This is a genomic window from Arthrobacter sp. R3-55 (assembly GCF_054161505.1).
In genome coordinates this window covers 1,709,558-1,940,243 of the sequence record NZ_CP096423.1, presented here as the reverse complement: position 1 = coordinate 1,940,243, position 230,686 = coordinate 1,709,558, and the positions used below count along the sequence as shown (strand labels likewise).

Below are 230,686 nucleotides of genomic sequence, written 5' to 3'. Positions count from 1 at the left end.
TTGCGGGAATCTTCATCACCATTGAAGACCAATACGGGATCGGCGACGTCATCGTCACCAGCGAAGTCATTGGTACCGTTGAATCGGTGGGCCTGCGAATCACCCGGGTCCGCGCCGAAGACGGAGCCATCTGGTACCTGCGGAACGGCGAGATCCTCCGCGTGGGCAACCGCTCGCAGGGTGATTACGTGCCGTTGGAAACCCCCGACGCCACTGATCAACCCGGCGCATCAGCCGCCCCTGTCACAGCAGGCGCCCCGCGCGTCACCAAAGCCGAGGAGAAATCCAATGAGTAGCACCCCTGACGGGCAAGCCCCGGCACCCCAGTCGGGTCCTCGTCGCCAGCTGATGCAAAACGATCCGTTCAGCCAGCCTGCCTACACGGACAGTTTTTACGCTGCCGTGGGCGGCCACCCGACATTCGTCAAGCTGATCGATGTCTTCTACGACGGCGTGGCCACGGATCCATTGCTTCGGCCCATGTATCCCGAAGAGGACCTTGCTCCGGCAAAGCGCCGCTTCCTGATGTTCCTGGAGCAATACTGGGGCGGTCCCACCACCTACGGCGAGGAACGGGGCCATCCGAGGCTGCGCATGCGCCACATGCCGTTCCAGGTAACCCCGGAAGCCAAGGATCGCTGGCTTTTCCACATGCGCACGGCCGTAGACGCGCTGGAGCTCTCGCCGCTGCATGAGGGGACCCTGTGGGACTACATGGAACGCGCTGCACTGACCATGGTCAACAGCCCCTCGTCAGGCGCCTAAGACTGGAAGCCGAGGCCCAGGCCTGCACCCGTGCGAACCAGCACATGGCCGCGGGGACCGCTGAGGCGGAACCAGCGGCCATTGCGGAAGACGTTCTGCTCGGCGTCGCCCAGGAAACCGAGGGCGAAAGCTGCGAAAGCTGCGCCCGCAGGGAGGCCGCCCGCACCTTGCAGTTCACGGCCCCACACTGCCGCCCTGGCGCTGTTGACCACCGCGGCACCTGCCAAAGCAGGAATGACGCCGGCCACCTCGGCAATGCCCGCCTCCGCCGCTGACTTGAGGTCGGCGTCGAGCATTGATCCTTGCGCTTCCCAGCCCGAACGCGGCGCGCCAACGCCGGCCCAGGACTCGGACACGGTGGACGGCGGTATGGGCAGCTCCACGTCATCGGCGCCGGAGCGGGCCAACCGGTCCATGACGGACGCAAGGGTCACCGTGACATCAGCACGGGCCGCCTCAGCGAGGGCCATGGTCCGCAAGCCGAGGATGGTGGGGGTGGACTCCCCCAGGATGCGGGGCCGCAAAACACACACATAGGCGGCCAGGACACTGCCCGCGGCCTGGAGGCGGATGGCGCCGTCGTCGATGCTCTTTGCCCGCGTCACATATGTTTTCAAGTCAGCGAGGTCACGGGGATCGGCGAAGCGGAAGGACTGGGTCAAGACGTCTGTCACATCATCGACTCTACCGGCATGTCTGCGGTTGAGAGGGGTCCGGGCGGCGTCTAAAGTCGAACCATGACTGAGACGAACGCTGGCCTTGAAGTTGAAGCACCCGCAGAAGACCCCATGGATGTGCTGATCGGCCTGCTGGACCTTGGTGATTTTGACGGCGCCCGGACCAATGAGGACATTTTCCTGGGCCCATCGCAGAAGCAACCACGACACCGGGTTTTTGGCGGCCAGGTTCTGGCACAGTCCATGATGGCCGGTATGCGGACGGTGGAACCGGACAGGGTAGCCCACTCCATGCACGGCTACTTCCTGCGTCCCGGTGATGCCAACAAACCGATCACGTTCGGGGTAGAGAGGCTGCGGGACGGGCGCTCATTCTCCGCCCGGCGCGTTCATGCCTACCAGGACGGCGTGCCTATCCTGTCCATGATTGCTTCCTTCCAGGTTGAAGACACCGGACTGGACCATCAAGCCACCATGCCCGAGGGCATTCCGGACCCTGAGTCCCTGCCCAGCACCGCAGAACTCCTGTCGCATTTCGACCACCCCATGGCACGGCATATGTCATCCGAGCGCCCCTTCGACGTCCGCCACATTGATCCGGCGCTCTACGTGTCGCCTCCCAGCGAGCACGTAGCAAGCAACGCAGTGTGGATGAAAACCATGGGCCCCCTGCCCGATGACCCCAACCTCCACCGTGCAGCCTTGGCCTACGCCAGTGACTACACCCTGCTGGAGCCCATCCTCCGGGCCCATGGCCTGGCGTGGATGACGCCCGGAATGAGCGTCGCCAGCCTCGACCACGCCATGTGGTGGCACCGCCCTGTGCGGGTGGACGAGTGGATGCTCTACGTCCAGGAATCACCCAGTGCCCAAGGCGCTCGCGGACTCGCCACAGGCCGCATCTTCAACCGCGACGGCCTGCATGTTGCCACAGTCGCCCAGGAAGGCATGGTCCGCATCCCCTAGCCTTTCAAGGCTACGGCGATCTGCCGGGAGTTCACGCCGAGGCGTTAAACCGGAAAGGCCGGCCCCACAGGGGCCAGCCTTTCTACGTATGTGCCTGGGCGATGAAACTTTAGTCGCGGGTCAGGCGGCGGTGGGTCACGCGGTGCGGCTTGGCAGCATCGGGGCCAAGGCGCTCCACTTTGTTTTCTTCGTAGGAGTCGAAGTTGCCCTCGAACCAGTACCACTTGGACGGGTTCTCCTCGTCACCTTCGTAGGCCAGGATGTGGGTGGCCACCCGGTCCAGGAACCAACGGTCGTGCGAGACCACCACGGCGCAACCGGGGAATTCCAGGAGGGCGTTCTCGAGGCTGCTCAAGGTTTCGACGTCGAGGTCGTTGGTGGGTTCGTCAAGCAGCAGCAGGTTGCCGCCCTGCTTGAGCGTCAGCGCGAGGTTGAGGCGGTTGCGCTCACCACCGGAGAGGACGCCGGCCTTCTTCTGCTGGTCCGGGCCCTTGAAGCCGAAGGCCGATACGTAAGCACGCGACGGCATCTCCACCTGGCCCACCTGGATGTAGTCCAGGCCTTCGGAGACAACTTCCCAAAGGGACTTGTTGGGATCGATGCCACCACGGGACTGATCCACGTAGGAGATCTTCACGGACTCGCCGATCTTGAGCTCTCCGTCGTCCAACGGCTCCATGCCGACGATGGTCTTGAAGAGCGTGGACTTACCAACACCGTTGGGGCCAATGACACCTACGATGCCGTTGCGGGGCAGCGAGAAGGACAAGTCCTCAATGAGGACACGGTCATCGAAGCCCTTCTTCAGGTTCTTGGCTTCGATCACCAAGGAACCCAAGCGCGGTCCCGGCGGAATCTGGATCTCTTCGAAGTCCAGCTTGCGCGTGCGCTCGGCTTCGGCAGCCATTTCCTCGTAGCGGGCCAGGCGGGCCTTGGACTTGGTCTGGCGGCCCTTGGCGTTGGAGCGCACCCACTCAAGTTCCTCGGTCAGGCGCTTGGACAGCTTGGCGTCCTTCTTGCCCTGGACCTCGAGGCGGGCTTTCTTCTTCTCCAGGTACGTGGAGTAGTTGCCTTCGTACGGGTACAGGTGACCGCGGTCCACTTCGGCGATCCACTCAGCTACGTGATCAAGGAAGTAGCGATCGTGGGTCACGGCAAGGACAGCACCGGGGTACTGGGACAGGTGCTGCTCGAGCCACAGCACGCTCTCGGCGTCCAAGTGGTTGGTGGGCTCATCGAGCAGCAGCAGGTCAGGCTTCTGAAGAAGGAGCTTGCAGAGAGCCACACGGCGGCGCTCACCACCGGAAAGGACAGTGACGTCGGCATCGGCCGGCGGGCAACGCAAAGCGTCCATGGCCTGTTCGAGCTGGGAGTCGATATCCCAGGCATCAGCGGCGTCGATGGCTTCCTGCAGCTTGCCCATCTCATCCAGGAGCGTCTCGTAATCCGCATCCGGGTTGGCCATTTCTTCGGAGATCTCGTTGAAACGCTGGATCTTGCCGTAGATCTCGCCTACACCTTCCTGGACGTTGCCCAGGACGGTTTTTTCCTCGTTCAGCGGCGGTTCCTGCAAGAGGATGCCCACGGTGTAACCGGGGCTCAGGCGGGCCTCGCCGTTTGAAGGGGTGTCCAGTCCGGCCATGATCTTCAGGATGGTGGACTTACCAGCACCGTTCGGACCCACGACGCCGATCTTCGCGCCAGGGTAGAACGACATGCTGACATCGTCCAGAATAAGTTTGTCGCCAACGGCTTTGCGAGCCTTGGTCATCGTGTAAATGAATTCCGCCATGCCCTTAAATCTAATGGCTAGGCCTGCTTAACTCACATTCGTGCCCTACGGCGTCGCTAGCGGGCGTCTCCCACGAAGCATTTACCGGTAGCAAGGACGGGCAGCACCGTCATTACCACTCCGCCCTCACGGATCTGCCCCATGACGCAGCTTTCTCCGGTCAGGGCCGCTGCTTCCAGGGCATCGACGTCCAGGCCCGTGGGCGTACGGCTGACAGAGACTTCTACGTTGGCCTTCGGGATTCCGGCGGAAACCAAGGCCGAGCGGAGCGCTTCCTGGTCCGGCTTGGGGTTGGCGGCAACGAGGCTTTTCAGCGTTGTTTCCATAGTTGTCGTCGTTGCGGCGACAGCCGGATCGACGGGCGCTGTGACCTGCCCGGTGGTGGAGGGCGTTATTCCCCCTTGAGCGGAGGACGCCGGAGTTGCCGTGCAGCCAGTCATCGTCACCAACGCGACGACCACCAGCAGCGACAATGCTGATGCGCCGAATCTTCCGGCCTTTGCTGACTTGCCGCCCATCGGCGTCGTTCCCCTGCTTATCACTTAGCCATTGTGCCATTCACGTGACGGGATGACCGGCGTAGCGTTCCGTTGAACAGGATTTACTTGTCCCTATTGAGGAACGGAGCCCACCATGGGTGAGCAAACCCCTGATGCCGTTGCATCGACCACCATCGCCGCCCCGCCTGAAAAAGTCTGGAAGGCACTCACTGACCCCTCCCTCATCAAGGAGTATTTCCTCGGCACCAACGTCACAACATCCTGGCGGGTGGGAGAGCCGATTACTTACTCCGGCGAGTACAACGGCACCGTGTATGAGGACAAAGGCATCGTCCTTGCCTTCGATCCTCCGAAGCTGCTGAAGACCACGCATTACAGTCCCGCCTCGGGGCTACCTGACGTTCCCGGTAACCATCACACCGTGGAATACGACGTGGCATACGCCGACGGCGGAACAATCGTGACCATCACGCAAGGCAACAATTCCAGTGCCGAAGAAGTTGCGCAGTCCACCGAAACCTGGGGGCTGGTGCTCCGGAATCTCAAGGAATTCCTTGAGTCCAAGCGTTAAAGGAGCATCCCCCTGGAATCGTGTCCAGGGGGATGCAGTGGTGCCCCAGGAGGGAATCGAACCCCCGACCGGCGGATTAGAAGGCCGCTGCTCTATCCCCTGAGCTACTGGGGCGCACTGACGCCGTCACCGCTGTGGGCGGCGTGGCGCCACAAAGAGTTTACAGTGCGATCGCGGTATGGCCAGCCACCTCCGCACCGCTGTCATCCCATCCTCCACAGGGGCCCATTCGCCGAGGTTATGCACATAGGCGAACGGGGCACTGCTCTGAAGGGCCTTACTGGTCGAAGCTGAAGGAGCCGGACAGGCACTTCCTACATCCAGAAGGACCATCAATGAATGACATGATCACCGTTCGGGGTTTCGTGGCCTCGGAGGTCAAGAGTTCCACTACTACCGGGGGCACGGCTACAGCGTCCTTTCGCCTGGGAACTACAGAACGACGTTACGACCGGGCGAACAACACTTGGGTTGATGGCAACACCAATTGGTACACCGTGCAATCGTTCCGGTACCTCGCCGGGCACGTGGGGTGCAGTATCAAAAAGGGGCAGCGCGTTTTGGTCGCGGGAAAGCTGCGGCTGAGGCAATGGGAACATGAAGGCCGCGTCTATCACGTGGCGGAGATCGATGCCGAATCCGTGGGGCACGACCTCATGTGGGGCTCTGCCAACTTCACCCGCATGAACGGCACCTCCGCGCCGGCAGACGCCGCAGCGGCCAACTCTGCGATACCGGAGGAAACCCTGTCCAGCCAAGCGCCGGGCAGCACCGGGAGCAGCAGCGAGTGGGGCGCCGAGGACGCTGAACAAGGTCCTCCCGAGGACGAGTCAGTGGCGGCCGGGATGGACGATCCCGATGGAACGGGCCCCATGATGGTGAACACCACCACAGGGGAGTTGGTGGGCGCAGGCGTTTGAACGAGCTGTTCCGGAGCAAGGGCGAACCATCCGGTGCCAGGGCCTGTGGTTCGCCCTTTTGCCCGGGAACACGCAACAGGACGCCGTCAGGGCAGTCAATTGTTGCCTGGCCGCACCGTGGGATCGCCACAGTGGAGTAACCGATTTACGGCAGTGTCAGGATCATCGGGCCGTCCGCGGTGATGGCAACCGTATGCTCGCTGTGGGCTGCCCTCTGTCCGTTCGCCGATCGCAGGGTCCACTCGTCTTCATCGTGGTAGTAATCGTCCTTGCCGCCCAGAATCAACATGGGCTCAATGGCAATAACCAGCCCTTCCTCGAGCTTCATGCCCCGGCCTGGACGTCCGATGTTGGGCACCGGCGGTTCGGCGTGCATGGTTCGGCCGATTCCGTGACCGCCGTGGTCGGCAAGCAACCCGTACCCTGCCCTTTTGGCTTCACCGCCAATGGCATAGGCGAGATCACCCATTTTGTTTCCCACCCGTGCTGCTTCAACACCCCTTGCAAGGGCGGCTTCCGTTGCATCAATGAGTTCCTGGTCCAAGGGATCACCGTCCCCCACGATGAAGCTGATGGCTGCATCTCCGCACCAACCTTCCAGAAAGGCGCCGCAGTCAACACTCAGGAGATCGCCGTCTTCAAGCACGTAGCCGTTCGGGATGCCATGGACCACAGCGTCATTGACGCTTGCGCAGATCACGCCCGGAAACGGCACGGCCGCCCACCGGGGGTGATAGTCGAGGAAAGCAGGCCTTGCCCCCGCGTCGGACATCACTGCCGCCGCGACGTCGTCGAGTTCCTTGAGGGAGACGCCCACTGCAGCGTGCTCCTTGACCGCTGCTAGTGCGTTGGCCACCACGCGGCCGGCCTCGCGCATCAGCTCTATCTGCTCGGGCGTCTTCAGCATTGACATATAAGGTCCTCCGTTGCTGGGCATGCCTTGGGGTTCGCAGCCGGCTGCCGCCACTCTGCCACTCTACGACCCACCGGCGACGCCTGGGAGGCATCCGGGCGATGTTGGGAGAACAGAGGACACGCGCCGGTCCTACAGTTGAGGCATGACCAAGGACCTCGTGGCGTTAATCCGCTCCTCACTCCGTGCGGCCGGTGACCCTGAACGGGCAATTGGTGCCCAGGCGTACATGAAGTCGGATATGCCCTCGCTCGGTGTCAGGGTTCCAGAGGTGCGAAGCATTGCTAAAGCTGCAGCCAACGAAATACCTCCTACATCCCCGGCAGATCTGCGGCTCGCGGTTCTGGAGTTATGGCGCGAAGCCAAGGCCCGGGAGGAACGGTACGCAGCCATCGATCTGACGGGGCTTCGACAGGTCAAGGAAGACCTCGACATGCTGCCGGTGTATGAGGAAATTATCCGGACAGGAGCATGGTGGGACCTCGTCGACGCAGTGGCGCACCGGATCTGCGCGCTGTTGCTGGCTCAGCGGGCAACCATGACCCCTCTGCTGCTTCGCTGGGCCAAAGATGAGGACAAGTGGATCCGCCGGGCCGCTATCACTGCCCAGCTAGGGGCAAAGTCCAAGACCGATCACGATCTGCTGGCCGCAATTATCGAGTGCAATCTGTACGACAAGGAATTCTTCATCCGCAAGGCCATCGGTTGGGCACTGCGTGAATACAGCAAGTCGGATCCTGATTGGGTCCGCGCCTTTGCCGCGGGCCATGCTTCATCGCTGAGTCCGTTGTCCCTTCGCGAAGGAACCCGGCTTTTGTCCTCCAGCTGATGCAGCTCAGATGATCGGACGGAGGCCGGGTTCGTCCTGTTTGCGGAACAGGCTCTTGGTTTTCGGGTCAACAAAGATCAGGTACACGGCGAAGAGCAAGGCGATGATGGCCGCTGCGTTGCGGGCCAACGTCAGGGCGAGGCCAAGGTCTTCACTCTGGAGGTAGGGGAAGACATCCAACTGGTCCGAGATGGCATAGACCATGAAGAACGACACCACGAAGTAGACGGCTTTGACCTGCCAGTCGTTGCGGATACCTGTCACGGCAAACAGCGGGATCAGCCAGACCACGTACCAGGACTGGATCATCGGCGCCAGAATGACAATGGCCGCAAACGCCAGGGTGAGCCTGCGCATCAGGCGGTCGTAGTCACCCCGGAAGACCTGCCAGGCGATGGCTCCGACCATCAAGACCTTGCCGGCGTCGTACACCCATTTGGCCATGCCCCAACCGTCCAGACCGAAGACGTTGAAGATAGAGGCCACCACCAGCCCGATGAGGCCGATGGGGGCATACCAGATCCACACGCTTCCCGGAGCTGACAGGCCATTGATCCAACCAAATCCGAAACCGTTGACCATGCTCATGGCGTACAACAGTCCGAAGCTCAGTCCGGCGGTCAGGAACCAGAAGACGAACTTACGGGGCCAGGAGGCTCCCTTGCCTGCCCACAAGAGACCAATGAAGGGAAGGAACACCACAGTGATGGGCTTGACCGAGATGGACAGGGTGACCAGCACCAGCCCGAAGATCACGCGGCGTGTTGCGCAGTAATACAGGCCGGCCAGGGCCAGGCCGATCATGAGTGCGTCGTTGTGGACGCTTGCTATGAAGTTGGTCAGGAAGAGGGGGTTTGCCGCCGTCAACCACAAAGCCCTGTGCGGATTTACGCCGTGGAGTTCGGCCAGCTTGGGCACATAGATGATGCACAGAATGATGCCCACGAGGGCCACAAGCCGGAAGAGCATAATGCTCGCTTCGGGTTGGACATTGGTCACCCAAACCACGAACTGCTCGATCCACAGGAACAACTGCCCGTACGGTACCGGCGCTTCGGTCCACATTTTGTCCGCGCCCAGCTGGAAATAGTTGGGTAGCGCGGAAATCCCATTCTCGTAGGGATTGATGCCCTCGACCATCAGACGGCCTTGACCGATGTAGGCGTAGACGTCCCTGCTGAAGAGGGGAACCGTGAACATCATGGGAAAACCCCACGCGACCACGGCTTGGAGCGTTGCCTTACGCGCTTGCAGCCCCCATACCCGTACGCGTTGACCTAGACGGAGCCAGGCCCTGACGAGCAACATTCCGCCGACAGCCAGCAGGACAATGGAGAGGGCGACGCCGGCACCTTCGGTGCGCATCCAAATGAAAAGCGGCAGCCTCCGAAGTTCGGAGACCGGGGCGAGCCAGCCCACACCCAGAGACCCAAACACCATGAACATGGAACCAATGAACCCGGCGATCAGCGGCGAACGGGCATTATCAACCTCGCTGGTTGCAGCATCCGCCGTCGGCGCTGCTGTCCCTGCCTTCTGGGCGGCGGGTACTGGCACCGTCATGTGGTTGTCATCCAATCGTTCGCCCGATGCATCCGGGAGAAATTCAGCGTCTTTGGGGCTTTCCGCGACAGGAAGAAACGACACTGCCGCGCTCAAAAATCGTACCATCCGAGCACTCCGAACCGCCTGAAGGATAGGCTGGGCGCGTGCCTATTACTAATGAACGCATCGTCTGGATCGACTGCGAAATGACCGGCCTGGACCTGAAGAACGACGCCCTGATCGAGGTCGCGGCTCTGGTGACGGATTCCGAGCTCAATATCCTCGGCGACGGCGTCGACGTCGTCATCAAACCGGACGATGCCGCTTTGGAACAAATGAATGATTTTGTGCGGGACATGCATACCCGTTCGAAGCTCCTGGACGAACTCCCGCACGGCAAGACCATGGCCGAGGCTGAAGCCGAAGTCCTTGAATACATCGAGAAGTGGGTTCCCGATCCCCGAAAAGCACCCTTGGGCGGCAACTCGGTGGGAACAGACCGCATGTTCCTGGCCAGGGACATGCCCAACATCGTGGAGCACCTCCACTACCGCGTGATCGATGTCAGCACCATCAAGGAACTGTCACGGCGCTGGTTCCCGCGCGCCTACTTCCAGTCACCCGCAAAGCACGGTGGTCACCGCGCCCTCGGTGACATCAAAGATTCCATCGACGAGCTCCGCTACTACCGCCAAGCCGTGTTCGTGCCGGCTCCCGGACCGGACACTGCAACAGCCCAGCGCATTTCCAAGGACGTCATGTCCACCGCGGAGACCTTGGGATCCACTGAAACAGTGTGATCTGCACCATTTTTCAAGGTTTTTTTGCCAAAAGCGGCAAAAGTGGACTTTGCACCCCAAAACAGCAGGTAAGCTATTTGTCGTTGCCTTGAAGGAAAGCCGGTCAAACGGTTCAGCCCCAAAAGGCACATGGTGGGCTTAGCTCAGTTGGCAGAGCGCCTGGTTGTGGTCCAGGAGGTCGCGGGTTCAACCCCCGTAGCTCACCCCACCGAGATTGGCTGCAGAGCCGGTTTCCACAAAGGCCGCACCGGTTATCCGGTGCGGCCTTTGCTTTTAACTCGAAGCGACCATGTGCCGACCCGCACATCAGCGATCTACAAGGAAGAACTGAGATGACCGTCCTGCCAGTCACCATCTGGGGCGAACCTGTTTTGCATCGTCGGGCCAGCGAAGTGGAGGTTTTCGATGATGAACTCCGCGCCCTGATCGCGGACATGTTCGAGACCAACGACGCCGCCAATGGCGTTGGGCTCGCTGCCCCGCAGATCGGCGTTGGCAAGCGCCTGTTCGTTTACAAGTACGCCAATGATGACGACGTTCCTGAGCAGGGCGTGGTGGTCAACCCCGTCCTCACTCTTTCCAAGGTCTCGGGGGCGCTTCCTGACCCGGATGAGCACGTTGAGGGCTGCTTGTCCTTCCCGGGCGAGTACTACCCTTTGCAGCGGGCTGAGTGGACGCGCGTCCAAGGCTTCGATGGCCATGGAAACCCCGTGGACTTTGAAGCGACCGGCTGGTTTGCCCGGATACTTCAGCACGAGTTCGACCACCTGGATGGAAAGCTGTACGTCAATCGATTGGTGGACAGGTACTCCAAGAAAGCCCTCAAGCAGGCGAAGAAGCACGGCTGGGGTGTCCCCGGCCTGACCTGGATGCCCGGCGTCGATCCCGATCCCTTCGGACACTAAGCCATGGACTTCAGCAAGCACGAAGAGCTTTTCGAACTCTTGGACATTACCGGCGATGACGCCAGCGAATGTGCAGCCCTGCTGGCAACTCCGCCCGAAGATGCTGTGCTGCGCGCCACGGCCGCCATGGAAGAGCGGTTGGGTACTTTCCCGTTAGACAGCATCAAGGATGAGAACGCTGCCGAGACTCTCTGGATAGAAGCGCTGCTCCGCTTCGCTCCCACTGTTCACGCCTACCACAAACAACTTGGCATCAGTCCTGAGGTCTCTGCGGGATCGTTGGCTGACGTGGGACTTCAGCTCAGGATCAATCGGCGTGTCCACGGCCGTTTCGGCCTGGACACCTGGGCGTGGCTGACCTTGCACGTGGCAGGGAATCTTTTCAGGCTGGGCCGTCTGCAGTTCCACCTGGTCCCCGGCCGGAACGATGACCCTCAAGCGATGACGTCCGTAAGGAATCACGGGTGGGTACTGGGCGTACACATCCCCGAGGACGGTGGGCTCTCCCCCGCCGTTGTTGATGCCAGCCTGGCCGAGGCCCGCGCGTTTTTCCCGCGCTTTTTCCCGGATAAACCGGCAACGGTGGCCACCTGTGATTCCTGGATGCTGGACCCTTACCTGGCGGAACGCCTGCCGGGCAGCAACATTGCCTCTTTCGCCCGTCGCTTCACGTTGGACCGCGTCTCTGATGCCCCCACCGATGCCGTCTACTTCACGTTCCGGCAGCGCGGGCTCAAGGACTTGGACAAGCTCCCCCGGGAGACGTCACTCCAGCGGGTGGTCCTGGACAGGATCAACGACGGCGGCACCTGGCAACTGGGACACGGTCACCTCGAGCTGTAGATAGTCTGCTGCTCGGGGCAGGAGGACAGGACGGCTTTCATGGCGTCCTTTTCCGGCTGGGTTACCCAAAGCTTGTACGCGGACTTTACGGAAATTTGCCGGGCGACGTAGTGGCAGCGGAAGTTCTTGTTGGCCGGCAACCACGTCGCAGCGTCGCCTGCTCCCTTTTTAACGTTCGCGGGACCATCGGCGGCAATCAGGTTCAAAGGATCATTGGCGAAGGTCTGGCGCTGCTGGACAGTAAGCTGTTGTGCACCTTTTTGCCATGCATCAGCCAAAGCAACCACATGGTCGATTTGAACGGCTGCACTGGTGTCCTGTCCCCGCCTGAACGTCACCTGCGACCCGGTATAGGGTTCGTGAAAGCTGCCACCGGCCACCTTGCAGGACGATCCTTCGGTGAACTCCACAGCTGAAAGGTCGCGTCGGAGGATGTCGTTCCTGGTGTCGCACCCGTTGCGGTCGGCATCGGCCCAAGCCTGGCCGAAGGCCGCCCGGTCGTAGTCCGTCTTCGGGGCCCTGCCCTTGACCGGCAGCCGCTCCAGGGCCACTGAGGCCATTTCGGCCGTCACCGGGGCGGCCCCGCGCACCGGCTTCATCCAGAGTGGGTTGTACACGGGGGCTTCACTGGGCCCCGTCGTCCAGGTGTTTGTCGCATTGAACTGCCCAGCCGTGAAGAACCATGCCAGCCCCGCCACTATGGTGACGGCAGCCAAGGCAAGAACCGTCCATGCTTGCCGGGATCTGCGGCGGGCGCGTTTATAGGCAGACCAGGTGATACTCAAGAGACTCCGTCCAGTGGGGGCAGGCATGTCCTACGAGCGTAGGACAAGGCCCCGACAGAAAGAGCGGGTATCCACAGTGTGTAGGAGAAGTCACACCGTGAGGAGGATCTCAGGTTTTATTGCTCGCGCATCACGCGTTGGAGGTCTTCGGTTGCCAGCGCGAGGAGTCCGCGCAGTTGCTCCACCCGTTGGTCCGTGACATCACCGGTGGCGTTGCCCGCAACAGCCTGATCCAGGAGTTTTTGGGCTTGTTTTTGGTTGGCCCGGGCCACGTCAAGGGCGTGTTCCAGTGCGGTCTCGTGTTCCAAGGTTGATTCATTTTCCATGAACCCATTTTGGTCAGGTTTCCCGGCTGATACCAGTGATTCAGCCGGGAAACCCGCCGATACTTCCGGGTACTAGGCTCCGGCCCCTTCAAGGACAGCGATAGGAGCCACAACATCGCGGGCAGGGAACGACGGCGGGTTGACGCCGGCCATTTCCTCCATGACACGGACAACCTGGCATGAGTAGCCGAACTCGTTGTCGTACCAAACGTAGAGTACGAGGTTCTTGTCGTTGGAGATCGTAGCGAGGCCGTCAACAATGCCTGCACGGCGCGAACCAACGAAGTCCGTGGAGACAACATCGGGAGAATCGATGTAGTCGATCTGCTTACGCAAATCCGAGTGCAGGGACATCTCGCGGAGGAAGTCATTGACCTCGTCGCGGGTGGTGCCCTTTTCAAGGTTCAGGTTGAGGATTGCCATGGAAACATCCGGCGTAGGAACACGGATGGCATTGCCGGTCAGCTTGCCCTGGAGTTCCGGGAGCGCCTTGGCTACGGCCTTGGCGGCACCGGTCTCGGTGATGACCATGTTCAGCGCAGCGGAGCGTCCGCGGCGATCGCCCTTGTGGAAGTTGTCGATCAGGTTCTGGTCATTGGTGAACGAGTGCACGGTTTCCACGTGTCCGTGGATGATGCCGAACTTGTCGTTGATGGCCTTCAGCACCGGGGTGATGGCGTTGGTGGTGCAGGAAGCAGCGGTAACGATCTTGTCGTCGTCCGAGATGTCCCGGTGGTTGATGCCGTGGACGATGTTCTTGAGCTCGCCCTTGCCCGGCGCGGTCAGCAGGACGCGGGCAGCACCCTTGCTTTGCAGGTGCTGGGACAGGCCCTCAGCGTCACGCCAGCGGCCAGTGTTGTCCACCACCAGGGCGTCCTTGATGCCGTAGGCCGTGTAGTCAACGGTGGCAGGGTTATCCGAGTAGATGACCTGGACCTGTACGCCGTTGGCGGTAATGGTGTTGGCTTCCTCGTCAACGCGGATGGTGCCCTCGAAGGATCCGTGGACGGAATCGCGGCGCAGCAGGCTGGCGCGCTTGACGAGGTCATTCTCCGCGCCCTTGCGCACGACGATCGCGCGGAGTCGCAGGCCGTGGCCTCCGCCGGCCTTTTCGATGAGGATACGGGCCAGGAGACGGCCGATGCGGCCAAAGCCGTACAGCACGACGTCGGTGCTGGTGCGGTCGTCAGCGCCGCGCTTGCCCACGATCTCAGCAAGCTCTGCACGCAGGTACTCGTCCAGGGAGGCGCCATTGCCTTCTGCCCGGTACTTCTCGGTCAAACGGGCAATGTCAATGGCTGCTGCGCCGAGTTCCAGTTCCGACAGGGCGTTCAGCAGGGGTGCGGTCTCTTCGAGCAGGAGCTCGTGGTTGCTCATCCGGCGGGCAAATCTGTGTGCCTTGAGGATGTTCATGGTGGACTTGTTGATCAAGCTGCGGCCGTGGATGCTGGTGACCACGTTGTTTTCCCGGTACAGCCGGCCGATCACCGGAATCATGGCCTCGGCGAGAGCCTCCCGGCCCATCCACTTATCAAGACAAGAATCTGACGTCTGGCTCACAGAACTACCTTCCTTGGGTCAACCACATACGTCCTCGTATGCAGATGGCAGCGGCCGCCCGGAGTAGTCCTGCGGCACATGCGCCGGCGGGCTTCGGTCCACCCACAGCGCCTTGAACGAGAGCAAAGAAAAATCCGCCGGCTGCGAACGCAGTCCCGGCGGCAGAACATCTACGTTCAGTAACCATTCTAGGGCGGAAGGCGGGAGCATTGGCCGCCCGAAGGCGTGAAATCACTCACACGCCGGTTTTGCAGCAGTCATAAATGGATGGGTCGACCGATACGCCGGGTTCTGTCATCCCCTTCCGTTACCGGAAAAGGAGTGGCGGCCATCCATCTACGAACGCCGTTGCCGACGCCCTCCAGCAGCCTACCCGGACACTCGGGCGGGCAGCCCTCAAACGTGTCCTGTCTGGCCTTGCTCCGGGTGGGGTTTACCTAGCCTCCCCGGTCACCCAGGGAGCTGGTGGTCTCTTACACCACCGTTTCACCCTTACCTGCTGCGGCGCGATGAAACCATCACGCAGCGCAGGCGGTCTGTTCTCTGTGGCACTGGCCTGCGGGTTACCCCGAGTGGGCGTTACCCACCACCCTGCCCTGCGGAGCCCGGACGTTCCTCGAGCCACTTTCGTGACGCGCGACCGCCTGGTCGACCCATCCGCTGTCCAGTCTACCGGCGTTGGGACCGGCCGAAGTCCGGCGGTAATATCGGCTGGTGCTGATTCTGCTTCCGCCTTCCGAAGGCAAGACCCCCGCTGCCAAAGGTTCCGCCATCGAGTGGGAGTCCCTCAGTTTTCCGGAGCTGAATCCATACCGGGCAAAAGTCCTAGAGGCCCTGGGGACGGTCAGCGCGCACGAGGACGCGCTGGCTTTACTGGGCGTCGGAGCCTCGCTGCGGGACGACGTCGAACGTAATACCCGACTCCACGCAGAACCGGCCGCGCCGGCGCACCAGGTCTATTCTGGCGTTCTTTACGACGCCTTGGGCTACAACAGCATGACGCCCACGCAGCGGCGTAAGGCCACCGAATCCATCCTGGTGGTCTCAGCCTTGTGGGGCGCCATCGGCTTTGGCGACCACGTGCCCGCTTATCGGCTGTCCATGGGAACGGCACTGCCCGACGTCGGACGCCTCGCCTCATTTTGGAAGCCGCAGCTGAACGCTGCACTCGCCACGCGCAGCGAAGGAGAGCTCCTGGTCGATTGCCGCTCCAGCACCTACGCTGCAGCCTGGGCTCCCCCGGCGGCACAGACCGTCAATGTCAACGTTTTCAATGAGGCAAACGGCAAGCGCACGGTGGTCAGCCACTTCGCCAAGCACACCCGCGGCGAGCTGGCGCGGCACTTGCTGACCAGGCGCGGCAAAGCCCCGGCAACTCCACGTCAGCTCCTGAAGGCCGCCGGTGAAGTCTGGACAGCGGAACTCGTTGAGGGCACGCACCGCAAGCCCCACGCGCTGAACATCATCCTGTCCAGCTGAGCCCGGGCCGGGAAGGGCGGGGCTAAGTCAGTTCCACTCGGCCGAACGGACCAGGATGACCCCTGAATCCGGGCAGTAAACGATCTCGTCCTCGGCTGCGGCTTTGACCTCGGCAAGGTCGCCGGGGCTGAGCATCATGCCCGAGCCTTCGGACTTGCCGTGGAACAAACGGGCAGCCCCGACACCACGCTTGGCGATGGTCTTCTCGTAAACCGCCAACAATCCGGCATCCAGGGTGTCGGCGAACGCTGCACGTTGACCCCGGACCACGGTTTCTTCGGCAGCGATCTCGGCAATGGCTTCATCCAGCTCAGCACGAATGCTGCCAAATGAGCCCTGGATGTCATCAACGATCGACTGCTGGGCGGCCTGGCGTTCACGCAGTGTGTCCAGGCGCTCCAGGATCTCGAGTTCAACATCCTCAAGGTCCGAGCGGCGCTTATTCAGTGAGGCGATGTCACTTTGGAGTGCCACCAGGTCCTTGGACAGGCCGGTACCGCTGTTAAGCCGTGTTTCGTCACGTTCTATCCGGGTGGCTACCTGCTCCACATCCGCTTCCGCCCTGCGCAGTTCGGCCTCGGCGTCATGGACAGCAACTTTGGCCGCTCCGAGTTCGCCATTGGCGACACTCAACGCATCCGTCAGGTCCGTGATCCTGGGATCCGTTTCCAAGACCTTCCGACGGCCGGCCAACGACTTGAGCTTGGCATCCAGCCCCTGCAGTTCAAGCAATTTCAATTGTTCTGCCGGTGCTGCTTTCGCCACGCTTACCTCCGCTTGTCGCCGCCGGGCCTGGGGATCAGTTCCGGCCGGACGTGCCCCCATTCCGTGAGGGCTGTCCGTATCCTTCTAGACTCTAGTCCCCGCCGGGAGTGAGTATGAAGTCCCAAGGATCGCTGTTGGTGCTGCTGACCCGGATTTCGACGTCGTAACCCTGGTCCGCAAGCACGTTGCCCAGCGCTTCGGCCGCGGCCGGCAACCACAGCCACTCGCTGGCGAAGTGCGAAACGTCGATCAGGTAGGGGCGCCCGTTGCTTGCACCTTCGCGGGCTTCGGAGGCCGGATGGTGGCGCATGTCAGCGGTCACATACACGTCCGCATTGCTGGCCCTGACCGCATCAAGGAGGCTATCGCCGGCGCCGCCGCACACGGCAACCCGCCGCACCAGTCCGTCCTTGTCTCCGGCAACGCGGACACCGCCGGCCACTGCGGGAAGCATTTCGAAGACCTTCGCGGCGAAATCGCCAAGCGTGGCCAGTTCCGAAAGGTCGCCCACGCGACCGATGCCCTCTTCCGGTAAACCATGGGCAGCGGGAGTCAACGGCTCCACATTTTCCAGCCCGAAGGCGTCAGCAAGGACGTCCGAGACTCCCCCCACCGCGGAGTCCCCGTTGGTATGGACGGTCAGGAGCCCGGTTCCGGCTTCGATCAACCGATGGACTGCCAGGCCCTTGGCGGAGGTGGCCGCCACGGAGTTCACTCCCTTAAGGAGTAGGGGATGGTGGGTGATCAGCAGCCCGGCACCCCACTGAATGGCTTCATCTATGACTGCCAACGTGGGGTCGACTGCAAAAAGGACCTTGGTTACGGGAACATTGGGGCGCCCCACCACCAAACCCACTTCGTCCCAGTCCTCGGCCAATGACTCAGGCCAGAGTTCTTCGACGGCCAGCAATACCTGGCCAAGCGTGGGGTCGCCACTGGCCTCAGCTGTTTGGTCCTCTTCAACTGTTTGGTCATCATCGACCGAATCCGCATCAGAAATGCCGGTGTTTGCTGCTTCCATGCTCTTATTCTTCCCTATTTCTTCCCTCCAACGGCGGATGAGGCACTCCTACCACCCGGAGTCCCTGCCGGGTGCCGTAATTCTCCCGTAAGGTGAAGCGGGAATCATCAAGCCCTCCCATCCATTGAAGAGAACATGAAAACTTTCGTACTTGGCGGTGGCTGCTTCTGGTGCCTGGACGCCGTTTACCAGAAAACCCGCGGTGTCAGCTCGGTTGTCTCGGGCTACACAGGCGGCCACGTCCGTAATCCCGATTACTACCAGGTCTGCTCCGGAACCACGGGACATGCTGAAGTGGTGGCCGTAACGTTCGACGAAACCGTCGTCCCCGAAGAGGTCATCCTGGACATGTTCTTTGCCCTGCATGACCCCACCACCCTGAACCGGCAAGGTTATGACGTTGGCACCCAGTACCGGTCCTCGATGTTCTACACCACGACGGAGGAGAAGGTCCTGTTCGAAGAGGCCATTGAGCGCGCACAGGCCCTCTGGTCCGATCCGATTGTGACCGAAGTCAGCCGCCTGCCCGAGTTCCATGAGGCCGAGGAAGTTCACCAGAATTACTACGCCAAATTCCCGTATCAGGGATATTGCCAGGTGATTATTAACCCGAAACTGGCCAAGGCCCGGAAATATTACTCTGCATGGCTTACTGCTTAGCGGTGTTTCGACCCGGCTGGTTAGGCTGACCTCAGCAATCCCTCTTCAGAGATAGGCGTAATTTTCATGGCAAGGATCTACGACGACGTCACGCAGCTGGTAGGCCGCACACCGCTGGTCCGGTTGAACCGGCTTACCGAAGGCCTCGACGCCACGGTTGCGGTCAAGCTCGAGTTCTACAACCCGGCCAACAGCGTCAAGGACCGCATCGGTGTGGCCATTATTGACGCAGCCGAGAAGTCCGGCGCCTTGAAGCCCGGCGGAACCATCGTAGAAGGTACTTCCGGCAACACCGGCATCGCCCTGGCATTGGTTGGTGCAGCTCGTGGCTACAAGGTCATCCTGACCATGCCGGAGACCATGTCCACCGAGCGCCGGGTCATGCTGCGCGCTTACGGTGCCGAAATTGTCTTGACGCCAGGCTCTGAAGGCATGCGGGGCGCCGTCGAGAAGGCCCAGGAAATCGTGGCCAACACGGAGAACTCCATCTGGGCCCAGCAGTTCGCCAACGAAGCCAACCCGGCGATCCACCGTGCCACCACCGCTGAGGAAGTCTGGGAAGACACCGACGGCGAAGTGGACATCTTTGTTGCCGGCGTTGGCACCGGTGGAACCATCACCGGCGTCGGGCAGGTCCTCAAGGAACGCAAGCCGGGCGTTCAGATTGTCGCTATCGAACCCAAGGACTCCGCCATCTTGAATGGTGGCGCTCCGGGCCCCCACAAGATCCAGGGCATCGGCGCCAACTTCGTACCGGAAATCCTGGACACCAACGTTTACGACGAAGTCCTCGATGCCACGCTGGAAGATTCCGTCCGCGTTGCCCGTGAACTCGGTGCCCGTGAAGGTATCCTTGGCGGCATTTCTTCCGGCGCCATCGTGTGGGGTGCCCTTGAGCTGGCCAAGCGCCCCGAGAATGCCGGCAAGTTGATCGTTGCGGTCGTCTGTGACTTTGGAGAGCGTTACATCTCCACTGTGCTGTTCGACGACATCCGCGGCTGAGCCTTAGCCCGCTCACCTTCATTTCCTGTAGAAAGGTCTTTGTGAGCTTCTTCGCAAGGCTTAAGGAAGACCTCGATGCCGCCCGGTCACATGACCCGGCGGCTCGAGGCTCTTTTGAGAACTTTTTCGCATATTCCGGCCTGCACGCCATCTGGGCCCACCGTGTGACGCATCGGCTGTGGCAGAATCCTGCCCTTCGTTTTCCTGCACGCTTGATCTCGCAGCTGGCCAGGTTCCTGACGGGCATCGAAATCCATCCCGGCGCGACCATTGGTCGACGGTTCTTCATCGACCACGGCATGGGCGTGGTGATCGGGGAAACCGCCGAAATCGGCGAGGACGTGATGATCTATCACGGTGTAACGCTCGGCGGACGTTCCCTGGCCAAGGTCAAACGGCACCCGACCATTGGTGACGGCGTCACTATCGGCGCAGGCGCAAAGGTCCTCGGCCCTATCACCATCGGCGCCGGCAGTGCGATCGGCGCCAACGCCGTGGTGGTCAAGGACGCGCCACCGGAATCCATCATCACCGGCATTCCGGCCACCTGGCGGCACCGCGATGCCAGGTCCGAAACGAAGCCCGCTGTGGACCCCGCAGAGTATTACATCGAGTACCGGATTTAGCCCGCAAGTCTCCTGTATAAATTCCAGAAGACTACATCGAAGGCTCGATCCGGAAGGAATTTTCGCAGTGCCAGGACGCTCCAGGCTCCCCTGCCCACCGGGTAGCGGGTCCTGGGGCGTTTTGCCGTTGCAGCCCTCACAATGACGTTCGCGACAACACGCGCGGGTGTCGACAAGACGTGCCCTTCTCCGGATGTCGATGCCAGAGCGGCAGCCACCACATGAGCCTGCTGCTGGTAGGGCCCATCCCCTGACGTGGCCAACAGCCCCTCTCCCGCAATGGTGCCCCATTCGCTGTTGGTCCCGGACGGTTCAACGATCACGACGTCGATGCCGTGCGGCGTCAGTTCCAGGCGCAGGGAGTCACTCATGCCCTCTACGGCGAATTTGCTCGCGTGGTACCAAGAGCCCAGCGGCTCATATATTTTTCCGCCAATGGAGGTGACATTGATGATCCGTCCTGAACGGACCCTGCGCATGCCTGGGATCACCAATTGCGTCATCCTTGCCAGACCCATGACATTGACCTCCAACTGACGCCTGCCTTCAGCCAACGGAACTTCCTCGAGGGACCCGTACGAGCCATAGCCGGCATTGTTCACCAGCACATCAAGGTGCCCGTGAGCCTCTTCCACCAGCGCCACCGCCGTTGCCATGGATTCTTCCGACGTGACATCCAATGACAGGACAGTGATGCCGTGGCCCTTCAGCGGCTCCATCTTCTCCAGGCGACGCGCTCCGGCGTAGACCGTGAACCCGGCGTCACGGAGGGCGATGGCCGTATCAAAGCCGATTCCTGTGGAGGCTCCAGTGACCAGCGCGACGCGGGATCTCTTCACGGTTCTCCTTCTGTTCAGGTACGGCAAAGGCCGGCCTCCCCCAGCGTAGCTGGGTTAGACCGGCCCTTGGCGTGAAGCTGATGTTAGTGGGTGTCCACTGCAGAGATCTCGGACTTGTCTTCGCCCCACAGGGTGTGGAACGTGCCCTCGGTGTCAACACGGCCGTAGGTGTGTGCACCGAAGAGGTCGCGCTGGCCCTGGATCAGGGCAGCAGCGACGCGCTTGCGGCGCAGACCGTCGTAGTAGGCCAGCGAGGAGGAGAACACGGGTACCGGGATGCCCAGCTGGACAGCGGTAGCAACTACGCGGCGCCACGCCGGGAGTGCCTCGGCGATTGCCTTGGTGAAGGCCGGGGCGAACAGCAGGTTTGCGGGCTTCTCCTCGGCTGCGTAGGCCTTGGTGATGTCCTTGAGCAGCTCTGCACGGATGATGCAGCCGGCACGCCAGAGCGAAGCGATTTCATCCAGCTTGAGGTCCCAGCCGTACTCCTTGGCAGCGGAGGTCAGCATGTCCAGGCCCTGGGCGTAGGAGACCAGCTTGGAGGCGTAGAGTGCCTGGCGGACGTCCTCGACGAAAGTCTCGGGGATTTCCACGGAGGCTTCTTCGCCGGCGAGCAGTTCCTGGCCGAGCTTGCGCTGTTCGGTCTGGGAAGACAGTGCACGGGCAAAAACGGACTCGGCGATGCCGGAGACCGGCGAACCGAGTTCCAGGGCGGAGATGACCGTCCAGCGGCCTGTGCCCTTCTGGCCTGCAGCATCGACCACGACGTCCACGAACGGCTTGCCCGTCTTGGCGTCAACGTGGCCCAGGACCTCTGCAGAGATTTCGATCAGGAAGGAGGACAGATCGCCCTTGTTCCATTCCGCGAAGATCTTGGACTGCTCTGCGGGCTCGATGCCGGCGCCGGAGCGGAGGAGGTCGAAAGCTTCACCAATGACCTGCATGTCGGCGTACTCAATGCCGTTGTGCACCATTTTGACGAAGTGGCCGGCGCCGTCGGTGCCGATCCAAGCGCAGCAGGGTTCGCCGTCGACCTTTGCGGAGATCTTTTCCAGCAGCGGGCCAAGGGCGTCGTAGGACTCGCGCGAGCCGCCGGGCATGATGGACGGGCCGTTCAATGCGCCCTCTTCGCCACCGGATACACCAACGCCCACAAAGTGCAGGTCCTTCTTTGCCAGGGCAGCTTCCCGGCGACGGGTGTCTTCGTAGTGGGAGTTGCCAGCGTCGATGATGATGTCGCCGGCCTCGAGCAGCGGTTCGAGCTGCTCGATCACGTTGTCAACGGGAGCGCCGGCCTTGACCATGATGAGGACGCGGCGGGGCTTTTCGAGGGAGTCTACGAGTTCCTGCAGCGTTTCCGTGCGGATGAAGTCGCCGTCCGTGCCATGCTTTTCGAGCAGGGCGTCAGTCTTTTCCACGGAGCGGTTGTGGAGAGCCACGGTGAAGCCGTTGCGGGCGAGGTTGCGGGCCAGGTTGGCGCCCATCACCGCAAGGCCGGTGACACCGATGTGTGCTGACATCAAAACTCCAATTCGTTCGTGTACAAACAGTCCGGCCTACCCCCTTGGGCAGGCAGGAAGCGATTTCAAAACCAGGGGCTGTAATAAACCATACGTATTAAGACCGTGGGCGGGAAAGCGGTGCCCACGTTGTGGAAGTTTCCCGCGTCATAAACAGTCTATGATGGGCGCCGGATTCCACAGGCGTGCGGACGGGCAAATGACAACCGGCCCGGCACGCAGGCGTCCTCGGCGCCACTATGCTTACCTCTATGTCAACCAGCCTCCACCACCGCGCCGTTGAGCATCTGGGAACCCGGATTGTTGGCGGCGCCCTTCCTACCGGCCACGTGATGTTGGCCGAGCACCTGGAAGATGAGCTCAAGGTTTCCCGCTCGGTAGTCCGTGAAGCTGTGCGCGTTCTGCAATCGCTGGGCCTGGTAGAGACCATCAAGCGGGTGGGCATCAGGGTCCTGCCTGCGCACCGCTGGAATCCCTTTGATCCCTTGGTCATTCGCTGGCGGCTGGCCGGCGAGGGGCGTGGCGCCCAGTTGAGGTCGCTCGCGGAGCTGCGTTCCGCCGTCGAGCCTGTTGCAGCCGAACTGGCCGCAGGCAACGCTCCGGAAAGCCTCCGCCAGGAGCTCGTCAGCATTTCGCTGGCCATGAAAGAAGCAGGAGATGCCGGCGACATGGCAAAGTTCCTGGACCTTGATATTCGCTTCCATGCCTTGGTGTTGTCCGGCTCGGGCAACGAAATGTTCGCCAACCTCATTGGCCAGGTCACAGAGACCCTCACCGGGCGTACGGTGCACGGGCTCATGCCGGAGCACCCCCAGAAGCAGGCGCTCCAGTGGCACATGGACGTCGCCCACGCGATCGACGCCGGCGACGGTTCCGCGGCTCGTGACGCCGCAGCGAAGATCATGCGGCAGACTATCGCCGAACTCGCACCCAGCTGGGATGACCAGCCCCGGGTCTTTGTCCCGGTCTCCAACAACTAGCCGTTCCTACCCGAAGTTCAGCAGGACTTTTCCGGACACCGCGGAGTTCTTCGCTACTTCAAAGGCTTCAAGGCCATGGGCCAGACCGAATTCGTGGGTTATCACAGGGTCCACAAACAGCGAGCCGTCGGCCAGCGCCGAAATAACGTGGTCTATTTCGTCATTGAAGCGGAAAGATCCCAGGAGTTCCAGCTCCCGGGTGATAGCCAGCGAAATAAGAACCGGCTGCGGGCCTGACGGCAGAAGCCCGACCATCACCACTTTGCCTCCCCGCGTTGCGCCCTTGATGGCCGACGCGAGACCGTGGTGACTGCCCGAGGACTCAATGACGACGTCGGCATCAACTGCCGCGATGGCCTTGGCATCGTCACCTTTGAGGACTTCATGGGCGCCTGCAGCGCGAGCGATTTCCAGCGGCTTGTCATGCATGTCGACGGCAACAATGCTGGCCGCACCGGCACGCTTAAGGACCGCGACGGCAAGCGCACCGATGGGCCCACTGCCGATGACCAGGGCCTTTTTTCCCTTGACGTCCCCGGCGCGGGCCACTGCGTGCCAGGCGACGCTGGCCGGTTCCACGAGCGCAGCCGTGCGAAGGTCCAGGCTCTCCGGCAGCGGCCGGAGCATCCTGGCGGGCAGGTTGGCGTATCGACTGAACGCGCCGTCAGTATGTGGATAGCGGGCGGCACTGCCCAAGTACGTGCAGCCCGGGGAGAGATTCGGCCGGTCCTGTGGATACCTGGCATCTCCGGGCGCGGGCGTCGCTGGATGGACGGCCACCGGTGTTCCCACGCCAGGGCCGGAACCATCGGCTGCCTGTTGGAGGACCACTCCCACAATCTCGTGACCAAGGACCATGGGCTCCTTGAGGATCGACTCACCCGCTGCGCCGTGCAGCCAGTAATGGAGATCGGAACCGCAGATCCCGCCGTAAGCGATCTCGATGATCGCTTCATCTGGTGCGGGCGTGGTCAAAGGAATGTCCTCGATCCGGAGATCACCCTTGCCGTGGGCTACTACAGCCGGGCCTGAGACCGGGAGGTTGATGCCCATCAGACCACCACCGTCATTCCGCCGTCGACGAAGATCGTCTGGCCGTTGACGAAGTTCGAAGCCTGGGAGGCCAGCCACACCACCGGCCCGGCGAGATCAGCCACTGTCCCCCACCTGTTCGCCGGGGTGCGGCCAAGGATCCAGGAGTTGAAGTCGGAGTCGTCCACCAGGTTTTGGGTCATTTCCGTGTGGATATACCCTGGCGCGATGCCATTGATCTGCAACCCGGACGCGGCCCACTCAGCGGTCATGGCCCGGGTCAGGTTTCGAAGACCGCCTTTGGCCGCCACATAGGGTGCGATGGTGGGGCGGGCCAGGTCCGTCTGGACCGAACAGATGTTGATGATCTTCCCTTGTCCCCGGGGGATCATATGCCTGGCCGCTTCCCTGCCCACTAGGAAAGCGCTGGTCAGGTCCGTGGTGATCACCCGGTCCCAGTCCTTGACGTCCAAATCAAGCATGGGCACGCGGTGCTGGATCCCGGCGTTGTTGACCAGGATGTCCAGCGGCCCTACATGCTCCTCGATCCAGGCGACTCCCTCAGCGGCGGACGTGGCGTCCGTGACGTCGAAGGTGCGGCTGTGAACCTGGGCGGCGGGATAGTCGGCAGCCATGGCTGCGTGGGCAGCTTCCAGCCGTTCCGGGTTGATGCCGTTCAACACCACCGTGGCCCCGGCATCGGCCAACCCCCTGGCCAAGGCATTGCCTATTCCCCTGCTTGAGCCTGTCACCAAGGCAACCCGCCCGGTCAAGTCAAAAAGTGCGCTCATGATTATTGTTCATTCCTTCCAGGAGTTGCGCAGCTTATGTTGCTGCTCGTCGCTGCGGGGGTCCGGCTGAGGTTTGCTATGGTTTGACGGACGACGGCAAGGTCCTGGTCGCCCAGGCCCTGGCGTTTGAGTTCTGCGTAGAGTTCAGTGGCGGCGGATGCCATGGGAACGGCGGCACCGACGGCTGCCGCGCTGTCCAGGACAAAGCCAAGATCCTTATGCATGAACTTGGCGGGGCCTGTGGGCGCATAGTCCTTGGCTGCCAGCCTGGGGCCAATGTTGTCCAGCACCCGGCTGCCGGCCAGCCCTCCGGAGAGGACGTCAAAGAGGGCCTCCACATCCATGCCGGAGCGTTCGGCGAGCTCGGCAGCTTCGGCAAGTGCCGCCGTCGTGGTTCCGACGATCAATTGGTTGCAAGCCTTGGCCAGCGACCCTGATCCCAGTGCCCCCATCCGCCTTACAGTGGTTCCCATGGCACCGAGCAGCGGTTGGATTGCTGCGAATTGGGCTTCAGTGGCTCCGACCATGATGGCCAACGTCCCCTCCTTCGCACCCGCTGTGCCTCCGCTGACCGGCGCATCCACCACCACGGCGTTGCCGCCGCTTGCGGCGTGGACTGTTTCAGCGAAGTGCTGTACCGCCGTGGGCGAGACGCTGCTCATGATGACGACGGCGGTACCTGGCTTTGGCGGTTCGTTCCGCCATGATTCAAGCAAGTCCGCTGCGGCTTCTTCGATAAAGGGCAGATCGGGGAGCATGAAGATGATGGCATCCTCATGACGCAGTTCCACAACGTTTTCTACCCGTTGGACCGTGGGAAGCTCTTCGAAGACGGCATGGGAACGGTTCCAGGCGGCGACGGTCCACCCGGCCCTGACGAGGTTGCCGGCCATGGGTGCTCCCATGAGTCCGAGGCCTACAAAACCTACGCGCTGATTGGTCACCGTAGTTGACACCTCACTTCTTTGTGGTCATCTTAGTAAATTCTGTTCAATATCCTAGCCGCCATTCAGTATGATGAACACCATGACGACTGATGAACTGACCATCGCCATCGCTGTGCCGCTCGAAGCAGAGCACGTAGAGCTGATCCGCGCTGTAGATCCCTCCGTAACAGTTCTCTACGATCCCGAGCTGCTCCCCCCGGAGCGCTTCCCGGCCGATCATGCCGGCGACCCCGCTTTCAAGCGGACGCCCGAGCAGGAGGAACGTTACTGGGCAATGCTGAACCGGGCTCAGGTTCTTTACGGCTTCCCCAACGAAAGCCCCGCCGGCCTGGCGCGCATCGCTGCGGAGAACCCGCACCTGGCGTGGATCCACGCCATGGCCGCAGGAGCCGGTGGAGCGGTCAAGGCTTCAGGCCTGGATACCAAAACTCTGCAGAAGTTCCACGTCACCACCTCAGCCGGAGTCCATGCACTACCCCTGGCCGAGTTTTCCGCATTCGGCATCCTTAACGGATTCAAGCGCAGCGCAGAGATGGCACAGGACCAGGCCGCCAAGTTCTGGCCCGAGCTGCGCACCCCCACAAAGCTGGCCAATGGTTCCAAGCTGGTCATCGCGGGCCTGGGTGAGATCGGGCTGGAAACAGCACGGATTGCGCGGGCTTTGGGCATGAAAGTCAGCGGCACCAAACGCAACGTCGGGGCCATCGAGGGCATTGATGAGGTCACCGATAACGACGGTCTGCCCGGATTACTCGCCGACGCCGATGCTGTGGTGAACACCCTTCCCGGCACCCCCTATACGGAGAAGCTGTTCAATAAGGACATCTTCAACGCCATGAAGCCGGGCACCGTATTCGTCAATGTGGGTCGCGGAACAGTGGTGGATGAGGATGCTCTGCTCGAAGCGCTGGACAATGGCCAGGTTTCCTATGCATGCCTTGACGTCTTTGCCGTCGAACCCCTCACCCAGGACAGTCCGCTGTGGAGCCACCCCCGGGTGCTGGTGTCCCCGCATACATCCGCCCTGAGTACGGCTGAGAACCGTCTCATCGCAGAACGGTTCCGCAGCAACCTGCGTACCTTCATGGCCGGCGGCGAGCTACCCCACCTGGTGGATCCCATCCATTTCTACTAAGACTCATTCCGCCCCTCGTGGGCTGACGGAGGTTCAGTGCAAAGGCGCGGCCAAGGCAACTTGGCCGTGCCTTTGTTGTGTCGACCGGCGTAGCATCGCCACATGAACGCCTCGGAGATGCCTCAGCGCACGGTGGTGCGCCTCTTTCCGGACTACGGGGATACAGTCCTCTGGCTGGATGTTCCGATCGAGTACTCTCTCACCGGGTTGACCGAGGGACTGGTGCATGAGCTCCGGAACTGGGAGCAGTTCTACTACGATTCCTTGACGCGGGACTTCACGTGGAAGTCAACGGAAAGAGCTGCCAAGTACACCGTAGAAGGTCAACGCCTGGCCCAACGTGTTGCTGATGAGCTGGGCGACGGCTATGAAGTGGAGTTCAAGCCCTACGAGGAAAACGCCCGGGCACACCGGTTCCGTGGGACGAAGGCGCCCAACGCCACCGCCGTTGCTGCCTTCGACGCCCTTGCAGCTGCGGCACAGGCAGGGAAGGAGAGAGCCTCCCGCGCCCTTGCCACCCGCCCTGCCGGTGAAGGTACGGGATGGTTTGCCACTGCTCCTCTTTCGGGCAAAGTGTTCAGACCGACGCGGGCCGAACCGGAATAGAACGTAGAAGTCATTCGTGACGAAAGCAGCGCGGCCCCCTCCGAGTCGAGGGTGCCGCGCTGCCATTGTTGTGCCGGGACGCTACTTGGCGTCTTCCGTGCTGACGAGATCGCGCCCCGCCGTCTCCGGAGTGAAAAAGGTGGTGACGAAGGAGATGAGCGCCAGCACCAGGGAGTAGATGGCCAGTACAAGCCATGAGTGGTTGGTTGCCGCCAGCATCAACGCACCCAGCAGTGGCGCGAGTCCTCCAGCCAGGACAGCCGAGATCTCCCGGCTCATGGCCACACCGGTAAAGCGGTATTGGGAACCGAACAGTTCCGGCAGCAGTGGGCACTGGGGGCCGAGCATTGACTGGACACCGATGGCGATACCCACGGCCATGACAACCCACACCAAGGTGACGTTGCCCAAGGTGACCAGATAGAAGGCAGGAACGGCGATGATGGCCTGGAACAGGGCGCCGTAGCGGTACACCGGAACGCGGCCGAACTTGTCGGACAACGCGCCGAATGTCACCACCAAGACCGCCGCGAAGCCGGCGGCGATCAACAGGCCCACAGGGCCAATCGAGTTGTTACCGGCGAAGACACCAGCGGGCATGCTCATGAACGACACCAGCAAGGCCGAATAGATGGAGGAGTTGCCGTTTTCTCCCATACGGAGTCCGATGCCAAGGAGCACATTCTTCTTGGAGTGCTTCCACAGCGCACCGATGGGGTTCTTGACCACGTTCTTGTGCTTCTCCAACTCTTGGAAAGCAGGTGTTTCCTTGAGCTTGAGACGAATGAAAATGGCCACGGCAATCAGGATGAAGCTGGCCAGGAACGGCACACGCCAGAGCCATCCCTGAAGGACAGACTTGTCAGCCATGGCGATCAACGCAAATGTCCCTGCGCCCAGGAGCGTGCCCAACTGGATGCCAACGAAAGGCAAAGAGGCGTAGAAACCACGACGACGGCGCGGCGCGACTTCGGAAATCAGCGTGGTGGCCCCTGCCTGCTCAGCGCCGGCACCGAGGCCCTGGATGATCCTCAAGGTCACCAGCAGGACCGCCCCGAGCATCCCGGCCTGCTCGAAGGTTGGCAGCAACCCAATGGCGAAGCTTGCGGTACCCATCAAGGCAATAGTCAGGATCAGGACCATTTTCCGGCCGAACCTGTCGCCAATGTAGCCAAAGATCAACCCACCAAAGGGGCGGGCGGCGAAACCGACGCCATAAGTGGCGAAGGAAGCGATCAGCGCACCATCCGGGCCGAGAGGGGAAAAGAACAACGGGCCAAAGATCAGCGCGGAGGCCAGCCCATAAATATAGAAATCGTAGTATTCCAAAGCTGAACCCACGGAACTGGCCAAGGTGGCCCGGCGCAGCTGTTCCGGTGCGACCACAGCATCGTCAGCCTCAGCCGCAATCTGTGTATTAGTACGAGTTATCACAAGCACTCCCTCAAAATCACCCCAGGCCCCCGTTGGCCCGGCGAGATAGTGATGGCATCACCGCCAAGATCACTATGATGAACAGCGTACAGCTTGTTGAACTATGTGCCAAGGTTGAAATCAGATTTATATATTCTGGACACTCAGCGAGCCGCGCTATCCCATTGGGTTTCCCAGGGAACGGGCCAACTCCTTAAGCTCCTTGACCATCAGCGCACCCTGCTCTTCTGAGTAGGTGGCCTTCAACGCAGTCACCGAGAGGCCAAGGCTTGGACCGTGGGCTCCGTGGGTGGGGACGGGCACAGCGAGGCACACCACACCCACTGTTGACTCTTCATCCTCGAAAGCAAACCCTTGCTTTCGGATGGTGATTATCTGGGACTTGAGTTCCTCGGCAGTGCGTAGCGAGTTGGCTGTCATGACCGGCAGTTGCATGCCATCGGGAAACATTGCCTCAATATCGTGATCATGCAGCTGCGCCAGCAGGGCTTTGCCAACGCTGCAGAGGGAAACGGGCATCTTGTCGCCGATGTTGGACGTCAGCCTTACCGCCGGATGCCCCTCGTACCGGGCCAGGTAGATGACATGGTCGCCATCGAGCATGGCTATGCGCACGGTCTCACCTGAAAGTGTGGGCGCTTGCTCGCAGTACTTGTAGAACTCTTGTACCTCGTCCAGGCGGCTTAGGTAGGCAGCACCGAGCTCAACGAGCTTTCGACCCAAGGCAAAGTCCGCACCTTGCCGGGTGATGAGGCGCGCTTCTTCAAGGGCCAGCAAGAGATTTGACGTCGACGATTTAGGGATGCCTAGTTCGCGGGAAAGATCGCTCAAGGTCAAACGTCCCGACGGAGAACCTGCCAATGCCTCAAGAACCGCGGCGGCGCGGGTTACAGCTGGCGCAGGCGACGAAGCACCCAGCCCTTCAGAACGGGTAGTGCGGGAATCGGCCATGATTCTCCTTCGTCAGTACGATCTTCGCGTTCATTCCGCTGAACACTTCCCATCATAGTGGCAGCTGACTGAGCCCTCGAGGCCTCAGCCAGCCCAATCCGCTACATGTTCCGGTAGCTTGGAATGCTCCGCTTTCCAAACCCAAAAGTTCGCTGTATATTCATCTTCGAGCTCTCCACCGCGGCATCCCCCAATAGTCGTGGTGGAGAGCTCATCCATTTCCCGGGAAAGCTAAGCCGCGGCCACTTCTTCGCCCCTGAGGCACCAGCCCCCGCCTGCACCATCCCGCACCAGCTCCCACGTGGCGATGCTGGACCGGACATTGTTTCCCAAACGAACCTGGACCTGCCAGACCTCCACATCCACGCGGCCTTGTCCCCGGGGCATTCGCCTCGATTGCTCCCACCAGGAGACACGCTCAAACCAGCGCACGGGCTCCACCACGATCCGCCATTCACGGCTGCCCCTTAGGACGACCAACGGTGTGCCTTGCGCGCTGCTACGGATATCTACGTGCTCCATGGAGAAGACCCTAAAGGCGGGCCCAGACATTAAAAGGACGCGCTGCAGGCGGCGCTTGCGCAATAAAAAAACCCCGTCAACCAGCCGTAAGGCTTGGATTGACGGGGTTTCCCTTGGTGGGTCCTACCGGGATCGAACCGATGACATCCACGGTGTAAACGTGGCGCTCTACCAGCTGAGCTAAAGACCCTTGGTGCAGTTTCAGTGCCTCAGCGCTTCAACCAACGAACAACGACTCTACATCATCAATTGCTGGAAACACCAATCGGCGGATTCCCGTCTGAAAGATCCGGCAGATTCCGGGCCAGATAGTCCAGGGTGCCGCTGACTCCGAGCTCCAGCTTCAGGGTGGCGAAGTTATCACCCCGGGTAGCTCCCCGGTTGATGATGACAACAGGCTTTTCGGCCTTGGCGGCATGGCGCACAAAGCGAAGCCCGCTTTGCACCGTCAGGGACGAACCAGCTACCAGAAGGGCTTCGGCGTGATCAACCATGGCATAAGCGCGCTCCACCCTCTCCTTGGGAACGTTTTCGCCGAAGTAAACGAAATCGGGTTTAAGTGTTCCCCCGCACCTTGGGCAAACAGCCATGATGAATGAAGTGATGAGCTCGGGATCCTCAACGGTTGCGTCCGCATCCGGAGCCATTTCCACCAGCCCGGACTCCGAGGCAGCTTCGAGGAACCCTGGATTAATCTCCTCCAGGATCGCTGCAACGAGCCCCCTGCTGAAGATATGACCGTTCTCGAGGCAGACCACCTGGTCAAAACGCCCGTGCAGATCCACCACATTAACGCTGCCCGCGTCCTCATGGAGCCTGTCCACATTTTGGGTAATGAGGCCGGTCAAAAGACCCCGCCGCTCCATCAGGGCCACGGCGGCATGTCCTGCGTTGGGGTCCGCATGCCTGAGATGCGACCACCCCAGATGGTTCCGGGCCCAATAGCGCCTGCGGTTGGCCTCACTGCCGATGAACTCCTGGAAGGTCATCGGATTCCGCGGCGCGGAGCCCGGTCCCCGATAGTCGGGAATTCCGGAATCGGTACTCAGCCCCGCGCCCGTCAATACGGCCAGTCGTTTGCCGCTAATAATGCCGACGGCCTGCCGGACGGCGGTAAGTTCATCAGCGCCTAGCTGTGTCACCGGCGCGGGGGCCAGGCTGGCAAAACCAGTCATGCCCACACCGGGCCGGACGGAGCTCATGCCTGCCGCCGACCCAAGGCCGTGAGAGCACGGCGATATTCAGCAAGGTCCCTCGCTTGGCCCCGTGGATTGACCACCACGTACCGGATGACCCCGGCGGCGTCGATGATGAACGTTCCCCGCAAAGCCATACCGCTGTCGTCGTCGAAAACTCCGTACGTCCTGGCTACCGCACCATGGGGCCAAAAGTCGGCCAGCAGGTCAAAGCCATAGCTTTCCTGTTGGGCGTAGGCGCGAAGCGTGAATTTACTATCTACGGAGATCGCAAGAACAACGGCGTTTGAATCTTCGAACGCCGCAATGTTGTCGCGAATCTCACATAGTTCACCGGTGCAGATCCCGGAGAACGCGAAGGGGTAAAAAACGACGACTACATTGCTGCCCCGGTAATCCGACAGGCGGACGGGCTCGCCGAACTGATTGACCAGCTCGAAGTCCGGGGCAAGCTGGCCCGGCTGCGGAATCACCGCTGGAGCCTGCACCAGTGAAACCTCGGTCACTTGTTCTTCTTGGGCACCAGTCGGGTTGCACTCCAGTCCTTCGACACCCCGGCAGAGGTGGTGAGGTGCAGTCCGGATGTGGGGGCCGCATCCTGGATGTCAGCCGGGGAGACATAGTTGTCGCGGCCCGACTTGGGAGTCAGCACCCAGACAACTCCGCCTTCCTTCAGCGTGGTGAGCGAGTCCATGAGGGCATCAACAAGATCGCCGTCGCCATCCCGCCACCAAAAGACAACGGCATCTACTACGTCGTGGTCGTCTTCATCCAGCAGCTCAGAGCCCGTGACATCTTCAATGTCGTCACGTAAGTCGAAGTCGACGTCGTCGTCGTAGCCGCGCTCCTGAATCAGATCCCCATCTTTGAAACCCATTCGTTCCGCCACATTTACCGATGTGGCGGCGTCGGCCTCGCTCACGTTTCCTCCTTTTGAAGTGACTTCCATTACTAACAGCCAACACCCTTTGGGCGTGTGCTTCAAGCCATTGTCCCTGCCACGGGCCACATTCCGCATTACCGGGGGTGTTTCGCGGCCGTGACAGTGACGTGCTTTCCGTCACGCAGGGCAGCAAGATGTGACATACAACGCCCCTCGGGCCCCACGGCTACGCATCGCGGCGCAGTGAAAGCTAGAGTGGCCATGAGCGCTCTGGCTGCAGGGCGACCGCCCCGCAGAATTCTACTGGGCAGCCAAGCGCTCACAAGACCTGCCCGGCGCATCCGACCGGGCTGTTGATACCGAGATGTCGCACACGACGCGTTCACGACGGGCAGATACCCTGCCAGACCTGAGGCGCCGATGCATGCGCCTAAAGGAAGGTTGGACGTGGCTGCAGGAGAAGAGACCTCACACATCCTCAGCGGGTTGACTGCCCAGCTGCCTGATCGTGATCCGGAAGAGACCGCGGAGTGGATTGAGTCCCTTGATGCGTTGATCGCGGAGCAGGGTACCGAGCGTGCCCAGTACATTATGCGGAGTTTGTTGCAGCGTGCCGGCGCGAGGTCGGTGGGTGTGCCGATGGTGACGACCACTGATTATGTGAACACGATCCCGGTGGACCAGGAAGCAGAGTTCCCGGGGAACGAGGAGTTCGAGCGCCGGTACCGGGCGTATATGCGGTGGAACGCCGCGGTGATGGTCCACCGTGCGCAGCGCTCCGATATTGGTGTTGGCGGGCATATCTCCACCTATGCCGGTGCCGCGACCCTGTACGAGGTGGGCTTCAACCACTTCTTCCGCGGCAAGGACCACCCCAGCGGCGGGGACCAGGTATTTTTCCAGGGCCACGCTTCCCCTGGCATGTACGCCCGCGCGTTCATGGAAGGCCGCCTCACGGAAGAGGATTTGGACGGGTTCCGTCAGGAAAAGTCCAAGGCCGGCCATGCCCTGTCCTCGTACCCGCACCCACGGTTGATGCCTGATTTCTGGGAATTCCCGACCGTGTCGATGGGTATCGGCCCGATGAACGCGATCTACCAGGCCCAGTCCAACCGGTACCTGCAGAACCGTGGCATCAAAGACACCTCGGACCAGCAGGTCTGGGCGTTCCTCGGCGACGGGGAAATGGACGAGCCCGAGTCCCGTGGTTTGTTGCAGCTCGCCGCGAACGAGAACCTGGACAACCTGAACTTCGTGATCAACTGCAACCTCCAGCGCCTGGACGGACCGGTCCGCGGCAACGGCAAAATCATGCAGGAACTCGAAGCGTTCTTCCGCGGCGCGGGCTGGAACGTCATCAAGGTCGTCTGGGGCCGCGAATGGGATTCACTCCTGGAAAACGACCGGGACGGGGCGTTGGTGAAAATCATGAACGAAACCCCCGATGGTGACTACCAGACCTACAAGGCCGAGTCCGGCGGGTTCGTCCGTGAACACTTCTTCGGCAAGTCCCCGCAGACCAAAGACATGGTCGCGGACCTGGACGACGAACAGATCTGGGGCCTCAAACGAGGCGGCCACGATTACCGCAAGGTCTACGCCGCGTACAAGGCAGCAACCGAGTTCAAGGGCAAACCCACGGTCATCCTGGCCAAAACAGTCAAGGGCTACGGCCTGGGCCCGCACTTCGAAGGCCGCAACGCCACGCACCAGATGAAGAAACTGACCATGGAAGACCTCAAAGCCTTCCGTGACCACCTCCGCATCCCCATCAGCGATGAACAACTCGACGCTGACCTCTACCGGCCCCCGTACTACCACCCCGGCATGGACGCCCCCGAAATCCGATACCTGATGGACCGCCGGGCAGAACTTGGCGGGTTCGTCCCCGAACGCCGCCGCAAACACACCGAAGTAGTACTCCCGGACGCGAAGTCCTACGACGTAGCCAAACGCGGATCCGGGAAACAACAAGCCGCGACCACCATGGCCTTCGTCCGGCTCCTGAAGGACCTGATGCGGGATAAGAACTTCGGCGCACGCTTCGTGCCCGTCGTCCCGGACGAATCCCGGACCTTCGGCATGGACGCGTTCTTCCCGACCGCGAAAATCTACAACCCCAAAGGCCAGAACTACCTCTCCGTGGACCGCGACCTCGTCCTGGCCTACAAAGAATCCCCCGCCGGCCAACTGATCCACCCCGGCATCAACGAAGCCGGCGCCGTCGCAGCCTTCACCGCCGCGGGCACCGCGTACGCCACCCACGGCGAACCCCTGGTCCCGATCTACGTGTTCTACTCCATGTTCGGCTTCCAACGCACCGGCGATTCCTTCTGGGCCGCAGCAGACCAAATGACCCGCGGCTTCATCATCGGCGCCACCGCAGGACGGACCACCCTCACCGGCGAAGGACTCCAACACGCCGACGGACACTCCCCCATCCTGGCCTCCACCAACCCCGCCGTGAAAACCTACGACCCCGCCTACGGCTACGAAATCGGCCACATCATCCGCCACGGCCTCGAAGAAATGTACGGCCCCGACACTGACGGCACCGGTGAAGACCGGAACGTGATGTACTACCTCACCGTCTACAACGAACCCATCACCCAACCCGCGGAACCGGAAAACCTGGACATCAACGGGCTCCTCAAAGGCATCTACCGCCTCGCCGAAGCCCCCACCGGAGATGGGAACCGCCCCACCGCGAACATCCTCGCCTCCGGCGTCTCCGTACCCTGGGCCCTGGAAGCCGCCCGGATCCTCGCCGAAGACTGGGGAGTCGCCGCCGAGGTCTGGTCCGTGACCTCCTGGAACGAACTGAGACGCGACGGACTCGCCGCCGAAGAACACGCCTTCCTGAACCCCGGCCAACCCGCCCGCACCCCGTTCATCACCGAACAACTCGCAAACACCACCGGACCAGTCATCGCAGTCTCGGACTACATGAAAGCCGTCCCCGACCAAATCCGCCAATTCATCCCCAACGACTTCGCCTCCCTCGGAGCAGACGGCTTCGGCTTCTCCGACACCCGCCAAGCCGCACGCCGCTACTTCAAAAACGACACCCACTCCATCGTCGCCAAAACCCTCCAGCTCCTTGCCGCCAAGGGAGAAGTTGAAGACGGTGCCTTGGAGAAGGCGATCGAGAAGTACCGGCTCTTGGATGTGAACGCCGGCACCACCGGCGGCGCAGGCGGCGACGCCTAACCAACCGCCGGCAAGTCCCTGGACCTCACGGGTCCAAGGCCACGCCAGCGCCCCATGCAACGGCGGCTTCCACCGAAAGGTGGGGGCCGTCGTCGTGGTTTAACCTCGTGGCAGGAAGGCTGCCGGGCATGTGACCGGCAACAACGCAAGTTGTAGCCTTCTCACAAATGGAGCTTGCCCGGGATGGGCCGTATGCTCATTCCATGGCAGAGCCGAGCAAAACACCTTCCAAGCGCAAGGCAGCAACCCAGGCTTTGTCGCCGGAGAAGGCCGAAACTCTGCGTCAACTCCGTGCCAACGTGGGCCAATTGTCCACCAGCACCATGCGCCAGCTTGAGAAGTCGCTGCCCTGGTACACCCGTTTGAGCTCCGATGAGCGCTCGGCGCTGGGCCTGGTGGCCCAGAACGGAATCGCAGCGTTCGTGACGTGGTACGAGCGTCCCAGCTCGCCGTCGTGGATCCTCACGGATGTCTTCGGCAACGCCCCGACAGAACTGACGCGTTCGATCAGCCTGCAAAAAGCCCTGCAGCTGATCCGCATCGTCGTTGAGGTGGTGGAGGACCAGGTTCCGGTGATCGCCCCGGAATCGGACCAGCCCTCACTCCGTGAAGCAGTCCTGCGGTATTCGCGGGAGGTGGCTTTTGCAGCCGCGGACGTCTACGCCCGTGCGGCCGAGTCCCGCGGCTCATGGGATACCCGTCTTGAGGCGCTGATCGTGGATGCCATCCTTCGCGGTGAGAACACCGATGCCTTGCGCTCCAGGATCGCAGCCCTTGGCTGGAAAGCCCAGGAACGGTTCACTGTGATGGTGGGCAATTCGCCGTCGGAACCGAGCGCCAGTTACGTCAGTGAACTGCGCAGGACTGCCGGTCGTTTCGCCGAGGACGCCCTGGTGGGAATTCAGGGTGACCGACTCATCCTGATCCTTGGTGGCGTCCAGGACCGTGACACGGCCTACCTCAAGCTCAGCGAGCTTTTTGCCCCGGGCGCTGTGGTCTACGGCCCCGAGGCAGGGTCCCTGCTGGAGGCCAGCGGCTCGGCGCAGGCGGCATTCGCGGGGCTCACTGCCGCCCGCGCCTGGCCCTCTGCCCCGCGGCCTGTTGCGGCCGATGACCTCCTCCCGGAGCGAGTCGTCTCCGGTGATGACGCGGCACGCAGGTCCTTGATCAAGAACATTTACCGGCCACTGCTGGCTGCTTCCAACGGCTTGGTGGAGACCTTGGGGACATACCTTGAGCTGGGCCATTCCTTGGAGGCCACAGCCCGGGAATTGTTCGTCCATGCCAACACTGTGCGCTACCGTTTGAAGCGTGTCTGCGACGTCACGGGCTGGGATCCGCTCCTTCCCAGGGAGGCTTTCGTCCTCCAAACTGCCTTGGTGGTAGGCCGGCTTTCGGCCCAGCCCAAAGCCGCTCCCGAGCGTCATGCGTCGCGTTCACAGAACTGAACCGTTGTAGACTTCCTACAAACTGACCCAGTGAGCTTGGTGTACCAAAACACCAGTGGATCACGTGGCAATTTGGAAAGCTGGATACGTGCTTGCAATCGTCTGCCCTGGACAGGGCTCCCAGACCCCTGGATTTTTGGCCCCTTGGCTGGAACTCCCCTCCGTCGAAGGCCAACTGGCCCACCTGAGCGAGATCGCAGGCATTGACCTCAAGGCCCACGGCACCACCTCGGATGAAGAAACCATCAAGGACACCGCGGTGGCCCAGCCACTGATCGTTGCGGCGGGGCTTGTTGCTGCCAACTCGTTGTTCGACGTCGAGCTCAGCACGTTGCCAGTGATCCTCGCCGGGCATTCCGTTGGCGAAATCACCGCTTCCGCCTTGGCCGGAGTCCTGACTGAAGCCGAAGCCATGACCTTTGTACGTGAACGTGCCAACAGCATGGCCGCCGCGGCGGCCGTCACCCCCACGGGCATGAGTGCCGTGGTGGGCGGTGACCCTTCCGAGGTGCTGGCAGCCATTGAGGCCGCCGGCGCGACGCCCGCGAACGTCAATGGCGCCGGGCAAACCGTAGCCGCCGGCACCTTTGACCAGCTCAAGGCGCTGGCTGAGAATCCCCCGGCCAAGGCACGCGTGATTCCGCTCAAGGTTGCAGGTGCCTTCCACACCTCCCACATGGCTCCGGCCGTCAGCGCGCTTGAGGCCCTCAAGCCATCGCTTTCACCGCAAAACCCGGCCGTACCCCTGCTGTCCAACTACGACGGCAACGAAGTGACTGCCGGGCCCGCCGCCGTCGACAGCCTGATCGCCCAGGTTTCCCGCCCCGTCCGCTGGGACAAGTGCATGGAAACGCTGGTGGGACGAGGTGTCACGGGCGTCATCGAACTGGCTCCAGCCGGCACCCTCGCTGGACTCGCCAAGCGCGGCATGCCCGGCGTCAAGACGGTTGCCGTCAAAACCCCGGATGACCTGTCCGCGGCCCTGGCGCTCTTCGCAGAATTGGAGGGACAGGCATGAGCACCCCCGTGTTGAACAAGGCCGTTGTCAATGAGAATGCGCGCATCCTCGGCATCGGCGCCTACCGGCCGGATGTCATCGTCACCAACGAGGACGTCTGCCAGTGGATCGATTCCTCCGATGAATGGATCCGCCAGCGTACAGGCATCATCACCCGCCATCGCGCTGCCGCTGACGTCAGCGTCATTGACATGGCCGAAGGCGCAGCACGCGAAGCGCTTCAGCAGGCTGGCATCGACGCGTCCCAACTTGGCGCAGTGATCGTTTCCACGGTGACGCACCCTTACGCAACGCCGTCCGCTGCTGCTGCCCTTACCGAACGTTTGGGTGCGACGCCGGCACCGGCCTTTGACATCTCGGCCGCCTGCGCAGGGTACTGCTACGGCGTGGCCCAGGCTGACGCCCTGGTTCGTTCCGGTGCGGCGCAATACGTCCTGGTAGTCGGTGCGGAGAAGCTCTCCGACGTCATCGACAATCACGAACGCACAATCTCGTTCCTGCTCGGCGACGGTGCGGGGGCTGTGGTGGTGGGTCCGTCCGAAACTCCCGGCATCGGCCCTTCCGTGTGGGGCTCGGACGGCAGCAAGTGGGACGCCATTGGCATGACCCACTCCCTTGAGGACGTCAAGAAGCTAGGCGAATCCGCCCGGCACTCGGATGAAATCGACGATCCCGCAATTCTTTCGGCAACCCAGGATGTCTGGCCCACCCTGCGGCAGGACGGACAGACCGTGTTCCGCTGGGCCGTTTGGGAAATGGCCAAGGTAGCCCAGCAGGCACTGGATGCTGCGGGCATTGAAGCGAGCGACCTCGCCGCTTTTGTTCCGCACCAGGCAAATATGCGGATCATCGACGAGATGGTCAAGAAGCTCAAGCTTCCCGAATCCGTTGTCATCGGCCGCGACATCGCCCAGGCAGGTAATACCTCCGCTGCGTCCATCCCGCTGGCAACGCACCGCTTGCTTCAGGAGAACCCTGGGCTGAGCGGCGGCCTGGCCCTGCAGATCGGGTTCGGGGCCGGACTGGTCTTCGGCGCCCAGGTAGTGGTCCTGCCGTAGACCGGGACTTGTCCCGGATACCTCCAGCCAACTGAATACGACTTACAAACCCAAACCGTAACCCGCGGTTTGCCCCCTTTCCGGCAGTAGCCGGTACAACAAGAAAAGGAGCCAACAATGGCTAGCAACGAAGAGATCCTGGCCGGCCTGGCTGAAATCGTCAACGAAGAGACGGGCCTCGCCACCGAAGCCGTCGAGCTCGACAAGTCCTTCACCGAGGACCTGGACATCGACTCCATCTCCATGATGACCATCGTCGTCAACGCTGAAGAGAAGTTCGGCGTACGCATCCCGGACGAAGAGGTCAAGAACCTCAAGACCGTGGGCGACGCCGTCAGCTTCATCGCCAACGCACAGGCCTAGTCCTGACCCAGCTGTGCCGGGCCGGGATATCCATCCTCCAGGCCCGGCACAGCCGCAGTAACACCCAAAGATTTTATTGCCTCCCCTTGTGAATGCTGCAGGAGGGACGGCTATCCGACAGAGAGTGATCGCATGGCACGCAAAGTAGTCATAACCGGTCTGGGGGCCACCACTCCCATCGGCGGCGACGTCCCCACAATGTGGCAGAACGCGCTGAAAGGGGTCTCCGGCGCCCGCACGCTCGGTGACGAGTGGGTGGCCAAGTACGACCTCCCCGTTCACTTTGCTGCCCGGTGCTCGACGCCGGCACTTGAGGTCCTGAGCCGCGTAGAAGCCAAGCGCATGGACCCTTCCACGCAATTTGGTGTGATCGCAGCACGTGAAGCCTGGGCCGACGCCGGGATCGAAGAAATCGATCACGACCGTCTCGCAGTAGCCTTCGCTACCGGCATCGGCGGCGTCTGGACCCTTTTGGATGCATGGGACACCCTCAGGGACAAGGGACCGCGCCGCGTGTTGCCCATGACCGTTCCCATGCTCATGCCTAACGGCGTGGCGGCAGCAGTAAGCCTGGACCTCGGTGCCCGTGCCGGAGCCCACACCCCGGTTTCGGCCTGCGCCTCCGGTACTGAGGCCCTTCATCTGGGCCTGGACCTGATCCGCTCAGGCAAAGCAGACGTTGTGGTGTGCGGTGGCGCTGAAGCTGCCATCCACCCGATGCCTTTGGCAGCGTTCTCCTCCATGCAGGCACTCTCCCGCCGCAATGACGAGCCCGAGCGCGCCTCCCGCCCGTACGACACCGACCGCGACGGCTTCGTCATGGGTGAAGGTGCCGGAGCCTTGGTTCTGGAAGCCGAAGAGCACGCCCTTGCCCGTGGTGCCCGGATCTATGCAGAACTGGCCGGAACGTCCGTTACAGCGGATGCCTACCACATCACCGCACCGGACCCCGAAGGACTCGGTGCCACCCGTGCCCTGAAGGCCGCGATGTTTGATGGCCGTATCCAGGCCGAAGACGTCGTCCACGTCAACGCGCACGCTACTTCGACTCCAGTTGGTGACAAGCCCGAGTACACGGCCCTGCGTGCCGCCCTGGGGACCCATGTAGACAATGTGGCGGTCTCCGCCACCAAGTCGCAGATGGGCCACCTCCTGGGTGCGTCAGGGGCTGTTGAAGCTGTACTGACCGTGCTGGCCGTCTACGAGCGCAAGGCGCCAGTGACCATCAACCTCGAAAACCAGGATCCTGAGATCCCCCTCGACGTTGTGACCTCGGTCCGCGACCTGCCGTCCGGTGACATCGTGGCGCTGAGCAACTCCTTCGGCTTCGGCGGGCACAACGCCGTCATTGCTGTCAGGAACGTCTGAGGGTTAGCAGCGCCCCTGGCGAAAACGTAAGAAAGGGCCCCACCTGACGGTGGAGCCCTTTCTTATTGCTATGGGAGAAGCCTGCGCTCAGTCTTGCCTGGAAACGTCAGCGAAACTGACGCAGCGACGTGGTTTGGTACCGGTCCTCTAGCCGACTTGGTGCAGCCAGCGCACTGGGGCGCCCTCTGCCGCGTGGCGGAACGGTTCGAGTTCCTCGTCCCACGCTTCACCAAGCGCCAGGGACAACTCGTGGTAGACAGCTGAGGGATCGCCGGCGCCGGATTCATAGGCATAACGGATGCGGTCCTCTGTGACCATGATGTTGCCATGGACGTCCGTAACGGCATGGAAAATTCCGAGTTCCGGCGTATGGGACCAGCGGGCTCCGTCCACTCCCTGGCTCGGTTCTTCAGTGACCTCGTAGCGCAGATGCGCCCAACCCCGGAGGGCCGATGCCAACTGTGCCCCGGTACCGGGGGCGCCAGTCCATGACAACTCAGCCCGGAACATTCCAGGCGCAGCCGGTTGAGGGGTCCATTCAAGATCGGTCCGCTTATCCACGACCGATCCAATGGCCCACTCAACGTGCGGGCAAAGTGCCGTAGGGGCCGAGTGTACAAACAGGACACCGCGGGTTGTTGCAACAGACATTCCATCCTCCATAGCTGTAGGTACGTCTTCCCCAACGACCTCTGCCTGGATGTTTGCTGTTGCAGCCGGATGCCTTGAATTTCTTGGGCCCTGACTGGCTATTCAGTTTTTGTTGGTTGCTATTGACGATCTTGGCACAGAGATAACCCTCAACCGTGAATTGAAGGTTTCCCCGTGGTGCTCTTATTTTGCCGTACGGCGCCGGTTTCCGCCAGTGCGCCACCTGGACGGCCGAACTCAGGCTCTGGGATGCGCCTGCTGGTAACTCTTTCTCAGCCGATCCACGGACACGTGCGTGTAGATCTGCGTGGTCGCGAGGCTGCTGTGTCCAAGAATCTCCTGGACGGCGCGTAAGTCCGCTCCCCCGTCCAAAAGGTGGGTAGCTGCGCTGTGCCTGAGTGCGTGCGGTCCTGTGGCCGACGTGTCGCCCAAAGCCTGGAGCAGTTCGCTGACCACCGCCCGGATCTGACGCGGATCAACCCGGTTTCCCCGTACTCCCAGGAACAAAGCGGGCCCGCTCTTGGCTGTCACCAAGGTTGGCCGGCCCCGTCGGAGCCAATCGTCCACGGCCAATGCCGCCGGAACACCGAATGGCACGGTGCGCTCTTTGTTGCCCTTACCCAGCACCCGGAGCGTGCGTCTATCCGGATCAAGGTCATCGATGTCCAGGCCGGCGAGTTCCCCCACGCGGACTCCGGTGGCATACAAGAGTTCCACCATGGCCCGGTTGCGAACAGCCATGGGGCCTCCTTCTGCGGCTGCCGTGTTCAGGTCATCCACCATCCGGGTTACCTGCTGCTGCTGAAGGACTCCCGGCAGGGATTTGTCGCGCTTGGGTGCCTGCAGGCGGATGGCGGGGTCTGCAGCAATCAGTTCCTCCCTCAGTGCCCAAGCCGTGAAAGACCTGGCGGTCGCGGCCCGGCGGGCCAGCGTGGCCCTGGCCATGCCCGCTTCGCTCTGCGCGCCAAGCCAGCGACGCAGCGAACCCAGCTCGAGTTGGCCGAGCTCTTCGATACCTTCCTGCACCGCAAAACCGAGGAGGCTCTCCACATCTGCAAGATAAGCACGCACCGTATGTGCGGATCTGGCCCTCTCGCCCTCCAGGTATCGATGAAAGCCCTCCACAGCGGTGCGCATTGATGATGGCAGTGATTGTGCGTCCACATCTCCCACTGTGCCAGCATCCGGGACTCACAGGCCGCATCAACATGATTTCCCCGCCCTGCTCAGGCGTTTTTGGCCCGTTTCCAAGCACCCCGTTCCGAGTTGGCCAGGCCCATGAGCCCCAGCCGCCCAAGGCCGGCCCGCACAGCCTCTGGACTCAGCCCTGCCACCACTGTGAGCTTTTCCACGGACGTGGCGGCGCGGAGGGGTAGCGCATCAAGGAGAATGAGATCTTCCAAGGACAAGCCATCGTGTATGGCGGCATCGGCGCTCCTTTCCGCACTGGTGGATTCTCCGATGGCTCCGGCCAGCTCAGCGATCTCGCCCGCATCAGTGACACAGACGGCTCCCCCCTCTCGAAGCAATCGGTGGCAGCCCGCCGAGTTGGCGCTGTGAATGGACCCGGGAACCGTCGCAACGACCCTGCCGATCGATTCAGCATGATGTGCCGTGTTGAGCGCACCTGAACGCCACCGCGCTTCCACCACAACAGTGACGGACGCCAGGGCCGCAATGATCCTGTTCCTTTGCAGAAACCTATACCGTGTGGGCGCGGACCCAGGAGGAACTTCCGAGATGACAGCACCTTGGGTGGCTACAGCACGGAGCAGGTCATCATTGCCGGAAGGGTAAAAGCGGTCCACGCCTCCGGCCATCACGGCAATGGTAGGCAAGTCGGTTGTCCCGCCGCTGAGCGCCCCGCGGTGCGCATGCGCATCAATGCCATAGGCGCCCCCGGAAATCACCGTAAAGCCACGCTGCGCCAAGCCGTACGCGAAGTCTCCCGTGACGGAGGCGCCGTAGCTGGTGCTGTCCCTGGACCCCACCAAAGCAATGGTTCGCCGCGCTGGCGGCAGCGGCTGCTCCTGACCCCGCCACCACAGGCAGAGGGGTTCCTGCAGCCCAAGGTCCTGGAGTTGATCAGGCCACAATTCGTCTCCGGGAATGATCAAACGCCCACCCAGCCGGCGCATGGTTTCAAGGTCACGCTCCGGAGCCAGGTCCTTGACCCGTGGCGCCCATCGCCGGAGTGTGGCCGGAAGCCCGGCCCAGGTGGTTGGTCCCCCGGCTTCAACCAGCAGGGTGGAAATCTCCTGTTCCAAGGCGGGGCTTGTTGCGAGCTCTCCGGTGGCCACGCCCAAGGCGTCGACCGCTCCTAGGGCCCTTACCAGGGCAAGGCCCACCGAGTCCTGCGGCTCCATGAGCCGGGCAAGCGCAGCCCGGGCAATCCGTTCGTTGTCATGCAACCCCACTGCGGCCACTTTCTTGGTTCCTTTCGTGTCGATGTCCCTCATGTGGCAACCGCAGCTTGTCGAAGCCCCAGTGCTTGGCCGATGTGATCAACGGTGGGTGTCCCGCCGTGTCCCAGGTCTGCGAGTGTCCAGGCCAAGCGGAGAACGCGATCGTAGCCGCGCGCCGTCAGCATTCCGCGTTCCAGGGCGGTGTCAAGGATTCTTGTGGTCCCCGGCGGCAACCGAAGTTCGCCTCGCAAAATGCGGCCAGGAACCTGTGAGTTGGTTTCAAGTCCCAATCTCAGCAACCGATCCAGTTGGCTTGCCCTGGCTGCCAGCACACGTACCGCAACGGCGCCTGTGTCTTCTTCCTGCCCTCCTTGACCGAAATCGGCCAAGGACACCCGCTCAACCTGGAGCTGGATGTCCACGCGGTCCAACAACGGCCCGGACATTCTCCCGAAGTAGCGCCGCCTCATCATGGCTGTACAGGTGCAATCCATCCCTTTGCCGGAAGCCTTCCCGCACGGGCAAGGGTTCGCTGCAAGGACCAATTGGAAACGTGCAGGGTATGCTGCCGTTCCCGCCGAGCGGTGTATCACCAGTTCTCCGCTTTCCAAGGGTTGCCGGAGAGCGTCGAGCACCCGCCGTTCGAACTCCGGCGTCTCGTCCAGGAACAGAACTCCACGATGCGCCCGGGAGGCAGCACCCGGCCGTGGAAGTCCTGATCCGCCACCGATGATGGCCGCGGCCGTGGCGCTATGATGCGGACTCTCAAAGGGTGGCCTGCGAATCAGCCGCACGGCCGAAGTCTGCACAGCGGCCAACGAATGGATGGCCGTCACTTCCATGGCCGCGTTGTCTGCCAAATCCGGGAGCAATCCCGGCAAACGCTCCGCCAGCATTGTCTTTCCCGCACCCGGCGGCCCGGTCAGCAACATGTGGTGGCCCCCGGCTGCGGCGACTTCGAGCGCGCGTCGTGCCTCCCCTTGACCCGAAACGTCGCAAAGGTCCGGCACCATGAACGCCTCACCGTCATCGTCCCCGGGGGCGGAGGTGTCTGCGGGATCATAGTCGAGGGCCAACTCTTTGGGGTCTGCGCCGAAGTCGAACGCGAGCCTGGCCAGAGTCTTGTAGCCGCGGACGTTGGCGCCCGGCACCAGGGATGCTTCCGCGGCGTTTGCCTCAGCCACCACCACATCCGGATGCCCGGCTTGGACTGCCGCCATCACCGCCGGAAGTATCCCCCGCACCGGCCTCAACCTGCCGTCCAATCCCAGTTCCGCGATGAAAACCGTCCCACCGATGGACCGGACATCATTGGCAGCGCAAAGAACGGCCATGGTGATGGCCAGGTCGAAGCCGGAACCCCTTTTAGGAAGGGACGCCGGTATGAGATTCGCTGTGATCTTGCGCCGGCTCAAGGGAATCCCTGAGTTTTGAGCCGCGGACCTGATTCTTTCCTTCGCTTCATTCAGTGCGGCATCGGGCAGGCCCAGAATGACAAAGTTGGGAAGTGTTTGGCCGATGTCGGCTTCAACCTCCACGATGTACCCGTTGAGGCCCACCAGCGCAACGCAGTAGCTGCGTCCCACTCCCACTCAGCCCACACCCCGCAAGTGGTCAAGCTCAGGCCCGCCCGCGCCGTTGTCGATGACTGAGACGACATCGACACGTCTTCGGGGCGCTTTCAGCTCATGTTCCCGGCACCATGATGAAGCCAACCTGTGGAGCCGGGCCAACTTGGCAGAGCCCACCGCTTCAAAGGGATGACCGTAGTCCAGGCTCCGGCGGGTTTTGACTTCAACAACCACCAGGGTGTCGCCCTCGATCGCGACGATGTCGATTTCACCGTCTGCGCATCGCCAATTCCGATCAACGATCCGCATCCCCTGGTTTTCCAGGAAACCGGCCGCAAGTGCCTCGCCGTTCCGGCCCAGCAGGTCTTTTGCTCTCATGACCACCACCTCCGATGACCAGCTTTCCGTCTGGTGGCGGTAAGCGGCAGGGGCGCAGGAGGCTATGTGGGTAAACCCACCCGGAGCACTGCTGTGGAGGAAGAGTCAGCAGTTAGTTGCCCAGATCACCGAGGTCTCCGAGGCCCCCATCCTTCGGCAAGGCGAGGTCTTCGCTGCGGGGCAGTTCTTCGACGTTGACGTCCTTGAACGTAATGACGCGGACATTCTTGACGAACCGGGCTGAACGGTAAACATCCCACACCCACGCATCCTGCAGGGTCAGGTCAAAGTAGACTTCGCCATCCGCGCTGCGGGCCTGTAGGTCCACGTGATTGGCCAGGTAGAAACGCCGCTCAGTTTCCACAACGTAGCTGAACAGACCGACAACGTCCCGGTACTCGCGGTAGAGCTGAAGCTCCATATCGGTTTCATAGTTCTCAAGGTCCTCGGCGCTCATACTTCCATCTTGCACTATCTGCCGGGCGGCAGCCGCCACCGAAGGTCTCACATCGGCGCCGGTCAGGCCGCAGCGCCGAACTGTAGGTACTCAGTCAGCCTCGGGCCCCGTGAGGTTCCAACTGGTCCGGTGATAGGCGCTGGGCCCTTGGAGCCGGATCACGTCCCTGTGGGCGGAGGTGGCATAGCCCTTGTTTTCGTTCCATCCGTAGGCAGGGACCTCCGAGTGGAGATCCACCATGATGCGGTCACGGGCCACCTTGGCAAGGACACTGGCGGCGGCGACGCTGAGGCAGCTCATGTCCGCCTTGACCCGGGTATGGACGGGTGCTTCGCACCAAGGGCCCAGGGCCGGCTCGTCAAAGAGGGAGGCCTGGACATCCGGTGACAACCAATTGTGGCTGCCATCCAGCAGAACAACATCGGGGGTGACACCGCCGGCCAGGATCTCGCACCACGCCCGGGTGCCCGCCAGGCGAAGCGCGGCAATGATGCCAATGTCATCGATTTCCCGCGCCGAGGCATGCCCCACCGCCGAGGCAATTGCCCAGTCACGGACCAGGGGCTCCAGCCTGTCACGGTCCTCGGGCTTGAGAAGTTTGCTGTCCCGGACATCGGCCAACAAGCCATGGTCCTCGAGGCTCACCACGGCTATCCCTACACTGACGGGCCCTGCCAGCGCCCCGCGGCCCACCTCGTCCACGCCGGCCAGCAACCGGACACCGGGCGACAAGAAGGACCGTTCCACGTCAAGGGTGGGGAAACCCACAAGGCTCTTGGCCTTGGTGGCGGGTTTGGCCTTCTTGTTGCTCTTGGCCGGAGACTTGGCCTGGGTCTTGATCTTGGAGCCGGCAGCCGTTGTTGCCATTATTTTGCCGGGGTGCTCTCGGGGACGTCGCGGAAGACGTCCGGGAAGTTGTCGAGGTAGGTCCAGCGATTCACGGGCCAGGCTATGACAGTAGCCCGACCTTCAATGTCTTCGATGTTGATGAAGCCGCCGTTGCTCTCCTGGTGCGCCCGGGAGTCTGCCGAATGATTACGGTTATCACCCATTACCCAGACCTTGCCCTCTGGAACAACAATGTCGAACGCATTCGGCTGCGGTATCTCGGCAGGGTTGATGTAGGTCTCATCCAACGGCACACCATTAATACTGACACGCCCCTGGGCATCGCAGCAGGAAACCCTGTCACCGGGAAGCCCGATGACACGCTTGACGAGGTGCTGCTCATTGTCATCGGCAGCCAAGCCCACAAATTCCAGTGCGTCCCCTACCCAGTCCATGGGGCCGGCGGGCTTCTTGGCAACCGGCGTCAACCAGCTCTGGGAATCCTTGAACACCACAACATCGCCGCGTTGCAGGGCGAAGGGTTCAGGAACCAGCAAATTGATGAAGATACGGTCATTGACGTCCAGGGTGCTTTCCATGGATTCCGACGGAATATAGAACGCGCGGAAAAGGAAGGTCTTCAGCAGGAATGACAGCACCAGCGCGATGGCCACCACGGTCACGATCTCTTTGACCCAGACCAGGACAGGATTCTTGCGTGGCTTCTCCACTGCGTGGGCGCCGCCCGTAGACTCCCGGGAATCAGCCACCCCGGGGGCAGGTGCCGTTACGTCCGAGACCCGCGCGTCGTCGTCGTACCGCTCGGGATTCTCTGGAGCTTTGTCCGGCATCTACTGTCCGTTCTTCGATATTTCGGCCTGCGGAGAGCGAGGCATTTCTGCAAATCTATCAAGTGGCCAGATGATCCGGACCGGTCGGCCGATCACGCGTTCCACGGGAACCATGCCGCCACCCGGCGCACCCAGCAGTCCCCGGGAGTCTGCAGAACGGGAGCGGTGGTCACCCATCAGCCAAAGCCGGCCATCAGGGACCACGACCTCGAATTTCTGCTTGCTGGCCTCATCCCCCGGATACACGTAGGGTTCCTGAAGCGGCTCACCATTGACCGTGAGGAGGCCGTTGGAATCACAGCACTGGACGCGGTCCCCCGCAACGCCGATGACCCGCTTGACATAGGTGGTGTCGCTGCCGGTCAGTCCAAACCATTGGCTTGCGGCCGATACGGCGTCGACAAAAGGACCTTGTCCGCTGCTCAGCGGAGCGAACGAGCCCCGGCCGTCGAAGACCACGATGTCACCGCGGCGGATCGGCTCGGAAGTAAAGGCCGTACGTGACACCAGGATCCTGTCCCCTGCCCCGAGGAGGGGTTCCATGGATTCGGACGGGATGTAGTAAACGTCCAGCCACAAGGACCGGACCAGTCCGCTGATGGCCACGGCGAGGAGCAGTGCCAGGAAAACAAAACGCCAGCCCTGTTTCCGGGGCTGGCGTTCTGTTGTGTCCATGACTCGTATCCCTGTTGCGTTGCGGATTGCTCCGGAACTACCGGGCACGAATCCTGGACCCGTTGGTAAGTCGCAGGACTTACTTGGCGAAGTCGCGCTTTTCCTTGATCTTCGCAGCCTTACCGCGCAGTGCGCGCATGTAGTAAAGCTTGGCGCGGCGGACGTCACCCTTGGTGACGACCTCGATCTTGTCGATGATCGGGGAGTGTACCGGGAAGGTACGCTCTACGCCGACACCGAAGGAAACCTTGCGCACGGTGAAGGTTTCGCGAACGCCGTCACCCTGGCGGCCCAGGACGAAGCCCTGGAATACCTGGACACGGGAGTTCTTGCCTTCGATGATGTTGACGTGAACCTTGAGGGTGTCACCCGCGCGGAACTCGGGAACATCGTTACGCAGCGAGGCTGCATCTACGCTATCGAGGATATGCATTAATCCACTCCTGGTGAACGCCACAGGTCATTCACGTTGGGTTACGGCGGACAAGCCCGGGGCACGAAAGGCAACCGGAAATCTCCGCCGAAGATTCTTAGTGTCCGGCTCCGCCACTGATTGGCGTCGCCGGGTTGTCCGACTGTTGGCTGAACTCCCCCTGTGGCAGGTGTCAGCCCAGTAGACACAAGGGTTAATTCTGCCATATGCGCTGCCATCGGGCCAACTGCCAGGACTGGTCCGGCCGTTTGGGACGCTCGACGACGGCAGCGGACCTCAGTTTGCTGCCTCACCGCCGGGCCGGGGACGCAGGCGTCCGTCGACGACGTCGAATCCAAGGTCAGCGAGAGCGTTGCGGTCAGCGCGACTCAACGCACCGGCGTCGAACGCTTCCAAGAGGTCGGGCCGGCGCTCGGCCGTCCGCCGGAACTGCTCGTGCCGCCGCCACTGGGCGATCTTTCCATGGTTGCCGCTCAACAAGATGGGAGGGACGTCATGGTCGCGCCACGCCGAAGGCTTGGTGTAAACGGGGTACTCCAACAAGCCATCGGAATGGGACTCCTCAACGAGGGATTCCGGGTTGCCCACCACTCCGGGCAGGAGCCGTCCAATGGCCTCGACCATGGCAAGCACCGCCACCTCGCCACCATTGAGGACGTAGTCTCCGAGGCTGACCGGCCGGACAGTGAAGTGGTCCCGGGCCCAGTCGATGACGCGTTCGTCAATGCCTTCATAGCGGCCGCAGGCGAATACGAGCTGTTCTTCCTCGGCCAGCTCGTAAGCCAGCGCCTGGTTGAACCGCTCCCCCGCCGGCGACGGAACAATCAGTACCGGCTTGGCACCTTCACGCGCCCCCGCCACCGACTCGAGCGCCTGGGCCCAAGGCTCCGGCTTCATGACCATTCCGGCGCCACCGCCATAGGGAGTATCGTCCACGGTCCTGTGCTTGTCCGTAGTGAAAGAGCGCAAGTCATGGACGTTGAGTTCCAGCAGACCGTCCTGGCGGGCTTTGCCTATGAGCGAGAGCTCCAGCGGTGCAAGGTACTCCGGGAAGATGCTGACAACATCAATCCTCATTCAGGCTTCATCCCCTGCGCCGCCCTTGGGCTCCTCGGAGGAGTCGTCATTGACCTCAAAGAGACCGGCCGGCGGAGTGATCAGGATGTAGCCGTCCTCGACATTGACCTCGGGGACAATCTCCTCGACGAAGGGCACCAGGATTTCCTTGCCGTCATCCGTCTTGACCATCAACAGGTCCTGGACCGGCATGGTGTTGAGGGCGGCAACCTTGCCAACTACCTGCGAGCCAACCCGGGCCTCGAGGCCCACCAGTTCATGCTCGTACCAGCCTTCGTCGTCGTCCTCGTCGTCAAGCTCTTCGGTCTCGATGAAGAGCTTGGCACCACGGATGACTTCGGCCGCGTTGCGGTCTGCGATCTCGTCGAAACCCAACAGCAGGATGTCCTTGTTCCACCTGGCGCTGCGGATGGTCAACGGGCCTGCCGAGGCGGGCTCCACGATGAACTCGGTTCCTGGCACGAAGCGCTCGGCCGGTGCGTCGGTCAGTACCTGGACGGTCACCTCGCCGCGAATGCCATGGGGTTTGCCGATCCGGGCCACCTGGAGCTGCATGGGTTCCTCTGAATTCTTCTTATGCCCGCGCCCGCCGGGCAGCCACGGTTCTGAAATGGTGGATAAAGCAATCCGGCCCCTCCACCATATTCGGTGAAGGGGCCGGACTTAAGACAAGCAGTGCTGAGCGCGTTACCGGCGACGGTCGGTGTCGACGACGTCGACCCTGACCTGCTCGCCACCAGCCAAGGCTGCAACCACAGTGCGCAATGCGCGTGCGGTGCGTCCTTGACGGCCGATCACCCGTCCGAGGTCCTCCTGGTGAACACGCACCTCAAGGGATTCCCCGCGGCGGTTGTTCTTGGCACTGACCTTGACATCCTCAGGGCTGTCAACGATCCCACGGACCAAGTGCTCGAGCGCTTCTGCCAGCAACTTACTCAGCCTCGGTGGTCTCTGCTTCAGCCTCGGCCGGAGCTTCGGCTTCGTCCTTCTTGGCCTTCTTGGTGATGGCTTCCGGAATGATGACGGAACCCTTCTCCGGTGCTACGAAGGCTTCCTTCGGAGCTTTGGTCTTCAGGGTGCCTTCCTGGCCCGGGAGGCCCTTGAACTTCTGCCAGTCACCGGTGATCTTGAGGATCGCGGCAACCTGCTCGGTCGGCTGGGCGCCAACGGAGAGCCAGTACTGGGCGCGCTCGGAAGCGACCTCGATGTACGACGGCTCTTCGGTGGGGTGGTACTTGCCGATTTCTTCAATGGCACGGCCATCGCGCTTGGCGCGGGCATCCATGACGACAATGCGGTAGTACGGTGCGCGCATCTTACCGAAGCGCTTAAGGCGAATCTTTACGGCCACTTTTGTGGTCACTCCTGTTTCTGAAACGAGGTGAACCCGACGTTCTGCACCCGTGGGGCGGGCCATACTGGACGGTTCGAAGGACAAGATACGTGCACGGAGAGAGGGGCCGCACCGATCGAGTACCTGTCTATTGTGCCAGATGCCCGGAGCAAATACGACTTACGCCACCTGGGTCCGTGTGTTGTTGCTCACCCGAGGGTGGAAACTGGGGCCCGAGCGCGGGCCCGGGTGCTATTCGGACCAGACGTAGAGGCCGGAACGTTCAACCTTCTCGACGTCGGTTGCCAGGGCAGCCAACTGTTGAACGTACTGGCGGGATTGGGCGGCATCAAAGGGCATGTCGTCCTGGGCAGCCCAGGCGGCAGCAACGTCGTCGAGGACGTTGGAGTCACCTTCGCTCTCATAGGTCAGCAGTTCGGCCAGCGCACGCACCATGGCCTCGGGGACTCCGAGGAGCGCGTCACTGGTCACATCAACCAGGGCAAGTTCATAATCAGCACCCGCTGCGTGGACCGCTTGGCCCGCGAGGTCGCCCAACTGCTCCACTTCGAAGTCAGTGATGCCGTCAATCCTGACGGCGGGGCCGGCGACGTCGGCGCCCTTGTCCAGGGCAGCTGCCCTCTTGAGTGCTTCATCGTGGGTGGCAACAAAAATTTCGGCAAAGCCCATGGAAAGTACTCTCATTCCTTCGTGCTGACGGGGCGGCGGCACACAACCCGAATGGTTCCGTGCCGTCACTGCCCAGCCTAGTGCAGCAGATGCGACGCGGCTTAGCGAACTGCGACCCGCAACTTGTTCCGCCACGGATCCTCAAAGTGAAGCTCGGCACCGGTGTGATGATTCTCCACGCCTGCAACCTTCAAACGATCCGCCAGGGCGGCTACGTCCTCGGCACCAGGGACTTCAATGAGCACTTCCCCCAGACCCAGAGTGTCCTTCCGGGGGCCGGCACCACGGCTGTTCCAGACATTCATGGCCATGTGGTGGTGATAGCCGCCGGCGGAAACGAACAGCGCCTGACCATGCCAGCCCGCGGTCCGCTCAAAACCAAGGGTTTCCACATAGAAGCGCTGGGCAGTTGCGACGTCACCTACCTGCAAGTGGACGTGTCCGATTCCCGCCGCCGCCTGGTGTTGGCCGGTCACCGCAGCTTCGTTGAGGTGCTGTTGGAGGAATCGCTGCGGCGGCAGGGCCACATTGTCCATCACCACGCTCTTGCCGTCCCACTGCCACAGTTCCCGCGGCTTGTCATAGTAGAGCTCAATGCCATTGCCCTCGGGGTCTGTGAAGTAGAACGCTTCGCTGACCAGGTGGTCGGCGCTGCCCGCAAAGGCGCGGGGCTCGTATTCGGCGGCGGTAGCGATCGTCGCGGCCAGGGACGGCTGGTCTTCGAACAGGATGGCCGTATGGAACAGACCCGCCTCCCCGCGGCCTGGAATCCGGAGGCCGGACGCCGGAGCGAGATGCACCACCGGCTTCCCGACGCGCCCAAGATACAAACCGCCGTCCTGCTCGGCCACGATTTCCAGGCCAAGGGCCCGCTGATAATAGTCACTCATGACCTTCATGTCGCCAACCTTGAGCATTACCGTGCCCATGGTGAGTTCAGCCGGCAGAAGATCCTGGCTCAATGGTGTGGTCATGCGAAGCTCCTGTTTCCGCGGTGCCGCCTATCGACACCTTCTACAGACTAAATTACTTGAAGCTTCAATTTATTCCTAACGAACCAGTGAACCACGAAGAACAATGTGTTGGAGGCGGGAAACACTCTCCAGCCGGAGCCGCGGATCCTCGGAACACAGCACGACGTCGGCGCTCGCCCCTTCGCTGATCCCTTCGGCTCCCAGCCACTCACGGGCGCCCCAGGTTGCGGCGTCCAGGACCGCCGCCGGCGGCAGGCCGGCGTCGTGCAGTTCTTTCATCTCATCGGCGATCCTGCCGTGCCTGATCACACTGCCGGCATCCGTGCCCGTGTAGATTGACACGCCCGCCTCAAAGGCCTCCAGCACACGCTCGCGCCGCCGCTCCCACAGACGCATCATATGGTCCGCGTAGTCGGGAAACTTCGGAGCAGCCTGGGCGGCAATATCGGGGAAGGTGGCGATATTGACCAGCGTGGGAACGATCGGCACGGACTGCTCCACCAAGCGGGGAATGTGCCGCGGCAGCAGGCCCGTTGCATGTTCAATGCAATCAATATCGGCATCTAGCATGTGGTCGATGGTGTCCTCGGCAAAGCAGTGCGCGGTTACCCTGGCGCCCTCATCGTGGGCGGCGGAGATGGCGTCCTTCACGATGTCGGCCGGGAACGAGGCGGCGAGATCGCCGTGGCCCCGGTCAATCCAGTCCCCCACCAACTTCACCCACCCGTCACCGTCCCGGGCTTCCTTCCGAACCGTCTCGACGAGATCGCCGGGTTCGATTTCGTGGCCCAACCCACGGATATACCGCCGGCTCCGGGCAATGTGCCGGCCCGCCCGGATCAGCCGGGGCAAGTCTGTACGCTGCTGGACCCATCTGGTGTCGCTGGGAGACCCGGCGTCGCGGATCAACAGCGTACCGGCGTCGAGGTCGGCCCGGGCCTGGGCAAAGGTGGCCTGCTCGCCAACGGCGCCGCCCACTCCCAGACCAATGTGGCAGTGAGCGTCAACAAAACCCGGGAGGACCCAGCCATCCAGTACACGGTCCGGCGCCTTCGCGGGACGGACAAAGGTCAGGATGCCGTCCACGGACCACATCCCGTGGCGTTCCTCGCTGCTCGAGACGAGCACGGGTCCGGAAAATTCGATGGTGGCCATGGAAAAAGCCTAGTCTGCCGCAGTGCCTTGAAGGTTGGTGCACGCATGTGACTGGGTGCCTGTTGGCAGCTGTGGTAGCTTCGTCTACGACCACACGGGTGCCCTTGCAGGGGCTGAGATCGGACTGAAGCAGTCTGCGACCGTTGAACCTGTCCGGGTAATGCCGGCGAAGGAAGTGAGTAATCCTTTGAGCACCACCAAAACACAGCACAGCCCTGCCCAAAATGCGGTTGGATCCGCGACCCAGGCCATGAAGTCCCATTCCTTGGCCTACCGCGAGGATAAGGAGAACGGAATCCGGGTTCCCTTCACGGAGATCGCGCTGGAACCTTCCCCGAACGGCAAAGCCAACCACCCGTTCCAGGTGTACCGCACGGCAGGTCCCGGCAGTGACCCCATCATGGGATTGGAACCATTCCGCGCTGCCTGGATCGAGGACCGCGCAGACACCGAGGCCTACTCCGGGCGGCAACGAAACCTGCTCGATGACGGAAGGTCCGCGGTTAGGCGCGGGGAAGCATCAGCGGAATGGAAGGGCGCGAAACCAGTGCCTCGACGCGCCGTCGAAGGTAGGACCGTCACGCAGATGCACTATGCCAGGCAGGGGATGGTGACTCCTGAGATGCAGTTCGTCGCACTGCGGGAAAACTGTGATGTTGAGCTGGTCAGAAGCGAAGTAGCCGCGGGGCGGGCCATCATTCCCAACAACATCAACCACCCCGAGTCAGAACCGATGATCATCGGCAAAGCCTTCCTGGTGAAGATCAATGCCAACATCGGTAACTCGGCAGTTACCAGCTCCATCGCAGAAGAAGTGGACAAGCTGCAGTGGGCTACACAATGGGGTGCCGATACCGTCATGGACCTTTCCACCGGTGATGACATCCACACCACGCGGGAGTGGCTGATCCGCAACTCCCCTGTCCCGATCGGGACCGTCCCCATCTACCAGGCCCTGGAAAAGGTTAACGGCGAAGCCAACAAGCTGACATGGGAGATCTTCCGGGACACCGTGATGGAGCAATGCGAGCAAGGCGTGGACTACATGACCATCCACGCCGGCGTGCTGCTGCGCTATGTGCCCCTGACGGCCAACCGGGTGACCGGAATCGTCTCCCGCGGCGGGTCGATCATGGCCGGCTGGTGCCTGGCGCACCACCAGGAAAACTTCCTGTACACCCACTTTGACGAGCTCTGCGAAATTTTCGCCCGCTACGACGTCGCCTTCTCCCTGGGCGACGGCCTGCGACCGGGTGCGATCGCCGACGCCAACGATGCCGCCCAGTTTGCCGAATTGGACACCCTGGCCGAGCTGACGCAGCGGGCGTGGGAGTTCGATGTCCAGGTCATGGTGGAAGGACCGGGCCATGTGCCGTTCCACCTGGTCAGGGAGAACGTGGAACGGCAGCAGGAACTTTGCAAGGGAGCTCCGTTCTACACCTTGGGACCTTTGGTCACCGATGTAGCCCCTGGCTATGACCACATCACCTCAGCCATCGGTGCCACCGAGATCGCCAGATACGGGACTGCCATGCTCTGTTATGTGACGCCCAAGGAACATTTGGGCCTTCCAAACAAGGATGACGTGAAAACGGGCGTCATCACCTACAAGATCGCAGCACATGCCGCCGACCTCGCCAAGGGCCATCCCGGGGCCCATGAACGCGACGATGCGCTGTCCAAGGCCAGGTTCGAGTTCCGTTGGCGCGACCAGTTCGCCCTCTCGCTGGATCCGGAGACGGCGGAAGCATTCCACGACGAAACGTTGCCGGCAGAACCTGCCAAGACCGCTCATTTCTGCTCCATGTGCGGCCCCAAGTTCTGTTCGATGCGCATCAGCCAGGACATCCGGGACGAATACGGATCAGCGGAAGCACAAGCAGCGATCACAGAAATGTACAGCGGCATGCGCGGGAAGAGCCAGGAATTCCTGGCCTCGGGTGGAAAAGTCTATTTGCCGGAACTTCAGGTCCCCACCGCAGTTGAGGCCGGTTCAGGAAGCCTGGACTGACATGGCCCGCCTGACGTCCGCAACAAACGAACGGATAATGTGATCTCCGTCCAGTGAGTCCTGGGGCCGGTGCCCTCCCGCTGCTACCCGGCGGAGGGCGCCGGTCTCCTGGAGATAACCGGCAATTTCCTCGTAGAGGGGTTCCCACCCGCCAGTGAGTACCAAGGTAGGGACGCCGGGGACAATGTGCAGCGGAGCATCCCATGGCGGGGCCTGGAGCCTGAGCCTGCGGGCTGAACGCCGGGCTTCGGGAGAATCCAATCCCCCGGTCTCGGCAGAGAACGCCCGGCGGTAGTACTCACGCTGGTAGTCGGCATCGTTGAGCTGGTTGCGGACATCGAACAGCGGCCCCATGAGGGCACGGTGGGATGCGGTGGCTGGAAGCTCGGCAGTCAGGGACAGGCAGGCAGGCTCAACCAGGCTCAGCGAATACACCAGGTCCGGGCGCTCGATAGCTGCAAGCATGGCGGAAATGGCACCTTGCTCGTGCGCAACCACATGGCCGCCGCCCGAATCCGCGAGGGCATTGATGACAATGGCAACGTCAGCGGCGACGCTCGATTCCAATGGTTCGGCAGCGGCGTCGAAGCCGTGCCGGCGTAGGAACAGCGCGTCATAGGCAAGGGCCATGCCGTGCTGTTTCGGCCAGGCAGCGGCACCGAAACTACCCAGGCCGTGAACGAAGACTACGCGCTGCTTATGCATTGGTTCAGCCTATTCCACGGCCCTGACATCCCAACTGCAAACGCCGTTGGGATGCCGGCCACAGCCTATTTACCGAGGAACTTCTCGAAGCCCTTGGGAAGGTTGAGCGAAGAGGGGTCGAAGTCCGCCGCGCCCTGTCCGAAAGCCGCACCCGACGGCGCTGCCGAGGCTGCGTTCGCCCGCTTGGCTTCGGCATCCCGCAGTTCCTGTGCGGCCTTTGCCGGATTGCCGGAACGAGCCTTCTTCTTGGGCGCATTCTTGCCGCCCTTGCGTCCTCCGCCCGGGCCGCCAAGGCCAGGCATTCCGGGCATTCCCGGCATGCCGCCGCCCTGGGCTAGCTTCTTCATCATCTTCTGGGCCTGGGCAAACCGCTCCAACAGGCCGTTGACCTCGGACACGTGGACGCCGGAACCCTTGGCGATACGGGCACGGCGTGAGCCGTTGATGATCTTGGGAGCTACGCGCTCGTGCGGCGTCATGGACCGGACGATTGCCTCGACACGGTCGATCTCCTTCTCATCGAAGTTCTCCAGCTGCTGACGGATGTTCTGCGCACCCGGCATCATCATGAGCATCTTCTTCATGGAGCCCATGTTGCGGATCTGCTGCATCTGGGCCAGGAAGTCGTCCAGGGTGAAGTCTTCCTGATCGGCGAACTTCTTCGCCATCCGGGCCGCTTCATCCTTGTCCCACGCCTTCTCAGCCTGTTCGATCAAGGTGAGGACGTCACCCATGTCCAGGATGCGGGAAGCCATGCGATCAGGGTGGAAGAGTTCGAAATCGTCCAGGCCTTCACCGGTGGACGCGAACATGACCGGCTTACCGGTTACCGAGGCCACCGAAAGCGCAGCACCGCCGCGGGCGTCGCCGTCGAGCTTGGACAGCACGATGCCCGTGAAGTTGACGCCTTCATCGAACGCCATCGCCGTGTTGACAGCGTCCTGGCCGATCATGGAGTCAATGACGAAGAGAACTTCGTTGGGGATGATCGCCTGGCGGATGCGGCGGGCCTGATCCATCATTTCGGCATCGACACCGAGGCGGCCGGCGGTGTCAACGATTACGACGTCGTGCAGCTTCTGGCGCGCTTCCTCAACACCGGCCTTCGCGACGGCTACGGGGTCCCCGGCAGGGTGCTCCAGCTCGGAAGTGGCACCGGGGTGCGGAGCGAACACGGGCACGCCCGCGCGCTGGCCAACCACCTGGAGCTGCGTGACTGCATTGGGACGCTGAAGGTCGCAGGCCACCAGCATCGGGCTGTGGCCCTGGGCTTTGAGCCATTTGGACAGCTTGCCGGCGAGGGTAGTCTTACCTGCACCCTGGAGGCCGGCGAGCATGATGATGGTCGGGCCGGTCTTAGCCAGGCGGATACGGCGGGTCTCACCACCAAGGATCTCCACGAGTTCCTCGTTGACGATCTTGACGATCTGCTGGCTCGGGTTCAGGGCACCGGAAACTTCGGCGCCCAATGCGCGCTCGCGCACACGGCCAGTGAACTCACGGACCACGGATACTGCGACGTCCGCGTCCAGCAGGGCGCGGCGGATCTCCCGGACTGTGGCATCAACATCAGCCTCAGTGAGGCGGCCCTTGCCACGAAGGTTCTTGAAGGTTGCTGTCAACCGGTCAGAGAGTGAATTGAACACGCGCCGTGCACTTCTTTCGATGGTCTGCGAATGGCGGCCAATGCGGCACACCACAGTCTTGACGATTGCCCCCAGCAAACATGCCTCAACCCAACAAATCTGAATCGACTAGGGGACTCGACTATCTAGGGTACCAAGTCGGACCTGCAAGATGGCATGCTGGCACAGTGACCAGTAAAACAACTGTAAAAACGTTGCTCATCCTCGGCGCGTCCGGGGACCTGACAGGCCGGCTCCTGCTGCCTGGACTCGCCGGACTGCTGGCTTCCGGCAAGGCTCCCGGATTGCGGCTGGCAGGTGCAGGCTCGGATCCCTGGACCCTTGAACAGTGGCGGGAACGGGTTCACGGGGCTTTCACGGCGGCCGCGGGTACAGCCGACGACGCCGGCCGGGCGGCTTTGGCAAACGTGGCCGGTGCCACGGAGTACCACCAGCTTGATGTCACGGCAGACGGCCCCCTGGCGGACCTGCTCTCGACCTTGGAGGGGCCGGTTGCCATCTACTTCGCCCTCCCGCCGCACGTCAGCCAGAAGGCCTGCGAGGTACTGCATAAAGATCAGTTGCCTCCCGGTACACGCTTGGTCATGGAGAAGCCTTTTGGCTCGGGAACCGAGTCTGCGCACCAACTGAACAAGACGCTGGCCGCCCTGGTCCCCGAAGACCACATCCACCGGGTGGATCACTTCCTGGGGAAGGCCACGGTACTGAACATCCTGGGGCTTCGGTTCGCCAACAGGTTCCTGGAGCCGGTGTGGAACCGCGACCACATCGAAAAAGTGGAAGTCATCTTCGATGAGGACCTCGCCCTTGAGGGCCGTGCCCGCTACTACGACACAGCGGGGGCACTGAGGGACATGGTCCAGAGCCATCTCCTGCACATCATGGCGTTCCTGGCCATCGATGCCCCGGCAACCATTGAAGAGCGCGACCTCCGTGACGCCGTAGCGACCGTCCTGAGGGCCAGCAGCATCAAGGCCCCTTACGCCGGCTCGACACGGCGTGCGCGCTACACAGCGGGAACCCTCGGCGAACGGAAGATACCGGACTATGCCACCGAGGAAGGTGTGGACCCGTCACGAAATACCGAAACACTCGCAGAGGTTCAGGTAGAGATCGAGAACTGGCGGTGGAAGGGCGTCCCGTTCATTTTGCGCTCCGGGAAGGCCATGGGACGCAGGCGAAAAGAAGCCATCATCACCTTCCGCCCCGTGCCCCACTTGCCGCGGGGATTCTCCGGCGTGGACTCCCCCAACCAGCTGCGGATCGGATTCGGTCCTGATGTGCTCCAGCTCGACGTGGACGTCAATGGCCCCGGCGACATCTTCACCCTGGATCGCGCCAGCCTGGTGACTGAACTGAACGCAGCCGGAATGCTGCCGTACGGCGAAGTATTGGAAGGCATCCTCAACGGCGACCCCCTCCTGTCCGTCCGCGGTGATACCGCAGAGGACTGCTGGCGGATCATCGAGCCGGTCCTCCGCGCTTGGGAGAGCGGCAGCGTCCCCTTGGAAGAGTACGACGCCGGCAGCGCGGGGCCGGCGGACTGGCCCACCGGCGTCGTGGAGTAAAGCCGGGACAAAGAGAACCAAACAGCGGGCCGGGTACCTTGAGAGGTACCCGGCCCGCTTCATGTGGAGTTGAGGACTTAGATCGCGGCTGCGCCGCGCTCGCCGGTCCTGACCCGTACTGCCTCGTAAACGTCCACGGTCCACACCTTGCCGTCTCCGGCACGGCCTGTATTTGAACTGGCGATGAGGACATCCAGGATGTCATCCGCCTGCTCGTCCGTGGCCAGTACTTCGATGCGGATCTTAGGCAGCAGATCCACGTTGTATTCTGCTCCGCGGTACACCTCCGTGTAGCCGCGCTGGCGTCCGTAGCCGCTGGCTGCACTGACCGTCAGGCCCTGGACCCCGTATGATTCGAGGCCTTCCCGGACTGCTTCAAGCTTTTCGGGACGGACGATCGCTGTGATGAGCTTCATGCCTGGACACTCTCCTTGCCTTCTGCGGGGGCCTTGGCTGCGGCGGGGTCGGACTTTCCTGTCACCGCATTGTGCAGCGGCTGGAAGCTGCCACCGTGGCCGTTGACTCCGAACTCGTAGGCCGTCTCAGCGTGGAGGCTGAGATCGACGCCAACGTTCTCCTGCTCCGTGGAAACCCGGAAGCCCATGGTCTTGTGGATGGCGAAGGCGATGATGGCCGTCATGATGGCCGAGAAAGCAATGGCGATGCCGGCCGCTGCGAGCTGTGCCCACATCTGGGTCCAGCCCCCGCCGTAGAAGAGGCCGCCGCCGACTCCGTCAGTGGACTTGGCGATGAAGCCCAATGCCACGGTGCCGATGATGCCGGAGACGAGGTGGACGCCCACAACGTCCAGGGAGTCATCGAAGCCCCAACGGAACTTCAGGCCAACTGCCAGGGCCGAGGCAACACCGGCCACGACACCCAGGCCGAGGGCGCCGATGGGGTCTACGTTTGCACAGGCCGGGGTGATGGCTACCAGACCGGCTACGACACCTGATGCTGCGCCGAGCGAGGTCGGGTGGCCGTCACGAATGCGTTCGGTGATGAGCCAGCCGATCATGGCTGCTGCCGGGGCTGCCAGGGTGTTGATCCAGATAAGGCCTGCCTGCTCGGCGGTGGTTGCTGCGCCGCCGTTGAAACCGAACCAGCCGAACCAGAGGATTGCAGCGCCGAGCATGACGAACGGGATGTTGTGGGGACGGTGGTTCGGGTCCTTGCCGAAGCCGCGGCGGTTGCCGATGATGAGGACCAGGACCAATGCCGCGACGCCTGCGTTGATGTGCACAACGGTGCCGCCGGCGAAGTCGATGGCCGGGCCGAGGGCCTTGCCGATCGCACCTTCAGGCCCGAACAGCCCGCCGCCCCAGACCATGTAGGCCAGCGGGCAGTAAACCAGGGTGACCCAGACCGGAACGAAGATGCTCCAAGCACCAAACTTGGCCCGGTCAGCGATCGCACCGCTGATGAGGGCAACGGTGATGATGGCGAAAGTGGCTGCGTAGCCGATCTTGATCATGGCGTCCGGAGTGGTTTCAACTCCCATCAGGCCGAAGGAAGCGAACGGGTTGCCCACGATCTCCATGAAGCCTTCGCCGGAGCTCATTGAGGCGCCCCACAGTACCCAGACGACCCCCACGATGCCGATGGAGATGAAGCTCATCATCATCATGTTCAAGGCTGCTTTGGCGCGTGTCATGCCGCCGTAGAAAAATGCCAGACCAGGTGTCATGAACAGCACAAGTGCAGCCGCCACCATGACCCATACGTGACCTGCGGTAAGTTCCATGGTGCACGTTCCTCTCTTGCTAGATCTGCGGTTCAACCGCTGTCCTGACGCCGTTTGCGTCCTGCTTAAGAGTTTTGTGCCGCCGTGTTTCACCTGCTCGGGTTTTATATTGCGCGCCGGTTACAACAACCTCCCCAACGTAAATGGTGCATATCTCCGGTGTTACGGATATGTTTCAGGCGTCGGACTTCTCCGGAAATACGCAGCTTTTGACCATCCGGCCTCCATGGCCCTCCACCACCGCTAAGGACCCGCCCCGTATGACCGAGACGCCCAGATCCGTCAAAGCTCCAAGGATCAGGCAGGAGAAAGCACCGTTGCCCCGCGATATTAAGGTGATGTTGGCCGCAGCGTTCCTGATCGCCCTGGGATTCGGGCTGGTGGCGCCCGTGCTGCCGCAGTTCGCTACCACCTTCGACGTCGGCGCTACCGCCGCCGCGGTGATCGTGAGCATCTTCGCGTTCATGCGCCTGGTGTTTGCTCCGGCGGGTGGCGCCTTGATCGGCCGCTTTGGAGAACGCAACGTCTACGTGTCCGGTTTGCTGATTGTGGCCGTGTCCACGGCGGCGTGCGCGTTTGCCCAGGATTACTGGCAACTGCTGATCTTCCGGGGCCTCGGCGGTGCCGGCTCGGTGATGTTCACTGTTGCCGCCATGGGATTGCTGATTCGCCTTGCACCTCCCGAACGGCGCGGGCGGGTGTCCGGCGCGTACGCCTCTGCCTTCCTGATCGGCAGCGTGCTGGGTCCGGTAGTGGGAGGCCTCCTGGCCGGTTTCGGTCTCCGGGTACCTTTCCTGGCGTACGCAGGAGCACTTCTCATAGCCGCATTGGTGGTCCGTACCATGCTGAGCGGCGAGGGCAATGCCGCCGAAGACGCTGCTCCGGCACCGGCCATGACCCTGAAGGAAGCCCTCTCGGACTCGGCCTACCGCGCTGCGGTCTTCTCAAGTTTCGGCAACGGCTGGGTGACGTTCGGCGTCCGCATGGCCACCATTCCCCTGTTTGCCGTGGCTGTCCTGCAATCCGCACCTGAGACGGCTGCGTGGGCTTTGGCCATCTTTGCCGTGGGTAATGCCTTGGCGTTGACCTTTTCCGGACGTTTGGCCGATGCCTGGGGGCGGAAGCCGCTGCTGATCCCGGGGCTGGTCATCACGGCTGTGTCCACAGGCTTCATCGGCCTGACCACGGACCTGGCGGGCTTCCTCATCGCTTCAGCCGTGGCCGGGTTCGGGTCCGGCTTGTTGGGTCCTGCCCAGCAAGCCGCAGTCGCTGATGTCATTGGCAGGGGACGTTCCGGTGGCAAGGTACTGGCAGTCTTCCAGATGGCGGCCGACACGGGCGCCATCATCGGCCCGGTTGTAGCCGGCCTGATCGCCGACCGCCTAGGCTATGGTTGGGCATTCGGCATCACCGGAGGCGTGCTCCTCCTCACCGCCGTGGCGTGGCTGCCGGCCCGGGAACCCCTTAAACCCAAAAACTGACCGGCGGCAGTGGTGCTCCTGGGTGTCAGGACCACCACTGCTGCCGGCCAGCCGGATAAGGGTGCGGGTGCGCTAGTTGAGCAGCGCGTCCACGAAGCTTTCGGCGTCGAACGGTGCAAGGTCATCCGGGCCTTCGCCCAAGCCAATGAGCTTCACCGGGACACCCAGCGACTTCTGGATGGCCACCACAATGCCGCCCTTGGCGGTTCCATCCAACTTGGTCAGCACGATGCCGGTGATGTTCACCACTTCGGCGAACACCCGTGCCTGGTTGAGGCCGTTCTGTCCTGTGGTGGCGTCCAGGACCAGCAGGACCTCGTCCACCTCAGCCAGTTTCTCAATCACGCGCTTAACTTTGCCGAGCTCATCCATCAGGCCGGTCTTGTTCTGGAGGCGTCCTGCGGTATCCACCATGACAACATCGACTTCCTGGTCGATCCCGGCTTTCACGGCTTCGTAGGCCACGGAGGCGGGGTCGGCGCCGTCGATGTCGGACTTGACGGTGGGAACTCCAACACGCTGTCCCCAAGTGGCCAACTGCTCGGCCGCCGCGGCGCGGAAGGTGTCGGCTGCGCCCAGCAGGACGTCCTTGTCTTCGGCAACCAGCACACGTGCCAGCTTGCCCACGGTGGTGGTCTTGCCGACGCCGTTCACGCCAACAACCAGCACGACGGCGGGACGGTCGCCCTTGCGCTCAACGTTCAGGGAACGGTCCATGCCGGGATCCACCAGCTTGATGAGCTCCTCACGCAGCATCGCCTTGACATCTTCAGGGCTGCGGGTGCCCAGAACCTTGACGCGTTCGCGCAGGGCATCGACCAACTGCATGGTGGGTTCGGTGCCAAGATCGGCCAGGAGGAGCGTCTCTTCAACCTCGTCCCACACGTTTTCATCGATCTTGTCGCCCGACAAGAGAGCCAGGAGGCCCTTGCCCAGAATGTTATTGGACTTGATCAGGCGGGCCCGAAGGCGGGTAAGCCTGCCTTCCACCGGCGCGGGAGTGTCAATCGCGATGGTTTCGAGCCCGGCCGCGTCATCCGGGACATCGGTATCCTCGACGGTTCCATCGAAAGTGGGAGCCGGGGACTTCACCGCGTCCGGGCGGTCTTCCACCAGGGTTCCGCCGCCCGCTGCCGGCGACTGCAGGGGGTCATTGGCATCCCGGGTTCCAGGGTACTTCGCCCCGGACTTCCGGGCCTTCAAAAGAACCGGTACGAGTCCGCCGACCACCACGAGGGCAGCGAGAATGGACAGAATTATGGGTAGGAAATCGTTCACTCCCCTACCTTCTCATAAAGCTACGCCCCGGCACCGAGCCTCTGGCTGATGACGGTGGAGACACCGTCGCCACGCATGGTCACACCGTACAAGGCGTCGGCCACTTCCATGGTGCGCTTCTGGTGTGTGATAACGATCAGCTGGCTGGACTCACGCAATTCCTCGAAGATGGTGATGAGCCGGCCCAGGTTGGTGTCGTCCAGTGCAGCTTCCACCTCGTCCATGACGTAGAACGGCGATGGGCGGGCCTTGAAAATTGCTACCAGGAGTGCCACGGCCGTGAGGGAACGTTCACCGCCGGACAGCAAAGAGAGCCTCTTGATCTTCTTGCCTGCAGGCCTGGCCTCCACTTCGATGCCCGTGGTCAGCATGTCATCGGGGTCCGTGAGTACCAACTTGCCTTCGCCGCCGGGGAAGAGCCGGGCAAAGACGTGATCGAACTGGGCCGACGTGTCGGCAAACGCTTCGGCGAAGACCTGCTGGACCCGGGCGTCCACCTCTTTGATGATGTCCAGGAGGTCTTTGCGGCTGGATTTGAGGTCTTCGAGCTGGGAGCTCAGGAATTGATGCCGTTCCTCCAAGGCGGCGAACTCCTCCAGCGCCAGAGGGTTCACTTTGCCCAGTGCGGCCAGCTCCCGCTCAGCCTTTTTAAGCCTCTTTTCCTGCTCCGCCCGGACGAACGGAGTGCCTTCAATGATCGCTTCGCCGTGCTCGTCCACGGGAGCCCTGAGTTCAGCCCACTTGTCGGCGGTGGCTCCGGCAGGCACTGGAACCGGGAGGTGGGGGCCATAATCGGCAACGAGTTGTTCGGCCGTGAGTCCCAGTTCCTCAATGGAACGTGTTTCGAGTGCCTCGATTCGAAGGCGCTGCTGGGTCCGTGCCATCTCGTCCCGGTGCACGGAATCCGTCAGCTCAGCCAGTTCCCGGGCGAGCGCCTCGTTGCCGGACCGGACCTGAGTCAGTTCCGTCTCCAGCCGTTCCCGCGTCTGCTCTGCAAGATCGCGTTGCCGGCTTGCAAGCTCCACGGAGACGTCAATAAAGAGGAGCGCCTGCTCTACCGCTGACGCCACAGCCGCCGCACGCTGCGCCTGGGCACGGCGTCGTTGCGCCCTGCGGGCTGCCTCTTCACGGGCACGCCGTTCCGTTGCAGCTGCCCGTTCAAGGGACGCGGCCCGGTTGCTGATGGCTCCCAGTTGCTCTTCCGCGGTCCTGAGAGCCAGCCGGGCTTCTGTTTCCAAGGAACGGGCAATCCGTGCCTGGGCGGCGAGTTCGTCGCGCTGATCCGTGGATGGTTCCTCGTCCGGGGCCTCCTGTGCGGCGGCAAGCCGTTCCGCGGCAACTTCAAGGTCCAGTTGGGCTTCGGCGATGTTTGCTTCTGCCTTCGCCATGGAAGCGGCGAGCCGATCGCTTTCGCCCACGGCGCTGCGGAGGACGGAATTAAGGTGGCCCAGGCGCTCGGCCACGGCCGCCAGACGGGCATCGGACTCATGCAGACGCTCCAAGGCAGCATCGGCCCGGTCCTGCGCTTCGGCGCGGCGGGACTGGGCGTTGGCCAGGGCGAAGCGGCCACGCTCCAAACGGGCGGTGACCTCCTGGAGGCGGGCACCGGCGTCGTCCACTGCTGCCTGGACCTCCAGCAGGGACGGAGCCGTGGAGGAACCGCCGGTGACGGTCAAGGCCGTGAAAACGTCGCCCTCACGCGTGACCGCCTTCAGGTCCGGGTGTTCCTTGACCAGTACTGCTGCGGACTGGAGATCATCGACGACGACGGTCCCCACCAACAAGGCCAACGCACCTTGGGCTGCGGGATCGGAAATTTTCACGACGTCTGAAGCCCAGCGGCTGGAGGCGGGAAGCGACAGCCCCGCGGGAGCTTCGGCACCGCCGGCAACGTCGCCGGCCAGGAGCAAGGCCGCGCGCCCGGCGTCGTCGTCTTTCAATGACGTGATGGCCGCCCGTGCGTTGTCAGCGCTATCAACCACCAAGGCGTCAGAGGCATTTCCCAGAGCAGCAGCGACGGCGGCCTCGAACCCCGGCTCAACAGCCACCAGCGCAGCCAAGGGCCCCAGGATGCCCTCTGCCGAAAGCAGGGCGCCGGAACCGTCCTTGCGGTTGAGGCCCAGTTGAAGGGCGTCCCGGCGCGCCGTCAAGGCATCCCTCTCGCGGACAGCTTCCCGCTCCGCGGCCTTCAGTTCCTCGATTTCGGCAAGGACGGCGTCCAGGACATCATTGGCATTTTCATAGTCGGCGTCCAAGCTCTCTTCGCCGTCCTCCACACCTGCCACTTGGGATTCAAGTGCAGTGAACTCGCTCTGGGCCTTCCGGCGACGCTCATCGCCGGATGCGAGGGATTCCCTGAGCCGGCCCCGTTCAGCTTCGGCAGCCTCGGCCTTGGACCTGGCAGCGGCCACCTGGCCCGCAAGCCTGGCCAGGCCTTCCCTGCGGTCGGCTGCGGCGCGCAACATGGCCGTCAGCCTCTTGTCCTCAGCGGCTGCCAGCGATTCAGCGGAGTCCTTGGCTACGGTGGCTTCAAGAAGCGCGGCTTGCTTGGCCAGGATGTCATGCTGCAGTGCAGACTCTTCTTCGCGGACCCGGGCCGCCTGGCGTTCCAGCTGTTCCGGATCCCTGCCTGTCTCACCCACAGCCTCCGAGGACCCCAGGAGCCTGCGGCGTTCAGAAGCCAGGGAGCCCAGGGATCGTAACCGCTCCCGGCCGGCGGAGAGCTGGTACCAGTGATCGCGCGCGGCATTGAGCTTCGGGGTTGCTTCGGCAGCCTGCTGTTCCAGGGCAGCCTGACGCCGGCGCCCGGTTCCCATTTCCGCTTCCACCACTTGGCGTCGTTCTTTCAAAGCGGCTTCGTCGGCAACATCCTTCTCAAGGCTGGACGTGAGCTGTACCAGGTCATCGGCCAGGAGGCGGGCCCTGGCGTCCCGGACATCGAACTGGACCGTCTGGGCGCGGCGGGCGATTTCGGCCTGTTTGCCCAACGGAGTGAGTTGTCGCCGGATTTCGGCGGTGAGGTCTCCGAGCCTTGCCAGGTTGGCCTGCATTGCTTCGAGCTTGCGGACAGTTTTTTCCTTGCGCCGGCGATGTTTGAGGATGCCCGCGGCTTCCTCAATGAAGCCACGACGATCTTCCGGTGTTGCGTGCAGGACCCGGTCCAGTTGCCCCTGGCCCACAATGACATGCATTTCCCGGCCCAGGCCGGAGTCGGACAGAAGCTCCTGAATATCGAGGAGCCGGCACGGCGCACCATTGATGGCGTACTCGGATCCACCGGTACGGAACAGCGTCCTGGAGATCGTGACTTCGCTGTACTCGATAGGAAGGGCGTTGTCGGCGTTGTCTATGGTGAGGGCCACGTGGGCTCTTCCCAGCGGGGGCCGGCCGGAGGTTCCGGCGAAAATGACATCCTCCATCTTGCCGCCGCGGAGGGTCTTGGCACCCTGCTCCCCCATCACCCAGGCCAAGGCATCCACCACATTGGATTTGCCTGACCCGTTGGGACCGACAACAGCAGTGACTCCGGGTTCGAAGTCGAACGTCGTGGCCGACGCGAACGACTTGAATCCTCGGACAGTCAAACTTTTCAAGTGCAAGGCGCTTCGGATCTCCTGGGTGGCCCGGGTGGTTGTGTCCCCTAAATCTACTGCCGTTTGAACGAAATCCACGGATCTGTTGCCGGAACGCCTTGTGGTCGGCAAGCCACGCCCCTACACTCCTGCCAAGGGCTACTTGGCTTGTTGGTTCCGGTGATCCTGCCGCAGCATGAATTTCGGTTCGGCTGTTGCGGGATCAGGTCCCGATGTTCGGAACGTCAAGACAAGTGCTGACTGCCTGTGTTGCACAACTGAAGATCTTGGTTTGACCCTGGCTGGGGAGCGGCAAGCAGGGACCGTGCGTGAAATCGCGGACCCGTATTCGCTTTTTCGGCGCGCCACCCCCAGGAGTTCTGATGCCCGGTACTTCATCCACCCGACCCCTGCGAGTCTTCAAGGGCTTTTTAGTCCCCTTGGTGATCGCCACGGTGGCAGCCCTCTTACCCTTCACTGCTCCGGCAGCTGTAGCCGCAGGGCCCTGTGATCCCGTGGTCAACCCCGTGGTGTGCGAGAACTCCAAGACAGGAAGTCCCCCCTCCGAGTGGGACATCGATGGTGCGGGCGATGACACCATCCAGGGATTTTCCACGGAGATCAGCGTCAACGCCGGCCAACCCATCCGCTTCAAGGTTGACACCAACGCACCCAGCTACACCATCGCGATCTACCGGACAGGCTGGTACGCCGGCAATGGAGCCCGAAAGATCGCCGATGTCACGCCTTCAGTCCTCCGGCAAAACCAACCTGCTTGCCGGACCGACGTCACCACCGGAATTTACGACTGTGCTACCTGGGCGGTGTCCGCAACGTGGCAAGTGCCCTCCACGGCTGTGTCCGGCGTGTACATTGCGCTTCTCCGGCGTCCCGATACCGGCGGCATGAGCCACATCACGTTCATCGTCCGCAACGACGGCAACCGATCCGCCGTGGTCTTCCAGACCGCGGACCAAACCTGGCAAGCCTACAACTCCTACGGCGGCGCAGACTTTTACCAAGGAGTAAACGGCCGCGCCTATAAGGTCAGTTACAACCGTCCTGTGGCAACCAGGGGCGGTCCGGATGGCAGAGACTTCTATTTCGCCAACGAATACCCCATGGTGCGGTTCCTGGAACAGAACGGCTACGACGTCAGCTACATCAGCGGCCTTGATGCTGACCGTAACGGCAGCGAATTGCTGAACCATAAGGTATTCCTGTCAGTCGGACACGACGAATACTGGTCAGGTCCCCAACGCGCCAACGTCACGGCTGCGCGGGATGCAGGGGTGAATCTCCAATTCCTTTCGGGCAACGAAATGTACTGGAGAACACGGTTCGAGCCATCGATTGTTGACGGTGCCGCCAACCGCACGCTGACTTGTTACAAGGAAACGTGGGCAAATGAAAAGCTTGATCCCACTGCGCAGTGGACAGGCACGTGGCGCGACCCCCGCTTTGCGGCCCAAGCCAACGGCGGCGGCCTGCCTGAAAATGGCCTGACCGGAACGCTGTACATGTCCAACTTCTCAGACCTGCCCGTAAGGGTGTCCGCCGAAGAAGGTAAGACCCGCCTGTGGCGCAGCACCTCACTGGCCTCCATGGCTGCAGGATCCACGGCCGCGCTCGCGCCCCACACTGTGGGCTACGAATCAAACGAGGACCTGGACAACGGATTCCGTCCAGCAGGTTTGATCCGGCTGTCCACCACCGTGGGAAACGTTCCACAATATCTCCAGGACTTCGGAAACACCGTGGCTCCGGGGACAACCACGCATAATCTCACCTTGTACCGGGCAGCCAGCGGCGCCTTGGTCTTCTCGGCCGGCAGCGTCCAATGGACCTGGGGCCTGGACCAAGTGCACGATGGCAATGGTGCTCCAGCCGACACCCGCATGAGGCAGGCGCAGGTCAATATCCTCGCCGACATGGGCGCGCAACCCGCCACCCGGGCAGCAGGACTGGTGGCAGCTTCCGCCAGCACCGACACCACCAAACCCACGGCCGCCATCTCCACTCCTGCCAACGGGGCCACAGTTGCGCACGGCAGCAGCGTCACCGTGACCGGAACGGCCACGGATGTGGGCGGCGTGGTGGCCGGTGTAGAGGTTTCAACCGACGGCGGTGCCACCTGGCACCCCGCCACCGGGAAGCAGAGCTGGTCCTACACCTATATCCAGAAGGGCCTCGCTGCCGCCACCATCCAGGCGCGGGCCATTGACGACAGCGCCAACATCGGCGCGGCAGTGACAAGGAACCTGACACTCAGCGGACCCTACAGCGTCTTTGGCCAGACAGTTCCTGTGGTCAAAGACTCAGGTGACGGCGGTGCCTACGAAATGGGCCTGCGGTTCACTCCGTCAGTGGACGGCTTCATCACCGGTGTGCGCTTCTACAAGAGCACGGCCAACACCGGAACGCACACCGGTTCTTTGTGGAGTGCCACCGGCGAGCGCCTGGCCACCACCACGTTTACCAATGAGACAGCATCCGGCTGGCAGACAGCCTTGTTCAGCCAGGCCGTGGCTGTTGCGGCCGGTCAGAAATATACGGTGTCCTATTGGGCTCCCAACGGCCACTACGCCACCAAGGACCATCAGTGGGCGAGCTTCGGTTCCACGGATGCTCCCTTGAAGGTTGCTGGTGGTTTCGGCGCTGAGCCGGCCGGGGTCTACAGCACCTCACCAGGATTCCCCACCACGAGCTTCAATGGTGGCAATTACTTCACGGATGCGCTCTTCAGCACCGTAGACAGCTCCCCCATGACAGTCTCGGGCCAGACGCCCATCCCGTCGTCGTCGAGCGTATCCGTGAACACCAAAGTCAGCGCTGTGTTCTCCAAGCCGGTAACGGCAGCCAGTGTCAAGCTGACGCTGCAGTCCGCATCCGGCCCTGTTGCCGGGACCACAGCGTACGACGCCGCGACGCGGCGGGCGACCTTCACGCCGTCGAGCGCGTTGGGGTTCAGCACCCAATATACGGCGACGTTGTCCGGCACGGATTCGATCGGCGGTCCGGTCACTGCAGGCGGTACGTGGTCCTTCACCACTGCGGCCACGCTGCCGGTTCCGGGTGCTTGTCCGTGCAGCCTCTTCGACGACTCCGTGACACCCGGCATCGCCGAGCTGCGTGAGGGCGTGCCACTGACGCTGGGCGTGAGGTTCTCCAGCGTTGCCGCAGGTGAAATCATAGGTATGCGCTTCTACAAGTCCGCCGGCAACACTGGCGGCCACAATGGAGCCTTGTACACGGCTGCGGGCCAGCAGTTGGCCACAGTGGCGTTCACCAACGAGAGCGCCTCAGGGTGGCAGACGGCCATGTTCAGCCAGCCGGTCCAAATGGCCGCGAACGCGGAGTACATCGTGTCCTATAAATCGTTGACGGGTACTTACTCGGCTACCGCCAACGGCTTCGGTTCAGGTCTGAGCGTGGGTCCACTCCGGGCCGCTTCGGATGCCGGGGCCTACACCTATAGTGGTGACTTCGCCGCTTCACGGTCCACTACCAGCTACCTGGTGGACGTCGTAGTGACGGTGCCAAATGCGCCGTTCACGGTCGGTTCGCATTCGCCGCTGCCGAATGCTTCGAGCGTTCCGCTGAACACCGCAGTCAGCGCCGTGCTATCCGAGGCCGCAGTGGCGTCCAGCGTCAGCTTGACAGTGAAAGTGACCGGAGGTGCAGCTGTAGCCGGTACTACGGCCTACGATTCCGCTACCCGCAAAGTTACCTTCACGCCTACCGCTCCTCTGGCCGCCGGGACCTCCTACACGGCGACGCTAACGGCGACGTCCGTCTCCGGACAACCGATGTCCGCCGGCGGTACGTGGACGTTTTCGACTGTTCCCCCACCGCGGACTCCGGGCGTTTGCCCCTGCACGCTGTACCAAGATACCGTGACGCCCACCACGCCTGACGCCAATGACGGAGTTGCGTTGTCCCTCGGTGTCCGGTTTGCCAGCGATACGGCCGGTCAAATCACGGGTGTGCGCTTTTACAAGGCGGCCGGCAACACGGGAACCCACACCGGTTCGCTCTTCACGGCCGCGGGACAACTCCTGGCCACCGCCACCTTCACCAACGAATCAAGTACCGGCTGGCAGACTGTCACTTTCAGCCAACCGGTCAGCATCGAAGCCGACACCGAGTACGTGGCTGCCTATAAGGCTCCCACGGGCAAGTACTCCTACACCGCCGGCGGATTTGGTGCAGGATTGACCAGCGGACCGTTGCGCACCGCCAATGACTCGGGAGCCTTCAGCTACACCACGGATTTCCCGGCATCATCATCGACCTCCAGTTACCTGGTGGACGTGGTGTTCGCTACAGCTGTGCAGCCGCTGACCGTCACCGAACAGGTACCCGCCCCTGGCGCCACGGGCATTCCAACGGACGTGAAGCCTTCCATCACCTTCTCCTCCGCCATCCGCGCGGGAGCGTCGTTCACCCTCACAGCGAACGGCAACCCGGTGGCCGGTACAGCTGCCCTCTCTGCGGACAGCCGGACCGTTACGTTCACCCCTGCTGCGACCCTGCCCAACAGCACCGTGATCTCGGCCAGCGTCAGTAATGTCCTCTCCCAACAGGGGCAGTCGTTCCCGGCTACCAACTGGCAATTCACCACTGCGGCGCCCACCGTCCAGGTGTCCACCATCTTTGGATCGCTGACGCCCCAGGTAGTTTCCGCGACCGACTTCATGCCTGTTGAACTTGGCACCGCGTTCAGTGTTTCGCAGGCAGGCAACGTGACGGGCATACGTTTCTACAAGGGGGCCGGCAACACCGGAACCCACGTGGGTTCGTTGTGGAACTCGGCAGGTACGCGCCTGGCACAGGTGACCTTCACCAACGAAACGGCCACGGGCTGGCAAACTGCCACCCTCTCCGCGCCAGTCGCGTTGGTGACAGGCCAAACCTACGTGGTGTCCTACAGGGCACCCAATGGCCGCTACTCCTACACCTCTGCGTTCTTCAACCAGACCTACACAAGCGGGGTGTTCACCGCCAGTGGCCCGAACAACGGCCGCTACCGGTATGGATCCGGGGGCGTCATGCCAACCACCTCTTGGAACGCCACGAACTACTTTGTGGATGTGGTGTATTCCACCACTGCACCGCCCACGTCTGCACCGACGGCCACTGCAACGCCCACGCCGACACCCACCGCAACGGCGACAGCTACGGCGACGGCTACCGCTTCCCCGAGCCCCTCGCCCAGTCCGACTCCCAGTCCGACCCAGTCAGGTGGGTTGCTCTGCGGGTTGCTGGGTACCTGCTGAGGGCATCTGCCACACAGCTTCCGCTGGCGTCCGTCCCCGAACTCCGGGCGGGCGCCAGCGGAGCGCGGGCATCTTGCAGCACAGGTACCTTCAGCGAACGACGCTTGGAGACCACGCATGGGCTATGAACAGGCCGGGCTGCGAGCCTGGTTCTGTGCCGAGTTGCCAGATGTTGCTGTCCCCCGCCGCGGCGTCGTCCGGCAGGCCGTAGAGCAGGTTCCGGTCATCCAGCCATTCGATCTGGTCATCCACGCTGCGTTTTTCCGAAAGAACCCTCTCCTGGCCTGACGCGAGGTCAAGAACGGCGACCCTCCAGTGCGCAACCAGCCCGCCGCCGTCGTTCTTCTTGTAAGCGATCCGCGTGCCGTCAGGTGAGATCGATGGGCACTCCACGTGGTCGTGGATTGCGGTCAGGGTTTTCGCCGACAAGCTCCCCCGGACCAGCCAGATGCGGCCTGATGACGCCGCTGTGGCGTAGAAGACATCGTTCTGGCCGGGGGCGAAAGTGACCCCCCAAATGTTCCTGTCCGTGGCCACCAGCCGCTCACCGTTGACCATCAACGCAAAGTCCTCAAGGTTCCCGGACGTTCCACCAGGCAGGCTGATCTCAGTGGCAGTGGAAAATCCCGACGTAGCGTAGGAGTGTCCGGTAACAAAGACCGTCGTAGCGATCAGGGAGCCGTCAGCGCTGACCCTGGTCCTGCTCGGAATGCCCGGGACGGGCCATGAGCGCTGGACCTGCCAGTCCCGGTTGAGGACTGCAGCTTCGAAGGCGGTCACCAAGCCACGATTTGTTTTCAGGCACACTACTGTGGCGGCTGTTCCATAGACGCGATCGCACTCTTGTTCACTCACGGCACGGGTACCGCCCGGATCCGAGAGGGACACCGTTGCCGCATTGCCGTAGCCCTGGCCCGAAGCCGTGTTCCGGAACAGCACGAAAGGAACACCGGGAAGTGGCTGACCCGCCGTGATACCTACAGAGGAAGCCGCTGTCCTGCTCTCCTCGAAGCGTTGGTAGGCGCCCACCGCGTAGATACCCGCCGCCACCAGGACAACTGCCGTCACGATCAGGAGAACAGCCCACCTCGCCTTGCTGCCGGTCAAACTCATATTCATGCGCCGCTGCCCGCGTCCTGGCGTGCGGCCGGCCTGGCACTTCGAAGGATCACGGCCACAGCCACAACCGCGCAAGCAAGGAGTACGCTGGCCACCACCATGGCCATCGGCGCTCCTACGGCATACCAGAGCACGCCGAATCCCGCCGAAGCGGTCATCCGGCTCAAGGCCACCACCGTTTGCGCTGACGCTATGCCGGTAGCCAGCTTTCCCGCCGGGGTAAGTTGGCTGGCCAAGGCGGCCAGGACCCCATCAGTTGCCGCGTAGAACGCACCCAACAGGACCAGGCACCCCACTGTGCCCCAGAGTCCCCCAAATGGTGCCGCAGCCAGAAGGTAAGTTGCCAGCAAGGCGATGTGTCCACCCACGAAAACCGGCACCTTGCCCACCCTGTCAGCCAGCCTCCCCAAGGGGACGGCGAGGGCGAGGAACACCACATTGGTGCCGACGAACAACAGCGGGAACCATTGGACGGCGAATGAATCCCGGGCCTGCAGGACCAAGTAGATGAAACCATCTCCGATGGTCACCACCCCCAGGAGTCCCGCGGCGATCAGCAATTTTCCCAGACCGGGTTCCTTCAGATGACTCCACGAAAATGCGAAGAGCCTTTTGCCTTCGCCTCCGTCGGCACTGTTCACGCCATGCGCTCGGATGTCCGGGATCACCAGCGCCAGGACGGCAACCCCGATCACGGCGAAAGCGAGGGAGACCACAAAGACAGTGCTGAAACCATTGGGGATCATCAATAAGACAAAGAAAGCAATCAAAGGACCTGCAGCCGCCCCGATATTGTCCAGCATTCTGTGAACGCCAAAAGACCGTGCCAAATGTTCAGGCTGGGCGGACACGGAGATCAGCGCGTCCCTTGGCGCAGTGCGAATTCCCTTGCCGATTCTGTCGCCGGTCACGATTGCCGCAATAGCCCAGAAACCTCCGGCAAAAAGGAAACCGATCCTGGCCAGCATTGACAATCCATAGCCGGCCAAGGCTATCCGTTTGGGATGCCCGCTGCGATCCGCCGCCCACCCGGCCGCAATCCTGACGATGGCGCTGGCGCCTTGGTTGATGCCGTCAATGAAACCAAAAGCTATGGTGGAAAGCCCCAGGAACCCGGTCACATACAGGGGAAGGATTGCCGTGACCGATTCGGACGAAACATCGGTAACCATGCTCACGATGCCCAACCACAGGATGACCGGGGACAAACGGAACGGCACCTCCGCTGCCAGTGCCGTTGCATTGTTCCGGGACTTGTCCCTTTTGCCGCCGCTGCGGTCTGATAGCGAAATATACATCGGTTCCCTTACTCCGCCGTTGTATGCAGGCTGCCCAACAGCTGGAAGCGCGAACTGCCCGTCCCCGTGGTGGACACGGAAACCGTCACAGTGTCCGTGCCTCGTACAAAACGGGCAGCCATGGCGCCGTCCCCAGCCGGGGCTTCCTCGGTCCAGAAACCGCGTGAGACCAAGGACTGGCGGAAGAAATCAAGGACTTCGGCCTGCGGTTTGGCAATGATGCCGTCCGCAGTGAGCTGCAGGATCTCTCCTGAGGTGGAGACCGACGTTGAACCGATAGTGGTTCCGGCCGGCAGCGACAGCACGCCGTCGGGCCAGCCATCCACCAGCTCGCCCGACGCACTGCCGGGCTCAGGAAGCGCACCAGTGATGAGCGGCGCCGGCGCGGAAGGTTCAGGCAAACCTGTTGCGGTGGCCGTGACGGGAGGGAGCACTTCCAGGGGCTTGGCCGTGTTCGCTGCGGCGCTGCCCTCCGTGCCGCTGCCGCTGCCCGGGGTCGGGCTGCCCCCGCTTGCGGTACCTTCAGTGCCCGACGCCGTACTGCCGGACGTGGGTGCGCCCGAAACGGTGGATTCGGCCCCTGCGTCAGGGCTTGAACTGGACGATGCAGGGCTTTGCGCGGACGCTGCTCCCTGTCTGGCCATTTGGTCGAGCACTATGGCTGCGGCGGCAATCAACACAGCAAGGCATATACCCGCTATGACCAGCCGCCGCGCCATCATGGCATTCCTGGACCGGCTGGGCCGCGGAAGGAGCAGGTGGATCCTGCATCAAGAACGGCCGCGGGTAGAACTGACGCCACCCGCAATGTGGTGGCGTTGATCTTTGCGATGGCGATTCGAAGCGCCAAGCTGTTCATGGGGACAGTCTGCCATTGCAACCCGGATTCCGGAACAGTTTTGGCCCTACCAACGTCCATTCCGGGGCCGGGGCTGACAAACAGGACAGGTGTAGGAGGAACGGTTCATGAACTGTTCCCTCTTCATGATGCTGTGCAGGCCTGTTCCTTCACAGCGGCTGCACAATTCGCCGGCGCGCCCGTAAGCATTCAGTGAGCGGGAAAAGTATCCCGAATCGCCGTTGACATTGACGTATAGCGAATCGAAACTCGTCCCGCCGGCTGCGAGAGCAGCTTGCATGACGTCCTTGACCGCTTCAACCAGTCGCTCAGCATCCGCACGGCGCATGGTCTCAGTTGCCCTTGCGTAGTGGAGCCGGGCACGCCATAAGGCTTCATCGGCATAGATATTGCCGATGCCCGAAATGACGGACTGGTCCAGGAGCGCCCTTTTGATTCCTGTTTTGCGGTTCTTGATTTTTCGATAGAAAACGTCGAAGGAGAAAAAGGGGTCCAGCGGGTCCCGGGCAATATGGGCGGCTTCCTCCGCAATTTCCGGCAACGGTGTCTCGCCCAGGCCACCAGGCCCGCCATCAGGGGTGGGAACCAACGAGGTCACGAACAGTCCACCGAATATCCGTTGATCGACGAACCGCAGCTGCTCCGGCATGCCCTCGGCAGGGCTGAGTTTGATCCTGACTTTGAGGTGCTTTTCGTCCGGAACCTCAGGGTCCTGCATCAACAGCTGACCACTCATCCCCAAGTGGGCCATGAGGGCTGCCTTGGGAAGGTGGTCACCCGGCGCCATTTCAGTGATGTTTGGGGTGGCGCCCGTCATGCTGGTCACAGCCAGGGGCATCCACAGGAATTTGCCACGCCTCACGACGTCAAGCACCGTGGCATCCTCAAGATTGCCAATGAAGTCTTCAGTTCCCAGGGCATGCCGACGGATGGAGCGTGGATCAAGGACCTCGACGCCGGTGACGGAACGGCCGCGGACCCAACGCGCCAGGCCGCGCCGGACTACCTCTACCTCGGGAAGTTCAGGCATGGAGGTTCAAGACGAAGCAGGGCCGGTAGGAGCCGGATCCAAGGCGGTCAGAGCACGCCAGGCATCAGCGGCGGCTTCCTGCTCCGCTTCCTTCTTGGAATGGCCCGAGCCGCGTCCATAAGGTGTCCCGCCAATGTTCAATACCGCTTCGAAGGTACGGGCATGATCCGGACCGGAGCCTTCCACGGCATAGTGGATGGCTCCCAGTTGCCGGCTGGCGGTCAGTTCCTGGATGCTGGTCTTCCAGTCGGTCCCGGCGCCCAGGGCTCCTGCGTCCTTGAGGAGCGGACCCACAAGACGCATGACCAATTGACGCGCTGTCTCCATGTCGTTGGACAAGTAGGTGGCGCCGATCAATGCCTCCATGGTGTCGGCCAGAATGGAGGCTTTGTTCTTACCATCGGTCAGTTTCTCGCCCTGACCCAGGTAGATGAACTCGCCAACGCCGATTTCCCGGCCGATCCCGGCCAGCGCACGCGTACTGACGACGGCGGATCGCCGCTTGGCGAGTTCGCCTTCTGGCAGCGTGGGGTTCTCACGGTAGAGAGAATCGGTGACGGAGAAGCCCAGAATGGAGTCGCCGAGGAACTCGAGGCGCTCGTTGGTGGGAATCCCGCCGTTCTCATACGCGTATGAGCGATGTGTCAGAGCAAGACGAAGCGTCTCGGTGTCAATTGAGACACCGAGACGCTTCAGAAGCTCTTCAGTTGAAGACATCCTTAGTCAGCCTGTACGGCAGATTAGGCGTCTGCGACCTTGCGGCCCTTGTATTCAAGGAACAGCGCGGTGCCGGCAGAGTCAGTAACGACCTTTGCCTGGTGCGGCAGGCTGTAGGTAACCTGACCGTTTTCGATGGTCTTGACCAAGTTGGGGGCAGTTGCCTTCCACTGGGCACGGCGGGCGCGTGTATTTGCGCGAGACATTTTCCGCTTGGGAACAGCCACGGCTATCTCATTTCTCTCTTAGACGAACACTTACTAATCGGTTTGCCGGTCAGTCTTAGCCAGATCAGCTAGGGCAGCCCAGCGAGGGTCAATGACCTCGTGGTGGTGCCCCGGCTCGTCTTCCAGGCGCGCTCCACATTCGGAGCACAGACCCTGGCAGTCTTCCCGGCACACCGGCTGGAACGGCAGCATAGTGACAACTGCGTCCCGCAACACCGGCTCAAGATCGATTAGATCGTACTCGACTCGACGTTGCTCTTCATCGTCTTCTCCGCCCGAAAGCTCTACGCCTTCATAGAAGAAAAGTTCTTGCACATTGACTTCAAGGTCATACGCAAGGGGATCCAGGCATCGGCCGCACTCGCCGGTTACTTCGACGATTACGGTGCCGGATACCAGAATTCCTTCGTGTACGGCCTCAAGGCGAAGATCCAGCTCGATATCCGAGCCTTCCTTCACACCAATGAGCGCCACACCAAGGTCACTTGGCGCAGGTACATGCTCGTTGAGTGTCCGCATGGTCCCTGGACTGCGTCCAAGGTCCTTGACTACCAGCGCCAAGGGCGAACTTGCATCTCGCTTAATGAGAACTCCTGTAGAACATATGACCGACGTACCATCTTAGCCTGATCACGCTTGAGGACTCAAACCGACGCCGGGCGCGCACGAATGCACGGTGGTTTCAGCTTGGGGCACTCCGCGAAAGGGCGCGAGGTACCCATCAAGCCTACCCTTTGCGCGGGTGTTCCGTTGCAGGCTCGCCAGCGAGGAGCCGTTTTAGCACGGATTTGGGGACAAAGTCAGAGATATCCCCGCCCAGCACGTTCACTTCCTTGATGAGCGTGGAGGACAAATGGACGTAGTGAGCTTCGGCAGGAAGGAACACGGTTTCGACGCCGGCCAACTGGCGGTTCATGGTGGCCATGGGGAGTTCGTAATCGAAATCAGACGATGAGCGAAGGCCTTTGACAATGGCAGATACTCCCCTATGACGGCAGTAGTCGGCCAGAAGCCCCTCACCCATGGGCTCAACAATGATTCCACGAAGGGATGCCAGCGTTTCGCGGGCCATTTCCATCCGGTCTTCCAGGCCGAACCGGTACTTCTTGGCGTAGTTGGTGGACACGGCCACAATGACTTCGTCAAACAGGCCGGCGGCCCTGGCAATGACTTCGAGATGTCCATTATGGATAGGGTCAAAGGATCCGGGGCATACCGCTCGTCTCATGAGACGAACCTACCCCATAGCTTCGCCGGGATACCATGGCACACATGGCATCCGCAGGCACCAGACCCTCCCTTGATACGAGCGCCGGGACCATTCCGGACACCGCCCCGGCACCTTGGCAGCGGGCTGCGACAGGGGCCAACCTCCTCTCACCGGAAGGAGGGCTGGGAGTGACCATCTTTGAGGAAATGACCACCCTCGCTGTCTCCACCGGGGCCATCAACCTTGGCCAGGGTTTTCCGGACGAAGACGGGCCCGATGAGATCAAGAGGGCAGCCCGGTCGGCCATTGCATCCGGGGCCAACCAGTACGCACCCGGCAAAGGCCTTCCCGTCCTGAGGGAAGCCATCACGGCACACCAGCAGCGCTTTTACGGCCTGACCCCTGACCCCGAGACCGAAGTGCTTGTCACCACCGGTGCAACGGAGGCCATCGCGGCAACACTGCTCGCTTTCATCCAGCCGGGTGACGAAGTCCTGACTTTCGAACCCTTCTATGACTCCTACGGCGCCATCATCGGACTGGCAGGTGCCACCCACGTTACTGCGCCCTTGCAGGCCCCGGATTTCCTCCCGGACCTGTCAGCCCTTGAAAGTGCGTTCAGTCACCGAACCCGCATGGTGCTCCTGAACAATCCGCACAATCCCACCGGCGCTGTCTTTCCCCGTCCGGTCCTGGCCAAGATTGTGGAGCTTGCCATCAAGTACGACGCCCTCATTGTCAGTGACGAAGTTTACGAACACTTGACCTTCGGTGTGGACCACATCCCTGTCACGTCCCTTCCGGGAGCAGCGGAACGGACCATCACCATTTCCTCGGCCGGTAAGACCTTTTCCTTCACTGGCTGGAAAATCGGTTGGCTCAGCGGCCCGGACCACTTGGTCTCTGCCGTGCGTACAGTGAAGCAGTTCCTGACCTACAGTTCGGGCACGCCCTTCCAAGGCGCCATTGCTGTTGGTCTTGGCCTTCCCGACGAGTTCTACACAGGTATTGCCACTACCCTGCAGCACAAGCGCGACATTCTGGCCGAAGGACTGCGTGCGGCAGGGTTCGGCGTGTACAGCCCCAGCGGCACCTACTTCATCAATGTGGACACGGCTCCCTTGGGCATCCGCGATTCCGTTGACTTGGCGCGGCGCCTCCCCGCACTGGTGGGAGTTGCTGCAATTCCGGTACCGGTCTTCTGTCATCCTGAAGGAGCCGAGCGCACCCGCAGCCTGCTGCGCTTCGCCTTCTGCAAAAAGACATCAGTCCTTGAAGAAGCGGCAGAACGCCTCGCCTCACTCAAGGACCGGCTCTGAGTACCACCGGCCCCGGACACCACGCCTCCCGCTATCTCCGGACCACGGGACAGCACGCCACCATAGACGCAGATACCCTCATTGAGGGCAGCTTCATCCTGAGCATCGGCGGGGCCGAGCAATCCCACGTCAACCTCGCAGATCCTCGGGAGATTTTTTATGAATACCTGCGCAGGATCGGCCATGTGGTGGATTTGGCCGCCGGGCCCGGGGAACCGATCCGAGCCCTGCACCTGGGCGCGGGGGCGCTGACCCTGGCCCGCTACATCCAGGCAACACGTCCCGGTTCGGAGCAGTACGCCGTGGAGCTGGAACGTGAACTCCTGGATTTCGTCCTCCACAAGCTGCCCATGCCCCAAGACACTCTGTTGAGTACCCATATTGGCGACGCACGCGACGCCCTGGCGGAGTTGGGCACGGAGGCCGCATTCGACGTCGTGATTCTCGACATCTTCTCCGGGCCGGAAGCGCCGGCCCACATCGCATGCCGGGAGTTCTACGAAGAAGCTGCGGCTCGATTGGGTCCCGAGGGGGTACTGATCGTCAATGTGGGAGACGAACCGGCGCTGACGCTGGTGCGAAGCCAGGTGTCCGCCCTGCGGGAAGCCATGCCGGACGTCGCTGCGGTCGCAGAAACCGGCATGTTTGAGGGCCGCTACCCCGGGAATATTATCCTGGTGGGCACACGCAGCAAATGGTCCCCGGAATGGACAAAGGAATTACTGGCCCGCGGGCCCCATCCTGCCGCAGTTCTCACCGGAATGGACCTGGACCGGATTGCCGCCCAGGGGTCCGGTTCCACCCGCTAAGCCGGTTCGGCGAACCACAGTTTGGTCTCACCGTACTTTTTGTCGGCGAAGCATTCCATGGTCCCGGGCCATTCCGGCTCGGGACTGCGCGAACTCCGCTCTACAACCACCACGGCCCCCTCATCCAGATATGTCGCCAGCTTCGTCAACACAGCGCTCAGGGCCGGCTCGTCCAGAGGGTACGGCGGATCAAGGAAGACCAGGTCCCACAGCACGCCCTCACGGGTCCGCTCCAGGAACGACTCCACCTTGGATCGGTGGACTGAAACTCTTTTTCCGCCCAGCAATTGGTTCAACAAATCAGCATTGCGTTGGCAGACGTCGCTCGCCTTGGCATCAAACTCCACCAGATCCACGCTGCGGGCACCACGGCTGGCGCTCTCAATGCCTAAGGCTCCCGAGCCCGCATACAGGTCAAGAACCCGGGCATCGTCAATGACCGCCAAGGATTCCAGCCTGGAGAAAAGGGCTTCCTTGACGCGGTCGGTAGTGGGCCGCGTAGCGGTTCCGGGGACGCTGGTCAGCGGGTTCCCACCACCAACTCCGGCAATGATCCGGCTCACAGGGTTGCTCCGGATACCGACGCGCCTCGAGGGCCGCCTGGGTTTCTAACCGCGTTCAAGGAACGCCTCCTTCTCGGGGTTCAAGTACTGATCGATTGCTGCGGCCAGTCCCGGCTGATGCAGGAGCGTGGGATCCTCTGCAACCAGGCCCTGGGCATCCGTGCGTGCGCGGGCAATGATGTCTTCATGGTCCAGGACCCTGAGCAACTTCAGCGTTGAGCGCCCCCCGGATTGGGAAGCCCCGAGGATGTCCCCTTCACGCCGAAGCTTCAAATCTTCCTGGGACAGCTCAAACCCATCAGTGGTCGATGCCACAGCCTCAAGGCGTCGGCGGCTCGGATGGTCAGGCTCCAAAGTGGTCACCAACAAGCACGTTCCCAGCAGACCACCCCGACCTACCCGGCCGCGGAGCTGGTGAAGTTGGGAAATTCCAAAACGGTCGGCGTCCAGAATCACCATCAAGGTGGCGTTGTGGACATCCACACCCACCTCAATAACGGTGGTGGAAACCAGCACCTTGACCTCGTTGGCAGCAAAGGACGCCATGGTCTCCGATTTAAGCTGCGGGTCCTGCCGGCCATGAAGGGGTGCCACCGGGACACCAGCCAGCGCCGGCTCCTGCAGAAGGCTCTCGACGACGGCAGTCACCGATGCCAACTCCCGCGCCGATCCTTCGTCCGCGAGTTCGGCGTCGCTGGGTTCCGCTTCTCCCGGGCTGAAGTCGCCGTCGTCGTCCGTTCCAATTTTGGGGCAGACGACGTACACCTGATGGCCTGAATCAACCTCTTCACGCGATCGTTTCCAGATGCGGTCCACCCAACCGGGGTTTTCCACCAGGCCCACAACATGCGTGGAGATGGGAGCCCGACCAGCCGGAAGCTCATCCAGGATGGAGGTTTCAAGGTCGCCGAACACCGTCATGGCCACCGTGCGGGGAATGGGGGTTGCCGTCATGACCAGCAGGTGCGGCGGCCGCTGCGCCTTGGCCCGGAGGGCGTCACGCTGCTCGACGCCAAAACGGTGTTGCTCGTCCACCACAATCAGGCCAAGGTCCTGGAAGCTGGTCTTATCACTGAGCAAGGCGTGGGTGCCGATGACGATTCCGGCGTTTCCCGAGGCAGCGTCCAGCATGGCCTGCTTGCGGGCCGCCGTGGGCATGGAACCCGTCAGCAACGTCACGTGGACCGACTCCTGCCCCGAATCTCCACCGAGCATCCCGGCCCCGCCAAAGACATGGTCCCGTGCCAACGAACCCAAAGTCCGGCGGATCGAGTGGAAGTGCTGCGCCGCCAGGACTTCAGTAGGCGCCAACAGCGCGGCCTGGCCTCCGGAATCCACCACCTGCAACATGGCCCTGAGGGCAACAATGGTCTTGCCGGAACCCACTTCGCCCTGCAACAGCCGGTTCATCGGCGTATCCCGGGCCAGTTCTTCAGCAAGCGTCTTCCCGACGGCGGATTGGCCGGCCGTCAGTGTGAACGGCAGGTTTTGGTCAAAGCTGCGGAGCAATCCGTCGGGACGGGCACGGCGGGCGGTGGCCTCCTCTGCCGCAAGCTGAGCTCGCCGCCTGGCCAGGGCAGTCTGCAGCACCAATGCTTCCTGGTACCGAAAACGATCCTGTGCGCGTTGCCAATCCTTCGCTGTCTCCGGCGAATGGATCAGCCGGTAGGCCTCAGCTACGCTGGGGAACCCGTCCCTGCGGACAATGCTTGCGGGAAGTGGGTCTTCCAGGGCTTCAAGCTCCATGGTCTGGAGCAAGGCGGTGATCACCTTATGGATGGACCAGCTGGTGAGTTTAGCGGTGGCCGGATAAACCGGGATGGGCATGGCGGCAAGCTTCTCCGGGTCGAGGGAGCCTTCAGCTTCCGGGTCCTCATCCAGCAGCAGGAAGTCCGGGTTGGTCAGGCCAAGCGCACCGCCATAACGGGTGACCTTTCCGGAGAACATGGCCCGCCTGCCTGGCTGAAGTTCCGCTTTGGCCCTGAAGCCGTTGAAGAAACTGACTTTCAGGGTGCCTTGAACCCCGTTTCCACCGGCCTCGTCGGTTACCACTACATCAGTAATGGATCCGCGCCGGGCCCGCATCTGGCGGGTGGTGTTGGACAACACCCGTGCAATCAGGGTGACTTCTTCATCCAGCGGAAGATCGCTGATGGGCGTCAGCTCGCCACGGCTCAAATACCGGCGCGGGAAGTAGTTCAGCAACGCACCTGTGGTTTTGAGGCCCAGGTGCTTTTCAATGACTGCTGCGGACCTCTTGCCGATTCTGCGCTCGAGGGGTAGTTCCAGTTCAGTAATCATGCCGTGACTGGCCTGTAACGCTGGGCTCTTGCGGGCGCCCATGAGCACCCGGCTTACCGCCATCTGCACTGTCGCCATCTGCACCGCCGCCATCTGCACTGGGCAAGGCCAACTGGCTGACTGCGATGTCCGTAGGCTCGCCCAGTGAACGAATCAGTGCCACTGCGGGATCGGGATTCGGAACGTGGACGTGGACCCTCCACCGGTAGCTCGCTTCAACCGTTGATTCGTCGTCATCGTCCTGCCCCGGGGCAGCACCCACCTGGCTCATGATGACCGAATCACCCATCTCATCAAGGCGCTGCCTCAGGATGGCTGCGTTCAACGGGGACAAGTTGATGGTGCACATTACTTCCACGCCGTCATCGGCCGGCATGCGCTCATGAATGTGCGGGTCCTGCAGCTTATAGCCGTGGAGCCCGTCCAGAAGCTCGTCTTGGAGTTCTTCACCCAGGACCGCCGAACGCAGGCAGTCCAGGATCAGCAGCATCCCCACGCCTCCGGCGTCCACCACATGGGCTTCCTGGAGTTGGGCCAGTTCGCCCTCGGTTCGGACAACTGCCTGGTAGGCAGCCTCCACAATGGCGTCAAGTGCAAGGCCCAGGGCATGGTTGCTGTCGTCGGAGTTTTGGGAAGCATCCACAGCCTGCGCAGCGTCCGAGGCCGCTTCCAGAACCGAAAGCATGGTTCCTGCCACCGGCTCACTTAACGCGGACCAGGCCCGGATCTGGGCCCTGTTCAACGCCGTGGCAAGCAGCGGGGCACTCAGGCGCGATTTACCGGCCAATGGCTCGGCAACGGCACACAGGAAGACTGCGAACAGAGTGCCCGAATTACCCCGTGCCTGTTCCATGGCCGCTTGTCCGGCGCGGGATAAAACCGCGCCGACGTTGTTACCCGTTTCGGTGATATCCGGCGTGGTGCCATCAAGGGCGGACACCGCTGCACGGACCGTGAGGTACAGGTTGGTGCCGGTATCGCCATCGGCTACCGGGAAGATGTTAATCGCGTTCAGGCGATCACTGTGGTTGCCAAGGACCACCTCCGCCTTGCCTAGCCAACGTTTCATGGCGTGCGCATTCGCGGCGATCTTAGTCTGCAAAGTGATCCCATCCAACGGTGTCAGCAGCTTGCCCGGCGATCCGGACGCCGCTGCCTGGTGGCTCGACAACGGCTTGAACTGAGCCTATCGCAGTGAACCCCTGCGGCAGCTGAATTCCTGCCGGGAAGGTGGCCAGCAATCCGTGGTCCTCTCCCCCGCCCAGGACCCAAGACATTGCGTCCCGACCCAGGAAAACGGCAGCGGGTTCCAGCGGCAGAGCATTGGCCTTCAAGGCCACAGGGTCGAAGTCAAGGGCAACCTGGCTGGCCGCAGCAAGCCTGCTGCCATCCCGAAGCAGGCCATCGGAAATATCCATCATGGCAGTTGCGCCTGCCCTCGCAGCCAAGGGCCCTGCAGCCAAAGGGGGTTCCGGGCGGCACTGGCTTTCCACCAACGCCCGCTGTTCCTCGTTCAGGCTGTCCATGGGAAATGTGCTTTCCAACAACGCCCAACCGGCAGCGGCCCTGCCCAAGGTCCCTGCAACAGCCACCACGTCTCCGGGCCTGGCTCCGGAACGCAGCACGGGCGCCACGCCACTGAGGGTTCCGACGACGGCCACCGTCACCGCCAGCTCGCGGCCCCTTCCGAGGTCTCCACCCGCCACAGAACAGTCAGGGGCACCCAATCCGATAATTGCCGCCGTCAGGCCGTCGGCGAAGTCTTCGACCCACCTGACGGGAGTTTCCGGTGGCATGGTAAGGCTGACAACCAGGGAGGTGGCGCTGCCGCCCATCGCATTGATGTCGCTGAGATTTTGCGCCGCAGCCTTCCACCCGACGTCGTATCCGGTAGTCCGGTAGCCGTTGTTCCACTCCAACCTGAAGTCCTGGTCCTGGGTTTGGGTGTCGATGGAGATCAAGGTGCGCCCGTCCGGCGCGGCCACCAGGGCGGCATCGTCTCCCGGGCCCAGCAAGATGCCGGGGCTGTGGTTCAGGCGCGGAAAGATCCGGGCAAGGAGCTCGGATTCCGAAAGGTCTTGGACGGTTATTTGTTCTGCGGGCACGGCTCTACGCTATCGCGATCCACTGACAGAATAATGCCGCGCAGCTGCCCCCAAGTGCCGGCGGACATGTGACCGGGAATACGCGGATCCGTAGGGCCGCCCGTGCGGGATAGGCTGGATGGATGCACCGAAAGACCCTCCGCCGGATAGCCCTGACTGTTTCCATGGCCTTTGCGTCCGTCCTCGCTTTGTCGGCATGTTCCCCTGCCGTTGATGTCACGGCCGCGGCCGACGCTGCCAACCCGGCCTGCGCTCCGATGATGGTTGCTTTGCCTGACCGGATCGGCGATGCCTCGCTGCGCAAGACCAACAGCCAGGCCACGGCAGCATGGGGTGAGCCGTCGCAGGTCATTCTCCGATGTGGAGTGAATGTTCCCGGGCCCACCACGGACCGCTGCGTGAGCGTCAATGACATCGATTGGGTCATCAAAGAAGGCGATCCCGTTTACACGCTCACCACGTTTGGCCGGGAACCTGCCACTGAGATCCTGATCGATCCGGTCAAACTTGAAGCGGCCAACATCAGCTCCGCAACTGTGCTCACTGAACTCGCAGCCGCTGTCGGCAAGATCAAGGCCACCGGCAAGTGCGTGGGTCAGGAAGACCTGCAGAACCTGCCGTCCGGCAAGTAGCCCTGCAAGTTGTACCGGCCCACGGGCCGCCCGTCAGCGCAGGCCGGTTTTCCGGGTCAAGGCCAGATGAATAAGTTCATCGATCAGCTCGCCGTAAGACAGGCCTGATGCCGCCCACATTTGCGGGTACATGCTTTTTGGCGTGAAACCGGGCATGGTGTTGATCTCGTTGATGACCAGTTCGCCTGCGGGGGTGTAGAAAAAGTCCACGCGGCTCAGGCCCTCGGCTCCGACGGCATCGAAAGCCACGGCAGCCAGATCGCGGACCCGGCTGATGGCTTCTTCCGGCATATCGGCCGGGCAGCTCAGAGCGGCCGCACCGTCTTCAACGTATTTGGCGGCAAAGTCATAAAACTGGTGCTCCCCGGCTGCTACCGCAATTTCACCGGGCATTGAGGTGCGGGGCGCGTCGGTGCCACGTCCCTGAAGGACGGCGCATTCAATTTCGCGGCCCACAATGCCGGCTTCGATCACCAGCTTGAGATCGTGCCGCCGGGCTTCTTCTATTGCCGCATCCAGCCCCTCCAGGGAATCCACTTTGGAGATTCCCATGGACGAACCGGCGCGGGCGGGCTTGACGAACACAGGGAACCCGAGCTTGTCCACGCGCTTTCGGACAGCCTCGGCATCTGTCAGCCATTCGCGATCAGTCACTGCGATGTAGGGTCCAACGCTGAGGCCGGCAGCCTCGAACACCACCTTCATGAAGTGCTTGTCCATCCCCACCGCGGAGGCCAGGACGCCGGCACCTACATAGCGGGTGTCGGAGAGTTCCAGGAGGCCTTGGATGGTTCCGTCCTCGCCCCACGGACCATGAAGCAGCGGAAACACCACATCCACGGATCCCAGCTCTTGCGGGACGGCGTTGGGCTCGGTCACGATCAACTGGTGTTCGCCACCCACTTCGGCCAAGGTAACGGTCTTTCCCGATGGCGCCACTTCGGGAAGCGCTGCCGAGCTCAAGGACCATTCGCTGGTGTCGCCCGAGGCCAGGACCCATTGCCCCGATTTTGCGATGCCAATGGGAATGACCTCGTACTTGTTCTTGTCGATGGCTCCCATGACGCCGGCGGCTGTGACGCAACTGACGGCATGTTCGCTGGAGCGCCCGCCGAAAAGAACAGCTACTCGGGGACGGTTCGTCGCGGGGGTGGAGTGATCAATCACCATCAGTAGTCGCCTTCGGACTTCAGTGCCCGGGCCAGCAAACGCGGTCCCAGGTCATCTACGGACATTCTGCCTTCCAGCACCGCTACCACGGCTGCCGTAATGGGCATTTCAACGTTCAATTTTCCGGCCAGCTCGTGCACGGCGGCGCCGGACTTAATGCCTTCGGCGGTCTGCGTCATTTGTTCTGCGACCTCTTCCAGGCTGAGTCCCTCGCCGAGCAGGCGGCCCGCGGTGTGATTGCGCGATAACGCCGATGAACAGGTGGCCACAAGGTCGCCCAAGCCGGCCAGGCCGGCCATGGTCTGGGCTTCACCGCCGAGGGCCAGGGCGAGCCGCGAGGTCTCGGCAAGTCCCCGGGTAATGACCGAGGCCTTGGTGTTGTCGCCCATCTGCCGGCCTTCGCAGATGCCCACAGCAAGGGCGATGACGTTCTTGACGATCCCGCCGATTTCCACACCCACAACATCCGTGCTGGTGTATGGCCGGAAATAGGGTGCCGTGCAGGACAGAGCAATGGCAGCGGCGGTATCGGCGTCGCTGCAAGCAACCACAGAGGCCGTGGGTTGCTCCCTGGCAATCTCCATCGCCAGATTGGGACCGGAAACCACTGCTACCCGGGATGCGGGAAGGCCCAGTTCCTGCGCAATGACCTCACTCATCCGGGCGTCGGTCCCCAGCTCCAATCCCTTCATCAGGGATACCACCACAGCATCGGGGGCCAGTAGCGGCTTCCACTCGCTCAGTTGTGGCCTCAAGGATTGGGCGGGAACAGCGAGCACCACCAAGGCGGCGTCCTTCAGTACTTTGGCCACATCCGTGGACGCGGTGACGGTTTCGGGGAGCTCAATGTCTTTCAGGTACTGAGTATTGCGATGCAGCGAATTGATCTGCTCCACCACCTCGGGACGTCGGCCCCAGATCCGGATGCTTCGCTCAACGCCGGCGGCCGCTGCCGCATCGGCAAGGATTTTGGCAAACGTGGTGCCCCACGATCCGGCACCCAAAACCGCCACGATGTCCGGGACCTGGGGAGGGCTCTGAAGAATGGTCATTTACCTTCCTCGGGTTCCGGCGCATCGGAGGATCCGCGCTCTACGAAACGGCCGTGCTTTGACTGTTTGTGAACAGCCGGATCCCAGCGCTCGGCCGGTGCGGGCTCGTTGCGAAGGGTCGCCAGGAGCCCGGTAATGGCATCCATGATCACCTCTGTTGCCTCAGTCAGGGTGGCGCGGTCCATCGGCCGGTCCGCGAAAGCACTGAGGTCCACCGGTTTCCCGACGAGGACCCGCACTGTCTTGCGCGGGAAAATGTGGAAGCGCTTGGCATAACGCGGGAAGACGTCCTGCGCACCCCAGTGTGCCATGGGGACAACAGGCGCGCCTGTTTGGAGCGCGAGCCTGGCAGCTCCTGTGTGGCCCTTCATGGGCCACAGATCCGGGTCCCGGGTCAGGGTGCCTTCGGGATAGATGATGATGGCACCGCCGGCATCCACCACTTCTTTGGCGACTTGCAGTGAGCGGTTCGCTCCCGCCGTCGAGCGTTCAACGGGTATCTGCTTGGTTGCATCCAACAAGCTCCCGAGCACAGGCACTTTAAAAAGACCCTTCTTCGCCAGGAAGTGTGGTGGCCGTTGCTGGTTGTAAACCATGTGTCCGATAACGATGGGGTCGATCTCGGTGCAGTGGTTTGGCACAGCGATGAAGCCACCGGGTGGAAGGTTTTCAACACCTTCCCACTTTTTGGCCATCAGAAGGTTCATCAAGGGGCGCGCCAGGCCCGCCAGCAGCATGAACGTGGCACGGCTCTTGGCCGATTCCTTCAAAGGATCCCCCGCTACTTGGTGGTGGTGATATCGAAGTCGGCGCCCAGGCCGGCCAGCTTTTCGGTGAAGCGCTCGTAACCGCGGTTGATGATGTCGATGCCGGTCACCCTGGAGGTACCGGTGGCTGCCAGTGCCGCAATAAGGTGGCTGAAGCCGCCCCGAAGGTCCGGGATATCGATGTCGGTGCCACGGAGCGGGGTGGGTCCTGAAATGACGGCGGAGTGAAGGAAGTTCCGCTGCCCGAACCGGCACGGGACACTGCCCAAACACTCGCGGTGCACCTGGATGTTTGCGCCCATCCGGGCCAAAGCATCAGTAAAGCCGAACCGGTTCTCGTAAACGGTCTCGTGAACAATCGAAACCCCCTCGGCCTGCGTCAGGGCCACTACCAACGGCTGCTGCCAGTCCGTCATGAAGCCTGGGTGCACGTCCGTCTCCAAGACCAGCGGCGAGAGCTTGCCACCCTGGTGGTAGAAGCGGATGCCGTCGTCGCCGATGTCCATCCCGCCGCCCACTTTGCGGTAGGTATTGAGGAAAGTCATCATGTCCCGCTGGGAGGCGCCTTCAACGAAGATGTCGCCCCGGGTCACCAATGCAGCGGACGCCCAGGACGCGGACTCGTTGCGGTCCGGAAGAGCACGGTGGTTGTACCCGCGAAGATCCTTGACGCCTTCAATCCTGATGGTGCGGTCCGTTTGGACGCTGATGATGGCACCCATTTTCTGCAGGACCGCAATGAGGTCGATGATCTCCGGCTCAGTGGCGGCACCAATGAGTTCAGTGATGCCTTCGGCCCGAGTGGCGCTCAGAAGCACCTGCTCAGTGGCACCAACCGAAGGATACGGGAGGGAAATTTTGGCTCCGTGGAGGCCGTGCGGTGCCGAGATGTGGATGCCACCAGGGCGCTTCTCCACCACTGCACCGAACTGGCGCAGCACGTTCAGGTGGTAGTCGATGGGCCTGTCGCCAATTTTGCAGCCACCCAGATCAGGGATGAAGGCCTCGCCGATGGCGTGGATCAGGGGTCCGCACAGCAGGATGGGTATACGGGAATCCCCGGCGTGGGCGTCAATGGCTGTACTGGAAGCCGTCTTGGCGTCCTTGGGATCCAGGGTAAGGTCCCCCGTGACCGGATCCTTCACGACTGTCACACCGTGCAGCTTCAAGAGGCTGGTGACAACCTCTACATCCTTGATTTCCGGCACGTTCCTCAGCACCGATGGTTCGCTGCCCAGCAACGCCGCCACCATGGCCTTGGGCACCAGGTTCTTGGCACCGCGAACGGTCACTCGTCCAGTTAACGGGACGCCACCGCGGATTGTCAGAACACTACTCATCTATACCGGTTTCCTCACGACTACTCGCCCCCCAAACTTACAAAGGCTCCAGCTAAGCATAGAAGCTTGCGTTACCGAACCGAAATGGACGCACCTTCCGCGGCACGTTTCAGGCATCGATTGGCCCTTGACGAAAAAGGACCGGTGGACACTCCCCCAGAGTGTCCACCGGTCAGCAATCCATAGCTCTGCAGCCTTGGCTGAAGGCGTTATCCAGCCTCGACCTTGGCGGGAAGCGTCTTCGGCTTGAAGGATGGCCGGGTAGCTTCATAGGCCGTGATGTCTTCTTCGTGCTGCAGGGTCAGGCCGATGTCATCAAGGCCTTCCAGCAGCCGCCATCGGGTGTAGTCATCAATGTCGAACGGAGCCACAACGTTGCCGCACTCCACGGTTTTGCTCACCAGATCAACCTTGACCTCGGTGCCGGGAGCGTTCTCCAGCACCTTCCAGATGAGTTCAATATCGTCCTGCGCCACCTGGGCGGCCAGCAGGCCCTGCTTGCCGGAGTTTCCGCGGAAGATATCGGCAAAGCGGGAAGACAGTACGGCTTTGAAACCATAGTCCTTCAGTGCCCAGACAGCATGCTCACGGGAGGAACCCGTCCCGAAGTCCGGACCGGCCACCAGGACGGAACCGGCGTTGAACGGGGCCTGGTTGAGGATGAAGGACTCATCCTTGCGCCAGGCGGCAAACAGGGCATCTTCGAAGCCGGTTCGCGTGATGCGCTTGAGGTACACCGCGGGGATGATCTGATCGGTGTCCACGTTGCTTTGGCGCAGTGGCACGCCGATGCCGGTGTGGGTGGTGAATGCTTCCATGATGATCCTCCTAGACTGCGGTTCCGGTCAGGCTGGCGGCCGAGGCGGACTCAAGATCCGATGGCGAGCTCAGCGTTCCACGCACAGCGGTTGCGGCGGCGACGACGGGTGAGACCAAGTGCGTGCGGCCACCCTTGCCTTGGCGGCCCTCGAAGTTACGGTTGGATGTTGATGCGCAACGCTCTCCCGGCTCCAGCTGGTCCGGGTTCATGCCCAGGCACATGGAGCATCCGGCAAAGCGCCACTCGGCACCGAATTCCTTGAACACCTTGTCCAGGCCCTCGGCTTCGGCTTCCAATCGGACACGGGCCGAACCGGGAACCACCAGCATGCGGACCTTGGGATCCTTCTCACGGCCGCGGATGATGTCCGCAGCGGCACGGAGGTCCTCGATGCGGGAATTGGTGCAGGAGCCCAGGAAGACCGTATCCACGCGGATGTCCTTCATGGGCGTACCGGCTTCCAGTCCCATGTACTGCAGCGCACGCTCGGCCGCAGCCTTGGCGTTCTCGTCGCCGAAGTCTTCCGGGGAGGGCACCTTGGCCGAGAGGGAAACGCCCTGGCCGGGGTTGGTACCCCAGGTCACGAAGGGTTCCAGGGTGTCCGCGTCCAGGTCCACCTCAACATCAAAGGTGGCGTCGGGGTCAGTGTGGAGCGTGTTCCAGTACTCGACGGCGGCGTCCCAGTCAGCGCCCTCCGGCGCATGCGGACGGCCCTGCATGTAATCGTAGGTGGTCTGGTCCGGGGCCACCATGCCGGCGCGGGCACCGGCTTCGATGGACATGTTGCAGATGGTCATGCGCGCGTCCATGGACAGGGCGCGAATGGCCGAGCCCCGGTATTCCAGGACATAGCCCTGGCCGCCGCCGGTGCCGATCTTGGCGATGACCGCCAGGATGATGTCCTTGGCACTCACGCCGGGACGCAAGGTGCCTTCAACGTTGATGGCCATGGTTTTGAACGGCTTCAGGGACAGCGTCTGGGTGGCCATGACGTGTTCCACCTCGGAAGTACCAATGCCCATGGCCAGCGCGCCGAAGGCTCCATGGGTGGAGGTGTGGGAGTCGCCGCAGACCACGGTCATACCGGGCTGGGTCAGGCCCAACTGCGGGCCCACAACGTGCACAATCCCTTGTTCCTTGTCCCCCAGCGAGTGGAGGCGCACGCCGAATTCCTTGCAGTTGGCGCGCAGGGTTTCAATCTGGGTGCGGCTGGTGAGGTCGGCAATTGGCTTGTCGATGTCCAGCGTGGGAGTGTTGTGGTCCTCGGTTGCGATGGTGAGGTCAACGCGGCGCAGGGGCCGCCCGGCCAGCCGCAGGCCTTCGAACGCCTGCGGTGAGGTCACTTCGTGAACCAGGTGAAGGTCGATGAAGAGAAGATCGGGCTGGGCGTTGGCTCCTTCGCCTTCACCTTTGCGCACCACGTGCGCGTCCCAGACTTTCTCGGCCAGTGTCTTTCCCACGGCCTTGCTCCCTTCACTGCGTTGGCTTGTTGCGTTGTTCTTTGTCCACTGAAGCAGCATCGCTGCGAAATAGGCCAGCGAAAGAACTTGCATCTCAGATATTGAGACGGCAATATCATTACATGGACAATTCTAGTGGAGTCGGTGTCATTGATAAAGCGGCCCAGGTACTCGATGCGCTCGAGGCCGGGCCCACGACACTCGCGCAACTTGTAGCGGCCACGGGCCTTGCCCGGCCTACGGTTCACCGGCTTGCGCTGGCGCTGGTCCACCACCGCTTGGTGAGCCGCGACATCCAGGGACGCTTCGTGCTTGGCAGCCGCTTGGTGGAGCTCGCGTCCGCTGCCGGTGAAGACCGGCTGATCGCCTCCGCCGGACCGGTCCTAATCCAGCTGCGGGACGCTACTGGTGAAAGTGCCCAGATCTTCCGCCGGCAGGGCGACTGGCGTGTCTGTGTCGCCTCCGCAGAACGTCCCATCGGCCTGCGCGACACCATTCCGGTGGGAACCCAACTGTCCATGAAAGCAGGCTCCGCCGCCCAGGTCCTGTTGGCTTGGGAAGATCACGACCGCCTCCTTGAAGGGCTGCAAAACGCCCGCTTTACGCCCACCGTCCTGGCAGGAGTACGACGCCGGGGCTGGGGTCAGAGCCTCGGCGAACGCGAGCCTGGGGTCGCCTCAGTCTCGGCCCCCGTCCGCGGACCGTCCGGCAGGGTCATTGCCGCTGTCTCCATCTCAGGTCCGATTGAACGCCTCACCCGCCAGCCGGGCCGCCTGCACGCCGAAGTAGTCTGCAATGCCGCACGGGTGCTGACCGAAGCCCTGCGGAAGAACAACGACTAAGGATCGGCATGGGCAACTACGCCGTCTTCCTGCGCGGCATCAATGTGGGTGGCATCAACATCAAGATGGCGGACCTCAAAGCTGCCCTCCAGGACTACCCGTTTACCAAGGTCAAAACCCTTCTAGCCAGCGGAAACGTGGTGCTGCAGAGCGAACTCAACGCTCAGGAGGTCAAAAAGCAGTTCGAGGAATGCCTGCGGAAGACGTTCGGCTACGACGCCTGGGTGGTGGTGCTCTCCGCGGCCCGCGTGGGCGAACTGGTTGACGCCTGCCCTTACCCAGCTGAGGACAAATCCACGCACACTTACATCACCTTGGCATCCGATACAGCGATGCTGGATGAGCTCTTTGAGGCCGGCGAAGCCTTGGGCGGTGTGGAACAGGCGCGCCTGGGCCCGGAGGCGTCGGCGTGGCTGGCCCCTGCCGGCGGCACGCTTGAGAGCCCTTTCAGCAAGCTTTCCGCCAAGGCACGATACAAAGCCGGCACTACCACCAGGAACCTGCGCACCCTCATCAAAGTCAGGGATGCGGCAGCAGCCCTCTAGGCTCAGCGTTCTTCAGCCTCTAAGCTCCTAGGCAGAACGTGCCACCTTCAGCGCTGCATTGAACGCCTTCAGCCGCGTGATCTCGACGTCCACCGGTTCCACGATCCTTTGCCCGGCAACGGCCGCCACTGCGGTCTTCAACCGCTTCCCGGCCCGGGAGGCCCGTAGCGTGGCCGCCCATCCGCCCACGATCCGGCCGGCAATGGCGAGGACGATTCCCAGCAGGACTCCCCCGGCCACCATCAAGGTCGGCCAAGGCCATCCCTCCGTCCGCGGCACCTCGGGCACAGGCATCTGGAAGTAGCCCAGCGCTGCCAGGATCCCCAGCCAGCCCAGGCCTCCAACGGCCAGCACCAGTGCCAGCCACTGGAACGTGTTAAACAGCACCCACCACAGCGGCCGCTGCGTTGTCTTCAGGTCCGTGCCGGCTATGGCCTGGTCCAAAGCATCAGGCAACTGTTCCCTGCCGTCCCTCGCCACAGCGCGGATGGCTGCCCGCCAAGGCCCGGGAGCACCCGCTGACGCTTCGTCCGCGAAATCCCGGACCGCAGCATCGGTTCGTGCCCGCTCCGGCGCACCGGCAGGCGGCAAGGATGTCCGGCTGAGATCGGGCCGGGTATCCTCACGCCCCAGGTTCAGCCTCCGCAAAGGGTCCGGACGGAAGCGCAGCAACCAGCGCGTCACCGGCCACCCCGTTCTTCGGGCCGATTCCCTCTTGAAAGAGCGTTGGACGGCGTCCACCACCACCGGCACGTTGGCCGCCGTCGCCAATTCAGAGGCCAGCCGCGCTGTGGCCCCTGCAGTGATGCCACGGGCTTCACCTTCACCGGATGCCCCGGCAAGTTCCGTGCCGGCTTTGGCGACGTCGGCCGCGAGCCTGCGCGTTGTTGCTTCCCGTTGGACCACGACGTTCCTGATGGCCGCACGGACGTCCTGTACGCCGGTGCCTGTTACGGCAGATGCACCGACCACACGCACCTTGCCCAGACCGTCACGTTCCAGGATGCCTTTCAGGGACTCCATGACTGCAGAAGCGTCGGCCGCACTGAGCTTGTCCACCTGGTTCAGGACAACCAAGGTGACGGCCCCGTGGGAAGCCATGGGCTGAAGGAAGTCGTTATGCACCGCGGCGTCAGCGTACTTTTGGGGATCAAGAACCCACACCAGGACATCAACCATGCCTGTCATCCGCTGGGCAATCTCCCGGTTCTCCGCCCTGGTGGAGTCGAAGTCCGGCAAATCCAAAAGCACCAAGCCAGTGTCCGCGTCAGCCAACCCGGGGACCGAGGGCAGCGCGTGGCGTTCCTTGACATCGAGCCAGTCGAGCAGCGGGCCGCTGCCCTCCTCACCCCATATTCCCGCCAGCGGCGCCGAGGTGGTGGGGCGCCGCGCCGTCGCTGTTGCGAGGTCGCTTCCTGACACGGCATTGAACAGAGAGGACTTCCCGCTCCCGGTAGCCCCAAAAAATCCCACCACCGTGTGTCCGGCCGATAAGGAGCGCCTGGAGGTGGCTCGCTCCAAGACCTCGTAGACCGATTGAAGGTTCTCCTCCGGAAGCACGCCTTCTGCGAGTTCGCGGGCCGTATTAAGGGCCTCCAGCCTGCGCTGCAACTGGGAGGCCTCGCGGACCTGGCCGTGGCGGCTCATGCGGCTCCTGCCAAGCGGCGCAGGGTCTTGGCATGTCCGGCCAACTGGTTCCCGGAACGCGGATGCACCGCTTCAAGGCGGTCCAGGAAACGCTGCCGTTCATCATCCAATAGCCGCTGGCACTGCGTGTGCAGGTCATCCCGGGCTTGCTGTGCAAGGCGACGCACAGCATCCTCGCCGAACACGGCCTCCAGCAGCTTCTGGCCAACTACTGCCGTGCCGCCGGCGATTCCAATCTCGAGTCCGCTCAAGCCCGCAGTCATGGAGAACACCACCACCATGAGGGCAGCGCCCAGTCCGTTGACGCCAAAGGACAACCAGCGGGCCTGGGTTCGTTTCCCCTGGCCCTGGGTGCGGATCATCTCCATCAGCCCTTCCTGCCAAGACCGAATGCCGGCGGCGGACTTGGCATCGAAGCCCTCGCTCGTTCCGGACAGGTCGTCGGCACCAAGGAGGTGACGTCCGGCAGCCTCGGATCTCCACCGCCTGTCCACGTTCTCCGCCGCGTTGGCTGCTTCATCCAGGATCACTGCCTGCAGTCCGGTCTCAATGGCGGTCTCCACCTTCACAGCAGGAGCCGGTTCACCCCGGAAGAATGCCCCCACCCGGTCCCGCATCCGCCCGATGTTCTGCTCCAAGGCCCGGAAGAACTCTCCGGTGCCCACAAAGTCCTGCCACCGTGCCAGCACCTCTCCCCGAAGCAGCGCACCGTCCTTGGTGGCTTCGAGGATGCGGGAAAGCGCCTGCTCATACTCCTGGACGCAGATAGCCCGGAGCTCATGAGCAGCCGCATCCTGGGCTGACGCCGCCTCGGCGATGCCCTCCAAGCGGACGCTGACGGCTTTGACAGCTCCATTTAGCGTCCGGCGGGCGACCTCCGCCCTGCCTGCTGCATTCGCTGCCAAGGCTCCGAGCCATTGTCGCAGCCCTTCCACCGATTCTTCCGGCAGCATGCCCAGCCCGTCCAAGGCGCTTTCCGGCACCACAAAAAGCTCCGCAGCCCCGAGTCCCTGCCGGTCAAGCATGGCCTTGAGGTCGGCCCTGACTTCTTCTTCCGCCGCAGGCGGCACCCTGTCCAGGACCACGGCTACGGTGATGTCGCGCGACGCCGCATCCAGGAGCAGCCGCCAAGGAACGGCGTCGGCGTAGCGGTTTGCGGTGGTGACAAACACCCAAAGGTCAGCGGCAGCGAGCAATTGTCCGGCGAGCCTGCGGTTGTCATCCGAGATCGAGTCGACATCCGGAGCATCCAGGAGCGCGATGCCCTGCGGCACGGAGTCATGCCCCACCAATACCAAAGAGGTGATGGCCTGGGCGTCCGGAGCGGCGCCTGCCTGATTGGCCGGCACCGGATTGGACGACACGGTGCCCCGGATACGATCCAAGCTGGGAAGAATCCGGTGTCCTTCGAACCATTCGGCGTCCCGGGGATGATGCAGGAGGATGGGTTGGCGTGTGGTGGGCCTGATGGCACCTGACCTGGTGACGGGGTAACCCACCAGCGCATTGACCAACGTGGACTTTCCCGCCCCCGTGGAACCCCCGACGACGGCCAGCAGAGGAGCATCCAAGCTGCGGTACCGGGGAATCACATAGTCATCGAGCTGCGCAAGTGATTCGCGTATCCATTGGCGGGCTTCCTGCGCCTCCGGCACGGCCAGCGGCAGTGTGGTTTCCGCCAATTCCGCGCGGGCAGCTTCCAAGGCCTCGACGGCGCGTGCCGCACCTTGGGGTACGGGGGTTTGCCGGGTAGCTGCCGGGTCTTCGTTTGCGGTCACAGCATCATCATGCCAGTCCGATCCCCCTCCGGGGCGCTGGCCAGTGCTTATGTGCAAAACGGAGGCAAAAAGAAATCCCCCGGAACAGTTGTTCCGGGGGATTCGGTGGTGACCCCAGCGGGATTCGAACCCGCGTTACCGCCGTGAGAGGGCGGCGTACTAGGCCGCTATACGATGGGGCCTTGCACTTTTTATCACCGTTTCCGGCGATCAAGCTGAATGAGTATTTCACACTTTCAGCTTCGCTCCAAATCGCTTCAGCGACCGGAACTTCCGAAATTCCTGCGTGTTCACGCGGATTTTCAGAGCTGGGATACCAGGACTCGAACCTAGAATGACGGTACCAGAAACCGTAGTGTTGCCAATTACACCATATCCCAAAGTGACTATCAGGCCGGAGTTCCCAGCTTTGGTTTCCCTCAGCTTTTCCCTCCGTGCCCCTCAGCACGAGTAATGACTCTACCGGAGTCTTGCCACCTGCACAAATCGAGAAGCCGTTACCTGCATCACATGATTTCAGTCGTGAATCAGTGAGTATCAGCGACTGCCGGCGCCGCCATCAGCAACCGCGTCAGGGAGTCCACTTGGCGCCCGGTGAACTCCTCAACTACTTCACCGGTCCTGTTGAGCCATACGCCAATCAGCCCCGCCGCTGAGGCGCCATCAGCATCGAGCAGCCTGTTGTCCCCGACGTAAAGGGTCTCCCCCGCCGACGTGCCCAGAAGGCGCACGCCCTCGAGGTAAATGGCAGGATCCGGCTTCGGCACGCCCACAGTATCGGTGCCCACGAGCACCTTGATGCGGGAAAGACCTGCGCCGTCCAGTTTGGCGCGCTGGTAGTCGTGCACGTTGTTGCTGACGGCTCCGTAGGGAATGCCGGCGGCGTCCAGGGCATCGAGGACCCCTTCGACGTCGTCGAATGCCCTCACATAAGCCGTCTGGCGCTGGTGATACTCGGAAACCCAGGCGTGGGACTCTTCGCCTTCACCAAGTTCCACACCGAAGTGCCCCAGGGCAGCCCTGCCGCGAAGCAGCCGCTGTTCATTAAAGGTCAGCTCACCGGCCAGATAACGATCATAGAAATGCGTGGTCTCGTGAGTAAAGATGCGGCCGAACTTCACCCACCCGGCCTGGTCAAGGCCGGGCAGGAGATGCTCGCTGACGTCACGCAATGCAGTGGTCATGGCGTACTCAAGGTCCACCAGGGTGTCATCGATGTCGAAGAGAACACCGCGGATGGTGCCGAAGGAACTTGAGATAACCATGACTGAAGCCGCCCTTTTAGCCGCGGAAGGCGCGAACTCGGGCCAAGGAAGAATCCTTGCCCAGGATCACCATGGACTCGAACAGCGGCGGGGAAATGCGGCGGCCGGAGATGGCCGTGCGAACGGGCCCGAAGGCGGCACGAGGCTTGATTCCCAAGTCCTCCACCAGTGCCTGCTTCAGGGCAGTCTGGATGTTCTCGGCAGTCCAGTCCCCGATCGGCTCAAGCGCGGCCAGGGCAGCGTCGAGGACCTCGTCCAGATTGGCAGGGAGCCCCTTCCGGGCGTCATCCGCCACGTCAATGGCGTCGTCGGCCTTGAAGAGGAACGCCAGCATCTCCGGAGCCTCACCCAGGAGCGTGATGCGCTCCTGGACCAGCGGGGCTGCTTCGGCAAGAATCTCTTCCTGGCGCGGGGTGAGGATCTCCCCTACGAAACCGGCAGCGCGGAGATAAGGGACCAGCCGCTCCTTGAAGTCTTCCGGAGCCAGCATGCGGACATGCGTTCCGTTGATGGCCTCGGCCTTCTTGATATCGAAGCGTGCCGGGTTGCCCAAAACATCATGGATGTCGAAACTGGCCACGAGTTGCTCAACAGTGAAAATGTCCTCGTCCGCGCTCAGGGACCATCCGAGCAGCGACAAGTAGTTGAGCAGGCCTTCGGGGATGAAGCCACGCTCGCGGTGCAGGAACAGGCTCGACTCGGGATCTCGCTTGGAGAGTTTCTTGTTGCCCTGGCCCATCACGTAGGGCAGGTGCCCGAACTCCGGCATGTACTCGGCCACGCCGATCGCGTAGAGCGCACGGTACAACGCAATCTGTCGCGGAGTGGAGCTCAGGAGGTCCTCGCCGCGAAGGACGTGGGTGATCCCCATGAGTGCGTCGTCCACCGGGTTCACCAACGTATACAGCGGGGCGCCATTCGCGCGGACCACTGCGAAGTCGGGCACGGAGCCGGCCTTGAAGGTGATCTCGCCGCGGACGAGGTCATTGAAGGTCAGGTCCTCGTCCGGCATGCGCAGACGCAGGACAGCCTCGCGTCCTTCAGCCTTGAACTGCGCCAACTGCTCCTCGGTCAGGTGGCGGTCGAACCCGTCATAGCCGAGTTTCGGATCGCGGCCGGCGGCTTTGTGGCGGGCTTCGATTTCATCCGGCGTGGAGTAGGACTCGTAAACGTGACCGCCGGCCTTGAGTTTGGCGATGACATCCTGGTAGATCCCGCCACGCTGGGACTGGCGGTACGGCTCGTGCGGGCCGCCCACCTCTACGCCCTCATCCCAGTTGATGCCGAGCCACTTAAGAGCGTCCAGCAATTGGTGGTAGCTCTCCTCGCTGTCACGGGCAGAGTCCGTGTCCTCGATGCGGAAAATCAGCTTGCCGCCGGTGTGGCGCGCATATGCCCAGTTGAACAGGGCGGTACGAATCAGGCCAACGTGCGGAGTTCCCGTGGGCGACGGGCAAAAACGGACGCGGACCGGAGTCTCGGCGTTGACGGCAGGGATGGCGCTGGAGGCAGCGTTCGACGCAGAAGCAGTAGTCATAGTAGTTCCAACTTTACCGCTTGGCACCGCGTCGGTTTTCCGCCTTAAAGCGCCCGACGGCGGCACTCACCTCGTGTACGAAAGGCGCGTGCCGCCGTCGGGCACGATGTTCCAGTGGCGCTGCGTTAGCGGCGAACCACCGGGTTGGACAACCGTCCGATGCCTTCAATCTCAACCTCAAAGCGGTCGCCCTCGCTGACCAGGCCGACGCCGGAGGGCGTACCGGTCATGATGACATCGCCGGGGAGCAGCGTGAACGCGTGCGAAACGATCGAGACGAGTTCGCGGACGCCACGGATCATCTGGCTGGTGCTGCCGTCCTGGCGGAGTTCACCGTTGAGGCGTCCCTGGATGGCGAGGTCTTCGTGGTCGAGGTCTGTTTCAATCCACGGGCCGAGCGGAGCTGAGGTGTCGAACCCTTTGGCACGCGCCCACTGGAGGTCGGTCTTCTGGACATCACGGGCAGTGAGGTCATTGCCACAGGTGTAACCAAAGATGACGTCGTCCACGCGGTCTTCCGGGACGTCCTTGCAGATGCGGCCGATGACAACGCACAGCTCAGCTTCGAAGGAGACCTCATCAGAGAACTCCGGAAGGATGATGGGGTCGTTCGGTCCGATCACCGAAGTGTTCGGCTTCAGGAACAACAAGGGCTGCTGGGGAACTTCGTTGCCGAGTTCCGCTGCGTGCTCAGCGAAGTTACGTCCGACGCCAATGACCTTGCTGCGGGGAATGATCGGCGCCAGGAGCCGGACGTCCTCGAGCTTGTGCTTCACATGGGTACGTTCGACGCCATTAAAGAAGGGGTCGCCGTTGATGACAGTGATTTCCTCACTACCGGGCTCACCGTCAACAACGCCGTAAAGGGGATCAGAATCAACTACAAACCGGGCGATACGCATGGGCCCAAGCCTACCGTCCGGGTTCAGCTTCGGAGGTAATCCAGTTGGGCAGCAACGGATGTCTCAGCGGCCCACCTGACAGATGGGTCGACGTCGGGATACACGGCGTCGGTGACTTCCGCGATCGCCGCGTCACTGCCCAAGTGCTTCAGTGCCGCCCTGATCTGGTCAAGGCGCTGCTCGCGGTGGTCCCGGTACTCGCGGCACTTATTGTCCAAAGCCGGAAGCACGGGGCCATGTGCGGGCAGCAGCGTCGCGGCCCCTATCGCTTCCAGCCTGTCCAAGCTGGCAAGGTACTGGCCCAACCGGCCGTCGGGATAGTCCAGCACGGTTGTCCCGCGGCCCAGGATCGTGTCGCCGGTGAGAACAGATCCGTGCGGACCGTCATCCGGGAGATGGAAACACAGGGAGTCGGATGTGTGACCAGGGGTGGCGACTACGCGGATTTCCACGCCGCCCGCGGTGAGGATTTCACCATCTTCCAGCGGCTCGCCGCCGTGGCAATGCTCCGGCAACGCAGCACGAACGGGGGCACCGGTCATCTCATGGAAGCGTGCAGAGGCCTCAGTATGGTCAGCATGCCGGTGGGTGATCAGTACCACGTCCACAACTCCGGCTGAGGCAAGCACAGCGAGGTGCGCCTCGTCCTCAGGGCCGGGGTCCACTATGGCTACATGGCCCGAACCCGGAGTCCCGATGATGTAGGAGTTGGTGCCGTCCAGGCTCATAGGGCCCGGGTTGGGGGCCAACCGGAAGCGAGTGAGGTCGCTGCTGCGTTGCAGGGACGAGCCGTCATCGCCGGGAGAGTTGGCGGACGTCGCCATTGATTCTGAAGTCACGCTCCCATCTTGGCACTGAACCGCCCCTCTCCCACATCCCACCCCCTCCAAGTCCGACCCTCTCCCACATCCCACCCCCTCCAGCCCGCCCCTCTTGCACATCCCAGGCCTCACAGTCAGGCTCGACGTCGTCGCCTCACCACGGTGCCGCCGTCGCCCATCCATGGGCCTGACCGGAAGCGGCAAGAACGTGTGGCTCAAAACCCGAGGGACCTGCAAGAGCGTCCGCGTCAAACCCGAGGGACCTGCAAGAGCGTCCGCGTCAAACCCCCGGGAAGTGAGAGAGGGACCCGTCTAAGGCCGCGGGATGTGGGAGAGCGTCCGTCACAGCAGAACGGCGGCCCTTCCGCTTGGTTACCAAGAGGAAGGGCCGCCGTCGTGCGTGGTGTCTCGCGAAGTTCCGGCGGCTAGACCAGGCGGGTCAGCCAGCCGTGGGTGTCCTCGACGGTTCCGGTCTGGATGCCCAGGAGCTGCCGGCGGATGGCCATGGTGGTTTCCCCGGCCTTCGCGTCCTCGGAGCCGATGAATTCGGTGGCGTCCTTGAGCACACCGATCGGCGTGATCACAGCTGCCGTGCCGCATGCGAAGACCTCGGTGATCTCACCGGAGGCAACGCCGTCGCGCCACTCATCCAGGGTGATCTTGCGCTCGGTGACTTCACGGCCCATGTCCTTGGCCACCTGGATGACGGACATGCGGGTGACGCCTTCAAGGATGGTGCCACTCAGTGCGGGGGTTACCAGGGAGCCGTCCTTCATGACGAAGAAGACGTTCATGCCGCCGAGTTCTTCCACGGCGTCGTCGTTGAAGTGGTCCAGGAAAAGTACCTGCTTGCAGCCGTTCGCTTCGGCCTCCTGCTGCGCGATCAGGGAAGCTGCGTAGTTGCCGCCGCACTTGGCCGCACCAGTACCGCCACGACCAGCACGGGCGTATTCGCGCGAGATCCAAATGGACACGGGCTTGAGCTCGCCGCCGAAGTAGTTCCCGGCAGGAGAAGCGATGACGCGGAAGGACACTTCCCGGGCAGCACGCACACCCAGGAACGCCTCCGTGGCGATCATGAACGGGCGCAGGTAGAGGGCTTCACCGTCACCGGAAGGAACCCATTCCTTATCAGCCTGCACCAGTTCGCGGATGGCACCGAGGAAGTACTCCTCGGGCAGCTCCGGCAGGGCCAGGCGACGCGCCGACTTATTCAACCGGGCTGCGTTGGCTTCGGGCCGGAAGGTCCACACGGAACCGTCAGCGTGGCGGTAGGCCTTCAGGCCCTCGAAGATTTCCTGGCCGTAATGCAGGACCGCAGCCGAGGGGTCCAGGGAGATGGGTCCGTAAGGCTCGATCCGGGCATTCTGCCAACCGCCATTTCCATCGGCGTCAACCTTGTAGTCAACGACGGCGGTGTGGTCGGTGAAGTAGTCGCCGAAGCCCGGGTTCGCCAGGACGGCTGCACGCTCCTCAGCAGACTTCGGGGTTTCCGAAAGCTGCTGGCTGAATTCGACGCCATGGGCAGTCTGAGTCATGTTTCCTCCACAGTCAGCTACCTGGCAGGGCGAACCGGGCCCGAAAAAGGGTGTGGTTCAGCGATGGACCAAGGAAGCAGGTAAATAATTCAACACAAGCTTACGCCTGAGAATTGGGCCTAAAGTGCGGCAGCGATGGCATCGCCAATGGCAGCTGTGCTGCGTGCCGAACCGGTGCGGCTTTCGACGTCGGCGACTACTGCCGCTTCAATCTTGCGGGCCGCCGTGGTGTAGCCAAGGTGGTCCAGAAGGAGCACCGCGGAGAGGATGGCCGCAGTGGGGTCGGCTTTCTGCTGTCCGGCGATGTCCGGAGCTGAGCCGTGGACGGGCTCGAACATGGACGGTGCCGTCCGGTCCATGTTGATGTTGCCCGATGCCGCCAGGCCAATACCGCCGGTAATGGCAGCGGCGAGGTCGGTGAGGATGTCGCCGAACAGGTTGTCGGTCACGATGACATCGAAGCGGGAGGGATCGGTGACCATGAAGATGGTGGCGGCGTCAATGTGGAGATAATCGTGGGTGACCTCGGGGAATTCCTGGGCCACGGCCTCGACCGTCCGCTTCCACAAGTGCCCGGCGAAGACCAACACATTGTGCTTGTGGACGAGCGTGACGTGCTTACGGGGACGCTCGCTGGCGCGGCGGAAGGCATCACGGACGACGCGCTCCACACCGTGTGCCGTGTTCAGGGAAACCTCCGTTGCAACCTCGTGGGGCGTGCCGCCGCGCAGGGTGCCGCCGTTGCCCACATAGGGACCCTCGGTACCTTCACGGACCACGATGAAGTCGATGGCACCGGGGTTGGCCAAGGGGCTGCCGACTGTGCCGTACAAACGGGAGGGCCGCAGGTTTACATAGTGGTCCAGGCTGAAGCGGAGCTTGAGCAGCATCTCGCGTTCGATGATGCCGGAAGGAATGCGGGTATCGCCAGGGGCCGCGCCCACTGCGCCAAAGAGGATGGCATCGCGGGTGCGCAGATCCGCCAGGACCTCGTCCGGCAGGGTCTCGCCTGTTTCAAGCCAATGCTGGGCACCGAGCTTGTAATTGGTCAGTTCAAGGGCAACGCCTTCGGCGGCTACGGCCTTTTCGAGGACCTTGACGGCTTCGGCGATGACCTCAGGGCCAATGCCGTCGCCAGGGATGACAGCGAGATTGATGGACGTTGCACTCATAGCTCTATCTAGCCAAGCAATCCACATGCTGGTCAAAATCGTCTCATTCTGCGAACACTGGAAGGTGAACGAGTCAGACCACGGCATGATGCCCGCAGCGGGAACCACCGCATAGAGTCTAAGCGTGGATAGAAGGCACGCAGTATACGAATGGTTCCGGATCAACCGCTTCATTGTTGACCTGACGGCAACGTGCCTGCTGATCCTCCTCTTCGGCCCGGTCTATTTGATCGCTGATCGTCCCTGGCTCTCGCTGTTGTCCTGCAGCCTCCTTCTCCCCCTCGCCTGGCGGCGCACCCGGCCTGCTTTGGCGGCCGGTGCCGTCATCGTTGTGTGCCTGATTCAATGGGCGGTGGGGGCCGAACCCGTGGCGGGCCAAATCGCCGTGCCACTGGTCATCTACGCGACCGCGGCCTATGGACCTGCGTGGGCCAGCCGTAGTGTCCTGATTGCAGGGCTTGCAGGCGGCGTCATGCTCACCACCAGGTTGTTCTCGACCACGGTGGAGTCGGGAATCATGGGCCTGACCATCGGCACGTTGTACACGGTCCTGATCTGGATGCTGGTGCTGGTGAGCTGGACCCTGGGCGACCTTACGCGCGTGCGCAGGCTGCAACTCCAGGCATTGGAAGACCGGACCCGGCGCCTCGAAGTAGAGCAGTTGCAGGAACGGAAACTGGCCGCCGCGGATGAGCGTTCCCACATTGCCCGCGAGATGCACGACATCGTGGCGCACTCCTTGTCCGTGATCATCACCCAGGCCGATGGAGCCCGCTACGCTGCGGCCGCAAAGCCCGAACTCGCCACTGAAGCGCTGGCCACGATTGCCGCCACCGGTCGGGACTCCCTGGGCGAAATGCGCAGGCTGCTGGGGGTCCTCCGCTCCGACGACGACTCCCCTACCCGCCCGCAACCACGGCTCTCAGACCTGGACGAACTGCTCCTCGGATTCCGGGCCGCCAGCCTCCAGGTGGCCTTTGAGCAGAACGGGGTCCCGCGTCGCGCACTTCCTGCCGGGGCGGAGCTGACGGCCTACCGCATCATTCAGGAAGCCCTCACCAACGTCATGAAGCACGCCGGCCCGCAAGCAAAGGCGGCAGTCACCTTGAGTTGGCAGGCCCGGGGCCTGCAGCTGGACATCGTCGACGACGGCCGTGGAGCCGCTGCTGATCCCCCGGCGCCCGGCGGCGGCAACGGGTTGCTGGGAATGGGTGAAAGAGTCTCCCTTTACGATGGTTCCTTGACCGCAGGCCCGGAACAGGGCGGCGGGTTCCGCGTGTCCGCTTTTATCCCGTATTCGGAGGCCTAAGCCATGCCAGAAGTTCCTGCGCCCATCAGGGTGGCACTCGTTGACGACCAGCAGTTGGTCCGCTCGGGCTTTGGCATGCTGATCAATTCGCAGCCGGACCTCGAAGTGGTAGCCGAAGCCGGCAACGGAATCGAAGCTGTCCAGGCGCTGGCCGCCACTACGGCCGATGTGGTCCTGATGGATGTCCGCATGCCCGGGATGGACGGCATTGAAGCCACACGCCGCATCCTGGAGCAGGCCGCAGCGCAGCCTTCCGGCTCCCAGCGCGCGGAAGTCAAAATCGTGGTGCTCACTACGTTCGACCTGGACGAGTACGCGCTTGCAGCCATCCAAGCCGGCGCCAGTGGATTCCTCCTCAAAGACGCCCCACCCGAAGAACTCCTGGAAGCGATCCGCACCGTCTACCGCGGGGACGCGGTAATAGCACCTTCCACCACCCGGCGGTTGCTGGACCACGTGGCACCATTGCTGAGGACGCAGACGCCGGAACAGTCCGGGCATGCTGCCGCCGTCGAGCGCCTGACGACCCGCGAGCGCGAGGTGTTCGAACTCATCGCCCAGGGACAGTCCAATCCCGAGATCGCAGCCGGGCTGTTCCTCTCCGAAGCCACGGTGAAAACCCACGTGGGCCATATCCTTGCCAAGCTCGGTGCCCGGGATCGGGTGCAGGTGGTGGTCATCGCCTATGAGACCGGCGTCGTAGCCCCGGGGTCCTAGCACCTCAGACCACGGTATGAGGGCCTTTGCTGCAGGATGGGCCCCTGGCCCGATCCAGAAGGAGCACGGCAAAACGTAGCGTGAAACCATGACAACCTTCACGCCCCTCTCCCACCCGTCAGGAACCGATCACCCAGCAGGCTCCGGTGATGGGCACGCCCGCCCTGCGGTCGAGGCCCACGAGCTGACCAAGAGCTATGGCCGCGCGGATACTACTGTCACCGCCCTGAACAAGGTCTCGGTGAGCTTTGACGCCGGAAAGTTCACCGCGATCATGGGTCCTTCCGGTTCGGGCAAGTCCACGTTGATGCATTGCCTTGCCGGTCTCGATACTGCCGACTCCGGCCGGATCGTCCTGGGCGGCACGGAGTTGACGGGCCTGAACGACCGACAGCTCACCGCCCTCCGCCGCGAGAGGATCGGCTTCGTTTTCCAGGCCTTCAACCTGGTGCCCACCCTGACCGCTGAGCAAAACATCACGCTTCCGCTCGCTCTGGCCGGGACCACCGCCGACGCCGGGTGGCTGGATACCGTTGTCAGTACCCTGGGTCTGAAGGACCGTCTCAAGCACCGCCCCCATGAGCTTTCCGGCGGCCAACAGCAGCGAGTGGCAGTAGCCCGTGCCCTGTTGACCCGTCCCGACGTCGTGTTTGGTGATGAGCCCACCGGCAACCTTGATTCCAAAGCCGGGGGCGAAGTACTGGCTCTGCTCCGCCGGAGCAGCCAGGAGATGGGGCAGACCATCATCATGGTTACCCATGACCCCGTGGCCGCCAGCTATGCGGACCGCGTGGTCCTGATGAGCGACGGCGGGCTGGTGGGCGAGATTCACGATCCCACCGCGGACTCCGTCCTGGCAGCCCTCGGCAAGCTGGGGGCCTGAGCATGCTGCGTGTTGCCGTTTCCCAATTGACGACGCATTTCCGGCGGTTCATTGCCATCGGGCTGGCGGTCATGTTGTCCGTCATGTTCCTCTCCGCCACGCTGATGGTGGGCGCGAGCACGAATGCCTCGTTGGGGGCCAGTATCGGTGAGGCGTACCGCAACGCTGATCTGGTTGCCACCTCCAAGAACGGTGAACCGTTCACCCAGGCAGCGGTGGAGGCTGCCGCGTCCGCTCCTGCGGTGGAGGACAGCTACGCGGAACGATCCACCTATGTCATGTTCGAGGCAGGTGGCGGGGAGCAGTATGGGCGGCTGCGCAATGCAGCCCCCGCGTCCCTGGAGGGGGCAGTCTTGACGTCCGGCTCCATGCCGTCAAAGGCATCCGAGGCAGTGATCGACGTCAAAACCGCTGAGCATCTTGGCCTGACTGTGGGGAGCTTGCTTGAGCTCCGCGGCGCTGGACCTGTCAAGACAGCCAAAGTCAGCATTAGCGGCCTTATTCAGGCCACCAATGATCCTTTCTCGTCCTCGGCCGCACAGTTGGTGGCCTCGGAATCGGTCCTGAACGCGGTCCAGGACGCCGGCGCCGGTTTTAGCGGGGTGCAGTTCTCGCTCAGGTCCGGCGAGGACGTAGCCGCGGCCAAGGAGTACATCACCCATCGCATGGAAGCTGCGGGAGCTGCCGCGCCTGTGCTGGAAACGGCCCAGGAGAAGGTCACCTCCACAGTGGCCATGTTGAGCGCCGGGCAGGACCAGCTGACCATCGTGTTGCTCGCATTCGCCGGCGTGGCCATCCTTGTCTCCACACTGGTGGTGGCCAACACCTTCTCCGTTCTGGTGGCCCAGCGGACCCGGGAGCTGGCGCTTCTTCGGTGCCTGGGAGCAGGCCGGGGTCAGATCCGTGGCTCAGTGATGCTCGAAGCCCTGGTGGTCGGTTTCCTTTCCTCGGTGCTGGGCGTCCTTGCAGCCACAGGTCTGATGACGGCGTTGATTGCCTGGGCCAAGTCCCAGCCGGAGCAGGCCTTTGCTACGTTGGCGGTACCGCCGTCGGCCGTCATTGCCGGACTGGTGGCCGGAACGTTGCTGACCGTGGTCGCGGCGCTGGTTCCCGCAAAGGCGGCCACCGCCGTCGCGCCCCTTGCGGCCCTGCGGCCCAGCGATGACGCGTCCGTTCGGAACAAACGGGGCAAAGTCCGCTTGGCCCTGGGTCTGGTAGCACTGCTGGGCGGCGCCGCGGCGCTGGTGTACGGCAGCGTGAACGTCTCGCTCGGTGTTGCCCTGCTGGGCGGAGCTGCCTCGTTTGTGGGTATCCTCCTTTGCTCTACCTTGTTCATACCCACAGTGGTTGCCCTGGCCGGGCGCCTCGCCGCACCTGCAGGAGTGCCGGGCAAGCTCGCCGCCGTGAACGCCACACGCAACCCTGCCCGCACCTCTGCGACCGCGGCTGCATTGCTGATCGGCGTCACCTTGGTCTCGCTCATGATGACGGGCGCGGCCACCTCGCGGCAGGCGTTCAATGACACCCTCGCCGAGAACTACCCCGTTGACCTTTCCGCGCAAACTGCGGTGGATGGTTCAGGGGACCACGGGCAGGCTTTGGCTCGGATCAAAGGGCTCGACGGCGTCAGAACGGCCGTCCTGCTGGCACCGGTGGGAACACTCAGCGATCCAACCACGCCCGACGGCGGCCAGACCATCTACGCCCTCTCCGCCGCCGATGCAGCGGAAGTTCTGCGCGATAACAACCTGAAGCCGGGCCCCGGAACCCTCTACCTTCCGGAGGACTCTCCGCAAGGACCTGCCACCGTCACCACGACGACAGGCAGCGTTTCCCTTGATGCCAAGGTACTGCGCACACGCCACGTCCCGGCGTTCGTGGAGAGCTCCAGCATCCCTGCCTCCCCGCTGCCGGAAACCGCCTCCATGGTGTGGGTGAAACTGGATGATTCGGTCTCAACAGACAGGGTGCAGGCCCTCCAGAAGGACATTGCTGCCGCATTGGGCGTGCAGGAGCGCACGGTCAGTGGGGCCGCCATCGAGCGGGTGACGTTCAACAGCATCATTGACGTGCTGCTACTGGTTGTCACCGGGCTGCTGGGGGTGGCCGTGGTCATCGCCTTGATCGGTGTGGCCAACACGTTGTCGCTCTCGGTCCTTGAACGGACCCGCGAGAACTCGCTCCTCAGGGCGCTGGGACTCACCAGGGGCCAGCTCCGCGGAATGCTGGCCATCGAGGCCGTGCTGGTCGCCGGCGTTGCCGCCATCATGGGTGCGGGCATGGGCATCGTCTACGGCTGGCTCGGAGCACAGGCAACCCTTGGCGGGGTGGCGAGTGTTGTTCCGGCCGTACCGTGGCTGCAACTGGCCGCCGTCTTTGGCGTGGCTGTGGTGGCAGGGCTCCTGGCCTCGGTCATCCCGGCCCGGCGGGCGGCGCGGCTGTCCCCGGTGGAGGGACTGGCTACCGCCTAGACCCTCTTCCACCTATCCCCCTGAAATAAGAAACGCTCTCCCACTTCCCGGCAGGAAGTGAGAGAGCGTTTCTTATTTATACCCGTTAGGTGGGAGAGGGTTTACGCCTCCGCGGGCTCTTCATAGCGGGGGAAGACCGGCCCTGGTGCCGGCAACTGCGTGCCCGCAACGATCGGCGTGGCGATCGCGGCGAACTGCCTGGCCTCACCCTCAGCCTGGCCAAGCACCTCAAGCAGCTTGGCTGACGACGACGGCATGACCGGCTGGGCGAGGATCGCTACGATCCGCACTACCTCCAAAGTGACGTACAGGACCGTGTTCATACGCTCGATGTCGGTCTTCCGCAGAACCCACGGGGCCTGATCCGCGAAGTAGGCGTTGGTATCGCCCAGTACCGTCCAGATGGCTTCCAGCGCCCGGCTGAATTCCTGCTTGTCGAAAGCCGAGCGGGCTGTTTCCAGCAACTCCCCCGCCTGCGCCAGCAAGGCAGTGTCCTCGGCAGTGAAGGCGCCGGGCACCGGAACCTTGCCTTCGCAGTTCTTCGCCACCATGGACAGCGAACGCTGGGCAAGGTTGCCGAAGTTGTTGGCGAGGTCCGAATTCATCCGGCCCACGATTGCCTCGTGGTTGTAGTTGCCGTCCGCACCGAAAGGAACTTCGCGGAGGAAGAAGTACCGGCACTGGTCCAGGCCGTACTGGGCTACGAAGTCCTGCGGTGCCACGACGTTGCCAAGGGACTTGGACATCTTGACGCCGTTGTTGGTGAGGAAGCCGTGGATCATGACGCGTTGGGGCAGCTCCAGTCCGGCGCTCATGAGGAACGCCGGCCAGTAGATCGCATGGAAACGCGAGATGTCCTTGCCGATCACATGGACATCGGCAGGCCAGAACTTCTTGAAGGACTCCGACTCGATGTCCGGGTAGCCAACGCCGGTCAGGTAGTTGGTCAGGGCGTCAACCCAGACGTACATGACGTGCTTCTCATCGCCCGGAACAGGAACACCCCAGTCGAAGGTGGTGCGGCTGATGGACAGGTCCTCCAGGCCGCGCTTGACGAAGCTGATGACCTCGTTGAAGCGGGACTGCGGCGCGCCGAACTCAGGCTGTTCCTCATACAAGGCAAGGAGCTTGTCCTGGTAGTTGGAGAGCCGGAAGAAGTAACTTTCCTCCGCGGTCCAGGTGACCAGGGTGTCCGTCTCCTTGGAGTAGCGGAGCCCGTCTTCCTTCACAACGGTGTCGTCCTCGACGTAGTAGGCCTCGTCGCGGACGGAGTACCAGCCCTCGTACTTGGACAGGTAGATGTCGCCGTTGGCTTCCATTTTCTTCCAAATGGCTTGGGAAGCGGCATAGTGATCGGGATCGGTGGTGCGGATGAAGCGGTCGTGGGAGATGCCCAGGTCCTTGCTCATCTGCTGGAAGGCCGCGGAGTTGCGGTCCGCGAGCTGCTTGGCAGTGATGCCTTCCTTCTCGGCAGACTGCTGCATCTTGAGTCCGTGCTCGTCCGTTCCGGTCATGAAGAACACTTCATGACCGTCAAGGCGCTTGAAGCGCGCCATGGCATCAGTGGCAATGACCTCGTAGGCGTGGCCGATGTGCGGCACGCCGTTGGGGTAGCTGATTGCAGTGGTGATGTAGAACGGGGATTTCTCTGGAGACGTCACTCTAAGAAGTTACCTTTTTTTGGGATGAAATAGCTTAGTTAAGTTCGGTCAGCGTATCGCTGAGCCGCACCAGCTCATGGTCGTGGGAGGCAACCAGCACAGCGATGCCATCGCTGGTGGTGTCCTTGAGAATGCCAATGATTCGGTTGGCCGCGGCCCGGTCGAGGCTGGCCGTGGGCTCGTCCACCACCAGTACGCGCGTGCCCAGGATCAGGGCACGGGCAATAGCCACACGCTGGCGTTCACCACCGGAGAGCTGGGCGGGACGGTGACGCATGCGGCGTCCCAGGCCCACCAGGTCCAGAAGGTCCTTGGCCATCTCCGTCCGCTGCTCCACTTCGCCGTCGGGCACGGCGGGAAGCAGGACGTTTTCCAAGGCGCTCATGCCATCGATCAGGGCCCCGCCCTGGTCCACATAGCCGATGAGCGCGCGGCGCCGGTCAGCTATTTCGTCATCACCCATGGTGTCCAGCGGCAGGCCCTCCCAAAAGACCTTGCCCGACGTCGGGAGCGTCAGTCCGGCGCTCACCGTCAGGATGCTGGTCTTACCGGAGCCGCTTCGGCCGGCGATGCAGTGCATCTCACCGGCGTGCAGCGTGAGGTTGAAGTCGTCGACGACGTCCACTTCCTCGGCGCCGCCTTTGTCGCCGCCGTAGTGGATGGTCACACGGCTCAGTTCCAAGGGAGTGGCGTGGTCAGCGGCCTTCACGATCGTGTTGGCGCGGGTCTGCAGCGACTCTTCCGTGGATTCCGGGGTGGCCGTCAGCTCGGGGTTGAGTTTGTCAGTCATTTGACTACTTTCGTTGCAATCGGAATCCAGCAAATTACGGCCAGCAGACCGGCCAATCCGGCCCACAGGGCCGCATAGGGTGCCAGCAGCAGCCCGAGTCCCAAGGCGCCAAGGACGCCGAGGGGAAGTGCCACTGTGCCTACAAGGGCGTTCTCGAAGAAGCGGACCTGTCCCAGCATGTCCGGGTTCCAGCCCATGGCCTTCAACGTACCGAGGTACTCCCGTTTGGCGTGGAGTTCAAAGCGACCGGTCACGAGGGTCAGCAGCAGGCCCACCACTACTCCGAAGACTGCCAGGATGACGCTGGGCAAGGCGATGCTTGCAGCTGCCAGGCCACTGAGGGCACTGGCGCCGGCCGCCCGCGGAATATCGATCAGCAGCGCGATCAGAGCGCCTACTGCAGCGCCGAACACACCTACCGCCACCGCAAGGGAGATGGAGTTGAACCGGTTGGTGGTGAGCTGCCTGTTGGCGAAGGTCAGCGGAGAGTCCACCGTCACGAGGCGGTCATCGTGCTGCGGCTCCTGGTCGATCACCACACGGTGACGCAGTTGCTGGGCAGCCAGCCAGGCGGCTCCACAGTAGATGATCAGCATGGTCACCGAAACGATCACGGTGGCGATGTTCCAACTAAGGAGGCTGAGGATGATTCCAGCGGCAGCGAGGGCTGCAGCGCCTACGGCAAATTCTTCCAGGACCCAGGACCGGATGCGTTTCTGCGTCCAGCCCATCGCCCTGAGAATGCCGGCTTCGCTCCGGCGCTGGCGGATGTAGCTGACAGTCGAGGCGCCGGTCAGGAGCGTTGCGCCCAACAGGGTCAGGAAGAGCAAGGTGATGTTGGTACCGGTCAGCGAACCGGAAACGGCATCAGCGGCATCCTGGCGGACCCACGACTGCTGGACGGTGCCCAGCGGAGACTCCTTGCCGGCGTCGTCCTTGCTGTATCCGGGCACGAAGATATTGGCGTCCTCGCGTGCGGAACCGGCCACCACGGTAGCTTCCAGTCCGAGCTCGCGGATCTGGGTGGCCAGTTTCTCCACCTCGGGCTGTGCCGTCTTCCAGTTACCGGTAGCGGAGGCCTTGACCCGGATGGCGTCAATGACATCGGCGTTGGTGTCATAGCCGCGGGCTGCGGCGAGGCCGTAGTAGTCGGTGATGGCACCGGCGGACTGGCTGACCAGACCCGTAGCACTCAATGAGGGCTTCAGTTCGGTACCCTCGACGTCCTTGCCCTCAGCGTCCTTGGTCAGCGTCATCGGCGTGGGGTCATAGCCGCCCAGAGGGAGCTTGTTGACGTCACCGGCTGCTGACTGGACGTCTGCGGGATCGAAGGTGCCGTACACCATGGGAAGAGGCGCGGCCGGCTTCTTACCCGTTTCCAGGTCTTCCCGGTAGGAGCGTTCATCAACGGGCTTGCGCTGGGTCTGGTCCACGGCCGCACCGAACGAAGACTTCTCAGGCAGGCGGTTGACCGTCACCCAGTCCCCCGGAGTCGCGCTCTTGTCCGAGGCTCCATTGGAGGCTTCGTCGCCGTCCTTGTACTTGGGCGCAGCGGCGAATGCTGCGCTCCAGGTTGCCGGGTTGTACAGGCCCTGGCTGAAGGAAGCGGTGCTCCCCAGCAGCTTGCTGTGGTCTGTGGAGCCTGGCCACTCAAGGGCAAACGGGGACTTGGAGACGAACGGGAGGTAATCCTTGTCCAGGCTGCGCGTGACCGTGCCGACCTCGTTGACCACCTTGCCGCTGGCGTCCAGTTCTTCGATTTTGACCGAGTACTGCAGGTCAAGGGAGGTGCCGGAACGGACAATGAGCGGGATCGCCTGGGAGTCGTCGGTCAGCAAACCGTCACGCTTGGCCTGCTGGTACTGGGTCATCAGCGGTGCCCAGTACTTGAGCTTGACGCCCAGGAAATCAGGTCCTTCTTCCAACTGGTCCATGCTCAGACCGGTGGTGAAGAGGCTTTCGAAGTGGCGACCGATTGCTCCGGCATCCCGGGCATCGGCCGGCGGAGCCTTCTCGAGCGGCGCCAGGAAGTCGCCTGCGGATCCCAGCAGCGCCCTTTCGGCCGCCGGGTCAACCGCGACGACGGACTCGGTCACCTCAGGTGCCAGGGGCAGCGCTACGGAGAGGTTGAACAGGTTGTGCTCGGAGCCAAGCGCGGGAGCCGGGAACTTGACCCCGGTCTCACCTTCGGGTCCGGCAATCCTGACGTTGGAGCCGCCTGCAGCCTGCTCCTGGATCAAGCGGCCTTTGCCCAGGGTGCCCTCTGCGCTGGTCTTGAAAAGTGTTTGCTGGTTCACACCGTCAGAGCTTGTGGCTGAGGCTGTCAGCCGGTACTTCTTCGGGGTATCGGACAACACCGATTCTGCAGCGGGCCATTTGCTGGAATCCATGGCCGAGGGGTCCCCCGCTGTCACAGCCCCTGCCAGGCCGGCGTTGTAGCCGAGGTAGTCCATGGCGTTCAGGCGGGGAGCCTCGAGGTTCTGCGACACGCGCGAGACCAGGCTGATGGGTGCGGCCACCGCGGTTTGACCCATAGTTCGGATCTTCTCCAGCTGTTCAAAGCTGATGCCGCCCTGGCCATTGGCGATTTCCGGCTGGATCAACGCACCGCCGTCGCCGTCTTGGGCCTGGTCAGGCTTGGCCTGTACCAGGATGTCGTAGAGTCCCCGCGAGTTCTCATCCACTGTCCGGTTCAAAGCAGCCTGGGACTGGCTTTGGACGAGGACGGACAAGCACATCGCGACGATCAAAATGGCCGCGGTCAGCAGCAGCACACGGCTTCTGATGAACCTTTGGACGGCGTTCATTGGGCTCCCTGAGACCTTGATTGCGGGCGCGCACACAGAGTCCGGAATTCCTCAAAAGACACAGGGGAATACCGGGCTGTAGGTGCAAAAGTTGTGGCCGGCCTGCTGCCGGGTCCGAATCCCGGACCCAGCCATTGTAAGCAGACCGGCCACTCCTGCGTGCCAAAGGTGTGTCGCCGGCACGCGAACTCAGCTGATGGAAATCAGTTAAGGTCCTAGTCCTCCAGGTCCACCTCGCGGACCATGTCCGCGCCGATACCTGCCTTGATGGCTTCGAGCACCTGCTGCGGAACGGAACTGTCGATGGTCAGGAGCGCCAGGACCTGGCCACCTTCGGTCTGGCGTGCCACCTGCATGCCGCCGATGTTGATGTTGTTCATGCCCAGGATGTGTCCGATGGTGCCGATCACGCCGGGACGGTCAGCGTAGGCCACAACAACCAGGTGCTCGCTGATGGGGATTTCGACGTCATATCCGTTGACACCCACCAGCTTCTCCACCTGCTTGGGACCTGTGAGGGTTCCGGCTACGGAGATCTGGGAGCCATCGCTGAGTGCACCGCGGATGGTCAGGACGTTGCGGTAGTCCTCAGCGTCCGGAGTGGTGATCAGGCGGGTGTTGATGCCGCGCTGCTCTGCGATCACAGGGGCGTTGACATAAGAGACCTGCTCAGTGACCACATCGGCGAAAACGCCCTTGAGTGCAGCAAGTTCGAGTACCTTGACGTCCAGCGCGGCAATTTCGCCGGCTACCTCGACGTCGATCTGCGTCAGGGAAGCGTGGGTCAGCGCAGTGAAGATGCGGCCCAGCTTTTCGATCAGCGGGATACCCGGACGGACATCGGGAGCGATGACCCCGCCGGCTACGTTCACGGCGTCGGGCACCAGCTCGCCGGCGAGTGCCAGGCGAACCGACTTGGCCACCGAGACGCCGGCCTTCTCCTGTGCCTCATCAGTGGAGGCACCCAGGTGCGGGGTCACAATGACGTTGTCGAACTCGAAGAACGGCAGGTCCGTGCTGGGCTCCTTGACGAAAACGTCAACGCCGGCTCCGGCGATCTGGCCCTCCTTCAGCGCAATGTGGAGAGCTTCCTCGTCCACGAGGCCACCACGGGCTACGTTGACAACGTAGGCGGTTTCCTTCATCTTGCGGAAAGCATCCGCGCCGAGCATCCCTACCGTTTCCGGCGTCTTGGGCATGTGGATGGTGATGAAGTCCGAATTCTCCAGGAGTTCATCCAGGGTCACCAGCTGGACGCCCAGCTGGGCCGCACGGGCGGAAGTGATGTAGGGGTCATAAGCGAGGATCTGGGTATCGAAGCCCTGCAGCCGCGCCGCCACCAAGGCACCGATACGGCCCAGGCCGATGATACCGATCTTCTTCTCGAAGAGTTCGATTCCGGTGTACTTGGAGCGCTTCCACTCACCGTTCTTCAGCGCTGAGCTGGCCTGGGGAATGTGGCGGGCCAGGCTGAGGATGTGGCCGACGGTGAGCTCGGCCGCGGAGACAATGTTGGACGTCGGGGCGTTGACCACCATGACGCCTGCCTGCGTGGCAGCCTTGATGTCCACGTTGTCCAGTCCAACGCCGGCGCGGGCGATGACCTTCAGGTTCTTCGCGGCGGCAATGGCTTCGGCATCCACCTGGGTAGCCGATCGGACCAGGATGGCGTCAACGTCAGCGATTGCGGACAGCAGCTGGGAACGGTCAGCGCCATCGGTCTGGCGGATTTCAAAGTCCGGGCCCAAAGCCTCGACTGTGGCGGGCGAAAGTTCCTCGGCGAGGAGGACGACGGGTTTGCTGGCTGACACGGGGAGGCACCTTACTTTGGACAACTTTTGGGACAGGACTGGACAAGGAGCGGATTCGTGGCCCGGGGCACGGCGCCGGGACCAGCCCAGAATATCGAATCCGGGCCCGGATTCCGGTGCCGGCGGGGGATGTTACGGCCGGGCCGGCAGCCGTTGTGAAGAAGTTCACAGCCAAGGCGACTGATGAAATCGGGAGTGAAATGCCGGAGATACGGCAACGCCCGCCCGGCTGTGATCACCGGGCGGGCGCTTCGTAGAGGCGGAGGCCGTCAGGCCACGCCGAAGGATCAGCGGGCTGCGGAACCTTCAACGTAGTCAGCGTCCTGCTGCTGCCAGGAGAAGAGGGAGCGCAGTTCGCGGCCGACCTCTTCGATGGGGTGCTGCTCTGCCTTGGCGCGCAGTTCCTTGAACTCGGTGCCGCCGTTGTCCTGATCGTCGATGAAGCGCTTGGCAAAAGCACCACTCTGGATGTCGGCGAGGACAGCCTTCATGTTTTCCTTCACCTCGGGGGTGATGACGCGCGGGCCGGAGACGTAGTCGCCGTACTCTGCGGTGTCGGAGACGCTCCAGCGCTGCTTGGCGATGCCGCCCTCCCACATGAGGTCAACAATGAGCTTGAGCTCGTGGAGAACCTCGAAGTAGGCGATCTGCGGCTGGTAGCCGGCTTCGGTCAGGGTCTCGAAGCCGTACTGGACCAGCTGGGAGACGCCGCCGCAAAGGACGGACTGCTCGCCGAAGAGGTCGGTTTCGGTCTCTTCGGTGAAGGTGGTCTTGATAACGCCGGCGCGGGTTCCGCCGATGGCCTTGGCGTAGGACTTCGCAAGGTCCCATGCGGAACCGGATGCGTCCTGCTCAACAGCGATGATGTCCGGGATACCGCGGCCGGCTTCGAATTCGCGGCGAACCGTGTGGCCCGGAGCCTTCGGGGCGATGAGGATGACGTCCACACCGGCCGGAGCCTCAATGTAACCGAAGCGGATGTTGAAGCCGTGCGCGAAGGCCAGGGCCTTGCCCTCGGTCAGCTTGTCCTTGATGGAGTCGTTGTAGATCGAGCGCTGGTGCTGGTCCGGTGCCAGGATCATGATGACATCTGCCCATTCGGCGGCGTCCGCAACGTTCTTGACCGTGAAGCCTGCGTCCTCTGCCTTGGCGGCGGACTTGGAGCCGTCCTTCAGCGCGATAACAACCTCGACGCCGGAATCGCGCAGGTTCAGTGCGTGGGCGTGGCCCTGGGAGCCGTAGCCAACGATGGCTACTTTGCGGCCCTGGATGATCGACAGGTCTGCGTCGTCGTCGTAGAACATTTCAGTCACTTGCGTAACTCCTCTTGAGTGGTTTTCTTAGATATTGATTGTGGTGCTGCGGTACTGGACGTTCTGCTCACGCGGAGCGGAGCGCCCTGTCACTCATGGAGCGGGATCCCCGTCCAACGGCCAAGGTGCCGGACTGCACGATTTCACGGATGCCGAACGGCTCGAGCACTGAAAGCAGCGCAGCGAGCTTCTCGGGGGTACCGGTTGCCTCGATCACCAACGAGTCTGTGGACACGTCGACGACGGCGGCACGGAACAAGTCTGCAGCTTGGGTAACCTGCAGGCGTGTCGCGGCATCCGCACGTACCTTGACCAGGATGTGGTCGCGTTGTACGGAAGATTCGGAAGTCAGCTCCACAATCTTGATCACGTTGACCAATTTGTTGAGCTGCTTGGTGACCTGCTCAATGAGGTCGCCGTCGGCGTCGACGACAACCGTCATGCGGGACATGCCGGGAACCTCGGTGGGTCCCACAGCCAGGGAGTTGATGTTGAATGCGCGCCGGGCGAAGAGGCTGGCCACGCGGGTCAGCACGCCGGGCTTGTCTTCTACCAGAACGGACAGTGTGTGGCGGGTCATGCCTAGTCCTCCTCTTCCCATTCCGGGGTCATGTTGCGGGCAACCTGGATCTGGTCATTGCTGACGCCCGAAGGCACCATGGGCCACACCATCGAGTTGGGACTGACCACGAAGTCGATGACCACGGGGCGGTCATTGATCTCGAGTGCCTTCTGGATGGTGGCGTCGATGTCCTCGTCGCGCTCACACCGCAGTGCTGCACAACCGTAGGCATCAGCCAGTTTCACGAAGTCCGGAATCCGGACGGTGTCGTGGCCCGTGTTCAGATCCGTGTTGGAGTAGCGGCCCTCGTAGAACAGCGTCTGCCATTGGCGGACCATGCCCAGCGAGGAGTTGTTGATGATGGCCACCTTGATGGGGATGTTGTTGATGGCACAGGTGGCCAGTTCCTGATTGGTCATTTGGAAGCAGCCGTCACCGTCGATGGCCCAGACCACACGGTCCGGCTCACCAACTTTGGCACCCATTGCTGCCGGAACCGAGTATCCCATGGTTCCTGCTCCACCGGAGTTCAGCCAAGCGTGCGGCCGTTCGTACTTGATGAACTGGGCCGCCCACATCTGGTGCTGGCCGACGCCCGCAACGTAGATGCCCTCGGGACCAGTGAGTTCGCCGATGCGCTTGATCACGCGCTGCGGTGCGGTGAGTCCGTCTTCGGGCTCGGTCCATCCCAGCGGATAGGTATCACGCAAGTTGCCGAGGAAGGCCCACCAGGAATCCAGGTCAGGAGTCCCGCTGAGTTCAAACTGCGTCTTCACGGCTTCAGTGAGTTCAGGGATGATCTCCTTGACCGAGCCGACAATCGGGACATCGGCGGTGCGGTTCTTGGAGATTTCCGCGGGGTCGATGTCAGCGTGGATGACCTTGGCAAACGGGGCGAAGGTCTTCAGCACGCCGGTAACGCGGTCATCAAAGCGGGCACCGAGCGTGATCAGGAGGTCGGCCTGCTGGAGGGCAGTCACGGCGGAGACTGATCCGTGCATGCCTGGCATGCCAACATGCTGGGGATGCGAATCAGGGAAAGCGCCGCGTGCCATCAAGGTAGTGACCACGGGAGCGCCGGTAGCCAGCGCAAGTTCCATGAGTTCGGCTGAGGCGTGGCCCTTGACCACGCCGCCGCCGACGTAAAGCACGGGCTTGCTGGCAGCAGCGATCAGCTTGGCAGCTTCGCGGACCTGCTTGTTGTGTCCACGCACCACGGGACGGTAGCCCGGCAAGTCCACCTTCGGCGGCCAGGAGAACGTCATCTGGCCCACTTGGGCGTCCTTGGCGATATCCACCAGGACAGGGCCCGGACGGCCCGTGGACGCGAGGTGGAATGCCTCGGCCATGACGTGCGGGATGTCGTTGGGGTCGGTCACCAGGAACGAATGCTTGGTGATGGGCATCGTGATTCCCACGATGTCCGCTTCCTGGAAGGCATCGGTGCCGATGACTCCGCTGGAAACCTGTCCGGTGATGGCCACCATCGGCACGGAGTCCATGTGGGCGTCCATGATGGCGGTAACGAGGTTGGTGGCACCGGGGCCTGAGGTGGCGATGCAAACGCCAACCCGTCCGGTGACCATGGCGTAGCCTTGCGCGGCGTGGCCGGCTCCCTGTTCGTGACGGACCAGGATGTGATTCATGCTGGAGGCCATCAAGGGGTCGTAGGTGGGCAGGATCGCGCCACCGGGCAAACCGAAAATATCGTCCACGCCGAGTTCTTCGAGCGAACGGACAATTGCTTGCGAGCCGGACATCACCGTTGGGGGTACAACAGTGTTCGGCCCAAGTACAGGAGAGAGAGGTGCAGCAGTGTCGACGACGACGGCCTCAGCCGTGCGGTCGACCTTGTCCGGAGCTTTGTGGGCTCCAGCGGACTTTGCAGCCATCAGCGAGGGGCTGATCGGCGATCCTTTGCTCATCGGACTCTTCCTTAGTGGATCTTCAATAGATGGGTCTTGCTCGGGGGAATAAAAAAACCCCTCAGCCTTCCGGCTCTTCGAGGGGTTTGCGCGTGACGGTTCGTTACCAGTCGGGCTAAGCCACGCGCTTGGTAAGGACGACGACGCCGACGGTAACGAATGTGATCATGCGTTCAGTGTTCCCTCTAAGTGAGATACGTGTCAATTGACCACTATCGTATCTCATTATTTGGACAGCCATGTCCGCCTGCCGGACTCCGGCCGTCCCGTGACGGCCGGAGTCCATCGCAGGAATTATCCGCAGTAGGCCCCGGTGGAGGCGCTGTGGACAAGCTTGGCGTACTTTGCAAGGACGCCCTTGGTGAACTTGGCAGGCAGCGGCTCCCAGCCCTCCCTGCGGGCTTCGAGCTCGGCCTCATCCACCAGGAGGTCGAACGAGCGTGCAGCGATGTCGACACGGATGCGGTCCCCGTCCTTCACAAAGGCGATGGGACCGCCGTCGACCGCTTCAGGGGCAACGTGGCCAATGCAGAGTCCGGTTGTACCGCCGGAGAAGCGGCCATCGGTCAGCAGCAGGACATCCTTGCCCAGCCCTGCCCCCTTGATCGCTCCGGTAATGGCGAGCATTTCACGCATACCCGGGCCGCCCTTGGGACCTTCATAGCGGATCACTACGACGTCGCCCTTATGGATTTCACCGTTGTCCAACGCTGTGAGCGCGCCTTGCTCACGTTCGAAGACGCGTGCGGTGCCCTCGAAGACGTCGGCGTCGAAACCGGCGCTCTTTACCACTGCGCCTTCGGGGGCCATCGAACCGTGGAGGATGGTGATGCCTCCGGTCTTGTGGATGGGGTTATCCAGCGCGCGGAGGATCTTGCCATCGAGGTCCGGCGGGTTGATCGAGGCGAGGTTCTCGGCGAGCGTCTTGCCGGTTACGGTGAGGCAGTCGCCGTGCAGCAGGCCGGCGTCGAGCAGTGCCTTCATGATGACGGGCACGCCGCCGATCTTGTCCACGTCCGTCATGACATAGCGGCCGAAGGGCTTGAGGTCGCCCAGGTGCGGAATCTTGTCACCGATGCGGTTGAAGTCATCAAGCGTCAGCTCAACTTCTGCCTCCCGGGCAATGGCCAGCAAGTGCAGGACAGCATTGGTGGATCCGCCGAAAGCCATGGTGACGGCAATGGCATTCTCGAACGCCTTCTTGGTCATGATGTCCCTGGCCGTGATCCCCAGGCGCAGCAGGTTGACCACCGCTTCGCCGGACTTGCGGGCGAAGTCGTCACGACGACGATCGGCCGAGGGCGGGGCGGCAGACCCCGGAAGGGACATGCCGAGGGCTTCGCCGATGCACGCCATGGTGTTGGCTGTGTACATGCCGCCACAGGCACCTTCGCCGGGACAGATGGCCTTCTCGATCCGAGTGAGGTCCTCCATGCTCATTTTGCCGGCGGCGCAGGCCCCCACAGCCTCGAAGGCATCAATGAGCGTGACTTCCTTTTCCGAGCCGTCTTCAAGCTTGACCCAGCCCGGCATGATGGAGCCGGCGTAGAGGAAGACCGAGGCGAGGTCCAGGCGCGCAGCCGCCATCAGCATTCCGGGAAGGGATTTGTCGCAACCGGCCAACAGGACCGATCCGTCAATGCGCTCGGCCTGCATCACGGTCTCCACGGAGTCGGCAATGACCTCCCGGGAGACGAGGGAGAAGTGCATGCCTTCATGGCCCATCGAGATGCCGTCCGAGACTGAAATGGTGCCGAACTGCATGGGGAAACCACCGCCGGCGTGGACGCCTTCCTTGGCGCCTTGCGCAAGACGGTTCAGGGAAAGGTTGCAGGGGGTAATTTCGTTCCACGAACTGGCGACACCAATCTGCGGCTTGGCGAAGTCGTCGTCGCCCATTCCCACGGCACGGAACATTCCTCGGGCAGGCGCGGCATGGATGCCGTCTGTGACCACCCGGCTGCGGGGCTTGATGTCCGGCTTGGTGTCTGTGGCAATCTCGGTGTCACTCATGACCAAAGTCTATGGGTACCTTGCCGCCGTTACGGCTGTTCCATGCCGGGTTAAGCCGGATCATCCGAATATTGCGGAGGAATTGAAATTTCCCGCAGGTCCACACTGCGGTCCGGCCGTCACATGGCCGGAGGAGCCTGCTTGAGCTCCCTTGCGATCGCGGCTGCCTCGCTCCTGAGCATGTCAAGAACCATCGCGATGGTGCCCCGGGCAGCCACTTCCTGCCGGGACAAGGCCACGATGCTCCTGCTGGCCTTGACCTCCGTGAGTGGCCGAAGCACCAAGCCCCGCCTGGCACTGGCCCTGGCCGTGTACCGCGGGAGGAGGCAAATCCCGTGGCCCGCACCCACCAGGGCCTCGAGCACCCGCAGATCCGGATACCGCTGGCCACGCATGGCCTGATGTCCTGCATGGAGCTCGATCTGGCGGAGGACGGTGTCAAAGGGAAAACCCTCGGGCACACCGATCCAGGGGTAGTCCACAACATCGGCAGGACTCAACTTCGCCTTGGCAGCCAGCGGATGGTCCCCGGGCATGGCCACATCCAAGGCCTCTTCGAGCAACGGCACCACCGTCAGTCCCTGCCGCGCAAATACCTCCGGCCCGTCCACGCTATGGGCCAGAACAATGTCATAGTCGGCCACCAAGGGCGCGAAGTGGGCAGTTCCCGGATCCTCGAAATGAGCATCGAACGTCAGCCCCTCCACGGATGCCACCCGATGAAGCATTCCGGGCAGCAGCATTTCAGCCGCGCTGGGGAAGAACGCTGCGGAGACCCGGGTCTGCCAGCCTTTCCTGTAGGTGTCGATCGTGGACTCTGCCCTTGCCATGGCCGTGGCAATGTCGGCAGCAGCGGCCGCCATGGCATATCCGGCTTCGGTCAGTTGCACGCCCCTGCCGACTTTTTCCACCAGCACAACACCCATTTCGCTCTGCAGGGTCTTCAGTTGCTGCGAAACTGCAGAGGCCGTGACATTGAGTGCTTCGGCCGTGGCACCGACGGTTTGACGATCCGCCAACTCGCGCAGTATCTGCAGCCTCTTGAAGTCCATTCAGCCAGACTAGGCGACCTAACTGAATTCCATTCCCCACGATTTCGAAGTCCCGGGTTTTTGTCAGCAAACTGAGTAAATTGCACGGAACAGCAGGTCAAACGCTGGACAGCCCATTAGCAGGCACGTAACGTCAGGAACACCACGAGCTGCACCCCTGTGAGCAGAAGGGCATCCACATGGACTGGATAATTTGGGTCATTGTCATTGTGCTGGTCATTGCCATTGTTTGGTGGCTGATGAACCGCAACAAAGCAAATAATTCCTCCTCAACGCACGCTCCCGCCGCAATGGAGCCCGCCAACACCGCCTCACTGCCCGATCCTGCCGCGGCAACAGCAGGAGTTGCAGGCTTGGCCGGCGTCACCAACCTGGGTAGGGATGCTGCCGAGGGCAGTGGTCCCACGGGCGAGGAACCACCCCGGGAACCGGCCCGGGAAGCAGCAGGCGAGTCAATCAGTGATGAACCGGCCGAGGCTAAAGCCCACAGGGACCAGGAGACCGCCGACACCTCAATCAGGGATCGCGACCCCGAGCCGGTATCCCCTCTCGGTGACGTCCGGGATTCACCCCAACAGACCTCTCCGGACCCGCAACGGCCCGCTACCCCCGGCCTCACAGTGGAAGAGCCTGTTGTTGCCATGCCGGTAGTGGAGGAACCGGTGGTCGAAGAGCCCGTAGTGGCCCAGCCGACGGTCGATGCCACAGTACATTCAGCCGATGCCGGGGACGTTGACGATTGGGAGGCGGGCGATTCGGAGCCCGCGGGCAGGAACGACGCCGCCGACAAGGCGGAGTGGGAATCGTCCTGGACGGACTCATCCGGCGCCCCCGTCCACCACCACGAGTACACGGACGCGCACTCCCCTACCCTGCCGGGCGCCGAGTCTGCGGCGGCCGAAGATCCCGCAAACGCCGGCCATCTTGCAGCCGAGCATCCCTATGGAACCGGATCCTCCAGCACCCCGGGCAGTGACTACCCCGTGAAGGCCAACGCGACAGCCATGACGTACCACGATGAAGACACGGCGGGATATGACGAGGTCCCCGCGGACGTCTGGTTCGAATCGGCTGCGCATGCAGAGGCCGCCGGATTCAGGCCACCCAGGCGCAACAGGCACTGACCTGGCAACAACTGACAGCCGTTGTTGGAAACAGGCATGAGCATGCACGCATCGAGATGGCGAAGGCGGCTCGTGCCTGTCTCCATGCTCACGGCGGTTCTTGGCCTCACAAGCCTCACCCTCGCGGGCTGCATAAGCAGTCCGTCCGCACCGGGATCGGCAGCAACGCCGAATCCGACCTCCGCGGCCTCCAGCCTTGGCGGCTGGCAGGCTCCGGAGATCGTTGAAAAGCTCGACGTCGGGTTGCAGCTGCCGTGGTCGGTGGTGTTCCTGCCCGACGGAACCGGCATCGTGTCCGAGCGCGATTCCGCCCTGGTCAAGGCCATCCGTGACGGCCGCGCCACCACCATTGGTGAGGTCTCCGGCGTCGAACCTGGCGGTGAAGGCGGCCTTCTGGGCCTGGCGTTGTCCCCGGCGTTCCAGGATGACCGCTGGCTGTATGCATATTTCACCTCCGCCACCGACAACCGGATTGCCAGAATGAAGCTGGACGAGGAAACGGGCGGGACGTTCTCACTCGGCGAACCCGAAGTAGTTTTCTCCGGAATACCCAAGGCCTCAACGCACAACGGCGGGCGTATCCGCTTTGGTCCCGACGGTTTCCTCTACGCAGGTACAGGAGATTCGCAGCGCCGGGAACAGCCGCAGGACATCAACACGCTCGGTGGCAAGATCCTGCGCCTAACCCCCGAGGGACGTCCGGCGCCCGGAAACCCTTTCGGCGACAATCCCGTTTTCAGCTACGGGCACCGCAACGTGCAGGGACTGGCCTGGGACAGCGGGGGAAGGTTGTGGGCCAGCGAGTTCGGCCCCGATGTGGACGACGAATTGAACCTCATTACGCCGGGCGGCAACTATGGATGGCCCACAGTGACCGGCGCCCCGGGCAGGAGCGGGCTGATCGATGCAAAGGTGGTCTGGCCATCAACCTCCGAAGCGTCACCGAGCGGACTGGAGATTGTGGACGGCGTGGCCTACACAGGCGCCCTTCGCGGCCAACGACTGTGGTCTGTACCGCTCGACGGAGAGGACGCAGAAGAACCTGTGGCCTATTTCACAGGACAACATGGTCGACTCAGGGACGTAGCCCGAGCCCCGGACGGCGCTTTATGGGTGGTCAGCAACAACAGAAACCCCGACTTCGCGCTGATTTTGAGGATAGTTCCGTAGGAACACTGATCGAGGACGGGTCGATTTCACAGTTGGGCTGATCTCGTGTAGAGTTACATGTCGTTGCGGAGATCGCCGGGGAATGAAAAGCCTCCGGGATGATCATTTCAACAGCTGCACCTCTAGCTCAACTGGCAGAGCAATTGACTCTTAATCAATGGGTTCCGGGTTCGAGTCCCGGGGGGTGCACCAAGGAAGGCCTTGGAGTGAATTTCACTCCAAGGCCTTTTTTCATTTCCAGAGGGATTTGGAATGACCCTTTTATGGCCCCTATCACTCCACATGGCCAGTGGTTTTGAACCTCCAGAATCTGGTGTAGAGTTATTTGTCGTTGCGGAGCTCAACGAGGAATGCGAATTCTTCGTTCAGCCTGAAACATCAGCTGCACCTCTAGCTCAACTGGCAGAGCAATTGACTCTTAATCAATGGGTTCCGGGTTCGAGTCCCGGGGGGTGCACCAATAACAAAGGCTCCGGATCGTATAAACGATCCGGAGCCTTTTGTGTTCCCAGCCGACGCATCCCCTATGGGATGCATTGGCTGGGCCTTGGCGTTGGTATCAGCCCTGCGCCACGTCGGTGGATCCCTCGCTGGATTCCGACTCAGGAGCCGGCAAACCGGCAAGCCCCCGGACCACAATCCTGAGTTCCTCGCGCAGCCGTGCGGTATCAACAGCAACGGGAGACAAGACGTCCTGCTCGAGCTTCACCGCTTCCGCGAGCGCTGCACTCCCGGCCTCCGTAAGGGTCACCACATGGCTTCTGCGGTCGGAATCGCTACGCTGGCGCGTGATGTGCCCGTGCAGTTCCAACCGCGCAAGAGTGGTACCCATTGTCTGGGCCTTGACCCGCGCGACTTCGGCCAATGCTGCCTGCGTAATTGCACCTTTGGCGGCAAGTACCTGCATGGCAATGACCCCGGCGTGGGTAAGGCCGATGGACTTCAATTTTTCGTTCCACGAGATTTCCACCAGGCGCGCAGCCGTCGAAAGCAAGCGGGTGGTGGGCCATCTCTCCATATCTGGCATGCCGACAGTATATGCGCGGACGGGGAGCATGCGCGGCTTCTCCGCACTAAACTGGGAAATCGCGATCCCCAGCAAGGAGCATATTGTGGCAGAACGACTTATCCCGGGCGATGTTGCCCCGAACTTCTCCCTTCCCGACGAAACCGGCAAAAACGTCAGCTTGTCGGACTTCCACGGGCGTAAAACCATCGTCTATTTCTATCCGGCGGCATCCACCCCGGGATGCACCAAGGAAGCGTGTGACTTCCGCGACACCCTGGCATCGCTCCAGTCGGCGGGCTACGAGGTTGTTGGCATCTCCCCGGATCCCGTCAAGGCTCTGGCAAAGTTTGCAGCTGACGAACAGTTGACGTTCCCGCTGCTCTCGGACGAGGACCATGCCGTGGCTGACGCCTACGCAGCCTGGGGCGAGAAAAAGAACTACGGCAAGACCTACATGGGATTGATCAGGTCCACCGTGGTGGTGGACCCCGAAGGCAAGGTGTCCCTGGCGCAGTACAACGTGCGCGCGACCGGGCATGTTGCCAAGCTCCGCCGGGACCTCAAGCTGGACAAGTAGCGGGTACACTGGTGGGCGGTAGCCGACTGCCCCTCCAAGGGCAGCGGCCATCAGCCGGCGCGAGTGGTGAAATTGGCAGACACGCAGGATTTAGGTTCCTGTGCCTTCGGGCGTGGGGGTTCAAGTCCCCCCTTGCGCACAATATGAACAACGGTGGCCACGGGCCACCAGGAACACCCCTTGTTGCAGAACCTTGCAGCATGGGGTGTTTTTTCCTCAAGCAGCGGGGATGGCTTCCTGAACATGCGCTGGGAAGTGCACTCAGGACGTTCAACTAGACTGGAATGCGGTCTGGCCGAAGCCGGCCACGGCACTTCCAACCGGCTTGAGGGGACAAGAGTGGCAAGCAGCAAAATGCGGCGCCTGAGCGTACAGATCGGAGCTGCCCTGGCGGTTTTGGGGCTGGCAGCGTGTACAGGAACACCTGGCCCTGCACCGGCTTCCCCGTCCACCAGCACCGCTCCCGTGGAGCCCACCGCCACTTTCAACTTCGGTACGGCTTCCATGCCCTTGGGGCTTGATCCCGCCATGACCGCCGATTCCGAGTCCTACCGCGTGACCCGCCAGGTCCTCGAGGGACTGGTCGGTGTGGATGGTGCCACGGGTGAGACCACTCCCCTGCTGGCTACGGAGTGGAAAGACAGCAACAACGGGCTCAGCTACGATTTCAAGCTTCGCTCCGAAGTAACCTTCCATGACGGCACGCCCCTGGATGCTGCGGCTGTCTGCGCAAACTTCAACCGCTGGTTCACCTTCCCCGCCGCGCTCCGGAAACAAGCCCCTGGAATCTCATTCCAAGGGGTCTTCAAGGCCTACTCGGACGAACCGGTGTTCTCCATCTTCAAAGACTGCAAAGTAGTCTCGGCCAACGACGTCCAAATCAACCTGACCCGACCCTTCACGGGATTCTTGCAGGCGTTGACCCTCCCCTCCTTTGCCATCTCCTCTCCCACCGCCCTTGAGGCCCAAAAAGCGAACGTGCTGGACCAAACCCTCAATGGCCAGGCTGTGTCCGCCTATGCCAGCCACCCTGTGGGAACAGGTCCCTTTGCCTTCAGCGCATGGGATGGGAACAAACTCAGCCTCACCAGCTTCAAGGGTTATTGGGGCAACAGGGGCCAGATCGCCACCATCAACTTCATTCCCTATGATCGGGCCGAAACGCGGCAGCAGGCCCTCCTGGACGGCAAGATTGACGCCTACGACCTCGTGACCCCCGGAACCTTTGACCAACTGGTCAAAAAGGGTGTCCAGATCATCCAGCGCGACCCGTTCTCCGTGATGTACCTCGGGATCAACCAGGCCGTGGCACCCTTGGAGAAACTCGAGGTCCGCCAAGCGATTGAAATGGCGGTCGACAAGGAAACGTTGATCCGACGCTTCTTCATCGACAACACCGCACAAGCCTCACAGTTTGTGCCGCCCAAGCTCAGCGGCTTCAACAACAATGCTCCGTCCTTGGGATACAACCCGGAGAAGGCCAAGGAGTTGTTGGAAAAGGCCGGCTACAAGGGCGAGGAAATCAAGTTCTACTATCCCCTGAACGCCACCCGCGCCTATATGCCCACACCCGAGAAGATCTACGCTGAGATCAGCCGCCAGTTGGTAGCCGTGGGCTTCAACATCAAGCCGGTGCCCGTGGACTGGGAGGGCGGCTACCTGCAACGGGTTCAATCGGCGGGAGATCGAGGCCTGCACCTTCTGGGCTGGAACGGCTCCTATGCCGACGCCGACAACTTCCTGGGGCCGCTGTTCGGCGAAACCCGGGCAGAGTTCGGATACGCCGATTCCGAGGTCTTCCACAAGATTGAGCGGGCACGGGCCATGCCCGATGGAGATGACCGCAACGCCCAGTACCAGGCCATCAACGCAGAGATCGCCGCCTCGGTTCCAGCCGTGCCGATTGCCTTCCCCATCTCTGCGTTGGCGCTGTCCAACAAGGTCGAAAGCTACCCGGCCTCACCGGTCCTCAACGAAGTTTTCACGAACGTCCGCTTAAAGCCTTGACGATTGGCCGCAATTTCAGTATTAGGTCTGCGCGGGGATATTCTGTGACAGCCAGTGCCGCCGCTAACGGAGATTGATCGTGACCTTCATTTCCAAGACTCAACATGCCGACGTCGTCCTTATTGGCGGCGGAATCATGAGCGCCACCCTTGGTGCGTTCATCAAGCAACTCGAACCCACCTGGACCATCTCCCTGTTCGAACGACTCGACGAAGCGGGACTCGAGAGTTCCGGACCGTGGAACAACGCCGGCACCGGACATGCTGCGCTGTGTGAGCTTAACTACTCCCCCGCAGCCAAGGACGGCTCCGTGGACCCTTCCAAGGCCCTCCACATCAACGAGCAATTCCAGCTTTCGCGCCAGTTTTGGTCCCATTTGGTGGACAGCCAGGTCATCGGCTCCCCCAAAGGCTTCATCAACACCGTCCCGCACATGAGTTTCGTCATCGGCGAGGACCATGCAAACTTCCTCAAGACCCGCTACGAGGCACTGAAGCCCAACACGCTGTTCCGGAGCATGGAATACACCGAGGACCAGGACCGGATTGCCAAGTGGGCTCCCCTGATCGTCAAGGGACGGGACCGCAAGCAGCGGGTTGCCGCTACCCGCGCGGCTGAAGGCACCGACGTCGACTTCGGCGCCCTGACGCGTGAGCTCACAACCTACTTGCAGGACAGTGGCGCCGAGGTCAACTACGGCCACGACGTCACCAACATCAACCGTGCAGCAGGTGGCGGATGGGATCTGTCCATCAAGCACCCCAAGTCCGGCGAACACGGCCGCATTCATGCCAAGTTCGTCTTCGTGGGAGCGGGTGGCGGCGCCCTGCACCTGCTTCAGGCATCCGGCATTCCCGAGAGCAAGGGCTACGGCGGCTTCCCGGTCTCAGGCCAGTTCTTCCGCTGCACGGATGACGCCATCACCTCCCAGCACAGTGCCAAGGTGTACGGGCAGGCATCCGTGGGAGCGCCTCCCATGTCCGTTCCGCACCTGGATACCCGCTACGTGGACGGCAAGCGCTCCCTGCTGTTCGGCCCGTACGCCGGATTCTCCACCAACTTCCTGAAGACCTCCAGCTACCTGGACCTTCCGCTGTCCATCCGACCCGGAAACATCATTCCCATGTTGGCCGTGGCCAAGGACAACATGGACCTCACCGCCTACCTCATCAAAGAGGTTGCCAAGCGGCACGAGGCCAAGGTTGAAGCGCTCCGGGAGTACTACCCTGAGGCAGCCGGCGATAACTGGGAACTGATCACCGCCGGCCAGCGTGTACAAATCATCAAGAAGCACCCTCAGAAGGGTGGCGTCCTGCAGTTCGGCACCGAAGTCATTGCTTCGCGCGATGGTTCCATTGGCGCACTGCTGGGGGCCTCACCGGGAGCCTCCACGGCTGTGCCGATCATGATCGAATTGCTCCAGAAGTCCTTCCCCAAGAACTTCAAGGGCTGGCAGTCCAAGCTCAAGGACATGATGCCGGGCTACGGCGTCAAGCTCAACGAGAACCCTGAGCTCGCTGCCGAACTGGAAGCAAGCACCGCGCGTTCCCTGCAACTTGAAGTGGCCAACGCCGTCCAAAGCTAGGCCATACCCGGGGCTGCGGCCGGTTCCCGTCAGACGAATCGTTTCGTAGACCCTGGGAGTCAATGCAATGTTCCGCCTGGCCAAGCTTTCTCTGGGAAACCGGGCCCTGATCGCGCTGATCACCGTCTTTGCGGCGGTGTTCGGCGTGATCACCATGGGATCCCTGAAGCAGGAACTCATACCATCCATCGAGTTCCCGCAGATCACTGTGGTGACGTCCATGCCGGGAGCTTCCCCGGAGGTCGTTGACAAGCAGTTGAGCCAGCCCCTGGAAACAGCACTGAACAGTGTTGAGGGCCTGGAGTCCACCACATCGACGTCCCGCAACGGTGTTTCGCAGATCACCATGGTGTTCACGTACGGGTCCAACCTGGACCGGGCACGGAACCAGATCGACCGCGCCATCTCCAACGCCAAGCGGGTGCTGCCCGCCGACGTCGAGCCCCAATCCATTGCCGGGAACATCAGCGACTTTCCCATCGTCTACCTGGCCGTGTCCTCTGACAAACCACTCAGCGAACTCAACGCCGATCTCCTGCGGCTGAGCGTTCCCCGGCTCCAGAAGATCGACGGCGTCCGCGGCGCCGACGTCACTGGCGGAGCCAGCCAGCACATCCTGATCCAACCCCGTCCGGCAGATCTGGCCACCAGCGGCGCGTCCATCCAAACCATCAGCAACGCGTTGAAGAACAACGGCACGCTGGTCCCCGTAGGCACCATTGAGGACCAGGGCAAGACGCTGTCCCTCCAGCTCGGTAGTCCCGTGGATTCCCTGGACATCATCAAGGGGCTTCCCTTGGCCGGTGCCAAGAACGCTGCCACCATCGGGGCTGTAGCTGACGTCAGCATCGAGGACGACGCCGCCACCTCCATCACGCGCACCAACGGAAAGCCCACGCTGGCGTTGTCCGTGACCAAGAAGCCTGAGGGAGATACGGTCGCGATTTCGCATGCCGTGCGCGATGCGATCGGACCCATGCAGGACGAACTCGGCAACAACGCAACCTTCACGCCGGTCTTCGACCAAGCCCCTTTCATCGAGAAGTCCATCAAGGACCTCACCACGGAAGGACTCCTTGGCCTGGGCTTCGCGGTGGCGGTCATCCTGGTGTTCCTGATGTCCGTACGGTCCACCTTGGTGACCGCGGTTTCCATTCCGCTGTCCCTGCTGATCACGTTCATCGGCATCTCCGCCACCGGCTATTCCTTGAACATCCTCACACTGGGCGCCTTGACCATCGCGATCGGGCGGGTGGTGGATGACTCCATCGTGGTGATCGAGAACATCAAGCGACACCTCAGTTACGGTGAAGCCAAGCTCACCGCCATCCTGACCTCCATCAGGGAGGTTGCCGGCGCCATCACGGCTTCTACACTGACCACAGTTGCCGTCTTCCTGCCTATCGCCTTTGTGGGAGACCTCGCCGGAGAACTGTTCCGTCCCTTCGCGCTCACAGTGACAATCGCATTGTCGTCCTCACTGTTGGTTTCACTCACGATTGTCCCCGTGCTGGCCTACTGGTTCCTGGCCTCCCCGACAAAGGGCGCCGAAGCTCCTGCTTCCACCCGGGAAGCGGCAGCAAAGGCCCGGGAAGCCGAGCAAAAGAGCAGGCTCCAGCGCGGCTACCTGCCGATCCTCGCGAAAACACAGAAGCACCCGGTTATCACGTTGTCAGCTGCCGCCCTGATCCTTGTGGCCACCGTCGCCGTTTCACCGCTCCTGGCCACCGACCTGCTGGGCCGCTCAGGCGAAAACAGCATGACGGTGCGCCAAGTCCTTCCAGCCGGGACCAGCCTGCAGGCCACCAGCGATGAGGCAGCCAAGATCGAGGATTCCCTCAAGGGCATCAACGGCATCAAAGACGTGCAGGTCACCTCCGGAAACGCCCAGACGGGCTTTGCTGCACTGACATCCACCGGTTCATCCAACTCGACGTTCACCATTGTCACCGACGAGAAAGTGAACCAAACCAAGCTCCAGGATGAGGTCCGGTCCAAGCTCGAAGGCGCCGCGGGGAAGGTCACCGTCGGATCCCAGCAAGGCGGCTTCGGCACGTCCTCAACGGTGGACATCACCATCCGGGCTGCGAATTCAGCCGATCTCCAAACTGCCAGCGACGCCTTGGTGAAGGCAATGGAGGGAGTGCCGGGCAGTTCCGAGGTGGCTACGAACCTTGCATCGAAGCAGTCGGTGGTCCAAGTCCGTGTTGACCGCGCCAAGGCTGTTGCTGCCGGCTTGACGGAGGAACAGGTGGGAGCATTCCTTGCCTCGACTGTCAGCCCCATCCCTGCCGGCACCATCAGGATCGATACCAACGACTATCCCGTTCAGATCGGTGAGGGCACACGCTTCACCAGCATCGCCTCGGTCCGTGCGCTTCAACTCCCCACAGCACGTGGCGGAGTGGCGCTGGAGTCCATCGCCGCCGTCGAACAGGTTGACACGCCTGTCTCCATCACCAGCAGCAACGGTCAGCGGACAGCACGGGTGACGGTGACGCCGTCGGGTTCCAACCTCGGCAGCGTGAGCACCGCAGTCCAGGAGCGCTTGGCGTCAGTGGAGCTTCCGGCCGGAGTCACTGCCACGATCGGAGGGGCTACTACCCAGCAGGCGGAGTCCTTCCGACAATTGGGCCTGGCCTTGCTGGCAGCCATCGCGATCGTATATGTGATCATGGTGGCAGCGTTCAAGTCGCTCATCCAGCCGTTGATCCTGCTGGTATCGGTTCCTTTCGCCGCTACGGGCGCAGTGGGCTTGCTTCTGGTGACCGGTGTTCCCCTGGGCCTGCCCTCGCTGATCGGCATGCTGATGCTGGTGGGCATCGTGGTGACCAACGCCATTGTGCTGATCGACCTCATCAACCAGTACCGCAAACCCCATGACGGCAGCCCGGGCATGAACGTGGCGGACGCCATCACGCACGGGGCGCGCCAGCGGCTCCGCCCCATCTTGATGACGGCGTTGGCCACTGTGTTCGCGCTGACTCCCATGGCCTTGGGACTCACTGGCGGCGGCGGCTTCATCTCACAGCCCCTGGCCATCGTGGTGATCGGCGGGCTGGTCTCCTCCACTGCATTGACCTTGGTGCTGGTCCCTGTCCTCTACAAACTGGTGGAGGGACGCAGGGAGAAGAAGGACCTGCTCAAAGCCCTGCAGGACAAGCCGGCAACCACGTCCGGAAATGGCGCCTCCGACGGCCACGGCGGCAGTGCGGCCAGCAGTACCTCCGATGAGTTCCAGGATTGGACCACCGGCATGATTCCCCGGGTCAAGGGCCGCCGCGCTGCCCATAATCCCAGCGAATAGCAGCCACCTCCGAAAGACTCCATAGGACAGGGCAGGGCCGGGAACAATTCCCGGCCCTGCCCTGTTACAGGTATCGATACATGCAAATGCATCTAGTTTGAGGTACACTATTGAAAGAGCCCGGGACCTCGGGCAGGGAGAAAGGCACATCATGCAGATCGGCGTATTCAGCGTCAGTGACATCACCACTGACCCCACCACAGGCCGCACGCCTACGGAGAACGAACGCATCAAGGCCTCCGTCTCGATCGCCAAAAAAGTTGAAGAAATCGGCATGGATGTCTACGCCCTTGGCGAGCACCACAACCGGCCGTTCTTCTCCTCCTCCCCCACCACCACGCTGGCCTACATCGCAGCCCAGACCGAGCGCATCACGCTCTCCACGGCCACCACGCTGATCACCACCAATGATCCAGTGAAGATTGCCGAAGACTTTGCGATGCTGCAGCACCTCTCCGACGGCCGCGTGGACCTGGTTCTTGGCCGTGGCAATACCGCGCCGGTCTACCCGTGGTTTGGCAAGAACATCCAGGACGGCGTAGAGCTCGCCATTGAAAACTACAGCCTGCTGCGCAAGCTGTGGGATGAGGACACCGTCAACTGGTCCGGTAAGTTCCGCACACCGCTGCAGAACTTTACCTCCACGCCACGCCCGCTCGACGGCGTCGCTCCGTTCGTCTGGCACGGTTCCATCCGCACGCCCCAGATCGCGGAAGTTGCCGCGTACTTCGGTGATGGCTTCTTTGCCAACAACATCTTCTGGCCCAAGGAGCACTACCAGCAGCTGATCGGGCTCTACCGCGAGCGTTACGAGCACTACGGACACGGCAAGGCAGACCAGGCAATCGTGGGCCTTGGCGGTCAGTTCTTCATGAGGAAGAACTCCCAGGACGCGGTGAAGGAATTCCGCCCGTACTTCGACAACGCACCGGTCTACGGACACGGACCGTCCTTGGAAGACTTCACCTCCCAGACTCCGTTGACCGTGGGAAGCCCCCAGGAAGTCATCGAAAAGACGCTGACTTTCCGTGAGGCCTTCGGCGACTACCAGCGCCAACTGTTCCTGATCGACCACGCCGGTCTTCCCTTGAAAACCGTCCTGGAGCAGTTGGACCTCTTCGGAGAGGAAGTCCTTCCCGTCCTCCGCAAGGAATACGCTGCCATGAAGCCGGCCCATGTACCTGATGCTCCCACCCACGCGTCCCGCGTGGCCGCGGCACTGGAGGAAAAGGTCAGCGAATCCGCTACTGCAGGTGCCGCGGGGCAGGACGCCTGATGTCCGGTCCAACGGGCGCGGCATCCTCCGCCGTTCGCCTCGCCGCCGAAACCTGGGAGTCGCTGTTCCGCTCCCAGGTGGCGGTGATGCGGAAACTTCAGTCAGGTCCGGCTTTCAAGACCCTGCCCGTCAAGGAATACGACGTCCTTTTCACGTTGTCCAAGTGCCCTTCCGGCCAGCTCCGGCTCAATGAGATCAATGACAAGGTTCTGCTGAGCCAGTCGAGCCTGAGCCGTTTGGTGGATCGCCTGGAGAAGCGCGGCTTGGTGGAGCGGACAGCAGCTCCCGACGACGGCCGCGGAGTACTGCTCTCACTCACCGAAGCAGGCAGCGAGCTTCAAAAGGCCATTGGACGCGAACACGTGCGGGACATCGCGCACTTGGTGGGACCCGCGCTCACACCCGAGGAGCAGCGCGAACTGCTCCGGCTGACCGAAAAACTGCGCGCGTCCGTGGCGGGACACTAACGAAGGCTGACGAGCTCCCGTAGATCCTCTACCGGGAGCTCGCCATTGATAGAGGCACTGACCTTGAGGGTCTTCAGGGTCAGGCTGCCACCCACTGTGGAGAGGAACGCCGTGTCCGAGGAATCCCGTCCAGCGGTGATCCTCAGCATGGATTCGCGCGGTGCCAGTCCCGTGGGATCGATAATGTACCAGGCTCCGTCAATCCAGGCTTCGGCCACGGCATGGAAATCCATGGGGCTCAAACCCGGAGCGTAGACAGCCGCGAGCCGGGCAGGAATGTCCTTGGCCCTCAACAGGGCGATCGCCAGATGGGCAAAATCGCGGCACACTCCCTTGCGGTGGAGCAACGTTTCCACGGCACCATCAGTACCCCTCGACGAACCGCTGACGTAGCGAAGTTCGCCGTTGACCCAGTCGCGGACCGCCTGGAGCAGCTCAGCTCCCTGCAAGGAGCCGAATTCGGCATAGGAAGTAGGCAACAGCCTGTCGGACTCCGCGTACCTGCTGGGCCGGACGTAGCGGATCAATTCCATGGGAGTGGACGTTTCCGTAAGGCCGACGCCGTGGACGGTGGCCTGATACTCCACGGTCACTTCACTGGGCTCCGTGAACTCCAGGTAATGGAAGCGGCCGCCATGGTGGTCGCTGAGTTCGGCAAACGGAAGCTGGTCACCCCCTGAGGTGATGGACAGGGTTTCGGCTACTGAGTGGTAGCCGGTATTCCGGGCCACGGCTATGGCCATGGCCACTTTGGTGTTGGCTGCGGTCTTGAAAACGAGCGTGGCAGCAACGTTGCGTTCCATTAATCTCCGGGTGTGTTGCGGCGGGCAGCCCCCAGGCCGCCGTATGTGTGAACCGGTCAATCGCAGGACTACTGATTGACCTTCAGAGACAGTAGCATCCGCTGGACATTGGCGAATTCAGAACCGTGGACCGCGTACTTTGCGGCCAGGTCCAGAGTGTCGAAGGACTTGGCCGGAGCCACCTTCTCATCGGCAGCAAAGGCGTGCAGGACGGGGATATCCCCAAAGGAAACATCGCCCTTTCCGGCCGGTCCCAGCACCCGGTTCCGGAGCTCGCAGGACCGCCCGTCAGCCCCTGCCACCATGTTGGTGATGCCATAGGAGCCGAAGAACTTGTAGCCCTGGATCACGCGAAAAACCACCCGCGGATCAATCGTATCCGGACCGTCCGAATGCGGGACATCCAAGGGTACGCTGCTGATCACCACGTAGGGCCGCCCCTCTCCGTTGGGGCAATCGGCCTGCGGGGACGGAGGCAGGCCGGTCTGGAGGGTGGCAACGTACTTTCCCGTGCCGTCCTTGACCTCCACCTTTATTGCGCCCGCCAAAGATCCCGCCTCGGGAGGCGCCGACTGGGCAATCCAATCCTTGGGAAGATCGAAACTGACTGTTTTGGCCGGGTCCGTATAGGTCTTCCACGAAAGCGCCGTTGCTGCGGCACCCGGGGTGGCACTGGCTGCATCCGAAGAAGCCGGATCGGAAGAAGAAGGTGCGGTTGAATCCGAGCCCGTTGTTGCCGATGGTGAGCCATCAGCGGCGCCAGGTTCCGGCGTCGTGCTTTCTGCGGGTTTGCCGGTTCCCGACTCTGAACTGTTGGGCTTGGATGACACCGTCGAGGTGACCTGGGGTCCCTTGTTTTCAGCTGAACAGGCTGACGCTGCGGCGAGCACCGTAGCTGCCAGCGCCAAGGCAGCGAGCTTCACCGGGACGCACGTCAGGTTCATGATGCCCTTCATGACCACAGCCTATAGGCGGCAATACCGCGACACGCACAGGGTTAGGCTGAGGGTATGGCTCCCGATCAGCAGGACTTCCTCGAGGACGACAATCCCACCATCTCCGCAGTTGACATAGCCGACTGGCGTTTGCGGACGTTCGCCCTCTACGACAAAGTGCGTCAACTTGCAGCCACCAACCCGTTCGATGCCCACGTTTTCTGGCGTCAGGAACGGGACCTGATGTTCGCCACCCATCCGGCGTCCGCACTGACGTCGGACATGAAAGCCTCCTTCTCAGGACTCCGCACGGCCGGGTACGACCCCGCTTTCCGCAGATATGCCGTGTTGTCCCCGGACGGGTCCGGGCAGGAAATGAACGTTGAGACAGGCACCGACGGCGTAGTGCCGTTCGTGCGTATCGGCACTTTCGAACTGGCCGGCATGGGCTCATTGGCCGTTTGGCGGCTGCGGAGTTACGGCGGCGGGATCTTTGTTCCGTTCCGGGACGCTACCGCTGGAAAGGATGGCGGAAGCTACGGGGCAGGCCGCTACTTGCTGGACACGGTGAAGGGTTCATTCCACGGGACCAGAAGCTCGTCCGGGGAACAGGAATTCATCCTGGACTTCAATTTTGCCTACAATCCGTCCTGCGCCTACAACGAAGCCTGGGCATGCCCTTTGGCGGGGCCGGACAACCGTCTGGCCACGGACGTGCCCGTGGGCGAGCTGTACTTGGGTTAGCCGAACAACCCACCGGGGCCGGCAACCGCGAGCGCCGCGATGGCTGCCAATATAGTCAGTGGAGCGACAATCAAGCCGAATACCGCGTAGCCCTTCCACTTGATCAGCACGTTCATGCGGACCAACCGATCGTGCCACAGCAGGGTAGCCAGCGAAGCCCACGGCGTGATCAGGGGTCCTGCATTGACGCCCACCAAGAGCGCGGCCATCCGCTCCGGATTTCCCGCCAAGGGTTCGGCTACCAGATAGGCCGGGAGGTTGTTCACTACGTTGGAGCCCAGGGCACCCGTCATGGCCAGCCTGAGCAGTTCAACGAACCCGCTTCCCTGGCCTGCCACCTGTCCCAGCAGCACTGAGGCACCGAGGTATTGGGTGGCTTCGACCACCAGGAACAATCCGCAAGTGAACAGCAGCAATGACCAGGGAATCAGCGTCAGCTTCAGTACCTTGGGCCGCCGGATAAGGAACATGAGAGCCAGGATCACGGCTGCCGCGGTGGCCGGAATCCAAATGGCGACCCCGGACACCAACGCGGGCAGGAGCAACACCAGGACCACTGCGCTGAGCACCAGCAGCGAGGTGTCCGTGGCAGTTGCAGCGGAAGGTGTGTCGACAGGCCGCGCAGCAGCAGGCGCATAGCTTTTGCGCAGTTCACGCCGGAACACGACGGCGATGAATGCCAGGGGAACCAGCACGGCAGCCAGCGAGGGCGCCCACATCAGCTGGGCAAACTGCGCCGGGCTGATGCCGCCGAGGCTATGCTGCGCCAACAAATTGGTCAGGTTGGAGATCGGGAGCAAGAGGCTGGCCGTATTGGCCAGCCACGCCGTGGTCAGGGCGAAGGGCAGGACGGGGAGGCCCGCCTGGCGGGCCACCGTTACCACCACGGGGGTCAACAGCACCGCCGTCGTATCCAACGACAGGAAGACTGTGCTTAGAACGGCGAACAAGGCCAGGAGCAGCCACAGGAGCACGCCCCTTCCACGGCCCCAACGGCGCAGATGCCGGGCGATCCACTGAAAGGTGCCGGCTTCGCTGACGAGCTCGGTCACCACGGTCATGGCCACGACAAACCCCAGGATGGGTGCCACCCGATCCACCAGCACCGCTACTTCCTGCCATGGCAGGACCCCCGTGGCAACGGTGACACCGCCCGCCACGAGGAGAACCAGTCCGATGATCGCCAGCCGCATGAATCGGATTCTAAGCCCGGGGCCTGGGTTTCTCCCCCAGGCCGCAGACCGTCACAGGACCGTAAGCAATGGACCACCTGTGGCGAGGGCTGGAAGCCTAGCCTTGAACCATGAACCGATTACGGAGTTTCATCCGATCGCACCGGCCCCTCACTGCCACTGTGGGGGCGCTGTTGGTGGTGGCCGTGGTGGTGGGGGCTGCCCTCTTCCAACCGTGGCGCCTGTTCACCAGCAGCAACGTCAACGAATCCCTGCCGGCTGTTGAGATCGCGGCGGGCTCCTCCTCATCCGGCGGTGCGGCGGGTGAGGCACCGACCGAAACCGCCCAAACGCCCTCCAGCGAAAGCCTGCCCACCCAAACCCCCTCCAGCCAAGCCAAGGTTACTGGGCCGGTAATCCTGGGTACCGGGGCCTTCCAGTCCCAGGAGCATGAAACCAGCGGTACCGCACAACTCTTGGCACTCCCCGACGGCAGCCACATCCTCCGGCTTGAGAATTTGGCCAGCAGCGACGGACCTGACGTAAAGGTATGGCTCAGCAGCCTCAAGGCCGGCGGTGACTGGTTCAAGTACCGTTCAGGGCGGTACGTGGACCTGGGCGCCATCAAGGCCACTCATGGGAACCACAACTACGCCATTCCCGCCGGCACCGACATCACGGGACTGACGTCGGTTGTGCTGTGGTGTGATCGCTTCAGCGTTGCTTTCGGATCTGCCCCGCTTACCTGACGCGTTGCGGGGCCCACTCTTCGCGCCAAGGCTCTGCCACGGGAAGTAAAGCGGGCCCCGCAACGCAGGGCACCTACCAAAGAGGACGTAGGATGTCATCATGACCTCTCGCCTCCCTCGTCGTATTGCCCGCGTCCGACCCGCCTCACCGCAGTCCCCGGATGAGCATTTCTTCGTGGCCAATGACGCGGCGGACTTCAGTTCCGATGCTGCCCGGGAGTGGACGGTCATTGATTCGCCGTTCCCGTCCTCGCGGGCCAACACTTCCAGCCCGGCCAGAGACGGCTGGGAGACCGGCAACGCAGTCACCCAGGACTCCTTTACGTTCTTGGCTCCCACCGTCCCCGTCAACGTCTTTGGAATGGCACACAACACCGGGCAACCTGGCCGTGACCTGCCACCCCAGGCCTTCCACAAGGCGGCTTCGAGCGTGATCGGCCCCGGCGAGGCAATCGAGTTGGACTCCACCGTGGGCTACGTCGATCCCGAAGCGGAACTGACGGTCGTCGTCGGACGCCCTGCACGGGGCTTGACGCTGGAAACGGCACGTTCGGCGATTCTCGGCTACACCATCGGCAACGACGTCTCGGCAAGGGATCTGCAGAAGACGGACGAGCTCTGGATCAGCGCTAAAAGCCAGGACACCTTCACACCGGCCGGGCCTTGGATGGTCACGGATCTTGACGACTCGAACCTGGAAATCGGGATCGTGCACAACGGCAATGAACTGAAGACCGCCAGTTCCGCCGACCTGGGCTGGAAAGTGGATGAGATCCTGGTTTACCTGTCCTCCTTCATGACCCTTCAGCCCGGCGATCTTGTACTGACAGGCTTCCCCGCCGAATGTGCCCGAATCCAACCCGGCGACACCGTGGTGTGCCGCGTTGAAGGAATCGGTGAGCTCAGCAACCCCGTCACCACCGCTTCCTGGGAGGAGCAGCGGCCGTAGTGTGTCAGGCTTAAGCCATGGAGACAGCTGCGGACGCCACTGAGCTACGCCCGTCTCCTTCACAAAAACCACCCCGCACACGGCACCGGGGAGTCCTCAAATACCCGGTAGTGCGGCAATTGCTCCGCTTCACCGGAGTGGGAGTGGTCTGCACGGCCAGTTCATTGGCCATCTATGCGCTGTTGCGTCCATGGATCGATCCCCAACTAGCCAATGCTGTGGCGCTGATCCTGACGTCACTGATGAACACGGCCCTGAACCGCCGCTTGACGTTCAAGATCACCGGCAGGAAAAAGCGCACTCAAGACCACCTCAGCGGGGTGATCGTGATCGGTATAGCGCTGATCATTACCGGCGGCAGCCTGGGCGTGCTGCACCTTCTGAGGCCGGAGGCCTCGGTAACCGAAGAATTGTGGACCACTACGTTGTCCGGCTTCGCCGCCACAGCGGTCCGGTTCACCTTGTTGCGGCACTGGATTTTCCGGCGGGCACGCCACGTGTAGCCAGCGTGCTGCCAACGGCCGGCAGCCGTTATCCCGCTTGCGGGGATGCCAGGTTCCGGACACGCCCGACGGCGGTTTCCACGGCGTCGGCAGCCTGCTCCAGTTCGGAATCGGTGACAGTTGAGGTGAAGCTGAAACGTACGGCCGTCTGGGCTATTTCCGGGGCAATGCCGAGAGCCAGCAACACCGGTGACGGCGCGTCCGATCCCGCAGCACAGGCCGATCCGCTGGAACACACCACGCCCAGCCGTTCAAGTTCGAGCAGGACCGATTCGCCGCTGGTGCCGGGGAAACAAAAGGAAGCCACCGATGGCAAACGTTGCAACCGGTGACCTGTGACAAAAGCACCCGGGACGCTGGCCAGGATCCGTTCGATGAACTGATCCCGCAAGCCCGCGGCACGGGAAGCCTGTTCGGGCTGCTCAGCGCTGGATAACGCCAACGCGGTGGACAACGCCACAGCACCGGCCACATTCTCCGTCCCTGAGCGTTTACCCCGCTCCTGGCCCCCACCGTGAACCAAGGGCTCCACCCGCAGCCGCCCCTTGGTGAACAGGACGCCGGATCCCTTGGGCGCACCAAGTTTGTGTCCGGACATACTCAGGGCATCCACCCCAAGTGCCTTGACGTCCAAGGGCAACCAACCGGCCGCTTGCACCGCATCCGTGTGGAAGGGGACGCCGCGTTCCCGCGCCGCTGCCGCCAAGGCCTCAATGGGCTGGATGCTTCCGATCTCGTTGTTCGCATACATGATGCTGACCAAGGCTGTTTCCGGCCGCAGCACGTCCGTCAATGCGTCAACGGAGACCAGGCCATCTCCGTCCACCGGGAGGACATCGACCACAAAGCCATGCACCCGTTCGAGGTACCGTGCCGATTCTTCAACCGCGGGATGCTCGATCGCGCTGATCACCACACGGTTCATGGAAGGATCAGCCGCCTGCCGGGCCAGGGCAATGCCTTTGACCGCCAGGTTGTCCGCTTCCGTGCCCCCTGAAGTGAAGGTCACCTCGCCGGCTCGGCAGTTCAGCACCTTAGCGACGCCGGACCTGGCCCCTGCGAGTGCGGCTGCTGCCGCTTCGCCCAAGGTGTGGTGGCTGGAGGGGTTGCCGAACTCGCCGCTGAGATACGGCCACATGGCCTCAAGCGCCTCGCGGCGAACTGGAGTGGTGGCGGCGGCGTCGAGGAAAATCATGGGAGCGTCAAGCCTTCTCCAGGACAACGTCGAGACCTAGATCGAGGGCGCTCACGCTGTGTGTCAGTCCTCCGATGGAAATGACGTCCACACCCGCTGCAGCAATTTCGGTAACGGTGTTGATGTTCACGTTGCCGCTGGCTTCTACGATCGCCCGGCCATCCACCTGCTTGACCCCGGCCCGGAGTTCCTCAAAGGAGAAATTATCCAGCATGATGGTGTCCACGCCGGCAGCCAGCACCGGTTCGATCTGTTCGGCCCGGTCCACTTCAACTTCAAAGTGGGTGGTGTGGCCAAGCTGGGCTTTGGCGGCAAGCAGAAGCTCAGTGAGCTTGGTGGAGTCCCCGCCGGTCATGACAGCCAGGTGGTTGTCCTTGGCCAACACGGCGTCGGAAAGGCTGTACCGGTGGTTCGATCCCCCACCGCAGCGCACTGCGTAGCGTTCCAGAACACGCAAGCCGGGAGTGGTCTTGCGCGTGTCGGTAATACGCGCACGCGTCCCGTCAACGAGCCTGACGAATTCCGCGGTCTTGGTGGCGATGGCACTCATCCGTTGCACCAGGTTCAGTCCCACCCTTTCGGCAAGCAGGACCGAGCGCGCACTGCCGCTGACCCGCGCCAGGTGGGTTCCGGCGTCGAACGCTTCACCATCGGCGAGCAGCAATTCCACCTCCGTGGCCGGGTCCACAAGCTTCATGGCGTCACGGAAGACGGTTCCGCCGCTGAAGACACCAGGGACGCGCGCATTCAGTACCGCAGTTGCCCGGGCGTCTGCGGGAATCAGCAATTGCGAGGTGATGTCGCCGCTGGGTGCGTCCTCCGCGAAAGCCCGTTCCAGGATGTCCCGGACGGGGGCTGCGGGGAGGGTCAGGTTAGTCATGGACGAGGCTCGCTTTCCGGCTCATGGTGTAACGCTTGTCTAAATCGTCGACGGCGGCTGGTGGGGCCACGCTGTCACTGCGGTAATGCGCGCCCAAGGACTCCCGCCGTTCCCTGGCCGCATGGACGAGCAAGCGGGCGGCCAAGAGCAGGTTGGCATCCTCATGCTCGCGGACATCAAGGGAATCAGGAACATTCAAGGGAAGAACCTCACCCTCCCAAGAGCCAAGAACTTCTGCGGCCTCAGCCAACAACTGACCATCACGCAACACCCCGGCCTTGGCTGTCATGAGGAGCCTTAGTGCGTGGCGCGAAAACCCGCCGGAGGAGGCAGTGCGGGCGTCCATCGATTCCATTGATTCCAGCGGCGCCGGAGGCCCTGACAGCGCCGTTGTCGCGTGAGCGCCCGAACCGGCCGCCGAGCTTGCGAGGCGATCGCCGGTACGAGGCGCGAGCGCAGGTGCCAAGGGGCCTGCGGCGTCGCTGTCACCAGAGAGAAACCCCTCAACAGCCCGCCGCCCGAACACCAGGCCTTCAAGCAGGGAGTTACTTGCCAAGCGATTGGCTCCTTGCACGCCGGTACACGCCACCTCACCGGCAGCGAGCAATCCGGGAACAGAGGTCCGGCCGTGGAGATCCGTGACCACCCCGCCCATCCAGTAGTGGGCCGCAGGTGCCACGGGGACGTATTCCCGGGTCCAGTCGACCCCGGCTTGGCGCGTCCGTTCACTGAGTGTGGGGAAGCGCTTGGCCAGGAAGCCATGTCCTCGCTGCTTTTCGATCACAGTGGCGTCGAGGAACACGTGGCCGTTGGGGTTGCCCAGTTTTGCCAGATGCAGGGCGATGCTGCGGGAGACGACGTCCCGGGGTGCAAGCTCCGCGTCCGGGTGGTAGTCGGGCATGAAGCGGTGGCCGTTGGCGTCCAGGAGGATGGCGCCTTCGCCGCGCACCGCTTCGGAGATCAGCAGGGGATCTGTGTTCCCTTCTGCTTCCCGGGCCTCGGCCGGGAGCACCATGCAGGTTGGGTGGAACTGGAAGAACTCAAGGTCTGCAACGGCGGCTCCAACGCGCCAGGCCAGCGCGAGGCCATCTGCTGTTGCGACGGCGGGGTTGGTTGTTTGGGCGAAAAGCTGTCCGGCTCCCCCCGTAGCCAGCAGCACGGAGTCGCCGTGCACGCCGAGGTTGCGTCCGTCGTGAAGGAAATTCGCGCCCACCACGCGGTCACCGTGCTCTCCGCCCAGCGAAAGCGACGTCACGTGGGCATGGCCGATGACCTGGACCCTGCCTGCGGCATGGAAGTCCAGGACAGTCCTGATCAGCGCGGCCGCCACTCCTGCGCCAGTGGCGTCACCTCCGGTGTGCAGGATACGCGGAGCAGAGTGGGCGGCTTCCAGACCCAGGGCGGGGTCGCCGTCGTCGTCAAGGTCGAACGTAACGCCGAACCTTTGAAGCCCCGCAATGTCCAGCCGGGCCTCGGCACAAAGCACACGCACCGCTTCTTCGCTGCAGTGCCCTGCCCCCGCTTTGAGGGTGTCCGTGATGTGTGCAGCCACGGTGTCTCCGGGGGCAGGCTCGTCCAGGACTGCGGAGATCCCGCCCTGGGCGTAGTAGGTGTTGCTGTCCGCGAGCGTCCCCTTGGTCAGCAGCACCACCTGGGCCCCGGCTTCCGCGGCAAGCAGGGCTGAATACAGTCCTGCGATACCGCTGCCGACGACGACCAGCCGCCGGGGCGCGGGGCCGCGGTCAAGGCTCTCTGTTGTCATGTGGGGCTCAATTCGGTTGGTCCGGTGTGGCCCGGCTTAGGCCGGTTTGGCTGCCAGCATGCGCTCCAGCGCAATCTTGGCGTTGTCCTGCACGGAGTCGTCCACAGTAATGCGGTTGACGATGCGTCCTTCCACGAGCTCCTCGAGGACCCAGGCAAGGTAGCCCGGGTGGATGCGGTACATGGTGGAACACGGGCAGATGACCGGGTCAAGGCAGAAGATGGTGTGCTGCGGGTTTTCGGCGGCGAGCCGGTTCACCATGTTGATCTCGGTGCCGATGGCGAACGTGGTGGGTTCGGTGGCCGCTGCGATGGCTTTCTTGATGAAGTCGGTGGAACCGGCGGAGTCGGCGGCGTCCACTACCTCCATGGGGCACTCCGGGTGAACGATCACGTTGACGCCCGGGAAGTCCTGGCGGGCTTTCTCGATCTGGCCCACGTTGAAGCGCTTGTGGACCGAGCAGAAGCCATGCCAGAGGATGACGCGGGAGTCCAGGAGGGCTTGTTCGTCGTTGCCGCCGAGTTCCTTGCGCGGATTCCACATGGGCATCTGTTCCAGGGGGACGCCGAGTGCCTTGGCGGTGTTCCGGCCCAGGTGCTGGTCAGGGAAGAACAGGACCCGCTGTCCGCGTTCGAAGGCCCATTCCAGCACCACTTTGGCGTTGGACGAGGTGCAGACGATCCCTCCGTTCCGTCCACAGAACGCCTTCAAGGCCGCCGAAGAGTTCATGTACGTGACGGGGATGACCGGTACCCGGCCCGCTGCGTCAGGCTCCGAGCCGAACATTTCCTCAAGCTGCTCCCAGCATTCCTCCACGGAGTCCTCGTCCGCCATGTCCGCCATGGAGCAGCCCGCGGCGAGGTTCGGCAGGATGACCGCTTGATCGGGCGTTGAGAGGATGTCAGCCGTCTCGGCCATGAAGTGCACGCCGCAGAAGATGATGGCTTCGGCGTCCGGCTTGGTCAGTGCTGCGTTGGCGAGTTGGAAGGAGTCACCGACGAAATCCGCGTACTGGATGACCTCATCGCGCTGGTAGAAGTGGCCCAGGATGACGGCGCGGTCACCGAGTGTCGCTTTGGCGGCTTTGATGCGGGCGTCCAGTTCGGCGTCGGAGGCTTTCTTGTACTCTTCCGGCAACTGGCCCTGCCGCGGCGTGGCTTTGGGCGCGACATCGCTGCTGGAGGCGCCCGGACCGTATGCGGGCTCGCCGGCCAGGGCTTCTGCGAGGTCGTATTCCCATGGGCCCCTGGCCAAGGCCGGGCTGCACGTGGACCCTGCACGGGAGAGGCCCTTCTCGGCTTCCTCCCGGGTGATCAGCTGGACGGCAGTATTGACGCTGCTCATGGTGTACTCCTGTTATCTGGCCCGAGGCCGGGCGTGCCGGTGAAGCGGTAGAGGCGTGGTGGGCGGTGTTTTCCGCCTTGCAGGTATTCACCGGTCTCTTCGATTTCCGGTGTTGCCTTGACGTGCCTGCGGAAGTTTGCGGGATCGAGCTGGCGGTCCAGCACGGCCTCGTAGACTTCGCGGACCTGGGCGAGGGTGAAGAACTCTCCCAGAAAGTGGTAGGCGATGGATCCATAGGCCATCTTGTTGCGGAGCCGCCATAGGGCGTAGTCAACAATTGCGTTGTGGTCGAAGGCGAGTTCGCCTAGCTTGTCCGCCCGGAACCAGCGCACATTCTCTGATTCGTCAGCCAGGGCAGCTTCCGTGGGTTGGACCAGGGCCCAGTACACAATGGACACCACGCGCTGGGTGGGCGATCTGTGGAGACCGCCAAAAGCGTAGAGCTGTTCGAGGTAGTGGGGCGTGAGCCCGGTGGTTTCGCGAAGGTTTCGCGACGCCGCATCCTGAAGCGATTCATCGTGGGCCAGCGGTCCGCCTGGGAGGGCCCACATTTCCCTGTATGGCTCCCGGATCCTGCGGACCAGTGGCAGCCACAGGGTGGGGCGTCCGGTCTTTTCACTGGGGCGGAGGGCGAAGATCACCGTTGAAATAGCCAACGACGGCGGTGCGAGCCGCCTCTCGGCGACGTTGGCTGAGTTGGTGTTCACGGCGTTTCACCTCGCTTCATCGCCGTACGGAGCTCTCCGTCCCGGGCTCTTCGTCCTGAGCCGGAGAGCTAGTTAAAGTCACATTGACTAGAACTAATGGTACGGCCGAAAAGGCAGCTGGCAAAATGCTTTACGTCACACTGATTTTGCCGCCGCTTCCATCAAGGGCAGCGTGCGTCCCTGGATGTGGCTGTTCAGGACGATGACCGAGGAGCACCGGACCACGGATTTGGTGGCGATCATGGCATCAAGGACCCGCTGCATATCAGGGTTCGACCGCGCGGCAATCTTGACCATCAGATCCGAGTTTCCCGTCACCGTGTGAACTTCGATGATTTCCGGGATGGCGCTGAGGCTTTCGATGATGGCGTCGTGGCCGATCTCCTGGGTAATGGTGACCGAACAAAAAGCCACCACGGGAAACCCAAAATTGGCAGGATCAGGCTGGGGAACCCAGGAACCTATCACCCCGTTGTCGATCATCCGGTCAATCCTGGACTGGACGGTGGCCCTGGCAACCCTGAGCACGCGCGAGGCCTCCAGCACCGAAGATCGTGGTGAATCCGTGAAGAAACGTACAATTTTTGCATCAAGCGCATCGACCAGCATCAAAGTTCCTGTCCCCGGGGATCCGTACCCATCACATCGCTACAGCAAAAAGTGATGTATCTTACAAACTGCGAGAATTATTCCACGGCTCTTGCTGCGTCGTCGACGCCCGCGCGCCAAGCCCACGAGGCCGGCACGCCAAACCAGCATGTAATCCATAGAAGGTAGACACGTATGACAACGAAGTCCATCGCGGCTCCTGCCCCAACATCCGGCCTCGGCCATTCACTGAAACCGCGCCAGCTCACCATGATGGGGCTCGGCAGTGCGATCGGCGCGGGCCTTTTCCTGGGCTCCGGAGCCGGCGTTCAGGCAGCCGGCCCGGCAGTGCTCATTTCCTACCTCGTCGCCGGTACGCTGATCATTCTTGTCATGTGGGCCCTTGGCGAAATGGCGGCCGCCAACCCGAACAGCGGCGCATTCTCCGTATACGCAGAAAAAGCCATGGGCAAGACCGCCGGCGGAACCATCGGCTGGCTGTGGTGGCTGCAGTTGGTGGTGGTCATCGCCGCCGAAGCCATTGGCGCGGCCGGACTGCTTTTCTCGATCTGGCCCGTGATCCCCGTATGGGTCCTGGCCTTGGTCTTCATGGTGGTCTTTACAGGCATCAACCTGGTGGGCGTCCGCAACTTCGGTGAGTTCGAATTCTGGTTCGCCATCCTCAAGGTTGCTGCCATCGTGATTTTCCTGCTCATCGGCGCCGCCCTCCTGTTCGGCTGGCTCCCGAACGTCCCCTCCCCCGGATTCTCAGCCTTCGGGGACTTTGCCCCCAATGGCATCGGTGGAATCGCCGCCGCATTGTTCGTGGTGATCTTCGCCTTCGGCGGAACCGAGATCGTCAGCGTTGCCGCCGCGGAGACCGAGAACCCCGCCCACAGCGTCGGCAAGGCCATCCGTACCGTCGTGTGGCGCATCCTGGTCTTCTACATCGGCTCAGTGTTTGTGATTGCGGCCGTCCTCCCGGTGGGCTCGGAGGGACTGAAGTCTCCATTCGCCGGAGTGCTGGACGTTGCAGGAATCCCCGGCGCCGGTGCCGCGATTACCCTGGTGGCCGTCGTCGCCCTGCTCTCGGCCCTGAACGCCAACCTGTATGGCGCCTCCCGAATGATCTTCTCCCTCTCCGAGCGCGGGGAAGCCCCCCGCTTCCTGTCCCGGCTGAGCGCTTCGAAGGTTCCCGTTGCAGCCGTCGGAATTTCCGTGGCCTTCGGCTTTATCGCCACGGTCCTGGAATTGCTCTTCCCTGAGAAGATCCTGCCCGCGCTGCTGAACCTCGTGGGCTCCACCTGCCTGGTGGTGTGGGGTACTGCGCTGGTGTCTCAGTTCATCTTGCGCCGCAGGGCCGACAGGGACGGAACCGAGCTGCCCCTGCGCATGAAGGGCTTCCCGGTGCTGACCATCGTGGGCCTGGTCCTGCTGGGCCTGATCCTGGTGGTTGGTTTCGCCAACCCCGAAAGCGCCGGACAGCTGATCGGGACGTTCATCCTGATCCTGGTCATTGCTGCCGGCTGCTTTATCAATGCCAGGTCCAAGGCTGCCAAGCACTCCGCGCCGGCAAAGTAACCACTGCTCAACACAACCAAGAAGCCCTGCACAGTTTGTACTGCGCAGGGCTTCTTTATTTGTCCAAATTGTACAAAGTGTTTCGTATGAACTGAGCTGATTGCGCACGCCCATACTGGGTGACTAGGGTCACAGCCATGACTACAGAACCTGTGCTGGCCGCCGTCGATGATGACACGGCCCCGCTCACCCACCATCAACTGCGTGAGTTGTACACCCTGATGGCAGCAGTCCGGCACCTGGACACCGCAGCGGTCGCCTGGCAGCGCCAAGGCATTATTCCGGGCTATGCCCCGGAGCTCGGCCAGGAAGCCGCTCAGGTGGGCAGCGGATACGCTGTTGACCGGGCCAAGGACTTCGTCTTCCCCACCTACCGCGAAATGGGCGTTGCCAGGGCAATGGGGCTGGACATGGTGGGCTACATGTCCACCCATAAGGCCACGTGGCACGGCGGCATGTACAACCCGCTGGAATCCCGGTTCGCCCCCATCCAGGCTGTGGTGGCAGGTTCTGTACTTCATGCTGTCGGCTGGGCCCATGGCCAGAGTCTTTCCAGCCATAGCGCGAATGAGCGAGGTGTGGCCATGACCTACTTCGGTGACGGCGCATCCTCCCAGGGCGACGTCCACGAAGCCATGAACTTCGCCGCCGTCATGAAGGCCCCCGTGGTCTTCTTCATCCAGAACAACGGCTGGGCCATTTCCGTCCCCACCGAACGCCAAGTGGCAGGCGGATCCGTGGCAGCGCGCGCCTCCGGATACGGCATCCCGTCCCTGCAAGTGGACGGCAATGATGTTGTGGCTGTCTACGAAGCCACCCGTTCCGCCTCGGCGCATTGCCGCGCCGGCCATGGCCCCGTGGTCATCGAAGCCATGACCTACCGCCGGGGTCCACACTCAACCGCAGACGATCCCGGCCGTTATCGCACCCTGGAGGAGGAACGCCTGGATGCCGGAGAGGATCCGCTGGAGCGCTTCAAGCAACGGCTCCTCGCGGACGGAGTGGCCGATGAGGCCTTCTTCGCGGAGGCCCGGCGCATGGCAGAAGAAGAAGAGGAAACCGTCCGGGCTGGAATAGCCGATCTGGGCCCCAGGCCCGGCGCTGAAATGTTCAGCATGGTCTTCCAGGAACCAACCCCCGCCCTTCAATCCCAAGCCACTGCGTGGCGCGAGGAGTCCGAACATGTCTGAGACCGCCACCCAAACGCGCAGCGACAACAACCACACGGAGCCCGCTGCAGCCAACGACATCCAACAGCTGTCCATGCAGCAGGCCCTTAACCGCGCACTGGACGAGGTCCTGGCTGAGAATCCCAAGACCGTCATCTTCGGCGAGGATTGCGGCCGGCTGGGCGGCGTCTTCCGCATCACTGACGGCCTGCAGGCCAAGCACGGCGAGGACCGTGTCTTCGACACCCCACTTGCCGAGTCCGGCATCCTGGGCATGTCGGTGGGCCTTGCGATGGCAGGTTTCCACCCCATCCCCGAAGTCCAGTTCGATGGCTTCGCCTACCCTGCCATTAACCAGATCGTCTGCCAGATTGCCCGGATGAACTACCGCAGCCGCGGCACCCTGCCGATGCCCATCACGCTGCGGGTGCCAAGCTTCGGCGGAATCCGCGCGCCGGAACACCACGGCGAAAGCCTGGAGGCCCTCTTCGCCCACGTGCCCGGCCTCAAGGTGGTCTCCCCCTCTACCCCGCACGACGCTTATCACCTGCTCAAGTACGCGGCCACCCGCCAGGACCCGGTGATCTTCATGGAGCCGAAGTCCCGCTACTGGCAAAAAGGGCCCGTGGACTTCACCGCCGCCGTACCAGGCGCAGCAGCGCACGACGACGAGCCCACCAACCACGGCAGCCTCACCGGCACGCGCGTGGCCAGGGAAGGCCGGCACCTTACCCTGGTGGCATGGGGTGCGATGGTGGCACGGTGCCTGCAGGTTGCCGAACTGGCAGCAGAGGATGGGATCGACGTCGAGGTGCTCGACCTGCGCTGGCTCAAACCCATTGATGCCGAAGCGTTGGCGAGGTCGGTTGGAAAGACGCGACGCGCCGTCGTCGTTCATGAAGCGCCGTTGACGTCAGGTTTGGGCGCCGAAGTAGCCCAACTCATCACGCAGAGCTGTTTCGCAACGCTCAAGGCACCCGTGGAGCGCGTCACCGGTTTCGACGTTCCCTATCCCTCCGGAGACCTGGAGGACGAATACATTCCCAACATCGACCGCATCCTCTTTGGGATCCAACGCGTACTGGAGTACCGCCGTGGCTGAAATTTCCTTCCCGCTTCCCGACCTTGGCGAAGGCCTCATCGAAGCAACCGTGCTGGAGTGGCTCGTGGAGCCCGGTCAGCAGGTAGAACGGAACCAGGCAATCGTAGAGCTCGAAACCACCAAATCGGCACTCGAGTTGCCGAGCCCGCAGGCGGGTAAAGTGGTGCGTATTCACGGAGCGCCAGGTGACACCATCAACGTTGGCGAGCCGCTGATCGTGTTCGAGGTCCCGGATGACACCGCCGGGATCGTGGGCACTGTTCCGAAGGACGAAGCACCCAAGCGCCGGGTCCGCCTGAGCGCCGTACTCGATGAGGACTGACTTGATGACCGGCAGGCACACCATGGAACAGCACGGACACACGGTAGAGGGTACGGACCCCGGGCTGTTTGTAGAGGTCCATGAGCCAGCCACCGACGCCGGCCTGCGCCCCGTGCTGCTGATCCACGGCTTCTCCTCCTCCAGCAAGCTGAACTGGGTGGACAGCGGTTGGATCACCACCCTTCAGGATGCAGGGCGCCGGGTGATCACGGTGGACCTCCCAGGTCACGGCCGGAGCCACTCCCCGGAGGACTTGGATTCCTATACTCCCAGCCGCATCCGGGCCGATCTCCTCCAGATAGTGACCGACGCCGGAGCCCGGCCTTTGCGTGACGGTGACCCCTCCACCGGACTAGACGTCATTGGATACTCGCTTGGTTCGCGGCTGGCATGGGAATTTGGCGCTACCCAACCGGACCTGGTTCACCGAATCGTCCTGGGTGGGCCGAGCTCGGCAGATCCCTTGGCAGCTTTCGATCTCGCCGCTGCCCAGCGGCACCTGGCCGACGGTACCCCCGTAGAGGATCCCTCCACGGCAGGACTGCTGAAGATGGCACAGATGCTCCCCAGCAACAACTTGTTTGCCATGTTGTCGCTGATCGAGGCCATCAAGGGCGAACCCTTCGATCCCGCCGAGGCAGCCCCGCACATGCCGCTATTGCTGGTTGCCGGTGAAAAGGATGAACGGGCAGCCAGCATGCCGGACCTGGCCGCCATTGCCGGGAAGAGGGGCGGGCTGGTGGAAACCCTGGTGATTCCGGGGCGCACGCACACCAACGTGATCACCAGCAGGGCGTTCAAGGAAGCCGCGGTCGAATTCCTCGGCGTGTAATCCGCGTGACAAGTTTTCCGCGCCGGGTTAAACCACTGACCGGGCTCAGCGGGCCAGCCGCTCAGCGTTGAGGCTCATGCGCTCCAGCACGCTGAGCGCCATGGCGTACTCATCAATGCCGATTCCCATGGACAGGTCCTCGCGGGCCGCGTCCACCAACCGCTGGGCTTCGTGGTACTTCTCCCGGCCCCGGTCACTGAGGACCAGCCGGTCATCGATCATGGTGATCATTCCCCGGCCAACCAGGGCCGCGAGTTCCCTCTCCCGCATCCGGATATCGTTTCCCCACAGGGGATGGAGGGTTTCCTCCAACTGCTCCGGAAGCATGGCGGCCTCGGACAGAACGCTGAGGGTGTGCCATTGACGCCTGCTGAGCTTGATCCGGGCCAGGATGCTGTCCAGTTGGGCTTCCAATGCAGCGTCCAGCCTCTTGATCCAATATCCGATGGGCTTGTTCACAAGGCCATGCTTTCAGCGGAGGCGCTGCCGGGCAAGGTCTGGACGGTAGGCTTGGAACTGCAAAGAATTTCGTGGAAGTGGAGCAGATGGGCATGCGTTTCAAAGACCGCGCGGAAGCCGGTCGACGCCTGGCTGAAGCCCTCCCCCAACTCAGGGAGCAGCCGGACACCATCGTGCTGGGCCTGGCCCGCGGCGGAGTCCCCGTGGCCGCAGCAGCAGCAACCGGGCTATACCTGCCCTACGGCGCTGTACTGGTACGCAAGCTCGGCATCCCCGGCCGCGACGAGACCGCCTTCGGCGCCTTGGCCTGGTCACAGGGTGATGTGCTCCGGATCGTCAATAAACCGCTGAAGGAACTCATCCTCGCCCACGGCATCACCCAATCGGCGCTGGATGCCGTGGAGGCCCACGAACGGGCCGAGCTGCTCCGGCGAGCGCAGACATACCCGGGTACCAGGCACGACCTTCGCGGAAAGACCGTGGTGCTGGCCGACGACGGGCTTGCCACAGGGGCCACCATGCGGGCGGCCGTGGAAGCGGTTCGTTCGGCCGGGGCGCGCAGAGTAATAGCCGCTGTGCCGGTGGCGTCACTGGAAGCCTCCACCTCTCTGGCGCGGGTGTGCGATGCGGTGATGGTCCTTCACACACCCGGTAAATTCCACGCTGTCGGCGCTTTCTACGAGCATTTTGAGCAACTGTCCGACAACGACGTCGTACGCCAACTCGAAGGTGCCAGTGCCGGCGGGCAGAAGTAGCCGGCGTCGTTCCCACGCAAAAGGCGGGTGCGGTCCCCTGAGGACCGCGCCCGCCTTTTCTTTAGTGCAGCTTTAGTGGTGAACGCTGTAACCCAGCGGCCGGCCACGGGTTTCCTTGGCCAGGATCACGCCAATGGCGGAGATGACGCACAGAACCATGATGTAGATGCCCACCGAGCCGGACCACTTGGTGGTGTCCAGGAGTGCCTGGGCGATGAGTGGCGCGAAGGCACCGCCCAGGATGGCACCCAGGGCGTATCCAATGGAGATTCCGGAGTAGCGGACCTGGGCCGGGAACATTTCCGCGTACATGGCGGACATGGGACCGTAGGACAGTCCCAAGCCGATGGTCAGGACGAACAAAGCGGTTCCGTAGAGCACGATGTCCTTGGAATCAATCAACACGAACATCGGGATCATCCAGGCAAAGACCAAGCCGTAACCGATCAGGAACGTCTTGACGCGTCCGATCTTGTCCGACAACCAACCGCCCACCATGGTGAAGATCAGCCAGCCGAAAGAGGCGATGGTGGTGGCCAGCAGGACCTGCGGGGTGGGCATCTTCAACGTACGCGTGGCGTAGGAGATGAAGAAGGCGATCAGCAGGTACCCGGCGGCATTGTTGGCGATGAAGATCAGGGCTGCAAGGAGAACTTCCTTCTTGTTCTTGCGGAAGAGTTCACCCAAGGGCGCCTTGCTTTCGGCCTTGCGCTGGGCGATTTCCTTGAAGACAGGGCTTTCACCCACAGCCCGACGGATGAGGTAGCCCACCACGATCAGGACCACCGACAACAGGAATGGCACGCGCCATCCCCAGGAGGCGAAATCTTCCTTGGACATTCCCGACTGGAGCAGGAACAACAGGCCGGTGGCCAGGATCATGCCGATCGGAACACCAATCTGCGGGTAGGCGCCGAAGAGCCCGCGCTTCTTGAGCGGCGCATGCTCCACAGCCATGAGTGCCGCACCGCCCCACTCACCACCGGCGGAGAACCCTTGGACTACGCGCAGGGTAATCAGCAGGATGGGAGCCCAGACGCCGATGGTTGCGTAGGTGGGCAGCATGCCGATCAGGGCAGTGGCTGCACCCATCATGACAAGAGTCATGACCAGGACGGCCTTTCGGCCCATCCTGTCGCCGAGGTGCCCGGCAACGAAAGCCCCGAGGGGACGGAAGAGGAAGCTGATGCCGATCGTGGCGAACGACAAAAGCTGGGCTACACCCGGGTTGGACTTCTCCAAGGGAGAGAGGAACAAGGGCGCCAGCAGCGTCGCCGTGAGCTGGGCAAAGATGAAGAAGTCGTACCACTCAATGGTGGTGCCCACCAATGTCCCGGCCAGGACCCTGCGCTCTTCGCGCTTGCTGCTGGGCCCTGACGGTGAGTCGACAGTGGAAGTTGCGGTCATTGGAACTCCATGGGGTGAGAGTGACTGGTCGGCACTTGACTTGCATTAACCGACAGAACGGTCAGTTAGGAAAGAATACTACAACCTGTGACCCAAAGCACAGCCCCTGGGAACTTCGCTCCAACATAGGATGGTTCGCATGAATCCCCGCAGCGATATCCAGCCTTCACCGGAAGCGGCAACGCAGGCTCCGCCGTCGCAAACCTTGTCACGGGGAATCCGCGCCCTGGAGATCCTCGCAGCCGCCGAGCGCCCCCTCACCATTGCCGAGCTCACCGAGGCCCTCGGGGTGCACCGCTCTGTGGCCTACCGGATCCTTCGGACACTGGAAGACCATTCACTCCTGGTGCGCGACGACTCAGGGCGGGTTCAGCCTGGCCCGGGATTGGCAGTCCTTGCCAGCGGCGTCTCCCGGAACCTTCAAACCGCAGCGCTGCCCGAGCTCACGCAGCTTGCCAATTCCCTGCACATGACGGCGTTCGTCGCGGTCTGGGACCACCAGGAATGCGTCACGCTGGTCACCGTGGAGCCACGGCACTCCGGCGCCGCGCTGGCCCAACACCCCGGAAGCCGCCACCCGGTCAGCACCGGCGCTCCCGGAATAGCCATCCAGTCCACCATGACCGAGGAACGCTGGCAGCAGGTTGGCGCCGGCAACCCCTACCGCCCCGAAGCCCACGAGGCGCGCCGCCTTGGCTATGCCACCAGCCATGACGAAGTGATTGCCGGGCTGTCCTCCATTGCCGCCCCCATCAAGGTTCCGGGTGGACGGCCGGCCGCCATCGCCGTCGTTTACATCCGATTGGACCAGGACGCCGACGCCGTGGGACAGGCACTGGCCGCGAGCGCTGCACGCATCGAGAGCCAGCTCGCCTGAACTTCCTCCCTAGTCCTCGGAACCGTGCCCGATCCTGGCATAAAGGGCTGGCTGCGAGCTCCTGAGCCGCAGGCCCCAGAGGACACCCACCACCCCGGGCAACAGCACCAGCGCGGGGAGGACGAAGGATGCTGCGGTGGATTCTGTTTGGCCGAGCAAGACGTTGAAGTTGGCCAGGATCAGCACCAGGACCACTGCGAGGAGCACGAAGCCCAGCATCGGTGCGATCACCCGGACCCACAGGCTGGTTCCGTGCTGGTTACGCCGGAAGAAGCCAATCACGGCCACCGACACGACGGTCATCAACAGGACCAGCCCCAAGGCGCCACTGTTGGTCAGCCACGTGAACATGGTCAGGACCGGGTACAGTTCGCCGAGCTCGGAACCTGCGCCTGCCACGGCGAAGCCCAGCGTGACGACGACGGCGATCACCGACTGCGCCAACGATCCCGCGAAGGGCGCTCCACTTCCCTGCCGGACTTTGGCGAGCGCCGCTGGCAGGACACGCTCGCGGCCCAGGGAAAAGAAGTAGCGGGCCACGGCGTTGTGGAAGCTGACCAGCGCGGCGAACAGGCTGGTGACGAAGAGGACCTGGGCGATGTCACTGAGCAGCACCCCTCCATTGGCGCCCAGGAACGCGAACATCATGTCCGGCCCGTTGGCAGCTGCTGACTCGATGACGGCTGAGGGACCTGCACCCACGGTCATGGCCCAAGCGGAGACCGCATAGAACACGGCGATGATTCCCACGGCTGCGAACGTCGCCCTGGCAACCGTTCGCTTGGGGTCTTTGGACTCCTCACCGTAGATGGCTGCGGACTCAAAGCCCATGAACGCCGCGATGCCGAACGAGAGCACGGCCCCAATGCCGGGGACGAACAGGCTCTCGGGGCTGAAGGCTGCTGCGCTGATACCTTCAGGGGCAACGGCAAGGCTGATGATGTCGTAGACAATGACCACCAGGAACTCCAGTGCCACAAGGATGCCAAGCACCTTGGCAGAGAGGTCCACGCGGTTGACTCCCAGCCACCCCACGATGGCGATGCAGACCAGCACCGGTATCCACCACGGGACACTGATGCCCAGGCGCGCGGAAAGGAGTGAGGACACGGTAAACCCAAACAGCCCGTAGATGCCTACCTGCATCAGGTTGTAGGCCATCAGCGCAATGAGTGACGCCCCAACGCCGGCCGGCCTGGAAATACCCTGTGCGATGTACGCGTAGAAGGCTCCTGCGTTGGTGACGTAACGGCTCATTGCCGCATAGCCCACGGCGAACAGTGCCAGGATTCCGCCGAGGATCAGGAAGGACAGCGGCACTCCCACCACCCCCGTGACTGCGAACGTCGTGGTCACTCCGCCCGCCAGGACGGTCAGCGGCGCTGAAGCCGCAATAATCATGAAGGTCACTGCCGGTACGCCAAGAAGTCCCTTGGTGTGTGCAGGTCCGGCCGTCCTGCCCTTGACGGGGTTGTCCACGCTCATAGTGTGCTCCTGCCTCGGTGCCACGGGAGATCTGCGCGGCACGGTGTCGGTCATTCCGCAATCTTCCACCGCAGGAGCACGGCGTGACTTGTCTCACACGGCAGGGTGTTTGTCGGAGGACGCACGCACCTTCGGGGCTGACGCGCCGGTGTAGAATCGTGGGCAAGCTCACGTCTGTCCCAACGGTTTCCTGGTCGGGAACCAATCAGAAGTTCTGTGGCGCCATGGGCCGTTGAAAGGGAGTTCGATGACAGTCGCGGCTGATACGGGTCCCACTACCGTGCAAACCATCGTGGCCGGGTCCTTCCAGGAGTGGAGCCGGGCCATCTCCTCTTCCTTCGTTCCCCTTTTGGCAACAGGGCCCAGGAACGCGACGTTCCACGGAACCATGCGAGCCCGCGTCCTGGGGCAGATTTCCGTGGTGGAGGTGACCGCCGGACCCCATACGGTCCTGCGGACCCCGGAGCTCATTGCCAAGTCCACCGGGCGCTTCTTCAAACTGAGCATCCAGCTCGCTGGGTCCGGTCGCCTGGTTCAGGATGAACGCGAGGCAGTGCTGCGTCCGGGTGACCTCTCCATTTACGACACGTCCCGCCCCTACCAGCTGACCTTCGACGACGACTTCCGCACCCTGGTGCTGATGTTCCCGCATGTCTTGCTGGACCTTCCGGCCGAGGCCATGGGCCATGTCACCGCCTTGCGCATTCCAGGTGACGAGGGCCTCGGCGAGCTCATCAGTCCCTTCCTGGTGAAGCTGGCCGACAACCTTGAAGCGCTCTCAGGCACCAACGGCCTCCGCCTGGTCCACAATGCCCTGGATCTGGTGACCACGCTCTTCAACGGGGAACTGGACCATCTGATTGAGGCCGGCCGGGACCCGCATCTGCTGTTGTTGGGCCGGATCCACGACTACATCGAGGCCAACCTTGGCGACCCTGGGCTCTCGCCGGGAAGCATCGCCACAGCGCACTACATCTCCACGCGGCACCTGCACGATCTTTTCCAGGAAATCGGCACCACCGTGGCTTCCTCCATCCGGCAGCGGCGACTCGAACGGTGCCGCCGCGACCTCAGGGATCCGGTCCTGGCTGACCGTCCTGTCACGGCCATTGCAGCACGATGGGGGTTCACGGACGCCGCACACTTCAGCAGGATCTTCCGGGCCGCTTTCGGGAACTCCCCCACCGGGTACCGCAGCGAAGGCGTATAGCAACAACTGCTAGGACCCGGGCCGGCCCTTCATCACCAGCGATGTCACAACACCGAGCAGCAACAGGCCTCCAGCGGCCACCATGGAAACCACAAATGCTGCACCAGGCCCCTGCGTCTCAGCCAACTGCCCGGCCAAGTAGGCACCCAAGGCAGTACCTGCCACGATTCCGCTGGCGAGGGCCGTCATGACCGTGGCCATACGGCCCGCCGGTGCCAACACGCCGCCAATGCTGAACACGGTCACCATCACAGGCCCCACGGGAATACCCAGAATCAGCAGGACAAACACCATGGGCCAAATACCGCCGGGCAAAAGTAGCAAGAGTGACAATGCTGACATCAACAAGGCGGCCGCAACCCAACGGGAGGCCAGGCTGAACCGCTGCGGCCAGAACGCGACCGACAAAGCAGCCACGGCAGAGCTCAAGCCCATCACCGCGTACAGGAGCCCCGCGATCTCGGCAGTGGCATATTGGGCCGAGAAAGCGCTCAACGCATTTTGCGTCGCCCCGAAGAAGGTACCCATGCAGACCATGGCCACCACGGGAACGGCCACCACTGCTCCGGCCCACCGATGAGGACGAGTACCGCCCTGACTCGCCTGTCCATCTGAAGGCACGACGCCGGCAGCCGGCTTGCGGGGTGCCGGAACCACGGCATGCTGGCTGGGATGGACGGCGAAAGCCGGTACCAGTGTGATGGTCATGACAGCGGCCAGTGCGAGAGGCAACCACGGAGCCACCATGCTGGCCAGGACACCTACCAACGCCGGGCCAAGGACGAACGTGACCTCGTCCGCGGTGCCCTCGTAGGAAAGCGCGGTGTCCAGGTCTGCACGGTTTGATGCCACGCTCCTGCTGCCGTTGGCCACCGTGGGAGAAAGATTGCGGGTAGTCAAAGCCATCCAGCGGACCCTTGCCATGGGACCGACCTGCGGACAACTGGCACCTGCGAGGAAAGCAGCAATCAGGACCCCGGCGGCATCCCCGGCCGAACCATAGCCAGGGGTAAGGTAAGCCGCTGCGAGAAGTCCAACGACAGCCAGGGCGTTGATAACAGCGGCGACGAGGAGCACGATCCGCTGCCCCGCACGGTCAGCCAAGGAGCCAAGTACGGGGGCGCCGAGGGCCGAACCGATACCAACAGCTCCGGCAGCCATGCCACCGATCGCGTAGGACTGGCTAACGGCCGTGACCAGCGTCAAAGTCCCCACAGTAAGCATGGCCAGTGGAAGCCGGGCAAACAGGCCCAAAGGCAGGAAACCGGGTCCTGCCAATTCCGGAAGCCGCGCAAAACGGCCGGGCAGTCGCGAGGGGCGTGAGGGCGGAGAAGACAGTTGCTGTGAAACTACAGAAGATTTTTCCATTAATCCGGGTTCGCTAAAGGATGCGCATCGTCCCTCCTCCCGATGCGCGCGACCCGGTGTAACGGGTTAAGTCTATCGGATATGTCCTAGACAGGAACCGCTTCGGCAATTCGGACGGTGGACCCGTGCCGGCCCTTTACCACCTGCACCTGGCTGGTGATGCGTTGTTTCATTTCCGCAACATGGCTGACCAAGCCAACTACCCTGCCGCCGTTCCGTAGTCCCTCCAAAGCATCCATCACTTGCTCCAGGGCTTGCTCGTCGAGGCTACCGAAGCCTTCATCGACGAACAGCGTCTCAATGTCCACGCCGCCGGCCTCTTGCTGGACAACGTCGGCCAAGCCGAGGGCAAGGGACAAGGAGGCCATGAAGGATTCCCCGCCGGACAGTGTGGAGGTGTCGCGGCGCTGGCCGGTCCATTCATCCACGACTTCGAGCCCCAGTCCTGACTTTGCACCCCGTGCGGCCTTTGCATCAGTGTGCTGCAGGGTGTAACGGCCGTCGCTCATGGCAACGAGTCGTTCAGAGGCGGCCATGGCCACCTGTTCGAGGCGGGCAGCCAGGACGTACGTATTAAGGCTCATCCGGTAACTGTTATCACCGGATCCCCTCACGGTGTCCGCCAACTCTGCCAGCATCCGGGCCTTGTTCCGAGGCTCCTTGCCGGCCTGGGCGAGTGCCAGGTATTCCTTCCGGAACCGCGCTACTGCTTCAGCCGACTTTTCGGCCAGGCCTGCGGCCAGTGCGGCGGCCCGTGATGTGTCCGCAGCCTCGGCAGCCAACTGCTGAGACGCCGCGAGTTCAGTCTCCGGCAACGGCAGCTCGCCAAGGCTGGCTTCCTTCGCAGCCAGGACCAGATCCTCACCGGCAAACAGTTCGTCGAGACGGGATGATTCAGCGTCGAAATCAGCGAGGTCTTTCTCTAGCCCCACGACATCGGCTGGCGGCAGGAGTTCGCGCCGCGCTTCCGCGGCAGATCCGAACCCGGATCCCGGCAAGGCCCTGCCCAGGGAGGCGATGGCCTCCTCCTGCGATTGTCCGGCACTTTCGACCTCCCGGTCAGCGTCCGCTGCCGCCTGCAGCAGCGCGCGGTCAGCGGACAGGGCCTCCAACCTTTCGCGCAGGCTCGGGAATCCAGCCCTTAATCCAGCCAAGTCAGTCTCCAGCTCAGTGCGCTGTTCCTCGAGCAGCACCGCCTCGGAAGCCGCCTGGGCCGCGGCGGCCACCGACCCGGAAAGTTCTTCCTCGGCCAGGACGATGCGCTGGTTAAGGGACTGGTACCGGCTGCGCAATGTCTCCAGGGACGCTGCGGTTGCGCGGGCCTCGGTGAGAGCCTGACGGGCTTCCTTACGCCTTGACTGAGCGTCGGCCGAGTCTGTTGCACCCCCTTGTGCTTCCAGCCCGGCGAGGACCTGGGCTGCCGCGGAGACTTGCTCGGCGAACTTGTCCACGGCCTTCTCGCTGGCGTCAAAAATGTCCTTCAGCTCTTCCTCTTCCTGGGCCAGGGAGAGGGCGGACCGTACTGCCGCAGCCGGATTCGGATGCTCCTTGCTGCCACATACGGCGCACGGCGAGCCCTCTTCCAGGGCTGCTGCCAACTCGCCCGCTGCATTGGCCAGGCGCATCTCCCTGATATCGAGCCACTTCTGGCGGGCATCCTGGGACGCGGACCGGGCCCGGAGATGCTTCGCGCTGATTTCCTCCAAGTCATCGGAGGCAGCAGCATGGCGGGCCACGATCTCCACCAGTTCGGTGGCCGCTGCTGCTTCCCTTTCCAGCTCGGCCAGCTTCTCAACAACCGGTTCGAGGAGGGTAATTTGCGAGGCCACCTCAGCCGCGTCACCGCGAAGCTGGTCCAGACCGGAGCGTGCCGCTTCCGCGGCAGCGGCATGTTCAGCCGACCCGGCGCGTTTGGCGGACAGGCGTGTTCCGATGCCTTCCAAGCGCTGCTCATCGGCAAGACGTGCCTCGAGCACAGCGCAGCTTGCCTTGGCACTCTCCAGGGAAGTGGCGGGGTTATCGGGGTTTATACCCGCCGCATCCAGCCGGGTGCGAATACCGGCGGCGAGCTCAGCGGCAGCCTGGACCTTGCGTGCTGCCGAATCCACGGCTTCCAACTGGCCGCTGAGAACAGCAGCACGCCGATGCCGGCCAAGCTTTTCCCTGTTCTCATCTGCACGGGGGGCTGCCAACTCCAACAAGATCCGGCGCTGCATGGCGGCGCCGAGACGCAAGTGGCGCGCCGCTTTGTCCTGGGCTGCCTGGAATTCCCCTGCGAGACGGGAGGTCAAGGATTCCGCTTCCGTGGCCTGGTCCTGACGTCGCCGCCACTCGGCTGTTACCTCGGCTTCGACCTCGGCAAGCCATTCCTCGGGCTCTTGCCCAGCGGTTACGGTGGCAGAGGTACCTTCTGAGTCTGCGAGCCCTCCCCCATGCGCCCCCAGCTGCAGCCGTTCTGCGGCAACCCTGTCCAGCAGCATGGTCAGCTCCGCCGTATTCTCCTGCACGGCACCGGCGGCTGCAGCGGCCTGCTGTGCCAGGTGTCGTTCAACGGCTTCGAAGCGTTGGGTGCCGAACAGTTTCTGGAGGAGTTCCAAGCGGTCCCCTGCCTTGGACCGGAGGAAGGCGGCAAAATCACCCTGGGGCAGCATGACCACCCGGGTGAATTGCTCCCGGTCCATTCCCAGGACGTCGGAAAGTTCAGCTCCTACCTCGTCATTTCGGGATGACTTCTCTTCCCAGGTTCCATTCACCCGCTCGCGGAGCAGGGTCTTGGCCTGCTGGGTGGTGAAACCATTGCGGCCACGGCTGCTGGGCCGCTCCCATGCAGGTGAGCGGGTCACTTCAAAACGACGTCCGCGCGCCGAGAACTCGCACACCACCCGGGGTTCCGCGCCAGGAGCGGCGTGATCACTGCGCAGCCGTTTGCCTTCCTGGCGGGCGCCGGGGACGGAGCCGTAGAGGGCGAAACAAATGGCATCCAGGATGCTGGTCTTCCCGGCACCGGTGGCGCCATTGAGGAGGAAGAGGCCTTGTGCGCTCAGGTGGTCGAAGTCGATGTGCTGGGGCGTGGCAAATGGACCGAATGCTTCGATGTCCAAACGGTGGATTCTCACAGCTCTGCTTCCTCCAACCTGACAGCTTCCAGTGCTTCCTTCAACGCCGCTTCCTCGGCATCTCCTGAACCACGGCCACGGACATGTTCCAAAAAGCCGCAGCACACTCCGAGGTCGTCTTCCGCTTCGGCGAGCCGGGTGCTGTAGCTGGTTTTCAGCTGGGATCCCGCCCCTTCGGGATCGAAGGCGAGAACCAGGGTGTCGGGGAAACGGGTGCGCACCCTCTCCATCGCCTGGGCAGGGCGTTGGGCATCGGTCAAAGTAATCTGGCAATAGGCATTTTCTGCCCATGCATGCTCTTCGGATCCCAGCAGGTCATCCAGCGGGCCGCGCAGGATGGCCAATGCCCTGGGCGGCACCCACAAGACCTCTTCAACCCCGATTTCACCCTCCGCGCCGACGTCAACCAGCCAAGCACCCTTGCGGTGTTTGGCTTCGGAGAAGGAATAGGCCAGGGGTGAACCTGAGTAGCGAACGTTCGGGGCCAGTTCCTGCCGCCCGTGAAGGTGACCCAATGCGGTGTAGGCGAAGTCCTCAAAGAGATCCAGCGGGACGGCGCCCAGTCCTCCGATACTGAGGTCCCTTTCGCTGTCAGAGGTAATGCCTCCGCTGGCGAATGTGTGGGCCAGGACTACAGGGTGCACCGGTCCGGTTTCCCGACGCCGCTCCACATCATGGCGGATCCGTTCAACAGCCGCCAAGGTGACATCAAAGTGGTTGGCGTTATCGACGCCCATCCGCTCAGCCACCAACCGGGGCTCCAAGTAGGGGATGCCGTAAATGGCCACGTCCCCGCTGCGGCTATCCGATCCCAGGGGTAGGACCACCGGTACATCCAAGTCCTCAACCCGCGTCCGAAGGTGCACTCCCCCTCGTTCCAACAGCCGGGAGGCGAAGCCCAACCTGATGGCGGAGTCGTGGTTGCCGCTGGTCAAGACCACGGCGGCACCTGCCTGGGTGATACGAACCAGGGCATCGTCGAGGAGTTTCACCACGTCCAGGCCCGGCAACGCGCGGTCATAGACATCACCTGCTATCAGGACGACGTCAACGGACCTGGCCTGAACAACCGACACCAATTGGTCCACGAAATCGCGCTGGGCTTCAAGCATGCCAACGCCGTGAAATGACCGGCCGAGATGCCAATCCGAAGTGTGAAGTAACCGCATATTCTCAAGTTAACCGCCGGGCACCGACAATAAAGCGCAGGCAAGCCGTCCGCCGTCGATCCTCTCTGCTCAGTCAGCCCTTTTTGCCGTCGAAGAAATCACGGGCATCATCCGCTGCCGCAGCAGGGGCGGGTGCGGGGCTGACGGTGTTCTTCCCGGAAGAAGACTCCTGGGCCTTGGCATCAGCAGTGTCGGGGGCGTCCACCGCAAGATCATGGTCAGTATCGAAGTCATCGTGGACGCCGTCATGGGTGCCCGTCCGCACATCCCTGATGTCGGCATCATTGGCAGCTGTAAAGCCTTGGAAACCACGGAAGACCAGCCCGGCAAGCGCCGCACCCATCAATGGGGCCACCCAGAAGAGCCACAGGCCCTCAATGGCCCATGTCGAACTGAAGAAAGCCTGGGCCGTTGCCCGTGCGGGGTTGAACGGAAGGTTGCCCAGGACCTGGCCAAGCTGGAGCAGCACCACCATGGCAAGGCCCACAGCGAAGGGTGCCATGGCGGGAACAGCCCGGCGACCAGCCGTCGCCCCCAGGAAAACCGCAACAAGCAAGGCAGAACCAAGGATTTCAACCATCAAGACCCCTGCCATCTGCGTTTGGGCCGCAGCATGCTCCCCGAAGCCAGGCGCCACCACGTCGAAGGCAGCCCTGGCGTTCGTCAGGACGGGGACGGTGGTCACCACGAAGTAGACCAGCGCAGCACCAACAACGCTGCCAATGAGCTGCGCCGCCAAATATGCGACAGCGGCGATCGCCTTGATCCGGCCGGCAATCAGGTTACCCAGGGTAATGGCCGGATTGAAGTGACCACCGGAAACATGGCCGAAGGCCAGCATGGCCACTGTCACGGTGAGCCCGGCGGCCAGAGCCACAGGAACCGGCGCACCACCGGGGTTGGAGAAAATCCCGACGCCCACCGCTACGACCACAATGAACATCGATCCCAACGCTTCAGCCGATAACCGGGCAAGAAGCCCCGGTTGAGGTTCAGAAACGGCCTGTACAGGAGTGGTCATGTCGAAGGTGTCCTTACGGTTGGTCTGGAAGGCGGCCTTGCCGCGCAGCGCGCTCTGCACGCACTTGTCTTACTGCTCTGTGCCGCCGGCGGGCAATAACCTGGTGACGCCGGGCTGGAGGTCGAAAGCCCCTGAGCATTGTGCCAGCCGAGTCTGGGCGGTTGCTGAATCCTGCCTCCGGGTTCTGAATCCTGCCTCCGAGCTTAGCTGCCCAAAGCTATGGCCGCGATCGCCGTTCCCCCAAGGCAGATGACGGCCACGGTGCTGATCAGCACCAACCGGGCCGAAGCAGCAGTGTTTCCGGCCTGGAGTTGGCGTGACCTAATCCACACCACGGAAGCCAGGACGATGGTGGCGGCCGCTGCCATGAGCGCACAAATGCCCTGGAAGTCCAGTCCCGGGAGGCCGGCGCCAACGAGGCCGGGAGAGGGTTCGGACGTCAGCCAGCTCCGCCAGATGAAGAGGTCCACAACCACTAAGGAGATCAGGGTCCGGCGCCAGGCCAAGGTTGTGCGTTCCGGTTGGAGGCCGGGATCGCGGACGTCCGCACTCAATGGATGCCCTCCATCACCGGGCCAGCAGGATCAGCGCCGCGAAGGCGAAGGCTGCCAGGGCCACCGCGATGGTCATGAACAACATGACGCGGGAGAACGGAAGTGCTTGGTCGTTGCGCATTGCCGCTTCCATCTGTCCCCACCTGCGGTAAGACAACGCGGCCAGTCCCGCTCCGACCAGTGCCAGCAAGACGCAGAGGACCAGTCGGACGGGAGTCGGCGCGATGTTGGGAGCCAATTGGTCAACGGCCACCGCACCGGCGAGGAGGGCCAGGGAGGTACGGATCCACGCGAGGAAGGTTCGTTCATTGGCAAGCGAGAACCTGTAATCAGGTGTCTTGCCGGTCCGTCGCCAAGCAGGTTCACGCACGCAGTCTCTCCAGTGTTCATCGGTGCCGGGCAGCTTCCCCACCTTACCAGCGGGCGTTCACGGCACGGTAAGTTACTGGCATGAGTGTTGAACCTTCCTCCCCCGTAGCGCCATCTTTCGAATCCCGTGTCCGCGGCTCACTTTTGGGTGGCGCATTGGGCGATTCCCTTGGTTACGCCGTGGAGTTCGATTCCATCGCAGCAATCCGCGCGACCTTCGGCCCTGCCGGCTTGACGGATTTTGGACAACTCGACGGCGGCAGCCACTTTTCGGACGATACCCAGATGACGTTGTACACCGTTGACGGCCTGGTGGAAGCCCTCGAGTGGGCTAACGACGGGGTGGCGGCAGATGAAATTGCCTGCCTGTGGTTGGCCTATCTGCGGTGGCTCAACACCCAGGACGTCGCTGTTGGCTCGTCCGCACCAGTGCCGCAACCCCGCTGGATCGACACCCAGGAAGTCCTCCGGCACCGCAGGGCACCGGGCAATGCCTGCCTGAGCGGCCTGGCTACGGGCGAGATGGGAACGGTGGCCCGCCCGGTCAATCCTGATTCCAAGGGATGCGGCACAGTGATGCGCTCGGCCCCTTTCGGCCTGATCCCCCATATCTCCCGGGAGGCTGTCTACAAGCTGAGCTCGGACGCTGCCTCCTTGACGCATGGACACCCTTCAGCCCGGCTCAGCGCAGCAGCCTTTAGCTTGCTCATTCACAACATCGTGGCCGGAAGCGATGTGCGGACAGCGGCAACCGATGCGCTTGGCTACGTCAACGGCGTGCCTACCAAGGCTCCCGAGCTTGGCGAGCGGCTGGAAGCCGCCCTGACCCTGTCGCAGCAGGCGAGCGCACTGAACCCTGAAGAGGTCACCGCAGCGCTCGGCGAGGGCTGGGTCGCAGAAGAGGCACTCGCCGTCGGACTCTACGCCGTGCTGGCCACGAGCGGCGGCTCACCCGCGGACCATTTCCGCAACGCGGTTTCGGTGGCCGTCAACCACAGCGGTGACAGCGATTCCACCGGATCCATCGCGGGAAATATCCTGGGGGCCTTCTACGGTGATCAATGCCTCCCGGCCCAGTGGCTGGAAGCCTTGGAAGCGCCCGAGGTCATCCATGGCATGGCAGACAGGCTTCTCGCCGTCACCACTGGCTGATCCGTGACCGCTGGCTGATCCGTCACTATTGGCGGATCCGTTGGTCATTCGTCACGCCCGGCGAAGCGCGATGTTGTTGCAGGCCTCGCAAACATCGGCCGGAATCAGGCCACGGCGTTGCAGGAAACCGAAGATGACGCAACCGAGGCAGAAGCCAACGAAAGCCTCCAGTGAGGCTGCAACGATCAAGACTGCCAGCAGGACCCAGGCAGCCGGCTGGTAGCCGATCAGGAACAGCACGACGGCGGCACTGGTCATGGCGGCCCCCAGGCCTTGGGCGAAGCGTTTGGGAGGACCGGCAACCAGCTTCACGTGTCCGATCCGCGGCGCCAGAACCTTGACGGAGATCAGTGCGAGCGGGGAGATCCGGGGGCCGAACAGCAGGCGGAGCCAGAAACCGGCAGCAAGTGCCGCCAAGCCCCAACCCCAGCCGGTCAGCAGCGTTGCGACAGCCAGAACCAGCACGAGCCCGGCGGTGATGCGGGCCGCATATTCGTTCACGGGGTTGGGAAACGCGAAAACGGCGCGCCAATCCAGTCCACCGCGCGCGGATGGATCTGCCGGCTCAGGGGCGTCCGACTGCCGGCGAAGCGGTGCCGGGCGAAGGGAAGGCTTGGTCATTCCCCAAGGCTAGGAGCCCAGCTCAACCGGCGGGAAGCATTGTTGCGCAGTGTGACCGTTCCGGCCCCCCTCTCAGGGGTCAGGCCCCGCCCACCATTTGCAGGAATTCGCCCTCGGAGACAACTTCGATTTGCTGGCCTTTGGCGTGCAGTTCCAGAACCCGTTTGGCCTTCCCCGTGAGCCGTCCGGCGCGCAGGTCCCCGGCAACGAAGCCATCGCCAACAATGAGCACTGTGGTCCGTGCCGTCACCCTGCTCTCCGGCCGGGCACCCATGTCCGCGGCCCTCGATTTGGCTTCGGGCCGGGTGATCGCCAGATCCCCCGTGAAAACCACTGTCTGTCCGAACAAGGGGTGCCCGGGCTCCGCGCCGGGATTCGGCAAGGGATTGGGCCCTTCCTCGGGCCAGGCTGACCATCCGGAAGGACCTCCAGCGGCGCGGTCCGACGCACCAACAGCGGCACTTCCCGTCCTGGCAGCGAGTGCGGACAGCGTGGCTTTGGAAAGACCTTGGGTGGGATCGAAGGCCTGCTGGCGGGGCAGGTCAAGGCCCAGGGAAAGATAGAGTTCGGCGATGCTGTTCGCATTGTTCCGCCGGGCGATGTCCACCAGGATTCCGGCGCAGGCCCGCGCGTCCTCGGCGGCGTCGTGGTGGTTGACCAAGGGTACCCCGGCCTCTTCTGCGGCATACGGCAAGGAGTTGGAGACCAACGAGTAGCAGCGACGGGACAGCATGACCGTGCAGACGTAGTCATAGGCCGGTCCGGCAAGGCCTGATACTTCAAGACCGGAACGGATGACGCCGAGGTCGAAGGCTGCATTGTGCGCCGCGAGGATGTCACCACCGATAAACGCCCCGATTTCCGGAAAGAGTTCACCGAACCGCGGGAGTCCGGCGACATCGTCAGCGCGGATGCCGTGGATGCGGGTGTTGTGGAACTCGAAGTGATCATGATTGGCCGGCGGGCGCATCAGCCAGGAGGCTTCTTCCACCACAACTCCACCGCGGACCTTGCTAAGGCCTACCGAACACGGCGACCCCCGGAATCCGTTGGCTGTTTCAAAGTCGATCGCCGTAAAGTCCAATGCCACTGGTCAAGATTACAGCCGGAAAAGGCCGCCTCCGCCGATTTCCGCGGCGGGGCGGCCCTTCCGGCCGTTATTGTGGCGAACGATACATGCCTCCCCCTAGGGGGTGGCTTTGCGCAGTGTGGCGTAGGAGCCGGCGGCCAGGACAACGCACAGCAGGGCTGCCCAACCACTGATGCTCAAGGGGGTCTGCTGGGCAAACCAGGTCCCGACCACTCCCCACCATTGGAACAATGTGGACAGCGCGGCCAACCCGATCAGGACCAGTCCGGTCCCGAGGGTTGAGATCAAGGTTCCGGTGGTTCCCCAACGCTTGAAGATGGTGGCGAACCAGAATCCAATGATGAACATGAACATCATCACCATGAAGAAGAACGCCGCGGTGGAGTACCAGGGCCCATCTGTCACCCATGGGATCTTGAAGAAGTAACCGTAGACACCCCACCCGTTGGTGGCCCCTTCGATGACACCGCCCAGCAGGTAGAGCCCTGTCATCCCCAGGGCAATGAGGGAGAAGAGTCCCAGCGTCCCCAGATAGAAAGCCTTGCGACTGATGCTCAGCCCTTGGGAGAAGGGAAATACCAGCGTCATGCTTTGTATCCCCAAAACCAGGAAGTACCACATGGGAGCCTGGCTGCCCCCTCCGTACTTACCTTCCTGCACCGGAATCAAGGCGAAGATGGCCAGCGACATCAGGAAGGAAGCGGCCAGAATGGTCAGCGGCCAACCGATGTACGTCCACTTGTTGATCAGTTGCATCCGGGCAACTGCCATTGTCCTGCTCATCGCCTTGCCTCCAACGTGTCATCAGCGAATTCTCCGGCGATGGATCCACTTCCGGCGCCATCCGGCCTGACCATCGTTTTACGGACCACCAATTGCTGCAGCGAAACGGGAGCCAACTCCAGGCCCAGTTCCGCTGCTTCGGCGCGTTCCCGGCTTCCGAGTGCCTCGTCTACGGTCACCGAGGCCAAGGACCCCAGCGTTTCCCGGTGCAGGATCCTGCGCCCGGCCAGGAAGCCGTCCACTTTTTCGGCGGAACCGGAAACAGTGACGGCCGAACCCCTGATTTCCTCGGCATCGGCATCCATGATGATCCGGCCCCGGTCGATCACCACCACGTGTTCCAAGAGGTTTGCGACCTCGTCGATCAGGTGGGAGGAAAGGATGATGGTGCGGGGGTGCTCTGCGTAGTCCTCCACCAGGCGGTCGTAGAACAATTGCCGGGCAACGGCGTCGAGACCCAAATACGGCTCATCGAAAAACGTCAGCTCGGCACGCGAGGCCAGGCCAATGATCACTCCGACGGCGGACAGCTGGCCCCGGGAGAGCTTCTTGATCCGGCGCTTGACGGGAAGTTGGAAGTCTTCGGCCAACCGGTCTGCGAAGTCCTGGTCCCAGTTCTTGTAAAAGAGCGCAGCGCTGCGGAAGGCATGCTGCGGTTGGAAGTCGTCCGGGTATTTCTGCGATTCACGGATAAAGCAGATCCGCGACAGTACGGCGTCGTTCTCGTAGGCGCTCGCGCCAAAGACGAGTGCTTCGCCGGAGGTGGCGAACGCCTGCGCGGTGAGGATGGACATCAGCGTGGTCTTGCCTGCGCCGTTTCGGCCCAGCAGGCCGTAGATACGGTTCGCCGAGAGAGTCAGGTTGACGTTCTCCAGTGCGTTGAGGTCTTTGTAGTGCTTGATCAGGTTACGGGCCTCGACGATGGTCTCGTTCACAGGGCCGCGCTCCTTTCCTTGTCTGTCCCGGTTTCCGGCGCAAGCCCGGAGGTGCGTTCGATCATGATGTTCAGCTGCTCCGCCGAGATGCCCAGTTTCCGGGCCTCCAGCGCCAGCGGCTTGACGTACTGCTCCACAAACTCTTCAGTGCGGCGCGCTATCAGCTGGGCGCGGGCTCCTGTTGCTACGAACATCCCTATCCCCCTGCGTTTGTAAAGAATTCCGGAATCCACCAACAGGTTGACGCCCTTGGCTGCGGTTGCCGGGTTGATCCGATGGAAGGCAGCAAACTCATTGGTGGAGGGCACCTGGGATTCTTCAGCCATGGTGCCGTCCACGATCCCGTTCTCAATGAGTTCGGCGATCTGGAGGAAAATCGGTTTGCTGTCATCGATCATCAGCGCCACCGCCTCACTGGTTCATTACTCATGTAACTAACCATACAAGCGGTGAAGCGTGCGTCAAGAGGTCCCGCACACCGAAAATTACGACGACGGCTGTCAAGTAGGCTTGTTGGGTGATCTTTTCTGCGATAAACGACCTTGCCGTGACCACTATCGGGGGTGCGGGACCGGTTCAGCCCTCCATGGCTTCGTTCCTGCCGGACTGGTTGAACCCCGACGTCTTCCTCCGCGATTCACCGCTGGGGCCTTGGGTGGTCCTCCTTGTCTGCGCCATTGTTTTCGCAGAAACAGGCCTCCTGGTGGGCTTCTTCCTGCCGGGCGACTCGATGCTGTTCACAGCCGGACTGCTGGTTTCCACCGGCGCCATCGAATTCAACCTCTGGGCCATGTGCGGGATGATCATCGTGGCAGCCATCATCGGCAATCAAACCGGCTATCTCATAGGCTCCAAGGCCGGCCCGGCCATCTTCAACAAGCCGGATTCACGGCTTTTCAAGAAGGAAAATGTGGAGAGCGCCCATGCGTTCTTCGAAAAGCACGGCGGCAAGGCTTTGATCCTGGCCCGCTTCGTTCCCATCATCCGCACGTTTGTGCCGGTGATCGTGGGCGTCGCGCAGATGGATAAGCGCAAGTTCTTCCTTTTCAACGTCATCGGTGCCGTCCTTTGGGGCGGCGGCGTCACCCTGCTCGGGGCATGGCTCGGCCAGTTCGAGTGGGTTGGCAACAACATCGACATCATCTTCATTGTGATCGTCCTGATCTCGGTCATCCCCATCTTCATTGAGATCGGCCGTGGCTTCGTGGCCAAGCGCAAGGCAGCGGCGGAAGGTACCGACCCCGTCGAAGAGTTCATCGAGGAGCACGAGGGCGGCAAGCACGGCGAGCACTAAGGCGCCACGTACAGCTTCAAAAGCACAAGCCTGACAACAGGCTGGTACACCAAAAAAGCACCCTGCGCAGGCAGGGTGCTTTTTTGGGTGCCGGGGAAGAACCTACGTTGAACCGGCCCCGGACAACGCTGAGACAATCGCCGGAAGCAGCGCCCGGAACGCCTGTCCACGGTGGCTGATGGCGTTCTTCTCCTCCGGGCTCAGTTCTGCACAGCTGCGGTCCATCCCGGCAGGCTGCAGCACGGGGTCGTAGCCAAAGCCACCCTCGCCCCTGGGTTCACGCAGTAGCGTCCCCTCAAGCTGGCCATACTCCACGGTTTCATGGGCAATGCCATCGGAACCCGGCACAGCCAAGGCGGCAGCACAGACAAACGCAGCTCCACGGAACGCGTCCGGAACATCAGAAAGCTGGGCAAGCAACAGGTTCAGGTTGGCGACGTCGTCTCCATGGGTCCCGGACCATCGCGCCGAGAAAATCCCGGGGGCTCCGCCCAGGACGTCAACGGCCAGGCCGGAATCATCGGCAATAGCCACCAGACCCGTCGCCTCTGCCACTGCGCGGGCTTTGAGGAGCGAGTTCTCGGCAAAGGTGACGCCGGTTTCCGCAACATCCGGGGCACCTGCAGCAGCGGCGTCCACCACTTGGGTGTCGACGTCGAGTCCTGGAACCTGGCCCCGCAGCAGTTCCCGGAGTTCCCTCAGCTTGCCCTTGTTGTGGGTGGCGAGGACAAGGCGCGGAGCATCGCCTGGCAGTGTGCCGCTCACGGGGCCTCAGCCAGGGTCTCGCGCTGGATCGCGGACAACTGGGTGGTGCCCAACAGGGCGAGATCCAGCAGGGCGTTGAGTTCATCGCGGTCGAACGGGGCGCCTTCGGCAGTGCCCTGGACTTCTACGAACTTCCCTGATCCAGTCACTACGACGTTCATGTCCGTCTCTGCCCGAACGTCCTCCACATAGGGAAGATCCAACATGGGCACACCGTCAATGATCCCCACGGAGACGGCTGCAATGGTGTCCACCAGCGGCTCCGCGTTACGGGCAATGAGCTTGTTCTCCCGGGCGAAGCGGATGGCCTCGGCCAGTGCCACGTACGCGCCCGTGATCGCAGCGGTGCGGGTGCCGCCGTCAGCCTGCAGGACGTCGCAGTCGAGGACGATGGTGTTCTCACCCAGCGCCTTGGTGTCGATGATGGATCGCAAAGAGCGTCCGATCAGGCGTGAGATCTCGTGTGTGCGCCCGCCGATCTTGCCCTTGACGGACTCACGGTCGGATCGGGTGTTGGTGGCGCGGGGAAGCATGGCGTACTCGGCAGTGACCCAGCCGCGGCCTTCGCCCTTGAGCCAGCGCGGCACGCCCTCGGTCAAGGAAGCTGTGCACAGGACCCGGGTGTTGCCGAACTCGATCAGCGCCGAACCTTCGGCCTGCTTGGACCAGCCGCGGGTGATGCTGATGGGACGCAGTTGGTCAGGTGTCCGGCCATCGGCGCGGATGACGGGTGTGGCTGTAGCTTCAGAAGTCATGGTTCAAGCTTAGCCAAGCCCCGGGCGCCTTCCGACGCCGGTCGTGTCTGGATCGCCCGGCTAGATGGTGTAGTGGACTCCGGCAACTGCGACGGCGACGTCGCCGGCGAATACCGGTTTTGCTTCGGACAGGACCTTGGTTTGCGATGTCCAGACGGGTATGTGGGTGAGGAGCAGCCTCTTGGCAGCAGCGTTGGTCGCCGCCTCGCCTGCCCGCTTGCCGGTGAGGTGGACATCCTTGATGTCGTCGTCGCGTCCTTCCTCGAATGCTGCTTCGCACAGGAAGAGGTCCGAGTCCTTGGCCGCGTCCTCAAGGCCCTGGCAGGAATCGGTGTCACCGGAGTAGGTCAGGATTTTCGTGACAGGCACGCCATCCTTGCCGGGTTCGGTGGCCGTGACGCGCAACGCATAGGCCTCTTCCACCGGGTGGTTGACGGCATAGGGTGTCACCGTGAAGGGACCCACGGTGACTGGCCGGCGTTCGGCCCAGTGGGTGAAGTCGAATTCCTCGTGCATGCCCGGATCCAAGTCCAAGCCATATGCTGTGGCCATCCGGTCTGCCGTGGCAGCAGGTCCCCAGACCGGGAGCCGGTCCCGTCCCCACCCGCCGGGCTTCCACCGGACAGCTACATGGAGTCCACACAAGTCCATGCAGTGATCGGGATGAAGGTGCGTCAGGAAGATCGCATCAATATCTTCAAGATCCGTGTACCGCTGGATGGCGCCCAAGGCGCCGCTGCCCAGATCCATGACGATCTTCCACTCCCGCTCACCGTCATGCGCTGTCACCAGATAGCACGACGCCGGGGAGCCGGGACCCGGGAATGAACCTGTACAGCCTACGATGGTGAGTTTCACAGTCCACGCCCCAAGGTCATGCCCGCACGGCCGTACGCTGTGGCGTCCGGCTGCACAAAGTACGAGCGCCGGGACAACCCTGTTCCCGACCTTGCCGCTTCCAGCATTTCGGGAGTGATGCGGGCGAGGCTGCCGGTGGGGTACTGGGCCGCTACGTGGTCAACGTGCTTTACGGAAAGAACTTCCGGTCCGAGGAAACGCCGGGCCAGGGTCTCGAACTGGGCGGCGTCTCCGGTGGCAATGAACTCGTGGCTCGGCGTGGTGGGATCCGTTCGTTGGATGCCATGGTTCGCCAAGGCCCGGTAGACGTCCTTGGCGGTCTCCTCGGCGCTGGAAACCAAGGTGACGTCCTCACCCATGACAAAGGAGATGACACCTGTCAGCAGCGGATAGTGGGTGCATCCCAAAACCACTGTGTCCACGCCGGCCTTCTTCAGCGGTTCCAGGTATTCGTTGGCTGCAGCGAGCAAGTCAGGGCCGGTGGTGATGCCCGCCTCGACGAAATTCACGAACGCCGGGCAGGCCACGGAGGTGATGCTGAGATCGGGGGCGGCAGCAAAAGTGTCCTCATAGGCACGCGATCCCACCGTTGCAGAGGTTCCGATGACGCCGATCCTGCCCGAACGCGTGGCAGAGACGGCCCTGCGCACAGCCGGCTGGATGACTTCGATAACCGGAATGCCGTAGCGGGCCGTGTACCGCTCCCGCGCATCCCGCAACACGGCCGCAGACGCAGAGTTGCAGGCGATGGTCAACAACTTAACACCCGAGTCCACCAACTCATCCATGACACCCAAGGCGTTGGCACGCACCTCTGCGATGGGAAGCGGACCGTAGGGGCCGTTGGCGGTGTCACCGACGTACAGTATTGATTCGTTGGGAAGTTGGTCGATGATGGACCGCGCAACAGTCAACCCACCTACGCCGGAGTCGAAAATGCCGATCGGGCGCGTCCCGACAAGTTCCCCCGTGCTGATGGGGGCGTCAGAGCCCAGGGCGCCGCTTGGTGAACCCGATGCTGAAGTCATAATTATTCGAGAATAAGGCTTCCCTGGGTGTGCGGCCATTACCTGTGGTCTCCGCCTCGTGTCTGATGTGTCACACGGCAGATGCACTCCGTGGCCGTCTGGATCAGGATTTCGCCTGCCTTGCGGCCATCATGGCCTGCACCAGGGACTCCTGGAGCCAGGTGGTGAAGTTGTAAACCAGTGCCAGGTAGCTTTCCACGTCTTCGGCCTGGCTCCAGTCCTGCATGCTGTGAATGTGTTCTGCATCCGCTTCATCCCGGATGTCCAGGCGTTCGGCGAGGACAAGGCGGACATCGTTAAGCGCCAAGGACCACCGCGTGGCATCTTCCGGGGTCAGGACCAGGTCGTCTTTGTCCAACCCCATGGCCGCAGCCTTCAGTGCGCCGATCTTGTTTTCCCGCACTGAGCGTTCGGTGAGTTGCCTGAATTCCAGCGAGCCGCCGTCGTCGTCCTTCATGACGTTGGGCAGCAGCCGCAACAGGGCACGGTCGCTGGGCTGCTTGACATCCATGTCCAAGCCGATGAGGGCCGCCAAAGGGTCCTCGTTTTCCCGCACGTCCTGCTCCAGCATGGAAATGACGTCATCCAGCAACCCGCGCAGGAGGTCGCGCTCGGCGGGTTCGAGGTATCCGGTGATGCCCTTGAGTCCGTACTTGAATGCCTTAGCCACGCTGGCGGCCGCCCTTTCCGGGTGTTTCGTTGCCGCTGGCGGCCTTCTCCACAGTGGCCCACAGGCCAAACCCATGCATGGCCACCGCGTGCTGCTCCACCTGTTCCTTGCTGCCATGAGCCACGATGGAGCGGCCCTTCTTGTGGACCTCCATCATGAGCTTGTGGGCTTTGGACTCCGAATAGCCGAAGTAACTCTGGAAAACAAAGCTCACGTAGCTCATCAGGTTCACGGGATCATTCCAGATCACAAGGTTCCACGGGATATCAGGGGCGCTCAGGACATCGGTGGCGGACTGCTCTGCAGCTTTGGTCCGTTCATCGATGTCCGTGCCGTACGCAACGCTAGGGCTCATCTGTCCATTCTATGGCGGCTCGCACTAGAGTGAATTCGTGAGTAGAGCCACGTCCTGGGACCATCCCGCAACTTCCTTGTACACCGACCACTACGAACTGACCATGCTGCAGGCCTCTTTGCATTCGGGCGCCGCGCATCGTCGTTCGGTCTTCGAAGCCTTCGCCCGGCGGCTGCCGGACGGACGACGCTATGGCGTAGTGGGCGGCACGGGACGCCTGCTGGAGGGGATCGCAGACTTCCGCTTCGGCGACGCCGAGCTCGCCTTCCTCGAGCAGAACAAAGTAGTAAACCAGGAAACACTGGACTACCTGGCCGACTACAAGTTCAGCGGCGACATCTGGGGCTATGCCGAGGGCGACGCCTACTTCCCCAACTCCCCCATCCTGATTGTGGAATCCACGTTCGCAGAAGCCTGCATATTGGAGACCTACATCCTGTCCGTCCTCAACCATGACAGCGCCATTGCCTCCGCCGCTTCGCGCATGACCTCGGCGGCGGGCACCCGGCCCTGCATCGAGATGGGCTCCCGGCGGACCCAGGAGGAATCAGCGACGGCGGCAGCGCGCGCCGCCGTGATCGCCGGCTTCGCCAGCACCTCCAACCTGGAGGCCGGACGCCGTTACGGCATCAAGACAGTCGGCACGGCAGCCCACTCCTTCACCCTGCTCCATGACACCGAGCGGGAGGCCTTCGAAGCACAGATCGCAACGTTCGGGCCAGGGACATCACTGCTGGTGGACACCTACGACGTCGAAACCGCGGTGCGCACCGCCGTCGAACTCGCCGGCGACAAGCTCGGTGCGGTCCGGCTGGATTCCGGCGACCTCATTGCACAGGCACAATGGGTGCGGCAGTTGCTCGATGACCTTGGCAACGTCAACACCAGGATCGTGGTGACCTCGGACCTCGACGAGTTCGCCATCGCTGCGCTGCAGTCCGCCCCGGTGGATTCCTACGGCGTTGGAACCTCCCTGGTGACCGGCTCCGGCGCCCCGACGGCCAGCATGGTCTACAAACTCGTCAGCCGCACCAACGACTCCGGAGAGTTCATTTCGGTAGCCAAGGCCGCCAAGAACAAAGCCAGCGTGGGCGGCCGCAAATACGCCCTCCGCAAACTCAATGAACACGGCCGCGCCACCCAGGAGGTGGTAGGGATCGGCCACCGTCCCGAAGACGATGGCAACGACCGCGCCCTGCTGCACCAATTCGTCAAGAACGGCGAGGTACTCCCTGGCTGGACCGGCCCCGAAGGCGTGATCCGCGCCAAGGAAAGGCATGCTGCCACCATGGCCGAGCTGCCCGCGGTCGTGAACCGCCTCCAGCGCGGCGAGGCCGCCATCCCCACCATCTACGAGGAGAACTGATGTCCCGCGCCCTGATCATCGTCGATGTCCAGAACGACTTCTGCGAGGGCGGCACCCTGGCAGTGGAGGGTGGCGCAGCAATCGCCGGAGCCATCACGGAATATGTGGATGCCAACCAACAGCACTTCGACCACATCGTTGCCACCCAGGATTGGCACATCGAACCAGGCGACCACTTTTCAGATGACCCCGACATGGTGGATTCCTGGCCGCCGCACTGCCGTGCCCGGACCAAAGGCGCGGAGCTGCACGAAGACCTCGATCCCGAGTACATCCAGGCCTACTTCCGCAAGGGCCAATACACGGCGGCCTACTCCGGCTTTGAAGGAGTCCTCGCCCCCGAGGACGACGTCCCTACCGGAGACCTGAAAGCCGGCGCCGCCGTTGCCGAAGTCCTCGACGAGGATGCCATAGGACTCGATGACTGGCTGCAAAGCCATGACGTCGAAGACGTCGTGGTGGTTGGGCTGGCCACCGACTACTGCGTGAAGTCAACGGCGCTCGATGCCGTACAGGCCGGCTACAACACCACCGTCATCGCCGGGCTTACCGCCGGAATTGCCGAAGACCTCAGCGAGGCCCTCGACGAGATGGAAGCAGCCGGCGTCGAGGTTGAACGCGACTGACACGGGCAGCTGGACAGCAGGAAACGCCGGAGGGCGCCGCAACCGCGGCGCCCTCCGGCGTACCTGATGAAGGAATGGCCCGTCACTTCCTGCCGATGAACCAGTCCTGAAGCTTGCGAAGACGGGCCTGCAATTGCTCCTCGTTGGCCTGCGCCACCGCCGGACCGCCGCACACTTCACGAAGCTTGGTGTGCACCACTCCGTGCGGGGTGCCGGTTCGGGCAGCCCAGGCGGCAACGTTCTTGGCCAGTTCGTTCCGGAGATCCATCAGCATCCGGTGGTCGGGCACAGCAGGCGAAGCCGCAGCCGCCAGCGGGGATTGGCGCTTCTTGCGCGACTGCTGATCATGCTGGCGTTGACGCAGCAGCGTTCCCACTTGCTCGGCGTCGAGGAGCCCTGGAATGCCGAGGAAGTCCAGCTCATCATCGGAACCGATGTCCGCTCCCGTGCCGAACTCGCCGCCATCAAAGAGGACCCGGTCAAACGACGCCTGGGAGTCCAAAGCTTCGAATTTGCCCTTGGTGAGCTCGTCCGACGCCTTGTCCTCGCGGTTGGCCTCAGCCATCAGGTTTTCTTCAGGGCTGAAGAGACCGTCCTCGTCCTTCTCCGGGCGGTCCAAAGCGTGGTCCCGCTCGGCCTCCATGGTGTTGGCGAGGATCATCAACGGCGGTACCGACGGGAGGAAGACCGAAGCCGTCTCACCTCTCTTGCGGGCACGCACAAAACGTCCAACAGCCTGGGCGAAGAACAGCGGAGTAGAAGTGGAGGTGGCATAGACGCCGACGGACAGGCGCGGAACGTCCACCCCTTCGGAGACCATGCGGACGGCAACCATCCACCGCTGATCACCCGCGGAGAATTCTTCGATCTTGCTTGACGCCTTGGAATCGTCAGAGAGGATCACGGTGGGCGACTGCCCCGTGATCTTCTTGAGCTGACCCGCGTAGGCACGGGCGTCGTCGTGGTCCGTTGCAATGACCAGGCCACCGGCGTCCGGCACTGTCCGCCTGACCTCACTGAGGCGCTTGTCTGCCGCGGCGAGGACGGCAGGGATCCATTCACCGGTGGGGTTCAACGCCGTGCGCCACGCTTGGGAAGTGATGTCCTTGGTGACGGCAGCTTCACCCAGCGAGGCCGCCATTTCATCGCCCGCGCTGGTGCGCCACCGCATTTGGCCCGAATAAGCCATGAAAAGTACAGGGCGGACCACATGATCCCGCAGCGCGTTGCCGTAGCCGTAGGTGTAATCAGCCTTGGAACGGCGGATGCCGTCCCGGTCCTCAGCGTACTCAACGAAGGGAATAGGCGAGGTATCCGAACGGAACGGAGTACCCGTCAGGGACAGGCGCCTCGCGGCCGGATCGAAGGCCTCACGCAATCCATCACCCCAGGACAGGGCTTCACCACCGTGGTGGATTTCGTCCAGAATCACCAAGGTGCGTGCCGCTTCAGTCTTGGCACGGTGCAGCATGGGCTTGCTGGCCACCTGCGCGTACGTCACGGCAACGCCAACAAAACCCCGGCCGTGCTGGCCATCGGAATTCTTGAAGTTGGGGTCGATGGCGATCCCCACCTTGGCTGCTGCGTCCGCCCACTGCCGCTTCAGGTGGTCCGTGGGAGCAACGATCGTAATCCTGTTGACCACACCGCTGTCCAACAGGGTGGTGGCAATGCGCAACGCGAAGGTGGTTTTACCGGCGCCGGGGGTTGCCACGGCGAGGAAGTCCTTGGGGTTACGGGTCATATAGAGGTCCAAGGCCTCCTGCTGCCAGGCACGGAGCTTGGGCGCAGTTCCCCAGGCGGCCCGTTCAGGGTACGCCGGAGGCAGGGATGGGCCACCGAAAAGTGTTTCTGTCATGCTGACTCCCCCGGCCTGATGGCAGCGTCCATTACCTCCAGCCAGGCGGGCAAGCCTGGCTGGAGGACACAACGGCAACGATCAGATGGGACCTGTGTTCTCTTCCCACCCACTACTTGGAGTTGCCCGGGCCGCCGTTTTTTCCACCGTCGTTGCCGGGGCGGAGGCCTTCGTAGATCTCCTTGCACTCCGGGCAGACCGGGAACTTCTGGGGATCGCGCCCGGGCGTCCAGACCTTGCCGCACAAGGCAATGACCGGTTCGCCGGTCAAAGCCGACTCCATGATCTTTTCCTTGCGGACATAGTGGGAAAACCGCTCGCGGTCGCCGGGTTCCACTTCCTGGCGCGTTTCCTCGCGCTCAATGGTGGCAGTGGACGTTCCGGCTCCGGAAAGCTCGCGCATGGGGTCGTTTTCGAATGGATCCGGAGGAAGCGTAGTCATGCCAAACATCTTACCGTCTAGATGCCCTGCCACTCCGGCTTGTTGTCGTACGTGTGCCGATAGTAGTCAGCCAATTTCAGTGACGAAGCGGCCGCCTCATCCACCAAAATTGTCGCGTGGGGGTGCATCTGGAGGATCGATGCAGCACAAATCGCAGCCACGGGACCCTCCACGAAATCGCGGACTGCCTGCGCCTTCTGGGCCCCCGTCGCCACCAGCACCACATGCCGGGCATCCATGATGGTACCCAGCCCTTGCGTCACCACATGATGGGGAACGTCATCGATGCTGTCGAAGAAGCGGGCGTTGTCCTTGCGCGTCTGCTCGATGAGCGTCTTGATCCGGGTCCGCGAGGCCAGGGAGGACCCCGGCTCGTTGAAACCAATGTGTCCGTCAGTGCCGACACCCAGGATCTGAAGGTCCACGCCGCCTACGGCCTTGATGGCGTCCTCGTAGTCCTGGCAGGCCGCCTCCAGATCCTGGGCAGCACCGTCCGGGCCATGCACATTCTCCGGCTTGATGTTGACGCGGTTGGTGAATTCGCGCCGTATCACCTCGCGGTAGGACTCGGGATGTCCAGCCTCAAGGCCCACGTACTCGTCCAGCGCGAAACCGTGTGCCTGGCTGAAGTCCAGCCCTCCGGCGTCGTAGCGGCGGGCGAGTTCGTCATAGACAGGAAGCGGCGAGGACCCCGTGGCCAAGCCCAGCACGGCGTTCGGCTTTCGGCGGACCAATGCTTCAATGGCATCGGCTGCAAGCGCACCGATCTGCTTGGTGCCAGGGAGAATGACAACTTCCATCGTCACGGCCTTTCTTGGTAAGGATCTTCGAGCTATCTGACAGAGACGTTATCCCATGTCCCACCTGCGGGCATGGTTGTTACGTGGCTAGCGGTTCACACTGAGCTGGGCGAACATTTCCGGACCCCGTGCGTCCAGCCATTTTCCACCGAGACGGATGCCCACCACGAACAAGATGATGCCAAGCACCGGCCCTGCTGCCAGGTTGATCCAGCCGGCCTCCGGGCCGCCCGTGAAAGCCTGGACTGCCACCAGCGCGAGCTCCGGAACCAACAGGAGGGCCAGGACGCCCATCCCCACCGCCTGGACAACCAGGGTCTGGGCAACGTTTCCCGGCGGCTTCTTGAACGGGCTGTCTCCGGGCAACGGGACGGCAACGTTGTAACGGGCCGAAATGACTGAAGAAAGCCCCAAGCCCGTGAAAAGAGTTCCCAATGACAATCCCAGGAGGTTGGGCAGCCACTGCCAATCCCCCGTTATGAAGAAAGGCCCCACCGTGAAGATCAACACTATGGGAAGAGATATTGCCAGGCAGGCCAGCGCACGGCCCAGCCTGTCATCCACTCCCCGGACCCCGGCTGCGAGGTGGAGGGCAAAAGCGGTGTTGTCGTAGGAGACATCGGCGCAAATGGACCAAGCCATGACGAAAGCGGTCAGGGGGCCCAGAATCATGAGCAGGCCGTAGCTGCCGCTCTGGGAACCGCTGAAGAAGAAAAGCACCGGAAACAAAGGAACAATGACCAAGGACGCTGCATACCGGGGATCCTTCAACCAGTAGATCAGTGCCCTTGCAGCCACAGCCCCGGACGGCGTTCCGGGAAGCCTTCCGAACAGTCCAAGCTTGCCGCCCTTCCGCGCTGTGCCTCCCGAGTATGCGGGGGTCACCAGCGCACGCTTCAGGAGCACGTGCCAGCAAAGCAGGAGCGCGGCAATGGTTGCAGCGGCGATCAGGAACTTCAGTCCAGCCGCAACCACATTGCCCGAATCCAAGTCACCGCCAAGGGACCAGGCAGCACCCAGCGGCGTCCACGACACCGTCCGGGCGAGCACCGGAAGGTAGTCCGCGCTGCCACGGACCCCTTCCACCATGCCCATCATGATGGGACCCAGCAGGATCAAGGGTATGAAGACGATGATGCTGCTGACATCCTTGAAGCGCCGGGAAGCGGCCAGGCCTGCCGTCGCGGTGGTGACCACTTTGGACAACACGATGCATGTCAGGGCACCCAGGACGGCGCCCACCAAGGCACCGGTAACTGCCGGCACACCGCGCCACCAGGTTCCCACTGTTCCCAAGGCGGCGATCAGTGTGGCCAGCCCGGGAATACCGATGAAACCTGCCAGGGCAAGGCCGGTCAGGAGTTGCCTGGACGGTATCGCGAACGTAGTGAACCGCGCAGGATCCAAGGTCATATCTGCAGCCGAGGCAACGAGCGGGATGATGGCCCACCCCAGGACTGTGGCCGCTCCACCCAATACCACCACGGTGTGGGCGATCTCCGGATCAGCCAACCGCAGTGCTATGAGGCCTCCAACAAGGAGGACCAGCAATCCCAACGCATAAAGGAGCCCCAGGGCCATGCCCACCAACTGCCACGGACTGCGCTTGAATCCGTTAAGGAGCAGGCGCCATTTGAGGCTTAGAAGGTGCGCAACCATTCCAGACCCTCCGTTCGGTGTCCGCCGCCCACAAGCTGGACGAAGCGATCCTCCAACGTAGAGCCATCGCGGACCTCATCCACCGACCCTGCCGCCAGAATACGTCCACCAGCAACCACGGCGACGTGGCTGCACATGCGCTGGACGAGGTCCATCACATGGCTGGAAACAATGACCGTTCCTCCGGAGGCGACGTACCCCTCCAGGATGCCCCTGATATTGGCGGCCGAGACAGGGTCCACCGATTCAAAGGGCTCGTCAAGGACCAGGAGCCGGGGTGCATGGATGAGTGCCGAGGCCAGCGCGATCTTCTTGGTCATGCCGGCGGAGTAATCCACCACCAAGGAACCAGCATCGGCTTCAAGGTCCAAAGCGGCCAGCAACTCGGGAACACGTGCACCGACAACGTCGCGGTCCATGCCGCGAAGCAGGCCGGAGTACGTCACCAGTTGCTCGCCGGTCAGCCTGTCAAAAAGGCGCACACCGTCAGGCAGGACGCCCATGAGCTTCTTGGCCTCCAACGGGCGGGCCCATACGTCTACTCCATGGATCAAGGCCGTGCCAAAGTCCGGCCTGAGCAGCCCGGTGGCCATGGACAGTGTGGTGGTCTTGCCTGCGCCGTTGGGACCGACCATCCCGTAAAAGGATCCGGCGGGCACTTCGAGGCTGACGCCATCGACGGCGATCTTGTTTCCGAAGCGCTTGGCCAGGCCCCGGATGGACAAGGCCGACAGCGGCGCCGACACCGACGGGCCGTCGGGCGCCAGTGCAGGATTCGGTGCCTGTGCAGGATTCAGTGAGTGCGCAGCTTGTCCTGGTTGGGCCGCATTCTCGGGTGGTGGCGCAGCAGCAGCCTGCGGCGCGGATGTGGGCATGGGTTCATGGCGTGATTCCGTCATGTGACCAGCCTAACCTCGCATAACAGGGCCGGAGCCGGTTCTAGAAGCCGTGGCGGGGGACGGCCCGTTGATACTGCGGAACCCAAGGGATGTCATGGCCAAGTTCGTACGCAGCCCGCAGCCACCAATGCGGATCACGCAGGGCCGCCCGGGCCATGAAGACGGCATCGGCCCTGCCATTGGCAACGATGTCCTCGGCCTGTGCAGGGCTGGTGAGAAGCCCCACCGCACCGGTGGGGACACCGGCGTCGCGCCTGATCTGTTCTGCGAACCCGGCCTGGTAGCCAGGGACTGCCCTGATGTCCTGGTGCGCTACGGCGCCGCCGGAGGAGACATCCACCAGGTCTGCGCCACGCGCTGCGGCGGCACGGGCCAGCCGGACTGAGGCCTCGGGATCCACTCCCCCGTCAGCCCAATCGGTAGCGGAGATCCGCAAGAGCAACGGCATGGAATCCGGGATGGTGTTGCGGACAGCGTCCACCACGCTGAGCAGGAGTTTGTTGCGCCCGTCCTCGTTCCCTCCCCAACTATCAGTCCGGGTATTGATGAGGGGGCTTTGGAACTGGTGCAACAAGTATCCGTGGGCGCCGTGAATCTCCACGGTGTCAAAACCCGCGGCAACGGCCCGGGAGGCCGCTGCAGCAAAGTCGTCCACTACATCCAGGATCTCGTTCTCGCTCATCGTCGCCGGAGCGGCGTAGCCATCGAATGGCCGGGGCCCCGGTCCCACGGTCACCCAACCGCCGTCGGACAATGGCACAGAGCCCGACTGATCGGCGAACGGCCAATACGTGGAGGCCTTGCGCCCCGCGTGGGCCAACTGGGCCCCGATCCTGCAGTCCACGGCACCATGCCGATGGACAAAATCAACAATGCGTTCCCACCCCGCAGCCTGCTCATCTGAGTACAGGCCTGCATCCAACGGGCTGATTCTGCCCACGGCGTTGACTGCTGCGGCCTCGCTCATGATCAAAGCGGCACCACCGGCGGCGAAGGAACCCAAGTGCATCAGATGCCAGTCGTTGGGGACGCCCTCGCCGGTCTCCGGATGGCAGCTGTACTGGCACATGGGAGATACCCACCCCCGGTGCGGGATGTTCAGTGCGCGCAGCTGCAGTGGGGAGAACAGTGCGGAAGGCACTAGAAAAGAACCCTCGCAAGTCCTTGACGGGCCTTGGCAACCCTCTGGTCCGTGGTGCCGACTACCTCGAAGAGTTCAAGAAGCCGTACGCGCGCAGTCTCGCGTTCGGGGCCGAAGTTCCTGCCGATGAACGTGATGATGCGGCTGAAAGCGTCCTCAACGTGTCCCCCGGAAACGTCGAGGTCAGCAACGCCCAGCTGGGCGTCAAGGTTATCCGGCTCCCGGGCGGCGAGATCACGGAGGCTTTCCGCCTCGGGGGCGGAAAGGTTTTCCAGCCTGGCCATCAGCTCAACCTGGGCCAGCCCGGCTTTGGCGTCAGCGTCGGCCGGCTGCTCAAGGAGCGCTTGCTTGTAGGATGCAGCAGCTGCGGCGTAGTCACCGGCCTCAACCGCATCCAGGGCGGCCTGGTGCAGGGGCGGGAGGGGCTCAGGCTCAGCGTCTTCGCCTTGGCCGGCGGCGTCACCAATACTTCCGGTAACGCCGTTCGCAGCAGCTACCTTGAGGAGCTCCTCCACGAGGTCGCGGATCTGCCCGTCATCGGCGGGACCCTGGAAAAGCGGAACCGGTTGGCCCTTCACCACGGCCACTGCCGTGGGGACAGCCTGCACTTGGAAGGCCTGGGCCAGTTGCGGGAAGGCATCGACGTCGGCCGCGGCGAGAACCAGCCGACCGCCGTAACTTTCCACGACGCGCTCAGTGGCTTCGAGGACTGCCGGCGATTCCGGTGCATAGCGGGACCAGAGAAGGAAGAGGACAGGAATCTGTGCAGACAACTGCACCAGATCCTGGAAGTTGGTTTCGGTGGCGTCCACCCGAACTGGCGCCCTGCCGGCGCCTTCATGGGTGTCATCACCGTGGGCGGCGGCGTCGCGTGCGGAACTGTCCGCTGGAGCGGGCGGCGCCGGGGGTGCGGCCGGGCGGCGCAGAGACGAAAGGTCTACGGCGCCGCGAAGGTTGAGCTGGCTGGCAGCGGCTGGAGTGGGTCGGTATCCGGGCGAACTCATACCATCCACTCTAGCCGCTGCCTGCAGCGTCATTGCCTACTTGAAGCTGGCCCCCACCAAGCCACGGGTAGCTGCCACGAGCTTCATGGGATCGGCAGATCCTGCCGGCGGAATGTAGACCGCCACGGACTCGGCGAAGTTCAGCACCATGCCCGTTGTGGTTTCCTTACCCCCGGCAAAAACGGCGGAGTCGTCCTCGAGCAGGAGCTTGTCTCCTGCTGCCTTGGGCGTGCCCTCGAAGGCGAAGTCAAGCCGGCCCACCACCAGGGCGCCGCCGTCAGCGGTGCGCAGCACCACGGTCTGGTTGGTCACAGGCGTGTGGGTGAACTTGAAGTTGGCGCTGGTCCCGTTCTTCACGGTGTCTGCCTGGTAAGCCAAGGCACCGGCGATGTACGGGGAGGCCTGGCCGTCAGCAAGCTTGCTGCGGTTCGGGGAGTCGGGCGTGGTCAGCATTTCGGCCAGGATGCCCAAGGCCTCGTTGCCACTGTACGCCAAGCCGGTGTTGTCGCCGGCAGGTACTGGTTCAGTTCCTTCGCGGGGAACAGGGAACGACGGGAAGTTGGTGCCCGGCTGCAACGGAGCGCTGCCCCACAGCTTGTAGTTTTCGCGCGGCGAGAGCTGGACCAGTGTCAGGACCTGCGGCACAACGTTGCCTTCGCCCTGGGTCAGGGCAAAGACCGTACGGGGCCACTCACGTTTGGTGCTGATGACGCTGCTCTGGAGCTTCGTGGCGCGGACGGGCATACGTGCTTCGTATGCCGATACAGCGGTGCGGATCTTGTAGTTCTGCGTGCGGATCTGCAGTTCCATCTTGTCTACGCGCGGAGCCAGCTTGGCGGCGTCCTTGGCAGCGTCAGCGGCATCAACCGTGCTGGCAACCTGTTCGAGGATCCGTTGCAGCTGGGATTCCAGGAGGACTGGAGTGCCGCCGTCGCCTTCGGCAGGTGCCGCGGCAGAGGAGGTGGGGGTTGCCTCCGGCGTCGTGGTTGCGTGGGCGGCGACAGCCGTGCCGCCTACCATCACCGCTGCCAAGGCAGCAGCAAGGGCGGTAACCCGGAGCGCTGGACCCTCGGTTTCCGAACCACGACTACGACCAGCGTCACCGGACGTTGACTGGACCGGCAGCGTAGTGGTCTCTCCGCCATCACCGGGCTCGTCGTCCTTCTCATCCTTGCGGCGGTTGGACAGGGCCTTGGCAATGAACGGCAGGGCTGCCCCCACCAGGATGATGATGATACCCAGAACAATCAGCGGCACGGCCCAAGGGGTGGTGGCGTTGTTCGGGAAGGTCATGGAAATCGACGACGGCGCAGGCTGGGTTCCGTCTGCAGCTACCAGCAGGGACCACTCACCATCAGCAGGAGGATTCCAGGTGTAGTCCAGCTCGCCGCTGGCGTCTTCGGTGCTGACCCACAGATCCGATCCCGCAGGGGAAGGTGCTGTCGCTTCGCCATCCACTGAGGATGCTTCAAGTGACTTCTGGTCAGCCGACACGCCCGTCAGCGTAGTGTGGGCGGTCTCACCCACCCAGGCTTCGACGTCGTCCGGGCGCCCGGTGGCGACCATGAAGTTGCCTTCACCTTGGATCTTGATCTTCACTGGCCCGTCATGCAGGGCAATCAACTTTTGGTCGATCACCGTCAGCGGGGCAGCTTTGGTATCGCTGGGAACCGAGGCGGTAACGGTCTCGGAGGGGGCCCAGAAAGTCAGCTGGCCAATGCCGGCCAGCATCGTCAGCAGGCCCAGCAGCACCAGCAAGGCTGCAGTCTTCAAACGCACAGGATCACCTATCATCAGCGGTCGTTGAACTTCAAGGGTAACCGTTTTGTTATCAGAGAGTCAGATCGGGGTGATCCGGCCGACATCCCGAAAAGCCCGCCACCGTGCCGCTGCAGCGCGATTCCGCGCTCCTGATAGTGTGGCGATGATCATGATATCCGGGCCTCTGAGCGCCTGAATCAGCCCCTTACCACTAGTGAAAAGGCAGCAAAACCGCGTGAAAGACCACTTGGAGCCCCGTTCCTCCGATGAGCCCGGGTCAAGTGCGGTGGACGCTCCCTCCGACGGAACCGCCGCAACGGTTCCGGTCCGCACCGGACGCCTCGCCGCCTTGGGCCGCCGGTTAAGGCAGCCCATTCCCGGAGCCCGCACTCGCGTCCGTTTCGAAATGCCCCCGGAAGACGACACCGAGGACGGCCGTGGAGGCTTCCGCCCGGAAGACGATCACGGCTTCGGAGCCCCGGGTCCGCGGATGTCATCCCAACACCCGCTATATGTCGGGTTCATGGGGACAGCAGGGGTCGGTATTGCTCTGGCAGTGTTCTACATTGCCAGCAACACCACCCAACTCATCCTATGGATCGTTGCCGCCCTCTTCATTGCCCTGGGACTTGACCCGGTGGTCCGCTGGCTCGAATCCAGGCGGGTACCGCGGCCGGCGGGCATCCTGATCTCCGTTTCCGCCCTCGTCCTGGCGGTGGCCGGGTTCTTCGCCACCCTGATTCCCACCATCGTCGAACAGGTATCGGAAATCGTGCGCCAGGCTCCGGAATGGATCCGCGGCTTCCTTGACTCGGACTTTTTCCGCAACGCCGACAGCCAATTCGGTGTCCGCGACCGCATTACTACGGAACTGGATAAGTTCGTCAAGGATCCCGAGGCCATGGGGGGCATCTTCGGTGGCGTAGTGGGTTTCGGCTCCACGGTTGCCAACGGCCTGTTCGGCTCCCTGATTGTGCTGGTCCTCAGCCTTTACTTCCTGGCGGCGCTTCCGTCCATGAAGAAATGGGCGTACCGACTCGCTCCGCGGTCACGCCGCCCAAGGGTTGAAGCCTTGTCCGAGGCCATCACCGATTCCGTGGGCAACTACGTGATCGGCCAGGCCTGCGTTGCCCTCCTGAATGCGATCTTCGCTTTCATTGTGATGACCATCCTGGGCATCCCGTTCAGTGTCCTGCTTGCCTTCGTAGTGGCCCTGCTGGCGTTCATTCCGCTGGTGGGCGGCATGATTGCCGCAGTGGTGGTCATCCTGGTCTCGCTCACCGCGGGGTGGCAGACCGCAGTGGTCTACGCGATCGCCTACTTCGCCTACCTCCAGTTCGAGGCATACTTCATCTCCCCGCGCATCATGCAGCGCGCTGTGGCCGTCCCGGGAGCCGTAGCCGTGATTTCGGTGATCGCCGGCGGCAGCCTGCTCGGTGTCCTGGGCGCCCTGATCGCCATTCCTACGGCAGCGGCCATCATGCTGCTGATCAAGGAAGTCTTCATCATCCGCCAGGACCGGCACTGACAGCGTCCCCTGCCTGGTTCCAGCAAAGGTAATGCCCCTTAACCTCGAGGTTAAGGGGCATTACCTTTGACACTATCCCTGGCCTGGGCGTTTGCTACCGAACTAGGCGTTTGCTACTGACCCCGCCCACTCACGGGGCAGGCCGTCAACGCCGGCACCGGCGGGAGTGACGTCGTCGACGATTTCATTCAGAACGCGGGTGGCGTACTTCTCCCCCACCCAGAGGTGCTTGGCGCCGTCGACGCCGACCAACCGGGCCTGCGGTACCAGGCTGAACCGCCGGGCTGCTTCGACCGGCTGCAGGTAATCGTCGTGTTCCGGAACCAGCACCGTGAGCGGTTTTCCGGACTCGGCCCACTCCTTGAGGTGGACATCCGTTGCCCGGTGCAAGGGCGGTGAGAGCAATACGGCGCCTTCGATCTCCGAAGCTACCGGCTCCACAGCTCCGTACATCAAGGCAAGTTCGGTCCCGAAAGACCACCCGACGAGCCAGCGGTTCGGCAACCCCCGCTCCACGGCAAACCGCACTGCCGCCTCGACGTCGTAACGCTCCCCGATGCCTTCCTCGAACTCACCATCGCTGGTCCCGCGAGGGGACTGGGTGCCGCGGGTGTTGAACCTGAGCACTGCCACTCCTGCCAGCGCCGGGAGCCGGTAGGAGGCCTTCCGGTAGACGTGGGAATCCATGAATCCGCCGTGCGTCGGCAGCGGATGGAGGGTGATCAGCGTCGCGGTAACCTCTCCCGATTCCGGCAGCGCCAACTCGCCCAGCAACACCTTGCCGTCCTCAGTGGTGAACTCCACATTCTCGCGGCGGGCGGGAAGGACCGTGGATGCGCGGATCTCCGAGGGGGCAGCCTGCGGGGTAAACACGAACGAGGCGGGGTCGAAAGTCATGGTTCCCAGCCTAGCGAATCAGCGGTAGCGGTACGTCCTGCCGGTCCAGCAGTTGGTGTGCCAGTGCCTGCGTTCGGCCAGCCCTGCGGCCTGCCCAAAGAGGTGGCTGTCAGACCACACCACCAAATGCGCGATGCCCGGGACGATTGCTGTAGAACAGCCCGGGCAAATGTATTGCTTCTCCGCTTTTTTAGCCGTCATGGTCCTGACCATCCAGTCGCCATCCGGGGCGCTCTCACGCCGGGCAATGCCGCCCCTCGCCCTTTCAAGGTCGAGCTCGGGCGTTGGCTCGGCCCACTTGCCCCCGGCGTTGCCGGAGCGTGCGCTGGACGCGTTGCGACGAGGTCGGTTGGAGCGGGGCATGCTTCCATTCTGCCCCAGCCACCGTGTTGTAGATGGTGAGACGGTAATGTGGGGCGGGTGCGACTCGTCATAGCCCGTTGTTCTGTTGATTACGTTGGCCGCCTCAAGGCCCATCTTCCCCTCGCCACCCGGCTGCTGCTGGTCAAGGCCGATGGCTCGGTGCTGGTGCATTCGGACGGCGGCTCCTACAAGCCGCTGAACTGGATGAGCCCTCCAGCCACACTCCGGGTAACTACTCCGGAGGAGACGGAGGTGGAAGAAGGCGTAGTGGAACAGTGGACCGTTCAATCGGCCAAGACCGATGACCGCCTGATCATCAACATCTACGAGCAACTGCACGACACCTCACACGAGCTCGGCACTGACCCCGGACTGATCAAGGACGGCGTGGAAGCCGATCTCCAGCGTCTCTTGGCGGAGCAGATCGAGACTTTGGGAACGGGCTACTCCCTCATCCGGCGCGAATACTTCACGGCCATCGGTCCAGTGGATATTCTGGCCAGGGACGCCAACGGCGCAACAGTGGCTGTTGAGCTGAAGCGGCGCGGTGACATTGACGGCGTCGAACAGCTTACGAGGTACCTCGAGCTGCTCAACCGCGATCCCCTGCTGGCACCTGTTCGCGGGATCTTCGCCGCGCAACAGATCAAACCCCAGGCCAAGGTCCTGGCCAACGATCGCGGGATCGCCTGCGTGACGCTCGATTATGACGCCATGCGCGGCGTGGATGACAGCGAGTCCCGGCTCTTCTAGCATCTTCCCGGGGCGCATGTGCCGCAGGCCACTAGAATCGAGATCATGACTGCCGCAGATCGTTTGCCCACATCTTCCGCGCCAAGCCACCAGATCATCAAAGGCTCCATAGTCAGCGACGGCGAGGTGGTGGAGGACGGCCTTGTTGCCATCGAAGGGGACAGGATCGCCTACGCCGGACCGGCGGACGGCTTTGATCCGGCAGCTTATGAAGGGTTTCAGAGTGCCATCCGGCTGGGGGTACCCAGCGGCAGCTACCTGATTCCAGGCTTGGTGGACGTTCACTGCCACGGCGGAAACGGCGGGGATTTCCCTGGCGGAGAAGAGGCTTCCGCCCGCAAAGCCGTCGATTTCCTGCACCGCTCCGGCACCACGACGTTCCTTGCCAGCATGGTAACCGCGCCCCCCGAAGACCTGCTCCGCGGCATCCAGCTCTATGTCAAACTGGCCGATGAGGGCCTCGTAGCCGGTATCCACCTCGAAGGCCCGTTCCTCTCACACGCCCGCTGCGGCGCCCAAAATCCCGACTACTTGCTGGAACCGGACCTGGACCTCATGGAAGAACTGGTCGGGGCAGCCGCCGGCAAGCTGGCCACCATGACATACGCTCCTGAGCTCCCGGGCGCCGCTGCTTTGGTGGACCTGATGACCTCACACGGAGTCACGCCCTCCCTTGGACACACGGATTGCGACGACGCCACGGCGGCGGCGTCGCTTGCCGCGGCCCGCGAGGGACTGGAATCAGCAGGGTTCGACGGCGTCAGCTCACTTCCCACCGTGACGCACCTCTTCAACGGGATGCCTCCCATGCACCACCGCGCACCGGGCCCCGTTGCAGCGTGCCTTCGGATGGCACAGGAAGGAAAGGCCGTGGTGGAACTGATCGCCGACGGCACGCACCTGGCACCGAGCACTGTCGCCACGGTCTTCCAATTGGTGGGAGCCACCAACATTGTCCTGGTGACTGATTCCATGGCCGCTGCCGGCCTTTCCGATGGCAGCTACATGCTGGGCCCCTCCCCCGTCACGGTCAGCGACGGAGTAGCCACGTTGGATGCGACCGGATCCATTGCCGGAGGCACCGCCACCCTCCTGGAGGTTGTCCGCAAAACGGTAGGCGCCGGCGTCGCACTTCCTGATGCCGTTTGTTCGGCTACTGCTGTGCCTGCCGCTGTCCTGGGCCTTTCGGATGAAATAGGCGGCCTCCGCCGCGGCCTTCGCGCAGACATCGTTGTTACCAACGCAGACCTTGAACTGACGGGCGTGATGCGCAACGGCTTGTGGCTGTCAGAAAGCTAATTGAAAGCACCCGCGTTACCTTCTTTTTACCGAAAATTTTCCCGAATTGCCCAAAAGACCGTTGACCTCCGGCAGGCCACATGAAAGTGTTGTAGCAGTCTTTGTGTAGGTGGTTTTCATGCTCGCAAGACGAGTTGCGAGCGTGAAGCTCCTGCGAAACCAACCGGGCCCGCCCGGACGGAATCCAAGGTCTTCTCGCGGAGTAACAAAGCCGGTACGAGGTGTATCGGACTGATGTTCCACAATGAGGAGAAATACATGGCACTGGGAACCGTCAAGTGGTTCAACGCTGAAAAGGGCTTCGGCTTCATCACCCCGGATGACTCGGATGGGGACGTTTTTGTTCACTACTCCGAGATCCAGACCGGCGGCTTCAAGACCCTCGATGAGAACCAGCGCGTTCAGTTCGAGATCGGTCAGGGCGCCAAGGGCCCCCAGGCAACCGGCGTTACCGTCGTCTAGCCTTACCCGTCGAATTCTGCTTGTTGCAGATTCAACAAACACGTTGGCCCCGGCTTTCATGCCGGGGTCGCCGTGTTTAAGGCAGGTAATCCCCGATATTTCGACAACCCCTGTTACTAACCAAGAAGAAAGCCCAAATCCTGGTCCTGAATGGACGTCGCTATTCAGCGAACCAGAGTTCTGAGCAGTCGCGCGGAATGCCGCACGGACAATCCCGGAAGATAGGCCCGGGTGAGTGCCCGGCCCATTGCAGGAAGGTGCAGCGGGTCTTGGTAATACATGTACAAGGTTCGGTATTCGGGTTGGAAACGCGACTTAAAGGAAGCCAGCGACCTGAATCCATAAACAGGTTCCAGCGCTTGCCCTACAGCATCCAGAATTCCCGCCAAGCCCTCTGCCCGCTGCTCGATTTCACCCTTATCCCGGGCCAGGGGTGAACCGGACAGGGAGATGACCTCAACAGAGCTGCGGAGGTGCAGGACAGCTGAGGCAATCAGAAACTCCATGACACCCGGGAAGGCATCGCCCCGCCGCCTCATGAAGTCCAGTGTCCAACTCACAACGCGGCCTTCCTCGTAAACGGGCAACCAACTGGTGACCCCATAGACAAAGCCCGCCTGGTCCACCGCGACGCAGCACAGGACGTCGTCGTCCTTCAGTTCGTCAAGGCCGCCCAACGTGAAGCCCATTTCAGGAATCTTTTTCTGCGCTGCCCACTCCTCCGAGACTTCCGTGATCTGGGAGCGAACACCGTGTGCGAGTTCGGAATAGCGGCCCCAGTTGGCTGTTATGCCGAGTTTCCCGGCACGGTTCAGCGATGTCCTGACGTTCTGCCACTCCTTGCCCCTGAACTCCAGGTCCCTGATACGGAGGCGCGTTTCCTGGGCAACAGCCACCCTGCGGAAACCCCTTGCACGGAGCATGGGCCATAACTCATCCGTACAGGAGTAGAAACAAGGTATCAACGCCTGCTGCGCACAGTAGTCGAGGAAACCCCCGGCCGTCGCAAGATGGTGGGAGGCGGACCCTATGGGGCCACCAAGGGTCAAGGCCACGTGGCCATGTTGCTGGTACGCCACTCCCCCGTTGCCGTCCGCGCTGAACCAGTACTTGTTCGGTTCCCACAGAGCCATCCAGGACAGTGAATCACCCCCGGACTTGACCAGGGTGCGTGCTTTCTCGCGGGATTGGTGATCGAGCCCTCCGGAATGGTGTCCACGGATCAGCAGTACCCAGACGCCCACCAAGGCCACCAGCCAGAAGACCGTGCCGGAGTAGGAGAAAAGGAACACCTCCAAAAAGTCCCGTTCGGCGAAGACCTTACGGTAAACACCCGGAAGCGGCACCGGGAGATACTGCCTGGCCAGTTCAGCAGCCAAACCCAGCAAGCCGCCGTCGCGGTCCATTCCACCGGAGGCCAACCACACCAGTGTGTACGCAAGACCGAGTCCCGCCCCTGTCAGGCCTACCAGCCAAAAGATCCTTCGCCGCAAGCGGTCCGAAGTCACCACCCGGAAGTGCCCCCGGTAAACAAAGAGGAGTACAGCCAGTACCAGCGGGACCAGGACCAGTGGTATGAGATGCGCCACGGCCGAGTTCAACATGGGCACATGCGGACGTCCCTGGAATGTGGGCATTCCAGCAAAGAGGCCAAGATAGATCCCCGACAACGCCACAACCACCAGTTGAACGCCGATCGCGATGCCCAGTGCCAGCCTGCGTCCACGCCTCATGCCGTCGGCACAAATCAGGAGTAGAGCTACAGGCACCACAGCCAAAGCCAAGCCGAATGGCCCTGTATAGGCTTGTCGGCCCACCTCCAGGCAGGCAACATCAATGGTTCCCCCGCAGGTGCTTTCCAACTGGCTCAGCGTGGGCAAAGGGTTAAGGATGACATCGCGCAGCAAAGCCAAGGGCCCGGAAGGACTCTTGGCCGCGGCTGTCACAATGGGTCCCACAGCGAAAATTGCCATCGTCAGGGCCAGGAGGTTCCGCACCTCCCTGCTCGTGGACCGGTGTAGATGGAGATGCCCCTGGCTGCTTTGCATCCACCACCCGGCCGCCAAGCCGATCAGCGCACCCAGGAAACCCACCACGGTCTCGGCATGCCCAACGTAAAGCACCAGGAGCAACGAAGCAGAAAGTGCTACCGTTCGGAGTCGTCGCTGCCACAGCGTGGGAAGCAGCGCACTGGCCGCCAGCGCCGTTGCCAAAACCGGTCCGTACGGACCAATAAGCCTTGTACCACCCATCCGGGACAGCCATCCGTCATCGGAGTACTGCGCCACTTGGGTGACCATGAAGAAGACGGACACACAGGCGAATTGGCTACCCAGGAACACAGCAGCTGTCTTGAGAGAACCCAGATGCCGCTCAGCGGGGCCCAGGAGAAACAGGAACATCACGATGGTGGTGGCATAAGCCAACGGATTGGTGGTGAAGAACAACGATGTCCAGATGGACCACCATTCACCTGAGCGCAGTCCCTCCAACGAAACTCCGGCGAAATTTAGCCACGGCTCCGGTGGACCGGACAGGAAGCTGCCTGAGACCAAGGACAACACCAGGAACAACGCCAATATCACCAGAGTGAAAGGAGTACCCCTCATGTGCCTGCGGACCTGCGCCCTTGCAGGCCTGATGACACCCTTGAGCGCAAGGCTCACTGTGGCAGCCCCCAGCGCTCTGCCAGGAAACCCAAGGCGCCCGGCATTCCCCGGACAACAGCATCCCAGGAATGCCCCGCATGCTCGATCCTGTGTTCCTGCGTCGTGAAGCCGGCATTCCTGGCTGCCGCTGCGAGTTCGTGCATGTAATCGGTGAATTCGTGATCTGTTTCCCCGGCGGTCAGGTACACGCCGCTTTCGGGGAAACTGCGCTGCTGCATCAGGACCAAAGGCGTCCTTGATTCGAACGCCGCTACATCGCCGTCGAACGAGTCCTGAATGGTCTTGTTCCTGTCCTTAGCCAAGGCGGGCTCGCGTTCAGCCGAGAACGCCAGCACCGTGGGAAACAGCTCCGGGTGGGTAGTACCCATCTGCAGCGCGCACGTGCCTCCGAACGAGAAGCCGCCCACGGCCCATTGACGCTGATCACGGGTAACATCCAGCGTGGACACGATCCAGGCGGGAACATCCTGGGAAAGATAGGTGTCCGCAGGGGCAATCGAACTATCCATGCACATGGTGTTGGCACTGCTTGACCCGTTGGGATCCACCACCACCGTCACCGGAGCTACTCCATGGTGGGCTTCGGCGAAACGGTCCAATTGCGTGCGGAGTTGCCCGCCCGTCAGCCAGTCGGCAGGGCCCCCGGGCTGTCCGGAGAAAAGAACCAGAACCGGCAGGGCGGGCCGGGGTTCGGTTTGATAGGCAGGAGGCAGGTAGATATATGCCTCGCGAGCAGTGAATCCTGACGCGGTTCCGGGGATTTCGGCCTTCCGAAGAATCCCGTTGCCCGGCATGGAACCGGGCGCTCTCCATGCCTTGAGCTCCGAACCAGGTGTACTGTCCGGGCTCCTTTGGAGGCTGGCTTCCAGCGGCTGGATACGTGCCACTGCTGTGCCCAGTAGATCCGCAACCGAGTTGTTCAAGCCAAAATAGAGATTCACCTGGACTGCGCTGAGAAGAACCACTCCCAGCATCGCCAGGACGCTGAGGGATCGGCCTTTACCGGAGTTGCGTGGAAAGCGGGCTGCGCAGAGAAGCACAGCCGCGACAGCAGGCATAGACCAGGCAAGCGTTTCAAAGGGCAGATTCTCTGAAAAAGTGGCCATGAGGTCCACCAGGATCCAGTGGACCAACGCCACGATCCCGGCAGAAACGGCCAGAGAGCCCACAACCACCAAAGGCCAGGAACGTCGTCGTCGCCAGAGGAGGTACGCCCCACCGGCAGCACCGCAGGCGATGCTGAACCAGAGGAACGGACCAGCAACCAGGCTGACATCGGAAAGAAAATCCATAACGCCTAGCGCCAGGTGCCGACGCCGATGACCGGACCGGCCTCCAGCCAGGACGACAAACCTGCGTAGGCGTCGAAGTTCATGGCAAGCATGAACTTCTTGCCTTCGTACTGCAATTCAACAACCACGACGCCGGGCTGCACCCTGACGAGTTCATCTTCCGTGGGTTGGCGGCGGCCCAGCAGTTCGAGCGAACTGCGCGTAAATCTGTGCTTGGGGATCACGCTCAAGGACATCAAGCGGAACCACTCCAGCTCATTGTCCTGATAACGACAAACCCCCATCTGCCAGCTGTTTCCAGCCGTGCAAATGGAGGCGTCTACCGTGCCCAGGGCACGCCGCAAGTTGAAGCGGCGCACCCCGAACAGGCACAGTGAAATGATCAGCAACGTAAACGCTGTTGCCAGGGCGATGAACGGAATAAGGGAATCGTCCATCAAGGTCGTGCTATCGGATCCCCGCTGTAGCCGCTTCGCCCAATTTGGCGTTGTCAGCAACAATGACCACGCGATCGTTGTCAACGGAGAAGAACCCGCCGTCGACCACTACCGAAATACGGTCACCGGAAACCGGCTGGATTGCCAGCTCGCCCTCGGCCAGGATGGCCAGAAGGGGCGAGTGGCCCGGCAGGATTCCGATTTCACCATCGCTGGTGCGGGCCTTCACCATCTTGGCCGCGCCGGACCACACGAAGTGGTCCGCTGCGACAATCTCAACCTCGAGCTCAGCCATACTACTTGGTCTGTTCCTGGATCTTGGCCCACTGACGCTCGACGTCATCCAGGCCGCCGACGTTGAAGAACGCCTGCTCTGCGATGTGGTCCAGCTCGCCGTCGCAGATGGCGGTGAAGCCTTCCACGGTGTCTTTGATGGACACGGTGGAACCCTCGACGCCGGTGAACTGCTTTGCGGTGTAGGTGTTCTGGGAGAGGAACTGCTGGATACGGCGTGCACGCGACACGACGATCTTGTCCTCTTCAGAGAGTTCGTCAACACCAAGGATGGCGATGATGTCCTGGAGTTCCTTGTTCTTCTGCAGGATCTGCTTAACACGAACAGCCGTGTTGTAGTGGTCCTTGCCGATGTACTGGGGATCCAGGATGCGGGAGGTCGACGTCAGCGGGTCAACGGCCGGGTACAGACCACGGGATGCGATTTCACGGGAAAGTTCCGTGGTCGCGTCGAGGTGTGCGAAGGTCGTGGCCGGGGCCGGGTCGGTGTAGTCATCAGCCGGCACGTAAATGGCCTGCATCGACGTGATGGAGTGACCCTTGGTGGACGTGATGCGCTCCTGGAGGAGACCCATCTCGTCAGCAAGGTTGGGCTGGTAGCCCACAGCGGACGGCATACGGCCGAGCAGCGTGGAAACTTCCGAGCCTGCCTGAGTGAAGCGGAAGATGTTGTCGATGAAGAGCAACACGTCCTGGTTCTGGACATCGCGGAAGTACTCTGCCATGGTCAGCGCCGACAGGGCCACGCGCAGACGCGTTCCCGGCGGCTCGTCCATCTGGCCGAACACAAGGGCGGTGTCCTTGAGGACGCCTGCCTCTTCCATTTCAACCCAGAGGTCGTTACCTTCACGGGTACGCTCGCCAACACCGGCGAATACGGAAGTACCACCGAAGTTGCGGGCAACACGGGTGATCATTTCCTGGATCAGAACGGTCTTGCCAACACCGGCGCCACCGAACAGGCCGATCTTTCCACCCTTGATGTACGGGGTGAGGAGGTCGATGACCTTGATGCCGGTCTCGAGCATCTCCGTGGAGCCCTCGAGGGAGGCGAAGGCCGGAGCCTTGCGGTGGATCGGCCAGTATGCGTCAGCCTTGATCTCGGACTCGTCAACGTCCAGCGGCTTGCCGAGGACGTTGAAGATGTGGCCCTTGACGCCGTCGCCGACGGGCACGGAGATCGGGGCACCGGAATCCTGCACGGTGGTACCGCGGACGAGTCCGTCGGTTGCCTGCAGGGAGATGGCGCGTACGAGGTTGTCACCCAGGTGCTGGGAGGTCTCGAACGTGATGGTCTTCGTCTGGCCGTTGAGAGTGATCTCAGTGGTCAGAGCGTTGTAAATCGAGGGGATTGCGTCAGCCGGGAATTCGACGTCGACAACCGGACCAATAACACGGGCAATGCGGCCGGTGGCACCGGCCGTTGCTACGTGTTCGGTAGCAGTGGCAGTCATCTCTCTCACTTCACTCAGTAGATGGCGTGGGGTTAAGTTTATCTGTTTGTTGCAGGTGCGGCTTCGAGCCGAATCCGGTGCAGGCTAGGACGCGAGGGCGTCGGCGCCGGCAACGATTTCGGAAAGCTCCTGCGTAATCTCGGCCTGACGGGCCGTGTTGCGAAGGCGCGTGTACTTCTTGATCAAATCCGTAGCGTTGTCACCGGCCGACTTCATGGCACGCTGGCGGGCTGCGAGCTCGGAAGCAGCGGCCTGCAGCATGGCTGCGAAGATGCGGGACTCGATGTAACGCGGAAGCAGCGCGTCAAGCACCTGCTCTGTTTCCGGTTCAAACTCGTACAACGGCAGCAGCTCGGATTCCGAAACTGCTTCCTCTTCGACGACCTCCAGCGGGAGCAAACGGATAACCGTGGGCTCCTGCGTCACCATGGACTTGAAGCGGGTGTAGACGACGTGGATTTCATCCACGCCACCCTCTTCGAAGTCGGTGGAGAAGTCTTCGAGAAGTGCAGCTCCGACTTCCTGTGCGGTTTCGAATTCCGGGGCGTCCGTGCCACCGGTCCATACACGGGTGTATGACCGGTTGCGGAAATCGAAGTACGCCTGAGCCTTGCGGCCAACCAGGTATGCCTTGACTTCCTTGCCTTCTGCGTGAAGAAGCTCGGTGAGACCTTCAGCCTGCTTGAGCACACTCGCGGAATACGATCCTGCAAGGCCACGGTCCGATGTAATGATCAGGACTGCGGCACGGCGGATCTGCTCCGGCTCGGTGGTCAGCGGGTGGTCGATTTCGCTCTGAGTTGCGACAGCAGAAACGGCGCGGGTAATCGCGTTCGCGTAGGGCAGTGAAGCTGCTACGCGGGCGCGGGCCTTACCGATGCGCGAGGTAGCGATCAGTTCCATCGCCTTGAAGATCTTGCGCATCGACGTCGTCGAGCTGATCTTCTGACGGTAGACCCGAATCTGGGCTCCCATACTTATCCTTTCCTATGTTCCCGATGTGCTGCCCTGCCGGGGCCCTTGCGGACCCCGGCAGGGCAGGTAATCGGAACTAGCGCTTCTGCTTGACGATCTTTTCCTGGTCGACGTCGCCGCCGGAGATCGCTGCGTGCTCTTCGTGGCCGGCGCCAACCAAGTGGTTGTCGCCTTCTCCGAAGAAGCCCTTCTTGAAGGAAACGATTGCTTCGGTCAAGGCTGCAGCGGTGTCGTCATCCAGGACGTTGGTCTGAGCCAGCGTGGTCAGGATGGAGGACTTGTGCGCAAGGTGCTCCAGGAACTCGGACTCGAAGCGGCTGATGTCCTCAACCGGAACGTCGTCGAGGTAACCCTTGGTGCCGGCCCAGATGGAAACAACCTGGTTCTCAACCGGGAACGGTGAGTACTGGCCCTGCTTCAGCAGTTCCATCAGGCGTGCCCCACGGGTCAGCTGCTGACGGGAAGCAGCATCCAAGTCAGAGGCGAACATGGCGAATGCCTGCATGTCGCGGTACTGCGCCAGGTCCAGCTTCAAGGTACCGGAGACCTTCTTCATGGACTTGACCTGTGCAGCGCCACCAACGCGGGAGACGGACACACCAACGTCAACAGCAGGACGCTGGTTGGCGTTGAAGAGATCCGACTGGAGGAAGATCTGGCCATCGGTGATGGAGATCACGTTGGTGGGGATGTAAGCGGAGACGTCGTTTGCCTTGGTTTCGACGATCGGAAGACCGGTCATCGAGCCTGCACCGAGCTCGTCGGAGAGCTTGGCACAACGCTCCAGCAGACGGGAGTGCAAGTAGAAGACGTCGCCCGGGTAGGCTTCGCGTCCCGGCGGACGGCGCAGCAACAGAGACACGGCGCGGTAGGCTTCGGCCTGCTTGGACAGGTCATCGAAGATCACCAGGACGTGCTTGCCGCCGTACATCCAGTGCTGGCCAATGGCCGAGCCTGCGTAGGGTGCCAGGTACTTGAAGCCGGCGGGGTCAGATGCCGGAGACGCCACGATGGTGGTGTACTCCAGTGCGCCATGATCCTCGAGGGTCTGGCGCACGGCTGCGATGGTGGAAGCCTTCTGGCCGACACCAACGTAAACGCAACGAACCTGCTTGGTGACATCTCCGGAAGCCCAGTTGGCCTTCTGGTTGATGATGGTGTCCACGGCGATGGCGGTCTTGCCGGTCTGGCGGTCACCAATGATCAGCTGACGCTGGCCGCGGCCGATCGGGATCATGGCGTCGATAGCCTTGAGGCCGGTCTGCATCGGTTCGTGAACCGACTTGCGCTCGGTAACGCCCGGAGCCTGGAGTTCCAGTGCACGGGTGGCTTCGGCCTTGATCTCGCCGAGGTCATCGATCGGCTGGCCCAGCGGGTCAACAACGCGACCCAGGAAGGCATCGCCAACCGGAACGGACAGGATCTCACCGGTACGGTGAACTTCCTGGCCTTCTTCAATACCGGTGAAGTCACCGAGGATAATGACACCGATCTCGCGGACGTCAAGGTTCTGGGCCAGGCCCAGCGTGCCATCTTCGAAGCGAAGCAGCTCGTTCGCCATGACCGAGGGAAGACCCTCAACACGGGCGATGCCGTCACTTGCGGTGGTCACACGACCAACCTCTACGCGCTCTGCGTTACCGGGTTCGTAGGACGCCGCGAACTCGTTCAACGCATTACGGACGTCGTCGGCGTTGATGGTCAATTCGGCCATCTGCAGTCCCTGCTCTCCTGTTTTCGTGATCATCGTTGCTCACGATGACCGGGTTTTATATCAGTTAAGTTGTGCTTTGTCTTCGCTAGCCAGCGAGCTGGCGGCGGAGCTCTGTCAGGCGGGCAATAACCGAAGCGTCGAGCACTTCGTCACCTACCTGGACGCGGATTCCACCGATCAGTGCAGGGTCAACATTGACGTTGACCTTCAGTTCGCGGCCGTACAGGGCGTCAAGCCCGGCCTGCAGACGGCTGGCCTGCGTTTCCGTCAACGGACGGGTAACGCTGACAGTAGCAATCCAGCGCTGCTGACGCTTGGCTGCAAGCTTGGCGAATGACTCGACAAGCTTGCTTGGCTTGACACCGCGCGGCTGCGTAACGGCCTGGCTGATGAGAACCTTGGCTTCCTCGCTGCTGCCAGGAACAAGCTTCTCGGCCAGTGCAATCTTTGCCGCAGGCGATGCCTGTGGCTCAGACAGAGCACGTTGTACTTCGTGGCTGGAGGCGACGGCCTGGTTGAAGGCAAACAGATCGTTTTCCAGCTCTTCCAGCCCCGTGATACCGGAGGCAGAAACGGCCGACTTGTTTTCAGCTACGGCAATGACAACCGTGGCGGCAAGCGTCTCGAGTGCATCGCCGATATCGCGTGCCGATGCCCAGCGAGAGCTGGCCAATCCGCCTGCAATCTCAGCAGCATCAGCGGAGACTTTTCCGCCAACCAGCTGCTTGACCAGCGCCGACTTCTCGTCACCGGAACGGGACGGGTCAGTCAGGGCGCGGCGCAAGCCAGCCGAGCTGTCCACCGTTCCCAGGATTCCGAAGAGGTCCTTAGCCAACTGCAGCGAGGCGAAAGGAAGCTTGGCTTCCAATTGCGCCAGTGCTGTGGTCAGCGATTCGCTCGATATACCTGCCATTACTTAGCTGCACCTGCGCTCTGGGTCTCCAGATCTGCAAGGAAGCGGTCCACAACGCGTGCGGCACGCTGATCGTCGGTGAGTGCTTCCCCAACGATGCGGCCGGCCAGCGTGGTGGCCAAGGTGCCAACCTCGGAACGAAGCGAGACAACAGCTGCCTGGCGCTCCGACTCGATGGCAGCGTGTGCCTGCTCGGTGATGCGTGCAGACTCTGCTGCAGCCTTTGCCTTCAGGTCCGCGAGGATCTGGGCGCCTTCAGCGCGTGCTTCTTCGCGGATGCGGTTGGCTTCGGCACGGGCATCGGTGAGCTGCTGCTTGTACTCTTCAAGAGCTGCAGAAGCTTCCGCCTGGGCCGCTTCGGCCTTGGCAATGCCGCCTTCGATGGCTTCGGCGCGCTCGGCGAAGGTCTTCTCGAACATCGGGACAACAAACTTGACCACGATGTACATGAGGACCGCAAAGCCGACGAGGACTACGCCCATTTCCCAGACATTGGGAACAAGCGGGTTCTGTGCCGCTTCGCCCTCAGTGGCGGCTGAGATGATCAGCTGATTCATATTTCACCCGTCCTATCTACTCGTGCTTGGATTCGCTTGGTTCTTAGGACTAGGAAAGAACGAAAGCGAAGACCAGGCCGAGGATGGCGAGGGCTTCAGTCAGTGCGAGGCCGAGGAATGCGATCGGCTGCAGCACGCGCTGAGCTTCCGGCTGACGTGCAACGCCGTTGATGTAAGCGGCGAACACGAGACCCACACCGATACCACCGCCGATGGCCGAAAGACCATAGCCGATGAGGTTGAGGGAGCCGTTGATGGTGCCTTCCATTTTTTCTTCCTTTCAAGATGCCGCCCGTGCGGCAGGTTGTTTGGGTTGCTTCATCCCCGCGAGGGGAAGTTTTGTGAGCCTAGTGGCTATCGGCGTGCAGGGCGCCTTCGATGTAGATCGCAGTCAGCAGGGTGAACACGTAAGCCTGCAGGGCCATGATCAATGCTTCAAGCATGTACATGGCAATAGCGCCAACGAGTACCAGGACCGATGCGCCCTTGAGCAGCACGTTCTCCTGCATAACCAGGAATTCGATGCCGGAGCCGGCAAGCATGACGATCAAGTGACCGGCCAGCATGGTCGCGAACAGACGGAGGCTGTGCGTGACGGGGCGGACCAGGAAGTTGGAGATGATTTCGATCGGTACAACGATCGGGAGGATGTACCACGGGACACCGGACGGAACGGTGGCCAACTTGAAGTACTTCAGGCCGTTCTTCTTGATGCCGATGATGATCCAGGTGAAGTACACGATGCCGGCCATCACATAGGCGCCGCCCACGTGCGAGAAGCTAGGGAGCTGGATCACCGGGATGGCGCCGTAGATGTTGTTCACCAGAATGAAGAAGAACAAGCTGAACAGCAGCGGGACGTACTTAATGAAGTCCTTGCCGCCGATGATGTCCTTGGCGATGCTGTTGCGGACGAAGCCATAGGCCATTTCGCCTGCGAACTGCAGTTTGCCGGGAACCAGCTGCTGCTTACGTGCAGCGAGGATGAAGAATGTAGCGATAATGACGACCGAAAGGATCACCAGCAACATCTGCTTGGAGAAGCCATCGTGCGCACCCCAAGGCAGGATTGCCGGCAGGTGCATTTCGTCGATTCCGGGTGGGGTGAATGACCCCGAATCCTGGGCGGGGAGCGCAAGCGCGATCAACGCGTTTCCTCTCTGCTGTGTCCATCATTGGGCATTGGTTGGAGTTCGGACGCGATGGACGCATCCGTAATCCATGTGAAATTATTTGGCATTACTGTCCCCGTCCGTGGACGGACCGCTGTCTGCGTTGCTCTCGCCAGAAGAGGAGCTTTGCCTGGTGAGGCCGTGCATATGGGAAAGATAGAACCCTCCTGCGGCTCCCAGCAGAGCGCCAAGGAGCACAATCCAGCGGGTCCCCCACAGATTATCCAGACCCCAGCCTATCAAACTCCAGACAATGATCCCGCCAATGATGTAGCTGAAGACGGCAATGCCGGCGTTGTATCCGCCGTCGTTCCCGACTTCTGCAGATTCACCGCGGTTGACAGCTTGCTGAGCATCGACGGCCGGGCGTGAATAACGCTTACGCGGAGACATCCGGGCCACCCTTCTGCTCTTCGGGATCGTTGTAGATCTGGAGGCGGGCCTTGCTGAAACCATAGATTTCTGCTGCCTGCCAGAAGACGACGGCGACCACGGCGCCAATCAGGAACCAACGGTGGTGGAGCCAATCCGGCGCACCGAGAACGAACAGCACCACGGCAAAGCCGATCACTTTGATGAAATAGGTAGCAACAAACAGGCCAACAGCACCTGAAGGATTGTTGCGACCCACAAAGTGGCCTATCAAAAGGCTGATGCCGAAGAAGATCATGACAAGCGCGGAACCAAAGGCAGCTGAAAGCGTTCCCTGACCGCCGTTCATGAAGGCTGCGACCAAGCAAGCAACAGCCGTAGCCGCTACTGCTGCCGAGGCGCTCAGAAGAAGAAGGCGGAGCCATAACGAGGAAGCAATTCCGATCGATCCAACACCACGTTTACCGGACGGGCGTCCGGTTTCGGCGTTGGATGTCATGGGGATACCAATCCTCGTGGCACAGGTGCCATATTCTCAAAGTGGGGTTACGGGCGAGTGACTGTCCGCAGTAAGAATTCTACATGAGATAGAACTGTGACGATAACCGGTTGTCACATCTACTCCGCCGGCCGCGAGGAGTTACGCGTGAAGTAGGGCCATGCGGTCACGGCAGCCATGATGAGCGCCGCTGCAACGACTACGATCAGCACAATTTGCCACGGGAAGACGGCGAATGCGACGCCCCCGAAGGCGAGGATGCATGTCCAGACGTACAGCATGACGACGGCGGCGCGGTGCGAGTATCCGAGGTCTACCAACTTGTGGTGGAGGTGCCCGCGGTCTGCCGACCACGGTGACTGTCCCCTGGCGGTCCTGCGGACCACGGCCATGCCAAGATCCAACAAGGGCAGGGAAAGAACGGCAAAAGGCAGCAGAATCGGAACAATCGTGGGGATGCCGTTGGCACGGTCATACAAGCCGGAGCCGATTTGACCCGTTGCCACCACGCCGGCTGAGGCCATGAGCAGGCCGATGAGCATGGCCCCCGAGTCCCCCATGAAGATTTTTGCCGGGAACCAGTTGTGCGGCAGGAACCCGATGCAACTTCCCACAAGGATTGCCATCAGCAGCGTGGCAAGGTCTGAGTTATCGGTGGATGGATTGTTCCGGTGAACCCAATAGGCCGTGAGGAAGAACGCTCCGCCACCAATGATGGCCACTCCTGCCGCAAGACCGTCCAGTCCGTCAATGAAGTTGACGGCATTCATGGTGGTGACAATCAGACCGGCTGTGAGAACAATCTGGACGACTTCAGATTCCAGGAATATGGGTTCAGGAATGAACGGCACCACGGACATTCTGACGCCCCAGATAGCCACGATGAAGGCCGCGGCTGCCTGTCCCAGCAACTTGATCCACCATCGGATGTCCAGGATGTCGTCCGCCACCCCTACCGCCACGATCACCACGGCGCCGGCAAGGATCCCCCACGGGCCGTCATTGTGCCTGAAGATGTCCTTGACGAAGAAGGAGTTGCTGGCAACCACCAGCGCTACGAAGAACCCGGCAAAGATGCCCAACCCGCCAAGCTTGGAAATCAGGGCGGAGTGCATGTCGCGGCTGCGGATGGGACGGTAGAGCCGCAGTTTGTTTCCGGCGACGCGGGCACCCCACGTTCCCGCGTAGGACACCACGGCAGCCGTGAGTGCCATCAGCAGATACATGATCATGATGCGGCTCCCGGGAGCAGCCTGCCCACTGTTCCGGAAAGGCTGACCAATGGACGCAGCCGGTGCGTCGCATGAAAGCCGGTGGTTTCCGGGCACCTTGAGGTGTGGAATTCTGTCTTTGGATAAATGGAACTACTCCGTCGCCATGCCTGCACCGGCTGTGCCGAATGTTGCGGGTTTCTGTGGACTCTAGTCACGATACTAATGCCAACTGCCGTGACCACCCTGTGACGCAGCCGCTGGCGCCCGGCTATGTGACCGGGTGCAGGCTGCGCAACTGTCAGCTGGCGGGCTCTTGAACGTTCCGCAAGGCGTAGATTCCCTCAAGCACTTCTGCGTTGGAGCGGGGCGCTTTGAAACTATGGCGCAGCCCCTTGAGAAGCCCTCCCAGCAACACCTTGCGGTTGGGCGAGGCAGCTATGGTCCGGGCCCAGTTACGCAGCGACGCGCCGGTGAAAAGTATCTTTTCCCATGGCGCCAAAGCACTGGAACGGGTGTAGACCCACAGCTTGTTCCGCACCTCGTAGTAAAAGCGTGGTCCGGGATCAGCCCCGGCGTCGCCAAAGACCTTGGTGTGGTGGTTGGCCACCGAAGCTTGCGTCGTCAGTGCTTTTGCCTTGCGGGACACCCTGGCGGTGTATTCGAGATCGTCATTCCAAATGAAGTAATCCGCAATGGGCAACCCGTGCTTTCTGATCTCGTCGGCACGGATCAGCACTGATACGAAGGAAGCGCTGCGGATCTGAGTGGCACCGACGCGGGCAGCGGCGCTGCGGGCTTCTTCGCTGGCACCCAGCCGGGGGCGCATACGGTTCATCGGGTGGTCCCGGCCATCGGTCCAGACGACGCGGCTGGCGATGAAGGCCGGCGTATCTCCGGTTTCCTGCTCATAGGCAGCGGAAACCTCCAAGGCTTCGGCAAGAGCGGCCGGTTGCGGTTCCGTGTCGTCGTCCATGATCCATACATGGTCCGCGCCATGATCCAGCAGCGCGCGTTCCATGCCCACCACGAATCCACCGGCACCGCCCACATTGGTGTTCAGCGTGACCACGTCCGTCACCAGGGGCCCTTGATAGTCCCGCAGGTACCCTGCGGTTCCATCTGTTGACGCGTTATCCACCACGACGACGGCGTCCGGAACCCGGGTGCCGGCCGCAATGCCCGCCAAGGTGGTTTGGAGGAGTTCATGCCGGTTATAGGTCACCACTACGGCAACCACAACAACTTGGGACGTCATTTACTTGCCTTTGGTCTTGGATGGTTGAAAACGGCGCCGAACCAGCAACCCGGCCAGCTTCCAAGGTTCAACGAAAACCCTGTAGGCAACGCGGTCCGGGTGCAGGACCAGGCGCCAAGCCCATTCGAGCCCCAAGCGTCCCAGCCAACGCGGTGCCAGCTTCTGGATGCCTGCAACCTGCTCAATTGCGCCACCAACTGCGCAATACACAGCCTGCGGCAATTCATTGAGCCTGCGACGCAGAACATGCTCCTGAAGTGGCATTCCGAGTCCAAGCAACACCAGTTGCGGCCTGTAGTTTCCCAACCAGCCCACCACCGCTTCTTCAAGGGCATCGTCCCAGCCTTCGCCAGGCATGCCGTCCACTGTGGCTCCGGGAATGATGGACCGCAGACGTGCAACAGCCTCGGTGTTGGCCTCACGACCGGCACCAACAACAGCAACCCGGTGCAATCCCGGGACCTTTCCCAGCTCCGGGATCCAGTCCATGGAACCCAGCCGGTACGCCATGGCCCCCTCATCCAGCGGAGGCTGTTGACGCCTGGGTGAAAGTCCCCACAACAGCGTGGCCGGCGCGCCGTCCAGGAGGACTATGGAGCTTTCCTCGTAGAGCGCGCGGACGTCGGGACATGAATGGAACAGCGTAATGCTGTGCAGGTTATGGCCCAGCACGGTACTTGTGGTCTCCGCAGCAATGAGTCCACCCATGGCCTCAACAAGTTCATTGACGCGCATTGGAGTAGCGTCGACGTCAAGGACGGGGACGCGCTGACGGTCCGGAATCATTCGGGCTTGGCTTCTCGCGTGGCCTGCGGTTCCACATGGTCATCAGGAAGCAGTTCGGCGTCCTGCACAGATTCGCCGACGACTGGTTCGCTCACCTCGACCGGCGCGTCCCCGGCTGCGGGGGTCTCCACGGCAGCCTGATCTGCTGCTTCCGGAGTCTCAACCACTTCCGAAGCCTTTTCTGCTTCCGGGGCCTTTTCTGCTTCCGGAGCCACTTCCGCATCGGGAGCCGCCGCAACAGCATCGGCTGCTGAAAGTTCCTCAACGCCGGTGGAAACGGTCTCGCCGAAGGCAAGGATGGTCGGAACGATTGCACGGAGGCTCTCCAAGGAAATGGCTCCTTGGCGAACTACGCGGAACGGGGTGGCAGTTGCGTCCACAATCGTGGACGGCAGCGCCGCAGTACCTTCAACGGGCCTGAATCCGCCCTCAAGGTAAACCTCTACGGATTCGGCCAGCTGCATGCGCGCTTCCGCAGCGGTTTGGGCTGCTTCCTGGCCGGTTCGGTTGGCCGAGGATACGGCCAGCGGGCCCGTGAGCCCGAGGAGTTCCAAGGCAATCTGGTCATCGGGCATACGCAGGGCCACAGTGCCCTTAGTCTCACCCAGATCCCAGTCCAATGAAGGCTGGGCATGGAGGATCAACGTCAACCCGCCCGGCCAAAATGCTTGCGCCAGTGCACGGGCATCGGCAGGCACGTCGGTAGCGAGGCCATCCAAGGCGTTGATCCTGGGAATCAGGACAGGGGGAGGCATCTGCCGGCTGCGTCCCTTGGAGGCGAGCAACATGGTCACGGCCAAAGGCGAGAAGGCGTCTGCGGCAATGCCGTACACAGTGTCCGTCGGCAGCACGATGCACTTCTTCTCACTGATGGCACGCTGGGCGTGCTGAAGTCCTTCAGCCCGCTGGTCATCGGAAGTGCAGTTGTAGGTTGTGGTCACAGCGCTATTCTTTCACTCATCAGGGGCGGCGCTTGCCAGCACCGCGCTGGTGGCACGTTCCTTACCGTTCAAGTCGAAGTGTGTGGTGACGTCGTTCCAACGTCCCGTGCGCTGCAGCATCCCGGCGATCCAGCCGGCTTGGACTTCGGCGTGTTCCATCACGAAGTACCCGCCGGGCTTCAGTAGCCGGACTGCGGAGGCTGCTGCCGCCGTCGGGAGTTCCATGCCGTCCGCTCCCCCACCGTACAGTGCCTCGGGAGGATCGTGCAGCGCGACTTCCGGTTCTGTGGGTATCGCCTCTGCGGGGATATAGGGCGGATTGGAGACGACGACGTCGAAAGTTCCGTTATGTTCGGGCAGCGCATCGCGGAGGTCGCCCTGCACGAGGGTGACACCCAGCGGCTCCAGGTTCTTCGCAGCCCAAGCATGCGCGAACGTACTGTATTCCACGGCATGGACCTCAGCGCCCGGCACCTCGTGGGCAATCGAGCCGGCGATCGCACCGGATCCGGTGCCAAGATCCACCACTTTCGGGTTCGGCATACCCTTGACGTGGTCAACGACCAGTTGGACCACCGACTCCGTCTCCGGACGGGGTATGAAAACCCCAGGCCCCACACGCAACTCCAGGTACCGGAAATATGCGACGCCGGTGATGTGCTGAAGAGGGACGCGGCCGGCCCTCTCCTGAACCAGTTCACCATAGCCATCCGGAGCGGGGGCATCCCCCAGCAACATGGCACGCAGGCGTCCCAGTCCCACGCCAAGAAGGTGTTCGGCCAGTAGTTCAGCGTCCACGCGTGGCGTGGGGACACCGGCGTCGGTGAGAACGGCAGTGGCCTCGCGAACTGCGTCCGCGAGGCTCTGGCCTTGGTAAAACGTCATGGATCTACTCTGCTGTTGATATGCGGCAGGGTGCTATTCGCCGATGGCGTCCAGGCGTGCTTGCTCGTCCGCCTCAATGGCCGACTGGATCACAGGCTCCAAGTCGCCGTTCATGACGGCGTCAAGGTTGTACGCCTTGTACCCGGTGCGGTGGTCCGCAATGCGGTTTTCCGGGAAGTTGTAAGTGCGGATGCGCTCTGAACGGTCCATGGTGCGGATCTGCGACTTGCGCTGCTCCGAGTTGGCGGCGTCGATTTGTTCCTGCTGGTGGGCCAGGAGGCGGGCACGGAGAACTCGCATGCCGGCTTCGCGGTTCTGCAGCTGGGACTTCTCGTTCTGCATGGCCACCACGATGCCCGTGGGCAAGTGGGTGATGCGCACAGCGGAGTCCGTGGTGTTCACGGACTGTCCACCCGGACCTGAGGAACGATAGACGTCGATCTTGAGGTCGTTCTGGTTGATCTCGAGCTCTTCGGGCTCATCTACTTCAGGGAGAACCAGCACGCCCGCGGCCGAAGTGTGAATGCGGCCCTGGGATTCTGTCACGGGCACACGCTGCACGCGGTGTACGCCGCCCTCAAACTTCAAGCGCGCGAAGACACCCTGAGCTGGGTCGTTTGAGTTGCCCTTGATGGCCACGGCAACGTCCTTGTAACCACCAAGATCGGATTCGGTGGCCGAAATCATTTCGGTCTTCCAACCCCGCGATTCGGCGTAGCGCATGTACATTCGCAGGAGGTCGCCGGCGAACAAAGCGGCTTCGTCGCCACCTTCGCCACCCTTGACTTCGAGGATGACGTTGCGGGCATCATCAGGATCACGAGGAATCAGCAGACGGCGCAGACGCTCCTGTGCCGCAGGAATCTGCTCCTCCAACTGAACAACTTCCGCAGCGAATTCAGGATCCTCGTCAGCCATCTCTTTGGCCGCTTCCAGATCATCATTGAGCCCGCGCCACTTGTTGTACGCCTCCACAATGCCCTGGAGCTGAGCAGACCGCCGCCCCAACTTCCGGGCCGCAGACTGATCGGCATAGACAGCAGGATCACTCAGCTGCGCCTGGATAGCAGCATGCTCATCAAGCAATCCCTGTACGGACTCAAACATTTTCAAACCTCTTTCGACTTCTACAAGTCTAATAACTGCATCGTGGGGTCACGCACAGCCCATCCTGGGCCCACTGGACCGTTTCTGACCTCACGTGGTGTCGGGCCACGGATTCCTTTAAACAAAGACCGCTCAAAATATGCCGGCCAGGGAGTGGCTTCGGGCCTGCCGGAGCCGGGTAGCTTTCGATCGTAGATCGGAAGCTACCCGGCGTAGGGGCGGGGCCGGCATATTTTGAGCGGTTAGAGCACAGCTATTTGTCGTTGTCCGACTTCGCTCCGAGCGTGGTCTTCTGAACCTGCATGAGGAACTCGACGTTGCTCTGCGTCTCCCGGATCTTGTTGGTCAGCAGCTCAAGGCTCTGCTGCTGCTCCAGGCCGGAAAGGACGCGGCGCAGCTTCCACATGATCTTGACTTCTTCAGGCGAGAGCAGGTTCTCTTCGCGGCGCGTGCCGGACGCGTTGACGTCCACGGCCGGGAAGATGCGCTTGTCTGCCAGCTGGCGGGACAGGCGGAGCTCCATGTTGCCGGTGCCCTTGAATTCCTCGAAGATGACCTCGTCCATCTTGGAGCCGGTCTCGACGAGGGCCGTTGCGAGGATGGTCAGCGAGCCGCCGTTTTCGATGTTGCGTGCAGCACCGAAGAAACGCTTGGGCGGGTACAGGGCTGCGGAGTCAACACCACCGGACAGGATGCGGCCGGAGGCCGGTGCTGCCAGGTTATAGGCGCGACCCAGGCGGGTCATGGAGTCCAGGAGGACTACAACGTCCATGCCCATTTCAACGAGGCGCTTGGCGCGTTCGATGGAAAGTTCGGCAACCGTGGTGTGGTCATCGGCGGGACGGTCAAAGGTGGAGGCAATGACCTCACCCTTGACGGTGCGCTGCATGTCGGTGACTTCTTCGGGACGTTCGTCAACCAGCACCATCATGAGGTGGACCTCAGGATTGTTGGTGGTGATCGCGTTCGCGATGGACTGCAGGATGAGCGTCTTACCGGCCTTCGGCGGGGAGACGATCAGGCCACGCTGGCCCTTGCCGATCGGGGCCACGAGGTCGATGACACGCGGGCCGATCTTCTTGGGATCCGTCTCGAGGCGCAGGCGCTCGGACGGGTACAGCGGAACGAGCTTGGCGAATTCAACGCGGTCCTTGAGTTCTTCCGGCGTCTTGCCGTTGACAGAGGTGACGCGGACGAGCGCGTTGAACTTCTGGCGGGCGGACTGCTGGCTGCGGTCTTCACCATCACGCGGCGCGCGGATGGCGCCAACCACGGCGTCGCCCTTGCGGAGGTTGTACTTTTTGACCTGGGCCAGGGATACGTAGACGTCGTTTGCGCCCGGGAGGTAGCCGGATGTCCGGATGAACGCATAGTTCTCCAGAACGTCCAGGATGCCTGCTACGGGCAGCAGGACGTCGTCCTCGGTGACCTCGACGTCGTCAACGTCCGGTCCCTGCGCGCGGCCACGGCGACGTTCGTTGCGATCACGGAAGCGGTCGCTGCGGGTGTTTCCGTCGCGGCTGTCCTGACCTCCCCGGCGATCGTTGCGATCATTTTGGTCGTTGCGGTCACGACGGTTGCGACGGTTGCGGCGGTTGCCGGTGTCGTCGCCGTCGTTGGTGTCTTCACGGCGGCCGCGGCTGTTATCACGGCGTTCACGCTGCTCGCCCGCATCCGACTGCTCACGCTGTTCGGTGCGGTCAGCACGCTGTTCCGTGCGGTCAGCACGCTGCTCACGCTGTTCGGTGCGGTCGGCACGCTGCTCACGCTGTTCGGTGCGGTCGGCACGCTGCTCACGCTGTTCGGTGCGGTCAGCACGCTGCTCACGCTGTTCGGCGCGGTCGGCACGCTGTTCGGCTGCGGGTGCTTCCACAGCTTCAGCGGGAGCGGCAGCAGCTTCGCCACGACGGCGGTTGCGGGTGCGCGGCTGGCGACGCTCGGTGCCGGCCTCGCCGGCTTCTGCGGATACCGGTGTTTCAGCAACCGGTGCAGCTGCAGCCTCAGCAGGCGCAGCGGCGGCTTCAACCGCAGCTACCACGCCATCGCTGGTAGCGCGGCGGCTACGACCACGACCACGTCCGCGGGGAGCTTCCTGGACCGGGGCCTCGGATGGTGCCTCGGCAACGGCACCGTTCCCGGCAGCCTTGCCCTTGGTCTCCGCAGCAGCCTTGGTTTCCACTGCCGGGGATTCCTTGGCCACCGGGGCGGCGCTCTTAGCCGAGGCACTGGCCCTGGCTGGCGCCTTGGTAGTGGAGGTGCCGGCACGGTGGGCGGAAATGGCGGTGACCAGATCCCCCTTGCGCATGCGCGATCCCCCGGAGATGCCCAGCTGGCTCGCGAGAGCCTGAAGCTGTGCGAGCTTAAGGCCTGCAAGGCCGCTGCTCTTGGTGGTTGCTGCCGTTGACGACTCAGCAGCAGAAGATGTTGTGTCCACAGCTGAAGCCAGCTCAGTGGTTTCTGTCACGAAGGATCCTTCCCCCTCGACGGCGTCCAGAGCGAGAGCTGGACGCGATGATTTGTTCTGGGCTGCAGTTCAGATCTGCAGCCGGTGATTTCGGCCGTGCCTGATGGATTGTGGCCAACAGGGCCGGATACTGATCGTCATCCTGGATCCGGTGACCCGGGCAGCCGGCTGTTTGTTCAGGGAACAGAGAGAATTCTCGGCACCTGAGACAGGCCGGAAAGAGACGACACCACCAACGTTGGCACAGTTGACGAAAGGTACGGCGAAACCACCGAGATCCAAAATCAGGGAACTGCCCGCGGCTTTACCGGCGGTGCACTTCCACTCTAGCACCTTGAACGTCCACAGCCAGCGTCATCACGCGCCAGCCGATGTCGGGTGTGTTGGCCTTGGTGTAGGACTCAATGAAATCCTCCACAATGGCGGCCTCATTTACGCCGTTGGCCAGCACCATCACAGTAGGTCCCGCGCCGGAAACGACGGCCGCATGACCCGCGGACCGAAGTGTCGCGATGAGGTCGGCGCTGGGGCGCATCGCCTGTGCACGGTAGCTCTGGTGAAGGTAGTCTTCCGTGGCCGGCAGCAGGAAGCCCGGCTGCGCTGTCAGTGCGTGGATCAGCAGGGCGGCACGTCCGGAATTCATGGCCGCCGCATGGTGGCCGACGGATGCCGGCAGCAATCCCCGTGCAGTCTCCGTAGACAATTCGAAGTCAGGGACTGCGACTACCGGAATGACGGCGGGAACTACGTCAGCCTTGGTACTGCTGTACTGCTCGCTGTCCTGCCACGACAGCGCCAGTCCGCCGAAAATCGCGGGTGCGACGTTGTCGGGGTGGCCTTCCATTTCACTGGTCAGCTGCAGGATCCAATCGCGATCCTGCCGCGATTCCTCCGGCACCAAGGCATTGGCTGCTGTCACAGCGGCCACCACGGCAGAAGCCGAGGAACCGAGTCCCCGCCCGTGCGGGTTGACGTTGTCCGCAGTGATTTTCAGGCCGGAGTGTCCGAAGCCGAGGCGTGCCAAGGCGAGATCGATGGCGCGCACCACGAGGTGGCTGGCATCCCGGGGAAGGGTGTCGGCCCCTTCACCGGAGAGCTCGAACTCGAGCTCTCCGGTGCTGAGGGTTTCCACCGTCAAGGTGTCGTAAATAGACAAGGCCAAGCCGAGGCTGTCGTAGCCGGGGCCCAGATTGGCGCTTGTACCAGGGACCTTGACCGTCAGCCGCTGGCCTGCCGCGACGAGCGCACGATCAGTCGCGGTGGGCTGCGTTGATTCCACTCTTACTTTTCTTCCAGTCCCAGTTCTGCGGCAACGGTGACGACGTCGTTGGGCACCTTGACGGGCTGGACGTCACTGCCATCCTCAGTGCGGAGGGCCCACTGGGGGTCCTTCAGGCCGTGTCCGGTCACCGTAATGACGATGGTCTTGCCCGAAGGAACCTCGCCGGCAGCGTGCTTCTTGATCAGGCCTGCCACACCGGCCGCTGAACCGGGCTCCACGAAGACACCTTCTTTTGCTGACAGCCAGCGGTGCGCTGCCAGGATCTCATCATCCGTAACGGCCTCAATCAACCCACCGGATTCGTCCCGGGCAGCAACAGCAGTGTCCCAGGAAGCCGGGTTGCCGATGCGGATAGCGGTAGCGATAGTGTCCGGCTCGGTGATCGGGTGTCCGGCAACGAACGGCGCCGCGCCTGCAGCCTGGAAGCCCCACATGATGGGCGTCTTGGTGGCTACAGCAGGAAGAGTTCCGTTTGCGGTCTCGAAAGGCGCGGAGTATTCCTTGTAGCCCTTCCAGTAGGCGCTGATGTTGCCGGCATTGCCGACAGGCAGGACATGGATGTCCGGAGCATCGCCGAGGGAATCTACGATCTCGAAGGCACCCGTCTTCTGGCCCTGGATACGCGCGGGGTTGACCGAGTTCACCAGGAACACCGGGTAGGACTCCCCGAGCTTCCGGGCAATGTCCAGGCAGTTGTCGAAGTTGCCGTCAACCTGCAGCAAGGTGGCGCCGTGGGCGATTGCCTGGCTCAGCTTGCCCATGGAGATTTTGCCTTCGGGAACCAGTACCGCGCACTTGAGTCCGGCTGCGGTGGCGTAGGCAGCTGCCGAGGCCGAGGTGTTGCCCGTGGACGCACAGACCACAGCCTTGGCTCCGGCCTCAACGGCAGCTGTCATGGCCATGGTCATGCCACGGTCTTTGAAGGACCCCGTGGGGTTCATGCCTTCAACCTTGAGGTACACCTCTGAGCCGGTGAGCTCGGAGAGCTGCCGGGCGTGAACCAGGGGCGTACCGCCCTCGCCGAGGGTGATGACCTTGGTGGCTTCCGTTACAGGCAAACGATCAGCGTATTCGCGGATTACTCCGCGCCATTGGTGAGCCACTTAGACCCCTTCTACCCGCAGTACGGATGTCACAGAATTGATGACGTCCAGGCCCTTGACGGCCTCGACGGTTGCTGCGAGTGCAGCTTCGGATGCACGGTGCGTCACGATCTTCAGTTCGGCCGATTCAACATTCGACTCGGAGTCGCGGTGGATCGTTTGACGCATGATCTCGATGGAGACACCGTTTTCCGCAAAGATGTGGGCGATCCTCGCCAGAACGCCGGCCTGGTCAGCTACGTCCAAGCCGATGTAGTAACTGGTGTTGGAGGCATCGATGGCCAGTGCCGGGACGTGTCCGGTGGTGGTTTCCGTCCGGCCGGGGCCACCCAGGACCAACCGCCGTGCGGCGGATACGAGGTCACCCAGGACAGCGGAGGCCGTGGGCGTTCCGCCGGCGCCCTGGCCGTAGAACATCAATTCTCCCGCGTTCTCCGCCTCGATGAAGACGGCGTTGAATGCACCGCGGACAGCAGCGAGGGGGTGTTCGCGCGGCAGGAGGGTGGGGTGGACACGCACCGAAATGCCACTGCCGTTATCTGCCGAGTCGATCTTTTCTGCAATCGCCAGCAGCTTGATGACGAATCCGGCTTCTTTGGCAGAAGAGATGTCCGCGGCACTGACCTTGGTGATGCCTTCGCAATAGACATCGTCCAGGGAAAAGCGTGTGTGGAACGAGAGCGAGGCCAGGATGGCAGCCTTCGCTGCGGCATCGTGGCCTTCGACGTCGGCAGTCGGGTCCGCTTCGGCGTATCCCAGGCGCTGGGCCTCGGCCAAGGCGTCCGCGAACTGAGCGCCCGTGGTGTCCATCTGGTCGAGGATGAAGTTGGTGGTTCCGTTGACAATGCCCAGAACCCTGGTGATGCGGTCGCCGGACAGGCTGTCGCGGATGGGGCGCAGGATGGGGATGGCCCCGGCCACTGCGGCTTCGTACGACAACTGGACGCCGGCTTTATCAGCCTCTTCGTACAGGGTGGGGCCGTCTTGGGCGAGGAGGGCCTTGTTGCCGGTGACAACACAGGCGCCGTTCTGGATGGCCGTCAGGATCAGCGAGCGTGCCGGCTCAATTCCGCCCATGAGTTCGATAACCAGGTCTGCGTCCTTGACCAATGTGTCGGCGTCAGTGGTGAAAAGTTCACGGGGCAGCTCAACGTCACGCGGGGCATCGATGGTACGCACCGCAATGCCGGACAGTTCCAAGCGGGCGCCGCTGCGGGCAGCGAGGGCATCGGCGTCGTCAATCAGAATCCGCGCGACCTGGGCCCCCACGTTGCCACAGCCCAGCAGGGCCACCTTCAAGGTTCGCACTTCAGACATTCGCCACTCCCATGTCGCGGTTCAAGAGATCTTCTTCGGTTTCCCCGCGGACAATCAGCCGGGCTGCTCCGTCGCGTACAGCGACAACGCCAGGCCGTGCCAGGTAGTTGTAGTTGCTGGAGAGGGCCCAGCAGTAGGCGCCGGTACCCGGTACTGCGAGCAAATCACCGGCTGCCACATCCGCGGGCAGATATACATCTCTAACAACTATGTCGCCGCTCTCGCAATGTTTGCCCACTACGCGGGACAGCTGCGGAGCCGCTGAGGAGTCACGCGACGCCAAAATCGCCGAATAATCCGCGTCGTACAGCACTGGACGGGCGTTATCGCTCATCCCGCCGTCCACCGACACATAGCGGCGCGGATACGTAACGTTCTTTTGACCGTCTTCACCCTCAGGGGCGTCTACACGGACGGTTTTAAGTGTGCCCACTTCATAGAGCGTGAACGTGGTGCTGCCTACGATGGCGCGTCCAGGCTCGATGGAGATACGCGGTGGCGTGATGTCCAGCTCAGCGCACGTGGAGCGTACGACGACGGCCATGGCCTCTGCGATCTCGGCAGGCGGGCGGGGCGTGTCCACAGGCGTATAGGCGATTCCGTAGCCTCCCCCAAGGTCCAACTCCGGCAACACGATGGAGTACTTCTCCTGCATGGCAGCGAGGAAGCCCAGGAGCTTCCGGGCAGCGACAGCGAAACCATCGGGTTCAAAGATCTGTGATCCGATGTGGCAGTGCAGGCCCAGCAGTTCGACGCTTGAGTAGGAGGTGGCTGCTGCCACAGCTTCCTCGGCTGCCGAAAGACCTGCCTCTTCGGTGGAGTCCTCAGCCATGGACAGACCGAACTTCTGGTCCTCGTGCGCGGTGGCAATGAACTCATGGGTGTGCGCATGCACGCCGGGTGTCAGGCGCAGCATGACCTTGGCAATCCCGCCGCGACCGGACGCTATCTTGGCAACGCGCTCAAGTTCATCGAGGCTGTCCACCACGATCCTGCCCAGCTTCATGTCCAGGGCACGGTTGATCTCGGCATCCGACTTGTTGTTCCCATGCAGCCCAAGATTGGAGCCATCGATTCCAGCACGTGCAGCAACAGCCAGTTCCCCACCGGAACACGTATCCAGGCGGAGGCCCTCTTCTGCTACCCAACTCGCCACAGCAGTGCACAGGAAAGACTTCCCGGCATAGTAGACGTCCACTCCCCCGCAGATGTCGGCGAAGGCGGCGTCGAAGGCATCCTTGAACGCACGGGCACGGGCACGGAAGTCCGGCTCGCTCATGACAAACAGCGGAGTTCCGTATTGTTCCTTGAGCTCACTGACGGAGACTCCGTCAACGGTGACCTCGCCGGCGTCGTTCTTGGCAACTCCCGCGGCCCACATGGGTTCCTGCAGCGCGTTGAGGTCCGCCGGAACGGCCAACCATCCGGGAGCAAGCGGAGAAGCGTGATCAGCGGCTGTGTTCATTGCCCTACATCCGTTCCGGCGCCGAAACGCCCAGCAGTTCGAGTCCGTTGGCAAGCACCTGGCTGGTGGCGTCGTTGAGCCAGAGCCTGGTGCGGTTGACGTCCAGGACGGGATCATCACCCTGTGGCGACACGCGGCAGGCGTCATACCAGCGGTGGTAAGCGCCGGCAATGACCTCAAGGTGGCGTGCAACGCGGTGCGGCTCGCGGAGTTCTGCGGCCTTGGCCACGATGGACGGGTAGCTGCCCAAGTAGGAAAGGAGCTCATTTTCCGTGGCGTGATCCAGGAGGGAAGCGTCGAACGCGTCCACTCCATCTACCTGGCGCTCCACACCGGCCTCGGCAGCGTTGCGTGCGGTGCCGCGGGAGCGGGCATGCGCATATTGCACATAGAACACAGGGTTCTCGTTGCTGTGCTTCTTCAACAGCTCCGGGTCCAGCGTCAGCGGTGAGTCGGCAGGGAAACGCGCCAGGGAGTAGCGGACGGCATCTTTGCCGAGCCAGGAAATAAGGTCCTTGAGTTCAATGATGTTGCCCGCACGCTTGGACAGCTTTGCGCCATTCACTGACACCAGCTGGCCGATGAGGACCTCGATGTTAACCTCCGGGTCATCACCGGCGCAGGCCGCAATGGCCTTCAGGCGGTTGATGTACCCATGGTGGTCGGCTCCGAGGAGGTAGATCTTCTCGGTGAATCCGCGGTCCTTCTTGGAAAGGTAGTACGCAGCGTCTGCGGCGAAGTAGGTTGGTTCGCCGTTGGCGCGGATCATCACGCGGTCTTTATCGTCACCGAAGTCAGTGGTCCGCAACCAAACGGCACCACCGTCGTCGAAGACGTGGCCCTGTTCGCGAAGGCGGGCCACTGCAGACTCGATCGCACCGGCGTCGTGGAGTTCCTTCTCCGAGAAGAAGACGTCGAACTCCACACCGAATTCGGCCAGGGTCGTCTTGATATCCGCCATTTGTGCCTCATAGGCAGCGGCACGAATCACCGGAAGGGCGGCCTCGTCCGTTAGTTCCCGGATGCCGGGGTGGGCCTTGAGGACTTCGTCTCCGAGTTCGCGGATGTACTCACCCGGGTAGCCGCCCTCCGGAACGCCACGGCCATGCAGGCGGGAGAGGACGGAGTTGGCGAAGACGTTCATCTGCGAGCCGGCGTCGTTGATGTAGTACTCGGCGGTGACATCCGCACCGGAAGCACGCAGGACCCTGGCGATTGCATCACCCAAGGCCGCCCACCGGGTATGTCCGATGTGCAGCGGGCCGGTGGGGTTCGCGGAAACGAACTCCATATTTACTACGCGGCCTGCGAGCGCCTGGTTGGTTCCGTAGCTGGTTCCGGCCTCCACAATGGCCTTGGCAAGGGCACCGGCAGTGGCAGCATCCACGGTGATGTTGAGGAAGCCGGGACCGGCGATTTCCACGCCGGTTACGCCAGGAATGCCCTGCAGGTGGTTACTGAGAATCCCGGCAAATTCACGCGGATTCATGCCTGCCTGCTTGGAGAGCTGCAGGGCGATGTTGGTGGCCCAGTCTCCATGATCCCGGTTCTTGGGTCGCTCCACTCGCACGGATTCGGGTACGGCAGATTCCGTCAAGGCGATTTCGCCGGTAGAGACGGCGTCCTTAAGGCAGGCGGATATGGCAGCAGAGAGTTCTTCGGGAGTCACGCATCTAGCCTACCGGGGGCCTGCAAAGTCGCGGAATTGGGGGTCGCTTATGTGGAAAATCCAGTCACAGCCGGCGCACAGCAATGGCTGGCCGGTGACACAGACTGAACCATTACGCTGAATCCAACGTTGTGAAGACGTAGGAGGCGACCCCGTTCGCCATCCCCCGAGTACCAGTCCCATGACCCATTTCTTGTCCAGTTGAAACGAGCAGAACCATGACTACGCCACTCCGCAAGAGCATTTACGCCGGAATTGCCGGCCTTTCACTCATCGGTGCCGTGGCCGGGTGTGCGCCATCTGCGCAGTCCCCGGCCGCCGAATCCACGCCGGCTGCCGAAAACGGTGGTCAGGCAAGCACCACAAGCCCTACCTCGTCTTCCTCGTCGTCAAGCTCCACTGCTGCGGGGACTTCCGCCTACAAGGACGGCACCTACAGCGCGGACGGTACGTACACCTCCCCGAACGGCCAGGAGAAAGTTGGCGTGGAGTTGACCCTGGCGGGAGACAAGGTCTCCGCAGTCAATATCACCACGCACCCCTCGAACCCCAACACCAAAAAGTTCCAAGGCGAGTTCGCGAGCGGAATTTCGGCACAAATCGTTGGCAAGAACATCGATGAACTGAATGTTTCCAAGGTGGCAGGATCCTCCCTGACATCCGGCGGATTCAACGAAGCCGTGGAACAGATCAAGTCCCAGGCCAAGTAGCACCATGCCGCACCCGGACTGGAGCTCCTTCAGTTTTGAGGGCATCGGTACACAGTGGGAGATATCGACGCCGGAGGCCCTGGCGCCGGCCGTGCGGCGGCAACTGCTGGAAACCGTTAGTGACTATGACATGACGTATTCGCGGTTCAGGCCGGATTCCCTGGTGTCCGGCCTGTCCCGCGAACCGGGCAGTATCACGCTGCCCGGTCATGCCGGAGCCCTTCTTGGGGTCTATGCCGCACTGTACCGGCTCAGCGGGGGCGCCATGACTCCGCTGATCGGCAGCAGCCTGGAACGGCTCGGCTACGATCCCGCCTACACGTTGACTCCGGCCGGGAATCCCGTAGCCCCGCCCCGCTGGGAAGACGTCCTTGACTGGACCGGAACGGCCCTGACCGTATCCGAACCAGTGGTCCTGGATATTGGGGCCGCGGGGAAAGGGCAGCTTGTGGACCTGCTGGCCGGAGTCCTGGGGACAAACGGTCATTCTGATTTCCTCATCGATGGTAGCGGTGACATGCTCCACGCCGGCACCCATCCAGTGGTTGTCGCTCTGGAACATCCCTATGACCCCGGTCAGGCCATTGGAACTGTGGAACTGAATAATTCAGCACTTTGCGCTTCGGCTTCGAACCGCCGCGCATGGGGCGATGGCCTGCACCACGTCCTGGACGGAACCACCGGCAAACCCGTCCACACCACAGTGGCCACCTGGACCATGGCCGGCAGCGCTTTGGAGGCCGATGCCCTGGCCACAGCCCTGTTCATGCTTGAACCGGCGCCCTTGCAGGAGGAATTCGATTTCGCCTGGCTCAGGGTGTCCTCCAGTGGTGCCGCCACGTTTTCGGACCGTTTCGAGGGGAGACTGTTCACATGATTGCCGCAAAGTCCCGAGTGGATACCTGGCTGGGCCGATTGACCATGTACCGCTTGATTCTGTGGGTGCTGGGCGTGCTGGTGGTTTACAGCATGGTTCTCAACATCCTGGGCTGGCTGACCTTCGGCCTCCCCGAAATGGCGGTGCACCTGGTGCTCTGCCTGGCGGTGACGTACCTGTCCAACCGGTTGCTGGCAGTAATCTTCCGCTTCAAGCCGCACACAGAGTCGTCCCTGATTACGGGCCTGCTGCTCTACTTCCTGTTCTGGCCCGCGTTCGGGATCACTGATATGACCGGCGTGGCTTTGGCCTGCGTGGTGGCCAGCGTTTCCAAATATGCGCTGGCGTTCCGCGGGCGGCACATCTTCAATCCCGCGGCGGCCGGGGCATTTGTCACTGGCCTGACGGGTTTGAACATCGCCACGTGGTGGGCTGCAACCCCGGCTATGCTCTGGCTGCTGGTCCCCGGTGTACTGCTTGTCCTGTACCGCACGCGCAAAATGCTGATGGCCACTGTGTTCCTGGTGGTGGCCGCAGGCATCATCACCGTGGAGCTCGTGAGCCGCAGCATGACGTTGGGGCAGGCCCTGTGGCAGTCCGTGGCACAGCGGCCACTGCTGTTCTTCGTGGGATTCATGCTTTCGGAACCTCTCACGCTCCCGCCCCGCCGGTGGCAGCAGTTGGTGCTGGCCGGCGTCGTGGGTGTTGTTTTTGCGGTTCCGTACAACTTCGGTTTCATTGCCAACTCCCCCGAACTCGCCTTGTTGCTGGGCAATCTTTTGGCCTTCTTCCTGGGCCAGCGGGGCGGGATTGAGCTGACGTTCAAGGGCTCACGTGCCTTGACTCCGGGGAGCAGGGAGTTCAGGTTCGAGCCGCAGCGCCCGGTGCGCTTCGCCGCGGGCCAATTCATGGAGCTTAACCTCCCGCACGCGGCCTCGGACGGCAAGGGCCGCAGGCGGGTGTTCAGCATCACCAGCGCGCCGGGCGCTGCCGAGCTGACCTTCGGAGTTGGCATGGCGGAGCCGCTGTCCACGGCAAAGAAGGCACTCCTGGCTTTGAAGCCCGGGGACCGGCTTTCTGCGACGGCCGTTGGTGGAGACTTTCTTTTACCGCACGACGCCGGGAAGCCGGTCCTGCTGATCGCTGCAGGAATCGGTATCACGCCCTTCCTCTCGCACCTCGCGGCCGATGCCCCGGCACGCGACGCCGTGGTGCTCTACCTCGCCAAAAGCCGCGATGAATTGGCCTGCGTTGAGCAACTGGAAGCCTCCGGAGCCAAAGTCATCGCACGCCTCGGGGACGGTTCCACTCCCCCCGAATTCATGGTCGACGCCGGCGACGCCAGGATCGACGCGGATCGCCTTGTGGAACTGGTGCCTGATGTAGCCGAACGCGAAGTCTTCGTTTCCGGTTCACCGGCGAGCGTTGAGGCCCTGCGTGCCGCAGCCCGCTCAGCGGGGGCCCGCCGGGTCCATGTGGACTCGTTCGCCGGGTATTGATCCAGAACGGCACAGCTGGTGCAAGGCAGGGCTTGCTGCCCGGGCGTCGGGTTTTCATTTGCGGCGCAGTGGCTGCTAAGCTCTAGGACGTCCCACCGGCAACGGAGGGAACCCCGGATGCCCTCGTAGCTCAGGGGATAGAGCGTCTGCCTCCGGAGCAGAAGGCCGTAGGTTCGAATCCTATCGAGGGCACAACGAATACCCCGCCAGAAGCTGGCGGGGTATTTTTGTGTGCCGGTTTCCCGCTATCAGTTCGGGGCTTGCCGGGCCCGCACCGTTATATTGTCGGCCGCTGCTTCTAGGCTGAATCCAATTGGTCTTTCCGCTAGCCAAAGGGGTTTGCCGTGATGTGCTCGATCGTACCGCCGTACATGCTTCGCAAGATTGCTGCCCGGAGTGAGCCGAGGCTTCGGGCCGTGGCCAGGGCTGCCAAGGAGTCGCTGCTGCACATCAAAGAACTCCAGGCAATCCGCACGGCACCTGTTCCGCCTGCCCCGCCCAGCGCCCGCCAAGCCAAGCCCGGACCGCCCAAACGGACCATTTACGATGCTGAATCCTTGGAAGTCCTGCCCGGCCGTGTTGTCCGGAAGGAGGGCGCGGCGCCAGCCGGGGACGTGGCCGCCGATGAGGCCTACGACGGCCTCGGAAGCACTCATCGCCTTTATGGCGAGATCTTCGGCAGGGATTCCATTGATGACGCCGGCCTCGCCTTGGATGCGACCGTTCACTACGGCAAGCTGTACGACAATGCCTTTTGGGATGGCTCCCAGATGGTCTTTGGAGATGGCGACGGTCAGATCTTCCAGCGTTTCACCAAGTCCGTCAGCGTCATCGGCCACGAGCTCGCCCACGGGGTTACCCAATACACGGCCAACCTCGCCTACCGTAACCAGGCCGGCGCACTGAACGAGTCCATGTCCGACGTCTTTGGCGTCCTCGTGGAGCAATACCTCAAGCAGGACTCTGCTGCGAATGCCAGTTGGCTCATCGGTGAGGGCCTCTTCACCGACCAGGTCCAAGGCGCTGCTTTGCGCTCCATGAAAGCCCCGGGTACCGCTTATGACGACGACGTCCTGGGCAAAGATCCCCAGCCGGACTCCATGGACACTTACGTCCGCACCAGCGCGGACAACGGCGGGGTGCACATCAATTCCGGCATCCCCAACAAGGCCTTTTACGTCGTGGCCACTGAGCTCGGCGGCAATGCCTGGGAAGCACCCGGACAGATCTGGTATGGCACCCTGACCAGCGGAGCGCTGCCCGCGACGTGCACTTTCGGGAAGTTTGCCAAAACCACTGTTGCCACCGCCGTGGAACTCTTCGGTTCCGGTTCAGCGGAACATGACGCCGTCCTTAAGGCATGGGAGACTGTGAAGGTCAAGGTTTAGTCGGATGGCGGGACCGGACAGCCCGGTGCGGTCCCGCTGGCTGACTGACGAGGAAAAGTCGAACGAGAAGCAGCCGGCCATGAAGATCACCGTTCAACGCAGTGGGGGAATTGCAGCGATGACACGCGTCTGGAGCGTGGACGCCGTCTCCCCCGATGAGAAGGAACGCTGGGTTCCGATGGTCGAGGCTTGCCCGTGGGAGGAAGCCAAGAACCAGGCCCGGGCCGCCAACGAGCCCGACCGGTTCATGTACTCCATCAGGGCAGGCCAACACCGGGCCACCCTTCCGGATCGCGCCGTTACCGGGCCTTGGCAGGAACTGGTGGAGTGCGCCAAGGCCGAGGGTTCCGAGTCCCGCGGACGGCTCGGAGGCCGGCGCTGAAAGATCTCAGCGTCATGACCGCCCGCTGTCCCTAGATGGCCTCCGCCAACTGCCCACGGAATGCGCGCCGGTAACTTTGCGGGCTCGTGTCCAGCACCTTGGTGAAGTGGTGGCGGAGCAGCACCGAATGCCCGAAGCCTGCTTCCCTGGCGATCTCGTCGATGTTCAGCTCCGTACTCTCGAGAAGTTCCTGGGCCCTGAGCACCCGCTGCGAATTCAACCAGGCCGCAGGGGTAGTTCCTGTTTCCGCCCGGAAGCGCCGGGCGAAGGTCCTAGGAGACATATGGAGGCGGGCCGCCAACTCGTTCACGCTGTGTTCCTCGTCGAGGTGTTCCACCATCCACCGCAGGAGTTCTTCCATGGGTGCCGAACCACAACGGGGCATGGGACGGTCGATGAACTGGGCCTGACCACCATCGCGATGCGGTGGAACCACCATGTCGCGCGCAATGGCGGCAGCAACGTTGGCTCCCAGTTCAACGCGGACCAGGTGGAGGCAGGCATCGATTCCGGCAGCTGTGCCAGCGCTGGTGATGATGGTTCCGTCCTGCACATACAGGACGTTCTCATCCACTTTTGCCGCCGGGTACTTGTCCGCCAAATCCTGCGAATAATGCCAGTGCGTGGTGCACCGGCGCCCGTCCAGCAACCCTGCCCGGGCCAGGGCATAAGCGCCGGAGCAAATCGACATCACCCATGCGCCCCTGGC

At 62.5% G+C, this 230,686-nt stretch carries 213 protein-coding genes, 9 tRNA genes, 1 other RNA gene and 1 riboswitch (2 of these 224 cut by a window edge); of the genes, 73 read left to right on the top strand and 150 right to left on the bottom strand.

Annotated elements, in window-relative coordinates:
• A protein-coding gene (locus tag M1D51_RS09095) for a mechanosensitive ion channel family protein (protein ID WP_172325822.1) crosses the window boundary here: on the top strand, positions 1–296 show its end. 403 nt of this gene lie to the left of the window's left edge; the window shows 296 of its 699 coding nt (coding positions 404–699); its start codon lies beyond the left edge, outside the window; it ends in the stop codon at positions 294–296.
• Positions 289–765, top strand: coding sequence for a globin (locus tag M1D51_RS09090; protein WP_305849751.1), 477 nt, complete (start codon positions 289–291; stop codon positions 763–765). Before M1D51_RS09095 ends, M1D51_RS09090 begins: the two co-directional genes overlap by 8 nt.
• On the opposite strand, the gene M1D51_RS09085 is transcribed toward M1D51_RS09090, so the two are convergent.
• Positions 762–1,439, bottom strand: a complete 678-nt coding sequence (locus M1D51_RS09085) for a hypothetical protein (RefSeq protein WP_172325823.1) — start codon at positions 1,437–1,439, stop codon at positions 762–764. The two genes, M1D51_RS09090 and M1D51_RS09085, sit on opposite strands and share 4 nt — an antisense overlap.
• Before the next feature lie 63 nt (positions 1,440–1,502).
• On the opposite strand from M1D51_RS09085, the gene M1D51_RS09080 reads away from it, so the two are divergent.
• Positions 1,503–2,408, top strand: coding sequence for an acyl-CoA thioesterase (locus M1D51_RS09080; RefSeq protein WP_172325824.1), 906 nt, complete (start codon positions 1,503–1,505; stop codon positions 2,406–2,408).
• A gap of 109 nt (positions 2,409–2,517) precedes the next feature.
• Here M1D51_RS09080 and ettA read toward each other — a convergent pair whose 3' ends face one another.
• Both ettA and M1D51_RS09070 read right to left on the bottom strand, forming a co-directional pair.
• A complete protein-coding gene (gene ettA / locus M1D51_RS09075; protein ID WP_458109264.1) occupies positions 2,518–4,200 on the bottom strand; it encodes an energy-dependent translational throttle protein EttA in 1,683 nt (560 codons plus the stop codon).
• A gap of 56 nt (positions 4,201–4,256) precedes the next feature.
• Entirely contained in the window at positions 4,257–4,742 is a 486-nt protein-coding gene (locus M1D51_RS09070) for a DUF6993 domain-containing protein (protein WP_458109263.1), read from the bottom strand.
• Between the two features lie 91 nt (positions 4,743–4,833).
• Between M1D51_RS09070 and M1D51_RS09065 the strand changes: the two genes are divergently transcribed.
• The gene (locus M1D51_RS09065; RefSeq protein WP_458109262.1) at positions 4,834–5,271 is read left to right on the top strand and encodes an SRPBCC family protein; all 438 of its coding nucleotides are present in this window, start codon (positions 4,834–4,836) and stop codon (positions 5,269–5,271) included.
• Between the two features lie 38 nt (positions 5,272–5,309).
• Here M1D51_RS09065 and M1D51_RS09060 read toward each other — a convergent pair.
• Positions 5,310–5,385, bottom strand: a tRNA-Arg gene (locus tag M1D51_RS09060).
• Positions 5,386–5,606: 221 nt separating this feature from the next.
• Here M1D51_RS09060 and ssb point away from each other — a divergent pair.
• Positions 5,607–6,191, top strand: a complete 585-nt coding sequence (ssb, locus tag M1D51_RS09055) for a single-stranded DNA-binding protein (protein ID WP_172326141.1) — start codon at positions 5,607–5,609, stop codon at positions 6,189–6,191.
• 145 nt (positions 6,192–6,336) lie between these two features.
• On the opposite strand, the gene map is transcribed toward ssb, so the two are convergent.
• Entirely contained in the window at positions 6,337–7,104 is a 768-nt protein-coding gene (gene map, locus M1D51_RS09050) for a type I methionyl aminopeptidase (RefSeq protein ID WP_458109261.1), read from the bottom strand.
• Between the two features lie 145 nt (positions 7,105–7,249).
• Between map and M1D51_RS09045 the strand changes: the two genes are divergently transcribed.
• On the top strand, positions 7,250–7,933 hold the full coding sequence (locus tag M1D51_RS09045; RefSeq protein ID WP_458109260.1) for a DNA alkylation repair protein: 684 nt from the start codon (positions 7,250–7,252) through the stop codon (positions 7,931–7,933).
• A gap of 6 nt (positions 7,934–7,939) precedes the next feature.
• On the opposite strand, the gene mptB is transcribed toward M1D51_RS09045, so the two are convergent.
• Complete coding sequence (gene mptB, locus M1D51_RS09040) at positions 7,940–9,496, bottom strand: polyprenol phosphomannose-dependent alpha 1,6 mannosyltransferase MptB (protein WP_458109259.1); 1,557 nt, start codon at positions 9,494–9,496, stop codon at positions 7,940–7,942.
• A gap of 188 nt (positions 9,497–9,684) precedes the next feature.
• Here mptB and orn point away from each other — a divergent pair, with 188 nt between their 5' ends.
• The 4 genes from orn (at position 9,685) to M1D51_RS09020 (ending at position 12,026) form a co-directional block, all read left to right on the top strand.
• Positions 9,685–10,278 carry an oligoribonuclease gene (gene orn, locus M1D51_RS09035; RefSeq protein WP_458109572.1) on the top strand — a complete coding sequence of 198 codons (594 nt, stop codon included), beginning with the start codon at positions 9,685–9,687 and terminating at the stop codon, positions 10,276–10,278.
• Between the two features lie 132 nt (positions 10,279–10,410).
• Positions 10,411–10,486: transfer RNA gene (locus tag M1D51_RS09030), tRNA-His, on the top strand.
• A gap of 124 nt (positions 10,487–10,610) precedes the next feature.
• Positions 10,611–11,183: a peptide deformylase gene (gene def, locus M1D51_RS09025; protein WP_172322481.1), complete on the top strand. Its 573-nt coding sequence runs from the start codon at positions 10,611–10,613 to the stop codon at positions 11,181–11,183.
• Positions 11,184–11,186: 3 nt separating this feature from the next.
• On the top strand, positions 11,187–12,026 hold the full coding sequence (locus M1D51_RS09020) for an acyltransferase domain-containing protein (protein ID WP_458109258.1): 840 nt from the start codon (positions 11,187–11,189) through the stop codon (positions 12,024–12,026).
• On the opposite strand, the gene M1D51_RS09015 is transcribed toward M1D51_RS09020, so the two are convergent.
• From M1D51_RS09015 to rnpB, 4 genes are all read right to left on the bottom strand, one after another.
• Positions 12,011–12,811, bottom strand: a complete 801-nt coding sequence (locus tag M1D51_RS09015) for an HNH endonuclease family protein (protein ID WP_458109571.1) — start codon at positions 12,809–12,811, stop codon at positions 12,011–12,013. The genes M1D51_RS09020 and M1D51_RS09015 overlap by 16 nt on opposite strands.
• Positions 12,812–12,927: 116 nt before the next feature.
• Positions 12,928–13,137 carry a hypothetical protein gene (locus M1D51_RS09010; RefSeq protein ID WP_172322478.1) on the bottom strand — a complete coding sequence of 70 codons (210 nt, stop codon included), beginning with the start codon at positions 13,135–13,137 and terminating at the stop codon, positions 12,928–12,930.
• A gap of 72 nt (positions 13,138–13,209) precedes the next feature.
• Complete coding sequence (locus M1D51_RS09005) at positions 13,210–14,661, bottom strand: glyceraldehyde-3-phosphate dehydrogenase (protein WP_458109257.1); 1,452 nt, start codon at positions 14,659–14,661, stop codon at positions 13,210–13,212.
• 300 nt (positions 14,662–14,961) lie between these two features.
• An RNA gene (gene rnpB, locus M1D51_RS09000) (RNase P RNA component class A) lies at positions 14,962–15,353 on the bottom strand.
• Positions 15,354–15,411: 58 nt separating this feature from the next.
• On the opposite strand from rnpB, the gene M1D51_RS08995 reads away from it, so the two are divergent.
• Entirely contained in the window at positions 15,412–16,176 is a 765-nt protein-coding gene (locus M1D51_RS08995) for a YaaA family protein (RefSeq protein WP_458109256.1), read from the top strand.
• A 27-nt stretch (positions 16,177–16,203) separates the two neighbouring features.
• On the opposite strand, the gene M1D51_RS08990 is transcribed toward M1D51_RS08995, so the two are convergent.
• Positions 16,204–16,941: a zinc ribbon domain-containing protein gene (locus tag M1D51_RS08990; protein ID WP_458109255.1), complete on the bottom strand. Its 738-nt coding sequence runs from the start codon at positions 16,939–16,941 to the stop codon at positions 16,204–16,206.
• 91 nt (positions 16,942–17,032) lie between these two features.
• The gene (locus M1D51_RS08985; protein ID WP_458109254.1) at positions 17,033–17,962 is read right to left on the bottom strand and encodes a Nif3-like dinuclear metal center hexameric protein; all 930 of its coding nucleotides are present in this window, start codon (positions 17,960–17,962) and stop codon (positions 17,033–17,035) included.
• 135 nt (positions 17,963–18,097) lie between these two features.
• Between M1D51_RS08985 and msrA the strand changes: the two genes are divergently transcribed.
• From msrA to epsC, 3 genes are all read left to right on the top strand, one after another.
• Positions 18,098–18,622 (top strand): peptide-methionine (S)-S-oxide reductase MsrA, encoded by a 525-nt coding sequence (gene msrA, locus M1D51_RS08980; RefSeq protein ID WP_089595334.1) that lies wholly within the window; start codon positions 18,098–18,100, stop codon positions 18,620–18,622.
• A 66-nt stretch (positions 18,623–18,688) separates the two neighbouring features.
• Positions 18,689–19,624: a cysteine synthase A gene (gene cysK, locus M1D51_RS08975; protein WP_024817121.1), complete on the top strand. Its 936-nt coding sequence runs from the start codon at positions 18,689–18,691 to the stop codon at positions 19,622–19,624.
• A 41-nt stretch (positions 19,625–19,665) separates the two neighbouring features.
• Positions 19,666–20,250, top strand: coding sequence for a serine O-acetyltransferase EpsC (gene epsC, locus M1D51_RS08970; RefSeq protein WP_017200619.1), 585 nt, complete (start codon positions 19,666–19,668; stop codon positions 20,248–20,250).
• On the opposite strand, the gene M1D51_RS08965 is transcribed toward epsC, so the two are convergent.
• Positions 20,247–21,089 carry an oxidoreductase gene (locus M1D51_RS08965; RefSeq protein WP_458109253.1) on the bottom strand — a complete coding sequence of 281 codons (843 nt, stop codon included), beginning with the start codon at positions 21,087–21,089 and terminating at the stop codon, positions 20,247–20,249. The genes epsC and M1D51_RS08965 overlap by 4 nt on opposite strands.
• Before the next feature lie 83 nt (positions 21,090–21,172).
• A complete protein-coding gene (gene gndA / locus M1D51_RS08960) occupies positions 21,173–22,609 on the bottom strand; it encodes an NADP-dependent phosphogluconate dehydrogenase (protein WP_014922062.1) in 1,437 nt (478 codons plus the stop codon).
• Between the two features lie 251 nt (positions 22,610–22,860).
• On the opposite strand from gndA, the gene M1D51_RS08955 reads away from it, so the two are divergent.
• A complete protein-coding gene (locus M1D51_RS08955; protein WP_172322470.1) occupies positions 22,861–23,589 on the top strand; it encodes a FadR/GntR family transcriptional regulator in 729 nt (242 codons plus the stop codon).
• 6 nt (positions 23,590–23,595) lie between these two features.
• On the opposite strand, the gene M1D51_RS08950 is transcribed toward M1D51_RS08955, so the two are convergent.
• The 3 genes from M1D51_RS08950 to M1D51_RS08940 are packed head-to-tail and all read right to left on the bottom strand — an operon-like array spanning position 23,596 to position 26,356.
• Positions 23,596–24,642, bottom strand: a complete 1,047-nt coding sequence (locus tag M1D51_RS08950; protein WP_458109252.1) for an L-idonate 5-dehydrogenase — start codon at positions 24,640–24,642, stop codon at positions 23,596–23,598.
• Entirely contained in the window at positions 24,642–25,412 is a 771-nt protein-coding gene (locus tag M1D51_RS08945; protein WP_458109251.1) for an SDR family oxidoreductase, read from the bottom strand. Before M1D51_RS08945 ends, M1D51_RS08950 begins: the two co-directional genes overlap by 1 nt.
• Positions 25,413–25,414: 2 nt before the next feature.
• Positions 25,415–26,356, bottom strand: coding sequence for an NAD(P)-dependent oxidoreductase (locus M1D51_RS08940; protein WP_458109250.1), 942 nt, complete (start codon positions 26,354–26,356; stop codon positions 25,415–25,417).
• A gap of 70 nt (positions 26,357–26,426) precedes the next feature.
• Between M1D51_RS08940 and M1D51_RS08935 the strand changes: the two genes are divergently transcribed.
• Both M1D51_RS08935 and M1D51_RS08930 read left to right on the top strand, forming a co-directional pair.
• Positions 26,427–27,494, top strand: a complete 1,068-nt coding sequence (locus tag M1D51_RS08935) for a D-2-hydroxyacid dehydrogenase (RefSeq protein ID WP_458109249.1) — start codon at positions 26,427–26,429, stop codon at positions 27,492–27,494.
• A 102-nt stretch (positions 27,495–27,596) separates the two neighbouring features.
• A complete protein-coding gene (locus M1D51_RS08930) occupies positions 27,597–28,100 on the top strand; it encodes a hypothetical protein (protein ID WP_458109248.1) in 504 nt (167 codons plus the stop codon).
• An 81-nt stretch (positions 28,101–28,181) separates the two neighbouring features.
• Here M1D51_RS08930 and M1D51_RS08925 read toward each other — a convergent pair whose 3' ends face one another.
• The 7 genes from M1D51_RS08925 to M1D51_RS08895 form a co-directional block, all read right to left on the bottom strand.
• A complete protein-coding gene (locus tag M1D51_RS08925; protein WP_458109247.1) occupies positions 28,182–29,540 on the bottom strand; it encodes an MFS transporter in 1,359 nt (452 codons plus the stop codon).
• 150 nt (positions 29,541–29,690) lie between these two features.
• Positions 29,691–30,485, bottom strand: a complete 795-nt coding sequence (locus M1D51_RS08920; protein WP_172322464.1) for an IclR family transcriptional regulator — start codon at positions 30,483–30,485, stop codon at positions 29,691–29,693.
• 231 nt (positions 30,486–30,716) lie between these two features.
• On the bottom strand, positions 30,717–31,007 hold the full coding sequence (locus tag M1D51_RS08915; RefSeq protein WP_458109246.1) for a hypothetical protein: 291 nt from the start codon (positions 31,005–31,007) through the stop codon (positions 30,717–30,719).
• 114 nt (positions 31,008–31,121) lie between these two features.
• Positions 31,122–31,197, bottom strand: a tRNA-Val gene (locus tag M1D51_RS08910).
• Positions 31,198–31,252: 55 nt separating this feature from the next.
• A complete protein-coding gene (locus M1D51_RS08905) occupies positions 31,253–32,209 on the bottom strand; it encodes an NAD-dependent protein deacetylase (protein ID WP_458109245.1) in 957 nt (318 codons plus the stop codon).
• Complete coding sequence (locus tag M1D51_RS08900) at positions 32,206–32,709, bottom strand: peroxiredoxin (RefSeq protein WP_458109244.1); 504 nt, start codon at positions 32,707–32,709, stop codon at positions 32,206–32,208. The genes M1D51_RS08905 and M1D51_RS08900 overlap by 4 nt, the downstream gene beginning before the upstream one ends.
• Complete coding sequence (locus M1D51_RS08895) at positions 32,706–33,125, bottom strand: DUF3052 domain-containing protein (RefSeq protein ID WP_026542347.1); 420 nt, start codon at positions 33,123–33,125, stop codon at positions 32,706–32,708. The genes M1D51_RS08900 and M1D51_RS08895 overlap by 4 nt, the downstream gene beginning before the upstream one ends.
• Positions 33,126–33,506: 381 nt before the next feature.
• On the opposite strand from M1D51_RS08895, the gene aceE reads away from it, so the two are divergent.
• From aceE to M1D51_RS08865, 6 genes are all read left to right on the top strand, one after another.
• Complete coding sequence (gene aceE / locus M1D51_RS08890; RefSeq protein ID WP_458109243.1) at positions 33,507–36,296, top strand: pyruvate dehydrogenase (acetyl-transferring), homodimeric type; 2,790 nt, start codon at positions 33,507–33,509, stop codon at positions 36,294–36,296.
• Positions 36,297–36,499: 203 nt separating this feature from the next.
• On the top strand, positions 36,500–37,744 hold the full coding sequence (locus tag M1D51_RS08885) for a PucR family transcriptional regulator (protein ID WP_172325198.1): 1,245 nt from the start codon (positions 36,500–36,502) through the stop codon (positions 37,742–37,744).
• Positions 37,745–37,832: 88 nt separating this feature from the next.
• The gene (locus M1D51_RS08880; RefSeq protein ID WP_458109242.1) at positions 37,833–38,762 is read left to right on the top strand and encodes an ACP S-malonyltransferase; all 930 of its coding nucleotides are present in this window, start codon (positions 37,833–37,835) and stop codon (positions 38,760–38,762) included.
• A complete protein-coding gene (locus M1D51_RS08875) occupies positions 38,759–39,820 on the top strand; it encodes a beta-ketoacyl-ACP synthase III (RefSeq protein WP_458109241.1) in 1,062 nt (353 codons plus the stop codon). Before M1D51_RS08880 ends, M1D51_RS08875 begins: the two co-directional genes overlap by 4 nt.
• A 117-nt stretch (positions 39,821–39,937) precedes the next feature.
• A complete protein-coding gene (locus M1D51_RS08870) occupies positions 39,938–40,183 on the top strand; it encodes an acyl carrier protein (protein ID WP_011692310.1) in 246 nt (81 codons plus the stop codon).
• Between the two features lie 132 nt (positions 40,184–40,315).
• Complete coding sequence (locus M1D51_RS08865; protein WP_172325195.1) at positions 40,316–41,551, top strand: beta-ketoacyl-[acyl-carrier-protein] synthase family protein; 1,236 nt, start codon at positions 40,316–40,318, stop codon at positions 41,549–41,551.
• 147 nt (positions 41,552–41,698) lie between these two features.
• Here the strand turns inward: M1D51_RS08865 and M1D51_RS08860 are convergent, their stop codons facing one another.
• The 17 genes from M1D51_RS08860 to M1D51_RS08780 form a co-directional block, all read right to left on the bottom strand.
• Positions 41,699–42,202 (bottom strand): DUF3145 domain-containing protein, encoded by a 504-nt coding sequence (locus M1D51_RS08860; protein ID WP_018776197.1) that lies wholly within the window; start codon positions 42,200–42,202, stop codon positions 41,699–41,701.
• A gap of 237 nt (positions 42,203–42,439) precedes the next feature.
• Positions 42,440–43,339 carry a tyrosine recombinase XerC gene (locus M1D51_RS08855; protein ID WP_458109570.1) on the bottom strand — a complete coding sequence of 300 codons (900 nt, stop codon included), beginning with the start codon at positions 43,337–43,339 and terminating at the stop codon, positions 42,440–42,442.
• Between the two features lie 89 nt (positions 43,340–43,428).
• Positions 43,429–44,661, bottom strand: a complete 1,233-nt coding sequence (gene dprA / locus M1D51_RS08850) for a DNA-processing protein DprA (RefSeq protein WP_458109240.1) — start codon at positions 44,659–44,661, stop codon at positions 43,429–43,431.
• A complete protein-coding gene (locus M1D51_RS08845; RefSeq protein ID WP_458109239.1) occupies positions 44,658–46,199 on the bottom strand; it encodes a YifB family Mg chelatase-like AAA ATPase in 1,542 nt (513 codons plus the stop codon). The genes dprA and M1D51_RS08845 overlap by 4 nt, the downstream gene beginning before the upstream one ends.
• On the bottom strand, positions 46,200–46,565 hold the full coding sequence (locus M1D51_RS08840; protein WP_458109238.1) for a YraN family protein: 366 nt from the start codon (positions 46,563–46,565) through the stop codon (positions 46,200–46,202).
• Between the two features lie 103 nt (positions 46,566–46,668).
• Positions 46,669–47,013, bottom strand: a complete 345-nt coding sequence (locus M1D51_RS08835; protein WP_018776202.1) for a DUF2469 domain-containing protein — start codon at positions 47,011–47,013, stop codon at positions 46,669–46,671.
• Positions 47,014–47,103: 90 nt separating this feature from the next.
• Complete coding sequence (locus M1D51_RS08830; RefSeq protein WP_458109237.1) at positions 47,104–47,880, bottom strand: ribonuclease HII; 777 nt, start codon at positions 47,878–47,880, stop codon at positions 47,104–47,106.
• The gene (gene lepB / locus M1D51_RS08825; protein WP_458109236.1) at positions 47,880–48,692 is read right to left on the bottom strand and encodes a signal peptidase I; all 813 of its coding nucleotides are present in this window, start codon (positions 48,690–48,692) and stop codon (positions 47,880–47,882) included. The genes M1D51_RS08830 and lepB (M1D51_RS08825) overlap by 1 nt, the downstream gene beginning before the upstream one ends.
• Positions 48,693–49,367 (bottom strand): signal peptidase I, encoded by a 675-nt coding sequence (lepB, locus tag M1D51_RS08820; protein ID WP_458109235.1) that lies wholly within the window; start codon positions 49,365–49,367, stop codon positions 48,693–48,695.
• A gap of 79 nt (positions 49,368–49,446) precedes the next feature.
• Positions 49,447–49,800: a 50S ribosomal protein L19 gene (rplS, locus tag M1D51_RS08815; protein WP_014922079.1), complete on the bottom strand. Its 354-nt coding sequence runs from the start codon at positions 49,798–49,800 to the stop codon at positions 49,447–49,449.
• A gap of 276 nt (positions 49,801–50,076) precedes the next feature.
• Positions 50,077–50,877: a tRNA (guanosine(37)-N1)-methyltransferase TrmD gene (gene trmD, locus M1D51_RS08810; RefSeq protein WP_458109234.1), complete on the bottom strand. Its 801-nt coding sequence runs from the start codon at positions 50,875–50,877 to the stop codon at positions 50,077–50,079.
• A complete protein-coding gene (rimM, locus tag M1D51_RS08805; protein WP_458109233.1) occupies positions 50,878–51,432 on the bottom strand; it encodes a ribosome maturation factor RimM in 555 nt (184 codons plus the stop codon).
• A gap of 132 nt (positions 51,433–51,564) precedes the next feature.
• The gene (locus M1D51_RS08800; protein WP_011775119.1) at positions 51,565–51,807 is read right to left on the bottom strand and encodes an RNA-binding protein; all 243 of its coding nucleotides are present in this window, start codon (positions 51,805–51,807) and stop codon (positions 51,565–51,567) included.
• Position 51,808: 1 nt separating this feature from the next.
• On the bottom strand, positions 51,809–52,228 hold the full coding sequence (gene rpsP / locus M1D51_RS08795; protein WP_017199647.1) for a 30S ribosomal protein S16: 420 nt from the start codon (positions 52,226–52,228) through the stop codon (positions 51,809–51,811).
• A 234-nt stretch (positions 52,229–52,462) separates the two neighbouring features.
• Positions 52,463–52,900, bottom strand: a complete 438-nt coding sequence (locus M1D51_RS08790) for a hypothetical protein (RefSeq protein ID WP_458109232.1) — start codon at positions 52,898–52,900, stop codon at positions 52,463–52,465.
• A 101-nt stretch (positions 52,901–53,001) separates the two neighbouring features.
• Positions 53,002–53,874 carry a VOC family protein gene (locus tag M1D51_RS08785; RefSeq protein WP_458109231.1) on the bottom strand — a complete coding sequence of 291 codons (873 nt, stop codon included), beginning with the start codon at positions 53,872–53,874 and terminating at the stop codon, positions 53,002–53,004.
• A 75-nt stretch (positions 53,875–53,949) separates the two neighbouring features.
• The gene (locus M1D51_RS08780; protein ID WP_458109230.1) at positions 53,950–55,029 is read right to left on the bottom strand and encodes an amidohydrolase family protein; all 1,080 of its coding nucleotides are present in this window, start codon (positions 55,027–55,029) and stop codon (positions 53,950–53,952) included.
• An 84-nt stretch (positions 55,030–55,113) separates the two neighbouring features.
• Positions 55,114–55,221, top strand: a riboswitch (TPP riboswitch).
• Here M1D51_RS08780 and thiC point away from each other — a divergent pair.
• On the top strand, positions 55,217–57,040 hold the full coding sequence (gene thiC, locus M1D51_RS08775; RefSeq protein WP_458109569.1) for a phosphomethylpyrimidine synthase ThiC: 1,824 nt from the start codon (positions 55,217–55,219) through the stop codon (positions 57,038–57,040). Its footprint overlaps the riboswitch before it by 5 nt.
• On the opposite strand, the gene M1D51_RS08770 is transcribed toward thiC, so the two are convergent.
• Together M1D51_RS08770 and ffh are read right to left on the bottom strand one after the other, a co-directional pair.
• Entirely contained in the window at positions 57,023–57,745 is a 723-nt protein-coding gene (locus M1D51_RS08770; protein WP_172324552.1) for an alpha/beta fold hydrolase, read from the bottom strand. The two genes, thiC and M1D51_RS08770, sit on opposite strands and share 18 nt — an antisense overlap.
• A gap of 65 nt (positions 57,746–57,810) precedes the next feature.
• Complete coding sequence (gene ffh, locus M1D51_RS08765; protein ID WP_091550278.1) at positions 57,811–59,391, bottom strand: signal recognition particle protein; 1,581 nt, start codon at positions 59,389–59,391, stop codon at positions 57,811–57,813.
• 167 nt (positions 59,392–59,558) lie between these two features.
• Here ffh and M1D51_RS08760 point away from each other — a divergent pair, with 167 nt between their 5' ends.
• Positions 59,559–60,959, top strand: coding sequence for a glucose-6-phosphate dehydrogenase (locus M1D51_RS08760; protein WP_458109229.1), 1,401 nt, complete (start codon positions 59,559–59,561; stop codon positions 60,957–60,959).
• A gap of 77 nt (positions 60,960–61,036) precedes the next feature.
• Here M1D51_RS08760 and M1D51_RS08755 read toward each other — a convergent pair whose 3' ends face one another.
• Together M1D51_RS08755 and M1D51_RS08750 are read right to left on the bottom strand one after the other, a co-directional pair.
• Complete coding sequence (locus M1D51_RS08755; protein WP_011775128.1) at positions 61,037–61,375, bottom strand: P-II family nitrogen regulator; 339 nt, start codon at positions 61,373–61,375, stop codon at positions 61,037–61,039.
• Positions 61,372–62,703 (bottom strand): ammonium transporter, encoded by a 1,332-nt coding sequence (locus M1D51_RS08750; protein ID WP_172324550.1) that lies wholly within the window; start codon positions 62,701–62,703, stop codon positions 61,372–61,374. Before M1D51_RS08750 ends, M1D51_RS08755 begins: the two co-directional genes overlap by 4 nt.
• Positions 62,704–62,963: 260 nt before the next feature.
• Here M1D51_RS08750 and M1D51_RS08745 point away from each other — a divergent pair, with 260 nt between their 5' ends.
• On the top strand, positions 62,964–64,184 hold the full coding sequence (locus M1D51_RS08745) for an MFS transporter (RefSeq protein ID WP_458109228.1): 1,221 nt from the start codon (positions 62,964–62,966) through the stop codon (positions 64,182–64,184).
• 72 nt (positions 64,185–64,256) lie between these two features.
• Here M1D51_RS08745 and ftsY read toward each other — a convergent pair whose 3' ends face one another.
• Positions 64,257–65,462: a signal recognition particle-docking protein FtsY gene (gene ftsY, locus M1D51_RS08740; RefSeq protein ID WP_172324548.1), complete on the bottom strand. Its 1,206-nt coding sequence runs from the start codon at positions 65,460–65,462 to the stop codon at positions 64,257–64,259.
• Positions 65,463–65,482: 20 nt separating this feature from the next.
• Positions 65,483–69,061, bottom strand: a complete 3,579-nt coding sequence (gene smc, locus M1D51_RS08735; RefSeq protein WP_458109227.1) for a chromosome segregation protein SMC — start codon at positions 69,059–69,061, stop codon at positions 65,483–65,485.
• 356 nt (positions 69,062–69,417) lie between these two features.
• Here smc and M1D51_RS08730 point away from each other — a divergent pair, with 356 nt between their 5' ends.
• Positions 69,418–74,313 carry a DUF4082 domain-containing protein gene (locus tag M1D51_RS08730; protein WP_458109226.1) on the top strand — a complete coding sequence of 1,632 codons (4,896 nt, stop codon included), beginning with the start codon at positions 69,418–69,420 and terminating at the stop codon, positions 74,311–74,313.
• A 90-nt stretch (positions 74,314–74,403) separates the two neighbouring features.
• Here M1D51_RS08730 and M1D51_RS08725 read toward each other — a convergent pair whose 3' ends face one another.
• The 8 genes from M1D51_RS08725 to coaD all read right to left on the bottom strand — a co-directional run bounded on the left by M1D51_RS08725 (position 74,404) and on the right by coaD (position 80,791).
• Positions 74,404–75,420 carry a TolB family protein gene (locus M1D51_RS08725; RefSeq protein WP_458109225.1) on the bottom strand — a complete coding sequence of 339 codons (1,017 nt, stop codon included), beginning with the start codon at positions 75,418–75,420 and terminating at the stop codon, positions 74,404–74,406.
• An 8-nt stretch (positions 75,421–75,428) separates the two neighbouring features.
• Entirely contained in the window at positions 75,429–76,730 is a 1,302-nt protein-coding gene (locus M1D51_RS08720) for an MFS transporter (protein WP_458109224.1), read from the bottom strand.
• Between the two features lie 8 nt (positions 76,731–76,738).
• Entirely contained in the window at positions 76,739–77,452 is a 714-nt protein-coding gene (locus M1D51_RS08715) for a hypothetical protein (protein WP_458109223.1), read from the bottom strand.
• Positions 77,453–77,635: 183 nt separating this feature from the next.
• The gene (gene mutM / locus M1D51_RS08710) at positions 77,636–78,619 is read right to left on the bottom strand and encodes a bifunctional DNA-formamidopyrimidine glycosylase/DNA-(apurinic or apyrimidinic site) lyase (protein WP_458109222.1); all 984 of its coding nucleotides are present in this window, start codon (positions 78,617–78,619) and stop codon (positions 77,636–77,638) included.
• Positions 78,620–78,625: 6 nt separating this feature from the next.
• Entirely contained in the window at positions 78,626–79,336 is a 711-nt protein-coding gene (gene rnc, locus M1D51_RS08705) for a ribonuclease III (protein ID WP_172322905.1), read from the bottom strand.
• Between the two features lie 23 nt (positions 79,337–79,359).
• Positions 79,360–79,563 carry a 50S ribosomal protein L32 gene (rpmF, locus tag M1D51_RS08700; protein WP_011775139.1) on the bottom strand — a complete coding sequence of 68 codons (204 nt, stop codon included), beginning with the start codon at positions 79,561–79,563 and terminating at the stop codon, positions 79,360–79,362.
• 33 nt (positions 79,564–79,596) lie between these two features.
• The gene (locus M1D51_RS08695; RefSeq protein WP_081733237.1) at positions 79,597–80,124 is read right to left on the bottom strand and encodes a YceD family protein; all 528 of its coding nucleotides are present in this window, start codon (positions 80,122–80,124) and stop codon (positions 79,597–79,599) included.
• Positions 80,125–80,290: 166 nt separating this feature from the next.
• Positions 80,291–80,791, bottom strand: a complete 501-nt coding sequence (coaD, locus tag M1D51_RS08690) for a pantetheine-phosphate adenylyltransferase (protein WP_172322906.1) — start codon at positions 80,789–80,791, stop codon at positions 80,291–80,293.
• 35 nt (positions 80,792–80,826) lie between these two features.
• Between coaD and M1D51_RS08685 the strand changes: the two genes are divergently transcribed.
• Both M1D51_RS08685 and M1D51_RS08680 read left to right on the top strand, forming a co-directional pair.
• Positions 80,827–82,092 carry an aminotransferase class I/II-fold pyridoxal phosphate-dependent enzyme gene (locus tag M1D51_RS08685; protein WP_458109221.1) on the top strand — a complete coding sequence of 422 codons (1,266 nt, stop codon included), beginning with the start codon at positions 80,827–80,829 and terminating at the stop codon, positions 82,090–82,092.
• Positions 82,089–82,901, top strand: a complete 813-nt coding sequence (locus M1D51_RS08680; RefSeq protein WP_458109568.1) for a spermidine synthase — start codon at positions 82,089–82,091, stop codon at positions 82,899–82,901. Before M1D51_RS08685 ends, M1D51_RS08680 begins: the two co-directional genes overlap by 4 nt.
• Here M1D51_RS08680 and rsmD read toward each other — a convergent pair.
• From rsmD to M1D51_RS08660, 4 genes are read right to left on the bottom strand one after another with little or no spacing between them, the layout of a single operon-like run.
• On the bottom strand, positions 82,898–83,464 hold the full coding sequence (gene rsmD, locus M1D51_RS08675) for a 16S rRNA (guanine(966)-N(2))-methyltransferase RsmD (protein WP_458109220.1): 567 nt from the start codon (positions 83,462–83,464) through the stop codon (positions 82,898–82,900). The genes M1D51_RS08680 and rsmD overlap by 4 nt on opposite strands.
• Positions 83,465–83,509: 45 nt before the next feature.
• Positions 83,510–85,765 carry an ATP-dependent DNA helicase RecG gene (locus M1D51_RS08670; protein WP_458109219.1) on the bottom strand — a complete coding sequence of 752 codons (2,256 nt, stop codon included), beginning with the start codon at positions 85,763–85,765 and terminating at the stop codon, positions 83,510–83,512.
• Positions 85,755–86,834 (bottom strand): DAK2 domain-containing protein, encoded by a 1,080-nt coding sequence (locus M1D51_RS08665; protein ID WP_458109218.1) that lies wholly within the window; start codon positions 86,832–86,834, stop codon positions 85,755–85,757. The genes M1D51_RS08670 and M1D51_RS08665 overlap by 11 nt, the downstream gene beginning before the upstream one ends.
• Before the next feature lie 22 nt (positions 86,835–86,856).
• Positions 86,857–87,870: a thiamine-phosphate kinase gene (locus M1D51_RS08660; protein ID WP_172322910.1), complete on the bottom strand. Its 1,014-nt coding sequence runs from the start codon at positions 87,868–87,870 to the stop codon at positions 86,857–86,859.
• A 122-nt stretch (positions 87,871–87,992) separates the two neighbouring features.
• Here M1D51_RS08660 and M1D51_RS08655 point away from each other — a divergent pair, with 122 nt between their 5' ends.
• On the top strand, positions 87,993–88,502 hold the full coding sequence (locus M1D51_RS08655; protein WP_458109217.1) for a DUF3515 family protein: 510 nt from the start codon (positions 87,993–87,995) through the stop codon (positions 88,500–88,502).
• 33 nt (positions 88,503–88,535) lie between these two features.
• Here M1D51_RS08655 and M1D51_RS08650 read toward each other — a convergent pair whose 3' ends face one another.
• The 6 genes from M1D51_RS08650 to leuC all read right to left on the bottom strand — a co-directional run bounded on the left by M1D51_RS08650 (position 88,536) and on the right by leuC (position 95,111).
• Positions 88,536–89,672: a D-alanine--D-alanine ligase family protein gene (locus tag M1D51_RS08650; RefSeq protein ID WP_172322912.1), complete on the bottom strand. Its 1,137-nt coding sequence runs from the start codon at positions 89,670–89,672 to the stop codon at positions 88,536–88,538.
• Entirely contained in the window at positions 89,672–90,724 is a 1,053-nt protein-coding gene (locus tag M1D51_RS08645) for an NAD(P)H-dependent glycerol-3-phosphate dehydrogenase (protein WP_458109216.1), read from the bottom strand. The genes M1D51_RS08650 and M1D51_RS08645 overlap by 1 nt, the downstream gene beginning before the upstream one ends.
• Positions 90,721–91,494 carry a lysophospholipid acyltransferase family protein gene (locus tag M1D51_RS08640; RefSeq protein WP_172322914.1) on the bottom strand — a complete coding sequence of 258 codons (774 nt, stop codon included), beginning with the start codon at positions 91,492–91,494 and terminating at the stop codon, positions 90,721–90,723. The genes M1D51_RS08645 and M1D51_RS08640 overlap by 4 nt, the downstream gene beginning before the upstream one ends.
• Before the next feature lie 11 nt (positions 91,495–91,505).
• Complete coding sequence (gene murA / locus M1D51_RS08635; protein ID WP_172322915.1) at positions 91,506–92,831, bottom strand: UDP-N-acetylglucosamine 1-carboxyvinyltransferase; 1,326 nt, start codon at positions 92,829–92,831, stop codon at positions 91,506–91,508.
• Between the two features lie 209 nt (positions 92,832–93,040).
• Complete coding sequence (gene leuD, locus M1D51_RS08630) at positions 93,041–93,649, bottom strand: 3-isopropylmalate dehydratase small subunit (protein WP_026540234.1); 609 nt, start codon at positions 93,647–93,649, stop codon at positions 93,041–93,043.
• A 10-nt stretch (positions 93,650–93,659) separates the two neighbouring features.
• A complete protein-coding gene (gene leuC / locus M1D51_RS08625) occupies positions 93,660–95,111 on the bottom strand; it encodes a 3-isopropylmalate dehydratase large subunit (RefSeq protein WP_458109215.1) in 1,452 nt (483 codons plus the stop codon).
• 122 nt (positions 95,112–95,233) lie between these two features.
• On the opposite strand from leuC, the gene M1D51_RS08620 reads away from it, so the two are divergent.
• Both M1D51_RS08620 and M1D51_RS08615 read left to right on the top strand, forming a co-directional pair.
• Positions 95,234–95,953: an IclR family transcriptional regulator gene (locus tag M1D51_RS08620; protein WP_014922101.1), complete on the top strand. Its 720-nt coding sequence runs from the start codon at positions 95,234–95,236 to the stop codon at positions 95,951–95,953.
• Between the two features lie 8 nt (positions 95,954–95,961).
• Entirely contained in the window at positions 95,962–96,498 is a 537-nt protein-coding gene (locus M1D51_RS08615) for a DUF1697 domain-containing protein (protein ID WP_458109214.1), read from the top strand.
• Positions 96,499–96,525: 27 nt separating this feature from the next.
• Here the strand turns inward: M1D51_RS08615 and M1D51_RS08610 are convergent, their stop codons facing one another.
• From M1D51_RS08610 to M1D51_RS08565, 10 genes are all read right to left on the bottom strand, one after another.
• Positions 96,526–98,145, bottom strand: coding sequence for a GTPase (locus tag M1D51_RS08610; protein WP_458109213.1), 1,620 nt, complete (start codon positions 98,143–98,145; stop codon positions 96,526–96,528).
• The gene (locus M1D51_RS08605; protein ID WP_458109212.1) at positions 98,142–99,923 is read right to left on the bottom strand and encodes a dynamin family protein; all 1,782 of its coding nucleotides are present in this window, start codon (positions 99,921–99,923) and stop codon (positions 98,142–98,144) included. Before M1D51_RS08605 ends, M1D51_RS08610 begins: the two co-directional genes overlap by 4 nt.
• A gap of 106 nt (positions 99,924–100,029) precedes the next feature.
• A tRNA-Glu gene (locus M1D51_RS08600) sits at positions 100,030–100,105 on the bottom strand.
• Positions 100,106–100,231: 126 nt separating this feature from the next.
• Positions 100,232–100,303: transfer RNA gene (locus M1D51_RS08595), tRNA-Gln, on the bottom strand.
• Between the two features lie 147 nt (positions 100,304–100,450).
• Positions 100,451–101,188 carry an HAD family hydrolase gene (locus M1D51_RS08590; RefSeq protein WP_458109211.1) on the bottom strand — a complete coding sequence of 246 codons (738 nt, stop codon included), beginning with the start codon at positions 101,186–101,188 and terminating at the stop codon, positions 100,451–100,453.
• Between the two features lie 16 nt (positions 101,189–101,204).
• Positions 101,205–102,725 (bottom strand): glutamate--tRNA ligase, encoded by a 1,521-nt coding sequence (gene gltX, locus M1D51_RS08585; protein ID WP_458109210.1) that lies wholly within the window; start codon positions 102,723–102,725, stop codon positions 101,205–101,207.
• Between the two features lie 125 nt (positions 102,726–102,850).
• Complete coding sequence (locus M1D51_RS08580) at positions 102,851–103,627, bottom strand: fumarylacetoacetate hydrolase family protein (protein WP_458109209.1); 777 nt, start codon at positions 103,625–103,627, stop codon at positions 102,851–102,853.
• Positions 103,628–103,650: 23 nt separating this feature from the next.
• A complete protein-coding gene (locus M1D51_RS08575) occupies positions 103,651–104,451 on the bottom strand; it encodes an MBL fold metallo-hydrolase (RefSeq protein ID WP_458109567.1) in 801 nt (266 codons plus the stop codon).
• 422 nt (positions 104,452–104,873) lie between these two features.
• Entirely contained in the window at positions 104,874–105,986 is a 1,113-nt protein-coding gene (locus tag M1D51_RS08570) for a branched-chain amino acid aminotransferase (RefSeq protein ID WP_172325444.1), read from the bottom strand.
• A gap of 119 nt (positions 105,987–106,105) precedes the next feature.
• Positions 106,106–107,158, bottom strand: coding sequence for a 3-isopropylmalate dehydrogenase (locus M1D51_RS08565; protein ID WP_458109208.1), 1,053 nt, complete (start codon positions 107,156–107,158; stop codon positions 106,106–106,108).
• A gap of 124 nt (positions 107,159–107,282) precedes the next feature.
• Here M1D51_RS08565 and M1D51_RS08560 point away from each other — a divergent pair, with 124 nt between their 5' ends.
• The 4 genes from M1D51_RS08560 to M1D51_RS08545 all read left to right on the top strand — a co-directional run bounded on the left by M1D51_RS08560 (position 107,283) and on the right by M1D51_RS08545 (position 112,538).
• Positions 107,283–108,467 (top strand): sensor histidine kinase, encoded by a 1,185-nt coding sequence (locus M1D51_RS08560; protein WP_172325442.1) that lies wholly within the window; start codon positions 107,283–107,285, stop codon positions 108,465–108,467.
• 3 nt (positions 108,468–108,470) lie between these two features.
• The gene (locus M1D51_RS08555; RefSeq protein WP_172325441.1) at positions 108,471–109,184 is read left to right on the top strand and encodes a response regulator; all 714 of its coding nucleotides are present in this window, start codon (positions 108,471–108,473) and stop codon (positions 109,182–109,184) included.
• An 88-nt stretch (positions 109,185–109,272) separates the two neighbouring features.
• The gene (locus tag M1D51_RS08550) at positions 109,273–110,067 is read left to right on the top strand and encodes an ABC transporter ATP-binding protein (RefSeq protein WP_458109207.1); all 795 of its coding nucleotides are present in this window, start codon (positions 109,273–109,275) and stop codon (positions 110,065–110,067) included.
• A 2-nt stretch (positions 110,068–110,069) separates the two neighbouring features.
• A complete protein-coding gene (locus M1D51_RS08545; RefSeq protein ID WP_458109206.1) occupies positions 110,070–112,538 on the top strand; it encodes an ABC transporter permease in 2,469 nt (822 codons plus the stop codon).
• Between the two features lie 101 nt (positions 112,539–112,639).
• On the opposite strand, the gene metG is transcribed toward M1D51_RS08545, so the two are convergent.
• The 9 genes from metG to M1D51_RS08500 all read right to left on the bottom strand — a co-directional run bounded on the left by metG (position 112,640) and on the right by M1D51_RS08500 (position 126,472).
• Positions 112,640–114,199 (bottom strand): methionine--tRNA ligase, encoded by a 1,560-nt coding sequence (metG, locus tag M1D51_RS08540; RefSeq protein WP_458109205.1) that lies wholly within the window; start codon positions 114,197–114,199, stop codon positions 112,640–112,642.
• 34 nt (positions 114,200–114,233) lie between these two features.
• Positions 114,234–114,989 carry an ABC transporter ATP-binding protein gene (locus M1D51_RS08535; RefSeq protein ID WP_026546071.1) on the bottom strand — a complete coding sequence of 252 codons (756 nt, stop codon included), beginning with the start codon at positions 114,987–114,989 and terminating at the stop codon, positions 114,234–114,236.
• Positions 114,986–117,796 carry an FtsX-like permease family protein gene (locus M1D51_RS08530; protein WP_458109204.1) on the bottom strand — a complete coding sequence of 937 codons (2,811 nt, stop codon included), beginning with the start codon at positions 117,794–117,796 and terminating at the stop codon, positions 114,986–114,988. Before M1D51_RS08530 ends, M1D51_RS08535 begins: the two co-directional genes overlap by 4 nt.
• 215 nt (positions 117,797–118,011) lie before the next feature.
• Entirely contained in the window at positions 118,012–119,607 is a 1,596-nt protein-coding gene (gene serA / locus M1D51_RS08525) for a phosphoglycerate dehydrogenase (protein WP_159733881.1), read from the bottom strand.
• 287 nt (positions 119,608–119,894) lie between these two features.
• Positions 119,895–120,920 carry a ketol-acid reductoisomerase gene (gene ilvC / locus M1D51_RS08520; RefSeq protein ID WP_141285198.1) on the bottom strand — a complete coding sequence of 342 codons (1,026 nt, stop codon included), beginning with the start codon at positions 120,918–120,920 and terminating at the stop codon, positions 119,895–119,897.
• 67 nt (positions 120,921–120,987) lie between these two features.
• Positions 120,988–121,500 carry an acetolactate synthase small subunit gene (gene ilvN / locus M1D51_RS08515; RefSeq protein WP_021470923.1) on the bottom strand — a complete coding sequence of 171 codons (513 nt, stop codon included), beginning with the start codon at positions 121,498–121,500 and terminating at the stop codon, positions 120,988–120,990.
• A gap of 2 nt (positions 121,501–121,502) precedes the next feature.
• On the bottom strand, positions 121,503–123,407 hold the full coding sequence (locus M1D51_RS08510; RefSeq protein ID WP_458109203.1) for an acetolactate synthase large subunit: 1,905 nt from the start codon (positions 123,405–123,407) through the stop codon (positions 121,503–121,505).
• Positions 123,408–123,701: 294 nt separating this feature from the next.
• Positions 123,702–125,420, bottom strand: a complete 1,719-nt coding sequence (ilvD, locus tag M1D51_RS08505) for a dihydroxy-acid dehydratase (protein WP_172323036.1) — start codon at positions 125,418–125,420, stop codon at positions 123,702–123,704.
• Positions 125,421–125,539: 119 nt separating this feature from the next.
• Positions 125,540–126,472, bottom strand: a complete 933-nt coding sequence (locus tag M1D51_RS08500; RefSeq protein WP_172323037.1) for a LysR family transcriptional regulator — start codon at positions 126,470–126,472, stop codon at positions 125,540–125,542.
• 179 nt (positions 126,473–126,651) lie between these two features.
• On the opposite strand from M1D51_RS08500, the gene M1D51_RS08495 reads away from it, so the two are divergent.
• From M1D51_RS08495 to M1D51_RS08480, 4 genes are all read left to right on the top strand, one after another.
• Positions 126,652–127,596, top strand: a complete 945-nt coding sequence (locus M1D51_RS08495) for a sunset domain-containing protein (protein WP_458109202.1) — start codon at positions 126,652–126,654, stop codon at positions 127,594–127,596.
• A 36-nt stretch (positions 127,597–127,632) separates the two neighbouring features.
• The gene (locus tag M1D51_RS08490; protein ID WP_458109201.1) at positions 127,633–128,766 is read left to right on the top strand and encodes a PQQ-dependent sugar dehydrogenase; all 1,134 of its coding nucleotides are present in this window, start codon (positions 127,633–127,635) and stop codon (positions 128,764–128,766) included.
• A gap of 116 nt (positions 128,767–128,882) precedes the next feature.
• Positions 128,883–128,958: transfer RNA gene (locus M1D51_RS08485), tRNA-Lys, on the top strand.
• Between the two features lie 192 nt (positions 128,959–129,150).
• Positions 129,151–129,226: transfer RNA gene (locus tag M1D51_RS08480), tRNA-Lys, on the top strand.
• 99 nt (positions 129,227–129,325) lie between these two features.
• On the opposite strand, the gene M1D51_RS08475 is transcribed toward M1D51_RS08480, so the two are convergent.
• Positions 129,326–129,793 carry a MarR family winged helix-turn-helix transcriptional regulator gene (locus M1D51_RS08475; protein WP_172323039.1) on the bottom strand — a complete coding sequence of 156 codons (468 nt, stop codon included), beginning with the start codon at positions 129,791–129,793 and terminating at the stop codon, positions 129,326–129,328.
• A gap of 85 nt (positions 129,794–129,878) precedes the next feature.
• Here M1D51_RS08475 and bcp point away from each other — a divergent pair, with 85 nt between their 5' ends.
• The 7 genes from bcp to M1D51_RS08440 all read left to right on the top strand — a co-directional run bounded on the left by bcp (position 129,879) and on the right by M1D51_RS08440 (position 138,994).
• Positions 129,879–130,352 carry a thioredoxin-dependent thiol peroxidase gene (gene bcp / locus M1D51_RS08470; protein ID WP_458109200.1) on the top strand — a complete coding sequence of 158 codons (474 nt, stop codon included), beginning with the start codon at positions 129,879–129,881 and terminating at the stop codon, positions 130,350–130,352.
• A gap of 57 nt (positions 130,353–130,409) precedes the next feature.
• Positions 130,410–130,491 (top strand) — tRNA-Leu (locus M1D51_RS08465).
• Positions 130,492–130,691: 200 nt separating this feature from the next.
• On the top strand, positions 130,692–132,359 hold the full coding sequence (locus M1D51_RS08460; RefSeq protein ID WP_458109199.1) for an ABC transporter substrate-binding protein: 1,668 nt from the start codon (positions 130,692–130,694) through the stop codon (positions 132,357–132,359).
• Between the two features lie 79 nt (positions 132,360–132,438).
• Positions 132,439–133,944 carry a malate:quinone oxidoreductase gene (locus M1D51_RS08455; protein WP_458109198.1) on the top strand — a complete coding sequence of 502 codons (1,506 nt, stop codon included), beginning with the start codon at positions 132,439–132,441 and terminating at the stop codon, positions 133,942–133,944.
• 67 nt (positions 133,945–134,011) lie between these two features.
• The gene (locus tag M1D51_RS08450; RefSeq protein ID WP_458109197.1) at positions 134,012–137,251 is read left to right on the top strand and encodes an efflux RND transporter permease subunit; all 3,240 of its coding nucleotides are present in this window, start codon (positions 134,012–134,014) and stop codon (positions 137,249–137,251) included.
• A gap of 151 nt (positions 137,252–137,402) precedes the next feature.
• Positions 137,403–138,527 (top strand): LLM class flavin-dependent oxidoreductase, encoded by a 1,125-nt coding sequence (locus M1D51_RS08445; protein WP_458109196.1) that lies wholly within the window; start codon positions 137,403–137,405, stop codon positions 138,525–138,527.
• Complete coding sequence (locus M1D51_RS08440) at positions 138,527–138,994, top strand: MarR family winged helix-turn-helix transcriptional regulator (protein ID WP_172326280.1); 468 nt, start codon at positions 138,527–138,529, stop codon at positions 138,992–138,994. Before M1D51_RS08445 ends, M1D51_RS08440 begins: the two co-directional genes overlap by 1 nt.
• Here M1D51_RS08440 and M1D51_RS08435 read toward each other — a convergent pair.
• Both M1D51_RS08435 and M1D51_RS08430 read right to left on the bottom strand, forming a co-directional pair.
• Entirely contained in the window at positions 138,991–139,797 is an 807-nt protein-coding gene (locus tag M1D51_RS08435) for a transglutaminase-like domain-containing protein (protein ID WP_458109195.1), read from the bottom strand. The two genes, M1D51_RS08440 and M1D51_RS08435, sit on opposite strands and share 4 nt — an antisense overlap.
• A gap of 68 nt (positions 139,798–139,865) precedes the next feature.
• A complete protein-coding gene (locus tag M1D51_RS08430; RefSeq protein ID WP_458109194.1) occupies positions 139,866–140,753 on the bottom strand; it encodes a hypothetical protein in 888 nt (295 codons plus the stop codon).
• A 54-nt stretch (positions 140,754–140,807) separates the two neighbouring features.
• Here M1D51_RS08430 and M1D51_RS08425 point away from each other — a divergent pair, with 54 nt between their 5' ends.
• Positions 140,808–141,476, top strand: a complete 669-nt coding sequence (locus M1D51_RS08425) for a DUF1684 domain-containing protein (protein ID WP_458109193.1) — start codon at positions 140,808–140,810, stop codon at positions 141,474–141,476.
• On the opposite strand, the gene M1D51_RS08420 is transcribed toward M1D51_RS08425, so the two are convergent.
• Positions 141,473–142,669, bottom strand: coding sequence for an SLC13 family permease (locus tag M1D51_RS08420; RefSeq protein WP_458109192.1), 1,197 nt, complete (start codon positions 142,667–142,669; stop codon positions 141,473–141,475). The two genes, M1D51_RS08425 and M1D51_RS08420, sit on opposite strands and share 4 nt — an antisense overlap.
• A gap of 110 nt (positions 142,670–142,779) precedes the next feature.
• Between M1D51_RS08420 and M1D51_RS08415 the strand changes: the two genes are divergently transcribed.
• The 3 genes from M1D51_RS08415 to M1D51_RS08405 all read left to right on the top strand — a co-directional run bounded on the left by M1D51_RS08415 (position 142,780) and on the right by M1D51_RS08405 (position 144,849).
• On the top strand, positions 142,780–143,397 hold the full coding sequence (locus tag M1D51_RS08415; protein ID WP_458109191.1) for a DM13 domain-containing protein: 618 nt from the start codon (positions 142,780–142,782) through the stop codon (positions 143,395–143,397).
• 100 nt (positions 143,398–143,497) lie between these two features.
• The gene (locus M1D51_RS08410; RefSeq protein ID WP_172325955.1) at positions 143,498–144,346 is read left to right on the top strand and encodes a fumarylacetoacetate hydrolase family protein; all 849 of its coding nucleotides are present in this window, start codon (positions 143,498–143,500) and stop codon (positions 144,344–144,346) included.
• Positions 144,347–144,363: 17 nt separating this feature from the next.
• Complete coding sequence (locus M1D51_RS08405; RefSeq protein ID WP_172325954.1) at positions 144,364–144,849, top strand: GtrA family protein; 486 nt, start codon at positions 144,364–144,366, stop codon at positions 144,847–144,849.
• A gap of 28 nt (positions 144,850–144,877) precedes the next feature.
• On the opposite strand, the gene M1D51_RS08400 is transcribed toward M1D51_RS08405, so the two are convergent.
• The 6 genes from M1D51_RS08400 to M1D51_RS08375 all read right to left on the bottom strand — a co-directional run bounded on the left by M1D51_RS08400 (position 144,878) and on the right by M1D51_RS08375 (position 151,346).
• Entirely contained in the window at positions 144,878–146,044 is a 1,167-nt protein-coding gene (locus M1D51_RS08400) for a cysteine desulfurase family protein (RefSeq protein ID WP_458109190.1), read from the bottom strand.
• Positions 146,045–146,051: 7 nt separating this feature from the next.
• Complete coding sequence (gene nadC / locus M1D51_RS08395; protein WP_458109189.1) at positions 146,052–146,924, bottom strand: carboxylating nicotinate-nucleotide diphosphorylase; 873 nt, start codon at positions 146,922–146,924, stop codon at positions 146,052–146,054.
• A complete protein-coding gene (locus M1D51_RS08390) occupies positions 146,917–148,686 on the bottom strand; it encodes an L-aspartate oxidase (RefSeq protein WP_458109188.1) in 1,770 nt (589 codons plus the stop codon). The genes nadC and M1D51_RS08390 overlap by 8 nt, the downstream gene beginning before the upstream one ends.
• A 36-nt stretch (positions 148,687–148,722) precedes the next feature.
• Complete coding sequence (nadA, locus tag M1D51_RS08385; RefSeq protein ID WP_458109187.1) at positions 148,723–150,030, bottom strand: quinolinate synthase NadA; 1,308 nt, start codon at positions 150,028–150,030, stop codon at positions 148,723–148,725.
• Positions 150,027–150,737 carry an NUDIX hydrolase gene (locus tag M1D51_RS08380; RefSeq protein ID WP_172324593.1) on the bottom strand — a complete coding sequence of 237 codons (711 nt, stop codon included), beginning with the start codon at positions 150,735–150,737 and terminating at the stop codon, positions 150,027–150,029. Before M1D51_RS08380 ends, nadA begins: the two co-directional genes overlap by 4 nt.
• A gap of 135 nt (positions 150,738–150,872) precedes the next feature.
• Entirely contained in the window at positions 150,873–151,346 is a 474-nt protein-coding gene (locus M1D51_RS08375) for an Lrp/AsnC family transcriptional regulator (protein ID WP_172324594.1), read from the bottom strand.
• A 174-nt stretch (positions 151,347–151,520) separates the two neighbouring features.
• Here M1D51_RS08375 and M1D51_RS08370 point away from each other — a divergent pair, with 174 nt between their 5' ends.
• From M1D51_RS08370 to M1D51_RS08350, 5 genes are all read left to right on the top strand, one after another.
• Positions 151,521–152,906 carry an amino acid permease gene (locus M1D51_RS08370; RefSeq protein ID WP_172324595.1) on the top strand — a complete coding sequence of 462 codons (1,386 nt, stop codon included), beginning with the start codon at positions 151,521–151,523 and terminating at the stop codon, positions 152,904–152,906.
• A 137-nt stretch (positions 152,907–153,043) separates the two neighbouring features.
• Positions 153,044–154,096, top strand: coding sequence for a thiamine pyrophosphate-dependent enzyme (locus tag M1D51_RS08365; protein ID WP_458109186.1), 1,053 nt, complete (start codon positions 153,044–153,046; stop codon positions 154,094–154,096).
• Positions 154,089–155,177, top strand: a complete 1,089-nt coding sequence (locus tag M1D51_RS08360; protein WP_458109185.1) for an alpha-ketoacid dehydrogenase subunit beta — start codon at positions 154,089–154,091, stop codon at positions 155,175–155,177. The genes M1D51_RS08365 and M1D51_RS08360 overlap by 8 nt, the downstream gene beginning before the upstream one ends.
• Positions 155,170–155,499 carry a biotin/lipoyl-containing protein gene (locus M1D51_RS08355; RefSeq protein ID WP_105690489.1) on the top strand — a complete coding sequence of 110 codons (330 nt, stop codon included), beginning with the start codon at positions 155,170–155,172 and terminating at the stop codon, positions 155,497–155,499. The genes M1D51_RS08360 and M1D51_RS08355 overlap by 8 nt, the downstream gene beginning before the upstream one ends.
• 4 nt (positions 155,500–155,503) lie before the next feature.
• The gene (locus M1D51_RS08350; protein ID WP_172324599.1) at positions 155,504–156,331 is read left to right on the top strand and encodes an alpha/beta fold hydrolase; all 828 of its coding nucleotides are present in this window, start codon (positions 155,504–155,506) and stop codon (positions 156,329–156,331) included.
• A gap of 45 nt (positions 156,332–156,376) precedes the next feature.
• Here the strand turns inward: M1D51_RS08350 and M1D51_RS08345 are convergent, their stop codons facing one another.
• Positions 156,377–156,790 (bottom strand): MarR family transcriptional regulator, encoded by a 414-nt coding sequence (locus tag M1D51_RS08345; protein ID WP_172324600.1) that lies wholly within the window; start codon positions 156,788–156,790, stop codon positions 156,377–156,379.
• An 86-nt stretch (positions 156,791–156,876) separates the two neighbouring features.
• Here M1D51_RS08345 and M1D51_RS08340 point away from each other — a divergent pair, with 86 nt between their 5' ends.
• Positions 156,877–157,545, top strand: a complete 669-nt coding sequence (locus M1D51_RS08340) for a phosphoribosyltransferase (RefSeq protein ID WP_458109566.1) — start codon at positions 156,877–156,879, stop codon at positions 157,543–157,545.
• A 72-nt stretch (positions 157,546–157,617) separates the two neighbouring features.
• On the opposite strand, the gene M1D51_RS08335 is transcribed toward M1D51_RS08340, so the two are convergent.
• On the bottom strand, positions 157,618–158,952 hold the full coding sequence (locus M1D51_RS08335) for an MFS transporter (protein WP_172326041.1): 1,335 nt from the start codon (positions 158,950–158,952) through the stop codon (positions 157,618–157,620).
• A 130-nt stretch (positions 158,953–159,082) separates the two neighbouring features.
• Here M1D51_RS08335 and M1D51_RS08330 point away from each other — a divergent pair, with 130 nt between their 5' ends.
• Positions 159,083–159,829 (top strand): IclR family transcriptional regulator, encoded by a 747-nt coding sequence (locus tag M1D51_RS08330; protein ID WP_458109184.1) that lies wholly within the window; start codon positions 159,083–159,085, stop codon positions 159,827–159,829.
• Positions 159,830–159,838: 9 nt separating this feature from the next.
• Here M1D51_RS08330 and M1D51_RS08325 read toward each other — a convergent pair whose 3' ends face one another.
• Entirely contained in the window at positions 159,839–161,314 is a 1,476-nt protein-coding gene (locus M1D51_RS08325; RefSeq protein ID WP_458109183.1) for an APC family permease, read from the bottom strand.
• A gap of 247 nt (positions 161,315–161,561) precedes the next feature.
• Between M1D51_RS08325 and M1D51_RS08320 the strand changes: the two genes are divergently transcribed.
• Positions 161,562–162,524, top strand: a complete 963-nt coding sequence (locus tag M1D51_RS08320) for an AraC-like ligand-binding domain-containing protein (RefSeq protein WP_458109182.1) — start codon at positions 161,562–161,564, stop codon at positions 162,522–162,524.
• 9 nt (positions 162,525–162,533) lie between these two features.
• On the opposite strand, the gene M1D51_RS08315 is transcribed toward M1D51_RS08320, so the two are convergent.
• The 6 genes from M1D51_RS08315 to M1D51_RS08290 all read right to left on the bottom strand — a co-directional run bounded on the left by M1D51_RS08315 (position 162,534) and on the right by M1D51_RS08290 (position 170,122).
• Entirely contained in the window at positions 162,534–163,892 is a 1,359-nt protein-coding gene (locus M1D51_RS08315) for an MFS transporter (RefSeq protein ID WP_458109181.1), read from the bottom strand.
• 86 nt (positions 163,893–163,978) lie between these two features.
• Positions 163,979–167,008, bottom strand: coding sequence for an AAA family ATPase (locus M1D51_RS08310; RefSeq protein ID WP_458109180.1), 3,030 nt, complete (start codon positions 167,006–167,008; stop codon positions 163,979–163,981).
• Positions 167,005–168,177, bottom strand: coding sequence for an exonuclease SbcCD subunit D (locus M1D51_RS08305; protein ID WP_458109179.1), 1,173 nt, complete (start codon positions 168,175–168,177; stop codon positions 167,005–167,007). The genes M1D51_RS08310 and M1D51_RS08305 overlap by 4 nt, the downstream gene beginning before the upstream one ends.
• Positions 168,178–168,250: 73 nt before the next feature.
• The gene (locus M1D51_RS08300) at positions 168,251–169,198 is read right to left on the bottom strand and encodes an aquaporin (RefSeq protein WP_458109565.1); all 948 of its coding nucleotides are present in this window, start codon (positions 169,196–169,198) and stop codon (positions 168,251–168,253) included.
• A 203-nt stretch (positions 169,199–169,401) separates the two neighbouring features.
• Complete coding sequence (locus M1D51_RS08295) at positions 169,402–169,752, bottom strand: DUF202 domain-containing protein (RefSeq protein WP_458109178.1); 351 nt, start codon at positions 169,750–169,752, stop codon at positions 169,402–169,404.
• A gap of 13 nt (positions 169,753–169,765) precedes the next feature.
• On the bottom strand, positions 169,766–170,122 hold the full coding sequence (locus M1D51_RS08290) for a YidH family protein (RefSeq protein ID WP_458109177.1): 357 nt from the start codon (positions 170,120–170,122) through the stop codon (positions 169,766–169,768).
• A gap of 80 nt (positions 170,123–170,202) precedes the next feature.
• Between M1D51_RS08290 and M1D51_RS08285 the strand changes: the two genes are divergently transcribed.
• Positions 170,203–171,273: an ADP-ribosylglycohydrolase family protein gene (locus tag M1D51_RS08285; protein ID WP_458109176.1), complete on the top strand. Its 1,071-nt coding sequence runs from the start codon at positions 170,203–170,205 to the stop codon at positions 171,271–171,273.
• A 51-nt stretch (positions 171,274–171,324) separates the two neighbouring features.
• On the opposite strand, the gene M1D51_RS08280 is transcribed toward M1D51_RS08285, so the two are convergent.
• The 5 genes from M1D51_RS08280 to M1D51_RS08260 all read right to left on the bottom strand — a co-directional run bounded on the left by M1D51_RS08280 (position 171,325) and on the right by M1D51_RS08260 (position 175,100).
• Entirely contained in the window at positions 171,325–171,894 is a 570-nt protein-coding gene (locus tag M1D51_RS08280; protein ID WP_458109175.1) for a DUF4395 domain-containing protein, read from the bottom strand.
• A 79-nt stretch (positions 171,895–171,973) separates the two neighbouring features.
• The gene (locus tag M1D51_RS08275) at positions 171,974–172,984 is read right to left on the bottom strand and encodes an exonuclease domain-containing protein (protein ID WP_458109174.1); all 1,011 of its coding nucleotides are present in this window, start codon (positions 172,982–172,984) and stop codon (positions 171,974–171,976) included.
• Between the two features lie 96 nt (positions 172,985–173,080).
• Positions 173,081–173,767 (bottom strand): hypothetical protein, encoded by a 687-nt coding sequence (locus M1D51_RS08270; protein ID WP_172324384.1) that lies wholly within the window; start codon positions 173,765–173,767, stop codon positions 173,081–173,083.
• On the bottom strand, positions 173,764–174,702 hold the full coding sequence (locus M1D51_RS08265; protein ID WP_458109173.1) for an ABC transporter ATP-binding protein: 939 nt from the start codon (positions 174,700–174,702) through the stop codon (positions 173,764–173,766). The genes M1D51_RS08270 and M1D51_RS08265 overlap by 4 nt, the downstream gene beginning before the upstream one ends.
• Positions 174,699–175,100 carry a GntR family transcriptional regulator gene (locus M1D51_RS08260; RefSeq protein WP_172324386.1) on the bottom strand — a complete coding sequence of 134 codons (402 nt, stop codon included), beginning with the start codon at positions 175,098–175,100 and terminating at the stop codon, positions 174,699–174,701. Before M1D51_RS08260 ends, M1D51_RS08265 begins: the two co-directional genes overlap by 4 nt.
• A 134-nt stretch (positions 175,101–175,234) precedes the next feature.
• Here M1D51_RS08260 and M1D51_RS08255 point away from each other — a divergent pair, with 134 nt between their 5' ends.
• On the top strand, positions 175,235–175,996 hold the full coding sequence (locus M1D51_RS08255) for a DedA family protein (protein WP_172324410.1): 762 nt from the start codon (positions 175,235–175,237) through the stop codon (positions 175,994–175,996).
• Positions 175,997–176,098: 102 nt separating this feature from the next.
• On the opposite strand, the gene rdgB is transcribed toward M1D51_RS08255, so the two are convergent.
• The 6 genes from rdgB to clpS form a co-directional block, all read right to left on the bottom strand.
• Entirely contained in the window at positions 176,099–176,761 is a 663-nt protein-coding gene (gene rdgB, locus M1D51_RS08250; protein WP_172324407.1) for an RdgB/HAM1 family non-canonical purine NTP pyrophosphatase, read from the bottom strand.
• A complete protein-coding gene (gene rph, locus M1D51_RS08245) occupies positions 176,758–177,516 on the bottom strand; it encodes a ribonuclease PH (RefSeq protein ID WP_011775233.1) in 759 nt (252 codons plus the stop codon). The genes rdgB and rph overlap by 4 nt, the downstream gene beginning before the upstream one ends.
• A gap of 60 nt (positions 177,517–177,576) precedes the next feature.
• Positions 177,577–178,374, bottom strand: coding sequence for an MBL fold metallo-hydrolase (locus M1D51_RS08240; protein ID WP_172324406.1), 798 nt, complete (start codon positions 178,372–178,374; stop codon positions 177,577–177,579).
• Positions 178,371–179,402, bottom strand: a complete 1,032-nt coding sequence (murI, locus tag M1D51_RS08235) for a glutamate racemase (protein ID WP_458109172.1) — start codon at positions 179,400–179,402, stop codon at positions 178,371–178,373. The genes M1D51_RS08240 and murI overlap by 4 nt, the downstream gene beginning before the upstream one ends.
• A 103-nt stretch (positions 179,403–179,505) precedes the next feature.
• On the bottom strand, positions 179,506–180,072 hold the full coding sequence (locus M1D51_RS08230; protein ID WP_458109171.1) for a DUF2017 domain-containing protein: 567 nt from the start codon (positions 180,070–180,072) through the stop codon (positions 179,506–179,508).
• Positions 180,065–180,427 carry an ATP-dependent Clp protease adapter ClpS gene (gene clpS, locus M1D51_RS08225; RefSeq protein WP_458109170.1) on the bottom strand — a complete coding sequence of 121 codons (363 nt, stop codon included), beginning with the start codon at positions 180,425–180,427 and terminating at the stop codon, positions 180,065–180,067. The genes M1D51_RS08230 and clpS overlap by 8 nt, the downstream gene beginning before the upstream one ends.
• Positions 180,428–180,503: 76 nt before the next feature.
• Between clpS and M1D51_RS08220 the strand changes: the two genes are divergently transcribed.
• Together M1D51_RS08220 and M1D51_RS08215 are read left to right on the top strand one after the other, a co-directional pair.
• A complete protein-coding gene (locus M1D51_RS08220; protein ID WP_216659964.1) occupies positions 180,504–181,793 on the top strand; it encodes a nicotinate phosphoribosyltransferase in 1,290 nt (429 codons plus the stop codon).
• A complete protein-coding gene (locus M1D51_RS08215; protein WP_458109169.1) occupies positions 181,793–182,419 on the top strand; it encodes an isochorismatase family protein in 627 nt (208 codons plus the stop codon). The genes M1D51_RS08220 and M1D51_RS08215 overlap by 1 nt, the downstream gene beginning before the upstream one ends.
• A gap of 82 nt (positions 182,420–182,501) precedes the next feature.
• On the opposite strand, the gene M1D51_RS08210 is transcribed toward M1D51_RS08215, so the two are convergent.
• The 8 genes from M1D51_RS08210 to M1D51_RS08175 form a co-directional block, all read right to left on the bottom strand.
• The gene (locus tag M1D51_RS08210) at positions 182,502–184,277 is read right to left on the bottom strand and encodes a DEAD/DEAH box helicase (RefSeq protein WP_458109168.1); all 1,776 of its coding nucleotides are present in this window, start codon (positions 184,275–184,277) and stop codon (positions 182,502–182,504) included.
• A gap of 112 nt (positions 184,278–184,389) precedes the next feature.
• Positions 184,390–184,728 carry a DUF3039 domain-containing protein gene (locus M1D51_RS08205; RefSeq protein ID WP_089595519.1) on the bottom strand — a complete coding sequence of 113 codons (339 nt, stop codon included), beginning with the start codon at positions 184,726–184,728 and terminating at the stop codon, positions 184,390–184,392.
• Positions 184,729–184,736: 8 nt separating this feature from the next.
• Positions 184,737–185,519 (bottom strand): glucosamine-6-phosphate deaminase, encoded by a 783-nt coding sequence (gene nagB, locus M1D51_RS08200; RefSeq protein ID WP_172324399.1) that lies wholly within the window; start codon positions 185,517–185,519, stop codon positions 184,737–184,739.
• 87 nt (positions 185,520–185,606) lie between these two features.
• Complete coding sequence (locus M1D51_RS08195; RefSeq protein WP_458109167.1) at positions 185,607–187,178, bottom strand: transporter; 1,572 nt, start codon at positions 187,176–187,178, stop codon at positions 185,607–185,609.
• Positions 187,160–188,077 carry an ABC transporter ATP-binding protein gene (locus M1D51_RS08190; RefSeq protein WP_458109166.1) on the bottom strand — a complete coding sequence of 306 codons (918 nt, stop codon included), beginning with the start codon at positions 188,075–188,077 and terminating at the stop codon, positions 187,160–187,162. Before M1D51_RS08190 ends, M1D51_RS08195 begins: the two co-directional genes overlap by 19 nt.
• 40 nt (positions 188,078–188,117) lie before the next feature.
• Positions 188,118–189,218 carry an NADH:flavin oxidoreductase/NADH oxidase gene (locus M1D51_RS08185; protein WP_458109165.1) on the bottom strand — a complete coding sequence of 367 codons (1,101 nt, stop codon included), beginning with the start codon at positions 189,216–189,218 and terminating at the stop codon, positions 188,118–188,120.
• Positions 189,218–190,222, bottom strand: coding sequence for a co-chaperone YbbN (locus M1D51_RS08180; protein ID WP_458109164.1), 1,005 nt, complete (start codon positions 190,220–190,222; stop codon positions 189,218–189,220). Before M1D51_RS08180 ends, M1D51_RS08185 begins: the two co-directional genes overlap by 1 nt.
• Positions 190,223–190,258: 36 nt before the next feature.
• Positions 190,259–192,016: a hypothetical protein gene (locus M1D51_RS08175; protein ID WP_458109163.1), complete on the bottom strand. Its 1,758-nt coding sequence runs from the start codon at positions 192,014–192,016 to the stop codon at positions 190,259–190,261.
• 202 nt (positions 192,017–192,218) lie between these two features.
• Between M1D51_RS08175 and M1D51_RS08170 the strand changes: the two genes are divergently transcribed.
• Positions 192,219–193,511: an AI-2E family transporter gene (locus M1D51_RS08170; protein ID WP_172325346.1), complete on the top strand. Its 1,293-nt coding sequence runs from the start codon at positions 192,219–192,221 to the stop codon at positions 193,509–193,511.
• Between the two features lie 102 nt (positions 193,512–193,613).
• On the opposite strand, the gene M1D51_RS08165 is transcribed toward M1D51_RS08170, so the two are convergent.
• A complete protein-coding gene (locus M1D51_RS08165; RefSeq protein ID WP_458109162.1) occupies positions 193,614–194,408 on the bottom strand; it encodes an alpha/beta hydrolase in 795 nt (264 codons plus the stop codon).
• A gap of 18 nt (positions 194,409–194,426) precedes the next feature.
• On the bottom strand, positions 194,427–194,771 hold the full coding sequence (locus M1D51_RS08160) for an ATP/GTP-binding protein (RefSeq protein ID WP_172325348.1): 345 nt from the start codon (positions 194,769–194,771) through the stop codon (positions 194,427–194,429).
• Positions 194,772–194,828: 57 nt separating this feature from the next.
• Here M1D51_RS08160 and nucS point away from each other — a divergent pair, with 57 nt between their 5' ends.
• From nucS to M1D51_RS08145, 3 genes are all read left to right on the top strand, one after another.
• A complete protein-coding gene (gene nucS, locus M1D51_RS08155) occupies positions 194,829–195,524 on the top strand; it encodes an endonuclease NucS (RefSeq protein WP_172325349.1) in 696 nt (231 codons plus the stop codon).
• A gap of 45 nt (positions 195,525–195,569) precedes the next feature.
• Positions 195,570–196,823 carry an N-acetylglucosamine-6-phosphate deacetylase gene (gene nagA, locus M1D51_RS08150; protein ID WP_458109161.1) on the top strand — a complete coding sequence of 418 codons (1,254 nt, stop codon included), beginning with the start codon at positions 195,570–195,572 and terminating at the stop codon, positions 196,821–196,823.
• A 258-nt stretch (positions 196,824–197,081) separates the two neighbouring features.
• Entirely contained in the window at positions 197,082–197,285 is a 204-nt protein-coding gene (locus tag M1D51_RS08145) for a cold-shock protein (protein ID WP_018776337.1), read from the top strand.
• Between the two features lie 164 nt (positions 197,286–197,449).
• On the opposite strand, the gene M1D51_RS08140 is transcribed toward M1D51_RS08145, so the two are convergent.
• The 25 genes from M1D51_RS08140 to argS all read right to left on the bottom strand — a co-directional run bounded on the left by M1D51_RS08140 (position 197,450) and on the right by argS (position 225,121).
• On the bottom strand, positions 197,450–199,966 hold the full coding sequence (locus M1D51_RS08140) for a phosphatidylglycerol lysyltransferase domain-containing protein (RefSeq protein WP_458109564.1): 2,517 nt from the start codon (positions 199,964–199,966) through the stop codon (positions 197,450–197,452).
• Positions 199,948–201,246, bottom strand: coding sequence for an alpha/beta hydrolase (locus M1D51_RS08135; protein ID WP_458109160.1), 1,299 nt, complete (start codon positions 201,244–201,246; stop codon positions 199,948–199,950). The genes M1D51_RS08140 and M1D51_RS08135 overlap by 19 nt, the downstream gene beginning before the upstream one ends.
• A 5-nt stretch (positions 201,247–201,251) precedes the next feature.
• Positions 201,252–201,683, bottom strand: coding sequence for a DUF2550 domain-containing protein (locus M1D51_RS08130; RefSeq protein WP_089595530.1), 432 nt, complete (start codon positions 201,681–201,683; stop codon positions 201,252–201,254).
• Positions 201,684–201,693: 10 nt separating this feature from the next.
• Positions 201,694–201,978: a F0F1 ATP synthase subunit epsilon gene (locus M1D51_RS08125; protein ID WP_172322236.1), complete on the bottom strand. Its 285-nt coding sequence runs from the start codon at positions 201,976–201,978 to the stop codon at positions 201,694–201,696.
• A gap of 1 nt (position 201,979) precedes the next feature.
• Positions 201,980–203,431, bottom strand: coding sequence for a F0F1 ATP synthase subunit beta (atpD, locus tag M1D51_RS08120; RefSeq protein WP_026540142.1), 1,452 nt, complete (start codon positions 203,429–203,431; stop codon positions 201,980–201,982).
• Positions 203,432–203,515: 84 nt separating this feature from the next.
• Positions 203,516–204,406: a F0F1 ATP synthase subunit gamma gene (locus tag M1D51_RS08115; protein WP_172322237.1), complete on the bottom strand. Its 891-nt coding sequence runs from the start codon at positions 204,404–204,406 to the stop codon at positions 203,516–203,518.
• Between the two features lie 76 nt (positions 204,407–204,482).
• On the bottom strand, positions 204,483–206,120 hold the full coding sequence (gene atpA / locus M1D51_RS08110; protein ID WP_172322258.1) for a F0F1 ATP synthase subunit alpha: 1,638 nt from the start codon (positions 206,118–206,120) through the stop codon (positions 204,483–204,485).
• An 85-nt stretch (positions 206,121–206,205) separates the two neighbouring features.
• Complete coding sequence (locus M1D51_RS08105) at positions 206,206–207,033, bottom strand: F0F1 ATP synthase subunit delta (RefSeq protein ID WP_142938632.1); 828 nt, start codon at positions 207,031–207,033, stop codon at positions 206,206–206,208.
• Complete coding sequence (locus M1D51_RS08100) at positions 207,033–207,590, bottom strand: F0F1 ATP synthase subunit B (protein ID WP_172322238.1); 558 nt, start codon at positions 207,588–207,590, stop codon at positions 207,033–207,035. The genes M1D51_RS08105 and M1D51_RS08100 overlap by 1 nt, the downstream gene beginning before the upstream one ends.
• Before the next feature lie 49 nt (positions 207,591–207,639).
• Positions 207,640–207,858 (bottom strand): ATP synthase F0 subunit C, encoded by a 219-nt coding sequence (gene atpE, locus M1D51_RS08095; protein ID WP_011775261.1) that lies wholly within the window; start codon positions 207,856–207,858, stop codon positions 207,640–207,642.
• 79 nt (positions 207,859–207,937) lie between these two features.
• The gene (gene atpB, locus M1D51_RS08090) at positions 207,938–208,738 is read right to left on the bottom strand and encodes a F0F1 ATP synthase subunit A (RefSeq protein ID WP_172322239.1); all 801 of its coding nucleotides are present in this window, start codon (positions 208,736–208,738) and stop codon (positions 207,938–207,940) included.
• A gap of 81 nt (positions 208,739–208,819) precedes the next feature.
• Positions 208,820–209,155: a hypothetical protein gene (locus tag M1D51_RS08085; protein ID WP_172322240.1), complete on the bottom strand. Its 336-nt coding sequence runs from the start codon at positions 209,153–209,155 to the stop codon at positions 208,820–208,822.
• A complete protein-coding gene (locus tag M1D51_RS08080; RefSeq protein WP_458109159.1) occupies positions 209,142–209,633 on the bottom strand; it encodes a hypothetical protein in 492 nt (163 codons plus the stop codon). Before M1D51_RS08080 ends, M1D51_RS08085 begins: the two co-directional genes overlap by 14 nt.
• Positions 209,634–209,752: 119 nt before the next feature.
• Positions 209,753–210,865, bottom strand: a complete 1,113-nt coding sequence (locus tag M1D51_RS08075) for an MraY family glycosyltransferase (RefSeq protein ID WP_458109158.1) — start codon at positions 210,863–210,865, stop codon at positions 209,753–209,755.
• A 280-nt stretch (positions 210,866–211,145) separates the two neighbouring features.
• Complete coding sequence (locus tag M1D51_RS08070) at positions 211,146–212,102, bottom strand: glycosyltransferase (RefSeq protein WP_458109157.1); 957 nt, start codon at positions 212,100–212,102, stop codon at positions 211,146–211,148.
• Complete coding sequence (locus M1D51_RS08065) at positions 212,103–212,888, bottom strand: WecB/TagA/CpsF family glycosyltransferase (protein ID WP_458109156.1); 786 nt, start codon at positions 212,886–212,888, stop codon at positions 212,103–212,105.
• Positions 212,885–213,829: an L-threonylcarbamoyladenylate synthase gene (locus tag M1D51_RS08060; RefSeq protein ID WP_458109155.1), complete on the bottom strand. Its 945-nt coding sequence runs from the start codon at positions 213,827–213,829 to the stop codon at positions 212,885–212,887. The genes M1D51_RS08065 and M1D51_RS08060 overlap by 4 nt, the downstream gene beginning before the upstream one ends.
• Before the next feature lie 12 nt (positions 213,830–213,841).
• Positions 213,842–214,714 carry a peptide chain release factor N(5)-glutamine methyltransferase gene (prmC, locus tag M1D51_RS08055; protein ID WP_458109154.1) on the bottom strand — a complete coding sequence of 291 codons (873 nt, stop codon included), beginning with the start codon at positions 214,712–214,714 and terminating at the stop codon, positions 213,842–213,844.
• 33 nt (positions 214,715–214,747) lie between these two features.
• The gene (gene prfA / locus M1D51_RS08050) at positions 214,748–215,821 is read right to left on the bottom strand and encodes a peptide chain release factor 1 (RefSeq protein ID WP_014922181.1); all 1,074 of its coding nucleotides are present in this window, start codon (positions 215,819–215,821) and stop codon (positions 214,748–214,750) included.
• 253 nt (positions 215,822–216,074) lie between these two features.
• Positions 216,075–218,285 carry a transcription termination factor Rho gene (rho, locus tag M1D51_RS08045; RefSeq protein ID WP_458109153.1) on the bottom strand — a complete coding sequence of 737 codons (2,211 nt, stop codon included), beginning with the start codon at positions 218,283–218,285 and terminating at the stop codon, positions 216,075–216,077.
• Positions 218,286–218,589: 304 nt separating this feature from the next.
• Positions 218,590–219,564, bottom strand: coding sequence for a homoserine kinase (gene thrB / locus M1D51_RS08040; protein ID WP_458109152.1), 975 nt, complete (start codon positions 219,562–219,564; stop codon positions 218,590–218,592).
• 2 nt (positions 219,565–219,566) lie between these two features.
• Positions 219,567–220,670 (bottom strand): threonine synthase, encoded by a 1,104-nt coding sequence (gene thrC / locus M1D51_RS08035; RefSeq protein WP_172322248.1) that lies wholly within the window; start codon positions 220,668–220,670, stop codon positions 219,567–219,569.
• Positions 220,671–221,987: a homoserine dehydrogenase gene (locus tag M1D51_RS08030; RefSeq protein WP_172322249.1), complete on the bottom strand. Its 1,317-nt coding sequence runs from the start codon at positions 221,985–221,987 to the stop codon at positions 220,671–220,673.
• Positions 221,980–223,452 carry a diaminopimelate decarboxylase gene (lysA, locus tag M1D51_RS08025; RefSeq protein WP_458109151.1) on the bottom strand — a complete coding sequence of 491 codons (1,473 nt, stop codon included), beginning with the start codon at positions 223,450–223,452 and terminating at the stop codon, positions 221,980–221,982. The genes M1D51_RS08030 and lysA overlap by 8 nt, the downstream gene beginning before the upstream one ends.
• Before the next feature lie 4 nt (positions 223,453–223,456).
• Positions 223,457–225,121: an arginine--tRNA ligase gene (gene argS / locus M1D51_RS08020; protein ID WP_458109150.1), complete on the bottom strand. Its 1,665-nt coding sequence runs from the start codon at positions 225,119–225,121 to the stop codon at positions 223,457–223,459.
• A 218-nt stretch (positions 225,122–225,339) separates the two neighbouring features.
• Here argS and M1D51_RS08015 point away from each other — a divergent pair, with 218 nt between their 5' ends.
• The 6 genes from M1D51_RS08015 (at position 225,340) to M1D51_RS07990 (ending at position 229,977) form a co-directional block, all read left to right on the top strand.
• Entirely contained in the window at positions 225,340–225,831 is a 492-nt protein-coding gene (locus M1D51_RS08015) for an FMN-binding protein (protein WP_172322252.1), read from the top strand.
• 4 nt (positions 225,832–225,835) lie between these two features.
• On the top strand, positions 225,836–226,708 hold the full coding sequence (locus M1D51_RS08010) for an FAD:protein FMN transferase (RefSeq protein WP_458109149.1): 873 nt from the start codon (positions 225,836–225,838) through the stop codon (positions 226,706–226,708).
• Positions 226,705–228,207 carry an FAD-dependent oxidoreductase gene (locus M1D51_RS08005; RefSeq protein WP_458109148.1) on the top strand — a complete coding sequence of 501 codons (1,503 nt, stop codon included), beginning with the start codon at positions 226,705–226,707 and terminating at the stop codon, positions 228,205–228,207. The genes M1D51_RS08010 and M1D51_RS08005 overlap by 4 nt, the downstream gene beginning before the upstream one ends.
• Positions 228,208–228,326: 119 nt before the next feature.
• A tRNA-Arg gene (locus tag M1D51_RS08000) sits at positions 228,327–228,399 on the top strand.
• A 155-nt stretch (positions 228,400–228,554) separates the two neighbouring features.
• Complete coding sequence (locus tag M1D51_RS07995) at positions 228,555–229,595, top strand: M4 family metallopeptidase (protein ID WP_458109147.1); 1,041 nt, start codon at positions 228,555–228,557, stop codon at positions 229,593–229,595.
• A 79-nt stretch (positions 229,596–229,674) separates the two neighbouring features.
• Positions 229,675–229,977 (top strand): protealysin inhibitor emfourin, encoded by a 303-nt coding sequence (locus M1D51_RS07990; RefSeq protein ID WP_458109563.1) that lies wholly within the window; start codon positions 229,675–229,677, stop codon positions 229,975–229,977.
• A 31-nt stretch (positions 229,978–230,008) separates the two neighbouring features.
• On the opposite strand, the gene M1D51_RS07985 is transcribed toward M1D51_RS07990, so the two are convergent.
• Positions 230,009–230,686: the 3' portion of a GlxA family transcriptional regulator gene (locus M1D51_RS07985; RefSeq protein ID WP_172322255.1), read on the bottom strand. Its footprint extends 291 nt past the window's final position; 678 of the gene's 969 nt are visible here — the last part of the coding sequence; the start codon falls outside the window, past its right edge; it ends in the stop codon at positions 230,009–230,011.

Excerpts from the sequence above, each read along its gene's own strand:
- M1D51_RS09090 (WP_305849751.1), top strand. The coding sequence starts at position 289 with ATGAGTAGCACCCCTGACGGGCAAGCCCCGGCACCCCAGTCGGGTCCT.
- M1D51_RS09080 (WP_172325824.1), top strand. The coding sequence starts at position 1,503 with ATGACTGAGACGAACGCTGGCCTTGAAGTTGAAGCACCCGCAGAAGAC.
- ettA (WP_458109264.1), bottom strand. The coding sequence starts at position 4,200 with ATGGCGGAATTCATTTACACGATGACCAAGGCTCGCAAAGCCGTTGGC.
- M1D51_RS09065 (WP_458109262.1), top strand. The coding sequence starts at position 4,834 with ATGGGTGAGCAAACCCCTGATGCCGTTGCATCGACCACCATCGCCGCC.
- ssb (WP_172326141.1), top strand. The coding sequence starts at position 5,607 with ATGAATGACATGATCACCGTTCGGGGTTTCGTGGCCTCGGAGGTCAAG.
- map (WP_458109261.1), bottom strand. The coding sequence starts at position 7,104 with ATGTCAATGCTGAAGACGCCCGAGCAGATAGAGCTGATGCGCGAGGCC.
- M1D51_RS09045 (WP_458109260.1), top strand. The coding sequence starts at position 7,250 with ATGACCAAGGACCTCGTGGCGTTAATCCGCTCCTCACTCCGTGCGGCC.
- mptB (WP_458109259.1), bottom strand. The coding sequence starts at position 9,496 with ATGACGGTGCCAGTACCCGCCGCCCAGAAGGCAGGGACAGCAGCGCCG.
- orn (WP_458109572.1), top strand. The coding sequence starts at position 9,685 with ATGACCGGCCTGGACCTGAAGAACGACGCCCTGATCGAGGTCGCGGCT.
- def (WP_172322481.1), top strand. The coding sequence starts at position 10,611 with ATGACCGTCCTGCCAGTCACCATCTGGGGCGAACCTGTTTTGCATCGT.
- M1D51_RS09020 (WP_458109258.1), top strand. The coding sequence starts at position 11,187 with ATGGACTTCAGCAAGCACGAAGAGCTTTTCGAACTCTTGGACATTACC.
- M1D51_RS09010 (WP_172322478.1), bottom strand. The coding sequence starts at position 13,137 with ATGGAAAATGAATCAACCTTGGAACACGAGACCGCACTGGAACACGCC.
- M1D51_RS09005 (WP_458109257.1), bottom strand. The coding sequence starts at position 14,661 with ATGGGCCGGGAGGCTCTCGCCGAGGCCATGATTCCGGTGATCGGCCGG.
- M1D51_RS08985 (WP_458109254.1), bottom strand. The coding sequence starts at position 17,962 with ATGGAAGCAGCAAACACCGGCATTTCTGATGCGGATTCGGTCGATGAT.
- msrA (WP_089595334.1), top strand. The coding sequence starts at position 18,098 with ATGAAAACTTTCGTACTTGGCGGTGGCTGCTTCTGGTGCCTGGACGCC.
- cysK (WP_024817121.1), top strand. The coding sequence starts at position 18,689 with ATGGCAAGGATCTACGACGACGTCACGCAGCTGGTAGGCCGCACACCG.
- gndA (WP_014922062.1), bottom strand. The coding sequence starts at position 22,609 with ATGTCAGCACACATCGGTGTCACCGGCCTTGCGGTGATGGGCGCCAAC.
- M1D51_RS08955 (WP_172322470.1), top strand. The coding sequence starts at position 22,861 with ATGTCAACCAGCCTCCACCACCGCGCCGTTGAGCATCTGGGAACCCGG.
- M1D51_RS08950 (WP_458109252.1), bottom strand. The coding sequence starts at position 24,642 with ATGGGCATCAACCTCCCGGTCTCAGGCCCGGCTGTAGTAGCCCACGGC.
- M1D51_RS08945 (WP_458109251.1), bottom strand. The coding sequence starts at position 25,412 with ATGAGCGCACTTTTTGACTTGACCGGGCGGGTTGCCTTGGTGACAGGC.
- M1D51_RS08935 (WP_458109249.1), top strand. The coding sequence starts at position 26,427 with ATGATGAACACCATGACGACTGATGAACTGACCATCGCCATCGCTGTG.
- M1D51_RS08930 (WP_458109248.1), top strand. The coding sequence starts at position 27,597 with ATGAACGCCTCGGAGATGCCTCAGCGCACGGTGGTGCGCCTCTTTCCG.
- M1D51_RS08920 (WP_172322464.1), bottom strand. The coding sequence starts at position 30,485 with ATGGCCGATTCCCGCACTACCCGTTCTGAAGGGCTGGGTGCTTCGTCG.
- M1D51_RS08915 (WP_458109246.1), bottom strand. The coding sequence starts at position 31,007 with ATGGAGCACGTAGATATCCGTAGCAGCGCGCAAGGCACACCGTTGGTC.
- M1D51_RS08905 (WP_458109245.1), bottom strand. The coding sequence starts at position 32,209 with ATGAGCTCCGTCCGGCCCGGTGTGGGCATGACTGGTTTTGCCAGCCTG.
- aceE (WP_458109243.1), top strand. The coding sequence starts at position 33,507 with ATGCATGCGCCTAAAGGAAGGTTGGACGTGGCTGCAGGAGAAGAGACC.
- M1D51_RS08885 (WP_172325198.1), top strand. The coding sequence starts at position 36,500 with ATGGCAGAGCCGAGCAAAACACCTTCCAAGCGCAAGGCAGCAACCCAG.
- M1D51_RS08875 (WP_458109241.1), top strand. The coding sequence starts at position 38,759 with ATGAGCACCCCCGTGTTGAACAAGGCCGTTGTCAATGAGAATGCGCGC.
- M1D51_RS08870 (WP_011692310.1), top strand. The coding sequence starts at position 39,938 with ATGGCTAGCAACGAAGAGATCCTGGCCGGCCTGGCTGAAATCGTCAAC.
- M1D51_RS08865 (WP_172325195.1), top strand. The coding sequence starts at position 40,316 with ATGGCACGCAAAGTAGTCATAACCGGTCTGGGGGCCACCACTCCCATC.
- M1D51_RS08860 (WP_018776197.1), bottom strand. The coding sequence starts at position 42,202 with ATGTCTGTTGCAACAACCCGCGGTGTCCTGTTTGTACACTCGGCCCCT.
- M1D51_RS08855 (WP_458109570.1), bottom strand. The coding sequence starts at position 43,339 with ATGCGCACCGCTGTGGAGGGCTTTCATCGATACCTGGAGGGCGAGAGG.
- dprA (WP_458109240.1), bottom strand. The coding sequence starts at position 44,661 with ATGAGGGACATCGACACGAAAGGAACCAAGAAAGTGGCCGCAGTGGGG.
- M1D51_RS08835 (WP_018776202.1), bottom strand. The coding sequence starts at position 47,013 with ATGAGCGCCGAGGACCTTGAGAACTATGAAACCGATATGGAGCTTCAG.
- M1D51_RS08830 (WP_458109237.1), bottom strand. The coding sequence starts at position 47,880 with ATGGCAACAACGGCTGCCGGCTCCAAGATCAAGACCCAGGCCAAGTCT.
- lepB (WP_458109236.1), bottom strand. The coding sequence starts at position 48,692 with ATGCCGGACAAAGCTCCAGAGAATCCCGAGCGGTACGACGACGACGCG.
- lepB (WP_458109235.1), bottom strand. The coding sequence starts at position 49,367 with ATGGACACAACAGAACGCCAGCCCCGGAAACAGGGCTGGCGTTTTGTT.
- rplS (WP_014922079.1), bottom strand. The coding sequence starts at position 49,800 with ATGCATATCCTCGATAGCGTAGATGCAGCCTCGCTGCGTAACGATGTT.
- trmD (WP_458109234.1), bottom strand. The coding sequence starts at position 50,877 with ATGAGGATTGATGTTGTCAGCATCTTCCCGGAGTACCTTGCACCGCTG.
- rimM (WP_458109233.1), bottom strand. The coding sequence starts at position 51,432 with ATGCAGCTCCAGGTGGCCCGGATCGGCAAACCCCATGGCATTCGCGGC.
- M1D51_RS08790 (WP_458109232.1), bottom strand. The coding sequence starts at position 52,900 with ATGGGCTTTGCCGAAATTTTTGTTGCCACCCACGATGAAGCACTCAAG.
- M1D51_RS08785 (WP_458109231.1), bottom strand. The coding sequence starts at position 53,874 with ATGACCACACCATTGAGCCAGGATCTTCTGCCGGCTGAACTCACCATG.
- M1D51_RS08780 (WP_458109230.1), bottom strand. The coding sequence starts at position 55,029 with ATGGCCACCATCGAATTTTCCGGACCCGTGCTCGTCTCGAGCAGCGAG.
- M1D51_RS08770 (WP_172324552.1), bottom strand. The coding sequence starts at position 57,745 with ATGCATAAGCAGCGCGTAGTCTTCGTTCACGGCCTGGGTAGTTTCGGT.
- M1D51_RS08755 (WP_011775128.1), bottom strand. The coding sequence starts at position 61,375 with ATGAAGCTCATCACAGCGATCGTCCGTCCCGAAAAGCTTGAAGCAGTC.
- M1D51_RS08750 (WP_172324550.1), bottom strand. The coding sequence starts at position 62,703 with ATGGAACTTACCGCAGGTCACGTATGGGTCATGGTGGCGGCTGCACTT.
- M1D51_RS08745 (WP_458109228.1), top strand. The coding sequence starts at position 62,964 with ATGACCGAGACGCCCAGATCCGTCAAAGCTCCAAGGATCAGGCAGGAG.
- M1D51_RS08730 (WP_458109226.1), top strand. The coding sequence starts at position 69,418 with ATGCCCGGTACTTCATCCACCCGACCCCTGCGAGTCTTCAAGGGCTTT.
- M1D51_RS08720 (WP_458109224.1), bottom strand. The coding sequence starts at position 76,730 with ATGTATATTTCGCTATCAGACCGCAGCGGCGGCAAAAGGGACAAGTCC.
- M1D51_RS08715 (WP_458109223.1), bottom strand. The coding sequence starts at position 77,452 with ATGATGGCGCGGCGGCTGGTCATAGCGGGTATATGCCTTGCTGTGTTG.
- mutM (WP_458109222.1), bottom strand. The coding sequence starts at position 78,619 with ATGCCTGAACTTCCCGAGGTAGAGGTAGTCCGGCGCGGCCTGGCGCGT.
- rnc (WP_172322905.1), bottom strand. The coding sequence starts at position 79,336 with ATGTCTTCAACTGAAGAGCTTCTGAAGCGTCTCGGTGTCTCAATTGAC.
- coaD (WP_172322906.1), bottom strand. The coding sequence starts at position 80,791 with ATGAGACGAGCGGTATGCCCCGGATCCTTTGACCCTATCCATAATGGA.
- M1D51_RS08685 (WP_458109221.1), top strand. The coding sequence starts at position 80,827 with ATGGCACACATGGCATCCGCAGGCACCAGACCCTCCCTTGATACGAGC.
- M1D51_RS08670 (WP_458109219.1), bottom strand. The coding sequence starts at position 85,765 with ATGATTACTGAACTGGAACTACCCCTCGAGCGCAGAATCGGCAAGAGG.
- M1D51_RS08665 (WP_458109218.1), bottom strand. The coding sequence starts at position 86,834 with ATGAAACGTTGGCTAGGCAAGGCGGAGGTGGTCCTTGGCAACCACAGT.
- M1D51_RS08655 (WP_458109217.1), top strand. The coding sequence starts at position 87,993 with ATGCACCGAAAGACCCTCCGCCGGATAGCCCTGACTGTTTCCATGGCC.
- M1D51_RS08650 (WP_172322912.1), bottom strand. The coding sequence starts at position 89,672 with ATGGTGATTGATCACTCCACCCCCGCGACGAACCGTCCCCGAGTAGCT.
- M1D51_RS08645 (WP_458109216.1), bottom strand. The coding sequence starts at position 90,724 with ATGACCATTCTTCAGAGCCCTCCCCAGGTCCCGGACATCGTGGCGGTT.
- murA (WP_172322915.1), bottom strand. The coding sequence starts at position 92,831 with ATGAGTAGTGTTCTGACAATCCGCGGTGGCGTCCCGTTAACTGGACGA.
- leuD (WP_026540234.1), bottom strand. The coding sequence starts at position 93,649 with ATGGAAGCATTCACCACCCACACCGGCATCGGCGTGCCACTGCGCCAA.
- M1D51_RS08620 (WP_014922101.1), top strand. The coding sequence starts at position 95,234 with ATGGACAATTCTAGTGGAGTCGGTGTCATTGATAAAGCGGCCCAGGTA.
- M1D51_RS08615 (WP_458109214.1), top strand. The coding sequence starts at position 95,962 with ATGGGCAACTACGCCGTCTTCCTGCGCGGCATCAATGTGGGTGGCATC.
- M1D51_RS08610 (WP_458109213.1), bottom strand. The coding sequence starts at position 98,145 with ATGAGCCGCCACGGCCAGGTCCGCGAGGCCTCCCAGTTGCAGCGCAGG.
- M1D51_RS08590 (WP_458109211.1), bottom strand. The coding sequence starts at position 101,188 with ATGGTTATCTCAAGTTCCTTCGGCACCATCCGCGGTGTTCTCTTCGAC.
- gltX (WP_458109210.1), bottom strand. The coding sequence starts at position 102,725 with ATGACTACTGCTTCTGCGTCGAACGCTGCCTCCAGCGCCATCCCTGCC.
- M1D51_RS08580 (WP_458109209.1), bottom strand. The coding sequence starts at position 103,627 with ATGCGTATCGCCCGGTTTGTAGTTGATTCTGATCCCCTTTACGGCGTT.
- M1D51_RS08575 (WP_458109567.1), bottom strand. The coding sequence starts at position 104,451 with ATGGCGACGTCCGCCAACTCTCCCGGCGATGACGGCTCGTCCCTGCAA.
- M1D51_RS08570 (WP_172325444.1), bottom strand. The coding sequence starts at position 105,986 with ATGACTCAGACTGCCCATGGCGTCGAATTCAGCCAGCAGCTTTCGGAA.
- M1D51_RS08565 (WP_458109208.1), bottom strand. The coding sequence starts at position 107,158 with ATGAGTGCAACGTCCATCAATCTCGCTGTCATCCCTGGCGACGGCATT.
- M1D51_RS08555 (WP_172325441.1), top strand. The coding sequence starts at position 108,471 with ATGCCAGAAGTTCCTGCGCCCATCAGGGTGGCACTCGTTGACGACCAG.
- M1D51_RS08550 (WP_458109207.1), top strand. The coding sequence starts at position 109,273 with ATGACAACCTTCACGCCCCTCTCCCACCCGTCAGGAACCGATCACCCA.
- M1D51_RS08545 (WP_458109206.1), top strand. The coding sequence starts at position 110,070 with ATGCTGCGTGTTGCCGTTTCCCAATTGACGACGCATTTCCGGCGGTTC.
- M1D51_RS08535 (WP_026546071.1), bottom strand. The coding sequence starts at position 114,989 with ATGACTGACAAACTCAACCCCGAGCTGACGGCCACCCCGGAATCCACG.
- M1D51_RS08530 (WP_458109204.1), bottom strand. The coding sequence starts at position 117,796 with ATGAACGCCGTCCAAAGGTTCATCAGAAGCCGTGTGCTGCTGCTGACC.
- ilvN (WP_021470923.1), bottom strand. The coding sequence starts at position 121,500 with ATGACCCGCCACACACTGTCCGTTCTGGTAGAAGACAAGCCCGGCGTG.
- M1D51_RS08510 (WP_458109203.1), bottom strand. The coding sequence starts at position 123,407 with ATGAGCAAAGGATCGCCGATCAGCCCCTCGCTGATGGCTGCAAAGTCC.
- ilvD (WP_172323036.1), bottom strand. The coding sequence starts at position 125,420 with ATGAGTGACACCGAGATTGCCACAGACACCAAGCCGGACATCAAGCCC.
- M1D51_RS08500 (WP_172323037.1), bottom strand. The coding sequence starts at position 126,472 with ATGGACTTCAAGAGGCTGCAGATACTGCGCGAGTTGGCGGATCGTCAA.
- M1D51_RS08495 (WP_458109202.1), top strand. The coding sequence starts at position 126,652 with ATGGACTGGATAATTTGGGTCATTGTCATTGTGCTGGTCATTGCCATT.
- M1D51_RS08490 (WP_458109201.1), top strand. The coding sequence starts at position 127,633 with ATGAGCATGCACGCATCGAGATGGCGAAGGCGGCTCGTGCCTGTCTCC.
- M1D51_RS08475 (WP_172323039.1), bottom strand. The coding sequence starts at position 129,793 with ATGCCAGATATGGAGAGATGGCCCACCACCCGCTTGCTTTCGACGGCT.
- M1D51_RS08450 (WP_458109197.1), top strand. The coding sequence starts at position 134,012 with ATGTTCCGCCTGGCCAAGCTTTCTCTGGGAAACCGGGCCCTGATCGCG.
- M1D51_RS08445 (WP_458109196.1), top strand. The coding sequence starts at position 137,403 with ATGCAGATCGGCGTATTCAGCGTCAGTGACATCACCACTGACCCCACC.
- M1D51_RS08440 (WP_172326280.1), top strand. The coding sequence starts at position 138,527 with ATGTCCGGTCCAACGGGCGCGGCATCCTCCGCCGTTCGCCTCGCCGCC.
- M1D51_RS08435 (WP_458109195.1), bottom strand. The coding sequence starts at position 139,797 with ATGGAACGCAACGTTGCTGCCACGCTCGTTTTCAAGACCGCAGCCAAC.
- M1D51_RS08430 (WP_458109194.1), bottom strand. The coding sequence starts at position 140,753 with ATGAAGGGCATCATGAACCTGACGTGCGTCCCGGTGAAGCTCGCTGCC.
- M1D51_RS08425 (WP_458109193.1), top strand. The coding sequence starts at position 140,808 with ATGGCTCCCGATCAGCAGGACTTCCTCGAGGACGACAATCCCACCATC.
- M1D51_RS08420 (WP_458109192.1), bottom strand. The coding sequence starts at position 142,669 with ATGCGGCTGGCGATCATCGGACTGGTTCTCCTCGTGGCGGGCGGTGTC.
- M1D51_RS08415 (WP_458109191.1), top strand. The coding sequence starts at position 142,780 with ATGAACCGATTACGGAGTTTCATCCGATCGCACCGGCCCCTCACTGCC.
- M1D51_RS08410 (WP_172325955.1), top strand. The coding sequence starts at position 143,498 with ATGACCTCTCGCCTCCCTCGTCGTATTGCCCGCGTCCGACCCGCCTCA.
- M1D51_RS08405 (WP_172325954.1), top strand. The coding sequence starts at position 144,364 with ATGGAGACAGCTGCGGACGCCACTGAGCTACGCCCGTCTCCTTCACAA.
- M1D51_RS08400 (WP_458109190.1), bottom strand. The coding sequence starts at position 146,044 with ATGATTTTCCTCGACGCCGCCGCCACCACTCCAGTTCGCCGCGAGGCG.
- nadC (WP_458109189.1), bottom strand. The coding sequence starts at position 146,924 with ATGACTAACCTGACCCTCCCCGCAGCCCCCGTCCGGGACATCCTGGAA.
- M1D51_RS08390 (WP_458109188.1), bottom strand. The coding sequence starts at position 148,686 with ATGACAACAGAGAGCCTTGACCGCGGCCCCGCGCCCCGGCGGCTGGTC.
- nadA (WP_458109187.1), bottom strand. The coding sequence starts at position 150,030 with ATGAGCAGCGTCAATACTGCCGTCCAGCTGATCACCCGGGAGGAAGCC.
- M1D51_RS08375 (WP_172324594.1), bottom strand. The coding sequence starts at position 151,346 with ATGCTGGTCGATGCGCTTGATGCAAAAATTGTACGTTTCTTCACGGAT.
- M1D51_RS08370 (WP_172324595.1), top strand. The coding sequence starts at position 151,521 with ATGACAACGAAGTCCATCGCGGCTCCTGCCCCAACATCCGGCCTCGGC.
- M1D51_RS08365 (WP_458109186.1), top strand. The coding sequence starts at position 153,044 with ATGACTACAGAACCTGTGCTGGCCGCCGTCGATGATGACACGGCCCCG.
- M1D51_RS08360 (WP_458109185.1), top strand. The coding sequence starts at position 154,089 with ATGTCTGAGACCGCCACCCAAACGCGCAGCGACAACAACCACACGGAG.
- M1D51_RS08350 (WP_172324599.1), top strand. The coding sequence starts at position 155,504 with ATGACCGGCAGGCACACCATGGAACAGCACGGACACACGGTAGAGGGT.
- M1D51_RS08340 (WP_458109566.1), top strand. The coding sequence starts at position 156,877 with ATGGGCATGCGTTTCAAAGACCGCGCGGAAGCCGGTCGACGCCTGGCT.
- M1D51_RS08335 (WP_172326041.1), bottom strand. The coding sequence starts at position 158,952 with ATGACCGCAACTTCCACTGTCGACTCACCGTCAGGGCCCAGCAGCAAG.
- M1D51_RS08330 (WP_458109184.1), top strand. The coding sequence starts at position 159,083 with ATGGTTCGCATGAATCCCCGCAGCGATATCCAGCCTTCACCGGAAGCG.
- M1D51_RS08325 (WP_458109183.1), bottom strand. The coding sequence starts at position 161,314 with ATGAGCGTGGACAACCCCGTCAAGGGCAGGACGGCCGGACCTGCACAC.
- M1D51_RS08320 (WP_458109182.1), top strand. The coding sequence starts at position 161,562 with ATGACAGTCGCGGCTGATACGGGTCCCACTACCGTGCAAACCATCGTG.
- M1D51_RS08315 (WP_458109181.1), bottom strand. The coding sequence starts at position 163,892 with ATGGAAAAATCTTCTGTAGTTTCACAGCAACTGTCTTCTCCGCCCTCA.
- M1D51_RS08305 (WP_458109179.1), bottom strand. The coding sequence starts at position 168,177 with ATGCGGTTACTTCACACTTCGGATTGGCATCTCGGCCGGTCATTTCAC.
- M1D51_RS08300 (WP_458109565.1), bottom strand. The coding sequence starts at position 169,198 with ATGACCACTCCTGTACAGGCCGTTTCTGAACCTCAACCGGGGCTTCTT.
- M1D51_RS08285 (WP_458109176.1), top strand. The coding sequence starts at position 170,203 with ATGAGTGTTGAACCTTCCTCCCCCGTAGCGCCATCTTTCGAATCCCGT.
- M1D51_RS08280 (WP_458109175.1), bottom strand. The coding sequence starts at position 171,894 with ATGACCAAGCCTTCCCTTCGCCCGGCACCGCTTCGCCGGCAGTCGGAC.
- M1D51_RS08270 (WP_172324384.1), bottom strand. The coding sequence starts at position 173,767 with ATGAGCAGGACAATGGCAGTTGCCCGGATGCAACTGATCAACAAGTGG.
- M1D51_RS08260 (WP_172324386.1), bottom strand. The coding sequence starts at position 175,100 with ATGATCGATGACAGCAAACCGATTTTCCTCCAGATCGCCGAACTCATT.
- rph (WP_011775233.1), bottom strand. The coding sequence starts at position 177,516 with ATGACTTCTGAAGCTACAGCCACACCCGTCATCCGCGCCGATGGCCGG.
- murI (WP_458109172.1), bottom strand. The coding sequence starts at position 179,402 with ATGACTTCAGCATCGGGTTCACCAAGCGGCGCCCTGGGCTCTGACGCC.
- clpS (WP_458109170.1), bottom strand. The coding sequence starts at position 180,427 with ATGAGCCCTAGCGTTGCGTACGGCACGGACATCGATGAACGGACCAAA.
- M1D51_RS08215 (WP_458109169.1), top strand. The coding sequence starts at position 181,793 with ATGTCCCGCGCCCTGATCATCGTCGATGTCCAGAACGACTTCTGCGAG.
- M1D51_RS08210 (WP_458109168.1), bottom strand. The coding sequence starts at position 184,277 with ATGACAGAAACACTTTTCGGTGGCCCATCCCTGCCTCCGGCGTACCCT.
- M1D51_RS08205 (WP_089595519.1), bottom strand. The coding sequence starts at position 184,728 with ATGTTTGGCATGACTACGCTTCCTCCGGATCCATTCGAAAACGACCCC.
- nagB (WP_172324399.1), bottom strand. The coding sequence starts at position 185,519 with ATGGAAGTTGTCATTCTCCCTGGCACCAAGCAGATCGGTGCGCTTGCA.
- M1D51_RS08195 (WP_458109167.1), bottom strand. The coding sequence starts at position 187,178 with ATGGTTGCGCACCTTCTAAGCCTCAAATGGCGCCTGCTCCTTAACGGA.
- M1D51_RS08190 (WP_458109166.1), bottom strand. The coding sequence starts at position 188,077 with ATGACGGAATCACGCCATGAACCCATGCCCACATCCGCGCCGCAGGCT.
- M1D51_RS08180 (WP_458109164.1), bottom strand. The coding sequence starts at position 190,222 with ATGAGTTCGCCCGGATACCGACCCACTCCAGCCGCTGCCAGCCAGCTC.
- M1D51_RS08175 (WP_458109163.1), bottom strand. The coding sequence starts at position 192,016 with ATGATAGGTGATCCTGTGCGTTTGAAGACTGCAGCCTTGCTGGTGCTG.
- M1D51_RS08165 (WP_458109162.1), bottom strand. The coding sequence starts at position 194,408 with ATGACTTTCGACCCCGCCTCGTTCGTGTTTACCCCGCAGGCTGCCCCC.
- M1D51_RS08160 (WP_172325348.1), bottom strand. The coding sequence starts at position 194,771 with ATGCCCCGCTCCAACCGACCTCGTCGCAACGCGTCCAGCGCACGCTCC.
- nagA (WP_458109161.1), top strand. The coding sequence starts at position 195,570 with ATGACTGCCGCAGATCGTTTGCCCACATCTTCCGCGCCAAGCCACCAG.
- M1D51_RS08145 (WP_018776337.1), top strand. The coding sequence starts at position 197,082 with ATGGCACTGGGAACCGTCAAGTGGTTCAACGCTGAAAAGGGCTTCGGC.
- M1D51_RS08135 (WP_458109160.1), bottom strand. The coding sequence starts at position 201,246 with ATGGATTTTCTTTCCGATGTCAGCCTGGTTGCTGGTCCGTTCCTCTGG.
- M1D51_RS08130 (WP_089595530.1), bottom strand. The coding sequence starts at position 201,683 with ATGGACGATTCCCTTATTCCGTTCATCGCCCTGGCAACAGCGTTTACG.
- M1D51_RS08125 (WP_172322236.1), bottom strand. The coding sequence starts at position 201,978 with ATGGCTGAGCTCGAGGTTGAGATTGTCGCAGCGGACCACTTCGTGTGG.
- atpD (WP_026540142.1), bottom strand. The coding sequence starts at position 203,431 with ATGACTGCCACTGCTACCGAACACGTAGCAACGGCCGGTGCCACCGGC.
- M1D51_RS08115 (WP_172322237.1), bottom strand. The coding sequence starts at position 204,406 with ATGGGAGCCCAGATTCGGGTCTACCGTCAGAAGATCAGCTCGACGACG.
- atpA (WP_172322258.1), bottom strand. The coding sequence starts at position 206,120 with ATGGCCGAATTGACCATCAACGCCGACGACGTCCGTAATGCGTTGAAC.
- M1D51_RS08105 (WP_142938632.1), bottom strand. The coding sequence starts at position 207,033 with ATGGCAGGTATATCGAGCGAATCGCTGACCACAGCACTGGCGCAATTG.
- M1D51_RS08100 (WP_172322238.1), bottom strand. The coding sequence starts at position 207,590 with ATGAATCAGCTGATCATCTCAGCCGCCACTGAGGGCGAAGCGGCACAG.
- atpE (WP_011775261.1), bottom strand. The coding sequence starts at position 207,858 with ATGGAAGGCACCATCAACGGCTCCCTCAACCTCATCGGCTATGGTCTT.
- M1D51_RS08085 (WP_172322240.1), bottom strand. The coding sequence starts at position 209,155 with ATGTCTCCGCGTAAGCGTTATTCACGCCCGGCCGTCGATGCTCAGCAA.
- M1D51_RS08080 (WP_458109159.1), bottom strand. The coding sequence starts at position 209,633 with ATGACATCCAACGCCGAAACCGGACGCCCGTCCGGTAAACGTGGTGTT.
- M1D51_RS08075 (WP_458109158.1), bottom strand. The coding sequence starts at position 210,865 with ATGATCATGTATCTGCTGATGGCACTCACGGCTGCCGTGGTGTCCTAC.
- M1D51_RS08070 (WP_458109157.1), bottom strand. The coding sequence starts at position 212,102 with ATGACGTCCCAAGTTGTTGTGGTTGCCGTAGTGGTGACCTATAACCGG.
- M1D51_RS08065 (WP_458109156.1), bottom strand. The coding sequence starts at position 212,888 with ATGATTCCGGACCGTCAGCGCGTCCCCGTCCTTGACGTCGACGCTACT.
- prmC (WP_458109154.1), bottom strand. The coding sequence starts at position 214,714 with ATGACGTTTTACCAAGGCCAGAGCCTCGCGGACGCAGTTCGCGAGGCC.
- prfA (WP_014922181.1), bottom strand. The coding sequence starts at position 215,821 with ATGTTTGAGTCCGTACAGGGATTGCTTGATGAGCATGCTGCTATCCAG.
- M1D51_RS08030 (WP_172322249.1), bottom strand. The coding sequence starts at position 221,987 with ATGTCTGAAGTGCGAACCTTGAAGGTGGCCCTGCTGGGCTGTGGCAAC.
- lysA (WP_458109151.1), bottom strand. The coding sequence starts at position 223,452 with ATGAACACAGCCGCTGATCACGCTTCTCCGCTTGCTCCCGGATGGTTG.
- M1D51_RS08015 (WP_172322252.1), top strand. The coding sequence starts at position 225,340 with ATGACTACGCCACTCCGCAAGAGCATTTACGCCGGAATTGCCGGCCTT.
- M1D51_RS08010 (WP_458109149.1), top strand. The coding sequence starts at position 225,836 with ATGCCGCACCCGGACTGGAGCTCCTTCAGTTTTGAGGGCATCGGTACA.
- M1D51_RS08005 (WP_458109148.1), top strand. The coding sequence starts at position 226,705 with ATGATTGCCGCAAAGTCCCGAGTGGATACCTGGCTGGGCCGATTGACC.
- M1D51_RS07995 (WP_458109147.1), top strand. The coding sequence starts at position 228,555 with ATGTGCTCGATCGTACCGCCGTACATGCTTCGCAAGATTGCTGCCCGG.
- M1D51_RS07990 (WP_458109563.1), top strand. The coding sequence starts at position 229,675 with ATGAAGATCACCGTTCAACGCAGTGGGGGAATTGCAGCGATGACACGC.